Source organism: Methanobrevibacter sp., from assembly GCF_045539575.1.
In the GTDB taxonomy this organism is placed as follows: domain Archaea; phylum Methanobacteriota; class Methanobacteria; order Methanobacteriales; family Methanobacteriaceae; genus Methanocatella.
Window position 1 is genome coordinate 1 of record NZ_JAZQFM010000028.1, and the last position, 230,686, is coordinate 230,686.

Annotated in this window: 203 protein-coding genes, 11 tRNA genes and 1 other RNA gene (1 of these 215 cut by a window edge); 148 read left to right on the top strand and 67 right to left on the bottom strand. The window is 35.1% G+C overall.

What is annotated here, in order from left to right; translation table 11 throughout:
• From ACKI30_RS02885 to ACKI30_RS02910, 6 genes are all read left to right on the top strand, one after another.
• A partial coding sequence (locus ACKI30_RS02885; RefSeq protein WP_407409737.1) for a CARDB domain-containing protein occupies window positions 1-5,752 on the top strand: 5,752 nt, incomplete at its 5' end.
• A gap of 285 nt (window positions 5,753-6,037) precedes the next feature.
• A complete protein-coding gene (ilvD, locus tag ACKI30_RS02890; protein ID WP_407409739.1) occupies window positions 6,038-7,687 on the top strand; it encodes a dihydroxy-acid dehydratase in 1,650 nt (549 codons plus the stop codon).
• A gap of 7 nt (window positions 7,688-7,694) precedes the next feature.
• A complete protein-coding gene (gene hisD / locus ACKI30_RS02895) occupies window positions 7,695-8,969 on the top strand; it encodes a histidinol dehydrogenase (protein ID WP_407409741.1) in 1,275 nt (424 codons plus the stop codon).
• Window positions 8,970-9,509 (top strand): DapH/DapD/GlmU-related protein, encoded by a 540-nt coding sequence (locus ACKI30_RS02900; RefSeq protein WP_292738823.1) that lies wholly within the window; start codon window positions 8,970-8,972, stop codon window positions 9,507-9,509.
• A gap of 923 nt (window positions 9,510-10,432) precedes the next feature.
• Complete coding sequence (gene aspS / locus ACKI30_RS02905) at window positions 10,433-11,752, top strand: aspartate--tRNA(Asn) ligase (RefSeq protein ID WP_407409744.1); 1,320 nt, start codon at window positions 10,433-10,435, stop codon at window positions 11,750-11,752.
• Between the two features lie 26 nt (window positions 11,753-11,778).
• Window positions 11,779-12,969 (top strand): NAD(P)/FAD-dependent oxidoreductase, encoded by a 1,191-nt coding sequence (locus tag ACKI30_RS02910; protein ID WP_407409746.1) that lies wholly within the window; start codon window positions 11,779-11,781, stop codon window positions 12,967-12,969.
• Between the two features lie 472 nt (window positions 12,970-13,441).
• On the opposite strand, the gene ACKI30_RS02915 is transcribed toward ACKI30_RS02910, so the two are convergent.
• Window positions 13,442-13,549 carry a DUF3800 domain-containing protein gene (locus tag ACKI30_RS02915; protein ID WP_292738830.1) on the bottom strand — a complete coding sequence of 36 codons (108 nt, stop codon included), beginning with the start codon at window positions 13,547-13,549 and terminating at the stop codon, window positions 13,442-13,444.
• Between the two features lie 298 nt (window positions 13,550-13,847).
• Here ACKI30_RS02915 and ACKI30_RS02920 point away from each other — a divergent pair, with 298 nt between their 5' ends.
• The 8 genes from ACKI30_RS02920 to ACKI30_RS02955 all read left to right on the top strand — a co-directional run bounded on the left by ACKI30_RS02920 (window position 13,848) and on the right by ACKI30_RS02955 (window position 37,042).
• Window positions 13,848-20,177, top strand: a complete 6,330-nt coding sequence (locus ACKI30_RS02920) for a hypothetical protein (protein WP_407409748.1) — start codon at window positions 13,848-13,850, stop codon at window positions 20,175-20,177.
• 10 nt (window positions 20,178-20,187) lie between these two features.
• Window positions 20,188-25,755 carry a right-handed parallel beta-helix repeat-containing protein gene (locus ACKI30_RS02925; protein ID WP_407409750.1) on the top strand — a complete coding sequence of 1,856 codons (5,568 nt, stop codon included), beginning with the start codon at window positions 20,188-20,190 and terminating at the stop codon, window positions 25,753-25,755.
• Window positions 25,756-25,984: 229 nt separating this feature from the next.
• Window positions 25,985-31,273: a hypothetical protein gene (locus ACKI30_RS02930; RefSeq protein WP_407409752.1), complete on the top strand. Its 5,289-nt coding sequence runs from the start codon at window positions 25,985-25,987 to the stop codon at window positions 31,271-31,273.
• Between the two features lie 410 nt (window positions 31,274-31,683).
• Window positions 31,684-32,313 (top strand): cobalt-precorrin-8 methylmutase, encoded by a 630-nt coding sequence (locus ACKI30_RS02935; protein ID WP_292738837.1) that lies wholly within the window; start codon window positions 31,684-31,686, stop codon window positions 32,311-32,313.
• Between the two features lie 9 nt (window positions 32,314-32,322).
• Entirely contained in the window at window positions 32,323-33,597 is a 1,275-nt protein-coding gene (gene hemL, locus ACKI30_RS02940) for a glutamate-1-semialdehyde 2,1-aminomutase (protein WP_407409753.1), read from the top strand.
• Between the two features lie 4 nt (window positions 33,598-33,601).
• The gene (locus ACKI30_RS02945; RefSeq protein WP_292739146.1) at window positions 33,602-34,027 is read left to right on the top strand and encodes a signal peptidase I; all 426 of its coding nucleotides are present in this window, start codon (window positions 33,602-33,604) and stop codon (window positions 34,025-34,027) included.
• Between the two features lie 16 nt (window positions 34,028-34,043).
• Window positions 34,044-35,744 (top strand): arginine--tRNA ligase, encoded by a 1,701-nt coding sequence (gene argS / locus ACKI30_RS02950; RefSeq protein WP_295162025.1) that lies wholly within the window; start codon window positions 34,044-34,046, stop codon window positions 35,742-35,744.
• A 272-nt stretch (window positions 35,745-36,016) separates the two neighbouring features.
• Window positions 36,017-37,042, top strand: a complete 1,026-nt coding sequence (locus ACKI30_RS02955; protein ID WP_407409755.1) for a helix-turn-helix domain-containing protein — start codon at window positions 36,017-36,019, stop codon at window positions 37,040-37,042.
• 63 nt (window positions 37,043-37,105) lie between these two features.
• Here the strand turns inward: ACKI30_RS02955 and ACKI30_RS02960 are convergent, their stop codons facing one another.
• The 5 genes from ACKI30_RS02960 to ACKI30_RS02980 all read right to left on the bottom strand — a co-directional run bounded on the left by ACKI30_RS02960 (window position 37,106) and on the right by ACKI30_RS02980 (window position 40,898).
• On the bottom strand, window positions 37,106-37,639 hold the full coding sequence (locus ACKI30_RS02960) for a nitroreductase (protein ID WP_330008877.1): 534 nt from the start codon (window positions 37,637-37,639) through the stop codon (window positions 37,106-37,108).
• Window positions 37,636-38,052, bottom strand: a complete 417-nt coding sequence (locus ACKI30_RS02965; RefSeq protein WP_407409757.1) for a MarR family winged helix-turn-helix transcriptional regulator — start codon at window positions 38,050-38,052, stop codon at window positions 37,636-37,638. Before ACKI30_RS02965 ends, ACKI30_RS02960 begins: the two co-directional genes overlap by 4 nt.
• Window positions 38,042-39,412 (bottom strand): MATE family efflux transporter, encoded by a 1,371-nt coding sequence (locus ACKI30_RS02970; protein ID WP_407409759.1) that lies wholly within the window; start codon window positions 39,410-39,412, stop codon window positions 38,042-38,044. Before ACKI30_RS02970 ends, ACKI30_RS02965 begins: the two co-directional genes overlap by 11 nt.
• Window positions 39,413-39,532: 120 nt before the next feature.
• The gene (locus ACKI30_RS02975) at window positions 39,533-40,147 is read right to left on the bottom strand and encodes an Ig-like domain-containing protein (protein ID WP_407409760.1); all 615 of its coding nucleotides are present in this window, start codon (window positions 40,145-40,147) and stop codon (window positions 39,533-39,535) included.
• Between the two features lie 148 nt (window positions 40,148-40,295).
• Window positions 40,296-40,898 (bottom strand): hypothetical protein, encoded by a 603-nt coding sequence (locus ACKI30_RS02980; RefSeq protein WP_407409762.1) that lies wholly within the window; start codon window positions 40,896-40,898, stop codon window positions 40,296-40,298.
• A 130-nt stretch (window positions 40,899-41,028) separates the two neighbouring features.
• Between ACKI30_RS02980 and purD the strand changes: the two genes are divergently transcribed.
• The 3 genes from purD to argF are packed head-to-tail and all read left to right on the top strand — an operon-like array spanning window position 41,029 to window position 44,177.
• Window positions 41,029-42,339 carry a phosphoribosylamine--glycine ligase gene (gene purD / locus ACKI30_RS02985; protein ID WP_407409764.1) on the top strand — a complete coding sequence of 437 codons (1,311 nt, stop codon included), beginning with the start codon at window positions 41,029-41,031 and terminating at the stop codon, window positions 42,337-42,339.
• Window positions 42,340-42,363: 24 nt separating this feature from the next.
• Window positions 42,364-43,209, top strand: a complete 846-nt coding sequence (locus ACKI30_RS02990) for a TMEM175 family protein (protein WP_407409766.1) — start codon at window positions 42,364-42,366, stop codon at window positions 43,207-43,209.
• A 59-nt stretch (window positions 43,210-43,268) separates the two neighbouring features.
• Window positions 43,269-44,177, top strand: coding sequence for an ornithine carbamoyltransferase (gene argF / locus ACKI30_RS02995; protein WP_407409768.1), 909 nt, complete (start codon window positions 43,269-43,271; stop codon window positions 44,175-44,177).
• Between the two features lie 23 nt (window positions 44,178-44,200).
• Here the strand turns inward: argF and ACKI30_RS03000 are convergent, their stop codons facing one another.
• Entirely contained in the window at window positions 44,201-44,476 is a 276-nt protein-coding gene (locus ACKI30_RS03000) for a zinc-ribbon domain-containing protein (protein ID WP_407409770.1), read from the bottom strand.
• The gene (locus ACKI30_RS03005; RefSeq protein ID WP_407409772.1) at window positions 44,463-44,798 is read right to left on the bottom strand and encodes a DUF2085 domain-containing protein; all 336 of its coding nucleotides are present in this window, start codon (window positions 44,796-44,798) and stop codon (window positions 44,463-44,465) included. Before ACKI30_RS03005 ends, ACKI30_RS03000 begins: the two co-directional genes overlap by 14 nt.
• Before the next feature lie 97 nt (window positions 44,799-44,895).
• Between ACKI30_RS03005 and ACKI30_RS03010 the strand changes: the two genes are divergently transcribed.
• From ACKI30_RS03010 to ACKI30_RS03020, 3 genes are read left to right on the top strand one after another with little or no spacing between them, the layout of a single operon-like run.
• Window positions 44,896-46,590 (top strand): acetolactate synthase large subunit, encoded by a 1,695-nt coding sequence (locus tag ACKI30_RS03010; RefSeq protein WP_407409774.1) that lies wholly within the window; start codon window positions 44,896-44,898, stop codon window positions 46,588-46,590.
• Complete coding sequence (gene ilvN, locus ACKI30_RS03015; RefSeq protein WP_407409776.1) at window positions 46,590-47,075, top strand: acetolactate synthase small subunit; 486 nt, start codon at window positions 46,590-46,592, stop codon at window positions 47,073-47,075. Before ACKI30_RS03010 ends, ilvN begins: the two co-directional genes overlap by 1 nt.
• Before the next feature lie 2 nt (window positions 47,076-47,077).
• Window positions 47,078-47,605 carry a carbonic anhydrase gene (locus ACKI30_RS03020; RefSeq protein WP_292738871.1) on the top strand — a complete coding sequence of 176 codons (528 nt, stop codon included), beginning with the start codon at window positions 47,078-47,080 and terminating at the stop codon, window positions 47,603-47,605.
• A 10-nt stretch (window positions 47,606-47,615) separates the two neighbouring features.
• Here ACKI30_RS03020 and ACKI30_RS03025 read toward each other — a convergent pair whose 3' ends face one another.
• Window positions 47,616-49,787, bottom strand: a complete 2,172-nt coding sequence (locus ACKI30_RS03025) for a hypothetical protein (protein ID WP_407409778.1) — start codon at window positions 49,785-49,787, stop codon at window positions 47,616-47,618.
• Window positions 49,788-49,933: 146 nt separating this feature from the next.
• Here ACKI30_RS03025 and ilvC point away from each other — a divergent pair, with 146 nt between their 5' ends.
• A complete protein-coding gene (gene ilvC / locus ACKI30_RS03030; RefSeq protein ID WP_292738875.1) occupies window positions 49,934-50,926 on the top strand; it encodes a ketol-acid reductoisomerase in 993 nt (330 codons plus the stop codon).
• A 49-nt stretch (window positions 50,927-50,975) separates the two neighbouring features.
• On the top strand, window positions 50,976-51,980 hold the full coding sequence (locus ACKI30_RS03035; protein WP_407409780.1) for a methanogenesis marker 12 protein: 1,005 nt from the start codon (window positions 50,976-50,978) through the stop codon (window positions 51,978-51,980).
• A gap of 3 nt (window positions 51,981-51,983) precedes the next feature.
• Here the strand turns inward: ACKI30_RS03035 and ACKI30_RS03040 are convergent, their stop codons facing one another.
• Window positions 51,984-52,193 carry an LSM domain-containing protein gene (locus ACKI30_RS03040; RefSeq protein ID WP_407409782.1) on the bottom strand — a complete coding sequence of 70 codons (210 nt, stop codon included), beginning with the start codon at window positions 52,191-52,193 and terminating at the stop codon, window positions 51,984-51,986.
• Between the two features lie 76 nt (window positions 52,194-52,269).
• On the opposite strand from ACKI30_RS03040, the gene ACKI30_RS03045 reads away from it, so the two are divergent.
• Window positions 52,270-52,413 carry a hypothetical protein gene (locus ACKI30_RS03045; RefSeq protein ID WP_165814077.1) on the top strand — a complete coding sequence of 48 codons (144 nt, stop codon included), beginning with the start codon at window positions 52,270-52,272 and terminating at the stop codon, window positions 52,411-52,413.
• Between the two features lie 5 nt (window positions 52,414-52,418).
• On the opposite strand, the gene surE is transcribed toward ACKI30_RS03045, so the two are convergent.
• The gene (surE, locus tag ACKI30_RS03050; protein WP_407409785.1) at window positions 52,419-53,195 is read right to left on the bottom strand and encodes a 5'/3'-nucleotidase SurE; all 777 of its coding nucleotides are present in this window, start codon (window positions 53,193-53,195) and stop codon (window positions 52,419-52,421) included.
• 128 nt (window positions 53,196-53,323) lie between these two features.
• On the opposite strand from surE, the gene ACKI30_RS03055 reads away from it, so the two are divergent.
• Window positions 53,324-54,235 (top strand): restriction endonuclease, encoded by a 912-nt coding sequence (locus ACKI30_RS03055; protein ID WP_407409787.1) that lies wholly within the window; start codon window positions 53,324-53,326, stop codon window positions 54,233-54,235.
• Here the strand turns inward: ACKI30_RS03055 and ACKI30_RS03060 are convergent.
• Together ACKI30_RS03060 and cfbB are read right to left on the bottom strand one after the other, a co-directional pair.
• Window positions 54,221-55,282 (bottom strand): oligosaccharide repeat unit polymerase family protein, encoded by a 1,062-nt coding sequence (locus ACKI30_RS03060; protein WP_407409789.1) that lies wholly within the window; start codon window positions 55,280-55,282, stop codon window positions 54,221-54,223. The two genes, ACKI30_RS03055 and ACKI30_RS03060, sit on opposite strands and share 15 nt — an antisense overlap.
• 1 nt (window position 55,283) lies before the next feature.
• The gene (gene cfbB, locus ACKI30_RS03065) at window positions 55,284-56,639 is read right to left on the bottom strand and encodes a Ni-sirohydrochlorin a,c-diamide synthase (RefSeq protein WP_407409791.1); all 1,356 of its coding nucleotides are present in this window, start codon (window positions 56,637-56,639) and stop codon (window positions 55,284-55,286) included.
• A 366-nt stretch (window positions 56,640-57,005) separates the two neighbouring features.
• Between cfbB and ACKI30_RS03070 the strand changes: the two genes are divergently transcribed.
• The 3 genes from ACKI30_RS03070 (at window position 57,006) to ACKI30_RS03080 (ending at window position 60,470) form a co-directional block, all read left to right on the top strand.
• On the top strand, window positions 57,006-58,829 hold the full coding sequence (locus tag ACKI30_RS03070; protein ID WP_407409793.1) for a threonine--tRNA ligase: 1,824 nt from the start codon (window positions 57,006-57,008) through the stop codon (window positions 58,827-58,829).
• 66 nt (window positions 58,830-58,895) lie between these two features.
• A complete protein-coding gene (locus tag ACKI30_RS03075) occupies window positions 58,896-60,137 on the top strand; it encodes a bifunctional 5,6,7,8-tetrahydromethanopterin hydro-lyase/3-hexulose-6-phosphate synthase (protein WP_292739148.1) in 1,242 nt (413 codons plus the stop codon).
• Window positions 60,138-60,188: 51 nt separating this feature from the next.
• Window positions 60,189-60,470 carry a zinc ribbon domain-containing protein gene (locus ACKI30_RS03080; RefSeq protein WP_295161726.1) on the top strand — a complete coding sequence of 94 codons (282 nt, stop codon included), beginning with the start codon at window positions 60,189-60,191 and terminating at the stop codon, window positions 60,468-60,470.
• Here the strand turns inward: ACKI30_RS03080 and ACKI30_RS03085 are convergent.
• A complete protein-coding gene (locus ACKI30_RS03085; protein ID WP_407409795.1) occupies window positions 60,467-61,321 on the bottom strand; it encodes a phosphoserine phosphatase in 855 nt (284 codons plus the stop codon). The genes ACKI30_RS03080 and ACKI30_RS03085 overlap by 4 nt on opposite strands.
• A gap of 130 nt (window positions 61,322-61,451) precedes the next feature.
• Here ACKI30_RS03085 and ACKI30_RS03090 point away from each other — a divergent pair, with 130 nt between their 5' ends.
• The 5 genes from ACKI30_RS03090 to hisB all read left to right on the top strand — a co-directional run bounded on the left by ACKI30_RS03090 (window position 61,452) and on the right by hisB (window position 65,232).
• The gene (locus ACKI30_RS03090) at window positions 61,452-62,036 is read left to right on the top strand and encodes a flavodoxin family protein (RefSeq protein ID WP_407409797.1); all 585 of its coding nucleotides are present in this window, start codon (window positions 61,452-61,454) and stop codon (window positions 62,034-62,036) included.
• 49 nt (window positions 62,037-62,085) lie between these two features.
• Window positions 62,086-63,648, top strand: a complete 1,563-nt coding sequence (locus ACKI30_RS03095; protein ID WP_407409799.1) for an oligosaccharide flippase family protein — start codon at window positions 62,086-62,088, stop codon at window positions 63,646-63,648.
• A gap of 63 nt (window positions 63,649-63,711) precedes the next feature.
• The gene (locus ACKI30_RS03100) at window positions 63,712-64,404 is read left to right on the top strand and encodes a TOBE domain-containing protein (protein WP_407409800.1); all 693 of its coding nucleotides are present in this window, start codon (window positions 63,712-63,714) and stop codon (window positions 64,402-64,404) included.
• A gap of 9 nt (window positions 64,405-64,413) precedes the next feature.
• A complete protein-coding gene (locus ACKI30_RS03105; RefSeq protein WP_407409802.1) occupies window positions 64,414-64,614 on the top strand; it encodes a 4Fe-4S binding protein in 201 nt (66 codons plus the stop codon).
• A 39-nt stretch (window positions 64,615-64,653) separates the two neighbouring features.
• On the top strand, window positions 64,654-65,232 hold the full coding sequence (gene hisB / locus ACKI30_RS03110; RefSeq protein WP_407409804.1) for an imidazoleglycerol-phosphate dehydratase HisB: 579 nt from the start codon (window positions 64,654-64,656) through the stop codon (window positions 65,230-65,232).
• 116 nt (window positions 65,233-65,348) lie between these two features.
• Here the strand turns inward: hisB and ACKI30_RS03115 are convergent, their stop codons facing one another.
• Complete coding sequence (locus ACKI30_RS03115; RefSeq protein WP_407409806.1) at window positions 65,349-66,176, bottom strand: F420-dependent methylenetetrahydromethanopterin dehydrogenase; 828 nt, start codon at window positions 66,174-66,176, stop codon at window positions 65,349-65,351.
• A gap of 268 nt (window positions 66,177-66,444) precedes the next feature.
• A tRNA-Val gene (locus ACKI30_RS03120) sits at window positions 66,445-66,516 on the bottom strand.
• A gap of 121 nt (window positions 66,517-66,637) precedes the next feature.
• Between ACKI30_RS03120 and ACKI30_RS03125 the strand changes: the two genes are divergently transcribed.
• Entirely contained in the window at window positions 66,638-67,561 is a 924-nt protein-coding gene (locus tag ACKI30_RS03125) for a branched-chain amino acid transaminase (RefSeq protein ID WP_407409808.1), read from the top strand.
• Between the two features lie 12 nt (window positions 67,562-67,573).
• Entirely contained in the window at window positions 67,574-68,407 is an 834-nt protein-coding gene (locus ACKI30_RS03130; RefSeq protein WP_407409810.1) for an undecaprenyl-diphosphate phosphatase, read from the top strand.
• An 83-nt stretch (window positions 68,408-68,490) separates the two neighbouring features.
• On the opposite strand, the gene cobT is transcribed toward ACKI30_RS03130, so the two are convergent.
• Together cobT and ACKI30_RS03140 are read right to left on the bottom strand one after the other, a co-directional pair.
• Window positions 68,491-69,558, bottom strand: a complete 1,068-nt coding sequence (gene cobT / locus ACKI30_RS03135) for a nicotinate mononucleotide-dependent phosphoribosyltransferase CobT (RefSeq protein WP_407409812.1) — start codon at window positions 69,556-69,558, stop codon at window positions 68,491-68,493.
• A complete protein-coding gene (locus tag ACKI30_RS03140; protein ID WP_407409814.1) occupies window positions 69,551-70,054 on the bottom strand; it encodes a hypothetical protein in 504 nt (167 codons plus the stop codon). Before ACKI30_RS03140 ends, cobT begins: the two co-directional genes overlap by 8 nt.
• A gap of 79 nt (window positions 70,055-70,133) precedes the next feature.
• Between ACKI30_RS03140 and ACKI30_RS03145 the strand changes: the two genes are divergently transcribed.
• From ACKI30_RS03145 to ACKI30_RS03180, 8 genes are all read left to right on the top strand, one after another.
• Window positions 70,134-71,732, top strand: coding sequence for a bifunctional N(6)-L-threonylcarbamoyladenine synthase/serine/threonine protein kinase (locus tag ACKI30_RS03145; RefSeq protein WP_407409816.1), 1,599 nt, complete (start codon window positions 70,134-70,136; stop codon window positions 71,730-71,732).
• A 47-nt stretch (window positions 71,733-71,779) separates the two neighbouring features.
• Window positions 71,780-72,331, top strand: coding sequence for an XTP/dITP diphosphatase (locus tag ACKI30_RS03150; RefSeq protein WP_295161698.1), 552 nt, complete (start codon window positions 71,780-71,782; stop codon window positions 72,329-72,331).
• A gap of 53 nt (window positions 72,332-72,384) precedes the next feature.
• Entirely contained in the window at window positions 72,385-72,783 is a 399-nt protein-coding gene (locus tag ACKI30_RS03155) for a 30S ribosomal protein S15 (protein WP_407409818.1), read from the top strand.
• Window positions 72,773-74,107: a DHHA1 domain-containing protein gene (locus tag ACKI30_RS03160; protein WP_407409820.1), complete on the top strand. Its 1,335-nt coding sequence runs from the start codon at window positions 72,773-72,775 to the stop codon at window positions 74,105-74,107. Before ACKI30_RS03155 ends, ACKI30_RS03160 begins: the two co-directional genes overlap by 11 nt.
• Before the next feature lies 1 nt (window position 74,108).
• Entirely contained in the window at window positions 74,109-75,296 is a 1,188-nt protein-coding gene (locus tag ACKI30_RS03165) for an aconitase X (protein WP_407409821.1), read from the top strand.
• 123 nt (window positions 75,297-75,419) lie between these two features.
• Window positions 75,420-76,805, top strand: a complete 1,386-nt coding sequence (locus ACKI30_RS03170) for a Mur ligase family protein (RefSeq protein ID WP_407409822.1) — start codon at window positions 75,420-75,422, stop codon at window positions 76,803-76,805.
• A complete protein-coding gene (locus ACKI30_RS03175) occupies window positions 76,798-78,306 on the top strand; it encodes a Mur ligase family protein (protein ID WP_407409824.1) in 1,509 nt (502 codons plus the stop codon). The genes ACKI30_RS03170 and ACKI30_RS03175 overlap by 8 nt, the downstream gene beginning before the upstream one ends.
• A gap of 141 nt (window positions 78,307-78,447) precedes the next feature.
• Window positions 78,448-80,766, top strand: a complete 2,319-nt coding sequence (locus ACKI30_RS03180) for a DEAD/DEAH box helicase (RefSeq protein ID WP_407409826.1) — start codon at window positions 78,448-78,450, stop codon at window positions 80,764-80,766.
• A gap of 1 nt (window position 80,767) precedes the next feature.
• On the opposite strand, the gene ACKI30_RS03185 is transcribed toward ACKI30_RS03180, so the two are convergent.
• The 4 genes from ACKI30_RS03185 to hisS are packed head-to-tail and all read right to left on the bottom strand — an operon-like array spanning window position 80,768 to window position 85,079.
• Window positions 80,768-81,523 carry a sugar phosphate isomerase/epimerase family protein gene (locus ACKI30_RS03185; protein ID WP_407409828.1) on the bottom strand — a complete coding sequence of 252 codons (756 nt, stop codon included), beginning with the start codon at window positions 81,521-81,523 and terminating at the stop codon, window positions 80,768-80,770.
• 7 nt (window positions 81,524-81,530) lie between these two features.
• A complete protein-coding gene (locus tag ACKI30_RS03190; protein ID WP_407409830.1) occupies window positions 81,531-83,372 on the bottom strand; it encodes a PINc/VapC family ATPase in 1,842 nt (613 codons plus the stop codon).
• A 1-nt stretch (window position 83,373) separates the two neighbouring features.
• Window positions 83,374-83,781 carry a phosphoribosyl-AMP cyclohydrolase gene (gene hisI / locus ACKI30_RS03195; protein ID WP_407409832.1) on the bottom strand — a complete coding sequence of 136 codons (408 nt, stop codon included), beginning with the start codon at window positions 83,779-83,781 and terminating at the stop codon, window positions 83,374-83,376.
• A 2-nt stretch (window positions 83,782-83,783) separates the two neighbouring features.
• On the bottom strand, window positions 83,784-85,079 hold the full coding sequence (hisS, locus tag ACKI30_RS03200) for a histidine--tRNA ligase (RefSeq protein ID WP_407409834.1): 1,296 nt from the start codon (window positions 85,077-85,079) through the stop codon (window positions 83,784-83,786).
• A 238-nt stretch (window positions 85,080-85,317) separates the two neighbouring features.
• On the opposite strand from hisS, the gene rhuM reads away from it, so the two are divergent.
• The 3 genes from rhuM to ACKI30_RS03215 are packed head-to-tail and all read left to right on the top strand — an operon-like array spanning window position 85,318 to window position 87,917.
• Window positions 85,318-86,352, top strand: coding sequence for a RhuM family protein (rhuM, locus tag ACKI30_RS03205; protein ID WP_407409836.1), 1,035 nt, complete (start codon window positions 85,318-85,320; stop codon window positions 86,350-86,352).
• A gap of 25 nt (window positions 86,353-86,377) precedes the next feature.
• Window positions 86,378-87,226 carry a shikimate dehydrogenase gene (locus ACKI30_RS03210; RefSeq protein WP_407409838.1) on the top strand — a complete coding sequence of 283 codons (849 nt, stop codon included), beginning with the start codon at window positions 86,378-86,380 and terminating at the stop codon, window positions 87,224-87,226.
• 1 nt (window position 87,227) lies between these two features.
• Window positions 87,228-87,917, top strand: a complete 690-nt coding sequence (locus ACKI30_RS03215) for an ATPase (RefSeq protein ID WP_407409840.1) — start codon at window positions 87,228-87,230, stop codon at window positions 87,915-87,917.
• On the opposite strand, the gene ACKI30_RS03220 is transcribed toward ACKI30_RS03215, so the two are convergent.
• On the bottom strand, window positions 87,914-89,434 hold the full coding sequence (locus ACKI30_RS03220; protein WP_407409842.1) for a replication factor C large subunit: 1,521 nt from the start codon (window positions 89,432-89,434) through the stop codon (window positions 87,914-87,916). The two genes, ACKI30_RS03215 and ACKI30_RS03220, sit on opposite strands and share 4 nt — an antisense overlap.
• 9 nt (window positions 89,435-89,443) lie before the next feature.
• Complete coding sequence (locus ACKI30_RS03225; RefSeq protein ID WP_407409844.1) at window positions 89,444-90,391, bottom strand: replication factor C small subunit; 948 nt, start codon at window positions 90,389-90,391, stop codon at window positions 89,444-89,446.
• A gap of 148 nt (window positions 90,392-90,539) precedes the next feature.
• Here ACKI30_RS03225 and ACKI30_RS03230 point away from each other — a divergent pair, with 148 nt between their 5' ends.
• Together ACKI30_RS03230 and ACKI30_RS03235 are read left to right on the top strand one after the other, a co-directional pair.
• Window positions 90,540-91,499 (top strand): zinc metalloprotease HtpX, encoded by a 960-nt coding sequence (locus ACKI30_RS03230; RefSeq protein ID WP_407409846.1) that lies wholly within the window; start codon window positions 90,540-90,542, stop codon window positions 91,497-91,499.
• A gap of 9 nt (window positions 91,500-91,508) precedes the next feature.
• Window positions 91,509-92,240 (top strand): tRNA (adenine-N1)-methyltransferase, encoded by a 732-nt coding sequence (locus ACKI30_RS03235; RefSeq protein ID WP_330008912.1) that lies wholly within the window; start codon window positions 91,509-91,511, stop codon window positions 92,238-92,240.
• A gap of 186 nt (window positions 92,241-92,426) precedes the next feature.
• Here ACKI30_RS03235 and leuS read toward each other — a convergent pair whose 3' ends face one another.
• Together leuS and ACKI30_RS03245 are read right to left on the bottom strand one after the other, a co-directional pair.
• On the bottom strand, window positions 92,427-95,282 hold the full coding sequence (gene leuS / locus ACKI30_RS03240; RefSeq protein WP_407409848.1) for a leucine--tRNA ligase: 2,856 nt from the start codon (window positions 95,280-95,282) through the stop codon (window positions 92,427-92,429).
• Between the two features lie 10 nt (window positions 95,283-95,292).
• Window positions 95,293-96,081 carry an NAD+ synthase gene (locus tag ACKI30_RS03245; RefSeq protein WP_407410087.1) on the bottom strand — a complete coding sequence of 263 codons (789 nt, stop codon included), beginning with the start codon at window positions 96,079-96,081 and terminating at the stop codon, window positions 95,293-95,295.
• 65 nt (window positions 96,082-96,146) lie between these two features.
• Here ACKI30_RS03245 and ACKI30_RS03250 point away from each other — a divergent pair, with 65 nt between their 5' ends.
• Entirely contained in the window at window positions 96,147-96,542 is a 396-nt protein-coding gene (locus ACKI30_RS03250) for a nuclear transport factor 2 family protein (protein ID WP_292738963.1), read from the top strand.
• A gap of 222 nt (window positions 96,543-96,764) precedes the next feature.
• Here the strand turns inward: ACKI30_RS03250 and ACKI30_RS03255 are convergent, their stop codons facing one another.
• Together ACKI30_RS03255 and ACKI30_RS03260 are read right to left on the bottom strand one after the other, a co-directional pair.
• Window positions 96,765-97,931 (bottom strand): AAA family ATPase, encoded by a 1,167-nt coding sequence (locus ACKI30_RS03255; RefSeq protein WP_407409850.1) that lies wholly within the window; start codon window positions 97,929-97,931, stop codon window positions 96,765-96,767.
• Between the two features lie 337 nt (window positions 97,932-98,268).
• Window positions 98,269-99,117 carry a hypothetical protein gene (locus ACKI30_RS03260; protein ID WP_407409852.1) on the bottom strand — a complete coding sequence of 283 codons (849 nt, stop codon included), beginning with the start codon at window positions 99,115-99,117 and terminating at the stop codon, window positions 98,269-98,271.
• A 286-nt stretch (window positions 99,118-99,403) separates the two neighbouring features.
• Between ACKI30_RS03260 and ACKI30_RS03265 the strand changes: the two genes are divergently transcribed.
• A complete protein-coding gene (locus ACKI30_RS03265; RefSeq protein ID WP_407409854.1) occupies window positions 99,404-100,417 on the top strand; it encodes an ArsA family ATPase in 1,014 nt (337 codons plus the stop codon).
• A 40-nt stretch (window positions 100,418-100,457) separates the two neighbouring features.
• Here the strand turns inward: ACKI30_RS03265 and ACKI30_RS03270 are convergent, their stop codons facing one another.
• The 5 genes from ACKI30_RS03270 to ACKI30_RS03290 all read right to left on the bottom strand — a co-directional run bounded on the left by ACKI30_RS03270 (window position 100,458) and on the right by ACKI30_RS03290 (window position 104,999).
• Complete coding sequence (locus ACKI30_RS03270) at window positions 100,458-100,796, bottom strand: hypothetical protein (protein WP_407409856.1); 339 nt, start codon at window positions 100,794-100,796, stop codon at window positions 100,458-100,460.
• Between the two features lie 12 nt (window positions 100,797-100,808).
• Window positions 100,809-100,991 (bottom strand): hypothetical protein, encoded by a 183-nt coding sequence (locus tag ACKI30_RS03275; RefSeq protein ID WP_292738976.1) that lies wholly within the window; start codon window positions 100,989-100,991, stop codon window positions 100,809-100,811.
• Window positions 100,988-103,852 (bottom strand): hypothetical protein, encoded by a 2,865-nt coding sequence (locus tag ACKI30_RS03280; protein WP_407409858.1) that lies wholly within the window; start codon window positions 103,850-103,852, stop codon window positions 100,988-100,990. The genes ACKI30_RS03275 and ACKI30_RS03280 overlap by 4 nt, the downstream gene beginning before the upstream one ends.
• A 129-nt stretch (window positions 103,853-103,981) precedes the next feature.
• On the bottom strand, window positions 103,982-104,620 hold the full coding sequence (locus ACKI30_RS03285; protein ID WP_407409860.1) for a cobalt-precorrin-7 (C(5))-methyltransferase: 639 nt from the start codon (window positions 104,618-104,620) through the stop codon (window positions 103,982-103,984).
• Between the two features lies 1 nt (window position 104,621).
• Entirely contained in the window at window positions 104,622-104,999 is a 378-nt protein-coding gene (locus ACKI30_RS03290; protein WP_407409862.1) for a winged helix-turn-helix transcriptional regulator, read from the bottom strand.
• A 121-nt stretch (window positions 105,000-105,120) separates the two neighbouring features.
• Between ACKI30_RS03290 and ACKI30_RS03295 the strand changes: the two genes are divergently transcribed.
• Together ACKI30_RS03295 and ACKI30_RS03300 are read left to right on the top strand one after the other, a co-directional pair.
• Window positions 105,121-105,897: a protein-ADP-ribose hydrolase gene (locus ACKI30_RS03295; protein WP_407409864.1), complete on the top strand. Its 777-nt coding sequence runs from the start codon at window positions 105,121-105,123 to the stop codon at window positions 105,895-105,897.
• 8 nt (window positions 105,898-105,905) lie between these two features.
• Window positions 105,906-106,757 carry an SIR2 family NAD-dependent protein deacylase gene (locus tag ACKI30_RS03300; protein WP_407409866.1) on the top strand — a complete coding sequence of 284 codons (852 nt, stop codon included), beginning with the start codon at window positions 105,906-105,908 and terminating at the stop codon, window positions 106,755-106,757.
• Here ACKI30_RS03300 and ACKI30_RS03305 read toward each other — a convergent pair.
• Together ACKI30_RS03305 and ACKI30_RS03310 are read right to left on the bottom strand one after the other, a co-directional pair.
• Window positions 106,746-108,869, bottom strand: a complete 2,124-nt coding sequence (locus ACKI30_RS03305) for an alkaline phosphatase family protein (protein ID WP_407409868.1) — start codon at window positions 108,867-108,869, stop codon at window positions 106,746-106,748. The genes ACKI30_RS03300 and ACKI30_RS03305 overlap by 12 nt on opposite strands.
• Window positions 108,866-109,735, bottom strand: coding sequence for a metallophosphoesterase (locus ACKI30_RS03310; protein WP_407409870.1), 870 nt, complete (start codon window positions 109,733-109,735; stop codon window positions 108,866-108,868). The genes ACKI30_RS03305 and ACKI30_RS03310 overlap by 4 nt, the downstream gene beginning before the upstream one ends.
• 80 nt (window positions 109,736-109,815) lie before the next feature.
• On the opposite strand from ACKI30_RS03310, the gene ACKI30_RS03315 reads away from it, so the two are divergent.
• From ACKI30_RS03315 to ACKI30_RS03345, 7 genes are all read left to right on the top strand, one after another.
• The gene (locus ACKI30_RS03315; protein ID WP_407409871.1) at window positions 109,816-111,006 is read left to right on the top strand and encodes a redox-regulated ATPase YchF; all 1,191 of its coding nucleotides are present in this window, start codon (window positions 109,816-109,818) and stop codon (window positions 111,004-111,006) included.
• 32 nt (window positions 111,007-111,038) lie between these two features.
• Complete coding sequence (locus ACKI30_RS03320) at window positions 111,039-111,599, top strand: DUF6434 domain-containing protein (RefSeq protein ID WP_407409873.1); 561 nt, start codon at window positions 111,039-111,041, stop codon at window positions 111,597-111,599.
• Window positions 111,596-111,910: a TIGR04076 family protein gene (locus ACKI30_RS03325; protein WP_295160989.1), complete on the top strand. Its 315-nt coding sequence runs from the start codon at window positions 111,596-111,598 to the stop codon at window positions 111,908-111,910. Before ACKI30_RS03320 ends, ACKI30_RS03325 begins: the two co-directional genes overlap by 4 nt.
• Before the next feature lie 8 nt (window positions 111,911-111,918).
• Complete coding sequence (locus ACKI30_RS03330; protein ID WP_407409875.1) at window positions 111,919-112,923, top strand: SLC13 family permease; 1,005 nt, start codon at window positions 111,919-111,921, stop codon at window positions 112,921-112,923.
• 36 nt (window positions 112,924-112,959) lie between these two features.
• A complete protein-coding gene (locus ACKI30_RS03335; RefSeq protein ID WP_407409877.1) occupies window positions 112,960-113,508 on the top strand; it encodes a DUF2115 domain-containing protein in 549 nt (182 codons plus the stop codon).
• A gap of 35 nt (window positions 113,509-113,543) precedes the next feature.
• Window positions 113,544-113,783: a hypothetical protein gene (locus ACKI30_RS03340; RefSeq protein WP_407409879.1), complete on the top strand. Its 240-nt coding sequence runs from the start codon at window positions 113,544-113,546 to the stop codon at window positions 113,781-113,783.
• Between the two features lie 290 nt (window positions 113,784-114,073).
• Window positions 114,074-115,435, top strand: coding sequence for an MATE family efflux transporter (locus ACKI30_RS03345; protein ID WP_407409881.1), 1,362 nt, complete (start codon window positions 114,074-114,076; stop codon window positions 115,433-115,435).
• Between the two features lie 31 nt (window positions 115,436-115,466).
• Here the strand turns inward: ACKI30_RS03345 and ACKI30_RS03350 are convergent, their stop codons facing one another.
• Window positions 115,467-115,865, bottom strand: a complete 399-nt coding sequence (locus ACKI30_RS03350; RefSeq protein WP_407409883.1) for a C-GCAxxG-C-C family protein — start codon at window positions 115,863-115,865, stop codon at window positions 115,467-115,469.
• Between the two features lie 79 nt (window positions 115,866-115,944).
• Here ACKI30_RS03350 and cfbD point away from each other — a divergent pair, with 79 nt between their 5' ends.
• The 11 genes from cfbD to ACKI30_RS03405 all read left to right on the top strand — a co-directional run bounded on the left by cfbD (window position 115,945) and on the right by ACKI30_RS03405 (window position 126,523).
• Window positions 115,945-117,018: a Ni-sirohydrochlorin a,c-diamide reductive cyclase catalytic subunit gene (gene cfbD, locus ACKI30_RS03355; RefSeq protein WP_407410089.1), complete on the top strand. Its 1,074-nt coding sequence runs from the start codon at window positions 115,945-115,947 to the stop codon at window positions 117,016-117,018.
• Complete coding sequence (gene hisH / locus ACKI30_RS03360; protein ID WP_407409885.1) at window positions 117,015-117,611, top strand: imidazole glycerol phosphate synthase subunit HisH; 597 nt, start codon at window positions 117,015-117,017, stop codon at window positions 117,609-117,611. Before cfbD ends, hisH begins: the two co-directional genes overlap by 4 nt.
• 2 nt (window positions 117,612-117,613) lie before the next feature.
• Complete coding sequence (locus ACKI30_RS03365) at window positions 117,614-118,978, top strand: AIR synthase-related protein (protein WP_292739013.1); 1,365 nt, start codon at window positions 117,614-117,616, stop codon at window positions 118,976-118,978.
• Between the two features lie 91 nt (window positions 118,979-119,069).
• Entirely contained in the window at window positions 119,070-119,507 is a 438-nt protein-coding gene (locus ACKI30_RS03370) for a hypothetical protein (protein WP_407409887.1), read from the top strand.
• A gap of 51 nt (window positions 119,508-119,558) precedes the next feature.
• Window positions 119,559-119,632: transfer RNA gene (locus ACKI30_RS03375), tRNA-Arg, on the top strand.
• A 20-nt stretch (window positions 119,633-119,652) separates the two neighbouring features.
• Window positions 119,653-120,909 (top strand): tRNA pseudouridine(13) synthase TruD, encoded by a 1,257-nt coding sequence (truD, locus tag ACKI30_RS03380; RefSeq protein ID WP_407409889.1) that lies wholly within the window; start codon window positions 119,653-119,655, stop codon window positions 120,907-120,909.
• An 8-nt stretch (window positions 120,910-120,917) separates the two neighbouring features.
• Window positions 120,918-121,490, top strand: coding sequence for a double zinc ribbon domain-containing protein (locus ACKI30_RS03385; protein WP_407409891.1), 573 nt, complete (start codon window positions 120,918-120,920; stop codon window positions 121,488-121,490).
• Window positions 121,491-121,502: 12 nt separating this feature from the next.
• Window positions 121,503-121,892 (top strand): DUF126 domain-containing protein, encoded by a 390-nt coding sequence (locus ACKI30_RS03390; RefSeq protein WP_407409893.1) that lies wholly within the window; start codon window positions 121,503-121,505, stop codon window positions 121,890-121,892.
• Between the two features lie 7 nt (window positions 121,893-121,899).
• Window positions 121,900-123,114 (top strand): amidohydrolase family protein, encoded by a 1,215-nt coding sequence (locus ACKI30_RS03395; protein WP_407409895.1) that lies wholly within the window; start codon window positions 121,900-121,902, stop codon window positions 123,112-123,114.
• Complete coding sequence (locus tag ACKI30_RS03400; protein WP_407409897.1) at window positions 123,111-123,902, top strand: nitroreductase family protein; 792 nt, start codon at window positions 123,111-123,113, stop codon at window positions 123,900-123,902. The genes ACKI30_RS03395 and ACKI30_RS03400 overlap by 4 nt, the downstream gene beginning before the upstream one ends.
• Before the next feature lie 128 nt (window positions 123,903-124,030).
• A complete protein-coding gene (locus ACKI30_RS03405; RefSeq protein ID WP_407409899.1) occupies window positions 124,031-126,523 on the top strand; it encodes a heavy metal translocating P-type ATPase in 2,493 nt (830 codons plus the stop codon).
• A gap of 5 nt (window positions 126,524-126,528) precedes the next feature.
• On the opposite strand, the gene ACKI30_RS03410 is transcribed toward ACKI30_RS03405, so the two are convergent.
• Together ACKI30_RS03410 and purB are read right to left on the bottom strand one after the other, a co-directional pair.
• Window positions 126,529-127,380, bottom strand: coding sequence for a hypothetical protein (locus ACKI30_RS03410; protein WP_407409901.1), 852 nt, complete (start codon window positions 127,378-127,380; stop codon window positions 126,529-126,531).
• Between the two features lie 9 nt (window positions 127,381-127,389).
• Window positions 127,390-128,739, bottom strand: a complete 1,350-nt coding sequence (gene purB / locus ACKI30_RS03415; RefSeq protein WP_407409902.1) for an adenylosuccinate lyase — start codon at window positions 128,737-128,739, stop codon at window positions 127,390-127,392.
• Window positions 128,740-128,892: 153 nt separating this feature from the next.
• Here purB and ACKI30_RS03420 point away from each other — a divergent pair, with 153 nt between their 5' ends.
• From ACKI30_RS03420 to ACKI30_RS03510, 19 genes are all read left to right on the top strand, one after another.
• A complete protein-coding gene (locus ACKI30_RS03420; RefSeq protein WP_292739033.1) occupies window positions 128,893-129,096 on the top strand; it encodes a helix-turn-helix transcriptional regulator in 204 nt (67 codons plus the stop codon).
• 350 nt (window positions 129,097-129,446) lie between these two features.
• Window positions 129,447-129,965, top strand: a complete 519-nt coding sequence (locus ACKI30_RS03425) for a CPBP family intramembrane glutamic endopeptidase (RefSeq protein ID WP_407409904.1) — start codon at window positions 129,447-129,449, stop codon at window positions 129,963-129,965.
• 22 nt (window positions 129,966-129,987) lie between these two features.
• Window positions 129,988-130,386, top strand: coding sequence for a hypothetical protein (locus ACKI30_RS03430; protein ID WP_407409906.1), 399 nt, complete (start codon window positions 129,988-129,990; stop codon window positions 130,384-130,386).
• Between the two features lie 91 nt (window positions 130,387-130,477).
• Window positions 130,478-131,974 carry an anthranilate synthase component I gene (gene trpE / locus ACKI30_RS03435; protein ID WP_407409907.1) on the top strand — a complete coding sequence of 499 codons (1,497 nt, stop codon included), beginning with the start codon at window positions 130,478-130,480 and terminating at the stop codon, window positions 131,972-131,974.
• On the top strand, window positions 131,971-132,555 hold the full coding sequence (locus ACKI30_RS03440) for an aminodeoxychorismate/anthranilate synthase component II (RefSeq protein ID WP_295160935.1): 585 nt from the start codon (window positions 131,971-131,973) through the stop codon (window positions 132,553-132,555). Before trpE ends, ACKI30_RS03440 begins: the two co-directional genes overlap by 4 nt.
• Window positions 132,552-133,559, top strand: a complete 1,008-nt coding sequence (trpD, locus tag ACKI30_RS03445) for an anthranilate phosphoribosyltransferase (RefSeq protein WP_407409909.1) — start codon at window positions 132,552-132,554, stop codon at window positions 133,557-133,559. Before ACKI30_RS03440 ends, trpD begins: the two co-directional genes overlap by 4 nt.
• A gap of 5 nt (window positions 133,560-133,564) precedes the next feature.
• The gene (gene trpC, locus ACKI30_RS03450; RefSeq protein ID WP_407409911.1) at window positions 133,565-134,341 is read left to right on the top strand and encodes an indole-3-glycerol phosphate synthase TrpC; all 777 of its coding nucleotides are present in this window, start codon (window positions 133,565-133,567) and stop codon (window positions 134,339-134,341) included.
• The gene (locus tag ACKI30_RS03455; RefSeq protein ID WP_407409913.1) at window positions 134,334-134,933 is read left to right on the top strand and encodes a phosphoribosylanthranilate isomerase; all 600 of its coding nucleotides are present in this window, start codon (window positions 134,334-134,336) and stop codon (window positions 134,931-134,933) included. The genes trpC and ACKI30_RS03455 overlap by 8 nt, the downstream gene beginning before the upstream one ends.
• A complete protein-coding gene (trpB, locus tag ACKI30_RS03460) occupies window positions 134,930-136,114 on the top strand; it encodes a tryptophan synthase subunit beta (protein WP_407409915.1) in 1,185 nt (394 codons plus the stop codon). The genes ACKI30_RS03455 and trpB overlap by 4 nt, the downstream gene beginning before the upstream one ends.
• Window positions 136,107-136,880 (top strand): tryptophan synthase subunit alpha, encoded by a 774-nt coding sequence (gene trpA, locus ACKI30_RS03465; RefSeq protein WP_407409917.1) that lies wholly within the window; start codon window positions 136,107-136,109, stop codon window positions 136,878-136,880. Before trpB ends, trpA begins: the two co-directional genes overlap by 8 nt.
• Before the next feature lie 73 nt (window positions 136,881-136,953).
• The gene (pcn, locus tag ACKI30_RS03470; RefSeq protein WP_292739053.1) at window positions 136,954-137,688 is read left to right on the top strand and encodes a proliferating cell nuclear antigen (pcna); all 735 of its coding nucleotides are present in this window, start codon (window positions 136,954-136,956) and stop codon (window positions 137,686-137,688) included.
• Between the two features lie 56 nt (window positions 137,689-137,744).
• Window positions 137,745-138,605 (top strand): hypothetical protein, encoded by an 861-nt coding sequence (locus tag ACKI30_RS03475; RefSeq protein ID WP_407409920.1) that lies wholly within the window; start codon window positions 137,745-137,747, stop codon window positions 138,603-138,605.
• Between the two features lie 238 nt (window positions 138,606-138,843).
• Window positions 138,844-139,122 carry a 50S ribosomal protein L44e gene (locus ACKI30_RS03480; RefSeq protein WP_292739056.1) on the top strand — a complete coding sequence of 93 codons (279 nt, stop codon included), beginning with the start codon at window positions 138,844-138,846 and terminating at the stop codon, window positions 139,120-139,122.
• 9 nt (window positions 139,123-139,131) lie between these two features.
• Window positions 139,132-139,311, top strand: coding sequence for a 30S ribosomal protein S27e (locus ACKI30_RS03485; protein ID WP_067044971.1), 180 nt, complete (start codon window positions 139,132-139,134; stop codon window positions 139,309-139,311).
• Between the two features lie 68 nt (window positions 139,312-139,379).
• On the top strand, window positions 139,380-140,177 hold the full coding sequence (locus ACKI30_RS03490) for a translation initiation factor IF-2 subunit alpha (RefSeq protein WP_292739057.1): 798 nt from the start codon (window positions 139,380-139,382) through the stop codon (window positions 140,175-140,177).
• Between the two features lie 6 nt (window positions 140,178-140,183).
• Window positions 140,184-140,351 carry an RNA-protein complex protein Nop10 gene (locus ACKI30_RS03495; RefSeq protein WP_292739058.1) on the top strand — a complete coding sequence of 56 codons (168 nt, stop codon included), beginning with the start codon at window positions 140,184-140,186 and terminating at the stop codon, window positions 140,349-140,351.
• A 6-nt stretch (window positions 140,352-140,357) separates the two neighbouring features.
• Window positions 140,358-141,128 (top strand): proteasome assembly chaperone family protein, encoded by a 771-nt coding sequence (locus ACKI30_RS03500; protein ID WP_407409923.1) that lies wholly within the window; start codon window positions 140,358-140,360, stop codon window positions 141,126-141,128.
• A gap of 33 nt (window positions 141,129-141,161) precedes the next feature.
• Window positions 141,162-141,713 carry a DUF2112 family protein gene (locus ACKI30_RS03505; protein WP_407409925.1) on the top strand — a complete coding sequence of 184 codons (552 nt, stop codon included), beginning with the start codon at window positions 141,162-141,164 and terminating at the stop codon, window positions 141,711-141,713.
• Between the two features lie 9 nt (window positions 141,714-141,722).
• Window positions 141,723-142,901, top strand: a complete 1,179-nt coding sequence (locus tag ACKI30_RS03510; protein WP_407409927.1) for a TIGR00375 family protein — start codon at window positions 141,723-141,725, stop codon at window positions 142,899-142,901.
• Window positions 142,902-142,913: 12 nt separating this feature from the next.
• Here ACKI30_RS03510 and ACKI30_RS03515 read toward each other — a convergent pair.
• The 3 genes from ACKI30_RS03515 to ACKI30_RS03525 all read right to left on the bottom strand — a co-directional run bounded on the left by ACKI30_RS03515 (window position 142,914) and on the right by ACKI30_RS03525 (window position 143,733).
• A tRNA-Arg gene (locus ACKI30_RS03515) sits at window positions 142,914-142,987 on the bottom strand.
• A 57-nt stretch (window positions 142,988-143,044) separates the two neighbouring features.
• Window positions 143,045-143,118: transfer RNA gene (locus ACKI30_RS03520), tRNA-Arg, on the bottom strand.
• Window positions 143,119-143,208: 90 nt separating this feature from the next.
• A complete protein-coding gene (locus tag ACKI30_RS03525; protein ID WP_407409929.1) occupies window positions 143,209-143,733 on the bottom strand; it encodes an endoglucanase in 525 nt (174 codons plus the stop codon).
• Between the two features lie 161 nt (window positions 143,734-143,894).
• Here ACKI30_RS03525 and frhA point away from each other — a divergent pair, with 161 nt between their 5' ends.
• From frhA to frhB, 4 genes are read left to right on the top strand one after another with little or no spacing between them, the layout of a single operon-like run.
• On the top strand, window positions 143,895-145,109 hold the full coding sequence (frhA, locus tag ACKI30_RS03530) for a coenzyme F420 hydrogenase subunit alpha (protein WP_407409931.1): 1,215 nt from the start codon (window positions 143,895-143,897) through the stop codon (window positions 145,107-145,109).
• 18 nt (window positions 145,110-145,127) lie between these two features.
• Entirely contained in the window at window positions 145,128-145,697 is a 570-nt protein-coding gene (gene frhD / locus ACKI30_RS03535; RefSeq protein WP_407409933.1) for a coenzyme F420-reducing hydrogenase, FrhD protein, read from the top strand.
• Window positions 145,697-146,518, top strand: a complete 822-nt coding sequence (gene frhG / locus ACKI30_RS03540) for a coenzyme F420 hydrogenase subunit gamma (RefSeq protein ID WP_292739065.1) — start codon at window positions 145,697-145,699, stop codon at window positions 146,516-146,518. Before frhD ends, frhG begins: the two co-directional genes overlap by 1 nt.
• 11 nt (window positions 146,519-146,529) lie before the next feature.
• The gene (gene frhB / locus ACKI30_RS03545; RefSeq protein WP_407409935.1) at window positions 146,530-147,381 is read left to right on the top strand and encodes a coenzyme F420 hydrogenase subunit beta; all 852 of its coding nucleotides are present in this window, start codon (window positions 146,530-146,532) and stop codon (window positions 147,379-147,381) included.
• A gap of 69 nt (window positions 147,382-147,450) precedes the next feature.
• Here frhB and map read toward each other — a convergent pair whose 3' ends face one another.
• A complete protein-coding gene (gene map, locus ACKI30_RS03550) occupies window positions 147,451-148,368 on the bottom strand; it encodes a type II methionyl aminopeptidase (protein WP_292739067.1) in 918 nt (305 codons plus the stop codon).
• Window positions 148,369-148,468: 100 nt separating this feature from the next.
• Here map and ACKI30_RS03555 point away from each other — a divergent pair, with 100 nt between their 5' ends.
• The 6 genes from ACKI30_RS03555 to ACKI30_RS03580 all read left to right on the top strand — a co-directional run bounded on the left by ACKI30_RS03555 (window position 148,469) and on the right by ACKI30_RS03580 (window position 151,271).
• Window positions 148,469-148,876, top strand: a complete 408-nt coding sequence (locus ACKI30_RS03555) for a hypothetical protein (RefSeq protein WP_407409937.1) — start codon at window positions 148,469-148,471, stop codon at window positions 148,874-148,876.
• An 8-nt stretch (window positions 148,877-148,884) separates the two neighbouring features.
• Window positions 148,885-149,412 (top strand): hypothetical protein, encoded by a 528-nt coding sequence (locus ACKI30_RS03560; RefSeq protein WP_407409939.1) that lies wholly within the window; start codon window positions 148,885-148,887, stop codon window positions 149,410-149,412.
• 93 nt (window positions 149,413-149,505) lie between these two features.
• Window positions 149,506-149,580: transfer RNA gene (locus tag ACKI30_RS03565), tRNA-Met, on the top strand.
• 23 nt (window positions 149,581-149,603) lie between these two features.
• Window positions 149,604-149,888: RNase P RNA component (gene rnpB / locus ACKI30_RS03570), an RNA gene on the top strand.
• Between the two features lie 265 nt (window positions 149,889-150,153).
• On the top strand, window positions 150,154-150,660 hold the full coding sequence (locus tag ACKI30_RS03575) for a hypothetical protein (RefSeq protein WP_407409941.1): 507 nt from the start codon (window positions 150,154-150,156) through the stop codon (window positions 150,658-150,660).
• Window positions 150,661-150,914: 254 nt separating this feature from the next.
• Complete coding sequence (locus tag ACKI30_RS03580; protein ID WP_407409943.1) at window positions 150,915-151,271, top strand: zinc-binding dehydrogenase; 357 nt, start codon at window positions 150,915-150,917, stop codon at window positions 151,269-151,271.
• On the opposite strand, the gene dusB is transcribed toward ACKI30_RS03580, so the two are convergent.
• Together dusB and ACKI30_RS03590 are read right to left on the bottom strand one after the other, a co-directional pair.
• Window positions 151,272-152,261, bottom strand: a complete 990-nt coding sequence (dusB, locus tag ACKI30_RS03585; protein ID WP_407409945.1) for a tRNA dihydrouridine synthase DusB — start codon at window positions 152,259-152,261, stop codon at window positions 151,272-151,274.
• A 102-nt stretch (window positions 152,262-152,363) separates the two neighbouring features.
• Window positions 152,364-153,212, bottom strand: coding sequence for a DUF1002 domain-containing protein (locus tag ACKI30_RS03590; protein ID WP_407409947.1), 849 nt, complete (start codon window positions 153,210-153,212; stop codon window positions 152,364-152,366).
• 243 nt (window positions 153,213-153,455) lie between these two features.
• On the opposite strand from ACKI30_RS03590, the gene ACKI30_RS03595 reads away from it, so the two are divergent.
• The 3 genes from ACKI30_RS03595 (at window position 153,456) to ACKI30_RS03605 (ending at window position 167,294) form a co-directional block, all read left to right on the top strand.
• Window positions 153,456-158,297 carry a cobaltochelatase subunit CobN gene (locus tag ACKI30_RS03595; RefSeq protein WP_407410091.1) on the top strand — a complete coding sequence of 1,614 codons (4,842 nt, stop codon included), beginning with the start codon at window positions 153,456-153,458 and terminating at the stop codon, window positions 158,295-158,297.
• A gap of 145 nt (window positions 158,298-158,442) precedes the next feature.
• Window positions 158,443-162,807: a right-handed parallel beta-helix repeat-containing protein gene (locus tag ACKI30_RS03600; RefSeq protein WP_407409949.1), complete on the top strand. Its 4,365-nt coding sequence runs from the start codon at window positions 158,443-158,445 to the stop codon at window positions 162,805-162,807.
• 179 nt (window positions 162,808-162,986) lie between these two features.
• Complete coding sequence (locus ACKI30_RS03605; RefSeq protein WP_407409951.1) at window positions 162,987-167,294, top strand: hypothetical protein; 4,308 nt, start codon at window positions 162,987-162,989, stop codon at window positions 167,292-167,294.
• A 258-nt stretch (window positions 167,295-167,552) separates the two neighbouring features.
• Here the strand turns inward: ACKI30_RS03605 and dnaJ are convergent, their stop codons facing one another.
• From dnaJ to grpE, 3 genes are all read right to left on the bottom strand, one after another.
• On the bottom strand, window positions 167,553-168,695 hold the full coding sequence (gene dnaJ, locus ACKI30_RS03610; protein ID WP_407409953.1) for a molecular chaperone DnaJ: 1,143 nt from the start codon (window positions 168,693-168,695) through the stop codon (window positions 167,553-167,555).
• Window positions 168,696-168,833: 138 nt separating this feature from the next.
• Window positions 168,834-170,708, bottom strand: coding sequence for a molecular chaperone DnaK (dnaK, locus tag ACKI30_RS03615; protein WP_407409955.1), 1,875 nt, complete (start codon window positions 170,706-170,708; stop codon window positions 168,834-168,836).
• A 47-nt stretch (window positions 170,709-170,755) separates the two neighbouring features.
• Window positions 170,756-171,307: a nucleotide exchange factor GrpE gene (gene grpE, locus ACKI30_RS03620; protein ID WP_407409957.1), complete on the bottom strand. Its 552-nt coding sequence runs from the start codon at window positions 171,305-171,307 to the stop codon at window positions 170,756-170,758.
• Window positions 171,308-171,771: 464 nt separating this feature from the next.
• Here grpE and ACKI30_RS03625 point away from each other — a divergent pair, with 464 nt between their 5' ends.
• Entirely contained in the window at window positions 171,772-172,335 is a 564-nt protein-coding gene (locus tag ACKI30_RS03625; RefSeq protein WP_407409958.1) for an ArsR/SmtB family transcription factor, read from the top strand.
• Window positions 172,336-172,384: 49 nt separating this feature from the next.
• Here the strand turns inward: ACKI30_RS03625 and hypF are convergent, their stop codons facing one another.
• A complete protein-coding gene (gene hypF, locus ACKI30_RS03630) occupies window positions 172,385-174,625 on the bottom strand; it encodes a carbamoyltransferase HypF (RefSeq protein WP_407409960.1) in 2,241 nt (746 codons plus the stop codon).
• 52 nt (window positions 174,626-174,677) lie between these two features.
• Between hypF and larB the strand changes: the two genes are divergently transcribed.
• Both larB and ACKI30_RS03640 read left to right on the top strand, forming a co-directional pair.
• A complete protein-coding gene (gene larB / locus ACKI30_RS03635) occupies window positions 174,678-175,439 on the top strand; it encodes a nickel pincer cofactor biosynthesis protein LarB (RefSeq protein ID WP_407409962.1) in 762 nt (253 codons plus the stop codon).
• Window positions 175,432-176,001, top strand: a complete 570-nt coding sequence (locus tag ACKI30_RS03640) for a GNAT family N-acetyltransferase (protein WP_407409964.1) — start codon at window positions 175,432-175,434, stop codon at window positions 175,999-176,001. Before larB ends, ACKI30_RS03640 begins: the two co-directional genes overlap by 8 nt.
• Here the strand turns inward: ACKI30_RS03640 and ACKI30_RS03645 are convergent.
• The 9 genes from ACKI30_RS03645 to ACKI30_RS03685 form a co-directional block, all read right to left on the bottom strand.
• Window positions 175,991-178,570, bottom strand: coding sequence for a CDP-glycerol glycerophosphotransferase family protein (locus ACKI30_RS03645; protein WP_407409966.1), 2,580 nt, complete (start codon window positions 178,568-178,570; stop codon window positions 175,991-175,993). The two genes, ACKI30_RS03640 and ACKI30_RS03645, sit on opposite strands and share 11 nt — an antisense overlap.
• 1 nt (window position 178,571) lies before the next feature.
• Window positions 178,572-179,081, bottom strand: coding sequence for a hypothetical protein (locus ACKI30_RS03650; RefSeq protein ID WP_407409967.1), 510 nt, complete (start codon window positions 179,079-179,081; stop codon window positions 178,572-178,574).
• Window positions 179,082-179,090: 9 nt separating this feature from the next.
• The gene (locus tag ACKI30_RS03655; RefSeq protein WP_407409969.1) at window positions 179,091-180,578 is read right to left on the bottom strand and encodes an ATP-binding cassette domain-containing protein; all 1,488 of its coding nucleotides are present in this window, start codon (window positions 180,576-180,578) and stop codon (window positions 179,091-179,093) included.
• Between the two features lie 12 nt (window positions 180,579-180,590).
• A complete protein-coding gene (locus tag ACKI30_RS03660) occupies window positions 180,591-181,358 on the bottom strand; it encodes an ABC transporter permease (protein WP_407409971.1) in 768 nt (255 codons plus the stop codon).
• A gap of 29 nt (window positions 181,359-181,387) precedes the next feature.
• Window positions 181,388-181,678: a phosphoribosyl-ATP diphosphatase gene (gene hisE, locus ACKI30_RS03665; RefSeq protein ID WP_407409973.1), complete on the bottom strand. Its 291-nt coding sequence runs from the start codon at window positions 181,676-181,678 to the stop codon at window positions 181,388-181,390.
• A complete protein-coding gene (locus tag ACKI30_RS03670; protein ID WP_407409975.1) occupies window positions 181,679-182,485 on the bottom strand; it encodes a CBS domain-containing ParB/RepB/Spo0J family partition protein in 807 nt (268 codons plus the stop codon).
• Between the two features lie 9 nt (window positions 182,486-182,494).
• The gene (gene gatB / locus ACKI30_RS03675; protein WP_295161372.1) at window positions 182,495-183,841 is read right to left on the bottom strand and encodes an Asp-tRNA(Asn)/Glu-tRNA(Gln) amidotransferase subunit GatB; all 1,347 of its coding nucleotides are present in this window, start codon (window positions 183,839-183,841) and stop codon (window positions 182,495-182,497) included.
• A 110-nt stretch (window positions 183,842-183,951) separates the two neighbouring features.
• The gene (locus ACKI30_RS03680) at window positions 183,952-184,932 is read right to left on the bottom strand and encodes a radical SAM protein (RefSeq protein WP_407409978.1); all 981 of its coding nucleotides are present in this window, start codon (window positions 184,930-184,932) and stop codon (window positions 183,952-183,954) included.
• A gap of 42 nt (window positions 184,933-184,974) precedes the next feature.
• The gene (locus ACKI30_RS03685) at window positions 184,975-187,059 is read right to left on the bottom strand and encodes a hypothetical protein (RefSeq protein ID WP_407409980.1); all 2,085 of its coding nucleotides are present in this window, start codon (window positions 187,057-187,059) and stop codon (window positions 184,975-184,977) included.
• 322 nt (window positions 187,060-187,381) lie between these two features.
• Here ACKI30_RS03685 and ACKI30_RS03690 point away from each other — a divergent pair.
• The 8 genes from ACKI30_RS03690 (at window position 187,382) to ACKI30_RS03725 (ending at window position 189,261) form a co-directional block, all read left to right on the top strand.
• Window positions 187,382-187,454: transfer RNA gene (locus ACKI30_RS03690), tRNA-Asn, on the top strand.
• A gap of 5 nt (window positions 187,455-187,459) precedes the next feature.
• Window positions 187,460-187,533: transfer RNA gene (locus ACKI30_RS03695), tRNA-Ile, on the top strand.
• A 30-nt stretch (window positions 187,534-187,563) separates the two neighbouring features.
• Window positions 187,564-187,638 (top strand) — tRNA-Glu (locus ACKI30_RS03700).
• A gap of 57 nt (window positions 187,639-187,695) precedes the next feature.
• A tRNA-Leu gene (locus ACKI30_RS03705) sits at window positions 187,696-187,778 on the top strand.
• A gap of 32 nt (window positions 187,779-187,810) precedes the next feature.
• Window positions 187,811-187,886, top strand: a tRNA-His gene (locus ACKI30_RS03710).
• A 90-nt stretch (window positions 187,887-187,976) separates the two neighbouring features.
• A complete protein-coding gene (gene hjc / locus ACKI30_RS03715; RefSeq protein WP_407409981.1) occupies window positions 187,977-188,387 on the top strand; it encodes a Holliday junction resolvase Hjc in 411 nt (136 codons plus the stop codon).
• 52 nt (window positions 188,388-188,439) lie between these two features.
• Window positions 188,440-188,587: transfer RNA gene (locus ACKI30_RS03720), tRNA-Trp, on the top strand.
• A gap of 59 nt (window positions 188,588-188,646) precedes the next feature.
• Window positions 188,647-189,261, top strand: a complete 615-nt coding sequence (locus ACKI30_RS03725; RefSeq protein WP_407409983.1) for an MBL fold metallo-hydrolase — start codon at window positions 188,647-188,649, stop codon at window positions 189,259-189,261.
• A 2-nt stretch (window positions 189,262-189,263) separates the two neighbouring features.
• On the opposite strand, the gene ACKI30_RS03730 is transcribed toward ACKI30_RS03725, so the two are convergent.
• Both ACKI30_RS03730 and ACKI30_RS03735 read right to left on the bottom strand, forming a co-directional pair.
• Window positions 189,264-189,914, bottom strand: coding sequence for a TrkA family potassium uptake protein (locus tag ACKI30_RS03730; RefSeq protein ID WP_292739130.1), 651 nt, complete (start codon window positions 189,912-189,914; stop codon window positions 189,264-189,266).
• 53 nt (window positions 189,915-189,967) lie between these two features.
• Window positions 189,968-191,401, bottom strand: coding sequence for a TrkH family potassium uptake protein (locus ACKI30_RS03735; protein WP_407409986.1), 1,434 nt, complete (start codon window positions 191,399-191,401; stop codon window positions 189,968-189,970).
• A gap of 66 nt (window positions 191,402-191,467) precedes the next feature.
• Here ACKI30_RS03735 and ACKI30_RS03740 point away from each other — a divergent pair, with 66 nt between their 5' ends.
• The 4 genes from ACKI30_RS03740 (at window position 191,468) to ACKI30_RS03755 (ending at window position 197,660) form a co-directional block, all read left to right on the top strand.
• Window positions 191,468-192,529: a UPF0104 family protein gene (locus tag ACKI30_RS03740; RefSeq protein WP_407409987.1), complete on the top strand. Its 1,062-nt coding sequence runs from the start codon at window positions 191,468-191,470 to the stop codon at window positions 192,527-192,529.
• A 181-nt stretch (window positions 192,530-192,710) separates the two neighbouring features.
• Complete coding sequence (gene fhcD / locus ACKI30_RS03745; RefSeq protein WP_407409989.1) at window positions 192,711-193,595, top strand: formylmethanofuran--tetrahydromethanopterin N-formyltransferase; 885 nt, start codon at window positions 192,711-192,713, stop codon at window positions 193,593-193,595.
• A 317-nt stretch (window positions 193,596-193,912) separates the two neighbouring features.
• Entirely contained in the window at window positions 193,913-195,754 is a 1,842-nt protein-coding gene (locus tag ACKI30_RS03750; RefSeq protein ID WP_407409991.1) for a hypothetical protein, read from the top strand.
• A gap of 70 nt (window positions 195,755-195,824) precedes the next feature.
• Window positions 195,825-197,660: a hypothetical protein gene (locus tag ACKI30_RS03755; protein ID WP_407409993.1), complete on the top strand. Its 1,836-nt coding sequence runs from the start codon at window positions 195,825-195,827 to the stop codon at window positions 197,658-197,660.
• Between the two features lie 6 nt (window positions 197,661-197,666).
• On the opposite strand, the gene ACKI30_RS03760 is transcribed toward ACKI30_RS03755, so the two are convergent.
• On the bottom strand, window positions 197,667-198,797 hold the full coding sequence (locus tag ACKI30_RS03760; protein WP_407409995.1) for an NAD-binding protein: 1,131 nt from the start codon (window positions 198,795-198,797) through the stop codon (window positions 197,667-197,669).
• Between the two features lie 69 nt (window positions 198,798-198,866).
• Between ACKI30_RS03760 and ACKI30_RS03765 the strand changes: the two genes are divergently transcribed.
• Together ACKI30_RS03765 and sfsA are read left to right on the top strand one after the other, a co-directional pair.
• Window positions 198,867-200,408, top strand: coding sequence for an NAD(P)H-hydrate dehydratase (locus ACKI30_RS03765; RefSeq protein ID WP_407409997.1), 1,542 nt, complete (start codon window positions 198,867-198,869; stop codon window positions 200,406-200,408).
• On the top strand, window positions 200,395-201,111 hold the full coding sequence (sfsA, locus tag ACKI30_RS03770) for a DNA/RNA nuclease SfsA (protein WP_407409999.1): 717 nt from the start codon (window positions 200,395-200,397) through the stop codon (window positions 201,109-201,111). The genes ACKI30_RS03765 and sfsA overlap by 14 nt, the downstream gene beginning before the upstream one ends.
• On the opposite strand, the gene ACKI30_RS03775 is transcribed toward sfsA, so the two are convergent.
• A complete protein-coding gene (locus tag ACKI30_RS03775) occupies window positions 201,061-201,786 on the bottom strand; it encodes an NAD-dependent protein deacylase (protein WP_407410001.1) in 726 nt (241 codons plus the stop codon). The two genes, sfsA and ACKI30_RS03775, sit on opposite strands and share 51 nt — an antisense overlap.
• A 92-nt stretch (window positions 201,787-201,878) precedes the next feature.
• On the opposite strand from ACKI30_RS03775, the gene ACKI30_RS03780 reads away from it, so the two are divergent.
• Window positions 201,879-203,531 carry a helicase C-terminal domain-containing protein gene (locus ACKI30_RS03780; RefSeq protein ID WP_407410003.1) on the top strand — a complete coding sequence of 551 codons (1,653 nt, stop codon included), beginning with the start codon at window positions 201,879-201,881 and terminating at the stop codon, window positions 203,529-203,531.
• Window positions 203,532-203,547: 16 nt separating this feature from the next.
• Here the strand turns inward: ACKI30_RS03780 and ACKI30_RS03785 are convergent, their stop codons facing one another.
• Both ACKI30_RS03785 and ACKI30_RS03790 read right to left on the bottom strand, forming a co-directional pair.
• On the bottom strand, window positions 203,548-204,726 hold the full coding sequence (locus ACKI30_RS03785; protein ID WP_407410005.1) for an argininosuccinate synthase: 1,179 nt from the start codon (window positions 204,724-204,726) through the stop codon (window positions 203,548-203,550).
• A gap of 301 nt (window positions 204,727-205,027) precedes the next feature.
• Window positions 205,028-206,950 carry an IGHMBP2 family helicase gene (locus ACKI30_RS03790; protein ID WP_407410007.1) on the bottom strand — a complete coding sequence of 641 codons (1,923 nt, stop codon included), beginning with the start codon at window positions 206,948-206,950 and terminating at the stop codon, window positions 205,028-205,030.
• 45 nt (window positions 206,951-206,995) lie between these two features.
• Here ACKI30_RS03790 and ACKI30_RS03795 point away from each other — a divergent pair, with 45 nt between their 5' ends.
• From ACKI30_RS03795 to ACKI30_RS03805, 3 genes are read left to right on the top strand one after another with little or no spacing between them, the layout of a single operon-like run.
• Window positions 206,996-207,760, top strand: coding sequence for a succinylglutamate desuccinylase/aspartoacylase family protein (locus ACKI30_RS03795; RefSeq protein WP_407410009.1), 765 nt, complete (start codon window positions 206,996-206,998; stop codon window positions 207,758-207,760).
• Between the two features lie 44 nt (window positions 207,761-207,804).
• The gene (locus ACKI30_RS03800; RefSeq protein WP_407410093.1) at window positions 207,805-208,509 is read left to right on the top strand and encodes a metal-dependent hydrolase; all 705 of its coding nucleotides are present in this window, start codon (window positions 207,805-207,807) and stop codon (window positions 208,507-208,509) included.
• A gap of 34 nt (window positions 208,510-208,543) precedes the next feature.
• Window positions 208,544-209,593 (top strand): glycosyltransferase family 2 protein, encoded by a 1,050-nt coding sequence (locus ACKI30_RS03805; RefSeq protein ID WP_407410011.1) that lies wholly within the window; start codon window positions 208,544-208,546, stop codon window positions 209,591-209,593.
• Here the strand turns inward: ACKI30_RS03805 and ACKI30_RS03810 are convergent.
• Entirely contained in the window at window positions 209,585-210,553 is a 969-nt protein-coding gene (locus tag ACKI30_RS03810; RefSeq protein WP_407410013.1) for an arsenic resistance protein, read from the bottom strand. The genes ACKI30_RS03805 and ACKI30_RS03810 overlap by 9 nt on opposite strands.
• 294 nt (window positions 210,554-210,847) lie before the next feature.
• On the opposite strand from ACKI30_RS03810, the gene ACKI30_RS03815 reads away from it, so the two are divergent.
• From ACKI30_RS03815 to ACKI30_RS03895, 17 genes are read left to right on the top strand one after another with little or no spacing between them, the layout of a single operon-like run.
• A complete protein-coding gene (locus ACKI30_RS03815) occupies window positions 210,848-211,162 on the top strand; it encodes a monovalent cation/H+ antiporter subunit E (RefSeq protein WP_295160270.1) in 315 nt (104 codons plus the stop codon).
• Window positions 211,163-211,195: 33 nt separating this feature from the next.
• Complete coding sequence (locus tag ACKI30_RS03820) at window positions 211,196-211,462, top strand: monovalent cation/H+ antiporter complex subunit F (RefSeq protein ID WP_407410015.1); 267 nt, start codon at window positions 211,196-211,198, stop codon at window positions 211,460-211,462.
• Window positions 211,459-211,881 carry a cation:proton antiporter gene (locus ACKI30_RS03825; protein ID WP_407410017.1) on the top strand — a complete coding sequence of 141 codons (423 nt, stop codon included), beginning with the start codon at window positions 211,459-211,461 and terminating at the stop codon, window positions 211,879-211,881. The genes ACKI30_RS03820 and ACKI30_RS03825 overlap by 4 nt, the downstream gene beginning before the upstream one ends.
• Window position 211,882: 1 nt before the next feature.
• Window positions 211,883-212,116: a DUF4040 domain-containing protein gene (locus ACKI30_RS03830; protein WP_295160279.1), complete on the top strand. Its 234-nt coding sequence runs from the start codon at window positions 211,883-211,885 to the stop codon at window positions 212,114-212,116.
• Window positions 212,116-212,502, top strand: coding sequence for a cation:proton antiporter subunit C (locus ACKI30_RS03835; protein ID WP_295160281.1), 387 nt, complete (start codon window positions 212,116-212,118; stop codon window positions 212,500-212,502). The genes ACKI30_RS03830 and ACKI30_RS03835 overlap by 1 nt, the downstream gene beginning before the upstream one ends.
• Complete coding sequence (ehbF, locus tag ACKI30_RS03840; protein WP_330008366.1) at window positions 212,495-213,949, top strand: energy conserving hydrogenase EhbF; 1,455 nt, start codon at window positions 212,495-212,497, stop codon at window positions 213,947-213,949. The genes ACKI30_RS03835 and ehbF overlap by 8 nt, the downstream gene beginning before the upstream one ends.
• Complete coding sequence (locus ACKI30_RS03845; RefSeq protein ID WP_330008368.1) at window positions 213,946-214,281, top strand: hydrogenase; 336 nt, start codon at window positions 213,946-213,948, stop codon at window positions 214,279-214,281. Before ehbF ends, ACKI30_RS03845 begins: the two co-directional genes overlap by 4 nt.
• A 34-nt stretch (window positions 214,282-214,315) precedes the next feature.
• Window positions 214,316-214,555: a hydrogen gas-evolving membrane-bound hydrogenase subunit E gene (gene mbhE, locus ACKI30_RS03850; RefSeq protein ID WP_295160398.1), complete on the top strand. Its 240-nt coding sequence runs from the start codon at window positions 214,316-214,318 to the stop codon at window positions 214,553-214,555.
• Window positions 214,552-215,031: an MnhB domain-containing protein gene (locus ACKI30_RS03855; RefSeq protein ID WP_330008369.1), complete on the top strand. Its 480-nt coding sequence runs from the start codon at window positions 214,552-214,554 to the stop codon at window positions 215,029-215,031. The genes mbhE and ACKI30_RS03855 overlap by 4 nt, the downstream gene beginning before the upstream one ends.
• A complete protein-coding gene (locus tag ACKI30_RS03860; RefSeq protein ID WP_295160292.1) occupies window positions 215,028-215,276 on the top strand; it encodes an energy-converting hydrogenase B subunit J in 249 nt (82 codons plus the stop codon). The genes ACKI30_RS03855 and ACKI30_RS03860 overlap by 4 nt, the downstream gene beginning before the upstream one ends.
• 12 nt (window positions 215,277-215,288) lie before the next feature.
• The gene (locus ACKI30_RS03865; protein ID WP_407410020.1) at window positions 215,289-216,695 is read left to right on the top strand and encodes a 4Fe-4S binding protein; all 1,407 of its coding nucleotides are present in this window, start codon (window positions 215,289-215,291) and stop codon (window positions 216,693-216,695) included.
• Window positions 216,696-217,187: a 4Fe-4S binding protein gene (locus tag ACKI30_RS03870; protein WP_407410021.1), complete on the top strand. Its 492-nt coding sequence runs from the start codon at window positions 216,696-216,698 to the stop codon at window positions 217,185-217,187. It begins immediately after the preceding gene.
• Entirely contained in the window at window positions 217,188-217,634 is a 447-nt protein-coding gene (locus tag ACKI30_RS03875) for an NADH-quinone oxidoreductase subunit B family protein (RefSeq protein WP_295160305.1), read from the top strand. It abuts the gene before it with no gap.
• Window positions 217,635-217,646: 12 nt separating this feature from the next.
• Window positions 217,647-218,774 (top strand): nickel-dependent hydrogenase large subunit, encoded by a 1,128-nt coding sequence (locus ACKI30_RS03880; protein WP_407410024.1) that lies wholly within the window; start codon window positions 217,647-217,649, stop codon window positions 218,772-218,774.
• A 3-nt stretch (window positions 218,775-218,777) separates the two neighbouring features.
• Window positions 218,778-219,776 (top strand): respiratory chain complex I subunit 1 family protein, encoded by a 999-nt coding sequence (locus ACKI30_RS03885; RefSeq protein ID WP_407410025.1) that lies wholly within the window; start codon window positions 218,778-218,780, stop codon window positions 219,774-219,776.
• Window positions 219,777-219,786: 10 nt separating this feature from the next.
• A complete protein-coding gene (locus ACKI30_RS03890) occupies window positions 219,787-220,050 on the top strand; it encodes an energy-converting hydrogenase B subunit P (RefSeq protein ID WP_295160401.1) in 264 nt (87 codons plus the stop codon).
• Complete coding sequence (locus ACKI30_RS03895; protein ID WP_407410027.1) at window positions 220,043-220,702, top strand: DUF5612 domain-containing protein; 660 nt, start codon at window positions 220,043-220,045, stop codon at window positions 220,700-220,702. The genes ACKI30_RS03890 and ACKI30_RS03895 overlap by 8 nt, the downstream gene beginning before the upstream one ends.
• Before the next feature lie 93 nt (window positions 220,703-220,795).
• On the opposite strand, the gene cas4 is transcribed toward ACKI30_RS03895, so the two are convergent.
• The 3 genes from cas4 to ACKI30_RS03910 form a co-directional block, all read right to left on the bottom strand.
• The gene (cas4, locus tag ACKI30_RS03900; protein WP_407410029.1) at window positions 220,796-221,590 is read right to left on the bottom strand and encodes a CRISPR-associated protein Cas4; all 795 of its coding nucleotides are present in this window, start codon (window positions 221,588-221,590) and stop codon (window positions 220,796-220,798) included.
• A 135-nt stretch (window positions 221,591-221,725) separates the two neighbouring features.
• Window positions 221,726-223,204, bottom strand: a complete 1,479-nt coding sequence (locus ACKI30_RS03905; RefSeq protein ID WP_407410031.1) for a sodium-dependent transporter — start codon at window positions 223,202-223,204, stop codon at window positions 221,726-221,728.
• A 242-nt stretch (window positions 223,205-223,446) separates the two neighbouring features.
• A complete protein-coding gene (locus ACKI30_RS03910) occupies window positions 223,447-224,520 on the bottom strand; it encodes a DNA polymerase subunit beta (protein WP_407410035.1) in 1,074 nt (357 codons plus the stop codon).
• Between the two features lie 93 nt (window positions 224,521-224,613).
• On the opposite strand from ACKI30_RS03910, the gene ACKI30_RS03915 reads away from it, so the two are divergent.
• The 9 genes from ACKI30_RS03915 to ACKI30_RS03955 all read left to right on the top strand — a co-directional run.
• Entirely contained in the window at window positions 224,614-225,207 is a 594-nt protein-coding gene (locus tag ACKI30_RS03915) for a DUF366 family protein (protein WP_407410037.1), read from the top strand.
• Window positions 225,204-225,719: a 6-carboxytetrahydropterin synthase gene (locus ACKI30_RS03920; protein WP_407410039.1), complete on the top strand. Its 516-nt coding sequence runs from the start codon at window positions 225,204-225,206 to the stop codon at window positions 225,717-225,719. The genes ACKI30_RS03915 and ACKI30_RS03920 overlap by 4 nt, the downstream gene beginning before the upstream one ends.
• Complete coding sequence (locus ACKI30_RS03925) at window positions 225,719-226,417, top strand: 7-carboxy-7-deazaguanine synthase QueE (protein ID WP_407410041.1); 699 nt, start codon at window positions 225,719-225,721, stop codon at window positions 226,415-226,417. The genes ACKI30_RS03920 and ACKI30_RS03925 overlap by 1 nt, the downstream gene beginning before the upstream one ends.
• A gap of 63 nt (window positions 226,418-226,480) precedes the next feature.
• Window positions 226,481-227,416: a CBS domain-containing protein gene (locus ACKI30_RS03930; protein WP_407410043.1), complete on the top strand. Its 936-nt coding sequence runs from the start codon at window positions 226,481-226,483 to the stop codon at window positions 227,414-227,416.
• Window positions 227,417-227,441: 25 nt separating this feature from the next.
• On the top strand, window positions 227,442-228,242 hold the full coding sequence (locus tag ACKI30_RS03935; RefSeq protein ID WP_407410045.1) for a CBS domain-containing protein: 801 nt from the start codon (window positions 227,442-227,444) through the stop codon (window positions 228,240-228,242).
• Between the two features lie 56 nt (window positions 228,243-228,298).
• A complete protein-coding gene (gene pheA / locus ACKI30_RS03940; protein ID WP_407410095.1) occupies window positions 228,299-229,102 on the top strand; it encodes a prephenate dehydratase in 804 nt (267 codons plus the stop codon).
• Window positions 229,103-229,163: 61 nt separating this feature from the next.
• Window positions 229,164-229,874 (top strand): endoglucanase, encoded by a 711-nt coding sequence (locus ACKI30_RS03945; protein WP_407410047.1) that lies wholly within the window; start codon window positions 229,164-229,166, stop codon window positions 229,872-229,874.
• Window positions 229,875-229,887: 13 nt separating this feature from the next.
• Entirely contained in the window at window positions 229,888-230,442 is a 555-nt protein-coding gene (locus ACKI30_RS03950; RefSeq protein ID WP_407410049.1) for a PsbP-related protein, read from the top strand.
• A gap of 28 nt (window positions 230,443-230,470) precedes the next feature.
• Window positions 230,471-230,686: the start of a flavoprotein gene (locus tag ACKI30_RS03955; protein ID WP_295160342.1), read on the top strand. The gene runs 294 nt beyond the window's last position; the window shows 216 of its 510 coding nt (coding positions 1-216); the start codon lies at window positions 230,471-230,473; its stop codon lies beyond the right edge, outside the window.

Genomic DNA, 230,686 nt, shown 5'->3' on the forward strand with positions numbered 1-230,686 from the left:
TTCTAAATGGACTATTGGTAATTTAACTAATGGTGAAAGTGTTTATTTAGTTGTTAAAACTACTGTTGTTGCTTCTAATGTTAATGTTACTAATGTTGCTTTAGTTAATTCTTCAACTTATGATTCTAATGAGACTAATAATAAGGACAATGATACTGTTGAGGTTCCTCCTGAAGCTGATTTAAGCGTAATTAAAGTAGTTGACGTTCGCATGGCTCATATTGGTGATGTTGTGACTTGGACTATTAGGGTTACTAATAATGGTCCTGATGCTGCGGTTGATGCTTTTGTTGATGATGTTATTCCTGGTGAGTTATCTGGTGTTACTGTTGTTGATGTTTCTAAAGGTTCTTTTGTTGGTTCTAAATGGACTATTGGTAATTTAACTAATGGTGAAGTTGTTAAATTAGTTGTTAAAACTACTGTTGTTGCTTCTAATGTTAATGTTACTAATGTTGCTTTAGTTAATTCTTCAACTTACGACCTTAATGAAACTAATAATAAGGACAATGACACTGTTGAAATTGTTCCTCAGGCTGATTTGACAGTTAATAAGACTGTATCTGAACCAGAAGTACATAAGGGTACTGTTGTTTATTGGACTATTACTGTTAAAAACAATGGCCCTGATGATGCGTTTAATGTGACTGTTACTGATGCTGTTCCTGAAGGTTTAATCAATGTTGTTCCTTACGGTGATTATGAAGGATTCTTTAAGAATAATGTCTGGACTATTGATAAAATCGCTAACGGTGAAAGTTACAAGTTAGTTCTTAAATCTGAGGTCAATGTGACTAATACTACTATAGTTAATAATGTTACTGTGACTTCTGATACTTACGATCCAAATGAAACAAACAATAACGGCACAAATCAAACTGTTGTTCCTCCTGAAGCAGATTTAGAAATCATCAAGACTGTTTCTAATGTTTCTGCTCATAAAGGGGATAGCATTTCCTGGACTATTACTGTTACTAATAATGGTCCTGATGCTGCTGTGAATGTTGTTGTTAATGATGTTATTCCTGCTGGATTGATCTATAATGGTGTTATCAGTGTTGATGATGGTTCATTTGATGGTGAAGTTTGGTCTGTTGATGAAATCGCAAGTGGTGAAACTTTAGTTTTAGTTATTAACACTACTGTTGATACTACTAATGTGACTATTCCGAATGTTGTTAATGTGACTCCTGATACTTATGATCCTAATGAGACTAATAACAATGCTTCTAACAGCACTGTTATTCCTCCTGAGGCTGATTTGGAAGTTATCATTGTAAATAACTTTGAGGAATCAGGTGATGTCTGTCATAAGGGTGATACAATCACCTGGACTATTACTGTGACTAATCACGGTCCTGACACTGCTGTTAACTCTACTCTTAAAGATGTTTTACCTGATGGTGTAATTTATGTTAGCCATAGCACTCCTAACGGTACTTACGATAATGAAAGTGCTGTATGGACTATTGGCGATATTCCTGTCGGTGAAACCGTTACTTTGACTATTGTTACTACAGCAAACACTACTAATGACACTGTTTACAGAAACGTATCTGTTTCATCTGATACTTATGATCCTAACTTAAGCAATAACAAGGACGACAGTTCTGTTGTTATTCATCCTGAAGCTGACTTAGAAATTGTTAAGACTGTTTCTAATGTTTCTGCTCATAAGGGAGACAGTATTTCTTGGACTATTACTGTTACTAATAATGGTCCTGATGCTGCTGTGAATGTTGTTGTTAATGATGTTATTCCTGCTGGATTGATCTATAATGGAGTAATTAGTGTTGATGATGGTTCATTTGATGGTGAAGTTTGGGCTGTTGATGAAATCGCAAGTGGTGACACTTTAGTTTTAGTTATTAACACTACTGTTGATACTACTAATGTGACTATTCCGAATGTTGTTAATGTGACTTCTGATACTTATGATCCAAATGAAACCAACAATAATGCATCCAACAGTACTTATGTTCCTCCTGAAGCTGATTTGAAGATTATTAAATTAGTTTCTAATGCTTCTGCCCATAAAGGGGACAATATTACCTGGACTATTGTTGTTATTAATCATGGACCTGATACCGCTGTAAATGTAAGGGTTAATGAGACTATTCCTGATGGTTTGGTTTTAGTTACTGAATTCGGCAAGGATGTCTATGATGGCAGTGTTTGGTATGCTGGTGATATCGCAAGCGGTGAAAATGCTACTTTGACCTTTGTTACCCAAATCAGCACAACCAATGTAAACATTACCAATGTTGTGAACGTTACATCTGATATTTATGACCCTAATGAAACCAATAACAATGCATCCAACAGCACTGAAATTCCTCCGGAAGCAGATTTAGAGATTATTAAGACTGTTTCTAATGTGACTGCTCATAAAGGGGATAGCATTTCCTGGACTATTACTGTTACTAATAATGGTCCTGATGCTGCTGTGAATGTTGTTGTTAGTGATGTTATTCCTGCTGGATTGATCTATAACGGTGTAATTAGTGTTGATGATGGTTCATTTGACGGTAAAGTTTGGTCTGTTGATGAAATCGCAAGTGGTAAGACTTTAGTTTTAGTTATTAACACTACTGTGGACACTACTAATGCAACTATTACCAATGTTGTTAATGTGACTTCTGACACTTATGATCCAAATGAAACAAACAATAACGCATCCAACAGTACTTATATTCCTCCTGAAGTGGATTTAGAAATTATTAAATTAGTTTCTAATGCTACTGCTCATAAAGGGGACAATATCACTTGGATTATAACTGTTATTAATCATGGACCTGATACCGCTGTTAACGTTAAAGTTAATGAGACTATTCCTGATGGTTTGGTTTTAGTTACTGAATTCGGCAAGGATGTCTATGATGGCAGTGTTTGGTATGCTGGTGATATTGAAAGCGGTAAGAATGCTACTTTGACTTTCGTTACTCAAATCAATACAACCAATGTAAACATTACCAATGTTGTGAACGTTACATCTGATATTTACGACCCTAATGAAACCAATAACAATGCATCCAACAGTACTGAAATTCCTCCTGAAGCTGATTTAGAGATTATTAAGACTGTTTCTAATGTTACTGCTCATAAGGGAGATAGTATTTCCTGGACTATTACTGTTACTAATAATGGTCCTGATGCTGCTGTGAATGTTGTTGTTAGTGATGTTATTCCTGCTGGATTAATCTACAATGGCGTAATCAGTGTTGATGATGGTTCATTTGACGGTAAAGTTTGGTCTGTTGATGAAATCGCAAGTGGTAAGTCTTTAGTTTTAGTTATTAACACTACTGTTGATACCACCAACGCTACAATTCCGAATGTTGTTAATGTGACTTCCGATACTTACGACCCTAATGAGACCAATAACAATGCTTCTAACAGCACTGTTGTTCCTCCTGAGGCTGATTTGGAAGTTATTATCGTTAATAACTTTGAGGAATCCGGTGATGTCTGCCACAATGGTGATACAATTACCTGGACTATTACCGTAACTAATCATGGACCTGATGCGGCTGTTAACTCTACTCTTAAAGATGTTTTACCTGAAGGTGTTGTTTATGTAAGCCATAGCACTCCTAACGGTACTTATGATAATGAGAAAGCTGTTTGGTCTATTGGTGAGTTGCCTGTCGGTGAAACTGTTACTTTGACTATTGTCACTACAGCAAACACTACTAATGCTACAGTTTACAGAAATGTGTCAGTTTCATCTGATACTTATGATCCAAACTTAAGTAACAATTATGACAACAGCTCCGTTGTAATTCCACCTGAAGCAGATTTAACTATCAATAAAACCGTTTCCAACGCTTCAGCTCATAAAGGAGATAGCATTTCCTGGACTATTACTGTAACCAATAACGGTCCTGATGCTGCAGTGAATGTTACCGTTTGTGATGTTATTCCTGCTGGATTGATCTATAATGGTGTAATTAGTGTTGATGATGGTTCATTTGACGGTAAAGTTTGGTCTGTTGATGAAATCGCAAGTGGTAAGTCTTTAGTTTTAGTTATTAACACTACTGTTGATACCACCAATGTTACAATTCCTAACGTTGTAAACGTGACTTCTGACATTTACGATCCTAACGAAACCAACAATAATGCATCCAACAGCACTGAAATTCCTCCGGAAGCTGACTTGGAAGTTATCATCGTTAATAACTTCGAGGAGTCTGGTGATGTCTGCCACAAGGGCGATACTATTACCTGGACTATTACTGTGACTAATCACGGTCCGGATGATGCTGTTAACACTACTTTAAGTGATGTTTTACCTGATGGCGTTATTTATGTAAGCCATAGCACTCCTAACGGTACTTACGATAATGAAAGTGCTGTCTGGACCATTGGCGATATGCCTGTCGGTGAAACCGTAACTTTAACTATTGTTACTAAAGCGAACGCTACTAACACAACAGTCAACAGGGACGTCAACGTATCTTCCGATACTTATGACCCAGATATGAGCAATAACAAGGACAACAGTTCCGTTGTTATTCCTCCTGAAGCAGACCTTCTAGTTAACATTACAAATAACTTTGAGGAAAACGGCACTTCAGCTCACAATGGTGAAGAAGTTGTCTGGACTATAACAGTTACAAATAACGGACCTGATGATGCAATTAATACAATCTTGAAAGATATCTTGCCTGACGGATTAATTTATGTTTCCGATGATTCTAACGGTACTTATGATAATGAGAGTGCTGTATGGACCATTGGCGACTTGCCTGTTGGAGAAACTGTTACTTTAACAATCAGAAGTTTAGTAAACGCTTCAAACGTTACAATCACTAAAGATGTTTCCGTTAAATCCGACACTTACGATCCTAATTTAAGTAATAATTATGACAACAGCTCTGTTGATGTCATCCCTGAGGCTGACCTGGAAATTATTAAAGTGGTTTCCAATGACGCTCCTCACAAGGGTGACAAAATCACCTGGACCATCATTGTCAAAAACAATGGTGGAGATACAGCCGTCAATACGGTTGTAACCGATAAACTGCCTTCCGGCTTGGTTTATGTTTCAGATGATTCCAACGGCGCTTATGACCATAATACTGGAATTTGGACTGTAGGTGATTTGGCTAACGGAGAATCTGCAACCTTGAACATTGTAACTGTAGTGGATACTACAAACGCAACCATTGTTAATTTAGCAAACACTTCCTCCGATACCTACGACCCTAATGAAACAAACAACGAATGCAACAAGTCAACCACTGTTCCGCCGGAAGTTGATTTGGAAATAACCGTTGTGCCAAATGTCGATAAGGTCACTGTCGGAGATAAGGTTGAATTCAAAGTTACTGTAGTAAATCATGGACCAGATACTGCAGTTAACACTCGTGCACATATCACAATACCTGATGCATTAAAACTCTTGGGCTTTAAACCATCTAAAGGTAGTTATGATCCGGATACTGGAATTTGGACCATTGGAGACTTGGCTCCTGGTGAAGAAGTGACACTCATACTCAATACTCAAGCATTGAAATCAGGAAAATTCACTGTTGAAGCATCAGTTGAATGCGACACCTATGAAAGTGACCTTTCCAATAACTTTGATGCATGTGAAATCGATGTGATTGCACCTGAACCACCGGCTGACACTCCTCAAAATGGCGTTCCGGCTCATCCTGAAATGCACGCTACAGGTAATCCGATTGCATTGATATTGATATCATTGCTTTCAATTGTGGATATTTCACTAAAAAGGAAAAGTTAAACACTTTTAAATGGGAAAATTTTATTTTCCCATATTTTTTCATTTTTTGCTCAAATTTAACTTCAATATAATGAAAGTTATGTATAAAAATTCAATACTTTTTCTATTAAACTGTTATTTTAATCGTACTGATTTTCAATAATATTGATTTATCAAAACTGTTTTTCAAAAACAAATTGCGCAATCTACATCACTTAATACAAGTTTCTTATTTTTCCAATTTTCAAACAATATAAAAGACATTAGTGAGAAATATATCAATGATTAAATTAGATGTGTGATTAAATGAAAAGTGATAGTATTAAAAAAGGAATTCAAAGAGCTCCACACAGGTCTCTTTTAAGGGCTTGCGGTTTGGATGACGATGACTTTAAAAAGCCTTTCATCGGAATCGCAAACAGTTTTACAGACATTGTACCTGGACACATTCATTTGAAAGAACTGGTTGAATTCGTCAAAGAGGGAATCATTGCCGCAGGAGGTATCCCCTTCGAATTCGATACAATGGCAGTGTGCGACGGAATAAGTATGAACCACGAAGGTATGAAATACTCCCTTCCTTCACGTGAAATCATCGCAGCAACCGTTGAGTCAATGACAAAAGGACATGCATTTGACGGTCTTGTACTGATTCCAAGCTGTGACAAGGTTGTTCCGGGAATGATTATGGGTGCAGCACGCGTAAACGTTCCGTCAATCGTCGTTACAGGCGGACCTATGCAGTCAGGTGAATACAACGGAAAACCTGCTGATTTGATTACCGTATTTGAAGCTGTCGGTGCAAACTCCGCCGGAAGAATGACTGAAGAGGAAGTCTATGAGCTTGAAAGATGCGCATGTCCGGGTGCGGGAAGCTGTTCAGGACTCTTTACAGCAAACACCATGGCATGTATAACAGAAACATTCGGTTTGTCCCTTCCTACATGCGCAACCACCCATGCAAGGACTGAAGAAAACAACCAGATTGCATTTGAATCCGGAAAACAGATCATTGAACTTGTTGAAAAGGACATCAAGCCTTCAGACATCATGACCCAGGAAGCATTCAACAATGCAATAGCAGTGGACATGGCATTGGGCGGTTCATCAAACACAGCGCTTCACATCCCTGCAATAGCAAGTGAAGTTGAAGGTGTTGACGTGGATTTGGAACTTTTCGATGAGATATCAAGAAAAGTGCCTCACATTGCACTCATCTCCCCTGCAGGAGAGGATTCAATGATGGATCTCCATTTGGCTGGAGGAATTCAGGCTGTTTTAAAAACACTGGGCGATAAGATTGACACCGACCAGCTTACAGTAACCGGAAAAACCATTGCGGAAAATCTTGAAGACGTGGAAAACAGGAACACCGATGTCATCCACACCCTTGACAATCCCGTTCATGAGGACGGCGGCATTGCAATTCTTAAGGGAAACCTTGCACCTAACGGCAGTGTAGTCAAAAAGGGTGCGGTTGCAGATAATCTGATGCATCTTAAAGGACCTGCAAAGGTATATAACTCTGAAGAGGATGTCACAAAAGCTATATTTGACCATGAAATCGAGGAAGGAGACATCGTTGTAATCAGATATGAAGGTCCGAAAGGAGGTCCGGGCATGCGTGAGATGCTTAACCCTACATCAGCACTTGCGGGAATGAACATCAAGGATGTCGGACTTATTACCGACGGAAGATTCTCCGGAGGAACCCGTGGCCCATGCATAGGTCACGTTTCACCTGAAGCAATGGAAGACGGTCCGATTGCAGCCATTCAAAACGGTGACATCATTGAGATTGACATCAACAAGAGGCTGATCAACGTTGAGCTGTCAGATGAGGAAATCGAAGAAAGGCTGAAAGAGGTCGAACACCCTGAAAGTGACGTTTCCGGATGGCTTGCATTGTATCAGAAACTCGTACACTCAGCAGACACAGGTGCTATTTTAAGGTAGTGTTAAGATGGAAATGCTCAAATACAGTGAAATCGATCTGGCCGAAACCATCAAAAGGTCAGAAGAGGATGTAAACAAGGTGCTGGACATAGTTTCCGACATTTTAAACAATGTTAAGGACAACGGCGATGCGGCTATTGGAGAATATACTGAGAAGTTCGACGGCGTTACAATAGAAAATCTGAAAGTATCCAAAGATGAAATCAAAGAGGCTTATGAGACCCTTGACGATGAACTGCTAGCCGCACTTAAAAGCGCTGCAGATAACATTGAAAGATTCCATAAAAAACAGATTCCGTCAGAATGGGAAATGGAAGTCAATCCTGGAATCGTTGCTGGCCAAATAGTAAGGCCAATAAACTCAGCTGGCTGTTACATACCTGGAGGCCGTGCCGCTTACCCTTCATCAATTCTCATGACAGTAATCCCTGCAAAGATTGCAGGAGTTGAAAAGGTGGTCTGCGTAACTCCGCCACAAAAGGACGGCAAGATTCTGGATGCAATTCTTGTTGCTGCGGATATTGCAGGTGCCGATGAGATTTACAAGGTCGGCGGTGCACAGGCAATTGCGGGCCTTGCATACGGTACAGAATCTATACCTCGGGTAGAAAAAATTGTGGGTCCGGGCAATATATTCGTTACCGCTGCAAAGAAACTTGTGTATGGTCAAGTAGATATCGAGTTTCCGGCAGGCCCTTCTGAAGTTCTAATATTGGCTGACTCTACAGCAAACCCTGAATTTTTGGCAACTGATATCCTGGCACAGGCTGAACATGATCCAAACGCATCATGCTTTTTGGTGACTGACGATGAGAAGTTAGCTAGTGATACCGATGAGTTTGTGGCCAAATTGACTGCAGAGGCACCAAGGCGTGAAATCATTGAGGAGTCATTGTCAAAAAGTGGAAAAATCATTATCACTGACACATTCGAGGAAGCTATTCATGTTACAAATGAATATGCTCCCGAACATTTAATCATATCCACAAAGGATGATGATGAAACCTTATCACACATCAAAAACGCAGGTTCAATATTTTTAGGTGCTTACTCACCTGTTGCTGCAGGTGATTACGGTTCAGGAACAAACCACGTGCTTCCGACAGGCGGCGGGGCAAAAATGTATTCCGGACTTTCAACAGAGGCATTCATCAAAAAGCCTACAGTTCAAAGAATAACCAAAGAAGGTCTAAAGGAGCTCTCAAAGACTTCAGTTCCTATTGCGGAATATGAAGGATTTTTTGCACATGCAAACTCATTCAAGACAAGATTGAGGGATTAAATGGATTTCGAAAGGGTGGATATGGACCAGATGACAGAAGAGGAGCTTCAGGAATCATTCCGCCAAAGCCAGCTTCTCTTCAAGCTAAACCACACAATGCCGATGACTCCCGAATATGATGAAGTATTAAAGGAACTAATGGGGGACAACCTTGGTGAAAACTCAAGGATAATGGCACCGCTTTCAGGAGCTGCTTTGGATAAGCTAGTCGTCGGCGATAACGTTTTCATCAACTCCAACTGCCTTGCAATGGCCCGTGGTGGAATAACAATTGAGGATGATGTGATGCTTGCAGCAAACGTTCAGCTGCTCTCCAACAATCACGACGAGTACAACAGAAACGTGCTTCTCTGCAAACCGATCCACATCAAGAAAGGAGCATGGATAGGTGCGGGCGTTTCAATTCTTCCGGGCGTAACCATAGGCGAATATGCAATTGTGGGTGCCGGAGCAATAGTCACAAAGGATGTCGGCGACTATGAGGTTGCCGTTGGCGTTCCTGCGAAGGTAGTTAAAACTTTGGATAAGGAAAAATTTTAATTTCCTTACAATTTTCTTTTTTTAAAACAATTTTTTAAACTGACTTTATTTTTACAAATTCACTTTCTAACTACTTTAAATATTATTATACTCAAAAATTTGACTTAATAGATAAATTAAAACTTAATTGATAGATTGGATGTAACAGTTATGAAAATTCTATTATGTCCTCTATTAATGGGGGTGAAGAATAATGAGCAATATAATGTTATTGCTCAAAGTGGTATTAATTGTAGCCGAAATAATAGATTTATACTTATCAATCTGTTGTTAAAGTTATAATTTCTTAGACAGTCGAATTTAGTAAGGTTGGTTCGTGATTTTTTCAAGGTCCGCAAGCTGGAAGTTTTGCGTAACTCTTCCCAGCCTTATTTTATATTTTTCAATGGTTCAACATTGTTTTTTTTTAAAATAAACATTAAATATGGTTTTAGTTAATTTTATATATTATGTAATTTAATAGTACAACAAGAATATGATTAGTTCATATTCACACTTTCATTAATAGAAAGCAATCTATTGATTAAACAGTTGTCTAATCTTGCGGTAGTTTATAGGTTTCGACCTATAAACTTAGACAACACTAAATTAACTCTTTTTTCCTTGAATTTTTCATTCATTGCTCTTTGAGTAGTTAAATTTATTTATCATTTTAATCTATATTATTTTGAATATGATTTGTTTCATATTCTAGTACTTTCTTTACAAAAGAAAAAAATTAGGTATAAAACAGTTGTCTAATCTGGTGGTAGTTTGTAGGTTTCGGTCTACAAACTTAGACAACACTTATTTTAGAATTATTTTTCCTGGCATTCAAAATTCTTTTTGATTTTACATATGTTTATTAAACATTAAAACCAAACTAAAATCATAATGAAAATTTATCATTATCATTAATTTTTACAAACCTAGAGGTGAATAATTTGCAAGGTTTATTAAAAGACTGGAGAAGAACCAACTACGCTAACCAATGCAATCCTGAAATTGCAGGCAATGACATTACTGTAATGGGTTGGGTACATGAAATCCGTGATTTCGGAGGAATCATGTTCGTCATCATCCGTGATGTCACTGGCAGGGTTCAAATAACAGCTCCAAGCAAAAAAGTAGACGAAAAAATAATGGAAGAATTAAGAGAATTCAGAAAAGAATCCGTTGTAGCTATTAAAGGTACCGTACAGGAAGCTCCAAAAGCTCCAAACGGCGTTGAAGTTTTACCAAAAGAAGTTAAAGTATTGAACTTGGCTAACCAACCTTTACCAATGGATCCAACAGAAAAAGTAAAAGCTGGAATCGACACAAGATTGGACTCAAGGTTCATCGACATGAGAAAGGAAAACGTTTCAGCAATATTCAAGATTAAAGGTCAGATGTTCCATACCATCAGAGACTTCTTCTATGATAATGGATTTTATGAAATCAACACTCCTAAGCTAGTGGCATCCGCTACAGAAGGAGGTACAGAACTGTTCCCTATTGCATACTTTGACAGGGAAGCTTTCCTCGGCCAATCCCCACAGCTTTACAAACAGATGATGATGGCTGGAGGAATGGACAAGGTATTTGAAATCGGCCAGATTTTCAGGGCTGAAGAGCACGATACCTTAAGACACTTGAACGAAGCTGTCTCCATCGATGCGGAAGCATCCTTTGCAGACGATGAGGATGTAATGCAAATTTTAAATGACATGCTCGTACGTGTAATCACAGACATCAACGACAAATGCGCTGACGAGCTTGAAATCCTAGGTCACGAACTTGAAGTTCCTGAAGAGAAATTCCCACACGTAACCTATGATGAAGCGGTTGACATCGTAAATGCACACGGAGTTGAAATGCCATGGGGTGAAGACCTGTCCCGTGAAGCAGAAAAAGCTTTAGGTGATGAAATGGGAGGATTCTACTTCCTTACAAGATGGCCTTCAGCAATCAAGCCGTTCTATGTAATGCCTGTTGACGGCGATGAAAAATACGCTCATGCATTCGACTTGATGTATAATAATTTAGAGTTATCTTCCGGTGCTACCCGTGTACACCAGCATGACTTGCTCGTAAAACAAATCCAGGAAAGAGGATTAAACCCTGAAGGATTCGGAACATACCTCAAGGCATTCGAATACGGTATGCCTCCTCACGCAGGTTGGGGTGTAGGTGCTGAAAGACTGACCATGGTCATGACCGGGTCTGAAAACATCCGTGAATGTGCTCTCTTCCCAAGAGACAGACACAGATTAACACCTTAATCTCTTTTCTTTTTTTTTAAGATAATATGGAAGAATATGATATAGCTGTTGTTGGCGGAGGTCCGGCAGGAATCATGGCTGCAATTGCTGCAAGCCGGAATTCTGCAAGGGTGATACTGCTTGAGAAGAACTCCTCACTTGGTCGCAAGCTGTTGCTGACCGGCGGGGGCAGATGCAACATTACAAATCTGAAGCCAATAAAAAAGCTATTGAATATTTATCCTCAAAAAAACTTTTTAAAACACTCTTTTTACTCATTTACAAATGAAGATTTACTGTCACTTTTTGAGTTGGAATTCATCACCGAAGAGGACAACCGTGTCTTTCCAAAAAGCGGAAAGTCCAGTGATATCCTGGAAGGCTTAACTGATAAGCTGGAAAATGTAAGTATATGTTATAATTTTGAAGTAAAAAGCATCACTGACGATTTTGTTATAAACGATAAGCTGAAGGCGGAAAAAATCATCATTGCAACCGGAGGGATTACCTATCCTCAAACAGGATGTGGCATCAAAAACTATTCCTTGACCTCACAGCCATTGACTGACATTAAATACGGTCTAAGTCCGTTAATTACTAAAAAGGACTTGTCCAGTATTGCCGGTGTAACGCTCTATGATGTTGTTATAAGTTATAAGAAAAGAAAGGTTCGGGGAAATGTGCTGTTTTCACATGTTGGCCTAACAGGTCCCGGCATAATCAACCTGAGTAATGAAATCTCAGAAGGTATAAGTTATAACTTATTGGAAAATGAACCGGAAATTGACGCAGAAATCGCCATTGACTTATGTCCTGAGCTCGCCCGTGAAGACTTGCTTGACAGGTTCACAAAGGACTTTCAGACTAAAGGAAAAACAATGATAAAAAATTATCTGAAGCTATTTTTAACAAACTCCTTCATTGAATATTTCCTTGCCCAATGCGGCATCGATGCTGAAACCCAGCTGTCCAGAATAAACAGGAAATCAAAAAACAGGCTAGCTGAAAACTTAAAGAGATTCTCCTTTGAGATTACAGGCTTTAATAAGGATTTGGCTAAAGTGACTATTGGGGGCATTGATTTGAATAATGTCAATCCCAAAACCATGGAATCGAAACTGATTCCTAATTTGTATTTTGCAGGTGAGGTTTTGGATGTTCATGGTCCGACCGGCGGATATAACCTGAAGATTGCCTTTTCAACCGGTTATCTGGCGGGGTTGTCTGCAGCCAGATAAATTTGGTCGAAACATTTTCATACTATTCTAATAAGCATATGCTCTTGTTCAATAAGTTGAACAATAATTAACCCTTAATTTTAAGATCATTACGCTACAATCTTTTAAATCGAGAATAATTGAAAAAAGACATATAAAAAAATAATCTTTAAATAAGATATAATCACATATAATATCTTGTAAGATTTTAAAGATAAAAGTATTCCCATTTAGTCTTGTCGTGATGAGCGGCGAATTAGGTGCTTTATGGGTTCTTTAATCTTTACAAATTATTTTTAAATACTTATTTTCAATTGTTTTTATAAATTTATGCAGGTTTTGTTTGTCAAATACAATGATGAAGGCTTGATAATTGATATTATTTAATCTATTTAAAATATCTATTATAACATCATCAGGTGTAATGGTGCCTTTAATCTTATTCATCTTCTTGATTTTTCTATGTTTCCGGTAAGTGTTTTTAATCAAATTATCAAGTTTTTTTTGGATTGTCAACCATGATTCCTGCGAAAACAATATATTTTGAACTGGAATACTTGTTTCCTAAATCTCCACTTTCATCAATATAGACATATTTCATCGCATAAAATATATGCGCAATATTATTTAAAAAGCTTTCTGTAATCTTATTATAAATAATTAAATTAAAATTGACCTTATATTATAAAATTGACTTCATTTATAACTGCAATATTTATATGCTGGATGAAAAACGAAGGTATTGCATTTTTGGCAACCACAAAATTTCATTTTAAAGTCTTTGATTTTGATAGTTCAAAACAGAAATCGTGTTTAATAGATTTAAATTCAACTTAATTTAAAGTTTAAATATCATGTATAATATAATATATATCAATTAGTATTGTTGAGGTCATAAGTTGAAGAGAATATTTCTGATATTGGCTATTTTATTAATGATACTGACAGTCAATGTAGCATTCGCTGAAAATGAGACAGTATCCCTGAATGAGGATATCTATGTAAGTGTCGACGGTAGCGATAGCCTTGGAGACGGATCTGCCGACAATCCGTACCAGACACTTAACTATACCATTGAAAAAGCTCCGGATAATTCGAATATTTACCTCAAAAGCGGTGTTTACAATTCCACAGGCTATGAGATAGTGAATAAATCCATTACTCTAACTGGTTTGGGGGACGTTACTGTTGACGGGCAAAACGGAAAGGTTTCACAGAATATTTTTAAAGTTAACAATGGTTCCAGTCTTGTTTTGAATAATATTAAGTTTGTAAACGGTTACGCTGATTTAACTCAATTATCCTCAATTGTTAATGAGGGCGAGCTGTACATTAACGATTGCGCTTTTAATAATTTTTCAACAATCAATGGAGTAATTAAAAATCAGAATTATTTATATGTGGATAATGTTTCTTCATCTGAGATTTCTACTCTGTGGGATGTTATTTATGCCGATTTGCCTTCCGGTGCATTTTTATGGATTGCAGAGGAAATTAAAAAAAGGCCTAAAAATGAGTTTATTCAAAATAATGGATATTGCAGTATTTACAATTCAAGATTATTGTCTTCTATTGTAAATTATAATACTATGAATGTAACCCATACTCATGTTGATGAAATATTTTCTAATTCTACTATTTCAAAGCAAAATTTCATTGATAACTCTGAAATTTATTTATTCAAATGTTATAATTCAACTTTTGTAATTAATAATTCATTTATTGATAGGAATTTCACAAGTTATAGTCCTAGAATAGAATATTCAAATATTTTAATTGACAATTCAACTATAGATTATAGTATAGGTTCAGTTAATTCAAATTTCACCGCTACATCTTGTGTTTTTCAATATGGGGTTTCATTTACAGGATCTAATATAGATATAAGTTATTCTACTATTTTAACTTCCACTCTTAAGTTTAATAATGTTATTGCAACTTTAAACTACAATTGGTGGGGTAGTAATAAGGTAACTCCAATTTCAAATAAGGATTCTAAAATAATTTTGGACTATTGGATTGTGATGGCATTTGATAATGAAAACGATTCGATTTTTAGAGTTGATTTGAATAGATATACAAATGGGGAATATGTTGCATATTTAAATGACTTGTATAAATTCAACACACGTTTTGTTAAATTTGAATCAGAAACAGGTCATTTTTCAAAAAAAAATGGATATTTGGTGAATGGTACTTTATATACTGAATTAATTGATAATAATCCAGATACATTAATTTATGCTACAATTGATAATCAGGTTTTAAGATTAGCTGTAGGGAATGGTTTGACTAATTATACTATCTATGTCTCTAATGATGAGGGTAATGATTATTTTTATGATGGATCGATTGATTATCCATATAAAACACTTTCAAAGGCTGTTTCAAAAGCATTAAGTGGAAATACTATATATATTCTAAAAGGAGATTATACTTTAAGTTGGAATGCAAACCTTAAAATCTCTAAAAATCTGACTTTTGTGGGCATTGGCAATCCACGATTGTTAAGGCCTAATGCCCGTGATATCTTTGTAGTTCAGGATAAAGGTATTTTAAATATTGAAAATGTTACTTTTTCTACTGCAACTAAAGAAAAATATTATGATTCTTTAATCACAGTAAATGGAGGTATTTTAAACATTAAAAATTGTTTTTTCCATGATATAGAAACCGTAGGAGTTATAATTGCTAAAAATAATGATTTAATTAATCTTAACAATGTTTCATTTAACAATATTAAAGGTCGAGCAATATTAGGTTTTTCAAAAGAAATTCAGATTGCCAATTCAAAATTCAGTAATGGGACACCAATTTATCTTCAAAATTCATATTATGGTATTGATTACAATGAGAATCATATTAAGGAGTCCTGGTCTGAATTTTATATTTGGGCTAGATCCGATAAGACAACTATAGTCAATACAACTTTTAAAGATAATGTAGTCGGTGTAATGGGTTATTATAGAGCCAGTTCTCAAAATGAATATAAGTTTTGGAATATTCCATGGGATTCTCTTAATAAGCCTTATACTTATATTTATAATTCGACATTTATGGATAATAATTGGGATTATTTACCGGAAGTTGTTATTGGACTGGCTATGGGTAGTACTAGTGAATATTTTAATGCTGGATCAGCAGTAATTGATGGATGTATATTTAAAAACAATATAGGGCATATTCTTTATGCGGACACAATTACAAATTCCCAATTTATCAACAATACTGCAACTCCATATCTAGAAAGGACTGATGCAGATTTTTCAACCAAGGCTTCCTATGTATATCCAAAAGCCCTCATAACAAGTGATTTGATTAACAATTCATATTTTTATGGAAATTCATTCTTGTCAAAAGATTATGAAGAAAAAATTGTAGGGGCAAATGAGGTTTATTATTCAACATTCATTAATAATAGCGCAGCTTATGGCGGTGCTTTATCCAATCCAAAAGAGGTTCATTATTGTGTTTTCATAAACAATACTGCAACTTATGGTGCAGATGATATTTTTGTTTATAAAGGGGTGTTAAATGCTTCCAGCAATTGGTGGGGTTCAAATCAACATCCGGAAAATAGGGTTCAGGTGTTTATTGGTACATTGATTCTTGATGATTGGGTAATAATGGATTTAAACTATGAAAATGGAACGATAATTGCTTCTTTGGATAATCTTTTAGACAACAACAAAAACATTAAAGGATTTAATTTTACATTGCCTTCCCGTGAGGTATTGTTTTCATCCGACATTGGCAGGTTAAATCCTGAAAATGCTTACTTGATTGATAATTTTGCCTATTCAAAAGTATTTACAGATTCATCTTCTGATTTCAATGTATATGCAACAATTGACAATCAGAAATTAAGTCTAACAGTATATAACGATTCTACAGATATATTAATCAATAACATGACATTATATGGAAAGGATAATCCGTTTGACATTACTTTAATCAATGTTAATGGCCATAGAATTTCAAATCAACTTTTAGACATTGTTATTTATAAGGATAATGTTATATATGATACATTTTCACTAGTCACAGATGATAAAGGAAGTACAAGTTTTAATATTGATTTTCCTATAGGTGATTATAAAGTCAATGTCTTCTACGGAGGCAATGGATATTTTGCCAAAACTAATGCTACAGTAAATGTTAAAATTTCATCAATATCCACAAGGCTAATATCCTACAATTACACTTATTATGGTAAAAACAATAAATTTTATGCTGTTTTACAGGATAGTACGGGTAAATATATTTTAAATCAGGATTTAACTTTAGAAATTTATGACATTAATGATAATTTACTTGGCACTGCTAATGCTAAAAGTGGTGTTCGTGGAAGGGCAGATGTATTGTTGTCATTTGATGTAGGCACATATAAGTTGAAATGGATTTTCAATGGAAATGAATGGTATGAAAAAAGCATTTCAGAATCAATTATTAGAATTAATCCTATTAACACTACAATAAATCTTTTAAACGCAACATTTTATGGAAAAGGAAATGATTATGAATTTACTTTTAAGGATGCTTATGGAACTTTAATCCATGGTGAAACTGTCGTTTTAACAATTTCCAATGGCAACGAATCAAAAGAATTCACTGTTGTTGTTGATGATAATGGTATAGGGTCAATCAACGTTAATCTGGAGCCTGATGTGTATACAATTAATGCAAGATTTATGGGTGATGAGATTTATGGACCTTCAAAGGCGTCTGCGATTTTAGATATTCAACCTATTAGGGTGACATTTGATTTAAAAGCCAATGCATTCATTCCAGAAAATGGAGTTTTTACTGCAGTTCTAGTTGACATGTATGGCAAAAAGGTCACAGGAGAAAATGTCACACTTGAACTTTACGATGACGGACTGTTGAGGACTTATAATACAATAACTGACGGCAATGGCGAGGCTAACTTTAAAATTGACATGGGTGAAGGGATTTATTTGGCAGTTTTAAATTATGGTGGAAACACTTGGTACAGACAAGCTGTTGGAGCTTCCAAAATCACAGTTAATCCTGGTATGGTTTTAAACAACATATACATTAGTGGGGATGATTTTGTTCAGTATTATGGTGAAAATAAATATTATCTAATTAATTTCAATGATACGAATGCATATTCACTTGAAGGAAGGACTATAAAAGTTTCAATAAGCTCTCCTGATTGGATAAAATCTTATAATGTTGAATCTGATGCATTTGGTAAAGCAAGGCTTCAAATAACTCTTGAACCTGGAGAATATAATATAACTTATAAATATTCTAATGAATATTATGATATCCATGGCGAAGGGTCTAATTCAATCATTGTCTATAAAATGCCAACAAATCTTTTGGCTTCTGATTTAATAATGAATTATAACCAACCACAGTATTTTGAAGTTAAATTAGTTGATAAAAATGGAAATTCACTTCCTAATTTGATTGTTAATATTACCGTGGGTGGTAAGACATATGAAGTTTCTACAAATCAAAAAGGAATTGCAAAGGTATTGCTTAATCTGGGATTAGGTTATCACAATATAACTTATTCATTTAACAATGAATTTTATGGATTGTCTAATGGCAGCTCAAGGATATTAGTCGTTGATGAAAATAAAACCAGTACAAAAATATATACTAATGAAGTTGAAGCACGTGAAGACATAATAATTGATTATCAAGTAAAATTGTTTGATTTGATGGATCTACCTATAATGTCATCTGAAATAATTTTGAATATCACAGATTCGGATGGTAATCTCATTGGAAGGTATAATGCTTTTACTAATAAAACTGGTGTTGCTAACTTTAATGTTAACTTAACTTATGGCGAATATGTCTTTGAGTCTTATTACGATGGAAATGATAATTATCTGGCTAGTTTCAATACAAACAAGGTCTATGTGAAACCTATCGTTAATGTTACTGAAAGCATTCTGTTTGGAAATGACTTCACTGTTATAAACGGTGACAATTCTACTAATTATCATGTAATTCTCTCCACACTTGGTGGTGAATTTTTAAGCGGCCAGGAAATAGAATTTACAGTTAAAGGCAATACTTATTATTCAACTACAGATGATATGGGTTGTGCTTATCTTAATGTTCCGTTTGTTCCTGGGGCATACAAGGTAGTAGCTAAGTTCAATGGGACAGACAATCTTACAAAAGCACATGTAACCAACTACATTTCAGTAAAAGGTGCAACCTGTTATCTATACTCAAGAAATATTATAAAATCATTTAATAATGCTACACAGTATTATGTTGCTTTATTTGATGCTAATAATATGCCATTATCTCTTAAAACAATTAGATTTGACATTAACAATGAAACTTATATAAGATTTACAGACAGTAATGGTTTTGCCTGCTTTGATGAACCGTTGGCCCCTGGTGTTTATAATATAACTGCAACCTATCAGGGAGACTATCCTGATGAGTTTGTTCAAGTTCAAAACAATATTACAGTTTTAACTACACTTTATGGTGGGGATGTAGTCAATTATGGTAGTGTAAATCTTCCAGTTGCATTTTTGGACAATTCAGGCAATAATCTGTCAAGCACTGAAGTCTATTTCATAGTAAACAATCTAGGATATAAAATCAAAACTAATACTAATGGTGTTGCTGTATTTAATGTTAATTTAAAAGCAGGAAAATATAATGTGATGGCAATTAATCCGCTTTCCGGTGAAAATAAAACATATGCTTTAAGACTTGTTAGCACAATTGCTTCAAATAATCTTGCAAAATATTACAAAGGTTCAGAAAAGTTCAAAGTCACATTCAAAGATAAAAACGGAAAAGCACTTAAAAATACAAATGTCAAATTTACCATTTCCGGAAAAACTTACACAGTAAAAACTAATGCAAATGGGGTTGCCACATTAAATATAAACCTAAAACCAGGAAAATATACAATAACAACCTTAAATACAAAAACAGGAGAAAAGAAAACCAATACAGTCACAGTCAAAACAACAATCATATCAAAAGACAAAACAGCAAAAGCCAATAAAAAACTAAACTATCAGGTAAAAATACTTAAAAACAACGGAAAAATAGCCAAAAAAGTAACAATCACATTTAAAATCAATAAAAAGACTTACAAAATCAAAACAAATAATAAAGGCATCGCAACATTAAATATCAAACTTAAAAAAGGAAAATACACAGTTTCCACAACATACAACGGATTAACTGTAAACAATAAAATTACTGTAAAATAAGGTGTTGTTAATGAGAAAAATTACTATAATATCAATATTTATTGTATTGTTCATTTCCATGTCATTTGTCAGTGCAGACAACAGTCTGGAAAATGCTTCATTAACAACAGTTCAAACTGAAACAATTTCAGTTCAGGGTACTGTTGAAGATGTTTTAGAACTAAGTAATGAGGTTTCTGTAGATGACAGTAATTATGATAAATATTTCAATGATATTACTGGTAAGTTTAAGGATGATGTTGATGTATCAAATATTAATACCTTAAAAATAGGTAATGTTTCAAATAAGTTATTTACCATTGATAGACCTTTAAAAATAATACCTGTTTCTTCTGATTGTCAAATAACTAATGGTGTTATCCATTTAGTTGCGGGCAGTGACGGATCCAATGTGTCTAATTTAATAATTAACAATACCAAAGGAGAAATTTACAAAGATGGTTTATTTATTTGCAAATTACATGGAATTTGGTTTTCAAATTCAAGCTATAACTATATTTACAATAATACTATTCGCATTGCTAAAGCAGAAGGCTGTTATGCTATGCCAATGGGATATTCAAGCTATAATAGAATCTTATACAATGATTTGAGGACAGGTTTTACTTGTACTATGGTAATGGGTTTGTGTCATTATAATGAAATTTCATATAATAAGATGGAAATAATGTCATATCGGAACTTGGTTACTGCAAATTGTATTTACTTTAATCCATTTAGTCATGCAGATTATCGGGGGGCTGGTGATTGTATATGCAATAACATTACAAACAATTATTTTAAATCTAATTCCAATAGTGACTGGTCTTATGTTCTTGCTTTAGAATGCCAATCCAATAATACTCGTGTTATAAACAACACTGTTATTGGCGGATTTATCGGTATTAAAAATGAAGGATATAATTTTTTAATCAAGGAAAACACTATAATAAACAGTACCTATTCAATTTTTAGTAGTAGTAATCAGGTTGCCATATCCGATAATAAAATAATTGGGTCTTCAAAAGAAATTGGAATTCTTTTAGGCGATGAGTCTAATAAAGAAAATAATAATATTACAGTATCAAACAACGAAATAAATTATGATAATCTTAATGCAGGTATTTCTGTAGGCGCGAATAATGCTAAAATTTTTAATAATAAAATTATACTGTCAAAATATGGTACTGCTATTTTTATTTATGGGAATAATACTACAATTTCTAAAAATAACATTGATGTTACTGTTGATGATGGAATTGGAATTTTTGGAAATAATAATTTAATAATAAATAATGTTATTTCGACAAAAAATGATGGTGTTTATCTTACAATTGATAGACAAACATATAAAATTTATAATAATACTATTTCATCCAATCGGATTTTTTGTGAGAATTATGCACTTTATATTAAAGGATATGTTTATAATACGCTCTTTAATGATAATATAATTGAAACGAATAGTTCTGAACCTATTTATGTTGATATTAAAGAAACATTTGAAGATAATAATTTCGGCAGTATAGTGGATAATAACATTAATGGTGTACTTGAGTATACTGATACTATAATAATTGATGATAATAACTTCTATGACTACTTTGATGAAGATGGCTATTTAACATATGAATTTAACATTACACAAAAGAGAATGTTCTTTTTCACATTTTTATCAAATAAAGATATTCATTTTACAGACCAAATAGCTTTAACCAGCAATAAGCAAGCCAATTTGCTATATAATGTTTCCATTACTTTCAGTGGTGATGCATGTGATTCATCAATCAGCGATTTTAAATTTTATAATTTCGATAAATCCAGCATTATTTTAGATGGTGTTGACAATGTTAATGTAAACAATAATGAATTTACAACAATAGCTTCCGATATCTTTGATGTCAATGTTATTTCTGTTGTTGGTGGATGTCATGACTCAAATATTGCTGATAATGATATTTTCATCACATCTTTGGCCAATTACACCTATGGGATTTTTATTTCCGAACCTACATCTAAATTGATGAAAAGATTTTCAAGCAATTTCAAAATATCCCACAATAATATTTTTATAAAATCAACTGGCGTCGGTGAAGGGATTTATATTGATGCATTAAACAACAGTACGATATCATCAAACGATATCAGTCTGATTTGTGATGATTCAGCTTATGGGATAGCACTTGCTAATGTATTTGGAAGGCCGCATGACATTAAAATAGATTCAAATGATATAATTTTAAATTCAAAAGAGATGAGTTATTTAATTGAGCTTTATATGAGTGATTCAATAACAATTTCTAATAATTATCTTAAAGGAATCAGTAATGGTATTTATGGTGTGGGAGTTCATGGATCTCAAGCCAATATAAACAATAATGAAATAATTGTCACTGGTAAAGATTTAACTGATAAGATTGTATTTGATTCATTGGGTAAAGGAAATGCTGCAGTTTATGTCAAAATGTCATCACGAATAAGCAGTCTTTCAAAAAATATCTTTGATGTGAATAACTGTGAGATTTTATCAAATGATTCTTCAACAATCAATAGATTTAGAGCGAATAATTATGTTATAGCAGATTATAACTATGATTATTATTTTGATGGTAATAATACAATAAAAAATAATATATTTAAAACTTCTGATATAATCTTATTTAAGAATTTCACAAATTTCAAAACTATGGATATCAATGTTCCTATTTTAATCAAGCCTTATAAGCATTTAAATCAATTCAGCTCTTATTTGATTTTGTCTGGTAACTATTCAGATTTGAATATTATAGGTTTTGCTTTCAAAAATGCTACATTGGAATTGAATAATGTTTCTAGCATAACTGTTGCTAATAATTCATTCATTTCATCAGAAATTTTAATTAATTCTGGAAACAATAATTCACTTTCTAATAATTCATTCATGGATTGTAAAGTTGAATTTGATGGTTCATATAATGTTACATTTACATTTAATAATCTAACTTCCCACTGTCTTATTAAAATTAATAATTCAAATGATACTACATTATTCTGCAATTATTTCAATGTATCTGGCAGTTCATTTAATCTAATTAATTCCAATTCATCAATCAATAATAATATATCCTCAAACATTATATTTGCCAATGCTACAGGGGACAGTCACGCATATAATTCAATCAACACGACTCATGATAATTTTTTAAATAACAATATTCAAATTAATGGTGATTTCACAAAATCTGTAATGTATTATGATGAGCTATCATCAAACAATAAGATAATGTTTAATAAGATTATCTCTTCAAGCATTGGCGGTGAGGATTATGCCATTGTTGCCAATTTATCATTCAATATGTTTACAAACAACTATTTAATCTCATCCAATGGGTTTAGAAGAGGAAATAGTGCTGTAAATGCATCCAATAGTATTGTTCGTGACAACACTCCTTCGGATATTTATGTTTCATCGAATGTTAGCGTTAGCGGAAACGGTTCTATTGAAAATCCATACTCTACAATTGAAGAAGCCTTGCAAAATGCATTAAGCGGTTCAATTATATATCTCCTTCCAGGATATTATAAGGAGAATAATTTAGTTATAGATAAAAATATCACATTAACAGCCATTAATCAGGAAGGAAATACCTATCTTGATGCATTAAGTGACCGTCTATTTAAAATAACAAAAGAGGGCGCATTAACAATAAATGCCTTGAAAATACTTAATGGTTTTTCAGTTGAAGGTGGAGGATTGTTCTACAATAAAGGAATATTATTTATAAATAATTCATTGATTTACAATTCATCATCTTACTACGATAACTCTAATCCAGTATTCACTAAAGATAAGTTTGAAGATACATGGAGTAGTTACAATTGTAAAAATTTAGGGCTTGGAGGTGCTATCCTTAACTATGGAACTTTATTCATTGAGTCTTCCAATTTGTTTGATAATTATGCCCATAAGGGTGGTGCATTGGCAGACTTTGGCAAATCTGTAATCAAAAATTCATTAATATATAATAACACTGGAGTACATGGTGGAGCAATTTTCACTGACTCCAATAAAGGATTTTTCATTAATAATACTTACTTTATTGATAATCTGGCTATTACAACATTGGACCACTGTTATATTAAACGATCTCAAATAGAAACCAGTAAAGAATATCTATATGTTTGTCAATGTGGCTCATTATCTATTAATGAAGTGGGATCAGGTTATGGTGGAGCAATATTCTGTAATTCTATACTTACTGTAGTTAATTCTTTGTTTGAAGGCAATACCGCAAGAACCGGAGGTGCAATTGCAACTCCAAGCACTATTGAAGAACGTTACGGTTATCATGATATTGATTATCTGGGTTATGGTTTACACCATAAGTATGCAAATGTAAAGTTGACTATTACAAATTCAACATTTAGACATAATGTAGCTCAAGATACTCGTTGTGGAAATGCAACGCTATTAATATCTCCTTCCAGATACTTTGATTACTTTAATAGATTTTTTGAAGGTGGAGCAATATTTGGAAGCTCTAAAGTATTACATATTGAAGATTCATTATTTGAACATAATATTGCCAATACTGATGGGGGAGCTTTATGTGTCCAAAGTGAAAACTCTACAATTGTAGGATCCAAATTCTATAATAATACTGCAGGTGCATATGGTGGTGCTTTAAGTATTTTTGGAAATTCAGAAGTATTTAATACAGAAATCATTAGTAATCATGCTCGTGATGGTGGTGCACTCCAATATGCATCATATTCAATCTATGAACGTAATCAGAATAACATGAACATGTTTAATGTAACTGTTGCAGATAATGCTGCTCTTAATCATGGTGGTGCTTTTATTTTGGAAACTACAAATTTTGCAATTAAAAATTCAAACATTTATGGTAATAAAGCACCAAATGGTGAAACATTAGGTACAAAATATGGTTATGGTGACAATTCAATAATTGATGCGCGCAGTAATTGGTGGGGAAGTGTTGATGGACCAGATTATTCTATTAGAAAAGCAAGCAATGTGCGATATAGGACTTGGTTATCTGATAGGGTTAATTGGGCTCCCGTAGCAATATCTGTAGTAAATAAAGAAGATAATAATTATAAAAGTCATAATTATGACCCTTATGATAAATCAACCGGTTCAGGTGTAAGTACGGGTTCGTCATTAAAGGAAACTCCTAATGAGGGGAAATCTTATGGATTTTCAGGTAATTGGCCTTATTCAAATGGTAATGGTAATGGAAAAGGTGGATTTAACTTTAATGGAATAAACTTTGGTGGAGATTCATCAAGCAGTAGCAAAACATCAGTTAAAGGAAATGCTGTAAATCCAAACAGCATGAGCAAAATTAACAGTTCCAGCGTTAATGATATGGCTTCTGTGGGAATGACATCTAATGCTGCTGATTCTTCTGATAGTTCGCAATCTTATTCATCTGAAGGTGGAAGTGCTGGTTCAGCCAAATCTTATGAAATCAAAAAAGATGTTAAAAAAGAAATCCCTAATGAAAAAATTTCAATATTTAATGTTTTCTTTGTTTTATTATGGATTTTCTTATTTATTGGTTTCGTTAAAAAATATAAAGAGAATGAATCTTAAGTTCTTAAATTATTTATTTGTATAATTATTTTTCTATTTTTTTATATTATTGATTTTTTTTAAGTTATTTTTTATTAAAATAAATTTTAATTAATTTTAAATATAATTTAATTTATATATATTGATGTATTAAATTTTGTTTAATTTTTAATATAGAAAAAATTGTTGAGGTAAAAATATTATGAAGACATACAAACTAATATTAGTTTCTTTTTTTGTCATGTTTCTCATGATTGGTGTAGTTAGTGCAGCTGATGTATCAGAGGACACTATTGCACAAAATGACGAGGCATCTTTAGGTGATCTTCCTGAAGTTCAAATTATTCCGGAAATGGATTTGAATATTGATCCGGGTGCTTTAAGTCCTGAAGAAACCGTTGTTGCTGATAGCAATGATGATGACAAAAACGTAACAGAAATATATGTAAATGACACAGGTGATGACTCTAACGTTGGTTCAGCCCAAAGTCCTTATGCTTCAATTCCAAGAGCAATGGAAGATGTTTCTCCTTCTGACGATGTGGTTATTCATTTAAGCCAAGGTATCTTTTCACCATGTGAAGATGAATACCTGTTTTTAGGTGATTTAAATCACCGTGATAATGGTGGAAGTTTAACATTCATTGGTGCAGGTGCCGATAAAACTTTCATTGATGGGGAATCCGAGAAAGGATTTTTATGGCTGGAATATGGATCCAACATAATTCTTAAAGATATAAGTTTTATTAATTTAATGGGTTTTATGGGCTCTTTAATGATTCAAGATTCTGATTTAACAGTAGAAAACTGTATTTTTAAAGACACTACATCTCTTGAAGATGGTGGAGCTATTTTTAGTATGGGTGACAATAACTTAATTGTGAAAAATTCACAGTTCATTTCAACTTCTGCTGAAGGGGGGGATGGAGCAATAACTTTCCTTGGGTTATATGCATATTTGGAAAACAATACATTCATTGGCACTCAATCCAGTTATAGTAGCGCAGCATGTACTATAAATCCAATAAATGATGCAATTGTAAAAAACAATAAATTTGAGAATATTGTTTCAGATGCACAATATGTTGTGCTTGTATCTAGTTCAAATAATATTGAAATGACAAATAATACCTTTGTAGAGTGTTCCGTTTCAACTATTGTTTCACTTATAGGTGATAATTGTGTTTGGGCAAATAACTCATTCATTGATTCAACTTTCGATTATTCTCTTGTCGATGCTTATAGTGCAAAATTGAATAATCTTAATTATGAAATGGACACTTCCCTTATTAATGTAGGTATTAATGAAATTAATAACGGTGTTTCAGTCCCGGTCAATATCACTGACGATATGGGAAATCCTATTAGCGCAGGCTTAGGTTTCAATTTCATCGGTGAAGAAAATACTTACACTTATTCTGCTGGTTTAAGAAATGGTGTAGCTACAATTATATTTTCTACAATCCCTAAAACCGGTATTTATAATGTAACTCTTTCCAATGGCGTGTATACTAGTGAAGTTTTCACAACTGCTAATGTCACCTTGCCTGGTGCCGTTGAGTTGTGGGTTTCCCCTAAAGGATTTGATGGAAATAACGGTACAAAAGAAAATCCGTTTGCAACCATTCAACATGCAATCGATGTTGGTTTTGAAAATACCTTTGAAGTAATTGTCCATTTGCTTGAAGGTACTTATTCAGCAGATTCTAATAATGTTGAGTTAACTATCGCAAATAAAGGTAATCTCCAAATCATTGGTGAAAAATATGGTGAAACCATCATTGATGGAAATAATACAAGTTGGTTCCTGTTAGTCCGCAATACTCAAGTAACTGTTGAAAACTTAAAATTCATTAATGGGGTAGCAACTGGTAGAAATAACTTAATTACAGGTAATTTCAATTTGCTTTTAAAAGACTGTATTTTTGATAATAATACTGTAAAAAGTACTAATGGATACACTTTAAACAATGTTATTTTAGATAATTTGACATATTCTAATAATTATGGAAGAATATATCTTTATGATAGTTTTTCCACTGTAGAGAAAAAAATATCAAATTCAGTGTTTATTAATAACTCTTTCATTGATAGAAATTATGCTGGAATTTTCCAAGCAGGTAATATAATTGTTGAAAATTCAAAATTCATTAATAATACTGCAACACGATATGTTATTTCAGGATTCTCAAAAAGTAAAAATAATTATTATGCTAATAACCATGCATATAGTTTAGTTGATACTTATAATCAAATTCACCAAATAGCTATAGTTATGGTAGGTTCAACATCCACTTTTGAAAATGACACTTTTGAAAATAATAATGCTACATTTAATGGTGTATTTTACAGTGCAGGAAGTGAAGGCAGTCTTGTCAATTCTAGCTTCATAAATTGTAGATTTATTAACAATTCAGCTTCAAAAGCAGGTGTAGGTACTCTTGCTGGCGGAGCATATTTCGATAATTGTCTATTTGCAAACAATTCCGCAGATGAATATGGTGGTGCACTTCTGTTATTACCAAATGTTGTTTCTGCAGGCAAAGTCGTCATTATTAACTCAGTATTCGACAATAATATTGCTAAAATTAACGGTAATGATATCTATCTGGACAAACAAAGATTTGATAAACCTGAGTATCTTTATTTAATCGAGTTAAATATTACTTATTCCGATTTAAATGTAACTGGCTTAGTCGATAACTTTAACGCTACTGTTTATGGTCCTTGTGGTGCACAAGTTGGTGGCAGTTCACTTAGCTTTATCATCGATGGATTTAATGCAGGTTCTTCAGAAATCATTAACAGTCAATCAACTTTACAATACGCTGGTTTTGAACAAGGCAACTTCATTTTAACCGGTGATATTGACAAAGGAAATAATAACATTATCAACAATGGTACTATTATGGTTAATTTATCCGGAGTTTTAGATAGTGTTGAATTCTGGGTATCTAATAGTGGCAGTGATAAAAATGGAACAGGTAGTAAAGACAATCCATTCAATTCAATTTCCTATGCTGTTGGCGAAGCAACTAAAAATTGCCGTAATATTGTTATCCATATTATGGAAGGTACTTACACTGGTGATTTAAACACCGGATTAATACTTTCATCTATGAATAATCTTACTTTAACCGGTGAAGGCATGGATAAAACAATAATTGATGGTAATGGTACTTCATCCTTTGCTAGAATAACAATGGGTAAAAATAAAGTTGTATTCTCAAACATGACTATTATGAATATGGCTGCTACTGGTGAGGATACTAAAATCAATCCGATTTATGTTGATTCAGATGCTAATTTATGTTTAGATACAGTTAATATTACTAAATTTACTTCAAATATTCACGGTGAAGGTAATATTTTAGTTGATAACTCCGTATTTAGTAAAAATAAAGGATTAATAGGTTCTTCTGGTCTTTTATACATTAATAATTCATTGATTACATCATCTACAGGTAGTATTGGCAGTAATGTTGTTATAAATAACTCTGTGATTAAGGATATTATTACAGGCTATCAATTCACATTAGTTTCAGGAGTTAAATGTATAATTGAGAATACTTTAATCTCCAATGATTGTAATAATGAGTCTTTAGTAGAGTGGGGTATTGGTGAAGCAGATTCCACATATAATCCTGCTGTTGCAGTAATTTCATCTAATGTTTATATGAATAATGTAACTGTTATAAATAACTATGGTTCTCCAGTATATGAATCCATGTCAGGTTATGGAGCAGGTAATCAATTAGCTGCATTTGGATATTTATATGGTAGTGGTGGAAAAAATATAACAGTTTACAATTCTTCATTTACTAACTTCAGATATATTTGGTGTGTCAATACTTATGGATTGTTAAACTTCACATTTGATGGATGTGTATTTAATAATATTAGTATGATTGCACAATCTCAGACTACAAATCTTGAGTATACCGATGGTTTAAATTCAATATTTGTGATTTCTAACTCTGCATTTATTAATACGGCTCCTGCTATTGATAGATACAACCGTGGTGATTGTCCACATCCTAATTGTATTTTTAATGACAATTACTGGGGAAATAATTCAGCACCTGTTGTTTATTATGTAAACTGTCCTAAAAATCAGGATCCTTCATTCGCTCCAGAAACTTGGATTACATTATATTCTGAAGACGAACAAACTATAATTAAAAACGTTACTGACGGCGAAAACTCTACTACTTACTTAGGAAACGCTCCTATCAGAACTGATTATGCTGATAACAATGGTGCTCTTGATTATGCTGTTGTTTTCGGTCCTGTCGGTTACTTGTTTACTACTGATGATGAGAAAAACGTAATCTTCAATGAAAGTGAAGCTATGTATCCTTTCGTTGCTGCTGATCCTATGGATTACAGAACTCCTTCTGTTATCACAATAACCGGACTCTCCGGTGATTTGGGTATTGTTGGTGTTTTGGTTGACATTGTAGGCAATCCTATTGCTAACGCTACTATCTCTTCCATAGTCGGCGGTGAAAATATTGCTAACGTAACCACTGATGAAAACGGTGTGTTCACTGTTAAAGGTATTAAGAACGGTGTTTTAACAATTCTCTTCAATGGAACCATTGATTACTTCGATACAGAGTACAATATGACTTTCACAAATGCGGGCAAAACAACCAAGTCTTTCATAAACTTCGACACTATTGAGTCCGATTTGGCTGTTAATGGTACTCTGGTTGACGATGAGGGCAATCCTATCGCTAACGCTGTAATCACATACACTTTAAACGGAGAAAACGCTACCAATGTCACTACTGATGCAAACGGTGCTTTCAAAGTTCAAGCTGCTCCTAATGCTGTTTTGGATATCTTATTTGCCGGTAATGAGGGTGCTGATCCTGTAAACGCTTCAATTACTATGAAGGATGTTGCTCCTACCAGTGTTAGAGTTGGAACTCAGTTCAATGTGACTAGCGGTTTTGCTTTGGATGTTTATGCTGTTGATTATAAGGCTGGTGAAAGAGGAGCTTACTTCAATGCTCTTTTAACAGATGCCAATGGAAATCCTATCACCGGCGCTTTGGTCCAGTTCGGTATTAACGGTTACGTTCACAATAAAACCACTGATAATGTTTCCGGTGTAGCCAGCCTTCAGATTAACCTTCAAAAGGCTAACGATTACACCTGTGCATTCGTATTCCTGGGTAATGAAACACACAACGCTACATTCGTATCTGCTATGATACATGTGAACAAGAAACCTATTACTATCAGTGCTGCTGCTAAGTCATATAAGGCAACTGCCAAAACCAAAAAATACACAGTTACTTTAAAAACCATCAAAGGATCTTCCGCTGACGGTAAGACTTACCTCAAGTCCGGTAAGAAAGTGACTATGAAATTGAACGGCAAGACCTACACCGCTAAAATCAACGCTAAAGGTCAGGCTACTTTCAGCATTAAATTGACTAAGAAAGGCAAATACACTGCTAAAGTAAGCTTTGCCGGTGACGACACTTACAAATCAGCAAGCAAATCCGTAAAAATAACAATCAAATAAAGTGAGACTAACCATCTCACTAACTTTTTCTTTTTTTCAAGTAAAATTCCACAGTTTGATGTATATCCACATTTTAAATCAACTTAAAAAATAATAATCCTTGATGTTAATGTCAAATGCGATTGATATAATTATGGGTTACATGTAAAAATATCAAAATTATTAACCACTTTTTGCTTTAAACCACTATCCAAATCGTCGTGATTTTTTGATTCCAATCATAAGTTAATTAAAGTTTTCAATATCTAACGGTCATGTTGCAGGGCTTTTTTCCTGCAATATAGATATTGACTGTTATGCAATGCTTTTTTTTAAAATCTGAAAAATCATTTCACCTTCAATATAAAAGAATTCGCGAATTTTTTTCAAAAACAAAATATTTAACATATATATAATTTAAAAATTATCTTATGACAGACAAAATGTTCATGGGTGCATCAACTAAGCAAGGCCTGGATATTGCCAACAAAAGTAGGGAAATAATCCGTGGCCTTATTGGAGATGATGTCAAAGATTTAAATCCTGCCGAAAGAGACATTGTTGAGAGGATTGTTCACTCCACAGCTGATCCTGAATATGCAAAATTAGTTAAAATAAGCCCTGATTTTGTAGATGCAGCTATGGATTCCCTAAAAAATAAGGAAACCATTTTAACCGATATCAACATGGTTAAATATGGGATTACAAGATATGAAGGGGAAGTTGAGTGCTATATCAGAAATGAGGAAGTAATTAGGATTGCCAAAGAAGAGCAAATCACAAGGGCTGCGGCTGCAATGAGATATGCTGCGGCAAACGACTTTGAAGGAATCGTTGTTTCTGGTAATGCTCCAACTGCTGTTTTTGAAGCTATGGATTTATACCAAAAAGGCGAAATGAACTTAAAGGCAATTGTAGGAGTTCCTGTTGGTTTTGTAGGAGCAGCCGATTCAAAAGAGGCGCTGCACAATTCCGATATTCCCAACATCATTGTTGAAGGGCCTAAAGGCGGAACACCGATTGCTGTTGCTTGCGTAAATTCATTAATCCAACATTTATAGTGTGATATAATGTATTCTGAAGAATTGTTCAATGAATCTAAAAATTATTTTCCAGGTGGAGTAAACTCTCCTGTACGTGCTTTCAAGCCTTATCCGTTTTTCGTTAAAAGCGCAGGAGGATCCAAACTTACAGATGTTGACGGAAAAACCTACATCGACCACTGTCTGGCTTACGGACCTTTAATTCTAGGTCATGCCGACCCTAAAGTCGTAAGGGAAGTTTCCAACCAGCTGACCATCGGCACTGCCTACGGAACTCCAACAGAAAACGAAATAAAACTTGCTCGGGAAGTTGTCGACAGAATCCCTTCCGCCGAGATGGTGAGATTTTGTAATAGTGGAACTGAAGCCACAATGAGTGCAATCAGGCTTGCAAGAGGTTACACCGGAAGGGACAAGATAGTCAAGTTTGAAGGCGCTTACCACGGAGCTCACGATTATGTGCTGGTTAAGGGCGGTTCCGGAGCTGCAACACTTCCTGACAGTGCGGGCATTCCGGTCGACACAACCAAAAATACATTGTCAGTGCCGTTCAACGATGAAGAGGCCCTGGCTGAATTGATAGAAAAAGAAGGCGAAAACATTGCATGTATCATCATGGAAGTTGTTATGGGCAATGTAGGCTGTATTGAACCTAAACCAGGATTTTTGGAATTTATAAGAAAGATAACTGAAGAAAATGATATAGTTTTAATTTTTGATGAAGTGATTACAGGTTTTAGAGCATCCAGAGGTGGAGCTCAGGAATACTATGGAGTAACTCCGGACCTCACAACCTTAGGTAAAATCGTTGGTGGAGGTCTTCCTATGGGTGCGTTCTGCGGTAAAAGGGAAATCATGGAAATGATTGCACCTCAAGGTCCTGTCTATCAGGCAGGTACATTTTCAGGAAACCCTGTATCTGTACAGGCCGGTATTTCAACATTGACACAGCTCGATGATGCATTTTACAAGGAGCTTGAAAGAAAAGGTAATTTCCTTAGAGGAAACATACAATCCATCATCGAAGATGAGGAATACAACATCCAACCTGTCGGGCTTGCATCAATGTTTCAGATTTACTTCAACCCTGCACCGGTATACAATTACGCTGATGCACAGGAATCAGACAGAAGACAATTCTTAAGATACTTCAAGTCCCTGCTCAAACAGGGAATATTTATCCCTCCGTCCCAGTTTGAATGCAATTTCATTTCAAACGCACACACAATGGAGGACATTCAAAAGACCTCAGATGCAATAGAAATTGCACTCGGTGAGGCATTCAAGAAAAGAAGAAGGTAATACAATGGAAATAGACTTTAAGGAAGTGGCATCATACATAGTCATTCTAGTGATTGTTCTGATAGCCGCTCAGCATTTGAACGTCGTCGTTTCAGGAAGTATGGAACCTGCATTCTACAGGGGAGATATTGTCCTTGTAGAAAAGGCGGATTTTCTGGGAATACATGAATTCGACCCTAAGGATGTCAAGGTCGGAGATGTGGTCGTTTATGACGCCGCATGGTATAACCAGCCGGTAATTCACAGAGTCATCAATATTGTTGACATCAATGGAACCACGATGTATGTAATAAAAGGGGACAATAACGGTTCTCCTGATCCGTATTATGTTAAAGCAGACCAAATAACAGAAAAGGTCGTTACATTCGGCGATAATTTGGTCATCATTCCAAAAGTTGGTTATCTGTCCCTCTGGTTAAGAGGATTATAATTATTAAGGTGAGTTAATGTATTTTGAAATTGAAAAACAGGCGATTGAAGCTATAAACAAGGCTTTAGATCAATATGATGTAGAAATTGACAGGGATTTCAAATTGGAATTCCCTCCAAATCCAGATTTGGGAGATTTGGCAAGTACCATTGCCTTCGCTCTCACTAAAAAATTGAGAACCTCCCCTCCGGAAGTCGCAAAGGATTTAGTTGAAAAGATTGAAGTTCCGGAAATCTTCACCAAAGTCCAAAACTTCGGACCTTACGTGAATTTCTTTATCGATTACAATAAGTTCTCAAAAATGCTTCTTGAAAAGGTGGATGAAAACTATGGTCAGCTTCCTGCATACGACGAAAAAATCGTATTGGAGCACACTTCAGCTAACCCTAACGGTCCGCTTCACATCGGACACATCAGAAACTCCATTTTCGGAGATTCCCTTTCAAGACTCCTCAAACTTGCAGGAAGAGATGTAATCACCCAATATTACGTAAACGATATGGGAAGACAGATTGCAATCATCGTGTGCGGAATAACCGAATGCGGCCTTAAGATTGAAGACTATGAAGGTGACAAGATTGACCACAAGATTGGTAAATTATACTTCGATGCAAACAAGGCTGTAGAGGAAGATGAGGCTTTAAACGCTAAAGTTGATGAATTGATTCAAAAATATGAGGAAGGATCTGACGAAGAGCTCAACAAGGTCTTTGAAGATGTCGTTTCAAAATGTATTTCAGGAATGAAGGAATCCCTTTTAAGAATGAACATCAAGCATGACGATTTCGTATGGGAAGGACAATTCGTCAGAAACGGTGAAGTCGACGGTCTTGTAAACTACATCCAAAGGGAAGGATTTACAAGGGAAAACGATGTACTGTACATTGACTTGACCGATTTCAACATTGAAAAGGAATTCGTGCTCAGAAGGTCCAACGGAACATCACTTTACTCCACCCGTGACCTTGCATACCACAAGTACAAAGCTACCTTAGGTGACACAGTACTCGATATCCTTGGTTCAGACCACAAATTAGCTGCAAAACAGATTAAGGTTATCTTTGAAGAAATATTCAGACAGGAAGCTCCTGAAGTAATATTCTATGAATTCATCACACTTCCTGAAGGTTCAATGTCCACCCGTAAAGGAAAATTCGTATCAGTTGACGAGTTAATCGATGAAGCTGTCCTCAGGGCTCATGATGAAATCAAGTCAAGAAACCCTGACCTGTCCGAAGAGGAAATCGCACCTATGGCTGAAGAGATTGGTGTCGGAGCTATCAGATTCTTCATTGCAAAACTCTCCCCTGAAAAACACCTGACATTCAAATGGGATGAGGCATTAAGCTTTGAAAGAGGTTGCGCATCCATCCAGTACGCTCATGCAAGGGCAAACAAATTGCTTCAAAAATCAGGTAAGGACATCAGCTCTTTGGAAGTTGCTGACGACTGGACTCCTGATGAAGCCGAACAGGACCTAATCAGGCAAATAGCTAAATTCCCACAGGTTGTTGAGGACTGTGCCAACAAGAAAAGGGTTCACAACATCACACAATACTGTCAAGATTTAGCAGGTTCCTTCAACAAGTTCTACAAATCCGAACAGGTTATAGGTTCCGATGTTGAAGATACCAGATTGATTTTGGTTGACAGAGCTAAAACTACAATTAAAAACGCTTTAGATATTTTAGGTGTATCAGCACCTGAAAAAATGTAGATGAGTTGTTAACTCATCTTTAAATTCTTTTTTGGAATAACTTATTTTATCTGATTTTTACTTAATATAATAATTTTTAATACTTTATTTTATTTAATTTAATTTTATAATACATATTTTGGATTAAATATTATTTTTATCAATGTTTAACTATTTTTAAATTATTTTAATATTTTTTAATTTTTCACAATTGAATATTGACCTCAAATATTGGAAATATTTAAATAATTTTGATGACAAACTATACTCTACACGTGAAGAGGTGATTTTTCATGAGTACTGTTGGTTCCAGACTGAAGAGATTAAGAGAGGAAAACGGCTATTCGCAAAGGCAGCTTGCTGAATATTTAGAAATTGACCAGAGCAACCTTTCCAAAATAGAAAACGACAAGAGAAAATTGAATTTGACATTGTTGGATAAAATTCTATATCTGTACAATTGCACTCCCGATTACCTTTTGGGAAAAACTGATGAATACAAGAAACAAAAAATTGCATTTAAATCAGGAAAGGATATTGATTTGGAAGTAATTGCTAAAATCAATCAGCTAACATACCATCTAAGCGTTTTAAGAAGAGAAGATGAAGGAAATAATGCCGTTCAAAGGCCAAAATTAAATATTAATCTAAAAAGGAAGTTTGGGCTTGATGAATATTGTCCAATAGATATTTTTAATTTGCTTCCCCAAAAGATTCCAAACTTGACAATAGTGTGGTTTCCAATGAAAAGAAGTGTGAGTGGGTGCTGTTTTAAGGATGAGATTGATTCAATTATATTGGTTAATTCTTCCCATTCCAAAGGACGTCAAAACTTCACATTAGCTCATGAATTATATCACCTGTTGGACAATGATGAGAATTTTTTCATCTGTTCGGATGGGTTCAAAGACGAAATTGAGAAGAAAGCTGATGAATTTGCATCTAATTTTTTAATGAGTGATTTGGCTTTAAACGATTTCATTGAATCAAATAATATTGATGATTGGACTATTGAGGATATAATTAAATGTGAACAGCTATTTCAATTGGACCACAATGATTTAATCCGTCGATTGTATAATAAAGAGTTAATTGACGAATCTCAATTTGCCGAATTTTCATTCAATATAGTTGACAAGGCTGCAAACTTAGGTTATGATACTTCATTATATGAACCAACAACAGGTGAAAGGGAGTATTATTCAGTGGGGCACTTGATTCCTCTTTCAAATAAAGCATACTTCAGTAAAATTATTTCTAAAGGAAGAAAAAAGGATATTTTACTAGATATTTTTAGAGATGACATAGCATATAGTTAATATCTCAAAACATACTCATATCATCATTCAAAAAACATTACAAAAAAGAGAAAAAATGAAGATTTAATCCACATAGTGAATGTAATCTTCTTTTCTAGGCAATGGTTCTGGTGTTTCCATATCAGGATATCCTAATACTACATGGCCGATTCCCTCATAGCTTTCAGGAATTCCCCATTCTTTCAATAGTTCTTTTCCTTTTTCGGATGAAAATTCCTCACGTGCCCTGTGAATCCAGCATGATCCCACACCGACTGCATGAGCGGCATTTACAAGCACTGAAAGCACGCTTGCACCATCTTCAACATAAGTTGGCACTTCACTGTCTGCCAAAACGATTAAAAGAGTTTTTCCGCCGTAAAACGGATCCATATCTTCAGGCATTTCAACAGGGAAATATCCTCTGTTCCAGTCTGAAAATTCCTTGATTGTTTCAGGGTTTTGAATAACAACTATTTTTGGGGATTGCAGACCTCTGCCTGTAGGGGCGTATGTTCCCGCTTCCAAAATTGTTTTCAACTCTTCGTCAGTTATCTGTTCGTCCTTGAATTTTCTGATGCTTCTTCTTGTCTTTAAGTCTTCTATAGTTTGGTTCATATCAATTCCTCGCTGATTTTTCTAAGCGTTTTTATGAAATTATCGTATTCCTCATCGGTTATGCTTTCTTTAAGTATTTCGTCCCATTTTTCATCGTAGTCCATTACTTTCCGGGCGCCTTTTTTGCCTTTTTCAGTCACTCTGATTATCTTTTTTCGTTTGTCCTTTATTCTTTCGATGAATCCTTTGTCTTCAAGTTTTTTAAGGTTTCTTGTTATTGTGCTTTCATTCAAATGGAACGCTTCTGCCAGCTGCTCCTGACTTATCCCTTCATTTTTGTATATCTTTATTAGAAGTGGATGTAGGCCAAAGCTCAAGCCTTCCTCCTTTACGATGTCGTTTATGAATTTTGCATGTTCCCTGTAGATTATGGAGATGAACGGTGCTGTCGGAACATCCTTATCAAACGCCATGGTCCCTACCTCTTATGAGTCTGTTGATGTATAGCTCGATACATGCATAACATATCAGGGATCCGATTCCTCCGCCCAGAAGCATTCCGTAGTATATTCCGGTTTCTCCCATGTGGAAGACAAATCCGAGTACATATGCAAAAATCAGCACCAGCACGAACTCTCTGAATGCTGTCAGTATGAATGAAATTGACCCTTTTCCAACTCCCTGGAAAACATTACCTGCACTTGCACCGAACGGCACATACAGGATAAACAGGCACATAATCTGGATGAAGCTTGCAATCAGTGGCTCCAATTGTGCGCTGCTTTCTGAATATGAGAACACGAATGCGATTTGATTTGCAAATACATTCAAGATGATGCACACAATTATTGAAGCAATAAGAGCTATTTTTACAGCATATCTTGCTGTAACCCTCAGGTTTTCATATTTTCTTGCTCCGAATGCAACTCCCGCAACTGAAATTGATGCGGTACCGACCCCTATTGCCGGAAGCATTCCCAAGTTAATAATTCTCCAACCTGCAGTATAAACTGCAACTGCAACAGGTCCTGAAACGAGTGTTAGCATGAAATTGACGACAATGGTTAGAGCTGACAGTATTAACTGCTCTAAACTTGCGGGGATACCTACAACAAGGATGTCCTTGTACATGCTTAAGTTGTTGTGGAAGTATTCCCTTCCGTATTTAAGGTAGGTGTCCTTCTTAATCAGCATCCAGTAAAGCATTGCAACAATTGAAAGGATGTGTGCCAGAACTGTTGCCCATGCCGCACCTGCAACTCCGAGTCCGAATGTGTAGATGAATATCGGGTCTATGCACATGTTTATTATTGCTGTGATTGCTATCGGAAGTGTTGCCCTTTTTACGTCTCCTTCAGCCCTGAAAGCCCCTCCGAATATTGGAGGCAGAAGCATTGCAAATGAAAATGAAAATATGATTATTCCATATTCCATGGCATAGCTTAAGACACTGGTTGCACCCATCACCTTAAGCAAAGGCTCCAGAAATACCAGCAATATTATTGACACTGCTATTGAGAGAATTATTCCCAAAATCAGGTTGTGTATTGCCGCATTGTTTGCTGATGAGGTATCTTCTGCTCCGATGTAGCGTGAAATCAGTGAGTTACCACCGGCTCCGATACCGTTTCCGATTCCAATCAGAACCATGAAAAGCGGTGTAATGTATCCGAGTGCTGCCAATGGCTCTGCACCCAGTCCTGCAACCCAAATACTGTCGATGATGTTGTTTGCAAAAATCAGAAACATACTTGCAATAATTGGGATTGACAATTTGTTGATGGCCTTTTTAGGGTCCCCTGTTATCATTTCAATGTTTGAATTTTTCTCCATAATTAACCTCTCTTGCATATGCAATTATACACTTGTATATGCAAGTGTTTGTATATAATATTTTCCATTGAATGATATTAAAAAAAGAAAAAAAGTTGATTAATCAGTAATTTGATTAATCTATACTAAATTACCTTGTTCATCAATTTGTGGCGGATTGTTTCTAATATCGTAGATGCTAGCACCATCATTTTGTCCGCCGATAATTTTACCGTTTGCATCGTAGTATTCATTCAATTCAGCATCATAATAGGATTGGGATGATGTTGATTGTTGTGCTTGTCCGGTTGAGGTAGCATTATTGTATGCAGCGGTACTTGCGGTAGCGTTAGCGGTTGAATTTGCTGCAGCACTGGAAGTACCTTCTTCTACAGTTACAGTTGTTTTAGCGGTACATCCGTTATATTTGTCATTTCCTTTGTAATCAACAGTCACGTCGTATTGTCCTGCTGCTTCACCTGCTATTGTAAGGAACGCTTTACCTGAATTGTCGGTAACTACGGAATATTTTTCGTTGTTGTAGGTAATGTTCACTACTTGACCTGCAACAGCCTGTCCTTGTGCATCTTTAAGTTCGAATTGAATTTGATCTCCATTCTTTAAGTTGTTTTGACTTAAAAAATTGATTTGAGTATTTAGTTTACCATCGGTTGTAGCCGGTTGGCCTAATGCGAAAGCGGCAACTGCAGCTATGATGATAACGACTAAAATTGCAATAATAATATTTTTGTTCATTATCTTACCTCCTTTATTTCTTTTCTAAAATAAGTAGGTTATATATTTTATCTATTTTTTATAAAAAAAAGGAAAGTTTTTTGTACATTTTTTAGTTTTAAAAAAAGAAAAATTGTGATTAATCAGTGTTCTGATTAATCGTAAATGGTTATTCTAGTCCGCCGTCCTCACCGATTTGAGGATGGTTGTTCTTAATGTCTTCGTAACTTGCACCGTCATTCTGTCCGCCGACAACTCTTCCGTTTGAATCATAGTTTACATTCAGTTCACTGTCATAAGTCAATTGTGAATCGGATGATGAAGATGAACTGGTATCGGTGGAGTAGCTGGAGCTGTCGTAACTGCTTGCGCTGTAATCACTGGTTGTTTGGCTTACTTCACCAAGAGTTATCTTTTGAGTTGCGGAACATCCGTTGTATTTATCATTTTCTGCAAAGCTGACGGTTATGGTATAGTTGCCTGAATCCTCATCATTTAAAACCAGACTTCCTCTTCCCTGGTCGTCTGTAATGATTGAGTATCTTTCAACATCTCCGTTGCCTTCAAATAGAATGGTCACATTCTGATTTGCAAGCGCATTTCCTTTTGCATCTTTTAGAATAAAATCTACTGAATCTCCATTCTTCAGGCTGGTATTGCCTGAAAAAGTAATTTGCGTATCTTCTTTTGCGGTATTTAGAGAAAATGCCACAAGTCCTCCAAGAATTATTAGAACTATAACTATAAGGACTATTATAATGTTTCTATTCATAAAATCACCAATGATTGTTAGTATGTATTTAATAGTATATAGGTTTTTTAAATAACTTTAAACATTTTTTTCTATTAGGTAATTTATAAATATTTTTAACAATATAGTTTTATCATAAGGAGAATTTATTATGAAGGTTTTAGTTGTTGGAACTGGTGCTCGTGAAAATGCAATAGCCGATGCTTTAAAAGATGATGTTGAGTTATACGTTTACATGAGTAAAATTAACCCTGGTATGAGCAAAATTGCTGAATTCAAACAGGGCGATGAAGGCGAAGTTGAAAAAGTAGCCGAATATGCTGTTGAAAATGACATTGACATTGCATTTATCGGTCCTGAAGCACCCCTTGGAAAAGGAATAGTTGATGAGCTTCAAAGGAATGGAATCAAATGTGTTGGACCGACCCAAAGTGCAGCAAGAATTGAAACTGACAAATCATTCATGAGGAAACTCTTTGAAGACTATGAAATTGAAGGATCACTGGTCTACAAAGTATTTGACAATTCAGATGATGTCTCTGCATTTTTAGATGAATTTGACAGGGATGTTGTAGTAAAACCTGTTGGATTGACAGGCGGTAAAGGAGTAAAAATTGTCGGAGACCACTTGAAGGACAATGAGGAAGCAAAGGAATACTCCTGTGAAGTAATTGACAATGTAATGGGAGGATTTGCTCAGGTAATCATTGAAGAAAGGTTGATTGGTGAAGAATTTACCATCCAGGCATTCTGTGACGGTGAACACTTGGCACCAATGCCTGCAGCACAGGACCATCCCCACGCATTTGAAGGGGATGTTGGAGCTATCACCGGAGGTATGGGATCATACTCTGATGTCGGTGGATTACTGCCTTTCCTGACTCAGGACGATTATGATGCTGCAGTGGAAATCATGAAAGCCACAGTTAAGGCTATTGCTGAAGAGGCTGAACCATACAAAGGAATCTTATACGGTCAGTTCATGCTCACCGCTGACGGACCAAAAATCATTGAATACAATGCAAGATTCGGTGACCCTGAAGCTATGAACGTATTGCCGCTTTTAAAAACTCCATTGGCTGACGTATGTCAGGACATTGTTGATGGAACCTTAGGTGAAGTGGAATTTGAAGACAAGGCCAGTGTCTGCAAATACATCGTGCCTGACGGTTATCCTGAAACCGAACATGCCGGCGAACTTATTGAAGTTGATGAGGAAGCTATTGAGGATATGGGCGCTAAAGTATTCTATGCAGCAGTATCTGCCGAAGAAGATGGAATTCACCTGTCCGGTTCAAGGGCATTGGGTATTGTAGCCAGCGGAGAATCCATTGAAGAGGCTGAAAAAATAGCTGAAAAGGCATGCGAATTTGTCAAGGGTAATGTTTACCACAGAAGCGATGTAGGTACCAAAGACCTTGTAAACAAGCGTGTTGAACACATGAAAGAAATTTTAAACTAAATTTCTTTTTCTTTTTTTGATATTATGAATGATGATGAGATTGAAGAGAGATATGCAAAACTTCTAAAAATCAAGGAGCATGTCGACGCAATTAAGGATGACTGGGATGAGGAAACCTTAGCGGAGCTGAAAGAGTTTTTGCATGAAAAATACTCTAATGGTGACATTCAGATTAATGCGCCGCTTTTAATTAATGCTGATTCTGAAAACGTTTCTTCTTCAAGTTCGGAGGGTTTTTTTGGCCGTGTTAGGGAGGCATTTGAAAGAGATATAGGCATTGATCCCGGAAGACTTATGGGTCTCAGTGACGGCATTTTCGGAATGGTCATGACCCTTCTGGTATTTGGTATTGCCATTCCTGAGTTGGTTGATAATTCCTATGGCAGTTTTTTATCAGCATTCATGTCTATGCTTCCGACAATAGGGGTTACAATAGTAGGTTTTGTCATCATAAGTTCATTTTGGATTTATCACCATGAGTATATGAAGATTAAAAATCTGAATATACCTTATCTGTGGATGAATATTCTGTTCCTGATTTGTTTATCATTCATTCCGTTTTCAACTTCATTGATAGGGGAATATTCTGAATTTTTCGCATCAGAGGTAGTATTTGGAGTAAACATCCTGCTTGCGATAATCTCATTCCTGCTGATGTATGTCTATGCAACAAAAAAGGGTTTTATGGAAGTTCAACCTACAAAAAAAGAAAGAGGGCATGTTTTGCTTACCATGGGAACCATCATGGGTCTGACAGTCATTGTAAATCTGTTGGATTTCAATGTATCAAGCAATTTCATTTACCTGTTCCTATTGATTCCGGTAATATCTACCATAATGGATATATGGCATAATTACAGGAATTCATAGAAACCTTTAATATATATCTTTTACAAATATTTTTTTTTATACTAATTAAGGGGATTATAATGGGTAGTTTATTGTCAGTAACAGATATCAAAGATGATGTTAAATACATTCTGGATTTGGCCAGTAAGATCAAAGCGGGTGAAGTTGAAGACAAACCTCTCGAAGGCAAGACATTAGCAATGATTTTCCAAAAGTCATCAACCAGAACCAGAGTTTCTTTTGATGTTGGAATGTATCAGTTGGGCGGAAGAGCAATATTTTTATCCTCCAATGATTTGCAGATGGGTAGAGGGGAGCCGATTTCAGACACCGCAAAAGTTTTAAGCCGTTTCGTTGATGGAATAATGATTCGTGCAATCAAGCATTCGGATGTAGAGGAGCTGGCTAAACATTCTGACGTACCTGTTATCAATGGTCTAACAGATTTGGAACACCCTTGTCAAGCCCTTGCCGACATGTTAACAATAAAAGAACATTTAGGCGATTGGGAAGGCAAAAAAATCTGTTTTGTCGGTGATGGAAATAATGTATCCAATTCCCTTTTATTAATTGCTCCATTGCTTGGCATGGACATGTCTTTAGCCTGTCCTAAAGGATATGAGCCTGATGAAAACATCCTAAAAACCGCAGAAGAATATGCAGAAGAAAACGGTACTGTAATAACCATTACCGATGATATCGGCGTAGCGCTGGAAAATGTTGATGCAGTATTTACCGATGTCTGGGTAAGTATGGGTGATGAGGCTGAAAAGGCTAAAAGAGAAAGAGATTTCGCACCATTCCAGGTTAATAATGATTTAATGAGTCTAGCTAATGATGGAGCAATATTCCTGCATTGTCTTCCTGCAATCAGAGGTCAGGAAGTAACCAGCGAAGTCATTGACGGACCTCAATCCGTAATCTATGACGAGGCTGAAAACAGAATGCACGCCCAAAAGGCTGTTTTATATTATTACATGAAAGATTAGAGTTTTACTCCAATCTCTTTTTTTTAAATTCCGCTGAACAGTGCGGATAATATAAACACAACAATCAAACCCACGCAGCAGCATCCGATCCATGCGGAGCTGTCGCTGCTTTTAGATGATGTGCTGCTTGTTGTAGTGGTGGTTGTGGTTCTTTGCTGCTGATTGTTGTTTTGATGATTATTTCGAGTTTCAAGAACTTCCACTTTTTTGGCTGTTTCCTCTTTTTTTAGAAGTGCTCCACAATTTCTGCAGTATTTAGCTTCATCCGGATTTTCTTCTCCACACTTATAACAGAACATTTAAAATCCCTCTAATTATTATTTTTAAAAATATTATTAAACCGATTCCTCCAATAAAGCCTGTGACGAATCTTAATGTATTTGTGCTTTCTCTTGGACCGAAATATTGTGTAAAACCATCAATTGCGACTGGAATCATCAATATCATTGAAATCAACAGTGTTACAATGTCATGGTTAAGCCTAAAGAAGTGGTTCCAAACCAGAAACACAACCAGTCCTGTATAAAATCCGGTGCATCTGGCACAAACAGGGAACTGATGGCCCTTTATGAAAAAGCTTCTCTCGGGAATTCTGTGACAAATGTATTTTGTTAATTCCATAATATCCTCACATGTTTAGTACATTAATATTTTTTCAATAATTATATATATTTTTGTATTCATAAGTAATCTTATAATATATAAAAAGGTTATTACAATGAGAGGCGGAGAAGCGATAATAGAATCCCTCAAAAATATGGGGGTCAAGACAATATTTGGTTATCCTGGCGGACAGACCATACCATTCTATGACATGTTATATGATGCAGACATTGATCATATACTTGTAAGACACGAACAGTGCGCAGCTCATGCAGCTGACGGTTATGCAAGGGCATCTGGTCGTGTGGGTGTGTGTTTGGCTACTTCCGGTCCTGGAGCAACCAATCTTGTAACTGGTATAGGAACAGCTTTTATGGATTCTTCTCCAATTGTGGCAATTACTGGTCAAGTTCCTACTCATTTAATTGGAAACGATGCATTTCAGGAAGCGGACATTATTGGAATTACAATGCCTATTGTAAAACATAGTTTCCAACCTAAAGACCCTGACTTAATACCTTCAATGATTAAAACCAGTTTTGAAATAGCTTCAACAGGAAGGCCTGGTCCTGTTTTAATCGATGTTCCAAAGGAAGTTCAGGAAGGGGATTTAACCAAATTCGATGACACTTTAATAGAAACACCGGGTTACAATCCGACAATTAAAGGAAACATAAGACAAGTCAAAAAGGCTCGCGATTTAATAAAAGAAGCCAAAAAACCTTTAATATTGGCTGGAGCCGGTGTAATTATATCAAATGCATGCTGTGAGCTAACAAAATTAGCAAAAACTATTAATGCTCCGGTAATGACTTCACTTTTAGGAAAAGGTGCATTCGATGAAACTGACGATTTGGCATTGGGCATGCTTGGTATGCACGGAAGAAAGGTTTCCAACGATTACATTAACGAATCTGATTTATTAATTGCAATTGGTGTAAGGTTCTCAGACAGGACAACAGGAAGACTTGACAGCTTTGTTCCTGAAACAAAAGTAATTCACATTGATATAGATCCTGCAGAAATTGGTAAAAACGTCGATGTTGACCTGCCTATTGTAGGGGATGCCCGCAATATTTTATCTTCATTGAATGAAGTTTTAAACGGTTATAATCCGTCAGCGGAAGTTAACGATTGGGCTGACATGATTAAGGCAAAAAAAATTGAGTTACGTCCTCGCGTTACCTATGATGATGTTCCTTTAAAACCGCAGACTGTTATAAAAGAAATTTCAGAGGCTTTAAGTCCTGAATCAATACTGACAACTGATGTGGGTCAAAACCAAATGTGGGCGGCACATTTCTTCGACACCCAAAAACCGCGCAAATTCATATCCTCCGGAGGACTTGGAACAATGGGATTCGGATTCCCTGCAGCTATCGGTGCAAAAATAGCATGTCCGGAAGACCCGGTTGTTTCAATAAATGGGGACGGCGGATTTTTAATGGTTTGTCAGGAATTGGCTACCATTCGTGAATATGACCTGCCTGTCATTGCAGTTGTTTTGGAAAACAGGACATTGGGTATGGTATATCAATGGCAAAGCCTGCTGTATAATGAAAGACATTCCCAAACATTGCTTGGAAACAGTCCTGACTTTGTAAAGCTTGCCGAAAGTTTTGGTGTTAGTGCAGAAAGAATCACCGAACCTGGAGAGACCAAGGACGCTTTAGCAAAAGCAATTAAAGATAATGAACCGGTTCTATTGGATATTGTAATTGACTCTGAAGAGGCGCTGCCTATGCTTCCTCCTGGAGCTGGAATAAATGAGATGATTGGTGAGTACAAACTCGAGAAGGATGTGATCTAATGACATTAAAATATCATGTTATTTCCACACTGGTTGAAGACAAGCCGGGGGTCTTGCAGAAGGTTGCCGGAATGTTTAACAGAAGAGGATTCAACATTGACAGTATCACAGTGGGAAATTCTGAAGTTGAAGGTTTGTCACGTATGGTTATTACAGTTCATGCGGATGAGAAAGGTTTGGAGCAGGTTACAAAACAATTAAATAAATTGATTGATGTTATCAAGATTAAAGATATTACTAAAAAAGCTGTTAAAAGGGAATTGTGCCTTGTCAAGGTAAATATTCCTAATGCGAAAGCAAGAGCAGAAATAATGCAATATTCTAATATTTTCAGAGCTCACATTTTGGATGTTACTGAAGAAACACTGATGGTTGAGCTTACTGGGGATAAGGAGAAAATCAATGCATTCATATCTTTATTGGAGGGCTATGGCATTAAAAGAATAGCCCGTACTGGCCTGACAGCTATGTCAAGGGGAGTATAAGTATGACTATATTGGAAAATGTATTAAAAGACAACAAGGAATTCGTAGAAAACTTTGAAGGCGAAGAAATGTCTCACCATGCAGCTAAAAAATTAGCTATTTTGACATGTATGGACTGCAGATTAATTGACTTTTTTGAACCGGCACTCGGTCTTAAAAGAGGAGATGCAAAAATCGTTAGAAACGCAGGAAACTCCATTGTAGGTGAAGATGCAATCAGATCAATCGGTGCAGCTTTATACAACCTTGGTGCTGAAGAAGTAATGGTTGTAGGTCACACTGAATGTGGTATGGCTGGTGCTGATGCAGAAGCATTAAAAGAAAAAATGCTTGCAAGAGGCATCAAGGAAGAGGATATTGCAAAATACGACCTTGAAGAATGGATTGGCGGATTTGAATCAGAAGAAGAAAACGTCAAAAACGTTGTTGAAAAAATCAAAAATCACCCATTGATTCCTGATGTGCCTGTACACGGCCTCATCATCGATATCGTAACAGGTGAGTTAAAAGTTTTAGTTGATGGTTATTAAAACCATCTATCTATTTTTTTATTTTTATCAGGCTTTTTCCTGAAATGCTGTAGTTTTTATTTCCTGATGAAATAATCACTTTATGATTGCCTATTTTTAATTTTTTAGTGTTTATTTTAGCTATTCCTTTTTTATTTGTCTTGACGGCATATGTCTTGAATTTTTTGCCTGTAAACACTTTAATTTTGACTTTAACATTTGAAAGCATTTTTTTGGTTTCCTTATTTTTAATGCTTACCTTGAAATATCCTGATTTTTTGTATTTTTTTACCACTTTTGGAGCTTTAACAATGGTATTGGCTTTTTGAATACTGATTGAAGTTGTTTTCATGATTTCTCCACCGATGATTACCTGAATTTTGTGAACTCCGGCATTGAGGTTTGTTGGAATTTCAAAAATCACATTTCCTGAGGAATCTGTTTTTTCAGTGTAAGTCTTGCAGCTTTTGCCAGTAAACACTTTGAAGGTGACAGCCAAATCTGACAAATCACCGCTGCGGCTTCCTGCTGTTTTCACTTCTAAAAAGCTATTAATTTTTGAATATTTATTGAACTTAAAGTCTTTGATTAATTTAATGTCGGATGCTATCGGATGCACAGTTAAATTGAGCTGCATGAGATTTGTTTGTGTGTGCATGAAATTTAATCTTGCAGTCTCATAATATATTTCAAGATTTAATTCTCCGATTTCATCGAGGGTATAATTCGCATTTCCGTTTTCATCTGTAAAAATCCAAACTGTTGAACCCCTATCTGGATTTCTGACGCATAGTCTCATATTTGAAATAGGGTTTCCTTTATGGTCTTTCACGTTAATGGTAATGTTGTCATTAAGGCGGTATGTAATTGTTTCATCGAAGTTTATAATGTAAATGGTTTCAACATTGATGTCTTCGCCGCTGATTTCGTATTTTCCGCTATTGTTGATGAAATATGAGTTTTCAGCGGTGTATGATGTATTCACAAAGCACGGATAGTACTTTTCAATCACGGTTCCATTTTCCAATGAATGATATGGTTCTTCTGTAATTGTTTTGATTGTATCGGTTATGTTGCCTTCATTGTAAAATACTGAATTGCAAATGTTTAAATTTGAGAAAAACAATTCCATGATTGTTTTATTGAAATTGGAATTGTTTGCTTTAATATTTGTATCAGTTGTTTTAATTTCACACTTTTCAATGGATGAATTCTGAATTATCAGATTGGACGGCCTGGATCCGATATTTTCATAAAATCCGAAAGTGGAGTTGTTGACGGTACTGTCATTTAAAACCACATTGCATCCTTTGGCGTAATATCCCGCCTGAAATTTAAGCTGGGAGTTATTTAAAACAGATTCCTCAAAACTGATGTCAGTGTAGCCAAGGTCAATTTCAGGATTGGAGAATGATGTGCCGTTAATGTTGACAATATCTGAATGTCCGTTTAATTTAGCATTGCTGAATTCTGAGCCGCTTATGTTGATGCTGTAGTAGGATAGTGAAAGGTCTGAATTGATGATGCTTGAATTAATCAGGTCCAGGCTGTTTTTTACAAAAACTCTGGAACTTCCAACAATATGAACATATATATTGACATTTGAAATAATTTTTGAACTGTAAAAACTGCAGTTTGTTACTTTTGAATAGTAATTGCAGTTTGTCACGTCATATAGGTTCAATACAATCTTTGATTCATTAAAAATACAATTGTCAAAGCTATTGTCCAATTCCTTGCTTGTGAAATTTGTATTTATGAATCTGCAGTCTAAAAAGTCCATTTTGTGACGGCTTATCAGGTTCAAATCCTTAAATGTAATGTTTTTGAAGATGATGTGTTTTCCTGTATTTTTGATGTCATAAATGTCCTTTGGAATTATTATGGTTCTGTTATAGTCACTCTCAGGTTCCTTTTCGACATCCAAAAACAATGTTGAATTTTTCCCATCGATAACTGTCTTTCCTGATGTTCCCTCAATGGAAACGGATTTATTTAAATGAAGATGTGTTTCATTTTTAGGGTTCAGTTCGTATGTTTTTTCATCAAGCTTCACAACTCCATTGTCTTCACATTCATCTATTAAATTTGCAATATCGCCGTCATCAGTAATATTTTCTGATGCGGACACGATTCCTGCGCATAAAAACAAAATAAATGAGAATGCAATGACAGAATATAATCTTTTAATAATATCACCCACTAATTATCGTGTACTATATATTACAATTATTGTATATAAAAATTCATATTTTAAGTTACTTTTATAAATATAAAAATTCATATTTATTAATTGATATTTTATTGATATCGTTAACTTTTATTAAATTATAGACGAGATGATTTTAAATGAAAATGTATTACGATGCAGATGTAAATACAGATGCTCTTGAAGGTAAAACCATTGCAGTTATCGGATATGGTTCCCAAGGAAGAGCACAATCTAGAAACATGGCTGACAGTGGAGCTAATGTTATTGTTGGTGTAAGAGAAAACGGTAGTTCTTGGAACTTAGTTCAAGAAGATGGAATGACTGTAAAAACCATCGAAGATGCAGCTAAAGAAGCTGACATCATTCACATCTTATTGCCTGATGAAATTCAAGAAAAAGTATACAACGAACAGATTGCACCTTATGTTGAAGCTGGAAACACCATTTCATTCTCTCACGGTTACAACATTCACTTTGAATTAATCAAACCTGGTGAAGACGTAAACATCGTAATGTTTGCACCAAAAGGACCAGGATCCATGGTAAGAAGAACTTACGAAGAAGGATTCGGTATCCCTGGTTTAGTAGCAGTACAACAAGATGCTACCGGTGACGCTTTACAACTTGCATTAGGTATGGCAAAAGCTTGCGGATTAACCAAAGCTGGTGTATTGGAAACCACTTTCAAAGAAGAAACCGAAACTGACTTATTCGGTGAACAAACCGTATTATGCGGTGGAATCACTGAATTGATCAATGCAGGATTCACCACTTTAGTTGAAGCAGGATACCAACCTGAAATCGCTTACTTCGAAACCTGTCACGAAGTAAAACTCATCGTTGACTTAATCTATGAAAAAGGTTTCGCTGGAATGTGGCATGATGTAAGTAACACTGCTGAATATGGTGGTTTAACCAGAGGTAAAAAAATCATTACCGATGAAGCTAGAGAAGGTATGAAAGAAACATTAAAACAAATCCAAGACGGTACCTTCAAGAAAGAATGGGCTGATGAAAACATTACCGACGGCGCTAACTTAAAAGAAATGAGAGCTGAACAAAATCAAAGAGACATTGAAATTGTCGGTGAAAGATTAAGAAAAGCTTGTGGATTACAAAAAGACGATTAAGTCTTTTTATTTTCTTTTTTTTATTTTAAAATTTTTTTTCGTGATGATCATGGTGTTTATCGGGATGGACCATGGAACTACAGGAATCTCTTTTTGTTTGATGTCTGATGAAGGCAAGGTTATTGATGTTTTTAAAATAGGAAGAGAGGAAAGTAAGAAAGGTTTAGTTTCAGCAACTGAGGAACTTGCGAAACGTGTTGATTTTGAAGATGTAAAATTGATGGCCATTACCTATGCTATGGGCGACGGTATCAATAAGATTCTTCCGACCGATAAGGTGGAAGACAGGGGAATTTTATCAATCAATGGGGCCGGCAAGGTCACCGGCGGAGGAACATCTGTTTTTTCTGAGCTTGAACAGTTGGATATTGATTCAATAATGATTCCAGGTCTTCATAAGGATTCAACTTCTTTAAACGAATTGTTTAGAGCGGCTTATTCTCACCAGGCAAGTCCCGAAAAGGTTAGCATTTCATACAATGCAGTAAAGGAAACCGGATGGTCCAATTTTATTGTAGCGGATATCTCATCTAACAGTGTGGATATCCTAATTGAAAATGGAAAGATTAAAGGAGCTATGGATGCTTGCGTTGGTGCAATGGGCATTGTCCATGGACCAATAGACCTTGAAATGATTAGAAACATTGACGAGAACGGTGCATCAGCAAATGACTGCTTTTCACATGCAGGAGCTATCAAGATAGCGGGCATTGACGGCAAGGTCGCCAACATGAAAGATCAGCTTTTGGAAAATTACAAAAAAGGTGATGAGAAAGCGAAACTTGCTATCGATACATTGATAATGACCGTAGCCATGGAAATAGCGGGTCTTGATGTGGTCTGTGAAAATGAAATTGAAGGTATAGTTTTAACAGGTTCAATTGGAAGCGCAACAGAGCCATTCAATTTTGAAGATGAAATCAACAGGTATTTCAAAAACAGGTATGAGTTGAAAGTAATTTCAAAAGAATCTGGAGCTATAGGCGCAGCTCAAATAGCGATGGATGTTTACAACGGTAAAAAAGAGATTTTAGGAATTGAAGTTGATATTTAATTCCTATTTTTTGTCTTCTTTTAAACTGACAAATACGACATTTCCGCCTTTGATAGTTTCAAGGCCGTTTTCATTTTCAAGGACTAGATTTAAATAATTATCAATAGCAATTATTTTTCCTTCACTGCGATTATTGTCTCTTAAATCAACACTAACGTACTTATTTTTAAACTGTGCAAAAAGTTTGTTTACATTATCTTGTTCACGACTCATTTTTTCAAATCCTTGAATATTCTATTTGTTATATTGATATTTCAACTTTAAATACTTTAATGTTCTAAATATTATTATGGCAATAAATCAATTAGAAAGTAATTTAGAAGCTATTACTCGTACAATAGCTCAATTAAAAAAAGACGGATGTACAGATGAAAAGATTTTAAACGAGCTTAGAGAAGAAAGAGAAAAAATACTTAAAGATTTAAATTTATAAGTATTTTAACTTATCCATTCTTTTAATAAACTCATATCACTTGTTAAATCTATTTTTAATGGTGTTACTGTAGTTTTTTGAGCTCTACGCAATTCATAACCATCACTGCCAGGCTTATCCAAATCATAGGGGTCGCCACCAATCCAGTAATATGGCTTGTCACGGGGATCCAGGCGCTTTTCGATGACTGGTAAATACATCCTCTTTCCGAGTTTGACGACTTCAAATTCTTCATTTATAGGGTTTGCTGGAATGTTGACATTCAAAAGGTCAATTCCTTCAGGTAAGCCTTTTTTTAATATTATTTTAGCTAATTTTTTAAGCATTTTTCCTGCAAAATCAAAATCGATTCCAACTTCTCCTGTGATAAACTTGATTTTGTCATTTGTCACTTCCTGTGAAATTGCAATTGTTGGAATTCCAAAACTGGCAGCCTCAATAGCGGCTCCAAGGGTTCCGGATGTTGTCAGTTCTGCCTGGCCTAGATTATATCCGGTATTGATTCCTGAAATCATTATGTCTGGCTTTTCATCCATTATTTCAAAAAGTGCAAGGGTCACGGCATCTGTCGGTGTTCCTGTTACTCCATAGCCTAAACTTCCATCTCTTAATGTGTGTTCATTGACCCTTAAAGGTTCAGTTAATGTTAATGCATGCCCTATTCCACTCTGCTGTGTTTCAGGAGCAACTACATAAGTGTCACATAAATCTTCAACCGCTTTTTTTGAAGCCAGTATTCCTGACGCTGTTATTCCGTCATCATTACTTATCAATGCTTTCATATATAAAATAAGGCATTTTATTTTTTAAATAATTTTAGGTTGACCACCGATATAAAAAACTTTAATAATAATTTCAATTATAAAATATAATATTAATATTCTATGAAAAAACACACACGGGTGGAAACTTGGAAAAACCACAATTGATTAATTTTATAGCAAAAGTAATGGAGGACTCTGGTTTCAAGGTTTATAAGAATTTCAAAACCTCTCAGAAAGTTGTAGACATATATGCTGTATTGCCAACTACAATTGGAGATTTTGGAGTTGTTGTTGCTTGTAAAAACTATGACAAAGACTTTGAAATTGGTGTAGATGTTTTAAAAGAAATGGAAGATGTCCAGCAAAGTTTAAAGGCTTCTAAAGTAACTATCGTATCTTCTTCATATTTCTCTAATCAGGCACAAAACTATGCACTTAGAAAAAATATTAAACTGGTCGATAGGGACAATTTGCTTGACCTTGCCAAACGTTACCAGGACAGGACTTCACAAACCACTTTGGATAATACTCCTTATGACGGTGGCGCATCAGCTTATCTTGAAGAGGAATACGGTGACTATGAATATGATGCCTATGATATGGAGTATTTGATGCAGAGAAGAGAAGCTCATCCAAATGTCTACAAGAGTTCATTGTACAGGCAGGATTATGACCAAAGGTCTTCCGGTGGGGGTTTGTCATCCCTATTGAGTAATTTTAGAAGGCCTTCCGGAGGGTCACTTTCTTCAAGTCAATCAAATTTATATAACTATGATGCTCCTAGAGGGTCAGGTTTCGATCCAATCCTATTTAAATTAATCAACAACCCGATAATCTTAATAATTTTGGTTGTAATTATTTCATATGCCCTTGCATATCTATTTGGAAACCTTTTAGGTATGGATGCAGGTATCAGTGGTTTAATTGAGATGGTTGTAGCTTTACTTCTGTCTTACGGTTTGTCTTTCTATACAGAAAGAAACACAGACTTTATTATCAAAGGAACATTCATATTCTTTATTTCATTAATCATTTTAATTATATTAATCTTTGTTTAGTTTGATATAATTAAAATTTATCAATATTAAAATAAAGCCTATTAAATATAAGAACCAAATCATGATGTCTGTTGGCCCGGTTTCTATCCAAATCAATGTGTGTGTTAAGATTATGGAATAGATGCCAACACCAATTCCTTTTTTTAATTTATGTACCATTCCCAGAAAAGCTCCCATAAACAGCATTTGAACTGTAAGGCCTATCAATCCGAAATCAAGGCATACCGGTCCGAAGAGTGTTGATGTAAGACATACATTGTCTGAAAGCACGTACTGGCCGATAAAGGTTCTAGGACTTCCTGAAGAGAATATCATGCTTAGGATATGTCCGTGTGTTGTTCCTGATAGCGGCAGGATTCTTTCAAACACTTCAAGGGTGAAGGCTGCCCTGTAAAAAACAAGCTCAACAGGATTCAATGTCCAGTGTTGAGTAGCTATTGACTGGGATGCGATATATCCTATTGCCATTATTCCAACGACAATTATTGCGATAAATGCAATTCCCACTTTTCTAGATATTTTTTCAAGGTAGAATAATGTTATAAATGAGCTTCCAAGGATTCCCAAAACTGAAGTCCTGTATCCGTTCAAACCAAATATCACGGCTCCGAGAAGGACCAGAAGCAGATATTTTCTGTCGTAGTATTTGGCAAGAAGAACGTTTATCATTATCAGGAAAAGCGGATATGCAACTCTCCAGATGTTGGTTGTTGCATTTGATTTCAATACGCTGTTGAAAAGTGGAATGCCTCCGATTAAAACAAGGTTTAAAGCCTGCAATATTAATGCAACAATAACGAGGCCCACTAGAAGTTTTTCTGATAGGAAATTTATTTCCTTGGTGTTTTCAACATTGATTTTGTATTTCACGATGAATGCGCCTATGGTAAAGACTGCACAGGCAAATACAATTGTCAGTATGACTTCCAAATCCAGCGGGTCCTCAAATCTGTAGTTGAATGAACCGATGTATCCCATCAACAGGAATGCCAGAATGGCTACAACTACAATGAACGGCTGAAAGTAATCCAGTTTTTCAAGCTTCATTTTATCCTCCCAGTTCTAAAGATGATATCGCAAGGTTTCCTCCGAAGTTAGGCATTGCTGCTACATGTGTGTGAACATAACTTGCAAGCGTATTTCTTTCCATAAATCCATCCTGGTTATTGTATGATCCTTTTCCACGAAGGATATTGAATGCCATAGGATGTCTGATGTTGTTTTCATCAACAATGACTTTTGAATAATGGAATTCATGGCCATGGAACTTCTCACCCTTTTTGGAAATGATATTGTCCTGGGTTACTTCGGCTATTGTGTATTTCAGTGCCTGCACCCTTTTTGTGAGGACTGACTTGTAGGGATATACGCTTACCATTTTATCATCATGTATGGAATTCATAAGGTACATCAAACCGCCGCATTCGGCAAAGATAGGCCTGTCCTCCAGGTGGAACTGCTTGATTTCCTTAAGCATGTTTTCATTTTTCGACAGCTGCTTTGAAAAGAGCTCCGGATATCCTCCGCCGATGTACAGTCCATCAACATCAGGCAATCCCTCATCCTTCAGTGGTGAGAAATATTCGATTTTTGCGTTGTTTGCCTCTAAGGATTCTATATTTTCCTTATAATAAAAATTAAATACTTCATCAAAAGCAACTCCGATTTTAACTGGCTGTTTATTTAACTTATTCCAAATCGGAACAATATCTGATGTGATTTTCGGAGCGGATTTTGCGATTTCAACCAATCTGTCGAGGTCAATTGAATTTTTGATGACTTCACTCCAGATGTCGATGAATTTCAATGAATTTTCCCTTTCAACTGCAGGAACAAGTCCCAAATGTCTCTGTTCAATTGAGATATTTTCGTCACGTACAATTCCGCCGATGACCTCTGTATTGGTAATCTCTTCAATTGAACGCTTGGTTTTCTCGTAGTGTGCCTTGTTTTTAACTTTATTCAGAATGACTCCAGCAATATTTATTTCAGGATCTAATGCCTTAAAGCCCAATACCAATGCTGCGGCACTTTTAACCAGACTTCGAGAATTTATGATTAGGATAACAGGAGCTTTAAGTGATTTTGCAACAGAAGCGGTACTTCCAATGTCATTGATTGAGTCAATTCCTTCGTACAGTCCTCTAACTCCTTCAATAACTGCAATGTCTTTGCCTTCCATGCCTTTTAAAAACGCATCCCTGACCTGGCCCTGTTGCATGAAAAATGAATCCAGGTTTCTGGAGGTATTTCCGGTAGCCAATGTGTGGTAGGACGGATCGATGTAGTCCGGTCCAACTTTGAACGGTTGCACATTATACTTTTCACTTAATGCCTTCATTATTCCGGTGGCTATTGTTGTCTTTCCGACGGCACTGCCGGTTCCTGCTAAAATAATTCTCATGATATAAGTATTTATTAGCGGTATTTTATTAAATTATCGGGGAAAATTAATAATTTTGCAATATTTTTTTCTGGGCTGATTTTAAGCACATTTTGAAAATATATGAATTAGAAAGGTTTAATCCATTCTATTCTTATTTTTTATGTATATTTACAAAAACAATAACTGCTATTTTTCTTAATCAATTGATTTAATTTCATAACCAATCAATTATTTAAAAATTTAATCATCAACTGCTATTTTAATGAAGTCCATAATCATTTAAAATTAACTTATTTTTCATGCAATATTTCGTTTGAATTTGTCTTTTCCTAATTTTTATATAATATTAAAACTAAAACTTAAATCATAATATATGGTGGTATAATGAGAATTTTATTAATCCATTCTGATTATTTAAATTATAATGTAAAAAACAAAACACCTGTAGCCGAAGAAATCGATGAAGCTTTACATGAAGGCTCCTTCGATGATTCTTTAGTAGTATTTACAAGTGTTGAAAAAGAAGATGAAGATAATCCAGAAGGTATCGTTAAGAACTTAGTTAGTGAAGTTATTAAAACTAATGAACAAGTTAAAGCAGAAAATATTGTATTATATCCTTATGCTCACTTATCTTCTTCATTAGGATCTCCAAAAGTAGCTGTTCAAATCCTAAAAGATACTGAAGAAGCACTCCTAGCTAAAAACTTAAATGTAAAAAGAGTACCTTTCGGATGGTATAAGGCATTTGAAATTTCCTGTAAAGGACACCCATTAAGCGAACTTTCAAGAACAATCACCGCTGATAAGGAAGAAGTAAAAGTTGAAAGGAAACCTTCCAAATGGCAAATCCTTGAAGGAGACAAAATTACTCAAATTGATGACTTTAACTTTGAAAACCATGCGTTCAAGCAGCTTGTTGATTATGAGCTCGGACGTGGTGCATCTGATGAAGGCGAACCTCCTCATGTTAAAATCATGAGAGAAAAGGAAATCTGTGACTATGAGCCTGCTTCCGATGTAGGAAACCTCAGATGGTATCCAAAAGGAAAATTAATAAGAGATTTGCTTGCAGATTACGTTTATGACTTGACAGTAGAGCGCGGAGCAATGCCTGTCGAAACTCCGATCTTCTATGATCTTGACAATCAGGCAATTTACGAGCACGCATACAAATTCGGTGAAAGACAATACAGAACAGACACCAAAAAGAATTTGATGCTCAGATTTGCAGCTTGTTTCGGTGCATTCAGATTAATGTCAGATTCATACCTGACCTGGAAAAACTTCCCTGCTAAAATTTTCGAACTGACCAGATACAGTTTCCGTTACGAGAAAAAAGGAGAAGTTGTTGGTCTTAAAAGGTTAAGGGCATTCACCATGCCTGACTGCCACTCATTCTGTTGTGACGTGCCATCCTCATTAGATGAGTTTTCAGCTCAGACAGACATGTGTATGCAAACAGGCGTAGACCTGAATCTTGACTTTGAAGTAATTTTCAGAGCAACTCAGGACTTCTTTGAAGAAAACGAAGAGTGGATGTATGAAATTGCTCGCAAGTTCAACAAACCTATTCTTTTAGAAATCTTGCCGGAAAGACACCACTACTGGGTATGTAAAATCGACTTGGCTAACATTGACGCATTAGGCCGTCCAATTGAAAACCCAACTGTTCAAATTGACGTTGAAAGTGGTAAAAGATTTGACATCACCTACCTTGGTGAAGACGGCAAACAGCACAACCCTACAATCCTGCACACTTCACCAACAGGAAGTATCGAAAGGGTTTTATGCGCTATGCTTGAAAAAACAGCTATTGAAATCAATGAAAGGGCTCCAATGTTACCTACCTGGTTAAGTCCAATCCAAGCAAGAATTATCACTGTTGGAGAAGCACATGAAGAGTTTGCAGAAGAATTATATCAGAAAATCAACGCTTCAAACATACGTGTGGACATTGACGACAGGGATGAAAGTGTAGGTAAAAAAATCAGAAATGCCGCTAAGGAATGGATCCCATACATTTTTGTCGTTGGAGACAAAGAGGTTGAATCAGGCAAGTTCCAGGTCACCGTACGTGAAACCGGTGAGAAAGTGGACATGACAGCTGAAGAACTGATAGCTGAAATTAATGAAAAATGTGAAGGTAAACCTTTCAGAAAATTACCTTTACCTAAAGATATCTCAAAAAGGATTAACTTCCAATAATTATATTTACAAATAAAAATATATTATAAAATGTTATTATATTACGGAGGAAATTTAATGGACTCAATGTATAGAATTGGAGAAGCTCTTATTGGAGATGGCCCTGAATTAGCACACGTTGATTTATTAATCGGTGATAAACAAGGACCAGTTGGTCAAGCTTTCGCTAATGGTTTATCAAATCTTTCTGTAGGACACACTCCTTTAACAAGTGTAATTAGACCTAACTTAATGACCAAACCAGCTACTTTAATCATTCCTAAAGTAACTGTTGGTGATTTGGATGACGCAAGCAAAATATTTGGACCTGCACAAACTGCAGTTGCAAGAGCAGTAGCTGATGCAGTAGAAGACGGATACATTCCAAAAGATATTGTTGAAGACATTGTAATAAACGTAAGTGTATTCATTGATCCTTCTGCTAAAGATTACAGAAAAATTTATCAGTACAACTACGGAGCAACCAAATTAGCTATCAGAAGAGCAATGGAAGGATACCCATCCATCGAAAAAGTGCTTGCAGAAAAAGACCGTGGAACTCACCCAATCATGGGATTCAAAGTCAAAAAACTTTGGTCACCACCATACTTGCAAGTTGCACTTGACCTTGATAATGAAGCTGCAATGGAAAGAATCATTTCTGAATTACCAGACAATGACAGAATCCTTCTCGAAGCAGGAACTCCACTTGTTAAAAAGTTCGGTGTCGGTATTATTGGAAAAATCAGAGCTTTACGTCCAGATGCATTCATTATTGCTGACTTGAAAACTTTAGATGTTGGTCGTGTAGAAGTTAAAATGGCAGCTGATGAAACTGCAGATGCAGTTGCTATTTCAGGTTTAGGTACTATCGAATCTATTGCTAAAGCAATTCACGAAACTCAAAAACAAGGTATCTACTCCATACTTGATATGATGAATGTTAAAGGATTTGCTGATAAATTAGCATTACTTCCTGATGATTTAAAACCAGATATTGTTTTATTACACAGGAATGTTGACATGGAATCATATAAAGCTGAACATGGTGAAGATACTGGTGACATGACTGAATGGGGTAATATTAAAGATATTAAAGAAATCCTCGGCAAAAAAGGTCTTGTTGCTGTTGCTGGTGGTATTAAACCTAACAATGTTGAAGAAGCTATCGATAAAGGTGCTAACATCATTATTGCTGGTAGATACATTATCGGTTCCAGAGATGTAAGAAGAGCTGCACAAGACTTCTTAGAACATTTCGACCCAGATCCAGACAACATGAGACTTGCTATGGATGAAGATGAAAACATTGAAGTGAATGATAAGTAAATTAGATTTATTCTAATTTACAACTATTTTTTTTTAAAAGGAGTTTTTAATATGGGATTTTGTAATTCTTGCGGAAGGCCTATTGTAAAAGAAGATTATGGAACTAATAAAGATGGAAGCCTTAATGATGAATTTTGCTGTGATTGTTATCAAAACGGAGAATATACAGAACCGGATATAACTTTAGAAGAAATGATAGTCAGAAAAACTAAAGAGATGATGGCTAAAAATGATAGATTGCCTGAGACTCATGCAACTGCTATAACAGCTACTTTTATCCCTGGATTAAAAAGGTGGAATCCTGAGTTTCAAGATGACTATAAAACCCTTTAATTTTTACTATTTAAAATAAATTCTTTAACTTTATTGGCTATATATTCGTCACGGGATTTAGTGTTTTTAATATTGAATAGCTCTTCTTCTAGTTCATTGTATTTATCCACTAAATCATTATATTCAAGACGAAGTGAGTCATAATCTTTTTCTAAATCTTCGTTAAGTTCATACATTTCAGCATAGCTGGTTTTAGTATTGAGATTTTCTTGTTTTAACTGATCGTATTTTGAACTTACCTGATTGTAGCTTTCCTTAATTGAAGAGTGTTCTTCCCTTAAATTGGAGCATTTGGTTTTTAGATTTTTATTTTCTTCTTTAATGCTTGAATATTTGGTTTTCAGGTTTTCGTTTTCGGTTTTGATATTGACAAACTTGGTTTTCAGGTTTTCATTTTCGATGATCAGTTTGGAGTGTTTGTCTTTAATTAATGAATTTTCCTGTTTTAAATCGTTGAGGTTGTCTTCATGCAATGCATTGAATTTGTTTTCCATCTCAGTTAAATCATTATTTTTTTGAGCAAGTTCGGCTTTTAAGTTTTCAATTTCCCTTTGGAACTCTAGCGCAGATGTGCTAGTATTTTCGTCTAGTTGTCTTTCCAATTTTTTCACTTCCTCAACATATAAATAATTTGCAACTTTCAATGCCTGATTTTCTTCTTCCATTTCTTTAAAATTTTCAATTTCTGAGTGGGGGATTATCAATACTTCTTCCTTGTTTTGGTAAATGTCTTCATTTTTAGGCACTGTAATTTGGATTTGTTCAGTAGTGTACTTTTTACGTTCACCGTTTTTCAGAGTTCTGTTGTATTCTCTTGAATATTTTTTTACAATACCTTTACCAACTTTCATATTTGAATCCTCATATCATACTTTGTAGGTTTTTAATTATAAATCTTATCCTATTTTTAAATTGATTTTGCCTTAATTGTTTGTTTTTAATTCAAAAATTTTTTAATGATTGTTTTACAAAGTTATCTTCATGAAAGTTTTTGGTATCTGTGCAAGCCCTCGAAATAATACAACAGAGTATGTTTTAAAAAATGCGTTAAACCAACTTGAAAAGGACGGCTTTGACTGTGAAATGTTTACATGTCAGGCCAAATCCATCAAGCCATGCATGCACTGCGATTACTGTCTGGAGAATAAGAAATGCATCATTGAAGATGATATGGCTGATGTCTACAGAAATCTTCAGGAGGCTGACGGCATTATTTTAGCCACTCCTATTCAAAGCGGAGGCATAAGCAGTAATTTGTCAGCCATTATGGACAGAACCAGGGCACTGGAAGCGATCGACTATAACCTGCTTCGAGGAAAAATAGGCATGAGCATTGCCGTTGGCGGAGACAGGACCGGTGGCCAGGATTTTGCACATCTAAAAAATATTACATATTTTATGATTCATGGGATAATTCCCGTAAGTGGAGGTCCTTTTGGTTCAAATTTGGGAGCTTCATTCTGGTCTGATGATTCTTTAGACAATATTAAAAGCGATTCTTATGGTTGGGAGTCATTAAATCGGACTTTAATCGAATTTGAAAATTTTTTAAATAAGTATATTTAAATACTAAAATTTATTTATATTAATAATAACTAATTTTTAAAGGTATATTATGGCAAATAAGTTAGTAAGAGGCAGTTTGATAATTTTCATAGGTAATATAATCTTCCGTATTGGAGGTTACCTGTACCGTTTTTTAATGGCTACACTATTGGGGCCGGTTAATAATGGTATTCTGGGAACCACAATGTCTGTTCAGGGAATCTTTCAGACTTTAGCTTCCGGTGGTCTTCCTCCAGCTATTTCAAAATATATTGCAGAATATGAAGCTGTCGATGACCATAACATGGCCAGGCAGACCATTTATACGGCATTGAAGATCATGGTTTTGCTTGGATTGGTTTTAGGATTCTTAATGATTTTTGTCATTGCTCCGTTATTGGCAAATAATTTCATGGGTAAGCCTGAAGTAATGGTTCCTTTACAGATTATCGGTCTGATTACCCCGTTCAGTGTTGTTCTGGGCGCATTCAGAGGTGCATTTCAGGGAGTATACAAAATGGAATATATTGTATATACCCGTGCTATCGAGCAGCTTGGAATGATTTTGTTTGCAACCGCATTTGTTTTGATAGGTTTATCTGTTGTCGGTGCACTGTGGGGTACTGTAATCGGTTATGCTCTTGCTGCACTTTCTTCTGTTGTCATATTTAAGTTTTATATGGGAAAATACATACCGAAATATAGTGATGACTTTAAATTCCCATTGCGTGAAGAGCTGAAGTTGGGATGGATGTTAGTTAAATTCGCTATTCCGGTTATCATCACAGCAATTGCTGAAATGCTTATTTATAATATCTGTACTCTTATTATGGGAAGATTTTTAACCTTGGAAAGCATTGGATTTTTCACAGCAGCTGATCCTATTGCCAGATTGCCTTTAATGATTTCTATTTCTGTGGCAACTACAATCCTGCCGGCTTCATCCGAGGCATTCAAACTCAAGGATATTTCAGCACTTCAGAAATATGTCGGCGAATCATATAAGATTTCATTATTGTTTGTAGTTCCTATGTGTATAGGTCTTGCATTGTTTTCAGTGCCTATTTTAAGATTGCTTTACTTCAAGATTCCTGCTTATGCCGCAGGTGCTCCCGCTTTGGCTATACTGTCTGTAGGTATGACATTTTATTCAATATTTGCAATATCAACCAGTATCATTCAGGGTATTGGAAATCCTAGAATCCCTATGTACATTTTGATATTCGGTTCCATGGTTACTGCAGGCCTTTGTTGGATATTTGCTCCAATTTTAGGAATTGCAGGCGGTGCGGCAGCTACAACTATCGCTTGTTTTTTAATGATGATTCCATGCATCTACTTTGTTTTCAAACTGACAAAGACAAAGGCTCCGACCAAGGCAGTTATTAAAATATTGTCTGCAACAGCCATTATGGGTATAATTGGACTTTTGATTCCTAAATCAGTCATATGGTTATTCCCAGGAATATTTGCATGCATGATTGTTTATTTCTTTGCATTAATTCTTGTCAGGTTCTTCACAAAGGAAGATATCGCAACTTTAAGGGAATACTCCTCTAAATTAGGTCCGTTGTCTAAAATTATTAATAAACTATTAAATTTTGTAGAAAAAATAGAATTTAGAAATAAATAACCAAAAAATTATTTATATATCAACTACATAAATTTATCATATTATATAATTGGGGGATTATATATGGCTGATGTGAGAGCAGGTGTTGAATATAAAATCAATGTTGACGGCAATTCCTTCCTGTTAGACAGTAAAAAATATCAACTTTTGGAATTTATATTGGATACAGGATCATTAACACAGGCTGCCAAAGCTGTTAACGTGTCATATAGGACTGCACTGAATTATATTGAAAAGATAGAATCAACACTTAATGTAAAAATTGTTAATACAACTAAAGGTGGAAAAGGTGGGGGTGGAGGCACTACCCTTACAGAAGAAGGATATTCTATTCTGAAAGAATGCAAAAAAATTAACGCTATCATGGAACTTCATAAGGACGTTAATGAAATAGAAGCTGAAATTGTTAATATTAATGAAGTTAAAGGCGTAATGACAATTAAAATGGATGAATTCCAGATTAATGCTCCTTTAAACAGAAAATATGAGATTGGAGATAATATTTTAGCATTGATTAGCTATGATAATATTGTTTTAATGCTGGAACCGCAAACATCAAGTATCCGCAACATTCTCAAAGGTCAAATAGTTGAGATGAGACTTGAAAACGAGATTATTCGCGTTAAGGTCAATGTTGGCAGAGTCATTTTATGCTGTGATATAACTGTTTCAGCAGAAAAAGAATTAAACCTCAGCATAGGTAAAGAGGTTTATATTGGGTTTAAGGCCATGTCAGTAGCTACTTTAAAATTATAGAGTGATTTTATGTTACGAATTTTAGTTGATGAAGATAAATGTATTGCGTGTGGTAAGTGTGAAGAGATTTGTCCGAAAGCTGCTAAAATTTGGAAAGTCACTGACGTTGCACGTATATTGGATTTAAGATATTGTCATGTTTGTACATTATGTGCTATGGTATGCCCTACAAACTGCATTAGAATAGTACGTCCTGGCGAAGAAGTGTAAATGCTTGAAGCTAAAATCAATTAAAATGTAGGTTAGAGTATGACTAGAAATTCGAATGTTTCAAGAAAAACATCAGAAACAGACATTGAAATAAAAATGGATCTGGACGGTAGTGGAAGTTATAACATTTCCACAGGTGTGAACTTTTTTAATCACATGTTGGAGTCTTTTTCAAAGCATAGTATGATTGATTTGGACGTTCAGGCTGTAGGTGACATTGAAATAGATGATCACCATACTATTGAAGATGTTGGAATATTGCTTGGAGAGGCTTTCAGTGAAGCCATAGGCGATAAAAAAGGTATTAAAAGAATGGCGCATGCCATCGTTCCTATGGATGAATCTGTCGCTACTGTTGCAATTGACATCAGTGGTCGCAGCTATTGCAACATGAAACTTGATTTCAAAAATGAAAAGATAGGTGACATGACCTCCGATATTGTTATTCACTTTTTCGAATCATTCGCAAGCAGCGCAAAAATAAATATTTACGGTACTGTTGAAGGCGCTAATGATCATCATAAGGCTGAAGCTATCTTTAAGGCATTTGCTAAAGCTTTAAAAGAAGCTGTAAAAGTAGAGCATGATCAGATTCCTTCTACAAAAGGAGTATTATAAATACTTCTTTCTTTTTTTTAAAATTTTGATAAAATTAGCTAATATTATAAAACTGTTTTTTAGTTTGGTGTGGTTTTCTAAAAAAAATAAAAAAATAAAAGTAGTAATTAAACTACTTATTCTGGTTTTGAAATTAATTCTGTTTTACAACCTGGGTTTCCTTCTTTCATGTGAGGGGTTCTTAAAACAGTATCATTTGCTTTTTCGATTTCTCTTGCTTCTTGTGCTAATTTAGCAGCGCATGCAGCAATTTCGTGAGCAGCAGCTACTAATGGGATGAAGTTTTCGAAACCTTTAGTCATGAAACAACCTTTCATGTCTAAGTTAGCAACAGATCCAGCCATTTCGTATGCAGCAATAGCTTTTGCTTTTGCGTATGGGTTTGCGAATCCGCCAGCTTCTGCAGCTTTTTCAGCAGTAATGATGAGTTTAGGTAATTCAATTTCACCAGCTTCAGCTTGTGCAATTACATCGTCAATGGTTTTTTGTACTAATCTTAAAGCACCGGTTTCTGCGAGTACTTTTAAGATGTCAGAGTTAAAGATAGCCATTTCAGTTGGGTCTAACCATTCTCTTTTTGCACCAATCATTGGGTCAGACATTACAATAATGTAACCTAAACCTAGTTCGTCCATTTCATCTTTTTTACCTATACCAGGTGCGTCACCGATGATAATAGCAGGAATGTCTTTTTCAGATAATAATTCTCTTGCTTTAGCTGGACCAGGTGCTCCTGGGTTTGGGCTAATGAAGATTGCGAAGTCAGGTTCGAAAGCGTCTATTTTAGGAACAACGTCTTCTACTTGTTCTGGGTTCATTTTTGCTCCAGATCCAAAGGTTCTTACATCGATATTTGGTCTGTCTGCTCTTTCGTCTAACAATAGGTCAATTACTGGTGAAGTACCAATATTACCACTTTTAATAATAGCAATTTTAACTACCATAATTAAATCTCCTTTTTTGATAGTTATAATTTTAATTCAAAAACTATTTAAATTTTATTATTTAATGTTTTTAACTATTGTATTAATTATTTTCATGAATATTGTTCATCATATTAATTTATCAGATAAAAACATGTACGGTTTAATAAAATTTTTCGATTTTGTTATGTAAAATTGTGTTAAAATAGAGCCGATTTTAAAAAAATTTTCTTTAAAAATTGATGATAGTGTTGACTAAAAGTTAAGAATTTTAAAAAATTAGAATGAGTGGTTCCGACGAGACTCGAACTCGTGATCCCCTCCTTGTAAGGGAGGTATCATACCACTAGACCACGGAACCAACAAATAGTATTATGGATTTACTATTATATATACCTTTCTATTTTTCTAAATTTAATTAGGAAATTATATTAGTTAATAATATTATATCTATAATTACAAAATAATTTGAAAGTGATATCATGGCTTGGGACGATAAAGAAACTAAAGTTTGGATGGACGGAGAATTTGTTGAATGGAAAGATGCAAATATTTCAGTACTTTCTCATGTTGTCCATTATGGTACCAGTGTATTTGAAGGTATTCGTGCATATGAAAATGAAAACGGCGTTGCTGTATTTCGTCTAAAAGAACACGTTCAACGTTTATTTGATTCAGCAAAAATTTATAAAATAGACATTCCGTTCACACAGGAAGAAATTGAGGAAGCTATTTTAGAAACTCTCCGTGTCAATGATTTGGGAGCATGTTACATACGTCCGATTGTATTTAGAGGATATGGAGAATTAGGAGTAAATCCATTAGGATGCCCTGTAAATGTGGTTATTGCCGCTTGGGAATGGGGATCCTATTTGGGAGAAGAAGGTATGGCAAACGGTGTGGACATCGGAGTGTCCTCCTGGAGAAAACCTGCACCTGACACCTTCCCTGCACTTGCAAAATGTGGTGCTAACTACATGAACTCCCAATTAGCAAAACTTGAAGCTATCGATAACGGATTTGACGAAGCAATCATGCTTGATTATGAAGGTCACGTTTCTGAAGGTAGTGGAGAAAACATTTTCCTTGTTGAAGGTGAAAAGTTATTCACTCCTGCAATGTCTTCATCCAACCTCAAAGGTATTACAAGAGACACCATCATGACTGTCGCACGTGATTTAGGTTATGAAGTAGTTGAAGAAGTCATTTCAAGGGAAAGATTATACATGGCTGATGAGGTATTCTTCACAGGAACTGCAGCAGAAGTAACTCCTATCCGTTCAATTGACCACAGACAAATAGGAATCGGAAGAAGAGGACCAATCTCTGAAAAATTACAAAGCACTTTCTTTGATATTGTCGAAGCCAAAGTTGAAGATAAATACAACTGGTTAAGTTATATCTAAGCGGTGTAATTTATGGATATATTTCAGGGAATTATAATTGGTATAGTTCAGGGGTTAACTGAATTTCTGCCGGTTAGTAGTTCAGCACATTTAGTGTTTATCCAAAACCTTTTGGGTGTTGAAGCAGATCTTGCTTTCGACACTTTTCTTCATTTGGGAACTTTGATTGCCGTTTTATGGTTCTTCAGGTATGACATTATTAAAATGCTCAGTGCTTGGATTTTAAGTTTACAAGACCTCATTCAAGGAAGATTCAAGGAAGGTTTTTACGCTGACCCATATAAAAGGCTTGCCTGGTATGTTATATTGGGTACCATTCCAGTAGGTGTCGTCGGACTATTATTTGAGGATTCTGTTGACGCTTTATTTTCAGGCGCATTGTATGTTCCGGCATTTTTCCTGTTCGTAACAGGTACAATTCTTTATTTATCCCAAAGGATGGCCAGCGGAAATGTTAATCTAAATAACATCACTAAAAAAGAAGCATTATGGATGGGATTAGGTCAGGCATGCGCTATATTGCCGGGTCTTTCACGTTCAGGTACTACAATAGCTGCAGGTCTTACAATAGGTCTTGACAAGGAATTTGCTGCAAAATTCAGTTTTATATTGTCTATTCCGGCTATTTTAGGCGCATTTATCTTACAGGCTAAAGATATTGGATCTGCATTGGATGTAAACTTTTTACCTGTGATTTTAGGTTTCATCGCATCAGTCATTGCGGGATATATTGCTATTAGATGGATGCTGGACTTAATTAAAAACAGAAGTTTGGATATATTTGCTTACTACTGCTGGATAGTTGGCATAGTTGTATTCATGGGCTCAATTGCTCATATATTTTAGATGTAATTCATTTACATCCTTTTTTTATTTATTTTAAAATTTTATGTGATGTTGTAAAATAAAAAAAGGTAGAGATTAAATCTCTATTTGCATACTTTTTCTATTCTTTTTCTAAGTTTTTCCTGAGAGTTTCCTAAAGCCAGTGCGGTATACATTGCACCTCCGGCTCCGGCTCCCTCTTTAACAAATCCTTTCAGGTAATTTTTCAATCCTTCGTGTTCTGATTCTTCAAATTTAGGGTCAACCACATTAACGGTAATGTTTTCATCAATCTGTTTTAGTATTCCGAATAAATCTGCGGTCTCATCACCGGCTACAAATACTGTGGTAGCCAGATTTATTCTTGAAAAATCGAAGTTAGGCTGCACTGATTTTATGATTGCGCATGCTGCAGCCATTTGTGTTCCTCCGGCCATGATAATTGGGATTTCGGAACCTAAAATTATTCCGGCTATTGCAGGTAATGTAGGGTCACCCACTGCAGCAATTGCCTGGATTGCGTCAATGTCATCTGTTTCAGGGTCAAGTCCTGCATTTTTCAGCCCTTCATCCACGACTTTTGTTTTCATGTCATGAGGGTTATGCGGCATGCTTCCGCTTACCTTTTCGTTAGCGTCATAGCCCAATGCCCTTAATACTCCCAATGCTGTTGTGGTTCCGGCTGCAATACTTTCTCCGATGATAAGCATTTCATGTCTTCTTGATAATTCAGCTCCCAAATCTTTTGCGTTTTCAAAGATTTCCAATGGGTTCAATACTCCTTTTCCGGTTCTTATGTCTCTTCCGTATTCTTTTCCGAGATTTATGTATTGCACGTCAGGCTTGATTTTGGAGCCTGCATCAACAATAACGAATGGGATATTTGAAAGCTGCAATGCTGCTTTTGTAAGTCTTGCAGGGGTTGGCGCTGCGGCATCTCCCACTACGGTTTCAGCAGGTGCTTCACAACATCTGACTTCGCCTAAAACCATAAATTCCACATCTGAAGCGGGAGTGTATTCTGTTAAATCCGCTGAAGGACCCGCTCCTGAAATTCCATCAATAAGTGAAGTTTCAGTGGTTCCTATTGTAAGTAAAAATACCGGATCATCACATTCCTGCAATGTTTTTGTCAAGTCATTTGATCCGTAAGTTGTAATTCCATCAATCATTGTTTTCACCTAATTTTTTAAGCATGTCAATAATAATCTTGTTCTGATTAATAATTTTCTTGTTTTGAAGCATGATTTTCTTTAGCATTTCCATTTCCGGAAGCTCATCATCTCTGAAGAATTCTTTTCCGTCCCTTGCTCTAGGCGGAATTTTAATCTGGTCTTTTGGAGGCAGTGTTGTCTTTTCATCTGACCTTGGAGGTATTACTCCTCTTGATGCACTGTCCTCATTTGAAATGAAGTCCACATACCTGTGTGTGACCTCTTTTTTTGACCTTTCGTCAAGCAATTCCATCAGTCTGTCGTCGACCTCTTTAACACCGTGGAGCTGTTCCTGCTCGACTTCATGCAATAGTCTTTTTTGAATATTATATGCATTGTAAATTGCAATTCCACGAGTTTCACATTCGTTTTTGAACATTTCACTGATGTTAATGTCTCCTGTTAATTTTTTAACCCTTTTCTGTTCCGGAGTATTTGCGCTATAAAATCCCATGCTTTTACCTATGTTTTTTAAATTTAAAAAATATTTTTATATTTCAATTTATTAAATAATAATTAATTAATTTTTTTAGTTGATTATCTTGATAAGTTTGGGAATTGAAGGAACTGCGGAAAAAACCGGTGTAGGTATTGTAGATAGTGATGGAAATATATTAGCTATGGCTGGAAAACAGCTTTTTCCAGAGGAAGGGGGCATTCACCCGAGAATAGCTGCAGAGCATCATGCAGAATGGATTCCTAAACTGATTCCACAGGCCATTGAAGAATCAGGCCTTTCATATGATGACATTGATTTGATTTCATTTTCACAGGGTCCCGGTCTCGGGCCTGCGCTGAGGATTGTTGCAACATCTGCAAGGACTCTGGCATTATCTCTAAAAAAGCCGATTATAGGTGTTAATCACTGCATTGGTCATGTTGAAGTCGGAAAACTTGACACTGGAGCTGTCAATCCGGTTTCACTTTACGTAAGTGGAGGTAACAGTCAGGTAATTGCTTATGAAAGCGGAAGATATAGGATTTTCGGTGAAACCCTTGATATAGCCATCGGCAACTGTCTTGATCATTTCGGCCGTGAAACAGGTTTGGGCCATCCTGGCGGACCTGTTATTGAGAAACTGGCAAAGCAGGGCTCATACATTGACCTTCCGTATATAGTAAAGGGTATGGACTTTTCATTTTCAGGACTCCTCTCAGCCGCATTGAGGGAACATGAAAGGGGAACTGCAATGGAGGACATTTGCTTTTCACTTCAGGAAACCGCATTTTCAATGCTTGTTGAGGTTACAGAACGTGCTCTTTCCCACACTCAAAAGGATGAGGTTATGCTTTGCGGAGGCGTTTCAGCAAATTCACGTTTAAGGGAAATGCTTAAGACAATGTCTGAAGAGCATGGCGCCAAGTTTTACATGCCTGAAATGAAACTGTGCGGGGACAACGGTGTCATGATTGCATGGCTGGGTCTTTTGATGTATAATGAATTCGGACCGTTGGATTTGAAGGATACAGGAATCATTCAGAAGTTCAGAACAGATGAAGTTGACATCCCATGGATAGACAACACCAAAAGCTATCTGACATTGAGCGATGATTTGATTGCAAAGGGTGCCGAATCCAACATTGTCAAATCCGGTTATTTGGGCGAAAAGGCAGTTTTAAAGGATAGGATTGTTAAAAATTACAGAATTCCGGAAATCGACAATAAAATCAGACGCGCAAGATGCAAGCTTGAAGCCAAGCTATTGTCCGATGCAAAAAGGGCAGGTGTAGTAACTCCTGTCTTATATGATGTTGATTTGGAAAACAAGTCTATTTTGATGGAGGAAATTGACGGAGTCATGGTCAAAGATATCATTGATGAGGACTTGGCCTTTAGAATGGGTGAAAACATTTCCAGACTTCACGAAGCAGACATCATTCACGGTGACATTACCACATCCAATATCATGCTTAGGGATGACCAGCTTGTTTTCATTGATTTCGGGCTTGGAAGACATTCCAATCTTGACGAGGACAAGGCAGTCGATTTGCTTGTTTTGAAAAAGTCCTTACAGAGCATTGACTATAACCTTGCTGTCAGGTACTTTGACTGTGTCCTGAAAGGCTACGGCAACGAATCAATCATAAATACGATATCCGATATTGAGTCTCGTGGAAGATACACCCACTGACCTTTTAACCATCATCTATAATAAAAATTAATTTCATATTTAAAAATATGATAACATTTATAACTGGTAACGAACATAAAGTTAAAGAAGCAGAGAACATTTTCAAAGATTATGACATTAACTTAAAGCATATTGATTTAGGTTACACAGAACCTCAGGGAACTCTTGAGGAAGTGGCCATATCAGGCGCAAAATATGCTTGTCATGAACTTGACTGTCCTGTGATTGTTGAAGATGCTGGTTTATTCATTAAAGCTTTGAATGGATTTCCGGGAGTGTATTCCCATTATGTTCAGGATACTATTGGAAATCAGGGAATTTTAAAGTTATTAGCAGATTCAACTGACCGTTATGCCGAATTCAGGTCAGTTATTGGGTACTGTGCCCCCAATTCTGAGCCCAAGACTTTTTTAGGCAAGGTGTCAGGTGAAATCGCAGTTGAAGAAAGAGGAGATTTAGGATTTGCATTTGATCCACTTTTCTATGTTCCTAGTGAGGGCAAGACCTTTGGAGAACTTACAACTGATGAAAAAAACCAATTTTCACATAGAAAAAATTCTTTAGAAAAATTCATAAAATGGTATTCTTCTAAAGAGTAGTTTTACTTAATTGGGCTTATTTAAGATTTAAAAAATTTAAAGAGGTTTATATTATGGCAAGACCAGAATGGGTAACTTACAGTGATGAAGAAATTGAAGAAATGATTTTAAAATTTAACAGAGAAGGTAAAAGTACTTCCGAAATCGGTATTGTATTAAGAGACCAATACGGTATCCCTTCCGTTAAAGATGTAACTGGTGAAAGAATTACTGAAATCTTAAGAAGAAACGGTCAAGCTGGCGACTACCCAGAAGACTTACTGAACTTAATCAGAAGAGCAGTTAACATCAGAGATCACTTAGAAGAAAACCCAAAAGACTTACACTCAAAAAGAGGATTAACTATCATTGAATCCAGAATCAGAAGATTAGCTTCTTACTATGTAAGTGAAGGTAAATTACCAGAAGGATGGAGATATAATCCAAGAGAAGCAGCACTCCTTGTTAAATAGAGCTAGTGAAGCTTGCAGTATGCTCAAGGAGCATATGGAAAATGATACTGTTATAAGATTAATTTCTCATAACGATGCTGATGGAATTTCTGCAGCTGCAGTTATAGCTAATGCTTTGGCTGAAGAGAATGTTCAATTCCACACTACCCTTATCCCACGTCTTAAGGAAGATATCGTAAATCAGTTAAGAAGTGAAAAATATGACCTGTTCATATTTTCAGATATGGGAAGTCCATTCATTAAGGAATTTAACACCTATAAGCATGATGTTATAGTTGCAGACCACCATCAAGTTAATGATGTTGAGGCAGACAGCAACGTTGTCCACGTGAACCCTCACCTTTTCGGTGTAGACGGAAGTAAGGACTTATGCGGTGCTGGATCTGCTTACTTGTCCATTCGTGATTTGGACAAGAAACACTTAGCTTATTATGCTTTGGTTGGTGCATTCGGAGATATGCAAGGTCAAGGTGGATTTACTGGCGTAAATAAAATGATTCTTGACGATGCACTTGCCAGTGGTAATTTGGAAATCCATGAAGGTTTAAAGATTGTTTCAAAATCAACAGAACCAATTTTTAAATCTCTAGCTTACACTTTTTCACCGCCTCTTCCAGGAATCAGTGGAGATTTGGACGGCGCTCGTGAATTTTTAGAGCGCATGAACTTATCTTACGGTATTAAATTCACTGATATGGAAGACGAGGAAAAGGATTTATTGAAGGAAGCCTTGGTTAACATCAATCCGGATATCTTTGGGGACTGCTATACCGTAGCTCGTCAAGCTCCAATGCTGCGTGATTTGGAGGAATATTCCTATATTTTGGATGCATGCGGTAAGAATAAGAAGCAAGGATTAGGATTGAGCATTGCTTTAGGTGAAAAGGACCAGGCGTTAGATGCGGCTTTAAGATTGCAACGCCAGTACCGTGACCAGATTGTCAAAGGTCTTGAATGGATTAAAAGGGAAGGCGCTCAACAGCTGAATTCTATCCAGTACCTGTACAGTGAAGATAAAGTATTGAAATCTGTAATGGGAACTATTGCTAGTATAGGATTGTCAGTTGAGCTATTGGATGATTCCAAACCTGTTTTAGGACTTTCAAGGCTTCACAATGACATTAAAATTTCCGGTAGGACAACAAGGGACATGGTTGCAAAAGGCGTTAATTTAGGTAAGGCCTTACAGGATTCATCCAATAACTTTGGAGGCAATGGTGGTGGCCACGATATTGCGGCTGGCGCTATGATTCCATTTGAAAGTAAAGATAATTTCTTGCACTTAGTTGATGAAATGGTAGAATATCAATTAAATGGGGATTAGTATGTTTTTAACAAATGAAGAACAACAAATGTGTGATGGGGAATTCGGAGAGACCATTAGAAAAAGTATGGATATCCTAGTTGCATTAGGAGATATCTATGGCGCTTCTAAATTGGTCGACATTACCTCTGCACAGGTATCTGGTGTTTCCTATAAAACTATCGGGGACGCCGGTTTAGAGTATCTTGAAGATTTGGCACTTGATGGCTCTGGTAAAGCAACCATTAATGCATCATTAAATCCGCCTGGAACCGATTTGGATAATTGGGAAAAACTTGGCTTTCCAAAGGATTTTGCAATTAAACAGAATCAGATTGTAGATGCATACGCAAATCTTGGTATTTCAAAAACATGTACCTGCACTCCTTATTTGGTTGGTAATGTTCCAAGATTCAGGGATCATGTTTCATGGTCCGAATCATCAGCTGTTGCTTATGTCAATTCTGTAATCGGTGCTAGAACCAACCGTGAAGGAGGACCTGCAGCTCTTGCAGCAGCAATTGTCGGAAAGACTCCTTTATATGGTTTCCATTTGCCTGAAAACAGAAAAGCAAATCTTGTTGTTGATGTAAAAACTGAGCTGAAAGGCGCTGATTTCGGTGCATTAGGCTACATTATCGGTAAAGTAGTTGGTGGAGGAGTTCCTTACTTCAAGATTCCGAACACTCCAAACAACAATGACCTGAAAACCCTTGGTGCGGCACTAGCTTCATCAGGTTCAGTTGCGCTTTACCATGTTGAAGACGTTACTCCTGAGCATGATTTAATAGATTGTGCCGAAATTGAAGATATAATGTTCATATCTGAAAAGGAAATTCAGGAAACCCGTCAAAAATTAACAACCACTGACAGAAAACCTGACCTGATTTGTTTGGGATGTCCTCATGCATCACTTGAAGAGATTAAGCAAGTGGCAAGTATCGTACAAGGAAAAACCATTAAAAATAAATTATGGATTTGCACATCAGTTAGCGTAAAAGCAACCGCCGACAGAATGGGTTACACACAAATAATCGAATCTGCAGGTGGAAATGTCGTATGTGACACCTGTATGGTTGTAGCTCCTATTGAAGAGATGGGCTTTGAAGTAATTGGTGTAAATTCAGCAAAAGCAGCAAACTATGTTCCATCAATGTGTGGACTTGATGTTGTTTATAATGATGTAGAAAATCTTATTCAATTCGAATAAGTTTTCTAAAATTCTTTTTTTTAATTTTAGCTTATTTTATTACAAAAAACTTTTTTTCTCATTACCTTTAAATTACATTAAATCAATAAATTATACTAATAGAAATTGTGAGGAAGACTTTTTATGAATTATTTAGTTGTTGGTGCCGGAAATGCTAGTAGGCCCGTTGCAAGATTGCTTAATTATTTGGGCCATGATGTTGTAGTAACTGATTTGAAAGACATATCTGAATTCAAGATTGAGTTTCAAAGAAGTTTAATTGAAATGGAAAAAGAGGGCGTTATCTTAGATATGGCAAATAAAGACCCTTCAGTCGATGGTTTTGATGCTGTTTATATGCCTCCTACATTGCCGGAAACTGCTCCAATAGCTAAAAAAGTTAAAGATTCAGATTTAAAAGTTTTAACTAATGAAGAATTTTCTAAAACCGTTAATGATTTGATTCCAGTGGATATCATCGGTATTACTGGAACCATGGGTAAAACAACAACCACATTCATCACTACAAGTCTTTTCAAGCAGGCAGGCTATAAGGTATGGTCCTGTTCATCCTTGGTAAACAACCTCGTTTCAGAAGCAATAATCGATGGTATTGTCAAGGGCAAGGCACAGGATTGTGACATAGCTATTTTTGAACTTCCTCATGGAACTATCGGCCTTTTAAACAGGCTGGACATTAAAATTGGTCTTTTAACAAACATTGCAGAAGACCACCTGTCTGAATTCGGAGGCTCACTTGAAAAATACCAGCAACGTAAAATGGTCTTGCAGGCGATGAGTGAAACATTTATTGCAAACAATTCCTGCCGTGAGATAATTGAAAGCGTTCGTGATGATGCTATTTTCTATGCATTGGATGAGGATGTTGATTTCAAGGGAACTGCAGGCGACAAGTCATTGACAATCAAATCAAAGGATGTGGAATTTACAACCCCATTCAACATGATGAGCTATTTCTTTGAAAACTCTGTTGCTGCATCAGCGGTTGCACTAACCTATGGAGTGGACCAAAAGGACATCATTGATGCTTTAACAGTATTTAAGGGATTGCCTGCACACATGGAAGATGTGGGAGATTATAACGGAAGAAAAGTAATTCTTGATTCCGCATTTTTATATGACGGAATGAAAATCACACTTGACTATTTCAAAGACGAAAGTGTGGTTCTGTTCTTGGATCATTTTGATACATTATCTGTAAGGGACAAGGCGGAAGTCGGTGAGCTGGTAAGCAACTATGATATCAAGGTAGTAATTGCAAGCGGATTTAATGAAGTTACTCAAGAGGTGGAAATGGATGCTGCCCAAGAAATCCTTGATGCAATCACAAATCCTGATATCGAAAAGGTGGCTGTTGAAAACATTGAAATAGCTGCATGTGAGACCTTCAAATACTCTGAACCTGGAGATATCATCTTGCACATGGGTCCTCTTATAGCATATGACAGACTGACTACCGTTGAAAAAATCATGAAAGGACTTGACGAAGGGAGTAAGAAATATGAATAAGAATAAGACCTTTGGAGTTATAGGCGTATGTGGCGCAAATGGCAATCTAATTGCCAGAATTCTAAAACAGAGAGGATACGATGTCATAGGCACTGATTTGTCATTTAAAAAAGATTGCCGATTTGCAAAGGCTTTGGAAGGTTATGACATAGAAGTTTTTTATGGAAAAACTCCTGAAACATTCTTCAAAAAGGCGGATTATATAATTCCCCCTGCAAGCTTGCCTAAGGATTCTGAGGTTTTAAGGAATTGCGATAAACCTATTTTGGAATTGTGCGACATCATTGATATGATAAAGCCTGAAAAGCCGGTATTTGGAATTACCGGAACCAACGGCAAGACAACTACCACAACATTGCTTAAAAAAATCGCTTATGATAATGGAATTAAACCATGCGAACATGATTTGGAAGGCATGCAGGGCAATGCAGAGTTCATTCCGATTTTACAGTCAAGACTTGATGGTGATGTGGGTATTTTGGAAGTCGGAACCTTCGGCGTTCCGGGCACAATCGGAAGAATTGTTAAAAATACCGAAATGTCCTCCGGTCTGATTACAAATATCACTCCTGATCATTTAAATGACCTTGGAAGCTTTATGGACTATGCTAAAGTCAAGGCCGAATTCATTGAAGAGTTAGGTCTGGGACAGCTTATTGTCAACGGACAGGACCCTACCATAATGGGACTTTTAAAAGAGCTTGACTTTAAAGGCGAAGTCATCACATTCGGAGTTGATGAGCTTCCGGATTCCATTGGTATGAAGGAATGCGTCTGCGGTGAAGAGATTGCAGTTAAGGAGATAATTTCCGGTTGCGGATACTACTTCTGCAAATGCGGAATAACCACTCCTCAGGTTGACTATATTGCAACAAATATTGACTTGCCTAACAGGACATTTGATTTGCACACTCCAACTGAAAAATTAACAGTTAAAATGGGTGTCGACGGACTTCACAATGTTTACAATCTAACAGGGGTCATTATTGCAGCTCATAAATTCCTTGATTTACCTTATGATAAGATATTGCCGTCAATTGCAAGTTTTTCTGGCGTAAGCGGTAGGATGGAAGAAGTTGCCAAAGTCAAAGGAAAAGACATTTTCGTCGATTACGCTCACAATCCTGCTGGTGTGGAAACTGTATTGAAAGAATTTAAAAAATTGTTTGGGGACTTTACAACTGTTATCACTGTTTCATCCGAATCAGGGTATGTTGGTGACATTGACATATTCAACAGCGTTTTGAAATTCTCAAAGTTCATTGTTCCGGCATCAGTTGCTTCCCAAAAGATAGCTTTGGAAAAGTTAAGAGCCAATCCTAAATTGAATGACAGGATATTTTTAAATCATGTTGATGACTTTGAGAAGAAAGGAACTCTTGGAGCTTCCGAAGAGGAAGTGCGTGACGGGTTAAGAAAAGCTCTAAACCTGGACTGTGAAATGGTTATTGCTATCGGTGAAGCCGCTACCAAGTTCAAGTCAATAGTTTTCGAGTTATAATTCACAATACGTGAATTAAATATTTTTATTTTTTTTAAAATATTACTCTTCAAATGCTCTCACTAACTCTTTATAAATGTTAGAAATTAATATCATAATAGGGTTATTGGTATACTCATTTTTAAAAAAGAAGGTTGAATTATGACTAGTTATATTTCACATCCTTTAATTAAGAAAAATTCAATTGAATCAAGATTATATCAGCAAGTTTTAGCTGGGGATGTATTAAAGAAAGGAAATACGATGGTGGTTGCACCTACTGCATTAGGTAAAACTATTGTTGCAATTCTTGTTGCTGCAGATAGGTTGCATAAGGTAAAAAATTCAAAAATACTCATTCTTGCACCATCAAAACCGCTAGCTATTCAACATGAGGACAGTTTTAAGGAGTTTTTGACACTTCCATGCGCTTCAATAACAGGTGCTGTAAAAACTGATGAGAGAGTTAAAAGATGGGAAGAGTCAAGAATCATTTCCGCAACCCCTCAGACTGTCGAATCTGATTTGTTAAATGGACGTTATGACCTGAGTGATGTTTCATTAATTGTTTTCGACGAGTGCCATCATGGAGTTGGTGCTTATTCATATGTATATTTGGCGTCCCGTTATGTTCAGGAATCCAACTACAATCTGATTTTAGGCCTCACCGCTTCACCGGGGTCTGATAAGGCAAAAATAAAGGAAGTCTGTGAAAACTTATACATTCAAAATATTGTCGTTAAAACAGAACAGGATTCAGATGTTAGGCCCTACTTCAATCCGGTTGAGATTGACTGGGTCAGGGTGAAGATGAGCAGTGAACTTGAAAAAATCAAGAAATATGTTGATAAGGCTCTGAAGGTAAGATTGAAAGCCTTAAAGAATATGGGCATAATCAGGACTGTTTCAGTAGGTAAGGCGGATATATTAAAGGCAAGAGGAAGAGTTCAGGGAGAGATTGCAAGGTCAGTCAATCCCGATAAGGAACTGTTCCAGGCAATTTCAATTTTAAGTGCAGTAATCAATATCCAGCACTCACAGGAGCTGATTGAAACTCAGGGTGTTCAGACTTTCAATAAATATATTTCACGCCTTCGCAAGAAAAAGACCAAAGCCGCCAAATCCCTGATGTGGGATGACAATTTTGGAAGAGCGGTGAAATTGGCCCGCGATGCTGAAAGACACGGATGGGAACACCCTAAATTAAGGGAAGTGACCAACATCCTTAAAAAGGAGCTGGGCAGTGACGACGGTCAAACCAAACTCCAGTCCACAAGATTCAAGGATAAGGATGAAAAATCCTCTAAAATCATTGTATTTACACAATATCGTGATACACTTGAAATGATTCATCAGAAACTTGAAAAAGAGGGTATTAAATCAGCCAAGTTCTTCGGTCAGGCTTCAAAGGATGGTGAAAAAGGTCTCACCCAAAAACAGCAGAAGGCAATCATAAAATCTTTCAGAATGGGGGAATATGACGTATTGCTCTCAACAAGTGTTGCCGAAGAGGGTATAGACATTCCTGCTGTTGATTTGGTTATTTTGTATGAACCGGTTCCATCTGAAGTTCGTATGATTCAAAGAAGAGGAAGGACAGGCCGTAAAAGAACCGGTAAGGTAAAGGTCCTTATAACCAACGGAACAAGGGATGAAGCTTATTACTGGTCCAGTGTCAGAAAAGAAGAGCATATGAAATATCAGCTGATTGATCCTAAAGTTTTAGAGGAATTAAACGCTTCTGCTGTAGAGAGAATGGAAGACCAAAAACGAATTAAGGTTTTAGACAGGCCAAAGGTTGAGCAAAGCAAGCCTGTTGTTTATGCCGATTCAAGGGAAGGCAATTCCAAAGTTATTAGGCATTTAACCGAAATGGAAATTGATGTCAAGGTTCGTTCTATGGCTGTCGGTGACTATCAGGTTAGTGATGACGTTGTCATTGAAAGAAAAACCGCCAAGGATTTTGTTGATTCAATAATTGATAAGAGGTTATTCAAACAGGCACGTGAACTTTCTGAAGAGTTCAAGCGTCCGCTTCTGATTTTGGAGGGGGATGATATCTATAATGGTATGCTCCATCCGAATGCGGTAAGGGGAACTCTCGCATCCATAGCCATTGATTTCGGAATCAGCATTATTCCTACAAGAAACTCTGAAGATACTGCCGCTATGATAAAAAGAATTGCGGTTCGTGAGCAAAACGGTGAAAAAACTCATATTCAAATCAGAACAGACAAAAAACCTGTAAGTTTATGGGAACAGCAATTGTTTATTGTTGAGTCACTGCCTAATATCGGTCCGGTCAATGCCAAAAACCTGCTTCAGCATTTCGGCAGTGTGGAAAAGGTAATCACCGCCTCTGAAAGTGAGCTTCAGGAAGTTGAAGGTATCGGTAAAAAAACTGCTAAAAATATCAGAAAAGTAGTTGAATCAAAATATTTGTATTTCGAAAAAGAAATTAAAGAAAAAAAACTTCTTTAATTTAGATTTTAAAGTTTTTTTTCATATATTCATAACTTTTTTTAATGGAATCGTAATCATTTACCTCGATGATGTAGATGCCATCAAAATTATTTTTCTCTAGAGTATTGATTATGGTGTTTAATTCAATAGAGCCTTCACCTAATGCAAGGTGTGAGTCATCATCACCAAAATTATCATGGGCATGTATGTGTTTAATTGAATCAAAATACATCTCGTCTGCGGAATATCCTGCATGGTTTGCATGACCGATGTCCAAGGTCATTGGCATGTCAAGTGAAACAAGCAGTTCATTCAGCTCATACATGTTTTGATAAATCATGGATGGGAAATTAGGCATGTTTTCAATTGTTGTCATTACGCCCAGATTTTTTGAATATTCCCCAAGTTCTTTGATTGAGTTATTTGCTGTTTCGATAACCTGTTTCGGGAAATATTTGTTAGGTAAAAATGAGGTCAATCCCGGATGGACTACAACGGATTCACAATCAAGTTCATTGGCCAAATCTATTGACTCCTTGATTTGATTTATGGAATTCAATCTGCTTTTGTCCTGCAGGGATGCGATATTGACGTCCATAAAAGGCGCATGAATTGTATATTTGAGATTATAACTTTCCAATGTGTCAATGTCAAGATTCTCACAAGGGAACTGATGTACCAATTCCACATATTCAAGGCCTAACTCTTCAATAAATTCCAATGTTTTTTCTAGAGGGTATTCAATTCCCGCTAAAGCTGATGCACCAATTTTCATATTATCACTATTTTCTAATCGCTGTAATTTCCAATCCCATTTCAATGGCTTCCAGGATGAAATCGGACAATTCAATTCCGTTTTTAATTTTTATTTCTCCCTTTTTGGAGGTTGTTGCTGTAAGCAAGTATTCTCCGCTGATTAAAATGTCGAAGTTTTGCCTTCCGTTTTCACGTCCAAGCTCCAGAATCATCTGTTTTCTGGTGTGGGTGATGTCAACTTCGATAGGGGTTTTGTCAACAGGCTTTTCATCAATTATTTCAACGCCCAGACTTATGCCTATGTCACGTTCAATTTCTGCAATTCTTTTACCGTTCTTTCCTATGATTTTTGGAACGTATTGATCAGGAATGTAAATGTTTGCCCTGTCTGGTGAGATTACTTCTACGTCAACTTTCGCCTTTTTAGGGAGAATTCTTTTGATTTTTCTTAAAATTTCCGCCTCAGCAATCAGGTCAACTGAAGATTTGCGGTTTTCTTCACTTCCGCCGTTGTTAACCAGATCTATGTCCATAACGATGGTTTGCTCACCGTATGTGTAGATTTCATTTTTAAGCTCTCCAGTTTCAAAGTCCCTGACTTCAATAACAGGTCTTGCAAGGTCTGCCTCTTTCATTCCTGACGGAACCTTAACGGTCATTTTTGTTTCATAAACGCTTGTGACTTTACCGTTTTCAATGTAGATGCTTGTATCCACAATTGACGGAATCACTCCAAGCTCAACCCTTGAAGCTATTCTTTGAATGGCGTCTATCGGGCGTGTTGCATGAACGACACCAATCATTCCAACACCTGCAAGCCTCATGTCTGCAAAGATGTTGAAGTCGGTATTTTTCCTGAGCTCATCGTAAATGGTGTAATCTGGCCTTACAAGCAATAACACGTCAGCAGTATTTTCCATGCTTCCTTCAAGCGGAGCATACTGTGTAATCTCATCTGGAAGCTGCAAGTCCCTTGGTGATTCCATGGTCTTGACAACTTTGTTGAGCTTTGATGAATAATATTTGGCAATTGCTTGAACAAATGTTGATTTACCCGCTCCCGGTGAACCTGAAATCAGTATTCCTTCTGCACTGGTTCTGATTCTATCCAAAAGCTTATCTGACAGGTTGTATTCATCCAAGCTAATATTTGCAACTGGTCTGACTGCAGTAATTTCGAGACCTTCCGCAAAAGGAGGATAGGCAATTGAAATCCTGTATTCTCTTGACTGAACAACAAATGAGCCTTCCTTTTCAGATTCCAGATAGGTTTTGGAATCACTTTTTGCTTTGTCAAGGATTTCATCCATGATTTTTTTGAGTTCTGAGTAAGTGTAAGGTTTATCACTAAGTTTTACAAAGTCAATGTGTCCAGGAACTCCTTTTTTAGCCATCGGGGCCACGTTTTCCTTCAAGTGAATGGACATGGTCTCGTCATCGAAGAATTTTTCAATGGATAACCTTTTTTCAACATATTTCTGTTCATAAAATATTACCGGAATTCCCTGTGCCTTGGCCACTTCTGCCTGCACCTTGTCGTTGGTTAGGAGTGTTCCGAATTCAGATCTTGCAAGGTCACGGATAATGCTGTCGATTTCTCCACTCTTAGCGTATTTGATATCGTAATTGGTCGGACGTTTTCCTTTAAATGTTATGGCCAGTTCGCCGTCGTCCTGCATTTCCTGCAACTTTTGGAGTTCGCTTAATCCTTTTATTCCTTCAGACCTTTTTGCATTTGCCTGATGTTCAAGTTCGCAGACAACCGCTTCTGGCACTATAATTTCCGGATAGTCATAATCTCCATTTTCTATTAATTCGCTTACTGCACCAATTATGACTGCACTGGTGTCTGGAATAATACATTTCATCTTAATACACATCTTCTGGGTTAACAAGTCTTTCTAAAACGATTTCTAAATCTTCATCCTTCAAATCGTCAATGTCAATATCATTTTCGGTGTTAATTTTTCTAAAGAAACATGACAGGTATCCTTCATGGCATGCCGCTCCGGTCTGTCTGATTTTTAGGACAATTGCGTCCATGTCACAGTCAACAAGGATTTCCTCGACTTCCTGGAAATGTCCGGAACTTTCTCCTTTTAACCATAACTGATTTCTGGATGTGCTCCAGTAGTGTGCCTTTCCGGTTTCGATGGTCTTAATCAACGCTTCCTTGTTCATGTTCGCCAACATCAGTATCTGATTGGTGTCGGCGTCCTGAGCGACAGCTGTTATAACTTTAACACCATTGATTTCATGTCTGAAGTTAATTTCCATACTTATTCCTCTTTTAGATATTCGGTAATGTTGTCGATGTCGATTAGTTCCTGGTCTCCGCTTACCATGTCCTTGACGGTAACTTTGCCTTCCTCGAGGTCTTTTTCACCAATGATGACCATTTTAGGAACTTTGATTTTATCGGCATGATTCATAAGTTTCTTGAATTTTTTACCGTTAAGGTCAACATCCACTTTCAAATTGTTTTTCCTTAATGTCTGTGTAATTTCATAAGCTTTAGGTCTTACGCTGTCTGAGATTGGAGCGACATAAACGTCCAGGTGTGAAGGCAACTCTTCTGCATCTGTCAACTCTTCAATAGCATTCATTAACCTGTCGAATCCAAGTGCAAAACCTGTGGATTCTACTTCCTGGCCTCCGAAGAGTTTGACAAGGCTGTATGATCCTCCACCGCAGATTTGCTTTTGGGCACCGAGTTCAGGAACATAGATTTCAAACACGATTCCTGTGTAGTAGTCAAGTCCTCTTGCAACTCCAAGGTTGAGGGTGTAGTTTTCAACATCAAATGCTTCAAGAAGGCTAATCAGTTCTTTCAGCTCTTCAAGTGCCTTTTTAGGTTCATCGTAAGGTGCAATTAACTCTTCAACATCACTTATGATTGATTTGTCTCCGACCATGTCAATAAGTTTCAGGAGAATTTGGTTTAATTCGTCATTGTCGATGACAGGTTCGTCTCCGCTTAATGATTCGATTAATAGGTCCTTGTCTCCTTTGTCAATAACGACCATGATTTCCCTTTGGGTTTCGGTTGAGATATCAAAGTGCTTGAAAAGTCCTCTTATGATTCCAAGGTGGTTTACATTAACGTCGGCGGTTGTAATTCCGAGTGCATTGATTGCATCTGTACAAAGTGCAATGACTTCTGCTTCACCTTGAGGAGTTTTAGCTCCGATTAGTTCACATCCGAACTGCCAGAATTGTCTGAATCTTCCTTTTTGAGGTCTTTCGTATCTAAAACAGCTTCCATAATAATAAAGTTTGATTGGTTTTGTGGAAGTTTTTTCAAGTTCGTTAAGGTATAATCTTGCAACCGGAGCGGTAATTTCAGGTCTTAATGTCAATTCCCTGTCGGATTTATCCTTGAAATTGTATAATTGGTTAACAATTTCCTCTCCGGATTTGGTTGTAAATAATTTTAATTCTTCAAATAAAGGTGTTTTAATTTCTTGATAACCGTAATTTTCGAATATGTTTCTTAAGGTACTTTCTGCTTTTTTTCTTTGCCTCATTTCATCAAATAAGAAATCTCTTGTACCTCTTGGTCTTGTAAATTCCATTTTTGCTCTCCTATGAATAAATTTATTATGATTAAACTATGTTTTTTAGATGTTATATAATCTTTTGTTGAATATTACTCATCATATGCTCTTACACAGTTTGTTAATATTATTGATACATTATTGTTATATAAGTTTGGAAATGTGCTCCTGTGCTTTTGCACAGTTGTGCAGTTAAAATAGTTTTAATTGCATAGGGGTGCATTATCTAATTGATTAAACTCTTAGGAGGATTAAAATGGTAAAATATAAATTGGTAGATACTTTATTGTATCAAAGCGAAGAAGGTGCAGTTGAAGGAAAGTTCATCATTGGTGATGAAACTTTGTGGGCAAGTAGAAAAGTTGTAGCTGAGATTTTTGGAACAACAGGGCAAAATATATCTCGCCATTTTTTGAATATAGTTAATGAAGGTGAGCTTGAAGAAAAAGAAGTAAGCGTGAGCTCTAAAGAGCTATTTAAAGATGATTTAGAATTTAGTAAGGATTATTTGCAAAACTCTAAAAAAGGAGGTAGGCCTCAAATATGGTATAATCTTGACGCAATCATCTCAATCGGATATAGAATCAATTCAAAAGAGGCAACAAACTTTCGTAAATGGTCTAGAGAAATTTTAAAACAATATATGAGAAAAGGTTTTGTCATCAACAAGGAACTTTTGATAAATGGCGGCAGGTTCACTGACGAGTACTTTGAAGAACTGGTTGACGTTATCCGTGAGATAAGATCATCCGAGCGCAAGGTCTATGAAAAGGTAACTGACCTGTTTGCCACAGCATACGATTATAACAAAAATGCTCAAATAACAAAGGAATTCTATGCAAAGGTTCAAAACAAATTGCATTATGCTGTTGTTGGCCTTACAGCTCCTGAAATTATTTATGAAAGGGCAGACAGTAAAAAAGAGCATATGGGTTTAACAACCTGGTCAAGAGCACCTGATGGCAAAATATTGTTAAGGGATGCTAAAGTGGCTAAAAACTATTTGACTGAAAAGGAATTAAAAACTTTGAATCGTGTTGTAAGCATGTATCTGGATTATGCTGAAGATAGGGCAGAGCGACAGATTCCAATGAGTATGAAAGATTGGGCTGAGCGTTTAGACAAGTTTTTGGAATTCTACGAGTATGCAGTTTTAAAGGGTAAAGGTAAAATTTCCAGAAAAGATGTTGACGAATTCGTTAAGCTGGAATATGAAAATTCAGGCCGATTCAGGATAAGCTATTCGAGTCAGATTACAACAAGTTTGATGAGGAAACTAAAAAGTTTTTAGTATAATAGAATTCAATTATTATTATATGAATATTAAAGGCAGTACAAATATTGTGGGTTTGATTGGTCATCCGGTTGAGCATAGTTTCTCACCGCCAATGCATAATGCGGCTTTTGAAGCATTGGGAATGGATTATGCTTATGTCGCTTTTGATGTTGATCCGAGCAATTTGAAATCAGCAATTGAAGGGGCTCGTGCATTAAACATCAAGGGATTCAATGTTACAATACCTCATAAAATCGAAGTGATGCAGTATCTGGATGAACTTGATGAAATAGCGGAATTAATCGGTGCAGTAAATACAATAGACTTTAAAAACTTGAAAGGTTACAACACTGACGGAATTGGGGCGATAAGGGCTATTGAAGAAGTTTCAACAGTAAAAAATAAGGATGTTGTTGTTGCAGGGGCCGGAGGAGCTTCAAGGGCAATTTCATTCTACCTAGCAAAATTCGGTGCAAACTCAATAACAATTTTGAATAGGAATGTTGATAAGGCTCGCAGTTTGGCCTTAGATATTTCTGATTCAGACTTGATAAGTGAAGTTAAGGCAGATTCCATTTCAAATATTTCTGGCTATTTGAATGATTCACAGATACTGGTCGATACAACCCCTTTGGGCATGCATCCTCATGTTGGCGATGAACCTATTGCTGCTGCAGAGGATATGCATGAGGATTTGGTAGTATTCGATGCAGTTTACAATCCGAATGAAACAGTTTTACTTAAGCAAGCCATTAAAGCAGGTGCAAAACCGGTTTATGGTATTAAGATGCTCTTATATCAGGGTGTGGAAAGCTTCAAGATATGGACCGGTCAGGATGCTCCTGTTGATGTCATGGAAAAGGCGCTCAATGAATATTTAGGAAGATAATATGGATTTGATTTTTGACGTTACAGCTTTAAACTCTGAAGAGGAAAAATTTTCAGATTCCAAAAAGGACGTATTGAAATTTCTGAAAATAATCGGTGTTGATACCAGATTTATTTCATACACTCCTGAAAAAATATACATTAACAATTTGAGATTTTCAAAGTTTTCCAGAACTCGTGAGGCAACATTCAACAAACAATATCCTGAAATCGAAGTCGTAAGAAGCAGTCTTTTTCAAAAAATATGCTCAAGATCCGCTAAGGTATTGACTTTGGAAATCAAACCTAACTCAACAATTTTGATGCCTGAAGATAATTTCATCTGTGAGGTGCTTTTGGAGCCTTATACTCGTAAATATGGTGTTAAACTGGTTAATGATGGGGATTATGATTTAAAGGTCAATCCATTAATTTTAGATGATAAGGTTAATACCATTTTTGAGGGCATTTTTGCAGGTGAAGGTTTAAACTTAATCAACAATGATGATGAAATTTATCCGTTGGCTAATGTTTCTCTTGAATGGATCAATTCATTTTTGGAAGTGGATGGTCAGGATTTAATGGAATGTGAAAATAATGATGATTTGGCAAATTCATTTTCCGAATTTTTGAATGATGTGGCTCCGCAATTCAAGGAAAATGTTGTAAGCGCTTCTGATTTCATTGAAATGAAATTAAAAAATAAAAATTAAAAACTGAAAAGTGATACTTGCTTATCAGTTTTCTTTTTAGGTTTTTCTTCTTTTTTCTCTTCTGGAGTTGATTCCTCACCAATCTCTTCAGATTTTTCATCAATTTCTTCAGGAATTGGTTCTTCAACAGCTTCTTCAGCAATCTTTTCAGTCTCTATTAGAGGCTTTTCCTCGATTACTTCTTCTGTTTCCAATTCTATTTCCTGAGGTGCGGTCATCATTTGATTTTGGAGTTCTTCAAATCTTCTGTCACGCTCTTCAACTCTCATTTGAGCCTTTTGCTTTTCCATTTTGGTTATGACTTTTTTAGGGATTTTCTTTTTCCTGAACCTTTTGATTTCATTTTCTTCAAGTTCTAAAAAGTCGGAAATTTCCCATGCAAGTTCATCATTTTGAAACATGATTTCAAGGTATGGAAACATTGAAATGGCTACTGCATTGGATATGTGCATCCTTTCAGACATTTTTCCGGCAATTGCATCTCTAAGGTTTCTTTTACCTCTGTTACGTCCCATCAGTGTGAAAATTGTTGGAGTTTGTATCTTTGAGAACTTTTTATAGGTTTCCTTTTTGGATGAGCTTACGCCTATTCCCATAAAGTCACTTGCATATCTCCAGTAACCGTAATTTCTGCTGCTTCTGGCTCTTCCGAAGTACAGATCCGCCTGGGCAATGTTTTCATAAGCTTTTTTAATTTCATTTTTATTGGTGTATTCTCGTGGAATGTTTTCTGCAATGTATTCCATTACGAGAGTCGGATCTTCATCAACCCTTAAAGCTTCTCTTACATGCACGGGATTTTTACTTTTTAAAACGCCTGTAATTGCATTGAAAATGTCTGACCTGTCATCTTTTGTTCTTAAATCTTCAACAGCCTTTGGCTCAAGAACTTCGTCCTTGTCTGCCAGTGCCTGAAGGGTGTTGATTGCTGAACGCAGGTCTCCGTTTGATTTTTTTGCAATCAAATCAAGCGCTTTAGGGTTTGCTTTGATTTCTTCTTTTTGAGCAATTTCCTTTAGGGCTTTTCTTATGGTCGGACTTCTTACCTTAGGCATTTTAATTACAGTACATTTAGGTTTGATTGACTGCAATCTTTTTGAGTAGAAGTCATTGGCCATTAAAATCATTGGGTGTTTGGAATTTTTGATGATTTCCCCAATGGCTCTAACTCCTCCACGGTCGTTTGTTCCGTGAATTCCGTCTACCTCGTCCATGATGATTAGCTTGTAATCATCTCCAAAAAGGGATCTTGAAGCTGAAGACTCTCCTATTGTGCTTTTAATGACATCTTGGGAACGTTTGTCACTTGCGTTAAGCTCGATATGTTCTGAAAACTCCTTTGCAATAACTAGTGCAAGTGTTGTTTTTCCGATTCCTGGAGGTCCAACTAAAAGTAAGGGCTGCTGCGGATTTCCGTTTTTCCAATTTCCAACCCAATCCATTATTATTTTTTTCTCTTTGTTGTTACCTACCACTTCATCCAAGGTTTGTGGTCGGTATTTGTCAGTCCATAACATTTCTATACCTTAAATGAATTTGGTGAGCAATGCTTCAAGCTGGATTCTTGGATTTGCTCCTTCTCTTATTCTAAAATCACAATCAGCAATTGAGTTAATCAAATCAATATAAAAGTCAGGTTCCATTTTGCCTTCAACGACTCTTTTGGAAACCTCCTGGTATATTTGGGTCACCATATCTTCTCCACTGGTTCCCTGGAGCACCATTGTTTCCCTTAAGAGAGTTCTGGCTCCTAAAAAGTCACCCATTAATGCTTTATTAATCATGTTTGAGATTTCCTGAGGTTTTGCTTTTGAAACCACTTCATAAACTGATTCCTCAGTAACTACCTCTCCTTCTGTGGTTGCTGCCTGCAATACATTAACGGATTTTCTCATATCTCCTTCAGCGAAATAGACTATTGTTTCAATACCTTTTTCATCATATTCAAATCCTTCAGCATTACAAATGAATTTCAATCTTTCAGCAATGTCCTCTCCTTTTATTGGAGCGAATCTGAATATTGCACATCTTGATTGAATCGGGTCGATAATTTTTGATGAATAATTACATGAAAGTATAAATGAAGCGGTTTTTGTATACATTTCCATTTCACGTCTGAGTGCGTGCTGAGCATCTTTTGTCATGTTGTCCACTTCATCCAGGAAAATTATTCTGAATGGAGCGCCGACAGGTTTCAATCTGCAGAAACTTTTAATGCGGTCTCTTACTGTGTCAATTCCTCTTGCATCGGATGCATTTAATTCCAAGAAATTGTTTCTCCAGTATTCTCCTAAAATTGATTTTGCCAGTGCAAGTGCAGTAGTGGTCTTTCCAACTCCTGCGGGACCTGTAAACATTAAGTTAGGCATACTTCCTTCGCCTACATATTTTTCAAGTCTGGTAATGATTTGTTTTTGTCCTACAATGTCTTCTAATTTTTGTGGTCTATATTTTTCTACCCATGGTCCGCTCATTTAATCACCATATTTTTACTAGAAATATTTATGTATTATGTAATTAAATTATTTTTTGCTTAACTTTTAAAATATATGAAACCCAATAAATATATAATTAAAGTGAGCATTTGAAAAGTAATGTTTATAAAAAAATCAGGTGTTAAATATGAGAGGCACATGGAAACTCAGATTAAGAATGATACTTACGTCTGTAATAATGTTTACAATTATTTATTTTCTTGTAATGCTTGTAGCACACTATTTGGGGATTAGTAGTTGGACATTATATGCTGGTGTGAGTTTAGTTATTGCATTTTTACAATATTGGTTTGGACCAAGTTTGGTTAAACGTTCAATGAATGTAAGGCCGTTATCCGAAGCGGAAGCTCCTCATATTCATAAAATGATTGAAGAACTTGCACAGGAAGCGGGTGTTCCAAAACCGGAAGTCGGATTGTCTGAAATAAATATTCCAAATGCTTTTGCATATGGTAGAACAAGCAGGAGCGGTCATATTGCAATAACCCGTCCAATATTAGGTCTGCTTGATTATGATGAACTTAGAGCTGTATTGGGTCATGAAATGGGCCATATTAAACACAATGACATGGCTGTAACTGCTGCAGTTAGTGTAATTCCAATGATTTGCTATTATATTGCAATTGCATTCATGTTTTCAGGAGACAGGGACAATGGAGCAACAATCATAATCGGTATTTTAGGTTATCTGTTTTACTTAATTGGTCAGTTGTTGGTATTGTTCATCTCAAGAACCCGTGAGTACTATGCTGATGAAGCAAGTGTCGAATTCGGTAATCGTCCTGCTGCATTGGTATCTGCATTGTACAAATTGTCCTATGGTGCTGCAAGATGCAATAAGGAAACAATTGATGATTTAAATACTAATCGTGCATTTTTCGTAAATGACATTAACAATGCGGAACATGATATTGTTGACTTTAGGCAGATTGACTTTGACGGCGACGGAAAAATAACTGATGAAGAGTTGAGAAGACTTGCAAATTCAGATGTTAAAATTTCAAAGAAAAGTGGAATCATGGAACTGTTATCCACTCATCCGGATTCCCTAAAAAGAGTAAAAAGATTGGCAGAATTAGAAAATTAGGTGTATAATATGAAAATGATTTTAGATGAACGTGGAAAGAAATATGTTTTAAAACCGGGTCAGGAGTTCCAAAGCGATTTGGGAATTGTCAAGGCAGATGTCCTCGACAGTGCAGAAGTAGGCGATGAGGTTAAAAGCCATCTTGACCACACATTTAAAATCATGAAGCCTAACATCAATGATTTCATTGACATAATGGATCGCAGATGTTCAATACTTCTTCAAAAGGATATTGGACAGGTTCTGGCTCACACCGGTCTGGGCGCAGGTTCACGGGTAGTTGATGCGGGAACCGGTGCGGGAGCTATTGCGCTTAATTTCGGAAATGTTGTAGGTCCTGAAGGTAAGGTTTTCACCTATGAGATACGTGAGGACTTTGCTGAAGTTGCAAAGAAAAACATCGACAATTTCGGAATCACAAATATTGAAGTTAAAAACAAGAACATTAAGGAAGGAATTGATGAGGATAAGATAGATTTAATCTTTTTAGACCTTCCAAAACCGTTCGAGATATTTGAGGATGTTTTGGAGTCTTTAAATGTTGGAGGATGGTTGTGTGTCTATGCGCCTTACATTGACCAGGCTGAAATATCATATCGCATTGCCAAAAAATTGGGCTTTTATGATATCGAAATTATTGAGATTTTAGAAAGGGGCCTTGAAGTTCGCCAACAGGGCGTCAGGCCAAAAACACGTATGGTCGGCCACAGCGGATACTTGGTATTTGCAAGAAAATTATAGCTATTGTTTACTTGATTTTAGCTATAATTATTTTACTATTTTTTTTAAAATTTTTAATTATTTTTAGTGTAGTTTTCATTTAATTCATTGAAATATCAATCTCAGGGATATTCTAATTCATACATGTAGATTAGTGAACGGTTTTTTGGTGAATATTAAAAATAGAAAAAATTTGGAATAGAAAATCTATTCCATGAATATAGCTGGTTTGTAAGGCATTGCGTTTCTAGCCTTGTTCTGTGGGTCATAGGAGTCATCGGTGTGAATGATTACTTCGTTTCCACATTCTTCCTTGATGTAGTCTAAAGCATCAGTTAAGATTGCTTCTTCGTCGATTTTACCGATGTATCTTGTTTTTGTAATTTCCTTACCTATCTTTTTAGCTACCATTGCGATTTCTTTTTTATCATCGTAGATGTTAGCTTTGATAGCTCTTCCCATAATCTGACCGATGTCAGGTTTTCCAACTTCATCAGCTATTTTGTATAAGTCCCATTTCCAGTCAGGAGCAAGGTAAATGTGTACCTTTTCGATTTCGTCTCCAACCATTTGTTTGATGTGTGCAATATCCTTGAGGATATTTTCCACTAAATCTTCTGATTTTTCAATTTCAGGACTTACTTTTGTCTCATCAGCTTCAGGCCATGCTGCCTCGCTCACGAATCCTTCTCCGCCATATTTGCTCCATAACTCTTCTGAAGTGTGTGGAGTGAATGGTGCTAGGAGTCTGATCCAAGCTTCGAGCACTGTTGATAAGACATAGATGATTGCAGGGTCTTGTGAGTCAAGTAAATGTTTTACTCTGTAAAGGTAGTGATCCACATCTTTTTTAAGCAGGAACAATGAGTCTTGTAGTGCCTGTCTTGTTTGGAAGACTTCTAATGCCTCTGTTGACTTTTTGACATGTTCGTTGAGCTGGCTGATCATCCATAAGTCAATGGTTCTTGTAAGTTCAACCTCTTCAATGTTGCTTAAGTCTAACTTGGAGCCTTTGATTTCTTCAACTTTGGCTGCAAATTCTCTGAACCATTCGAGTCTTCTTTTGGTTCCGAGAACCTCTTTTTCTCTCCAGTCAAAGTCTTGCCATGGTTCTGCTGAAGCCATCAGGAAGAGCCTTACAACATCTGCAGTGTAGTCACGGATTGCATCTTTTAGGAGAATAACGTTTCCTTTTGAGGAGGACATTTTATTTCCTTCCAAAAGACCCATACCGAATACAACAGTTCCTCTTGGCCATTTTTCTTCAGGATAGATTGCGCTGTGTGTAAACATTAAAAAGCTTAAGTGGTTACCCACTAAATCTTTTGCAGATAATCTCCAGTCAAGCGGATACCAGTAGTTGAATTCATTCTGGATTTCAGCCACTTTGTCTGCAGGAACAGAGATGTCTCCTGAATCCTTGTCAAGTAAGACCTTATCAAAGAATGCAGGGGTTAAATCATCAGGATTCATGTCTCTCAGGTATTTGGCGATTGTGTAATAGGACATGTAGATTGTTGAGTCGGTCAATGGCTCGATCAACCATTGGTTGTCCCATGGCATTCTTGTTCCGAGACCTACTTTTCTGGAACATGCCCAATCATCAAGCCAGTTAATGTAATATTCAAAGTTGCTTTTGAGTTCTTTAGGAATGACTGTTTCGCCTTCAAGAACTTTTAAGGTTTTTTCGGTCCACTCTTCATTACCGTATTTCATGAACCATTGGTCGTCCATGATTTTCACGACACAGTTGTTACCGCATCTGCAGACCACAGGCCTTTCAGCAAAGTCATACATGATTGTTGCCATGTTGTCTTCAATCAATTTTTCTTTTAGCTCTTCACGGGCAAAACGAACTTTCATTCCTCCGAAACCTGGAATGGAGTCTATGATTTTACCTTTACTGTGCTGTGCTTTGTACAGTTCATTGGTGGCTTCATGTAACTTTTCATCGTTTTGGTCTGTAATTCCTAATCTTTCGATGATGTCTGCAGCAGGAATTTCGCCATATCCTTTAAGGGTACAGACTGGAATTGGTTCAATGTTATCGACAATTCCTTCCAGGTTGTATTTTTCTATTAATTCATCGTTATTTTTCAAGTCTTGAAGTGCAATGTAGTCTGCCGGTGCATCAGCAGGTTCTGAAAATACTACTCCACTTCCGTAGGATGCACTTACAAAGCTTGCTGGGAAAATAGGCAATTCATCACCGGTGAATGGGTTAGTTGCCATTTTTCCAATTAAATCATTAGGGTCGATTTCTTCAATAATGTCCAAGTCTTTGATTTGATTGGATAAGTTGTAGTGAGCTTCTTTTGTAATTACCCATTTTTCGCCTTCGGCATTGACAACCACATATTCCACATCAGGGTTCAACCAGATGTTGGTTGCTCCAACGATTGTTTCAGGTCTGAGTGTAGCGGTTACTAAAACTTTATCGTCAATTTTGAATTTTAAGAGTGTAAGTTCATTGACTCCAACGCCTTCCCCTTCAAGCAGGTCATGGTCTCCTACAGGGTTGTCACAGTTCGGACAGTATTTTACAGGGTGTTCCCCTTTTTGAACCAGTCCTTTTTCATACAATGTGGTAATCTGCCATTCTATGAACTTCTTGTAGGTTGGGTCAATAGTTCTGAATTCCCTTCTCCAGTCGATTGAATAACCCATCTCTTCCATAACTTCGTGGTATTCGGTTGAGAAGTATTTTACAATAAATTCAGGGTCTTCCAATTGAGGTAAGGTTTCTTTTGGAACGCCGTGAACTCTTTCATATAAATCTAATGTCCAAGGGTCTTTTCTTTTAATCCTGTCAGCAATTCCGATAACTGGAGCACCGGTTACGTGCCATGCCATAGGGAATAATACGTTGTATCCTTCCATTCTTTTAAATCTTGCATAAACATCCGGTACAGTGTAAGTACGTCCGTGACCGATATGCATTGCACCACTTGGGTATGGAAATGCTACTGTAAGGAATAGTTTTTCTCGTTCATCTGGGTTAGATTCAAAAAGCTTTGCATCTGCCCATTTTTTCTGCCATTTCTTTTCGATATTTTCGCTCACTAAATCACCATTATAATATTGTTTTTTTAGGGCTTTCAGGAACTTTACTTTTGTGCTCGCTCCTAATAATTTTTGTAATAATCATATCAACGTCATCAACTGAAATATTTAACTTTTCAGCTATTTCAGTGTCTTTCAAATCTTTTTCTGTGTATAAATAAAGAATCTGATCAAGCAAATCATATCCCATTCCAATTTCATCCTCATCGGTTTGACCGTTCCACAAGCCTGCACGAGGTGGCTTTTCAAGGATTGCTTCTGAAATGCCCAGATATTCACTTAATTTGAAAACTTCAACTTTGTACAAATCTCCAATAGGCTCCATATCACATGCGCCATCTCCATGTTTTGTAAAATAACCGATTAGAATTTCGCTTTTGTTGCCTGTTCCACTTACCAGGTAATTTTTCTGTTTTGCAAAATAATAAATGATGGACATTCTTATTCTAGCCTTAAGGTTGCCGATAGCTAAAGCATTTTCCTCTAGTTGAGTCATTGATAAAAACTCGTTTAAAATGCCGTCAATAGCTATTTCTTTATATTCAATTCCTAAATTTTGAGCTATTTTAATGCCGTGGTCTGTATCTTCGGTTGGTGTTGTAGCAGATGGCAATACAAGTCCAAATACATTCTCTTTTCCTAAAGCTTCGCAGGCCAGATATGCTGAAAGTGTGGAATCGATTCCTCCACTCAAGCCGACAACAATTCCATCGGTTTTTGACTCGCTAACTTTGGATTTGATGAATTCGACTAGGTCAATTTTTGTTTTTTCTAAGTCTATATCTGGAATTATGCTAATGTTTTCACCAACTTAAATCATTTATACATAAAGTAATATGTACTTATTAATTAATAAATTATATTATGTCAGATGTAGAACTTATTTCCAAAAAATCATTTTCAGATATTGACAGTGAGATTATTGACAGGTTCATGGAATTTCAGCAGGCGCTGATTGACAAGGATGAAGCTAAACTGAACGAGATTTTAACTGAAAAATATGAGCTTATCCATATGTCCGGCAAAAAACAGACTAAACAGGAATTCATCGGTGAAATCATGGATGGCACTCTGAATTATTATAAATCAGAAATCATTGAGCCGACAATCCTTTGGGATGATGATGAAAGACCAACATTGATTGCTGATGTAACTTTAACCGCTAAGGTCTATGGAATAAATGGAAAATGGACATTGGACACTACAGTTGATTTTGAAAAGATTGACGGTAAATGGTACTTTTCGAAATGGGATAATTAATTCAAAAAAGTTTAGCAAAGTTATTTAGCTATAAAAAATTTAAATTGCATTTAGTAACTAAAAGCAGACTGTTTGATTTTAAGGTTACCATTTTTGGACAATTTATAAGATAATTTATTGTCATCACCAATAATAAAATTTGCCTTTGCTATATAAAATGCAAAATTGTCCTTTAATTATCTTAATATTGTAATTAAATCATGTTGAAATAAATTGGTGAGTTTAATACTGATTAAGTAGGCCAGTGTCCTGGTTTATCCTTAGATTTTTCAGGTATAATTTGAAAAGATTATTTTTTAATTGGTATTTGCCTCTTGATGGTTTTATTATCATGTTTTTGTTAACTAAACTTTTTAGCAATGCCGAAGGTTCTGAGTTCAGGTTGGCATTATCTTTGATATATGTGTAGGATAAAAGTGTTTCGTCACTTTCAGCCATTAGACATAGTATTTTTCGCTCTTCTGTAGTGGATTTGCTGAACAATACCTTAAATTCACGTTGAGCTAAAATATTCAGTGAATGTATTGATGCCCTTTTAAATTCATCCATGGTTACTTTGTTGTCTTTGTTGATTTCTTCAAAGCAGCTATAGGCCAAGATTTGCATGTAATATGGAATGCCACTGGACAGTTCATATATTTCCTGCAGGACCTCCTCATCAAAGCTTACGTTTTGCTCTTTGATTGGAACGTTGATTGCTTCACATAACTCTTCATAGGATAATGGTCCGATTAGATAAGGCTCGAATATCCTTACTGCGGAGTCGAGCTTGTCCTGTATTTTATAGAATATGTCTTCCGAACCGGTTGCTACAAACATTATGTTTTTTCCTTTCAGATTCAGTTCCACAAGAGCATTTTGCAGGATGCTTAATATCTTCATTGTTTCGTCATTGCCCATGATTCTTTGAAGATCATCAAACAACAGGATTAAGACAGGATTGTCTGAGTCCAGCTCATCATAGATTATATTTAATATTTTTTCAAAGGCAACGGCGGGGCTTGTTTTTGGAATTTTACGTGAAAACGATAATCCTCCTATCAAGGGTATGTTAATGCCTAATGAATTTATTTTCTCCCAAAAATGACTGATGTTGATGTTTAAAGTGTCTGAACATTTTTCGATTATCAAAGAGTAGATGTCATCGAAATTTCCTTCCATTAATGGAATCCTGACAGGATATACTTCATCAAGATTTGATATTTCTTTTTGGAATTTTAATAATAATGATGTTTTTCCAATGCCTTTTGGTCCATATAATATTAAATGACCTGGAACTCCATGTTTGGTTGAGTTATATGTTTCTTTAAGTTCATTTAATTCGTTTTCACGTCCAGTGAAATAGGAAGGTAAGATTCCTGTTCGTTTTCTAAAAGGATTATGTTTCATGAGTGTAGCCCCTAGTATATTTAAACATAAAAAACATAAAAAAATTTTATGATTCTTATGTTTCTTATGTTTTCTGGACTATTTAAAAATTTTCATTATTAAACATAATTTTCATAAAAAACATAAAAAAATTTTATGATTCTTATGTTTCTTATGTTTTCGGGAATCAGGGAGATTTTCATGATTAACTTCTAAATGGAAAAATATATTCAGTGTTAATGTAAAACACTGACTGATTATCTATTTAATTAATAATAAACATTTTGAAGTGCGACTTTATGAAAAAACGCAAGAATTAAATTTGAAAGATTTTCTTAAATGAATGGTGGTAAAAATATTATTTTTGATTCATATCTTTAATTTTTCTTGCAAAAAGTATTGCTAAAATAATAGCAATACTCCATGTAATAACTTTCATTATAATTGATTCAAAAGATAAATCAATATTATTAAAATTAACTCCATGCGAACTAAATATCATAGATATTATGAAAAATAATGTGATTAATGAAATCAGTAGTAGTATGCATCCTTTCTTTCTTCTAACTTCAAATGATAATATTCTATTGAATTTATCTGGAACGACAAATAAAATTTGGAAAATTAAAGTTATTAAACCTAAGGTCATTGTCATGGTTAAGCTGCTTAATTTAAATGCATTAAAATAACCGTAAATTCCCACAGCCAAACTTAATAATCCATACCATGTTGGAATATATCCAAAAATAATCTCTTCACCTTCAATACAACTTTCATCATTAAAAACATCATTTCTAAAGTATAATGCATATGATGGTACAATAAAAGCAGAGGAAATAATGATTCCCAAATTTAATTGGTTTAAAAAATAAGTAATTGTAATTATTGTAATAATGATTCCTGGAACTGAAAATACCATCAATTTAGATAAAAATTCATAGGTATTCCCAAATCTAATATCGGACATGATTTTGTATTTCTTTTCTAATCTTTCATATTTCAAAAGGTAATAAAACCATGGACTAAACAAAATACAATATAATATCCACATTACAATACTGAAATAGTTATTTAAGTTAATGCATGTTAATATGGCCAATAATAGGGGAGGAACTGTGTAAATTAATATAGAACATATCCGTTCCATCATTGATAAACTTTTAATGTCTAATGGAAGTATTATTTTTGATATTCTTAAATAGCCCATATTTTATTATATGTAAATTATTTTTGATATATTTATCATTATATGTTATTGTATTTATATGTTGTAGTTACTAGTTATGTTCCCATTTTTTAAATAGTTTCATGTTTTAGGGATTTAGAGAAGAGTATTTATAATTTAAGCTATAAATCAGAGTAATAATTTAAAATAAAATGCAAATATTGAAATTAATATTTGCAATAATGCTAAAATAACTAACTTTATATACTTAAAGAATTAAAATTACATTTAGTAACTAAAAGTAAGTTTATTTAAGGAGGTAAATTACTTGGCATTTAGAGATTATTTTAAATTTAATAAGGATAAAACAACTTTCATTTTTATAGGCGGTAAAGGTGGTGTTGGTAAAACTTCAGTATCCTCTGCTACTGCATTATGGTTAGCTGAACAAGGTAAAAAAACTTTAATCGTATCAACTGACCCTGCTCATTCATTATCTGATTCTTTAGAAGTTCCTATCGGAAGTTATCCTCGTGAAATCAAAACAAACTTATTTGCTGTTGAAATTGACCCTGATGTTGCAATGGAACAAAAACAGGCACAGCTTGAAGCTCAAAAGGCAGCAAATCCTGATGATTCCGGAGGTTTATTGGGCATGGACTTTTTATCCGACCAATTGGATATGGCTTCATCATCTCCTGGTGCAGATGAAGCGGCTGCATTTGAAATGTTTATGGGAGTCATGAACTCTGATGAATATGATGTCGTTGTGTTTGATACAGCACCTACAGGACACACCTTAAGGCTATTGTCCTTCCCTGAAGTAATGGACTCATGGGTCGGTAAAATGATGATGCTTAAAGCAAAACTCGGATCTGCCACCAATGCACTTAAGAAAATCATGCCTTTCATGGATGCGGTCGATGACCCTCAAACCTCTGAAGATTTAAAACGTACAAAAGAGCAAATCGACAAGGCAAAAGAAGTATTGTCTGATCCTGACAGGACAACATTCAAAATGGTTGTCATTCCTGAAGAGATGTCAATATATGAATCCGAAAGAGCTCTGGAAGCTTTAGGAAAATATGACATTACCGTTGACAGCGTTATCGTAAATCAGGTAATGCCTGACATCTGTGACTGTGATTTCTGCCATTCAAGACATAAATTGCAGCAAAAACGTTTGGCTTTGATTGACCAGAAATTCCCACAACAGCACATTGCTGAAGTTCCTTTATTTAAGGATGAGGTTAAAGGTCAGGAAAAGCTATTAAAATTAGCTCACATCTTATATGATGGTGAGGACAACGATGAAGTAGCTCAGGAAGCTATTCAATTATAAAAAAAGTAAAAATAAGTTAAAATAATTATTATTTTAACTTTTAATCATTTTTTTCAAAAAACCATCCAAGGCATATTGAAATTATAAACAACGCCAATAGCAGTAGGCTATCACCTGTCGAACCCTTATTTGTAAAGTCGAAGTAAACGGAATTTACAAAGTATATTATGAAAAGTATCACTGCCAATATGCAAAATATCAAAGATAATTTCCTGTTTTCATATTTTTGCCTGTATTTTGCTAAAAGGGACATTGCAATAACAATTAAAGCCAAAGCCAGTAAAAATACAAATATGAAGAAATATTGCGGCATTGTTGCGACACATATGAGCAGTATTGCTGTTACTGCAATCATAAATATCATTTCAGTTCTGTTCATTAAATCACCTACCTAGTTTTTCAAGTTGTGGACGGTAACTGCAAATATTATAAATAACATCAGTGTGGACATTGACAGATTCAGCTGCTTATCCATGAATATCAGAATAAACTCGTAAATGAGGCACACGATGAATATGATGTATAATATTTCAATCGCCAGCGGTTCTTCCTTAAAATATTCTATTAGTTTCATGATATCTTCCAGCTTTTATCCCAGTATTTTGTTGGCATGCTGAACGGTGACCAACTTTCATCACTGAAATACTTGTATGTTTCAGACTTTGTTAATTTCTTTGTTTGTCCATCACTTATATATATTGCGTTATTTCTATTTAAACTGAGGTCACTATTGATTTCAACTTCAATGTAGTCATATCCGCCCTTATTGTTTGGGATGTTATACACCTTTTTGTCCTGCTGGTATCCCGGACGTGTGAACGTTATGGTATCCATGACAATGTGCCAATCCTTTTCGTCAATAAATTCGTTTCTTGCATCAACACCCATTTGCTGTATGAAAACCATTGATCCTAAAAGACTTAAAAAAGATTTTGTAGCGCCTGGAACCACTTTTCCTGCAATGAATGTTGAAATCTTATATAATATTTTGCTTAGAGGGTGTATTTGATTTATTATTTCATAGAATCCTTTTATGGGCGTTAGAATATTCAATGCAGTTTTTATTCCGGATATGATGTCTTTAGGAATTATTCCAACGCTGCAGCAGTCACAGCTTGTGGCAATCGATGAACCCTTATAGGTTGCACCATTATGCGAATGAATTACACTTGAAACTCCGCTGCTGGTATTGAGCACAATGGCGGAATTGCTTCCATCTTCAGCAAACAGGTATAGCATTTCACCGAATTGCACTATGCTGGTTTTGCCGTTAGCTATTGCCATGAGGATATTGTCCTGTGAATTGGTTGTTGTGTTCATGAATCTTGTTGAAATTTCTTCAAGGCAATATTCCTCAATATTTGGCAGCTGAAGTGAATTCATTAACCTGAATAAACTCACATTGTCTTTATTTCCTTTAACTGACATTCCCATATCTGAATCTAAAACATTCAGATAGGTATCGTCCAGATTTATTCCTCCAAGTATTGTCAATGTATCTCCACGATTCCATGTTACTGCAAATTGGCCGGCATATTCATCTGCTATTTTGTCTGCAAGCCATGTGGTTTCAAGGGATGCCAAATGCATGCCATAAACATTCATGACTCCAAAACGGTTTAAATAAAGATTGTTTTTATTTACCCAACTCTTCAAGAGTTCAGGAGTTATTTTATCATTGATTATGCTGTATGCCTGCAATACCTCAAAACCCAGTGTTTTCCTGTATTTGTCAGCTAATCCATAGCTGATTGTTTCTCCTTTTTCAAGCTTTTCACCATTTACAAAAAATTTTGTAATGATATCCTCTTTGGATACATATCCTTCAATGCTGCGTCCGAAATATGTAAATGTCACTGGAGTGTTGGTGTTTGTAAATCGGATGGAATTGGTATTATGGTTTGTAATCTCATCATAGCTTTTGTAGTTAAAGTCGTAGATAGTTTTCTGATAGAATTTTGATAGGCTGTATTTCACGCCCATTTCATCATAGCTTTGTGTCATTACATTAACTTTTGCCATTATCTTGTCGTTTTGCATATATGTGAATGTTTCGCTGTTTTGAAGGCCTTTGTCTGCATAAAATCCGAAGAGTTCCACATTGTCCTTGGTGTTTGACTGGTAGTCTATTTGGGTAAATCCTTTAGTTTTTGAAATGACGATTCCGTTTTCTTTTAGATTGCTTCTGTTAGTGTCACTTTTCACTCCGCTTCCGTCTAAAGGTATTAAGTGGTATTTATAGCCTATCAATGTGGAAGTAATGCCCTCAATTCGGGTATTTGAAAACAGGTAACTTTTATCTCCAATCTGCACGGTGAAGATCTCATTTTTAGGCATTTTTATGATTCCGTTTAATCCGGATTTTATTGTGTAAACTGAATTTTCAAACACATGGTTCAGGGTAACATTGACATAATCCGGAATAAAAATTGAATGAGTATATCTACTGGGTTTTATCGCTTTATTGACAGTTATTTTATTTTTAACAGTTAAATCGGAGTATTGTGTTGTTATTGTGTATTTGCCATTTTGTAAACTTAAATCCAATGTTGCTATACCGTTTTTATTTGTGGTTTTAGTATATGTTTTTCCGTTTACTTTCAGTGTAACCTTTTTGTTGGGTGAGGCTTTGCCGTAGCTGTTTAGGATTTTAACATTGAATTTTGCCTTTTGAGTCTCGTTAAAAGTCAGGTCATTTGCAACGATTAACGATTTTACCGTAACTGTCCTTGTTAAGCTTTCAGTAGTTTTGGGATTGGTGACGACGATGGAATATTTTCCGGGCTTTAAGTTTATTGCCAGTGTCGCAATTCCTTTGTTATTGGTTTTAACTGATGTGGTTTTGCCGTTTAACTTGAATTTTATGGCGGTATTTTTCAGAAGTTTTCCTTTTTTGTCATAAAATGTCGAGGAGTATTTTCCAGTATTCTTATAGTATTTTGAATAATCGCCGCATTTTATTGTACTTTTAATCGTTACTGTACTTTTGGCTGTGGCACCTTCAAATTCACTGTTTCCATTGCAGATGCTTAGGACAGTATATGTTCCGCTCTTGTAATTGAGGTTAATTGATGCCTTTCCGGTCTTGTCGGTTGTTTTTGTAAAACTTTGACCATTGATATTAATCTGTATTTTTGCATTGGCGATAACTTTCTTTTTGTATTTTAAAGTCACCGTAAATTTGCTTCCATCCTTGTAATGCATTTTAACGTCAGGAGCGCTTAAAGTGACCTTTTTCTTTTCGACAGTCTGTGTTGCACTTAATTTTTCAATGTTTTGAACATCATTGTTTGATACGCTTAATGTAGTCAAATCCTCCTGGGATTCCGGTTGAATTTGTTGCAATGTTTCATTTTCATTGTCTGCAGCCGAAACTGCAGAAATTAAAAAGAGCAATATGAAAACAAAACATATGGTGTTTATTTTTGCATTCATAATATCTACCTTAATTGTCAATTTTTAATTAAAATCAACAATTAAAGTATGAAATACTTAATATATGAACTTTATTTTTAAAATTAAATAGTAAATGACTTTTAAAATGAATTTTAAGAGTAAATAACTCTAATATATGACAATAATGCACATATAGGTAAATTCACTCTGAGCAATATCTTTTAAATTGGACTCCACAATTTTTTCATCGGGATAGCTTAGGCGCTCACAGACGACAACTTTCCTGTCCGGTTCAACACCGTTGTCCAAAAGGAACTGGGCCATATCCTTAACCTTACGTGATGGGAGAGCTATGGTCACTCTTCCATTGTTGATTACTGGTAGGATGTCTTCTATGTTTTCTCTTCCGTGAAATGTCATCACGTTGGCGTTATCCCATTGGATGTGGCATTTTGCAGCCGCAAGCTGCAGTGAACTTATTCCAGGTATCACTTCAATATTTTCCTTTGGGAAGTCCTTTTCACCGGAGATTCTCAAAACAGTATTTAAAACGCCTGAAAAACCCGGATCTCCTGTTGACAATATTGAAACTGTATTTCCGTCACAGGCTAGTTGAACACCTTCTTCAAGCTTGTCCAATAAATCCTTTACATTAAATGCAATTTTTCCCGCCACGTCATCAAACAGGTCAATTGCACGGGTGCTTCCGACAGTATAGTCACTTGATTTGACTGTGTCAATAGCTTTTTTGGTCAAATATTCGCTTGCACCAGGTCCTATTCCGACAATATAAATTTTACCAGTCATGTTAATCCTCAATATTCAATGTTTCCTTAAAACTTTTCTTTAAATCATTTCTTATTTCCTCTGAATAAGAATCTTCACGTTTGAGCGTAAACATAGCGAGTTCGTATATTATTTTATTCAGTGATTTGCCGTATTCAGTTAGGTAATATTCTGTTGTCACCGGTGTTGTATCCAAAACATGTTTTTCAATCAAGCCATTTTTTTCCAAATCCTTTAAGCAGTTTGATAGGACTTTATTGCTTAATTTGGGGTTGCTTTCTTTAAATTCCTTGAAATGTTTTTTGCCAAAGAACATGTCCCTTATGATTTGAACACTCCACTTTTTATTAATCAGGTTCAATGTCTGATCAACAGGGCAAACTATATTTTCGCTATCCATGGTCATATTTTGATTAAATTATTATTTATAGTTACTTTTTGGTTACACGGTTTCCTAAAAGTTACAAAAATCATTTAAATACTGAAATTAAATTAATATTAACTGAATTAGGAGGGATTAGATGAATACACGCGAACAATTGGATTTTTTAATAAATTACTTAATTGAAGAAAGAGCGGAACCAATTGAAATTCCGCAGAATTATCCGGATAAAAGAAATTTGCTTCGTGCATTGATGAACGTTAGAATGCCTTCCAAAGTGTCTGATGAATTTTTAAAAGTTCAGGATGATTTTTTAACCAATGAAACATTAAATAAAGACTTGACTTCTGTTGGGGATATTAAAGAGGCCAACGGCAAATTGATGCTTTGGCAGGGTGATATTGCAACATTAAAAGTGGATGCAATAGTTAATGCGGCAAATTCAAAGTTATTGGGTTGCTTTATTCCTCTTCACAACTGCATTGACAATGTTATTCACTCAGCGGCAGGTGTTCAGCTGAGGGATGAGTGCAACAAGATTATGAAAATGCAAAATGAGGATGAGGAAGTCGGCAGGGCAAAAATCACAGGAGCATATAACCTGCCTTCAAAATATGTTATTCACACCGTTGGACCTGCCATTCCTCAGGGTTTAAAACCTTCCGACGAAGATTGTGAAGCATTGGCCAGTTGCTACAGGTCCTGTTTGGAAATAGCAAGCTATAATGAACTTGAATCCATTGCATTCTGCTGCATTTCAACTGGGGTGTTCAATTTTCCTCAGGAATTGGCTGCGGAAATTGCTGTTAGAACTGTTGGGGAATATTTGGAAAACAATGAAACCACTTTAAATCATGTGATTTTCAACGTGTTTACAGATGATGATTATTCAATCTATAAAAGATTATTATTTTAGGTGATAGGATGGAACGTTTTGTACAAAGATTAGATAAAGCTTACGAAGCTATAGATAATGCTGATTATATTCTTGTCGGTGCAGGTGCAGGATTTTCAACTGCTGCGGGCATCGAATACACAGGAGAGAGGTTTGAAAGATATTTCAAGGATTTTATTGAAGAGTATAATTTCACAGACATGTACTCATCAGGATTTTACCCATTTAAAACATCCGAAGAGAAATGGGCTTACTGGGCGCTTCACATTTTTGCAAACAGGTATGATGTAGGCAAAACTGATGTTTATCAGAAATTATTAAAATTAGTGGAAGACAAGGATTATTTTGTATTGACCACCAATGTAGAGTCCCAGTTCTGGATTAACGGCTTTGACGATGAGAGAATTTTCGCCACTCAAGGGGATTATGGCCTACTGCAGTGCAGTGTACCCTGTCATGATAAATTGTATCCGAATAGGAATCAGGTTTTCGAATGGGTGGAAAAGACAAGAAACTTCAGGATACCAACAGAATTAATACCTAAATGTCCTGTTTGTGGTGCTGAAATGGACTTGAACCTGAGAAAGGATAATCTGTTTGTCGAGGATGCGAAATGGCATGAAATGAACAGGAGATATTCTGATTATTTAAATCATGTCGATGAAAACAAAAACATCGTATTTTTGGAATTGGGTGTTGGATTCAACACTCCTGGAATTATAAGATATCCATTTGAACAGATGACTTATAACTATCCGAACACTACATTGATTAGATTGAATAAGGACTATCCTCAGCCAATACCTGAAAATAAGGATAAAACAATAGGGTTTGATGAAGATATATCAGAGATTTTTGACTATTGGCTTTCAAGAGTTTAAATTCTCTATTTCTTTTTTTAAGAATTTATATATTGATTCTGCACCAATCAAATCGCTAGGATCTTCCCATTTGGAAGGATATAAAATAAATGGTTTGGTTTGGTCACCGCCCAATCCTCCATGGGATCCTATCAGCTCTTCAAATGCGCATACCTCATCATATTTTTCATCGTAAAAGCTATTCACTAAAATGTCCGGCATGTTGTTAAAGGAATTCTGTCTTTTAAGGTGTTTTGCAGCATTTTCTCCAAAGCCCTTGAGAGGATTTTCTCCGATTATCTCATCGGTTTCCAGGTAGTATATTCCGTCTTGCCCTATGACCATTCCTCCGTGGGATATTGAATTTACTAAAATGAACCCGATTCCTGAGTGCTTTACAAGACCCGGTATCAAATCAGGGAATAACATTACTATTTCCTCATAATTAAGGCGTTGGCTCCATTGGGTTAGATAAATTAGGCCTAAGTTGCCTGAACCTAGAACAATCAGTTCTGAGTCCTTTACTTTTTCAGTGCTTTGTTCTTCACTTTCATATTTGCTGATGTAATCCAGGCTATTTGCATATCTGTCCCGTAAGTTTTTGTATTTTTCATTTTCAAATATGATTGCAGGCTTTATTTTATCAACTTCATCCTTAATGTCCTGGAGAGATTTCAAATCTTCGAATAAATCGTCACGAATATTTCCAAATGTGTCCTTAATATTTCTAATCTGTTTATTTTCCGGAATAACTGCATCTCTAAAGTGGTCAATATTGTATTCTGTTTTAAATATCAGCATGTCGTCTGGAAGGAATTTTCTAACGTAATCTCCTAAGGTCATTCCATATCTCTGTTTAAAGGTGGCGCCTTTGGATTGTCCGTGGTCGGATAGAACTACTATTTCATAATCCCTGTCACTCATCTCAATTGCGGAGGTTATTTTTGAAAATTGGAAGTCAATATATTTCAATGCTTTCCAAACATCATCGTCCTCAACTCCTGAGTGGTGGGCTATTTCATCGTATCCCATGTATGTTGCATAAGCGGTGTCAATATTGCCTGTCAGTATTTCACTTGTTAAAACATCGGTTGTGGCTTCCCTTAAAGCTATATTAGCTCCTGCCCTGACTGCAGCATAAACAATTGTTCTTCTAAGTCTTGGCTGTATGTTTTTCACATAATGGACTATTTGGGACTTTAACTCTAAGACTATGTCCCATAAGAATAATACTATTAGTCTTTGATAGTTGTATGCGTCTAAAAACACTGCGTTCAATGTTTTGTTGTAAAGGTTTTTCATGCCGTTTAATTGGGAGGATGTTAATGTCGGAATCTTGCTGTCTCCTGAAAACATGTTAGCAATGCTGATGCCGTTGACAAGCAGTCCTTCACCATTGCTGATTCTTTTTTCTATTTCAGGTGCATCGCTTAATTTTCCGGAAACTACGAGTTGATTGTTGTTTTCTTTTTCAATCCATCTGTAGGCTACAATGTCCTCGTTATTCCCATGAAGAATTCCTGCCTGACTTGATCCGGTCTGTGAGGACAAATCTGTTTCCCAGCCTTTCAGGGTGTGTGACTTGTCATCTATCCAGTGTTTAATGTTTGGCATCATGCCCCTTTCAATAGCTTTTTTAAGGATATTTATTGAAAGGCCATCAATTTCAAGCATAATAACTCCAGGATATCTCTTTTTATATGCAGTTTTTTGCTTTAATGCATATCTTAAAATGTTTTTCAGGTATCTGTCGTAGTAATTGGTGTTTGTAATGTGTGAAATGAAGGTGGTGGCTATTGCCATTACGATTGTAACTTGCAGGACTCCGTAAACTCCCATTGAAACACCGGGGATAAATAAAGATGCTATATAAAAAATTATTGAGTTAAGAAATATTGATCCTATACCTAAAGTAAATATGATTATTTTCATCAGGAAGCGTCTGAATATTGGCCAGAGAAGTGCATTTGCAATTGCAACAGCTATGACGAGGATGAATGCATTATACCATGGTCCAACGGTAAAATCGGTGCTGATATAATCCACTGCATAAACTGAGATGGCACCGCCTAATATGTACAATGCGGTGGTGATTATTGTCCTCAATGATGAAATTAATCGGTTTTTAATCATTCTATCTCAATTTTATGTTTTTTGGTTGTTTTTAATGTGATAATTGTTATTTCCGGTTTGCAGTTAATTCTAACTCTGAATGAGTTGGTTCCAAGTCCTTTGCTTGTGTACTGAATCATGTCTCCGACTTTGTATAGTCCGACCGGATATTTTGTTGAGTTGGGTCCTCTGAATGGTGTTGTTTCAAATTTAGGAATGATAAATTGCCCTCCATGTGAATGGCCTGAAATTTGCAAGTCAAAAAATCCTGTCTGTGAAGATTCCTTTGCAAAATCAGGTTCGTGGGCAAGCAATATGCTTGGGATGTTTTTAGGCATTTTGGCAATGACTTTGTCAAGATTGTCCGCACAAACAGTGCAGCTGTCAACGCCGCAGATATTAAGACAATCGTCATCCTTTTTAAGGGTAATGACATCATTGCTTAAGTCAACAACATCTGAATTTTTAAAGATTTCTCTGATTTTGGCTGCGCTCATCCAATGGTCGTGATTTCCCAAAACGCCTACCTTGCCGTAAGGGGCATGCAGTTTCTTGAAGGATTCCTTCAGGGATTTTTCATACCCTTCAATAACATATGAAAAGTAATCTCCTGTAAGGGTTATCAAATCAATGTTTAATGTGTTGACATAGTCGGTTAAGTCATTTAGGTATTCCGGATTGATCCATTGGCCCAAATGAATGTCGGTTAGATTTAAAATCCTGAAATTGTTGAAATTCCAGCCTAAATCCTCTAATTCAATGTCAATTTCCACTAAATCAATATTTTTTGGATTAAATTTCTTGTCCGGTAGGGAATATGTCATTGCATCCTGAATGCCTTGACGAATTTTCATTGCCTGTGGCCGTTCAATATCTTCATCTTTCATTGTTATTACTATTACTTTCTGAAACTATTTATAATTTCAATTACATACATTAAGATGTTATTATTTATAAAGTGATTATTATGCTTCAAATTGCAGTTTGTGGAAAACCAAATGTAGGAAAATCATCTTTTTTCAATTCAGCAACTGCATCTGCTGTGGAAATGGCAAATTATCCTTTTACAACAATTGATGCCAATAAAGCGGTTGCTCATGTAATTAAAGATTGTCCATGTCAGGAGTTAGGTGTGACATGCAATCCGCACAACTCAATATGTGTCGATGGAAAAAGATTGCTTCCAATTGAAATGATAGATGTTGCAGGACTAGTTCCTGGAGCACACGAAGGAAAAGGATTAGGTAATAAATTTTTAGATGATTTAATGCAAGCTAAAGTATTTATTAATGTTATTGATGCATCAGGTTCAACAGATCTTGAAGGAAATCCTGTTGATGCTGGAAGCCATGATCCACTTGAGGATTTGGAATTTCTGGAAAATGAGATAGTAATGTGGATGTATGGAATTTTATCTAAAAATTGGGTCAGACTTATAAGAAAAGTGGGTGCGGAACACCTTGACATTTCAAAAGTACTGTTTGACCAACTTTCAGGTACTGGAATAGCTATTGAGGATATTATCGAAGCTAAAAGAACAGTAGAACCTGATTACAACAAATGGGAAGAGGAAGACTTAATTGAGTTAACCCGTAACATTTTACACATTGCAAAACCTATGATGATTATTGCAAACAAGGCTGACTTGCCGACTTCCGCTGAAAACATCAAAAGAATCAAGGAAAAATATCCGAATGTAATTCCAACTTCTGCAGGTTCAGAACTTGCACTTGTAAAGGCGGCTGAAAGTGGATTAATCAGTTATATGTCTGGTGAAGACCATTTTGAAATATTAAAACCTGAAGAATTGTCCGATGCACAACGTAACGGTTTGGAATATATTCAGACAAACATTTTGGATGTTTATGGAAGCACCGGTGTTCAGGAAGCTTTAAACTATGCTATATTCGACTTGCTTGACCAAATTGTTGTTTATCCTGTTCAGGATGAAAACAAATACACTGACCAAAAGGGCAATGTCCTTCCTGACGGATTTTTGGTTCCTAAAGGTTCAACACCTAAGGAATTGGCTTATATCGTACACACTGATATTGGTGATAAGTTCATGCATGCAGTCGATGCAAGGAAAAAAATGCGTGTGGCCAGTGATTATGAGCTGCAGGACGGGGACATTATCAGTATTGTAACAAGAGGTTAAATCCTCTACTTTTTTTTATTTTTAAGATTTTCATGGTTAAATTAACTCGAAATTTAAATCCAGAGGAATTTAAGGACTACTATTTTTTAAAAGAGGAATTGAAAGATTTCTGCAGGGCCGAAGGTTTAAATGTAAGCGGATCAAAACAGGATTTAGAAAAAAGGATTATTCATTATCTGGCTACTGGTGAAGAGTTAAAAGAAGTTCATGTTAAAAAAATTCGCAATGATTCTTTATCTGAAATTTCACTTGATTCAAAGCTCGGTGAAAATTTCAAGTGCAGTGAAGATAAAAGGGCATTTTTTGAGCGTGAAATCGGTAAAGGCTTCAAGTTCAAGGTCAAGTTTCAAAAATGGTTAAAATCAAATCCCGACAAAACATATGCTGATGCTATTGAGGCATATTTTGAAATTCAAAATTCGGGCGAGAAAACCAAAATAGATAAACAATTTCAATACAATCAATATATTAGGGATTTCTTTGAAAACAATGATGGCAAGTCATTGGATGATGCTATTAAATGTTGGAAATACAAAAAATCTATTAAAGGTCATAACAAGTATGAGGAAAGTGATTTGGAGGCATTGCGATGAAAAAGGTAAAGATTACTGTCATGAGAAAGGTAAGGCACGATGATTTGATTGAAGAATATGAAAATCCGTTGGAACATGAGTGTGATGTTGAGGAAGGTCAGATTTTCATTGCAAACGGATGGCAAAAGCCTGAAGGATTCTGTGACAGTGCATGGGAAAGTTTATCTGCTTTTGTAATGGGTTTGGCCAATGGTGCAGAGGATTTCTATGGCGGATGGATGAAGAACAAAAAATCAGCAATGATATCCTGCAATGACGGTTTCAGACCTGTAAGCTTTCTTTTGGAAACAATGGATGAAGATGCAGATTGATTGATATTATGGCTAAAGTTATTGATTTTTTTAAAAACGAAACTGTATTTTCAATATCATTAATTTTAGCGTTTATTTCCTGTTTTTTTGTACAACCGAATGTTAATTACTTAAATTATATCAACTGGGATACAATACTGCTGCTTTTTGCAATAATGATTATTGTCGAAATTCTTAAAAACTTGTCAATTTTTGAGATGGTGGTCAGGAAATTATTGTCCAAAATTTCCAACACCTGTCAGCTTGTTTTGGTTTTGGTGTTTGCCTGCTTTTTAAGCTCAATATTTATAACAAATGATGTTTCACTGATAATTTTTGTTCCATTTGCAATATTGGCCCTAAATAAGGTTGGTAGATTGGATTTAGTAATTTTGACAGTTTCTCTCCAGACCATTGCAGCCAATGTTGGGTGTATGGTTCTTCCTATTGGCGCCCCGCACAATATCGTGATGTTTACCGTATCCAATATTCCATTTGAATCATTTTTCTTAATACTTTTGCCGTATATTGCAGCATCATTGGTATTTTTAGCAATTCTATTGTTTCTAATTCCAAGAGAGAGTATTTATTTGCCAAAGATGTCTGAAATTACTGTTGATACTAAAAACTTTTTGAAAAAGGTCTTATGTGGTGTTGATTATTATTTGCTTTTAACTTTCATCGCTTTATTTATTTTAATAGGCAATCTTGAAAACATTCCGTTTTTCAATTCTTTGTTTAGGCAGTTTATTATTGGTAATGAGGTTTTATGGGGTGTTGTTGCATCTCAAGTGATTTCTAATGTTCCTGCTGCAATTCTGCTCAGCGGTTTCAGCAGCAATTATGAAGCCATTATAGTAGGAATCAATATTGGTGGGTTCGGAACACTCATTGCCTCCATGGCTAATTTGATTTCATATAAAATTCTTGCAAAGGAATGTGGGCAGTTTAAAACCAGATATCTGTTGATATTTACAGTTTTAAATGTTATTTTACTGATTATATTATCTGTTACATATTTTTTACTTAATTAGAAAACTATTTAATTTTTCAAGTTCAATATTATGTTTATGAATGACTCTTTAAGGATGTATGATGATTTTTCAAACGTCGTTTCAAATGAGGAAAGCATTTCTACAGACTCTGTTCTGGATATTTTAAAGAAATATTCGGGCACTATCTCTGTATTTGATTTAATGGCTGTTAATGCTGAGATGATTGAAGAGAACAAATATGTCCAGGAGAATTACAAGCATAAAAGTCATGGGGTTTATGTGAAATACTTTTTAGGCCGTATTAAGGATGTTCACAGTGACAATAATTCCTATGAACACGACATTGATAAAGATGAGTTCATTGATGCAATCGCTACATTGAAATCATATCATATCAATGAATCAGTAACTTCCAAAACAAAGTTTCCTTTAATTTATGGAATCATTTCCATTTATACTACTTTCATACTTGAAGAACCGATTCATCCGGTTGGTACTCCGTTTCCAGGCTCTTTATATGTTGAAGAGCACGACGGAAAATTCTATTGTCCGGTTAAGGATGCTAATCTGGAATCTCCAAATGCAGTATGTAAAATGTGCATTGCAGAACAGTTGGAATTTTAATTAATTTAGGTATATAATGTTTAGGAGGTGAAACAATGGCTGAGGATAACACTAACTTGATTTTAGTAATTATTGGATATATTCTTGCTATTTTCCAAGGTTTCCCTATAGGTTTTGCATATGGGTTAATTTTGTATTTCTGGAAAAAAGAAGATTCATTTATCAATTTACACTCTAAAATTATAATAATCTTGTCACTTGTGGCATTTATCATTTTGTTCTTCGTACTTTCTGCAACCGTAGGTCTTGCAGCATTAGGAATGAGTATGCAATAAGTGCTTAGATTTTGAAGTGCATTTCCAAAGGTTTTGCACTTCCGATATTTTTTTTTTAAATGTATTGTGACATTAACATTTGACTTTTCATGTTTTTCAGCTGATTTTTATTCATGGATATACATCCTAATTTTTATTTAGATTTATTTTTCAAAATGCTTGCCGTTAATGTCAATGTCAGTTAAAATTATTCAATATTTTCAAGTTAAATAACATTTAATAAATTGCATCTTCAATATTTTGTGATAGTATATATCTGTGAAAAATCAAATTATTAATGGGAGATTATAATGGCTAATAAAAATGTTGAATTGATGAGGGGAGAGCCTGAAATAGCAGTTCGAAAACTTGCAATTCCAATTATGATATCTATGCTTTTGACAGCATCATACAATATCGTCGACGGAATTTGGGTGGCTGGACTAGGTCAGGCAGCTATTGCTGGAATAGGATTTGTAACACCGATATTCATGATTTTGAATGGTGTAAGTGTAGGTCTTGGAAATGGTGCAACAAGCAGTATTGCTCGTGCTGTTGGTGCAAGAAACCATGAAGGGGCCAGCAAATCTGCAACACACTCTCTTTTGATATTTTTAATAGCCTCCATAATATTAACAGTACTTTTGCTTGTAATTCAGGAGCCATTGCTTAAAACATATGGTGCAAGCGGTCAGTCATTGGTTGAGGGTATTAAGTATGGTACTCCATTGTTTTTAGGTTTGTTCGCTTTCATATTTGCTAATGGAGGAAGCGGTGTTCTTCGTGGTGAAGGTGATATGAAAAGGGCAATGTATGCGATGATTGTCTCTGTTGTTTTAAATTTCGTTTTGGATCCCCTGTTTATTTATGTCTTGAATTTGGGTTCAGCAGGTGCTTCTCTTGCAACCATTGTAAGTTCCGTTGGTTCCGCCTGTGTTATCATGTATTGGATCTTAATCAAGAAGGACACTTATGTTAATGTAACCTTTAGGAACTTCAAATTTGAATCTGAAATAGCCCGTGATATCTTAAAAGTCGGAATTCCTTCTTCTCTGGACATGCTGATGATGTCTATTGCAATGAGTTTATATCTCATGTTTATTTCATCAATAGGAGGTGAATATGGTATTGCAGCATTCACATCCGGTCAAAGGTTATATTTATTTGGAATAATGCCTTTAACTGCAATAGGTAGTGCAGTTGCAGCCGTTAGTGGCAGTGCATTCGGGGCTAAAAACTGGGATTATCTTAACAGAACTCACAAATTCGGTACAAAATTTGCAACAGCAATCGCATTGGTTATAATGCTTATTTTAGTAATATTTGCACCTCAGTTATCATTGATATTTGCTTATACTCCTGAAACAGCTCCTCTGATTCCTGAAATTACAAATTTTTTAAGAATAGCATCATTTGGTTTGCTTTTGGTGGGTATTGGAATGCCTTCAAGCTTTTTCTATCAGGGAATTGGTCGTGGAACCACAAGTCTTTGCTGGACAATTATAAGGGAAGTAATATTTACCGTTAGTTGCACTTACCTGTTTGGAATAGTATTTGGCTGGGGATTAATAGGTATCTGGACTGGTTTGGCTGTTGGTAGGATTTTAGCATCTATTCTAAACTATAGTTATGCTAGATACACAATTAAAAAGCTAAAAACCACTTTAAATTAATTTTTGAAAAAAAAAGAAAAATAGGGAGTAATTATTTATCCAGCAAGTCAGCTACTTTGTTTGCGATGAATACGCAGCAGTCGACACAAGGGGATTTGTCTTCTCCGTTTTTACTTATGATATCGCAGCGCACTGTGCCGTATTCTTCCTTAAATGCATTGAATATTTCTTTTGCGTTGGATTTTATTTCAGCAGGGTCGTCATTAATTATTCCGTTTGCCATCAATGCGCCTGTTACAGCACCGCAGGTTCCTTCATCAAATGTTCCACCCATTCCGCCTGCAAATCCACAGGCTAATTTGACCATTTCTTTTTGTGTAATGTCCGCTTCTGCTGTTTCACAAAGTCCCATTAAGGTTGACTCAGAACAACTTTTGAAAGTCCTGTATTCGCGAATTTTCTCTTCTAGAATTTGTTTGTCAAGTTTCATAATGCAATCTCCTTAAATAATTATATTAATAACGAATTTAAAATATTTATTTATTAAATTTTGTGAGTTGATAAAAATTATACATCCAAGACCAAGTCCAATTGCTGCCACTCTTTACACATTAAGAGATATGAATGTTGATGTTATTGTTATGCATGGGCCTACTGGATGCTGTTTTAGGACAGCAAGGCTTTTAGAAAGCGATGGCGTTCGTGTTGTGACTACAGGAATGTCTGAAAATGACTTTATATTAGGTGCAGGTGAAAAACTTGTTGACACATTAACTGAAGCCTATGATGAATTTGAACCTGAACTGATGGGAATTGCGGGAACATGCGCAAGTATGATTATCGGTGAGGATTTAAAAGATGCAATTGAAACTGCAGATTTGCCGTGTACAGTAATACCTGTCGAGTCCCATGGGGGATCAGGTGAAGGAGACAATACCGTTGGGGCAATCATGGCATTGGATGCGGCAGTTGAAGCCGGCGTGATTCCTCGCGAAGAATCAGACAGGCAAATTGAAATGCTGGAAAAGGCAACTGAAGTTGAAAAGACCCGTGGAATGGCACAGGGAAAATATATCAAACCAAACTTCGGAGACTCAAAGGAAAAAGTTGCAAAAATTGTTGTAAATGCCTTAAAAGACAATAAAAAAGTGGCATTTGTTTTAAATGTTAAAAAGGAAACATCATACTTATTTGCAGATATTGTCAATTTTGACTATAATGAAATTAACTCTGAAAACAAACCTATTTTTGTAGCCAATCTGGATGAAAACATTGGTCTTCCAAGAATCAGGCAGCATGCGGTCAACATTAAAGACCAATTGGATATCGAGCCTGATTTCATCACAGGAGGTCTTGATGAATATCCAATCACTGGAAATAATGCTGCAGAATACCTGAAAGATAAGGACTTGGATTTGATTGTTGTATTCGGTGTTCCTCATGCATTTCCGATTGAAGATTTTGACATAGAATCAATTGCAGTGACAGACGGTCCACGTCTGGTGGAACCTTTAAGGGAGTTGGGATATACTCATGTTGTTGCAGAGCTTGACGCTCACTCAAAAACTTTGGGAGTGGATGAGATAGTATTTTCAGACTTTGGTGGAATGATTAGATCAGCTATTGGGTGGTTAGACGAATGATAACAATTATTGACTATAAAAGCGGAAACTTAAAAAGTATTTCCAACGGGTTTAAAAAAATCGGTGCCGAATATCAAATAACCGATGATAAGCAGGTCATTGCAGACAGTGATTATCTGGTTCTTCCGGGTGTCGGTGCGTTCGGAAGTGCAATGGAAAACTTAAAACCGTTTGAAGATGTAATTAATGAGCATGTCAATGACAACAAACCGTTTTTAGGAATCTGCCTTGGCCAGCAGGTGCTCATGAGTTCAAGTGAGGAGTCAAAAGGTGTTAAAGGACTTGACTTGTTTAAAGGGCATGTTGAATTGCTTCCTGAAGGTGTTAAAATACCTCATATGGGATGGAATAGGTTAAAAGTCATTAATGATTCACCGATTCTTGAAGGAATTGACGGTGAATTTTTCTATTTTGTTCATTCTTATCATGTAATTCCGGATGATGAAGGCATTGTTGCCGGAGTTTGCGAATATGGCGGGGATGTGGTTGCATCACTGTCACAAAACAATTTGTTTTCCACTCAGTTTCACCCTGAAAAAAGTGGAAAGGCAGGATTGAAAATTTTGAAAAACTTTACTAATTTGGAGATTTAATTATGGATATTGAAGGCTTTGTAAGGGCTAGAATTGATGATTATGATTATAATGATCTTGCAGAAATTTTAGCAGTAAGAATACGCGAATACAAAAAGATATCAGAAGAAAACTCAGTAGAAATGGCAAAAGCAGTAATTGACGAAGTCTCAACAACTTTAAAATTGCAGGAAAGTGATGACGAGTTTTTAAAGGAAATAGCTAGTGTAAATAAGGCTGATGTGCTCATGGGTGAAATGGGTGTAGGATCCCGTGGAGCAGGCGACTTTTTTGTTCACAGAAAAATAGCGGAAATCGTATCATCAACAAACACTGCATCACTGGTTAACCCATCAGAACAGGACGATGGAGGTGTTGTAAAAGCACCAGTCAACAACGATGAAGTTTATATTACAACTGCTGTTGATGGAATACACTCAAGATTAAGTGAATATCCATTTTTAGGCGGTTTTCATGTAACTCGTGCAACACTGAGGGATGTTTGTGTTATGGGAGCAGACCCGGTTGCAATATTAAGTGACGTTCACCTTGCAGATGACGGTGATGTTGCAAAGATATTTGACTTCACTGCAGGTGTTGCTGCAGTTTCAGAACTTGTAGATGTTCCGATTGTGGCCGGAAGTACCTTGCGTGTCGGAGGAGACATGGTTTTAGGAGACAGGTTTGTCTCAGCGGTTGGAAGTGTAGGAGTATCAGCTTATCCGCCAACTGCAAGAAAAGGTGCAACTGAAGGGGATGTAATTTTATTAACTGAAGGTTCAGGTGGAGGAACAATTACAACAACAGCACTTTACAATGGATTCTTTGATGTTGTATGGGATACAATGAACGTTAACTTTGTTCAGGCATCACATGCGCTGTTTGAAGCGGACCTTGTAAAAGACATTCATGCAATGACTGATGTGACAAATGGAGGTCTTAGAGGCGATGCCCATGAGATTTCAAACACAACAGGCGTCGGTCTTGAGTTTTATGAAAAGGAAATCAGACAGATGGTTGCTCCAAATGTGCTGAACATGCTTGAAACATTGAATATTGATCCGTTGGGTGTTTCAACCGATTCATTGATGTTGATTGCACCTCCTGAAATTGTAGGAGACATCAAAAAGGCAGTTGCCAAATATGATGTTGCAATTTCTGAAATTGGTGAGGTTAACAATTCAGGAGAACCGATTTTAATAAAAGAAGATTCCACAGAAGAGAAACTTGTTCCATTGTTCAGGGAAGCTGCATACACTAAAATCAAAAAACTGGTTGGTGAAACAACACCTGAAGACTTTGAGCAAATGAAGGAAAAGGTTCAAAAGGCTTCAGATGCAGCTATTGCCAAAAAGGAAAAAGTAATAGAACACATTCGTGGAAACTGATCTTTTAAATATTTCTAAAGTGTGACAATGCGCATTGTCATAATGTCGCACTTACCTATTTTTTATTTATTTTTGATAACAATCTTTCTTCATGAAAGACAATAGCGGAAGTTTATACATAATCGAGGCCATTTTGGCAATCACAATTCTTTTGGTAGCTGTTTTTGTTGTAAATACCGTAATTTCAATTCCGTCTCCAGAATATTCATATGAAGCCCACGATTTGACTTCAGCTCAGGATACGATGGAGGTTCTGGCTGGAAAAATAGATTTTGAGGACCAAACGTTTTTGTGTGAAATCTCAACTATTTTAAAGGAAAACAAGAATTCAAAAAAATCAATAGGTGAGGTTTCTGAAATCTGTCAAAATAAACTGGACAGCTTTAAAATTGCCAACTACAAGTTTTGTGAGAATAACAAGTTGAAAGGAAAGGTACTGGCTTATAGGGGTAATGACAATAATGCAGGAGAGGTATCTGTTGCAACAAGAACCTATGGGGATTATTCGTATACATTGTATGTATGGTAATAATTTAAATACTATTAATGGCATATATTAATATGTTATCTTATTTTGTTTGCCCTGGTGGTGTAGTTTGGATAACACATGGGACTGCGGATCCCATTCCCCGGGTTCAAATCCCGGCCAGGGCATTGTTATTTTCCGTGATATTATGTTAAATGCTAATACTTATGTTACATCTCAAAAGGGTATTGGTGGAACTATCAGAAACCAATATGAAGATTTTTACGTTGAAGAAATTCCTGAAGTCATTCCTGAAGGGGAAGGGCCAAACGTTTATGTGTGGATTGAAAAATTAGGAAGAACCACACTTGATGTTGTACTGGACATTGCCCGTGATTTGCACATTTCTAGAAAAAGAATGGGTTTTGCAGGAATGAAGGACAAAAAGGCAATTACCCGTCAATGGATCTGTATAGCAAACATGGATTCAGAGGAACAATTTAGGCAGGTTGAAAGCCTTGACATTTACAAAACTGATTTTTTAAAAGTTGTCCGTGGACGCAAAAAGCTCAGAATGGGTCAGCTTAAAGGGAATAAATTCAAAATTCTAGTTAAGGATTTGGATGACATTCAGGAAAGTGCAGATATTGCAAATGAAGTTTTAGCCCAGCTTGAGATAACAGGAGTTCCAAATTATTTCGGATGGCAAAGATTTGGAAAGCCGAGGACAATAACTCATTTGGTCGGTAAGGCACTGGTCGAAAATGACATAAAAAAGGCAGTCGACACTTATATCGGAAATCCACAGGATGATGAATCAGAGGAAAATCAACTTGCAAGACAGGCATATGATGACGGAAATCTGGAAGAATCTCTTAATCTCATGGGAAAAGGAATGCGCTATGAGAAAATGATGATAAAAGAATTGATTAGGGGTTCCAAAAAAGGAGATTTGACTGATAAATATTATATGAATGCGCTCCATGCACTTCCAAAACCGCTTCAAAGAATGTTTGTGCATGCTTATCAATCTTATTTATTCAACGAAGCCGTAAGCAATAGGGTCTCTATGGGTATAGATAAATATATTGAAGGAGACATAGTTATTGATACCGAAGAAAATATAGTTCGTGATAAAACTGTTGAAGAGTATCAGGAATTAATCACAAACTTTAAGGCCAATCCAACATGTCCGCTGTTCGGTACAAAAGTGCCGTTTGCAGACGGTGAAGTTGGTGCGATGGAAGAGGATATTTTAAAGAAATATGATATTACAAAACAAGATTTTGAAGTTCCAAAAATGCCTAGGTTAGGAAGTCACGGTCTTAGACGCCAAATGCGTTTCCAGGTATGGGACACAAAGGCAACTCCAACCGATGATGGTCTTTTATGTGAATTTTCAATAGATAAGGGTTCTTATGCAACTGCAGTTTTAAGAGAAATAATGAAAAAAGATGTTATTTAGGTGAAAGTATGGTAGTTTGTCCGGATTGTGGAAAAGAAGTTCCAGATGCTAATTTCTGTAAAAATTGTGGAGCTGCTCTTCCTGAAAAAAGTGAAATTGTTGAAGTTGAAGACGCAACACCAGTTGAAGCAGAAGTTGTTGAAACAATTCCTGTAGTGGCTGAAGAAGTGGAAACTGAAGAGGAAATTCCTTCCAGTTCAAGTAATGGTCCTAAATTCTGTCACAGTTGCGGATTTAAGCTTGACGGTAACTATAAATTCTGTCCAAATTGCGGATATGATTTGGAAAACAAGACCCAGGTAAGGTCAAGGTCATATGATTCAGTCGTAACAACAGAAGAGAAAAGTGTTCTTGTATCTGTCATTTTAAGTATCATTATACCTGGTTTAGGTCATTTTTATTTAGGACTGTCCCGTAAGGGTGCAATATTTTTATTAGCTTATGTTGTATCTGCTATTCTGATTTTATTGCTGGTAGGATTTATATTGATCTTAGTAATTTGGATTTGGGCATTAGTTGATGTAATTCAGTCCACAAATGCTCTGAATAATGGTGAAAGTGTTGAAGATAAATTATTATAATCAGTGATTTTTATGATTGAATGTAGAAGTATCGCAAAGGGAAAAGGAAAAGGGGAACTGATTGTCTCATCCGAGCCAATTAGTTTTTTAGGCGGAGTAAATCCTGAAAATGGTCAGGTCATTGACCCTAATCATGAATTGAAAGGTCAATCAATTAAAGATAAGGTACTGTTTATTCCTGGAGGAAAAGGTTCCACAGTTGGATCTTATGTAATTTTCCAGATGAAGAAAAACAATACTGCTCCAAAAGCAATCATATGTCTTAATGCTGAGCCTATCATTGCTACTGGCGCTATCATGTCTGATATTCCTATGGTTGACTCTCCAAGTGATGTTAAGGATTTAACTAACGGAACCTTGGTTGAAGTTGATGGGGATAACGGAACAATAGAACTGTTGTAGTGATAATATGCAAACTCTAATTGAAAATGTCAATATAGTAAATCCGTTTGAAGATGTTAAAACTCATCAGAATGTATTGATTGAAGATAATCTGATAAAGGAAATATCTTCATCCAAAATCAACGCTAAAGATAATGTTAATGTTATTGACGGTGAGGACAACTATTTGCTTTCTGGTTTTATTGACTGTCACACTCACATTTTTGCAAAAGGTTTTCACAAAGAGGAAAACATGGCAAATCCTTTGGGACTTCATTTTTACAATGCCGTTCCTCACTCACTTCAAACAATCAATGCGGGTGTAACTTCAATTAGGGATTGCGGATCTGCTGATTTAAGCTTTAAATTGGCACAGGAGAGAAAATTATTCAAGGCACCGAAAATTCACCTGTCAATAACTCCGCTGGTCATGACAGGAGGACATTTTGACTTATTGCTTCCGTCAGGATTTGACATGGAAATAATGTATCCGGGTTTTCCCAAAGGAAGGTGCGATGGGATTGAAGAGGTATTGAAAAAGACCCGTGAAGTTAAAAGGGCAGGCGCTGATTTTATAAAGGTAATGTGCAGTGGCGGAGTTTTGACAACAAATACTTCTCCGGAATTTGCACAGTTCAATAAAAAGGAACTTAAGACAATAGTTAAAGAAGCCAGTGCTAATGACATGAAGGTTTCAGCTCATTGTCATAGTCTAAAAGGAATGAACAACTGTATTGATGCTGGATTTTCATCAATTGAACATGGAACATTCATTGACAGGAAAACTGCTCAAAGAATGGTTGAAAAAGAAGTTAGTTTAGTTCCAACACTATTAGTACATCAATTCTTGTATGAGCATGGTTTTCCCGCATGGGATAACTACGCACTGGAAAAAACAGAAAAACTAAAAGAAATAGTCAAAGTTCACAAGGAAAACATATCCGTTGCTTATGATGAGGGTGTCAATATTTTAATGGGCACTGACAGTGGAGTTATTCCTCATGGTCATAATTTAGAGGAGTTAATCCATTTAACAGACATTGGAATGTCACCTGAAGAAGCAATTGCTAGTGGAACTGTTAATGCGGCTAAATATCTGGGCTGTGATGATCTGGGACTTGTTAAAGAAAACTATGTTGCAGATTTGATTTTGGTCAATTCAAATCCTTTGGATGATGTTTCTGTTTTAAGTGTTAATGATAACATTTTGCATGTTTTACAAGATGGTGATGTTTTAAAATGAAATTAATGATTTATGACGACAAATGTATTGGTTGTGGACAATGTAAGTCTGTATGCATTAGAGATAATATTGAAATCGATGAAGTTGCCTATGAAACAGGCAGTAACTGTTTTGAATGCGGTCACTGTATGGCGATTTGCCCAACTGGTGCAATAACCCTTAAGATATTCAAAGGCCGTGAAAGTAGAATTGTAGATTATAATTCCAAGGAATCCCCTTTAAGTTATGGTGATTTATTGGAATTTTTAAAAAGAAGACGTTCTGTTCGTTGGTTTAAAAAGAAAAAAGTTGATAAAAATACATTTAAAAAAATATTTGAAGGAGCGTATTATTCTCCGTCTGCTCAAAACGAACAGGATGTTGAATTTGTTGTTCTTGACAAAAGATTAAATGACTTTATGAAACATGTCTATGATATCATCAAAGTCGAAGAGGAAGAATTTTTCAGAATAAAGCAGTTGGGAGAATACCTGAAGGACAGTTCAACAAGAAAATATCATCCTCTCTTATGGCAGGGCCAACAGCTGATATTGACATTCTCAACAGATAAGACAAGCGCTGTAATTGCAAACACCCGTATGGAACTGCTTGCATATTCATTAGGTCTTGGCGGTTTCTATTCATTATTTATTTTAAAGGCTGATGAGATTGATCATGATAAATTGATGGAATTTTTCCCTCAAATTGATAAAAACAAGCATATGTACTCTTCTTTTATCATAGGCTATCCTAAAAAGACATTTAAAAGAACAGTTCCTCACAAGGACATTAGCGTTAAATATATGTAGAGAGACACTTGTGTTTCTCAAAATCTTTTTTTATACAATCAATTTTTAGATAATTTTAGTATTACCTAAACTTTTATAATATTTGAATTTCATATATTGTTTTATATAATAGAAACGGTCGTGATATTATGGTAAAACATAAACATATGGATTTGCCAATTGAAGGAATGCATTGCGCTTCCTGTGTTTTAAGCGTTAATAAAACATTTGGAAAAATTGAGGGAGTAGAGGAAGTCGATGCTGACCTTGCAGCAAATAAATTACATATTACTGTCGATACTAAAAAAATATCTTATGAGGAAATGGAAAGATTGGTTAAAAACTTGGGTTTTGACCTTCACTCTGATGAAATGACTATAAGAATTCAGGGAATGCATTGTGCTTCATGTACAATGAATGTTGAGAATTTTTTGATAAGATTGGATGGAATTTTTGATGTTAAAGCGGATTTAACATCTCAAACTGCTAAAATCAGGTATGATTCATCAAAAGTTACTTTGGATGAGATTGAAGAGGTGATCACTTCTTTGGGATTTGAACTTCTGGGTGTTGAAGGTCAAACTGAAATAGATGAGGAAGCAATCTATCAAAAGGATTTGGTTGAAAAACGTAATAGAATCATTGTAGGTTTGATATTTTCAGCTATTTTAATGATTTTAATGTTCAGCGGATGGGATCCTTTGATGAGCTTCACCCACAGTATCCACGAAGCTACTGGAATTCATATTTCATCAATGGGATTATTATCACTTATTGTAAGTATCGCTCCGTTTTTATATGTTTCACTGCCAATTTTAAAAGCAGGAATCAACGGATTGATGCATAAGAACCTGAATATGGATGTAATGTATTCAATGGGTGTTCTTGTTGCTTACATTTCAAGTATTTTTGGAACATTTGGCATAGTTTTAGACCATACTTTCATGTTTTATGACTCTGCAGTTATGCTTCCTTCATTTTTAATGATTGGAAGATATCTGGAGGCAAGAGCCAAGAAAAGAACCTCCGATTCAATTCGTGAACTGATTGGTCTTCAGCCTACTGTTGCAACCGCTATTGAGCTTGATGAAAACAATGAAGTAATTTCTCAAAAAGAGGTTTCAATCGCTGATATCGTAATTGGTGATTTGCTATTGGTAAAACCTGGAGACAAGATTCCAGTGGATGGTGATGTTATTGGCGGAGAGTCCTATGTGGATGAATCCATGATTAATGGAGAACCGATTCCTAAAGTCAAAAAGGATGGTGAAGAAGTCTTTGCTGGAACCATCAATCAGGATGGAGTCTTATATATCAAGGCTCAAAAAATAGGCAAGGAGACTGTACTGTCAAACATTATCCGTTTGGTTGAAAAGGCACAATCCTCAAGGCCTCCTGTTCAAAAATTTGCAAATACTATTGTAAGCTACTTTATTCCGGTGATTCTGACAATTGCAATCGTTGTGTTCTTGATATGGTATTTTGTATTGGGCGCTACATTGCTATTCTCACTGACATGCCTTATTTCAATATTGGTTGTTGCATGTCCATGCGCATTGGGTCTTGCCACTCCGACTGCCGTAACTGTTGGTGTTGGAAGAGCTGCCGAATACGGTATTCTAATCAAAAATGGGGATACATTGGAAAATGCAGGCCAAATTGATGTCGCTGCATTCGATAAGACCGGAACAATAACTGAAGGAAAACCTGAAGTTGACGACATAATTCCTATTGACTGCTCCGAGGAGGAGTTGATTAAACTTGCAGCAAGTGTGGAGCAAAACTCCAATCACCCTATTGCAAAAGCTATTGTAAACAAATCAAAAGAGATGAATTTGGATTTGGACTCCACCAGTGAATTTGAAAATGTAACCGGTAAGGGTCTTAAGGCCAAATTAAATGATAGTGATGTTTTTGCAGGAAACCTTTCACTGATGCAGGCTAACGATATTGATGTTTCAGGCGAGTTGGTTGATAAATATCACGAACTTGAAAAGCTTTCAAAAACCATTATCTTTTTAGCACAGGATAAGTCAGTTAAAGGTATCTTAAGCTTATCCGATAAAATCAAGGCTAATTCTAAAAGGGCAATTGATGAATTGCATAAGATGGGCGTTAAAACCTATATGCTGACAGGGGACAATGAGTCTACAGCACTCAATGTTGCCAATGAGGTGGGAATTGATAATGTCCGTGCTGGAGTATTGCCTGAAAACAAACTTGAAATAGTCAAAGAAACTCAGGCAAATCACACCAAGAAAGTATTGTTTGTTGGAGACGGTATCAATGATGCTCCGGCATTAACACAAGCCGACATTGGTGTTGCTATGGGTAATGGAACTGATATTGCTATGGAAAGTGGTGACATCGTTATCATGGAAGGCGATTTGGAAAATGTTGTTGCGGCTGTACAGTTTTCCAAAAAGGTAATGAGAAGAATTAAGGAAAACATCTTCTGGGCCTTTGCTTATAATTCAATATTGATTCCTATTGCAGCAGGTGTTTTATATCCTGCATTCGGAATAACATTCGAACCGGCATTAGCTGGTCTAGCAATGGCTTTAAGTTCTGTTACAGTCATATCTCTTTCATTAATGCTTAAGAGATATGTTCCTGAAATAAAAAGAGAAAGTAAAAATTAATTGGTCTATTGATCAATTAATTCTAATTTTAATTTTCCAAGTTTCGGTGCAAGGATATTGTAGAATGCAGCTAAAAGTGCACCTTCAATAAATGAACCGATGAAACCGCCTATGATATTTCCTATTGCAGTCATTATGTTTCCGCCACTAACTAATGATATGAGTGCGATAACCAAATTCAAAATTCCTGCAACAGCTGCAAAAACAATAGCTAATTTTAAAATATCAACAGACTCGACTGAAGTCATGTTGCCTTCTTTTGATAGTTCTACAACAGCTCCTCTTCCAGTACTTGCAACAATGTTGTATATGTAACATCCAAGCAAAACAAACACGAATGTGATGATGAATGTACCAAAAATTATCATAGCAACTGTGGTAGGTTGACTTAATAGATATATGAATTGATAAAGGCTATATGCTAGCAATTGTTGGCCTGAATACATCAATGTTTGCATCATTGCGTTTAATAATAATGGAACCAGGAATACTGATGCGAGATAAAGTAAAATTACTTGTATTGTCAGTATCATGGCTGTAATGATTGCAGTTGAAGTAGTAGAAATTTTAATAATTTCTTTGTCATCTTTAAAGGCAACTTGTATTGTATTGAGCTTTGTAGCCAATAGATTGTAAAGGAATCCTTGACAAAATGAGTTGTAGGTAGTATACATTAGGGTTCCGACTACTATTGTGGAAACTAAGTATACTGAAATTCCCATGGCTGCAGGGCTCATTACTCCGATTGCAATTACAAGTATTATTGAACTGATTATTGAAAATAAAACAGCAATCGCAGTTGAAATAATAGTGTATGATGACAAATCAACTGATTTTAATTCTTTTACACTACTCATTTTTTACACCTAAAACCAATCTTTTGATTTTTCAAGTAATTCATCGATGATTATTGAAATGGAACCGACGTAAGTGTGAGGATCCATTATTTTTTCAACGTCTTCTTCAGTTAAGTATTTTTGAACTTCTTCATCTTCCAAGATTAATTCGCCTAACAGGAGTTTTTCTTTATTGGCTTTAATTGCATTTTTTCTTACAATTCCGTAAGCAGTTTGTTTTCCCATTCCTGCACGTGTAAGTTCTGCCATTAATCTTTCAGCCATAATTAAACCGTTAGTTAAGTTTAAGTTTCTTTCAATATTTTCATCATAGAAAATGAGGTTGTTCATTAATTTAATGGTTAAATTGAGAATGTAATCGGTTAAAATGCAGCTTTCCGGAAACATAATTCTTTCACAAGATGAGTTGGTCAAGTCTCTTTCGTGCCAGAGAGGGTTGTTGTCCAAAGCAGCATTGACATAGGATTTGACGATTCTTGCAACACCACAGATTCTTTCTGCTGTAATAGGATTCATTTTGTGCGGCATGGTACTGCTGCCCACTTGTTTTTCAGGGTCAAAGAACTCTCCGACTTCCATGAGTTCGGTTCTTTGTAAACTTCTGATTTCTAATCCTATTTTATCTAATGTACTTGCAATATTTGCTAAAACGCTAATGAATTCTACATGATTGTCCCTTTGAACAACCTGGTTTGTAATTGTTGCAGCTGGAAGACCTAAAATTTCAGCAACGGTTTTGTGGATTTCCCATCCTTGTTCGCCTAATGCAGCGGTTGTTCCAACAGCACCGTCCATCATTCCAATACAAACATTTCCTTCAGCATGCAATAATCTTTCGTATTGTCTGTGGAGTTCGTCAGCCCAAATACCGAATTTCATACCGTATGTTGTTGGAAGTGCATGTTGGCCGTGTGTACGTCCGATACATACTTTCATTTTGTTTTCTTCGGTTAATTTAAGCATGATTTTTGTTAATCTTTCTAGTTTTTCTTTTAATACTGCGATTGAATCGCGAATAAGCAATGAATTTGAACTGTCTACAATATCGTTAGATGTAGCTCCAAAGTGAACGTATTCCCCTGCACCATTTTCACAAACTTCTGTAATTGATTTGGATAATGCTGCAATATCGTGGTTGGTTTCAGCTTCGATCTCTTTCATTCTTTCCAGTTTAACATAATCAGTATTGGCTTTTGCAGCAATTTCATCTGCAACTTCCTGTGGGATGATTCCAAGTCTTCCTTCGGCCTGTGCCAATGCGGATTCTACATCGAGCATTCTTTGTAATTTGTTTTCTTCTTCCCAGATGCTTTTCATTTCTGGGGTTCCATATCTAAATTCGATTGGATGTATAGCCATTTATATCAACTCGTTTTTAATTCATTATGTTATAATATATGTATTCCGTTCCTTAAATAATATTGTTGTATATTCCCACAAAACATTTATATATCTCCCATTTAAGAGATTATATCAACCCCTGTAACCTTGAGGTTATGGGAGGGTGAGTATATGGAAACAAAAATACGGCTATTACGCCAAGAAAAAGGCATTACTCAACAGGAATTGGCTGAATCTGTTGGTGTAACTCGCCAAACAATAAACGCTTTAGAAAATGCTCGTTATAATCCTTCCTTGTTATTAGCCTACAAAATCACAAAGGTTTTGGGCAAAAATGCTATTGAAGAGGTTTTTGTGTTTAACGAAGATGATTGAATGAGATTTTGAATTAGTTAACTCAATGGCTAGTTTAAGTTAATATATATGCTATTTTATTTTTTTTTATTATTTTTTTTATTTAATTAAAGAGATTGTTTTCAGATATTATGTCCCTATGCAACGATGTTATTAAAAATATTAAGGTTAAACATTTAATTATTGTTATAATTCTTTTATATGTGTTTTTATATGCTTTGGGGCAGTTTACATCAGTTATTAATCAGAAATGGTTTTACGTTTTTGTAATTTTCTATTTCATGTTTATGTTGAGGAATTGTTTTGAAGATTTTAAAAACGATTTTTGCAATGTTTTTTCAAAAACAATGCTGAAACAAATTCTTTTAATAGTGGTCGTCAATATTTTCTTTTCATATGGGATGCTTTATGCGGCAAATTATCTGGCGGTCAGTTTTCCTGGTTTGGATTTTTTAGTGAATTTCGCTGTTCCTTCAATGTCACTGCTTAGTTTTTCACCATTGATTTCCACCATTTTTGTTTCTCCAATTGCTGAAGAGCTTATATTTAGGGGAGTCTTGTTAAACAGGTTGAAGATTTATGTCCCTACCGTATTTGCGGTTTTAATCTCAGCATTGCTTTTCGGATCTCTTCATAATTTTGGAAGCATCACATCAGCGATTGTATTTGCAATTTGCATGGCTATTCTGTATTTGAAGAGTGAAAATATTTGTGTTCCTATTTTGGCTCATTTTTTAAACAATCTATTTGCTGAAAGCATAAGGCTCATTGATGTGGGTGAGTTATTGTTTACAAATAATGCTGTAATGTTGATTATGAGTATTTTAGCTATTTTGTCTGCAATATTTTTGTTAAGGTTCATGGCTCATGAATTGAATAACATTAAATAATTAGTTGTATAGACTATTTATCATGGATTTAAGAAAAATTGGTATTGCATTAATATTTGTTGGAATAGTTTTAACTGTCGTATTTCTAGACAATGAAAAGATTTTTGTCCCTGCATTGACAATAACTGTTTTGGGCTTTTTCATAACTGTCGTCGGTTTTGTTTCTGAAATCAGAAAACAAAAAATCAAAAATGATAAGTTGGATGTTGATATTGGCAAAGTTCTTCAACCTTTGATTACCAAATATTCCAATTTGAATAAACAGTATCGCAGTGAATTCACTGGAGATGAATATGTTCAAAAAAGATTACAGTTAAATCAGGATTTAGAAAAGGAAATAACTGAAAAGCTTCCTTATTTGGAAAGCAGGGAAATAAAAAAGATTGTTATTCAATTTTCTAAAGAACAGGATAAAATGTAATCCTATTTTTTTTCACTTATTTTTCAATGTACAAATTATGACAACAAGGTTTTAAATAGTACATTATATAAAGATTATATCAAGTGATATAATGTTTTCCCCAAGTTTAGAAGAGATAAAAAATATAGCAAAAAATGAGGAGTATAAGCGTATTCCGGTTTCATATGAATTATTTTCGGATATTGCAACTCCAATCGAAGTTTTAAGAGTATTGAAAAATATCAGTAAGCACTGTTATATGTTGGAAAGTATTGAAGATGCGGAAAAATGGGGAAGATACTCTTTTTTAGGTTTCAATCCGCTTTTGGAGTTTACCTGTCAGGACGGTATTGTCAAAATTAAAGGCAGCGAAAACTTTGATGAGTTCAATGATGATGAAATAACAATTGAAACCGATAATCCAAGTGAAATAATTAAGGATTTGGTAAATAAGAATAAATCTCCAAAAATTGATTATCTGCCTCCTTTCACTGGCGGTTTTGTCGGATATTTTGCATATGACTACATAAAGTATGCTGAACCTTCCCTTAATCTTGATGCGGAAAATCAGGACCAATTCAAGGACATTGACCTGATGCTGTTTGACAAGGTAATAGCCTTTGATAACTTCAAGCAAAAGATTATTCTTATTTCAAATATAAAGACTGACGATTTGGAAAGCAATTATGAAAAGGCTTGTGCTGATTTAAAGGAAATTGCAGACTTAATCAAAAATGGAAAAAAAGCTGAAATAAAACCATTGGAGTTAAAATCAGATTTCAAACCCGTATTTTCCCGTGAAAAATATTGCGACATGGTTTTAAAGGCTAAAAATTACATTAAAGAAGGAGACATTTTCCAGGTTGTCCTCTCAAACAGGATTGAGGCTGACATCACCGGAAGTCTGTTCGATACTTACAGGGTTTTGAGAACAACAAATCCTTCTCCATACATGTTTTATTTCTCAAGTGATGACATTGAGATAGCCGGTGCATCTCCGGAAACTCTAGTGAAACTTACAGACAAAAAATTGTTCACATTCCCTCTTGCCGGAACAAGGCCTCGTGGAAAAACCGAAGAGGAAGACTTGGAGCTTGAAAAGGAATTGCTCGCTGATGAAAAGGAACTGGCTGAACATAATATGCTGGTGGATCTTGGAAGAAACGACATTGGAAGAATATCTGAAATCGGATCCGTCAATGTTGAAAAATACCTGTCAATTGAGAGATTTTCACATGTGATGCACATCGGTTCTACAGTTAGCGGAACCTTAAGAAGCGATTTGGACTCTCTTGTTGCGATAGATTCAATTTTACCTGCAGGAACATTGTCCGGAGCTCCAAAAATAAGGGCCTGTGAAATAATAAACGAACTTGAAGATAACAAAAGAGGAATTTATGGCGGGGCAATTGGATATGTTGATTTGAGCGGAAATATTGACACATGCATTTCAATTAGAATTGCCTTTGCAAGAAATGACAAGGTGTTCATACGTTCAGGAGCGGGCATAGTGGCCGACAGCGTGCCTGACAATGAATTCGATGAATGTTTAAACAAAGCCGCTGCCGTAATAAATGCATTGGAAATTGCAAACGGAGGGATAGAATGATTCTTTTAATAGATAATTATGATAGCTTTTCATATAACTTGTATCAATTGATTGGTGAAGTAAATCAGGATATTAAAGTAGTCAGAAATGATAAGATAACCATTGAAGAAATTTCCGAATTGGATCCTGAATGCATAATTCTGTCCCCAGGTCCTGGAAAACCTGAAGATGCGGGAATTTGCATTGATGTTGTTTTAAATTTCTCAGGTAAAATTCCAATTTTGGGGGTTTGCTTAGGACATCAGTCTATCTGTGAAGCGTTTGGCGGCAAAATATCTCATGCGAAAAGACTGATGCATGGAAAAACTTCAAGAATTTCACTTGATTATGATTTCATATTCAAAGGGTTGCCGACAGAAATTGAGGTTGGAAGATATCACTCATTAAGCCTGGTTGATGACAGTATTCCGGACTGTCTTGATGTGATATCCAAGGCTAAAGACGACGGCGAAATAATGGCGGTGAAACATAAGGATTTCAATGTTTACGGTCTTCAGTTTCATCCGGAATCAATTCTTACTCCGGATGGGTTAACAATTATTGAAAATTTTTTAGAAAAGGTTGAGAAAGGGATTTTATGATTAAAGAAGCTATTTTAAAGGTATATAAAAATGAAAACTTAACATATGATGAAGCTTACCAAACTATGGATGAAATCATGAGCGGTGAAGCTAGTGAAGTGCAGATGAGCGCATATTTAACCGCAATGTCCATGAAAGGTGAAACAATCGATGAGATAACCGCATCTGCTGAGGCTATGAGGGCTCACTGTGTAAGGCTATTGAATGACAAGGAAGTTTTGGAGATTGTTGGAACCGGTGGTGACGGTTCAAATACATTCAATATATCCACAACATCCTCAATTGTTATTTCAGCGGCAGGAGTTCCTGTGGCAAAACATGGAAACAGATCTGCATCAAGCAAATGTGGTGCTGCTGATGTTTTAGAGGAATTGGGTGTCAATATCCATATTGAACCTGAGAAAAGCTTGAAATGTTTAAAGGAAATTAATTTATGCTTCTTGTTCGCTCAAAACTATCATATTGCAATGAAATACGTTGCAGGTGTCCGTAAAGAGTTATCAATCAGAACAATCTTTAATATTTTGGGACCGCTGACAAGTCCTGCGGGTGCATCCATGGAAGTGCTGGGAGTTTATGAAAAAGACCTTGTAGAACCTTTGACAAAAGTTTTAAAAAACTTAGGTGTTAAATCTGCATTGACAGTTTATGGTGTTGATGGAATGGATGAAATTTCCGTAAGTGATAAGACTTCAGTCTGTGAGCTTAAGGATGGTGAAATCATGGCCTATGAGATTACACCGGAATACTTTGGAATGGAAAAGGCTTCTAAAGAGGACCTTGTTGGCGGAGATGCTAAAGAAAATGCAAAAATCACATTGTCAATTTTGAATGGTGAAAAAGGACCTAAAAGAAATGCGGTTTTACTTAATTCAGCAGCAGGTTTGTATGTTGCGGGCGAAGTCGATTCTCTGCGCGAAGGTGTTGAACTTGCAGAGGAAATCATTGATTCCGGAAAAGCATTGAAACAGTTAGAAAGATTTATAGAAATTACAAACAGTTGATTATTATGTTGGATGAAATTGTTGCAAAAACCAGGGAAAGATTGGACGAATCAAAGAAAAACAAGTCTCTTGAAGAACTTAAAGCAGAAGTTCAACAATTAGAAATAACTCAGGATTTTCCATTTAAAAAAGCTTTAAGCGAATCTGAAATTTCAATCATAGCTGAAGTCAAAAGGGCTTCACCTTCAAAAGGGCTGATTGCCGAGGATTTTGATCACGTTGCTATTGCAAAGGATTATGAAGATGCAGGAGCATCTGCCATTTCAGTTTTAACCGAACCATATTTTTTCAAGGGGTCCAATGAATATCTTAATGAAATCTCTCAAAATGTCAGCATTCCAATTTTAAGAAAAGATTTTGTCATAGATGAGTACATGATTTGGGAGGCAAAGCAACTGGGTGCATCTGCAGTGTTGCTGATAGTATCTATTCTGTCAATGGTTGAATTAAAGAAATACTTGGATTTGGCACATGATTTGGGTCTGTCCGCTATTGTTGAAGCTCATGACGCTACAGAAATCAGAACTGCACTCAATGTTGGTGCTGAAATAATCGGTGTAAACAATAGGGATTTGACAAATTTCACAGTGGATATTGAAAACAGTATCAGTCTACGTAGATGTGTAAGTGGAGATATCATATTTATTTCTGAAAGTGGAATTAAAACACCGCAAGATGTAAGGAGATTGAAAGAAAATAATGTTGATGCTGTTTTAATAGGCGAAACTTTAATGAAAAGTGATGACAAGAAGGCTATGATTTTGGAGTTGAAAAATGGTTAAGATTAAAATCTGCGGACTCAGACGATTGGAGGATATAAGGATAGTAAATAAATATAAACCAGATTATGTTGGTTTTGTATTTGCAGATTCAAAAAGAAAAGTATCTCCTGAAATTGCAAAGGAATTGAAGGATAATTTGAGTTCTGACATAATACCTGTAGGTGTCTTTGTCGATGCGCCTCAGGATGAAATCTTGAAATTATTCAATGATGATGTAATTGAAATTGCACAACTGCATGGCAGAGAAGATGAAGATTATATTAATAGTTTAAAAGAAAATACTAACAATGAACTAAAAATTATCAAAGCAATTGAAATGTCTGAGGATGAGGACTTATCAAAATATGATGATTCTCCTGCGGATTATTTACTTCTTGACAGTGGGAAAGGCAGTGGAAAAACCTTTGACTGGCAACTGATAAGAACAGATTTAAAAAAGGAATTTTTCTTGGCTGGTGGAATCAATTCCACAAACGTTAAAAAAGCTATCGAGGAATTTGACCCTTATGCTATTGATTTAAGTTCAAGTCTTGAAACTAATGATTATAAAGATGAAAATAAGATTAAAGAGATTATGGAGGCAATAAATTGAGTAAAGGACGATATGGTGAGTATGGTGGCCAATACATATCTGAAACGTTAATGAATGAGCTATTGTACTTGGAAGAGCAATATCATCATTACATGAATGATCCTGACTTTGTAGATGAGTTGAATACATTATTGAAGGAATATGCTGGAAGGCCTTCCCTTTTGTACTATGCAAAAAGAATGACTGAGGACCTTGGCGGTGCAAAGATTTATCTGAAAAGGGAAGATTTAAACCACACTGGCGCTCATAAGATTAACAATGTGTTAGGACAAGTGCTGCTTGCTAAAAAGATGGGTAAAACAAGAGTGATTGCAGAAACCGGTGCTGGTCAACATGGTGTAGCTACTGCAACTGCCGCTGCACTTTTAGATATGGAATGTGAAGTGTTCATGGGAGAAGTGGACACAAAAAGGCAAGCGTTAAACGTTTATAGGATGGAATTGCTTGGAGCAAAAGTCCATTCCGTTAAATCCGGAACAAAGACACTTAAGGATGCAGTAAATGATGCATTCAGGGACTGGATTGCTCGTATTCATGATACTAATTATGTAATAGGTTCTACAATGGGACCTCATCCATTTCCAATGATGGTTCGTGATTTTCAGGCCGTAATCAGTGCTGAAGCACGTCAGCAATTTTTGGACATTGAAGGAAGACTCCCGAATGCAGTTGTTGCATGTGTAGGTGGAGGAAGTAATGCTATGGGTGCATTTTACAATTTCATAGATGATGAAGAGGTCAGGCTGATAGGTTGTGAAGCCGGTGGAAAAGGTGTGGACACTCCTTATAATGCGGCTGCATTAACAAAAGGTCAAATTGGCATATTCCATGGAATGAAATCCTTTTTTAATCAGGGAGAATATGGTCAGATAGCACCTGTTTATTCAGTTTCAGCTGGTCTTGACTATCCTGGTGTCGGACCTGAGCATGCATACCTACGGGATATCGGAAGGGCTGAATATGTTCCTGTTAATGATGAGGAAGCTGTTGAGGCATTTGAATATCTCTCAAGAATGGAAGGTATCATTCCGGCTATTGAAAGTGCTCATGCAGTAGCGCATGCGATGAAAATTGCTCCGACTATGGATAAGGATGATATAATAATGATTTGTTTATCCGGAAGGGGAGATAAGGACGTCAGGTCAATTGCGGAATACAGGGGAGTTGAGTTAGATGAGTAAGATAGCTAATGCATTCAAAAATGGAAAAGCATTTATTGGCTTTTTGACTGCAGGAGATCCAAATATTGAAAAGACTGTTGAATTTATTCTTGCAATGGAAGAGGCAGGCTGTGACCTGATAGAAATAGGAATTCCATTTTCAGATCCTATGGCTGAGGGTGTTGTAATTCAGGAAGCTAATGTGAGAGCTTTAAGACAGAACACAACAACAGACGACGTATTTGATGCAGTTAAGGTTATTCGTGAAAAAACCGATATTCCTATAGTCTTTTTAACTTATATCAATCCCGTTTTCTTTTATGGTTATGAGGAATTCTTTAAAAAATGCAGTGAGCTTGGTGTAGATGGAATCATATCTCCTGATTTGCCTTATGAAGAAAAGGGCGAAATCGTAGATATTGCACGTAAAAATGACGTTGATGTGATTTCTTTGATTGCTCCGACTTCAAAGGAAAGAATTCAAATGATTGCTGGCGATGCTACCGGTTTTATTTATGTTGTCTCCTCATTGGGTGTTACCGGAATGCGTTCAGAAATCAAAACTGATTTAAATTCTATTCTGGAAGATATTCGTGATGTCACTGATTTGCCGTTGGCAGTCGGTTTTGGAATTAATACTCCTGAACAGGCATCTGAAATTGGTAAAATCGCTGATGGGGTCATAGTTGGCAGTGCAATTGTAAAAATCATTGAAGAACATGGTGAAAATGCAACAGAACCTATAAAAGAGTATGTTTCTGCTATGAAAAAGGCGGCTAATCAATGATGATATATGAAAAGTAAAACTTTATTATATATAAAAAATAAATATAAAACTATTACTGATTAGAGGATTATTTATGTTTAAAGCAGAATTAAGTGATTCTAGTATATTAAAAACCAGTTTTGATGCTATTTCATCCATTGTAGATGAAGTACAAATTCAAACTGACAGTGAAGGCATGAGATTAGATGCCTTAGACCGTAGTCACATAACTTTCGTACATTTAGAACTTAAATCTAGTTTATTCGATGAATACATTTGTGATGTTCCTGAAAAAATCAATATTGACACTGATGAATTCATGAGAGTTCTTAAACGTGCTAAATCTCAAGACAGAGTATTGATGTCTGTGGATGAAGGTAATTTCATCATTACTTTTGAAGGAGATGCTACCAGAACATTTAAAATAAGATTAATTGATATGGAATATGATAACCCTGTTCCACCTCAAATCGAGCATCCAACATCATTCAAAGTTCGTTTCTCAATCTTAAAAGATTGTATCAACGATATTGATATCTTTTCAGATAAAATCGCTTTCCAAGTTGATGAAGATTACTTCATTGCATCAGCTGATGGTGAATTCGGAGACGCAAGCATCAAATATCTCCACGGCGAAAACATCAATGAACATGCAAAATCTTTATTCTCATTGGATAAAATTAGAGAAATGCTCAAAGCAGACAAATTTTCAGAGGAAGCTGAAATTGGTTTAGGTACCGACATGCCATTAAGTTTAACTCTTAATATGGTAACCGGTGATGGTAAATTAAGTTTCTTGCTTGCTCCTAGATTGGAAACAGATGAATAATTTCATTTGTTTATCTTTTTTTTATTTTTAAACACACATTTTAGAGATGGTATTAAGTGGACCAGTTTTATCAACAATTGCGTAAAGTTCAAAAGAAGGAACGTAATAATGGTACATTAGCTCGTGTAGATGAAACCTTTTACAATGATATTCACGAGTATTTAGATGACCTTAGGCGTCAGGCTATGGAAGATCCGTTTTCCAACGCTCATGGAATTCTCAAAGAGGCTCAGATTATCGCAACAGAAATCTGTGAAAGACGTGAGCATAAGATTACTGATGCTGCGGTGGTAAACATTCACAGGTCATATCATCTTTTTACTGGAAAACCTCAATTTGATTTGGTTGATACAACACCTCTTAACTTGACTCCTGAGGAAGAAAAATTCTATTATTCCTTGCTTGATACATTAAAAAATCATAGGGGTGCCATTTCACTTGAAAAATTATCCGATGACGAGGATGAGGCTAGTCAGGCAAAAACTAATGATACTCAATCAACTACATTAGTGCCTCCTAAAAATGATCCTGTTTTGGAAAAGTCAGATGAGATAAATAAGGCTGAGGCAATTGTTGAAGAGAAAACCCAACCTCCTAAAAGAGAGGTCATATCTCCACAACCTGAACCCGTTAAGCCTAAAGTGGAAGAAAAGCCTAAAGTCACTCCTCCAAATGCCAATATTGAAGATAATCCGAATGCAATGGATGAGGTTGATGAATTCTATGATTTGGAATCTCAAAAAATTGCTAAAGATTCTGAATTGGTTACAATGCTTGTTTTTGACGATGTAGGTCCTATTGTAGGCGTTGATGAAAAGGTATATGGTCCGTTCAGGTCCCAGGACCTTGTGACATTGCCGATGATTAATGCAAAAATATTTTTCAAAAATAGAAAAGGCCGTCAAGTTAAAATTTAACTCATTTTCCATTAACTTTATATAACTTGTTAAATATATATAGGTGCATATCTATTTGTAATAATAAAAAATTATATTTATTATAATTTGGATTTTTGCTGTTTGTAGACTTGATGCGTTACAAAGCAGTTTCAATCTCTAACATTTTCTGTTAAAACTTTAGTTTAGATAAATTTATGAATAGATTTACAATGATTTATTGATTAAGCACATTTTAGTGTTTTAAAACGGTGAAAAAATGAAAATACCAAAAGAAAAAAGAACATACTGTCCTCATTGTAAAAGGCACACTGTACATGAAGTACACACTGCTAAAAAAAGAAAAGCTAGTGAGTTAACCTGGGGACAAAGACAATTCAGACGTGTAACTGCTGGATACAGAGGATATCCAAGGCCTTTACCTGCTGGTAACAAACCAGTTAAAAAATTAGACTTAAGACTTAAATGTAAAGAATGTGGTAAATCTCACATCAAACAATCTTTCAGAACAGGAAAACCTGAATTTGTAGCTAAATAGGTGATTAACATGGTTAGTAAAGGTAGAGGAAACTTTTTAAAAGTTAAATGTTTAGATTGTGACAATGAGCAAGTAATCTTTGACCGTGCAGCATCTGACGTAAAATGTATTATTTGCGGTAAAACCCTTGTCAAATCTCGCGGTGCTAAAGCTAAAATCACCGCACACATTGAAAAAGTTTTAAACTAGATTTCTAGTTTTCAACTTATTTTTTTACTATTTTTTTATAAATTTTTTTTATTAATGTTGGTGAGAGTATGGTAAGAAAAAGTCAAGAATGGCCTGATGAAGGAGAACTTATCGTAGGTACTGTTTATAAAGTTCTTAATTATGGGGCTTTTGCTAAATTAGAAGAATATCAGGGCAAAGAAGCTTTTATTCATATTTCTGAAGTATCTTCTGGTTGGGTTAAAAATATCAGAGACCATGTAAGGGAAAACCAAAAGATCGTTTGTCGTGTTCTCAGAGTAAATCCTAAAAAAGGGCATGTGGATGCATCTTTAAAAAGAATCCGTGAAGATCAAAGAACTAAAAAAATCCAACATTGGAAAATTGAGCAAAAAGCTGAAAAATTCTTAGAATTGGCTGCTAAATCCTTAGATAAAGATTTGGATGCTGCTTACGATGAAGTAGGTTACGAGCTTATGGACATCTTTGGTGATGTTTATGGTGCTTTTGAAACTGCTGCTGATGAAGGTGCAGAATCACTTACTGAAGAAGGAATTCCTCAAGATTGGGCTGATGCTATTACTGAAGTAGCTAAGAAAAATATTACTCCTCCTGAGGTTCATATCAGTGGTTATGTTGACATTGAAACATTTGTACCTAACGGTGTTGAAATTATCATTGCCGCTCTTAAAGCTGCAGAAGATAATGGCGATGCTGAAGAAGAAATCAAGGTACAATGTGTAGGTGCACCAAGATACAGAATCACAGTTAAATCTACTGATTATTTATTGGCAGAAAAAGAGCTTAAAGCTGCTGCTGATAGGTGTATTGCAGTTGTTGAAGAATCTGACGGAAATGGTTCATTTTTAAGAGAATTAGATAATTAGATTCTTATGAATATGAAAATGAATAAATGTCCTGAATGTGGTATTTATACTTTAAAAGAAGTTTGTCCCAAATGCGGCGGCAAACTTAAAGTAATTTATCCTCCCAAATTTTCAGTTGAGGATAAATATGGTAAATATAGACGTATATTAAAAAAGGAATCAATGAAGGAGTAATTGGGTATGGAAACTACAGAAATAACTGTTTTAGAAGACATTGAAGTAAACAATCCTATTTTTATTGAAGCATTACCTGGCTTAGGTCACGTGGGTAAATTGGCTGCTGATCATATGATTGATGAATTGGGAGCTACCAAATTTGCTGAAATTCATTCTCCAACTTTCCCTCCTCAAGTAATTGTTAAAGATGAGGGTATTATTGAAAACATGAAAAATGAATTGTACTGTTTAAAAGATGTTGGTGAAGACCATTTGGATTTGATTATTTTAGTAGGTAATACTCAAGCTTTATCCCCAGAAGGCCAATATTTGGTATGCAAAGATATTTTAGAGTATGTTAAAGGTTTCGGCATTGACAGAATCTACACTTTAGGTGGAATGGTTACAGGCCAGCCTACAGAAAGTCCAAGAGTTTTCGGTGCTGCAACTTGTGAAGAAAATATTGAGTTACTGAAAGAGGCTGAAATTGAAATAAGGGCTAACGATGGTGGAATTGTTGGAGCTTCCGGTTTGTTTTTAGGTCTGGCTGTCCGCCAGCAAATTCAGGGATCCTGCCTTATGGGTGAAACTCCAGGTTACTTCATTGATGCCGAAGCTGCTGAAGCTATATTAAATAAATTGTCCATATTACTTAATTTTGAAATTAATGTTGATAAATTAGAAGAAAGGGCTGAAGAAACAAGACAAATGATTGCTAAAGCCCAACAAATGGAACAAGATATGATTAATAAGGCTAATGCAGGAAATGCGGACGATTTAAGATATATTGGATAAATTTCAATATATTTTTTTATTTTACTTTTTTTTATGAATGTTATTGTTGTTCCTGATGCATCAATGATTGTTATTCCATTGATTGAAAAGAATGGGCACACTTATATATCTCCCTCAAATTTTTCCAAATATGATAATATGGATATCTGTGAGGGTAATTTTTATTTTGACAATTTGATTAACACTTACTGTTCTAGTGAACTTCCATCTGGCGTGAGAGGAAGATTATATTTATTTTCAAGGATTATTGATAATGCAGATGCGGCAATTATCATTGGAAAGCGTCCTAAAAATCATCCGAAGATGTACAATGCATTAAATGATCTGATTTTATTTGGGGGCAACTCCTGCAATAATGCACGTTCCCTTGAAGTCAAGATTATCAATGATAAGGATATTCCAACTTTAAGACTTGCATATCCCACAAGTCGGGATGAATTAATAGGTATGATTGATAAGACCAATTCCTTTTTAAAAAATCTGGATGATTCATTTAGCGATGATTTGAATGTCAATTTGAATCCGAAAAAGGAAAAATGTCCGCTAGATGATGTTAAAAAAATATTAAATAATAATTCCTTCTAACATTTAATCATGTTAGTAAATGCTGATTTTCACATTCACAGTTGCTTTTCAATGGCTTCATCAAAAGACATGCTGATTAAAAACATTGCTCCCAAATCCAAATTAAAGGGGTTGCAGCTTCTTGGAACTGGTGATGCTTTCCATCCCGGATGGCTGGATATTATTGAGGAAAGCACAGAATATGTGGGTGATGGAATATACTCTGCTGATGGCATGGATTTTGTTTTGACAACTGAAGTTGAAGGAAAGCATAAGATTCACCATGTAATCATAATTCCAAATATTGAAATTGCACGTGAACTGTCAGACAGACTGCCTTCTAAAAATAAAAATGCTGATGGCAGGCCAAAGACTCAATTGGGTGGAGCTGAACTTTTGGAACTTGTAAAGGAATATGACTGTCTTATCGGTCCTGCTCATGCATTCACTCCATGGACTGGAATGTATAAATCTCATGATAGCATTTACGATTGTTACGAAAAGAAACCTGATTTTGTAGAGCTTGGACTTTCAGCAGACACATTCATGGCCGACACAGTAAGCGAGCTTAAGGATTTCCCATTTCTGACAAATTCCGATGCCCACTCTCCGTGGCCACACAGGTTAGGTAGGGAATTTAATCAAATTGAGCTTAAGGATATCTCATACTCTTCGATAAAACATGCAATTAAACATAGGGATATTGAAGCAAATTACGGTTTGTTTCCGAATCTTGGAAAATATCATATGACTGCGTGTACCAAATGCTTTAAACTAATTGATCCTAGTGTTGCCAAAGAAAACAAGATGAAATGCAGTTGCGGCGGTAGAATCAAAAAAGGTGTCGATTACAGAATATCTGAAATTGCAGATTTTACAGAGCCAAAGCATCCTGACTTCAGGCCCCCTTATGTTCATTTGATGCCTCTCGCCGAACTGATATCAACAGTTTATGATAAGGGAGTTACAACCAAAACCGTTCAGGGAAAATGGCAGAAACTGATTGATAATTTTTCTACAGAAATAGATGTTTTAATTAATGTATCAATTGAAGATATTGCAAAAATAGATTCTGATATCGCCCCTGCTATTGAAGCGTTTAGAAATGGGACAATTGATGTTGTTCCTGGTGGCGGTGGCAAATATGGTGAGATACTGTTTGATAGGAAGCCTAAAGAGGAAAAAGTTGTCACTTTAGATTTCTTTTAAAAATGTAAAAAACGGACTTGGAGGGATTTGAACCCTCGATCTTAAGATTAGGAGTCTTACGCCCTTCCAGACTAGGCTACAAGCCCATAAATATGAAAACTATTTGTTTAAAATTCATCAAAAAAAGTAAATTGTATTAAGAGCGGACCCGCCGGGATTTGAACCCGGGGTCTTCGGATTAGAAGTCCGACGCCCTATCCAGCTAGGCTACGGGCCCTTTATATACAACAATAATAATTCTATTTTTCTTATTATATATATTTATCTATTTTATTAAAAAAAATAAAAAAGATTAAAAATAATCTTTTTATCCTCTTCCGGTTGCACCAGTTGAATCACTAACAGATATTGTGTCTACTGCATTTCCGTCTTCATCGTAGATTGTAAAGTACCAGTATCCTCCAGAGTAGTATCCTCCTCCGGCATAGCATCCTGGTTCTGCAACAGCACCGTTAGCAATACTTTGTGCGGTTGAGTATGATAATTGAGTACCACTTGAACTGGATCCTGAATCTGATCCGGAATTACTGTTACCGCCATTATAACTTCCACTGTCATAACTTGAACCAGAACTTGACCCGGAACTTGCGCCTCCATCTGAAGCGCCGCCTGCACCTGATCCTCCATTTGTGGTTGCTACACTTGATGGGGAATGGCCACTTCCGTTTCCAAGGGTAGTGTTGTTTCCAAGTCCATTACCTCCATTATTGGCAGTCATACTTGATAAATCAGAGAATATTGGATTATCACTATTTGTTATTCCATATGCTGCAACAGCTGCTGCAATACATAATACGATAATAATTGAAATTATAATATTTGCTTTATCCAATTTTTTCCCTCCTTTGAATTATATGTTAAATATAATATTAAAGTTTAGTTTTTCATATGTTATATATATTTCGATATTTTTTTTCTGAAATAATATATAAATAATAATAAACTAATATTATTAATGTTAGTTTCTAATTGCTAATAATTGAGGTGACATATTTGAAAGATAGAGTAGTTATTAAACCTACTTCTCGTCAAGAAGGCCACGCGGAATTGGTCATGGAAGTTGATGATGAAGGTATTGTTACAAAAGGTATGTATTTTAGTATAACTCCTGTTAGGGGTTTAGAAAAGATGGTTCTTAACAAAGCTCCTGAAACAGCACCTGTTTTATGTCAAAGAATCTGTGGAGTATGTCCTATTCCACACACATTAGCTTCTGCAGAAGCAATGGATATGGCATTAGGAATCGAAATTCCTACAGCAGCAAAATTGTTAAGAAAAGCTATCGCAGCAGCACATGGTATTAACAGTGCAGCAATTCACCACTTTTTAGTTGCACCAGATATTGCTAAAGGCGATGATTTCGTTAAAGCAGTTGACAGTGTAAGTGAAATCAGAAAAACTGTACAATATGTTGTAGACATGTGTGCTGGAGAAGGTATCCACCCTGCTGATATTAGAGTAGGTGGTATGGCTAGAAACATCACTCCTTTCACTAAAGAAAGATTAATCGAAAGAATGACCGCACTTAAACCAAAACTTGATGCTCACGTCGAATTTATCAAAAATCTCGTTCTTGAAGCAGGTTTACCTGAAGACTTAGGTGTAGTTAACCAACCATTAATGGCTACTGACGCTACATATGGTACTAACGAATTTGATATGGACAAATTCTCCGAAGTTTTACCTGAAGCATGGTATGATGATCCAGAAATTGGAAAAGAAGCATGTTCCGTAATTCCATTATGGGAAGGTACTAACGTAGAAACTGGTCCTAGAGCAAGAATGGAAAAATTCCAAGGATTCAAAGGCAAAGGTGTAATCGCACAACACGTTGCTCGTGCTGATGAAATGCTCAAAAACTATGACGCATGTTTAGAAGCATTAGATGCACTTGATACCGCAGCTCCTGCTAACGTAAGTTACGATAAAAGAGGAACTGGAGAACTTGGATTTGGTGTTATCGAAGGTCCTAGAGGAACTGATGTACACATGGCACAAGTTAAAGATGGTAAAACCCAATTCTACTCTGCAATTGTACCAACTACTTGGAACATTCCAACTATGGGTCCTGCAACTGAAGGATTCCATCACGAGTTCGGTCCACATGTAATCAGAGCATACGACCCATGTTTATCATGTGCTACTCACGTAATGGTAGTTGACGATGAAGACAAATCCATTCTTAAAAATGAAATGGTGAGAATCTAAGTAACTTGGAGGAATTTAATGCCTTACGATTCGGATATTATTGTTATTGGTTGTGGAAATATATTATTTAAGGATGATGGATACGGTCCGGTTCTTATAAACATATTACAAAAATATTTCAATGACACTAATGACTATTATGATCCAGCTGTTACTTCCTATGTTGAAGAAGAATTTAATAAAGATATCTTAGAGGAAATCAATAAGAAATTTAAAGATATTACTTTGCCTGAGGGTGTTCAATTTATTGACGGAGGTACTGCAGCTCCTACTAACTTTTTCCCATTGTACACTGAATATGATTGGAAAAAACTAGTTGTTTTAGATGTAGTTGAGTTTGATGCAGAACCTGGAACCGTAGGTATTTTTGATCCTAATCAAATGCAAAAAGGAAAATATGACAACCCTCACGGAATGACAGTTGAAAACCCACTTCAAGAAATTTCTCAAAAATGTGAAGTTGTAATTGTTGGTTGCAAACCGGCTGAGATCCCAACTCCGGATGTTGATATGGGTTTATCTGAACCTGTAGAAAAGGCTATTCCTGAAGCTATAGATATTATTTTAAAAGAAATCGGGGTAAAATAATGTTTGATAAATTGAAAAAAGCTTTTGGCGGTTCATCTGAACCAGAAGCACCAAAAGTAGAAGAAAAAGTTGAAGCTGCTCCTGTAGAAACCAAAGCACCTGCAGAAGAACCTAAAGCTGCTTCAGCAAAACCACGTATTGGTTACATACACTTAAGTGGTTGTACTGGAGATGCAATGTCTTTAACCGAAAACTACGACATTTTATCTACTGTTTTAACTGACATGGTAGACATTGTATACGGACAAACTTTAGTTGATTTATGGGAAATGCCAGAAATGGACTTATGTTTAATTGAAGGATCTGTATGTTTACAAGATGAACACAGTGTACACGAACTCTTAGAAGCAAGAGAAAAATCTGGATTAATTGCTGCATTTGGTTCATGTGCTATTACCGGTTGTTTCACTACTTTCGCTCGTGGTGGTCAACAAGCACAACCTAAACACGAATCTTTCTTACCAATTAATTCATTAATTAAAGTAGATTTAGCACTTCCTGGTTGTCCTGTAGCTCCTGAAATGATTGCTAAAGCAGTTGTTGCTTTATGTGAAGGCGACTTAGACTACTTAAAACCAGCAATGGATTGGGCTGCATGTGATAAAGGATGTGGTTGTGACGTATTAACCAACATTATCCGCCAAGGATTATGTACTGGATGTGGAACTTGTGCTCTTGCATGTCCTACAAGAGCAATGGGCTTTTCAGAAGGTAGACCTAGCTGTGACAGAGACAGATGTATTAAATGTGGTTCTTGCTACATGATGTGTCCAAGATCTTGGTTACCTGAAAGCAGAATTAAAAAGGAAACTGGATTATAGGAGGATTGGATATGCCATTAGGTACTTATAAAGAAGCATTATCTGCAAGATCTACTGATAAAAAAATCTTAGATGTATCACAAGACGGAGGAATCGTTTCAGCATTACTCTGTTACGCACTCGATGAAGGTATCATTGAAGGTGCAGTTGTAGCTGGAACTCCTGATGACGATTGGAGACCAATTCCTACTGTTGTAACTTCCGCTGATGAAGTTATTGCAGCTGCAGGAACTAAATACTCAATGTCCCCAACCTTATCCGCTTTAAAAGAAGCAACCCGTCAATACGGATTAGAAAAACTCGGTGTTGTAGCAACTCCATGTCAAACCCAAGGTTTAAGAAAAGCACAAGCTTATCCATTCACTAGATTTGTCGTCGACAAAATCAAATTAATCGTCGGTATCTACTGTATGGAAAACTTCCCTATGGCTTCTCTTGATACCTTTGCTACCGCAAAATTAGGATTTGACAGCTTACAAGAAGCTACTAAAATGGACATCGGTAAAGGTAAATTCTGGTTAACCAAAGATGGTGAAGACAGTGGTTTAGCTATCAAAGAAACCCACGGTTACGAACAAGCTGGATGTAACATCTGTCAAGATTACGTAGCTGAATGGGCTGATGTATCAACCGGTTCTGTAGGATCTCCTGACGGATGGTCTACTGTTTTAACCAGAACTGATGCTGGTGACTCTGTATTTAAAGCTGCTGTTGACGCTGGTTTAATCGAAACCAAACCAATGGACGATGTAAAACCTGGTCTTCCTTTACTTGAAAAATTAGCTAAAGGTAAAAAAGACAAAAACACTGCAGAACGTGAAAGAAGAGCTAAAATGGGAGTTAAAATCCCTGCTATATACTAATCTTCTTTCTTTTTTTTCTTTTTTTGAAATTAATTTAAAAATAGTAAATTGAAGAGAAAAGTGTCTCTTCTAAATTGTTGTAACTGTACAACCTTCTTTTTCAATAATTACTGTATGCTCTTTTTGACTTACGAAGCAGTCCTTTTTCTCACGAAGCGGAGCGTATGGATAAATCGCCATTGCCTCTGATAACTGTTTAAGAGCAATAGCTCCTTTTCTTTCTCCAAACTCATCAGTGATCCATCTTCCTGAAAACGGAACATATCTGTGGTTGTGCTGAATATGTTTCAATACTCTTTGTGTGCTTTTCATTCTGAATGGCTTGTTTGCCATATATGAAAAAATATAGTGTCCCGGAGCGTCATTGACAATACCCTCTCCGTTGGTTGCAAAAGGTTCTATGGCTATTGCCTGGCCTTCCTCTAAAACGTATCCATCATTATTGTCATAATTTGGAATTGAAATTCCTGCATGCAGGTTATTCTGTTCCAGGCTGTGTCCTGTAAGGTTGAATATTGGATTTAGGCCATATTCTGATATTGCTTCGTGAACTGCAGCACCGATTTTTGACACTTCAATTCCGGCTCTTGCGGTTGCAATTGCCGCTTCAAGACCTGCAGCTGATGCTTCAATTATTTCTTCATGCAGGTTAATTTCATCCTGAGTGTAGTTTTCATCAATATTTCCGCTTGCGGTAACGGTTATTGCAGTATCTGCAATATAACCGTCAATCATTGCACCTAAATCTAATTTCACCATGTCTCCTGCTTTGAATCTTGTTTCATCTCCGGCAGGTGAAGTATAATGTGCTGCAATTTCATTGATTGACACGTTACATGGGAATGCAATTTCAGCACCATTTTTTAAAATTTCACTTTCAACATAATTTACTAAATCTAAAACCAAAGCCCCGTCGGTTATCATCTTGGAAGCTTCGCCACGAATTTTAGAAGCCAGTTTTCCGGCTTGTATATAAGATTCCATCATAAATTTTTACCTTCTTGGTTAAATAATTAATTATATAATTGATAAAGTTTATATAATATTTTATTGTTAAACAAGTTTATATAAAGTTGGAGGTTATTATATGGATGTTCCTACAATACCTGACCAAATGTTTTTATTAATCATATTGGTTATTGTTGCGATTGTATTAATTATCATTGTTTTCCAATGGAGAAAAGTTGCACAATCTAGAAATTCAATTTTAATGCTTGAAAAAGAAATTGAACTTAAAAAAATGTCCATGGTGGAAAAAGACATTGAATCCAAAAGATTAATGGATAATCCAATTCCATTACCACAAGAGCAACAGGACAGTCTTTCAGCTATCAGACAATCTACAACAGAAGTGAGAAGTAACGTCGGATACTTGCATTCTGAAATCAACGAAAGGTTAGCCAGACTTGAAGCTGAAACTGAACAAAGAAAATTAGAAAAAATGCTTAAAGAAATTGAAGCAAAAGAGAAAAAACTCAAAAAAATGAATAAATAGGTGGTAATATGGATGCTATGGAGGCAGTTGCAGTAATTATCTTAATTGTCGCAATTGTGATTTTAGTTTATTATTATTTATTGAACAGTCCAGGTACTATGGACAAGTTACGTAGTTATGTACCAACCAGTGCTGATGCTCATATGAATGAAATTTTAGGCGGGTCCGGAGACAAAAACGGCTATGATTTGACCAAGGATGAAAAACCTAAAAAAGATGATTCCGAATCCATGAGTAAAAGAATCAAAATCAAATTAAGCGATATTGACATGTCTTCACTCAACAATGATGCATTTTCCAATAAGCTTGATGCTTTCTTTGATGCAAAAAGCGATCAGCTAATTAAAGATTGGTCATTAGCTACCACAAATGATTTGAAAGAACTTGAATCCAAATTCAGCGAAACTACTGCTAATGTGGATGAATTGGATAAAAGTTTTAAAGAATTTAAAAAATCATCTGAGGAATTCCAAAAGGTTACTGAGGACAGACTTGGTGATTTGGATAAAAGAATTGAGTCATTAGAAAATAAATAACTTATTTTCTTTGATTTTTCTTTATTTTATAGAAAGGTTTATATATAATACAAACAATATATAATAAATAGTTGTATACTATTTTTATTATATAGCAGGGTGGGGTAGTCTGGTGATCCCGCAGGGCTCATAACCCTGAGATCCCTAGTTCAAATCTAGGCCCTGCTACTTCTATATTAATATTTTTCATGGCAAGTTGAAGATAGCTGCTGGTTTTTTTTTAAACTAAGGAAACTCCGCCCATCAGTACAGAACTATGGCGTTGAAAGACGTATGCTGAGAGGCATGACTCTGGAGCAGAAACGACACGGCTTTTAATGGTAGACGATGATATTTAATTGAGGACATTAAAAGAAACGGTGAAACGGCCATTCCATAGGATGCAAGAGCAAAGATGCCGATGACAACCTGTATGAGGCAAGGTAGCTCGCTAAGATGAATGCTATTAAACAGAAGGTGGGTTACTCTTAACAGGCCATGAATATTAATTATTTTCTTTTTTTCCATCTACATCACGGATTATATTTATCTAATTCTTCATATGTTAATGCAATTTAATTAAAAAATTGATTGATTAAATTGAATTGTTTTTAGTTTTGATATAGAATTATTTTTTGTAATTTTAATTTAAGCTAAGTGTTTTTGTAGGTATTTTTTTAGTCGGAATCATATTTCATTTCAAAAAATTTATATGTCTCTAGTTTTAATATCAAAATCATATTTAGTTATGGAGGACGGACTATGGTAAAAAGAAAATTTTTGACATTGTTGGCAATTAGTCTGGTGATAATTGCAGCTAGCACTGCAGTATATGCACAATCTGATAATATCAAATCACATGAGTATAATTTTCTAAACAAGGCTGTTTTCAATATCAGTGATGATTTAACTAACGAAACTAGCCTTTCTCAGGCTGATAGTTTGGAGGTTGGAACTTATTATACTTATCCTGATGGAAAAGTTATTTGTTCATTATGGTTTGTAGGTGAAGACGGAATCACGGATTTTGAAGGCCATCAGCATGATTCATCCTATGAAAAAATTGAAGGCAATAAAACACCTCAGGGTTATAAAGCATATATTTTTAAGGGTTCTGATGAATATGACGTTTTCATTGATTTAAATAATCTAACTGTTGATGACGGAGGTAGTGAAATGCAGTATTGCTATTTCAGAGGAACTTTTGAAACATTTGATGAGTCCCAGATATTCATCGACACATTCAAAATTAATGAAACCTTAATTTAACTATTTTTTTTCTATTGGCAGTATCGTGACGGCAAACGGTTGAAAATAGTGAGAGTGCAGTGCCTTTCAATTACAACAATCTTCCGTTGTCGTTCCAGTCACTATAGAGCTTGTTTTCATTTGATTTTTAAAATAAACATCAATATGTCCATGATTATCTTTTTCATTCAATTATTAGTATCTTAATTCTTTTAGCCAGTCTTTGGTTTTTTGTTTTCCCTCATCGCTTCTTGCTATTTTGCCGTCAAGTAGAATTGGAACTTGAAAAGGAATTCAAGATATTGAAACCCGGCGGAACATTAGTCTCTCTTAAAGGCCTTCCAAATCAGGAATTTGCAAAAAGAATGGGATTGTCAGCAGTTAAAAAATTATTATTTAAGTTTGCAGGACTAAAATTTGATAAAATGGCCGGTAAAAAGAATCAGAAATATTATTTCCTTTTCGTTGAATCAAATGGAAAACAGCTGGATGAGGTTTCAAGGATTTTTGATGAGAAAAACATTAAACCGTCTGTAGATGCCGTATTTGATTTAAATGAAGTTAATGAAGCTTTGGATAAGGTTGATAAAGGTGGGTCTAAAGGTAAAACTTTAATTAAAATTGGAGAATAATTATTTTCTGTGGTTTTCATATGATGTTAGATATTCATCCAGCAAGTCATACAGTTCCTCTTTTGTATTCATTTTGAAAAGACGAGGCTTGATTTCATAGCTTCCGGGAAGGTTTTTCATATAATATGCGGCATGGCTTCTCATTTCGGGAATGGCTATTTCTTCACCTTTCAATTCAACAAGCAAATCGGCATGCCTTTTTGCCATGGCTATTTTTTCATGTGCACCGATTCTTTCAGGCTCAATTCCATTGTCGATGTAGTCGATGCATTGCTTTACAAGCCATGGATTTCCTCTGATTGCCCTTCCAATCATAATTGCATCGCAGCCTGTCTCGTCAAGCATTCTTTTGGCATCATAGCATGTCCAGATGTCTCCATTTCCGATGACAGGTATTGAAAGTTCATCCTTAATCTGCTTAATCAATGACCAGTCTGCAGGCACGTCATACCTGTCTTCTTTGGTTCTTGGGTGGACTGCAATGGCAGCGGCACCGGCATCTTCAACAATTTTTGCAATTTCAAGTGCATTGATGCTGTTTCTGTCCCAACCGCTTCTGATTTTAACGGTAACTGGTATGGGCACAGTATCAACAACGGTTTCAATTATCTTTCGAGCTTTTTCGGGATCTTTTAGGAGTGCACTTCCCGCACCACTTTTAATGGCAACCTTTCTAACGGGACAGCCCATATTGATGTCAATGATGTCAGGTTTCATGTATTCATAAACGAATTTTGAAGCTATTTTGAATGATTCCGCTTCCGCTCCAAAAATCTGCTGGGAAATCGGACGTTCCTCTTCGCTCATGTAAAGCATTTCCTTGGTTTTGCGGTCATGATACATTACAGCTTTATCTGAAACCATTTCGGTTTCAATAAGTCCGCAGCCCATTGATTTTACAATTCTTCTGAATGCGGAATCACATATTCCAGCCATAGGTGCCAGAACGACCTGATTGTCTATTTTAACATTGCCGATTTTCCATTTCATTAAAAAAACTCTTCACTAGTTTGTTAATATAATTTTAGAAAAATAGATTAATTAATTTTTTGCAAAATAAGTTGTTTTAAAAAAAGAAATAATAAGGACTATTTAACCAAATAGTCCGTCAAATAATCCTTTTGAAGTATCAGTGCCATTTGTATTGTTTAAAACATCTGATATCTGTGATTCATAATTGTTTATGTCTCCTTGCACATTTTGAACTTGTTCAATTGCTGTTGCAAGGTTTTCAACATCACTGTTTGTAATGTTAATGTTATTCACGATAGTGTAATTGTTTATTACGTTCACGATAGTTTGGTGATCAGTAATATTTTCCTCTTTAACTGTTTCCTTTACATCATCGACTAGTTTTGATACTTCTTCGGAAGTCACATTTGAATTTTCAACAACTTCTGCCTGTGTATAGATTTCGTTGTTAGCTGCTTCTTTTACAGTGTCCGGAATCTCAACACTTGTTGCCACTTCATATGAATTCATAATTCCTGCGAGTGCAGATTCACCGGTTGCGGTTACAGGACTTGTCACATAAACATGTCCGCTTGTAATTCCAGCGGATTTCAATGCAGATAGATACATGTCTCCTGTAATTGTAGTGATTTTTGATTTATCTACACTTACTTGAAGTTTAGCATTATCGTTCAAGTCAACTAATGCGGATGAGAATATTTGATTGGATCCGTAAGTTTTACCAGTGATTGAACTTGAAATTTTATTCACTTCGCTGGCAGAGATAATTTTTGTATTTGCACTTGCCAAATCAACATTTGCCTGATTTTTGAAAAATGCATCAACAGTATTTTTATAGTCTGCGTTTGCATTTGTGGTCTCACCGTAGGTTATTACTACAGGGTCTATTTGGCCTGAAAATCCGATAGGGATAATCATTCCAACTAATATTATAGATAAAATAACAATACCTATTGTACTCTTGCGCATATTATCACCTCTTCATAATAGCAAATCTTAATTGTACCTTTTAGTATTTAAATGTATATTATTTGTTATTAGAATTTTTTTAATACTCCTAAATTTAACATAAATTCAGCAACTTTTATATGTTTTCAAATCAAATTTAAACTTATAGTAATTCTATTACTATTGTTCAAGTTCAATAGATTAAAAGGAGGTGAAAATACGGTAAAGTTAAATAATCGAATAGTATTTGCATTATTGATTTCTATATTGCTTCTGTTTTCTGTAAACAGTGTTTTTGCAGGAGATAATGAAACTATATCTGAGGTAATAAGTGCTCCAAATGATTTGACTGAAATAACGTCGAAAAATGATGTAAGTACACTTCAGGCTTCTAATGAGTCAGTTCTATCCGCAAATAACAATGTAATTAATATTGTTGATGTTAGGGATTCATACAATGAAAAAACCAAAACATGGGATGAAGACGGATTCACCATAGCGGGAGCTACCGTAAAGGTATTTGACTCCAACCATAAGTTGATTTCAACTCACACTACCAATTCAAAAGGTAATGTTGCAATTAAAAACTTAGGTTCCGCTAAGTATTATCTGGAAGTCAGTTACTCCACTTATGAAACTCAAAAGCTGAGTGTCATTGATTTTACTAAAAATAGTGGTACAGTAACCATTAGGGACATAATGTTCACTCCCGACATTCTTCTGTTAGTGGATTATAACTCCCACAATGAAAAGGTAGATGTTTTGATGAACATGTCCAGAAGGGTGGCTTACATCAGTACAACAGATTTCGACAAGTCCAGGTCATGGTTGGTTGAATATGCTCAATTTATCCATATTGATATGTTTTCAGAATCTGCATACAGTGTTCTTACAGGACAATACCTAAAAGAGCTCCTGGCAGAATCACCTGCTAACGCAAGATATAATGTAGCTTACACATTCAGTGTATTCTCACAGCAAATCCTGAACAATACAGGTTTGCACGTTGTTGGAGCTTCACCTGAGAACAATACGTATGACACTATTGAAAATACATATATCGGTTCTTATTTCCAAGCAAAAGACATTGCTGAATCAGATATTCTGCAGAGCAATATGAAAAATTATCTAGATTATGTTCGTTACTTAATCAATCCATCAAAATATGCAGATCCTACACTTGATGAGGACAACGCACCACTGATGGCTCCTGAATGTGGTTTTTACCATCCTGATTTAGGATTGTACACACTCGTTCCTGAAGGAAAGCTAATCAATCAGTGGATTCATCAAAATCCGGGTTATACTCATAGTTCAGACGGTAGTTTGAATTGGATGACTGAAAATTATGTTGTGTGGTTAACTGAAACTTTGGATCCAACATCATTGTTTAAGAAGTTTGAAAGTGATTATATCGCTAAATTCCATCCAACAAAATCATTCATTGCTATCGCTTCATACTATGGCGGAGAAGAAGTGTCCGATGCGTTAATCAGAGGATATGAAGCTAACGGCAGACCTGCTTTCAATGTATTTAAAACAGGAACTCAACCGCCAATGTCTTCAATATTAAATAAGATTAACAACCTCTCAAAAGTGGGTATATCTGCTGTAAATTCATTATGCAGCTGGTCACTTGACTATGCTAACGGTACTGCAGAACCTGATTTGACTGATATTGACTTACATGTCTTGAAAGGTATTGTGGAAATATCTGAATACAGTTACAAATCAGAACTGGGTGCACAGACTGAATGGACCTTCATGGTTACATATCCTAGTTTTGAAGGAGTATTCGGTCAAGTAGCATTGTCTTGGGTTGACAATTTCGGTAACTCTCATGTAATCCAGGACGGTGTAGACAAGATGGTTCAGTTAAACTGCAAATGGGCTGATTTACATGACTTAAATAATTCTGATAAGAAAGTTGCAATCATGCTTTATAACTATCCGCCGGGTAAAGCTGAAATTGGTGCTTCATACTTAGATGTATTTACTAGTGCTTATGATTTACTTATTCAATTATATGCTCAAGGTTATGACATTGGAGGTTCAGTCGAGTATTCTAACTATTACAACAATACTTATCAATTCCTTATCAATTCACAAAAAAATTATCAAATAAATGGGTCATTCACTCATTTGGTGTCATTATATAATTTGACTAGAATTATTTTTGATATGAACAATAAGGGGTCATGGGCTTCCGGTTTGCTTGAAAAATATGTTGAAGAAAATTGGGATGACTTGATGGCACATCATCAATTGATATCTCTTAAGGACTTTGAGTATTTAACTTCAGACATTAGGGATTCCTTATATTACAACCTTACAGGCTATTGGGGTGACGGTTTAGGTCCTGCAATGGTCTATAAAAACAAATATATTGTTATTCCTGGTGTTTGGTTCGGTAATGTATTTATCACTTTCCAACCTAGTAGGGGATGGGAAGAAGTCCAGGATTATCACAGTTTAGTTATTCCTCCGCACCAACAATATGTTGCATTCTATAAATGGATGCAAAAAACTGCAAAAATGAATGCTATTGTTAGTATGGGAACTCACGGAACATTAGAATGGTTGCCTGGTGTAAACCTCGGTGCATTTCCGGGAGATTGGACTTTCGAGTTAACATTAATTCCTACAGTATATCCATATATTGTGTCTAACCCTGGTGAAGCGATGGTTGCTCGTGACAGAAGTTCCGCATTGGTAATTACTCACATGACTCCTGCTATGGTTTCATCTGAGTTATATGGTAATTATACCACTTTAAAAAATTACATAAATTACTATAAGGAACAAGTCAGTCTTAACGTTACTGCTAATGCAGATGAATATAGGGAAATGATTATAAAATTGGCTCCTGAATTAGGTTTCAGAAACTTCTCATCCAAAAATGAAACATTCCAAAACTATATAGATGATTTGCATCACTATCTGGATGACATGGAGGATGACTTCAACACTTACGGTCTTCATACCTTAGGTAAAATACTGACTGGTTATGAATTGGCTGAAGAGGTCGTTACAATTGTAACTTCCCAAACAAAAATCTATGACCAATTGGTTGAGTTCATGTATCCTAAATTGAAAGGACTAAGCTTCTACAAGGATATGCTAAAGGACTTCAAGTATGCTGATCATGTAAAAGCTATAAAGGCATTCCTGATGGCATATTCAAATTCATTGGTCAACGGAAGTTCTGCCAAAGACCTCAATAAGAAATTTGGAATTAAGGAAGGAACCGCATTGTACAATTCAACATTGTACTGTGAAGACATCATAGCCAATATTCAAAACAACAACGAATGGAACGCAATTATGCTTGCATTATCTGGACGTTATGTAAAATCCGGTTTATTCGCTGATCCATCATATGGTGATTCAATACCTACAGGATTCGATGGTTACGCTTCTGACCCTACAAGAATGCCATCTCATGCAGCATTTGAATCTGCTGTCAAAATTGTTGACATGCTTTTAGCTAATTACTATGAACAACATGGTAAATGGCCAGAGTTAACATCATTAATCTTATGGGGTACAGAGATATCCAGGACTGAAGGTATCGGAGTTGCAGAATTCCTATATCTTTTAGGTTGTAAACCGGTTTGGGCGGACAATGGAAAAGTGCTCGGTGTAGAACAAATTCCATTAAGTGATTTAAACATAACTTTGAATGATGGTTCTGTTGTTAATAGGCCTAGAATAGATGTATTTGCAAGTATGGTTACAAACAACAAAGATTGGATAACTTGGATGCTGACTGCTGTAAATATGGCAGCAAATGCTACCGGTGAGGATGAAAGCAACAACTATGTTAAAAAACATTATGCTGAAAATCCTACTTTGGATAGATTATTTGGTCTTCCAGGTAATGTATTAGAAGGAACCGGTATGTCAAATCTCTTGCCAAATACTGCAGACTGGAATATTTCAACTGTAAATAAATATGCAACAGATATATATTTAAGCAAGGTATCCTATTCCTGGACATTGGATGAGAAAGGACATATTGTTGTTAAAAACGAAAAAGAGAACTATAAATATCTGCTTAAAAAAGTTGATGTGATTACTCAAAACTTCGACAGTTCCTGGAGATTATTCGATTCAGATGATTATCCTGACTGGTTTGGTGGTTTATACAATGCAGCAATTGTATTGAAAGAACAGGATGGAATTGAAAGGCCTGATACAGCATTCTTTGATATCAGGAACAAAAACAATTACATTTCAAGGACATATGAACAGGAAATGGAATTTGAAATTCGTAGCAAACTGTTAAATCCTAAATATTATGATGTATTGTCCAAAACCCCTGGAGGAATGAATACTCTTGCATCAAACATGCAAAACATGTATATAGTTCTTGTATTAAGTAATAGTCAACTCAACAAACAGTTAGGAGATCAATTGGCTCAACGTAATCTGGAAGCACTTGCTGGTGCTAAGGATGCTACTTTAGCTCCTGCGGCACAATCCATGGCAGGTTGGCAAATATATATGGCTGACCAAGGTCTTTGGGATGGAGACGCAGCAACTGTTCAGAAATTAGTCGATGCATATATGCAAAGTGTTATTGATTATGGTGTTGCATGTTGTCACCACACATGTAAAAACCTTGCATGGAATGCGAAAATCATTCAGTTAAGTTCCTTAACTCCTGCGCAAAAGCAGAAATTCGCAGAAATCCTTGCTCAAGCTACAAACACTGATCCGTTATACCAAATGGACCAATCTGGTGAAAGTCAAGGCCAATCTGGTAATCAAAACAACGGAAACAATAATGCAAATGTATTAACTAATGATACTTCCCAGCAACAATCAGAACAATCAAGTTCTGGAGGAAGTACTGCTGCAGGTAATGACGGTTCACAACCTGGAACTGCGAAAACCGCTTCAGATTCTCAAAGTTCTCAAGATGCATCTTCAAGTGCAGGAAGCAGTAAAGCTTATGAGATTTCTGAAAAATCAACTGCAAAATCTGTTAGTGCAACAGAATCTAGCATGCCAATATTTGTTATCGTTGCTGTAATTGCATTAATTGTAATATTCTTAGCAGGATACTGGCGTAATGATGAAGATGATTATGATGATTATTAATTAATCATCAACTTTTTTTTATTTTTTTTAGTTATTTTTAAATATTATATTTTATTATATCTAATAATATAATAGAAAATTTTTAAAGTTTAATTTATTAAAAATTTTTAATAATTTGTTAAATTAAAAATGATGAGGTATAATAATGGTTAAAAAAATTAATATTTTATTAGTTTTATTGCTTTTATTTGTTTCCATATCTGCTGTAAGTGCGGTGGATGACGGAAACATTACGGAATTGGAAAGCAGTGAAGCTATTCAAGATACGTTACAAGTATCTGTTGATGAAGATGCCAGTTATGCTTCGGATAGTCTTGATGATGTTGTGGCTGTCGAAGAAACTGATGCGGAACTTTCTGAATCTTCATTTACAATTAATGATGGTAATTACAAACAGTATTTTAATACTGCCACTGGACAGTTGGTTTCTTCTGATGTAAAGTCTGGAGATACAATAATTTTAGACGGCACTATTTCAAATAAGAATTTAATTATCAACATTCCGGTAAATATTGTTGGCTCTTCTTCAAATAATTTGAAAAACTCAATGATTATTTTAAAAAATGGAGCTTCTAACAGTAATGTTTCTGATTTAAAAATTGCCAACACCAATAATGGAAAAGCGGGTGTTGTTTTGGATTCTGCTAGTTATTGTACAATTACTGGTTGTGTAATAAATAATAAGGGTGCAGGTTCATATCCAATTTCCGTTATTAACGGTGCAAATCATAATAATGTAATTGGAAATGATTTAACAGCATATGGTATTACATATGGTCATGGTACAAGATCTACTCCTGGTTTGATTGTCAGTGGTTCCCATTATAATTACATTGCAAATAATCATGTTGAAGTGGATGACGCTAATGGAATATACTTGTCAAGTTATGCTGGAGAAAGTGAAGATAAGGTTATTAAAAATTATGGTGGTATCTCTAATTTTAATATGATTTATAATAATACTGTTGAATGTAATGTTTTAGCTACTTCATGGAGTTACAGTATTCAGATAATGGGTAACAATAATACAGTCAAATCCAATACTGTCCTTAGAGGTTACAGGGGTATTTCCACTTCTGGTGCAGGAAATATTATTGATGGTAATATAATTAGTGTTGCCGGTTCTGATTTTACTCATCCGGGTGTTGAAACAGGTGGGGAATATGGTATTGTAGGAGCTATTTACTCAACAATAACAAATAATATAATTACTGGTAAAATCATTTCCACTGGTGGAGGAATCTCTGCTCTTGACAAGTCAGTTGTTGAAAACAATTTGGTTAATATTACTAAAGTTGGTAAAGGTATAAATGCTGAGGGTTCAAACATCATAATTCGAAATAACACTGTATGCACTGTATCTGGTTCAGGTATCTATCAACAAGGTAATTATTTCGGCCTTATAGTTGAAAATAATAATATTACTTCTGAATCCGGTGTGGGTATTTTAATAGAAAAAGAAAACAATAAAAAAATGCCTTCAAATGTTACTGTTATCGGAAACACTATCAAAACTGGAAATAAAGTTGCTATTGATGCTAGCAGTGTTGTGGAATCATCTTCTAATATAGACCATGAATCTAATAATGTTTATGGAAAGATTATTATGAGTCCTGAAGGTGTTATAGATACATCCAAATCTGTATACATTTTTAAGGGAAATACAAGTATTATCACTCCGGACAATATTAGGGAATACATTAATGCTAATGGTGATTTAACATATAATGTACATGATGGCGATATATTAGAATTTGAAGGAACATTCGAAAATGAGGTAATCTATATTAATAAACGCGTTAAGATAACTGGTGATAATCCAGTATTTTACAATTCCACATTTAAAGTAACATCTGGCGGAGTATTAATTGAAAATTTAACTATCATCAACAGGGAAGCAAATAGGGTAAATGCATGGGGTATTTTCACAAACCAGGCTAATGGTGTTAGAATCACTAACAATAAAATCACTGTCAGTGACCCTAAGGCAGCTTATGCAGTTTATGTTTTAGAATCAACAGAGGTTGAAGTAATTAACAATGAATTAACTTCTGAAGGGGACTTTTTAACATTTACTTTACTTTCATATGCTTCTGAAGACTGTACTTTTGCAAACAATACTATTAAAACAATTGGAACAAGTGAAGTATACTCATTTGCACCGGAAAAATGCATTGACGGTAATGAAATAACTGTTGATGGAAAACAATATTGCATTGATGGTAATGAACTAATAATCGACGGTAAATCCTATTGTATTGATGGAAATGAACTTACTATTGATGGAAGGGTTTATTGTATTGATGGTAATGAGTTGAGTATTGATGGTCATTCTTATTGTATTGACGGTCAGGAATTGACTATTGATGGTAAGACTTATTGTATTGATGGTGATGAGTTGAGTATTGATGGTCATTCTTATTGTATTGACGGTCAGGAATTGACTATTGATGGTAAGACCTATTGCATTGACGGCAACGAGCTTTGTATTGACGGTGCTGAATACAGTATGGGTAAAGCGCATGTCATTTCAGAAATTTATCAAACTTATGGAATTTTATTATTATACTCATCAAACAATAAAATTTCTGGAAATGACGTAAATGTTACATCTAAATTAGATTCAGTACACGCAACAACCGGTGAAGACAACTCTACAAACTCCTTGGTTGGTATTGACTCATACTTCAACACTCACAATAATATATTTTCAGATAACACTGTCTACATTAAGGCTAATGATAATTACATTTATGGTATGGGTGTTTTAGGATATAATACCGGCCACACTGCTCCTGCAGGTCAAGGCGCTTCCAACAATACCTTTGAAGGAAATAAAATTATTCTTGAAGGTCCATATTTCACAACTGGATTGATTGTCGGAAGTTCATCTGAAGACACTATTTTAAAAGGCAATACTATTGAATTACTCTCACCTGTAAGCTATGGTATTACTTTGGAAATGTCTCAAAGATCAACTATTGAAAACAATAATTTAAACTTGAATTCTGATGCAGTCTATGGAATTGATTTAATTTCATCCTCTGATAATGTCATTAATAAAAATACTGTTGTTGGTGAAGGTAAGCAGGTTTATGGCATTTTTATTTCAAACGGTAAAAACAATGAAATTAACGATAATTCAATCAAAGCCAGAGGTAACGGTGAAAATTTAACCTTTAAAGTATTGGACTCTCTTGGAATAGGTAATGCGGGTATTTATCTCATGGCTATTTCAACCAATAATAAGATCAGCAGTAACAACATCACTTCAACTAAAGGATATTCCATTTTGGTTGACGATGTTGCAACCTCCAATGTAATTTCTGACAACTATCTTAAATGTGAAAAAGGTACTGGGGCTAATGCAATAAGCAACACTAAAAATAATGATATTATAGACAACTATGTAAATGTGGCTGAAGTATTGTCTGTAAGCGCTCCTGATGTTGTTTATCGTGGTGTTGGTGAGTTTGCAGTAACTTTAGATAAAAGTATGGATGGAGCTATTGTAAAATTCTATGATGGTGATGGAAAACTGTTTGCTCAATCAACTGTCTCTAATGGAATTGCAAAAGCTAAGTATAACTTTGATAAAACATATACTCCTGCACAGTACATCTTCACAGCAAAAGTTTCAAAAGAGAATTATAGAACCATAACTTCCGAGTTGGAATTTTCAGTGATTAATGGAAACCTTGTTATCACTGTGAAAAAGGTTTCAATGGAACAGGGTGGAACCGGAAACTTTGTTGCTACTGTTTTGGATGAATTTGGAAATCCTGTAGCTAAAGCAAATGTTATATTCAACAGGGTTAATTCTGTAGGTAGGCTTACTCCTTTAGGAAATGCTGTCACTGACAGTAAAGGTGTTGCAACATTTAAGTATGATGTTCCTAAGGATTATGAACTTGTGGATTATGATATTGTTTCAAAGGTTGCTGGTGCTGAAAATTACAATGACGCTAACACAACTTCCATTTTAACTGTGGTTGAAAAATTATCTATCACCGGAAACAAGGCTTACTCTGTATACTATGGAAATACAGTAACATATAAAGTCAAAATTTTGGATGCGAAGAAAAAAGCGGCTGCTGGAAAAACAGTAACATTCAAAATAAACGGCAAAACCAAAAAGGTCAAAACTGATAAAAACGGTTATGCATCTTATAAGGTTAAATTGGCTGCAGGTTCATATACAATCACTGCCACATGCGGTCTTCATAAGGTATCCAACAAGATCACCTTCAAGCCTACAGTGATTGCCAAAAGCCTTTCTAAAAAGAAAGCAAAAACCATTAAGTACACAGTTAAAGTCGTAAACAATAAGGGTAAAATCTTAAAGAACAAGAAAGTTACATTTAAGGTTAAAAATAAAAAATACACAGCAAAAACCAATAATAAAGGTATAGCTACTATAACACTTAAAAATTTAAAAGTGGGCAAGTATCCAATATCTTCTAGTTATGGTGGATGTACAGTAAAAACTACATTAACAATTAAGAAATAAGGGTTTTTAACCTTTATTTTACTTTTTTTTCAACTTTTTTTTAATTAAATTTAAATATTCTCAAAATTAAATTATTAAACAATAGTCAATCATTTTTCAATTTTATTAGACTATTTCTTAAATTAATATATTAATGAGGTGAAATAATTAGGTCAAAAACTTTATTTGTTTCATTAATCATGTTATGCCTAGTATTATCTGTTGGGGCAGCATTCGCTGCTGATAATGCTACTGATGTCATAGCAGTCGATGATGAAATAACTGTCGATGAACCACTTGCTGTTGAACAAGATGTTCAGAAAGTAAGTGCAAATGAAAGTTCCGCTGCTGTAGTTACTCCAGAAAATGTTAATCAGTATATAGATGAATCTGGTCAATTGTATGAAAATGTTACTGCAGATGAGATAGTATTCGATGGTACTTTTAATAATTTGAATTTAACTGTTGAACGTGCCATTACATTGACTGGTGGAATTTTTAACAATCCAAACTTTGAAATTTATTCTAGTGATGTTCTATTGAGGAATTTCACAATTGTTCAAGATAATGGTGTTAATTCCATTTTCGTTGCTGGAGATGAAGAAAATCATACTTCTGATGTTGTAATTGACAATGTGAATATTGTATTTACAGATGACCAAATGGGTGCAGATGTAATTCCAATTCAAGTAATGCATTCCGATGATTTCATGTTAATGAATTCATATATTGCATATACTGGTAAAACCAACGGTTATTATATTAATAACGCTATCCGTTTAACCAATTCAAAAAATGCAATAATTTTTAACAATAAGATACATGCAAATCTTGTTTCCGCTGCTGTCGGATGGGCTGAAGAGCCTGCAGGTTCTGGAATTTGGGTAAGCAATCCTATGAGTGAAGCAGTTGTAATTAAAAATTCAGATGGTGCTACTTTAGATGGCAACTTAATAAATGTTACTTATGGTGATGTTGTAGGTGCTTATGATACCATTTATACTGTTGATGTATCAGAATCCAATGATGTTTTAATAACCAATAATGAGATTATATCTGATGGTAACAATTACATTTATGGCATTATTGTATCTGGTGATGATTTCACAATCAGTGGTAATAACATTACCTCTACTGGGGTAGATTATGCTAACGGTATTGATATTGAAGGTCCTGCTACTGGTGTAGTTGAAAACAATAATATTGCTGTTAATGCTGAAACAAGTGCATATGCAATCTATTCCGGTATGAACGGTCAAAATGTTAGCGCTAACTACACTGGAAATAACATCACCGGTAAAGCATATAATGTATTCGGTTTCTCCTTAGGTGATGTAGAATCCAATGTTAAAGATAATTACGTTGACCTTGAAGGTAATTATACTACCGGTCTTGCTGCTAAAACCGGTGTTTTAGATGTCACTGGAAACAGATTTGTTTTAATTTCTTCTGAAGAAGGTAATAAAACTATTAGTGAAGGAATGGGTGTTGCTGCTAGAGGTATTTTTGCAATGACTGGTAATGTTACTATTGATAGTAATGTTATTTCTACTTCCGGTGCTGGTGTTTTCTTAACTGGTGTGGATGCTGCTGATGTTAAAAATAACTTTATTAATGTTGTTGCTAATGCTGATAAGGATGCTTATGGTATTTATGCTGGTGTCCTTGGAGGTTTAACCGTCACTGATAATAATATTGATTATGAAGGTGCTACTAATGGTGCTGGTGTTAATAATGCGCTTTTCATTGCTGGAACTGATGGTGCTATTGTTGCTAATAACAATTTCACTTTAGATTTAGTTTCCTCTTATGTTCCTTGGCCTGAAGTACCTGCAGGTTCAGGTAACTGGGTAAAAAGTCCTGTTAGTGAAGGTATTGTAGTTAAAGAATCTGATAATGTGGTATTTGATGGTAATAATGTAAATGTTACTTATGGCGATGTTGTAGGTGCTTATGATACTATTTATGCTGTTGATTTTGTTGATTCTAACAATGCTGTAATTGCTAATAATGATATTGTTGCTAAAGGTAACTCTTATATTTATGGTATTATTTTGTCTGGTGATGATTTCATAATCAGGGCTAACAATATCACTTCTACCGGTGTATACTATGCTAACGGTATTGATATTGAAGGTCCTGCAACTGGTGTTGTAGAAGACAACGTTATTGATGTTAATGCAGTAACAAGCGTTTATGCTATCTATTCCGGTATGAACGGTCAAAATGTAAGCGCTAATTACACTGGAAATAACATCACCGGTAAAGCTTACAATGTATTCGGTTTCTCCTTAGGTGATGTCGAATCCAACATTGCAGATAACGAAATCTATCTTGAAGGTAATTACACTACTGGTATTGCTTACAGAGGTTCCTCTTTAGGCGTTTCCGGCAACCATATAGTTTTAACCTCTTCCGAACAAGGTAATGAAACTATCTGGGAAAACTTCGGTGTTGAAGCTGTCGGTATTAAAGTTATTAACGGTACTGCAGTTATTGAAGACAACACTATTTCAACTCCTGGAAAAGGCGTTCATGTAGAAGGCGCTGAAACTGATGTTTACTTATATGAAAACTTCATCAATGTTGTCGGCAATGAAGATCAAAATGCTTACGCTATCTTTGCTATTGACGCTTCATCTTTATTTGTTAATTTGAATACTATTGATTATCAGGGTGCTACTACTGGTACCGGTGTTAACAATGCTGTTTATGCAAACAATGTTACTTTGGTCACTATTTTAGGAAATAACTTCACTTTAGATTTGGTTTCCAGCTATGTTCCTTGGTTTGAAATTCCTGCAGGTTCAGGCAATTACGTATCCTTCCCTATTAGTGAAGGTATTGTAGTTGAAGATTCTGATGTGGTGTTCTCACTCAACAAGGTGGATGTAACCTATGGTGATGTTGTAGGTTCTTACGATACAATTTATGCTGTTGACGTTAAAGCTGATAATGCATTAATTACCGATAACGAAATCAATGCTAAAGGTCACACCTACATTTACGGTCTCATAGTCACTGGAGAAAACTTCACTATTGAATCTAACAACATCACTGTTGAATCCGATAACTATTATGCTAACGGTATTGATATTGAAGGTCCAGCTTCTGGTGTTGTAGAAGACAATGTTTTAGATGTTACTGGTGTCCAATCTGCTTATGCAATTTACTCAGGTATGAACGGTCAAGATGTAAGTGCTAACTACACTGGAAATAACATAACCGGTAACGCTTACAATGTATTCGGTTTCTCTTTAGGTGATGTCGAATCCAATATTGCAGATAATGAAATCCTTCTTACAGGTAACTACACTACAGGTATTGCTTACAGAGGTACAAAATTAACAGTTGATAATAATATTATCAGCGTATTAGGTACTAATGTAGGCGACGAATATGTTTGGGAAGCATTTGGTGTAGAAACTATCGGTATTAAAGTAGTTAACGGATCTTCCACTATTACTAACAATGCAGTATTGTCCACTGGTGATTATCCTGTTGATGTACAAGGCACTGCTGCTTCAGTACATGACAACTCCTTAAGCGGTATGAGATTCATCGGTGATGAAGGTGTAAGAAATGATGCAAACTCAGAAGTTTACAATAACACTCCTGAAATAGGCAATAAAACTGCTACTGAAATTTTAATGAATGTTACATTTGATGGTGAAAATGGAACCATATATGGTACCTTGCATGATGTTAATGGCACTCCAATTGATGATCCTGTTGATTATACTATAAATGGTATTCCTGGTACTGTAACTCCTAAAAATGGTAGTTTCCAAATAGATGGTTTAAATGGTGCAGAAATTGTCATCACTTTTTCTGGAGACAGTTATTTAAAAGGGTCCAATGTAACTATTGCATTGAACAAACCTCCTGCAGAAAAATTGGCAACACAATTCAATGTAACTAACGGATTAGTATTTACCTGTTATGCTGTTGATTATAAAGCTGGTGAACGTGGTAAACCATTCGAAGTATTATTGACTGATTCTAACGGTAAACCTTTAGCTAATGTTACTGTTTACTTCGGTATTAACGGTTATGTCCACAACAAAACCACTGATGAAAACGGTGTTGCATCCTTGCCAATCAACCTGCAAAATGCAAACACCTACACCTGTGCTGTAATGTTTATGGATGATGAAACACACAACGCTACATTTGCTGTTGCAAGCTTAAATGTGATTAAGAAAACAACTTCAATTACAGCAAGCGCAAAATCATACAAAGCATCTGTAAAAACCAAAAAATACACAGTTACCTTAAAAACCATTAAAGGATCTTCTGTGGATGGTAAAACTTACCTTAAATCTGGTTTAAAAGTAACTCTTAAAGTCAATGGTAAAACCTACACCGCAAAAATAAACGCTAAAGGTCAAGCTACATTTAAGATTACTAACTTGAGCAAAAAAGGTAAATTTGCTGCTCAAATCAAATTTGCAGGTGATAAAACCTACGCAGCATCATCTAAAAAAGTAACTTTGACTATTAAATAGAGGGGATTAATTATCTCTTCTAACTTTTTTTATTTTTTCAATAATATCATCTGTTTCATGTAGATGTGTCAGTTTTTATAATCTGTTTTCAAAATCCACACTCATTTTAATTAAAAATAGATTTAAATATTTTGAAAAATTTTTCATAAATTATAATTTAATTAATCGTATTTGTAATTTAATGACAATTAATTTCGATGGTGATTTTGGTTAATTTTCAATATTAAAAAAAAGAAGGAAAATTAGCATAAAGCTAATTTATTTCATTGCATCTTTGACCCTGTCGAAGAGTCCTTTTTCAACATGTCTAATTTCATCTCCGCTGACTTCGGCAAACTCTTTAAGTATTTTCTTTTGTTTTGAGTTTAATTTTTTAGGAACAACTACGGTTGCTGTAACATACATGTTTCCTCTACCGTTATGTCTAACAGAGTTCATACCTTGTCCTCTTAATTTGAATACGGTTCCGCTTTGTGTTCCTGCAGGTATTTTAAATTCAACTTCTTTTCCTTCAATTGTAGGAATGCTGATTGAATCACCGAGTGCAGCCTGTGGGAAACTGATTTGTTGTTCTAGGTATATGTGATCGCCTTCACGAACGAATTGCTTATTCCTTTTAATGTGGACTGTGACAATTAAATCCCCTTCAAGTCCAGGTGCTTCACCGCAGTTTCCTTCACCGGAAACCCTTAAGTGGTTGCCTTCATCGACACCTTCTGGAATTTCAATTTTAATGGTTTTGGATTTTCTTTTGCTTCCTTTACCGTGACAGTCTTCACATGGTTCAGTAATGATTTTACCGGTTCCGCCACATTCTCTACATGGCCTTACATTAACCATTTGACCTAGGAATGTATTGCTGACTTCCTTAATCTGTCCTGTTCCTCCACATTTTGGACAGGTTTCAGGATTGGAACCTGGTTTGGATTTGGACCCGTTACATGTTGGACATAATTCGCTTCTTGTAATCTTGATTTCTTTATCGCATCCGTTAAATGCTTCTTCTAAAGTAATTGGAACTTCAGTATAGATGTCAGAACCTCTTTGAGGGCCTGTTCTTCCACGGTTGCGACCTGCTCCACCAAAACCAAACATTTCAAATATGTTTCCAATATCAAACCCTTGGAAAATATCCTCAAAGTTCACGTTTTGATAGAAGTCTTCAGCAGTAAATCCATCCATTCCCGCATGACCGAATTGATCATATCTTTGACGTTTTTCATCATCAGACAAGACAGCATAAGCTTCACTAACTTCTTTAAACTTATCTTCAGCATCTGGTTCATCACAAACGTCTGGATGGTATTTTCTGGCTAATTTACGATAAGCTTTTTTGATTGTCTTTTCATCCGCAGTTTTATCTACTCCAAGAACTTCATAATAATCTCGCTTGTCTGCCATTTGTACACCTTAAAAAAATAATTTTAAAAAAAATAGATAGAAAAAATAATAGTTTTATCTATTGTTAGTTTATTGATTGATTCTGATTTCTGATTTTAATATATTTACCAACAATATAATAAAACTTTATTATTAATTCTAGTCTTTTACTTCATAGTCTGCATCAATTGTGTCATCATCGTTGTTGTCTTGAGCACCTGCATTAGGGTCAGCTCCAGCTTGTTGTTGAGCTTGTGCTTCTGCTTGTGCTTGTTGGTAGATTTTAGCACCAATTTCTTGAATTACATTGGATAATTCATCAGACTTTTCTTTAATGGCAGCAACATCATCGCCAGCTATAAGTTCTCTTAATTCAGCTACAAGTCCTTCGACTTTTGATTTTTCATCTTCAGATACTTGATCTTTAAGTTCGTCTAAGGTTTTTTCTGAAGTGTAAATTAATGAGTCTGCGTTGTTTCTGATTTCAATTTCTTCTTGTCTTTTTGCGTCTGCTTCAGCATTCATTTCTGCTTCTTTGATTTTTTGTTCGATTTCTTCATCGGACAATTTTGTGGATGAGGTAATGGTAATTGCTTGTTCTTTACCTGTTCCTTTATCTTTAGCAGTTACGTTAATGATACCGTTAGCGTCAATATCGAAGGTTACTTCGATTTGTGGTACTCCTCTTGGTGCAGGTGGGATTCCTACAAGTTGGAAACGTCCAAGTGAGGTGTTGTCTGCAGCCATTTTTCTTTCCCCTTGCAATACATTGATGTCTACAGATGGTTGGTTATCTGCAGCAGTGGAGAATACTTGGCTTTTCTTGGTAGGGATAGTAGTGTTCCTTTCAATTAAAGTGGTTGATACTCCACCTAAGGTTTCAATACCTAATGATAATGGAGTTACGTCTAAAAGAACGATGTCTTTAATTTCACCAGCTAATACTCCTCCTTGAATAGCAGCACCCATGGATACACATTCCATTGGGTCAATACCACGTTCTACTGGTTTACCTATGAATTTTTCAACGAATTTTTGTACGATTGGCATTCTGGTAGGTCCACCGACTAAGATAATTTTATCAATTTCAGATTTGCTCATTTTAGCATCATCTAATGCTTGTTGCATTGGTTTACCTGATTTTTCAACAATGTGGTCAACTAATTCTTCTAATTTTGCTCTGGAAATAGTGTCGATTAAGTTTTTAGGAGTTCCATCAGTTCCCATTGCGATGAATGGTAAGTTTACTTCGGTAGTTGTGGTGGTGGATAATTCGATTTTTGCTTTTTCAGCAGCTTCTCTTAATCTTTGTACTGCTTGATCATTTTCCATTAAATCGATGCCTTCTTTTTCTTTGAATTGGTCAGCTAAGTATTTGATTAACACATTATCCATATCGGTACCACCGAGTTGGGTGTCCCCACTGGTTGATCTTACTTCAAATACTCCTCCACCGAATTCCATGATGGTTACATCCAAGGTACCTCCACCTAAATCGTAAACCATAATGTTCATGTCTTCTTCGTCTGCTTTGTCAAGACCATATGCGAGGCTTGCTGCTGTTGGTTCGTTTACAAGTCTTACTACGTCAAGTCCAGCAATGGTTCCTGCATCTTTAGTTGCAGTCCTTTGGTTATCGTCAAAGTAAGCAGGTACGGTAATTACAGCTTTTTCGATAGGTTCGCCTAAGAATGATTCTGCATCTTTTTTAATTTTTTGTAAGATGAATGCTGAAATTTCTTGTGGAGAATATTGTTTTCCGTTTACAGTTACCTTGTGATCTGTACCCATGCTTCTTTTGATTGCACTGATAGTGTTTTCTGGGTTGGTAACTGCTTGTCTTCTTGCAGGTTCTCCAACTAACATTTGACCGTCTTCAGTAAATGCAACATAACTTGGGAAGGATTTACCGTATTGACTTGCTCCTTCAGCGGAAGGGATTGTGGTTGGTTTACCTCCTACAAGTACAGATGCTGCTGAGTTACTTGTACCTAAATCAATTCCAATAATTTTTTCTTTTTTAGTATCAGACATAATTATCACCAAATTTTTTTATTATATATAATTAAATAAACGTAATTTTATTTTTTACAAACAATGACTTTAGAGTATTTTAGAACTTTGTCCTTGTACATGTATCCTTTCATCAATTCTTCTATAACATATCCGTTTTCAACATCATCAGATGCTTGAACCATTAACGCTTCATGTTTGTTCAAGTCAAATTTTTCTCCTTTGGCGGGGATTTCTTCAACACCTTCTTTTGTTAAAATATCTTTGAATTTGTTATATGTAAGTTCTATACCTTCTCTTAAATTTTCATCATTTTCAACATTTAAAGCTCTACCAAAGTCTTCATAGCAATCCAAAAACTCTTTAATGATTTTTTCATTAGCAAATTTTATGATGTCTTTGTTTTGCTTGTCTGTGATTTTTTTGAAATTTTCAAAATCTGCTTGAAGTCTTTGTGCAAGTGAAATGTACTCCTGTGTTTCACTTTCCTGCTTTTCAAGATCTTCTTTGAGTTTTTCTATTTCTTCGTTTTTTAGATTGACCTCTTCAAGAAGCTCATAGTATTGTTGTTGAAGATCTTTAGTTTCAACTTCAGTTTCACTTTTATTTTCGTCAGTCATGTGTACACCTTTTTAGGTTATTTTTGAAAAACTTTGTAATAACTCTCTGAAGAGAATCATGGCTTTAAGTTATTTAATACTTGGTTTTTGGGAATTTATGGACATATAGGAAAATGGTTCATCATTCTGAGTTATTACATCAAGTTTTTCTAAACCAAATATTAAAGTAACAAAAAGTTATCTTTTCTCTTACATTATTATAGTAACAAAAAGTTATATAAAGTTTTCGATAAATTGAAGTTAGAAAAATTTCATCAGAAATGCTTTATTTTCGTTATTTTTTCATTAAAATTAACATGGTTATTTAATTTATTGGTTAATTGTAAATTAACTTATTTTTTTAAATATTTTAAATTTTTATTTCAAATTATCTGAATTGGGGTTGTTATATTCGAGAAAAGTTTTCTTACATATTGTAACAAAAACAATTAATTTTATATAACTTTTCAACATAATGTATAATCATGAGAAATACAGATGACATTAAAAAGAATAATAATGTCAATTCTTCTAATGGCCACATTGAAATTAGAGGAAACTATAACGACCAATTAGGAGATATTGATAAAGAAGATATACTTGACGTAATGGGTTGTAAAACTAGAAGAGATATTATAAATCTATTGAGAGAAGAACCGATGTTTGTAAGCGAAATATCCAATGAGCTGGATATCGGTCAGAAAGCTATCATAGAACACTTGAGGGCTATGGAAGATATCGGTATTTTGAACTCTTCTTACAAGAAAATCTTGAGAGGTCGCCCGCGCAAATATTATGATTTGCAGCATGAGGTTAATATTCACATCACAATTAACAAGAACACATTTGATGTTAACCTTTCAGAGGACATGTTAAATACTCTTCAGCTTCCTTCAGGTGACGAATGGTCTAAACTTTTGGATATTGAAAAAAGAATAGATGCTGGTCAGCTTGAAGCTATTGATGAGTTAAAAAATCAAATAAGATTATACGGTAATCTTAAGGAAAGAGCTGAATATATTCTTGAGAGAACTTTAAAAGGTAGATAAACTAATTACGTGGTCATTAATTCAATGGTTTAACTTTTTTAAACCATTTTTAAATTTTTTTTGCTATAATAGCCTGTCCGAGTGAAACGGACCCGTCACCAGCACAAGTATTGATATGCTGTATGAAATTGTAACCTTCTTTTTCTACATGATTTTTGACGGTATTTGTAATCGCTTCGTTGTAAAATACTCCGCCGGTTGCACCAATATCCTGAATTCCTTTTTTATCTGCAGCTTCAATTGCAAGTTCTGCAAGACCGTTTGCAACAGCATTCTGTCCTGCACATGCAACGTCCGCTTTCTTTTCACCATTCTGATATAATCTGACAACTTCTTTCAGTATTTCAGTTGTATTCAAAGTGCCATTTTCAATAATGTACGGGATTTCCAAATCTTTTGTTGCATAATATGCACAGGATTCGAGTTTCATGGAGCATTCCCCTTCATATGTTCTTTCATGAGCCACTTCAACAGCCACTGCCATTGAATCAAGAACTCTTCCGGTACTTGTTGTTTTGCCGACATTGATTCCTGAAGCCAGTTGCTTAAAGATGTTTCTGATTTCAACTTCTCCGTATTTGAAATATTTTGAATAGTTTTTAATCAGATCCTCGTCATTTAAAATGCTTGCAAGCATTCTTGCGGGATATTTGGTTGCCATATCTCCACCAGGCATTAACTGGCTTTGAAGATGTCCCAATCTTTCAAAACTGTTAACATCTGTATAGAGAATCTCTCCGCCCCAGCTTGTTCCGTCACTTCCGTATCCGACACCGTCAGCTGCAATAACAATCATTTCTTCAAGGCTGTGGTCGTTTGCAAGGGCAATAGAGTGTGCGTGATGATGTTGAATAGGCATCACTTCAGCATCATATTTTTCCGCAAGTTCATGTGCCAGTCTGGTTGTAAAGAAGTGGGGATGCATATCACATGCTATTATGTCGAATTCATTGATTTTAGTAATTCTTTGCATATTTTCAATGGCCTGTCTTAAGAAATTCAGGGTTTTCGGCTTATTTGTATTTCCAATATGCTGTGAAGGATATACGATATTGTCCTTCGCCATTGAAAAGGTCACATCAAGTTCGGGACCTAATGCAAGAACATTTGCACCGTTAACTTTGTAATTAATTTTATATGGTTCTGGAGTGTATCCGCGTGATCTTCTGATGAATGACAGTTCATTATTCCTGAACCTGATGACTGAATCGTCGCACCTGTTGAGGATTTCACGGTTATGAACTAGGGAGTAATCATTAACTCCATTGATGATGTCCTCATTTCTAATCATCATAGGCTCTCCTGGAATATTTGCTGAAGTCATTACGTAAGTGTCAATGTCTCCTTCATCAAAAAGCAGATAATGCATAGGGGAATAAGGCAGCATAACTCCGATATTGTGAAGTCCTGGAGACAGGCTTTCAGGGAACGGATAATCATCATTTTTCTTTAAAATAACAATCGGACGTTTATTTGAGGTTATTGTTTCAATTTCCCTTTCGGATAGTTTGGCATAATTCTGGACTGATTCCAGGTCTTTGGCCATTACCGCAAATGCCTGATTTGGACGGTTCAGGCGTTTTCTTAGCTCTTTGATTGCTTTGTCATTGTAGGCATCAACGACCAGGTGTGTTCCGCCAATACCTTTTATGGCCAATATTTTTCCTTCTTTCAGTTTATCTGCACCAACTTTGATTGGATTTTCAGTATCTATTTTTTCCAAACCTTCATATATTTCCATTTGAGGTCCGCAGTCACCGCAACAAATCGCCTCTCCGTGGTAACGTCTGTTTAAAGGTTCCCTGTATTCTACAAGACAGTCATCGCATAGCGGAAATTCTTCCATTGATGTCCTGATTCTGTCATAGGGGACACTTTCAATAACTGTAAATCTTGGTCCGCAGTCGGTACATGCATTAAACGGATATTTGTAACGTCTGTCATTCGGATTTCTTATCTCTTCCAGACATTTGTCGCAAATTGCTATGTCCGGTGGAATTACACTGATTCCGGAATATGAGTCTCCGCTTTCAATGATTTTAAAATCAGAATAATTTTTCTCATCAATATCCTCCACATTCATTGAGTCAATCTTTGCAATTGGAGGCAATTCATTAGGTAATCTTTCGATGAATTTTTCTGTGTTTTCCCCTTCAATTATGATTTCAACTACATTTCCAAGGTTTCTTACATATCCGTTAAGATTCAGGTCAGATGCAAGCCTATAAACATAGGGCCTAAATCCTACGCCTTGAACTATTCCTTGAGTTAAAATCTTTTGAGCTTTCATAGATATATTATTTAAGTTAAATTTTATATAAAATTTTATCTTATATTATATTATGAAAGATATTTTGGAAAAATTGGTCAAAGGGGATATTAGTGTTAATGAAGCTGAAAACCTGCTAAAATCCCAAAACATTTTGGAATTTGACAATGTTGCTAAGTTTGATATTAAACGCAGTGACCGTACAGGTTTTCCGGAAGCTGTATTTTCACCTAGTAAGGATTATGAAGATTTAATATTGATTATAAAAAAATACCTGGAAACTAGTGATGAGGATTTGATAATTACCAAATTGTCCGATGAGAGGTATGAAAGAATATTGAAGGATTTGGGCGAAAATTCATTTATTTTTGATTATAACAGGCGAGCCCAAATACTGATCATTAGAAAAGAAATCAAACCTAAAGAGATTACTGCAAAAATAGGAATTATCACTGCAGGAACTTCAGACATTAACATTGCCGAGGAAGCACGTGTCATTGTTGAAGAGGGCGGTTGTGAAGCCATTACCTCCTATGACATTGGCGTTGCAGGAATTCACAGGCTGTTTCCGCAGATTGCACATATGGTAAAAGAGGGAGTTCGTGCATTCATTGTCTGTGCAGGAATGGAAGGTGCGCTTCCTTCAGTTGTTGCAGGTCTTGTTGATGTTCCGGTCATAGGCGTTCCAACTTCAGTGGGCTACGGCGTTGGCGAAGGCGGCAGAGTGGCACTTGATGCAATGCTTCAGTCATGTGCGCCGGGTATTGCTGTTGTAAATATTGATAATGGTTTCGGAGCAGGAGTATTTGCATTAACAATAGTGAATAGTGATTAACTTGATTTACGAAACCTTCAATCCGAAAATCCATGATGTTAACCATGTTGCCCGTCTGGTTTATGATGTTGATTTTCGTACATTCGACATGCTTTTCAAATCAGATGAGGAGGCCGTAAAGTCCATTTCCAAATATTTGGCTAAAAAAAAGTTAAATGATTATTTTAAAGTCATTTTGGATGATGATAATCATATAATAGGTTATGTCAGCATCTATTTGCATGATGATGAAAGGGAATTTCATTTAAAATCCTGGAAATTATTTGTAGTGGATATTCTGGATCATTTTGTGCTATGTGACATTGAAAAGGATGATTTGTATCTGGCTGAAGTGGCTATCGATGAATCTCAAAGAGGCAAGGGACTTGGAAGGCAAGTCGTTTTAGACGTTATTGAATATGCAAGGTCCAAAAACTATAAAAGGGTTACTCTTGATGCTGATTTTAGAAACAAGGGTGCAAAAAGGCTTTATGAATCAATAGGTTTTAAGGAATTCAATAAAAAAAGGTTAAAGATAGCTAGTTTTGAGCGTGGAATGCACAATATGGAGTTTAATCTCTAGGAGGAATTTTGCTAATCGCTTCGTGAACCCTTTTGCAGTTGTTTTTATCTGTGAATATGAAATAGTCCTCAACATTCTGAACATGTTTTTCCTTCATTTCACAGTCATTTTTCATGTATTCCTCAATAAGATCAACTAATTCATCTTCATCGTGGCAGACTTCACCGAATCCCATTTTTTCATAATCAAAATAACTTTCCTCTAAATTAAAGTGATAATCTTCTCCGTATTGGTAATATAGCACCGGCTTTTTGAGATATGCAAAATCAAATGCTACGGATGAATAGTCAGTAATCATCAAAGCTCCTTTTTTAAACAGATCCTGATAGCTGCCACGCTCATGGTCTATTTTTATTGATTCATTCTCATCAAACAATCCTATATATTGGTATACATGAGGATGTGGCCTGAAAATTATTTCGTAACCGTATTCCTTTGCCTTCTGGATTAATTTCTCATTGTTTATAAGTGAATTGTAAGTTCTAAAATAGCTGGAACTGCTTATTGTGTATTTGTTTTCATTATTGAGATATCTTCTCCATGACGGCATCAATAGGATTGTTTTTGTCTTTTCATCTTTCAGGTTGTCAAATCTTGGAAATCCCAATAGTTTAATGATTTTTTCATCATAATTGTAATAATATTTAAATAATGAGTCATATTCCTTTTGTGATGCTGTTAACATGAAATCAAGGTTTTTGTCATATTTATTTAGCCAGCTGCATATGTTATTTAGTGTTATTCCATGCTGCAGGAATATTGTACTTGATTTTAAAATGCCTGCAAAGTTAGGGTAATGGCCCCAAAATGCATAGATATAATTGTTGTCCGGATGGGAGGTGATGATTTTTTCAGCAAATAATCCTAAAATCCTATGTTTCAGTGAGTGATATCCTATAACAGGACCTATTTTTTTCATTTTTCCGTAATCCGGTGTGTTTTTATCTATAATGAAATATTTCTTGATGTTCGGTTCGTCCTGTTTTATGGAATATTTAAACAAATGCATTCCGTTATCGTCAGCTATTGTTGGAAAATCCATATAAAACCATATTCTCTTATTTCTTAAAAATGGATACAATGCCAGATAAATCAGTCTGATAGGTATTGCTGTTTCAAATCCAGGAACTCTATTTTTTAACATTCCAAATAGGGTTTTTGCCTCTTTTTTAAGCCATTTTAAAGTTTTATATTTTTCAATTATTATTTTATCATTATTTAGAGTGCTTAGATATTTTCTGGTTTTTGAATAGCCTACGACTTTTGAGAAATTGCAGGGCCTTGAAAAGTCAATGTGCAAATCCTGATTGGTATCTGATTTGAATTTGAGTTCATATGTTTTACTGTTGTCCAGTTTCAGGTTAAATTCAAAAGTGTGGTTGGTTAGATATTTTTTATTCAGGTAGTATTTTTCCCTCTGTGGGAAGTTGACCTTTTTACTTTCAATTTTTTTATCATTTACATATACATCTATTTTTTCATCGGGACTGATTGAGTTTACATTCGCAAGTATGTATAAATTATCATCAATAATTTCGTATATGTCGATGAAAACTGTGTCTAATTTTAAGTATTGATTTAATTTAATTTGATCTGTTTCGGGATAGGAATCATCATTTTTAATATAGAGTAAAAAAGTTTTTATTTTCACATCCATGTCATCTTGGCTGTAAATATTTTCATCATCAACATACTTCAAAACCTTTTTCATTTCTTTATTGAGATTTTCTATTTCACTTTCGGTTAATTTCTCGTTAATTGTCTCGTTTAAGATAATTTCATTTGCGTAATATAAAATTGTTTTTTGAATGAAATCTGGAATTGAATCATATTTTTCCAGACTCTCATCTATCAGCTTTTTCATATGGTATTTAACATTATTGCTTCCGGAGTCTTTTAAATTTGGAATCATATCTAAAAGAGCATTATTGTCTTTGCCTTTAACGTTATAATACGCGCCTTCACTGCATATGCCTAGGTTCGGATTTGAAATTAATAATTTGTTTATGAAAGCGATGTCTTCTGATAGCTTGAATTGGTTTGAAAAGTTAATCTCTTTTAAAAGGGATGTTTTAAAAAAGCAGGATTTGGATTCCGCCTGAATAAATTCCGGACAATTCAATATATTAATTTCTCTTGTTGTTTTATATTTTTCATCAAAAACAGGATATTTTTCTCCAGATTCTAAAAATTTGGTAGGTATTGTAACAATATCGACATTTTCATGCTCACTAAAAAAATCTGATACATTTTTCAATGTATTTTTTGATAGAAAATCGTCTCCATCAATAAAATAAATGTATTTACCATTTGCTTTGTCTATTCCAAGGTTTCGGCTGCTGCCTTCCCCTTCATGTTTTTTTGATAGATAAGTAATGTTGTTGGGATATTTTTTAGCAAAATATCTGCATGTGCTGTCGGTATTGTCTGTACTGCCGTCATCAATCAGGATTATTTCTACATTATCTTTAAAGTTTAAAGTTTGATTTACGATTGATTTAATACACTTTGCAATTCCAAGTTCCGCATTATATGCAGTTATTATTATTGAAAATTTAATATTTCTCATATTAATCTTGCTTTTGTTTTAAATCAGGTTTCAGTGTATCAAGGACATACTCTAAATTAATGTCCATATAATCACGGTCTTGGAAGTTTTTGGCGGTAATAACAAATGTATGATTATATTCTTTGTAATATGAAATTTGATTAATTGTATTTTTAGTTGTATTGTATGCGATTGTTGGAAGTTTTGTTCCATTGAGGTCATATGTCACCGTTTTTATGGAAGTGACATTAACATTTTCTCTCAGTAACAGTGTTCTATTATACATTTCGGATTCAATGAGGTCTCCTTTACCTAAATCTCTAATATCAATTACCTCTCCACTATTCCTGTTAATTAAAACAGCATATTCCTTTCCGCTTTCATCAATATTGAATGATGGGGGGATTGTTATTGTAAATTTATGCACATATGTTTCAGCACTTCCCAGTGTTGTTGAAGACTCTACAATAAAAAATAGTAGGGTAACTCCTAAAATCAAAATAATTAAAATATAAATCCATCTTTTATCCATTTTAAAAACCTATTTCTTTTGTTTAGCTTTTTTCATGTCTTTTTCAGCACCTTTTACATATGCATCGCAGACTTCGTTGGCATCGCCTTGCATTTTTATTTTTCCGTTCTCAAGCCATATGCATGTGTCACATATTTTTCTAATTTGTTTGATAGAATGTGATACTAATAATACTGTTACGCCCTCTTCCATCATGGAATTGATCTTTTCAGCACTTTTTTGTCTGAATTTGATGTCCCCAACAGATAAGATTTCATCAATGATTAGAATGTCAGGGTTAATCAGGGTAGCTATTGAAAATCCTAATTTTGTTCTCATTCCTGATGAGTAGTTTTTAATCGGGTAGTTGATGAAATCTCCAAGCTCTGAATATTCGACGATTTCATCGTATTTTTCTTTAAGGAATTTTTCATCAAGACTTAAAAATGCCCCATTTAAGAAAATGTTATTTTTTCCAGTGTAATTTTTATCAAATCCTGCCCCAAGCTCTAATAGGGGAGCTACTTTTCCATGTGTGGTAATGCTTCCGGAGGTAGGTTCATAAATTCCCGCCATTATTTTCAGTAATGTACTTTTTCCCGCACCGTTAAATCCGAGAATTCCTAATTTATCCCCTTTGTAGACATTGAATGTAATGTCATCAAGTATTTTTATCTTTTTGTGTTCCTCTTTGTTACGTTTGATTGTTCTGATAATAAATTCTTTTAATGTGTCAATTTTATCTTTAGTCACTTTAAATTCCATGGATAAATTCTTGACTTCAATGACAACTTCCCTGTCTAAGTTTCTCACTAACATTTCCAGTTTGGATGTTTTTGAGGAAGGATCATATTTTGAACTGCCTTCATATTCGACCAGAATATTATGGGTTCCCTTATCCAAGTTTTTAATGTCTATTTTAGCGAATCCTTTGTAATCGGTCTTGGCAGTGTAAGTTTCACCTTCAATTGTGAATTTTAGCTCTTCGCCTTCAATCGGTTTATATTCATAATCACGTAATCTGGCATAAAATTTACCTTCATTATTGATGTACATTTTCATCTCAGGAAGGTAAATGCTTGTAACTTTATCGGATTTTTCTTTTTTAGCAGCAGCAGTTGCAGGCTTTGGTTTTGGGCTTTCTCTGTTTACTTTAAAACGGCTTGTAATAATTTGTGAATATTCTCCATTAGGATATGTGATTGTCACAGGATATAATTTAGGCCTGAATTTATTCATAAGTATTTTTACATGCCCATTTTCGTCTGTTTTTTCTTCAAAGCTTTCTTTTCCAATCTTCACATCAATTATTTCATTTTTAATAGGTTCATTATTTTTATCAAGTGCATAAATGTAGAAATAGTCCTCCTTATCTTTTGATGTTTTTCTAGGAGGTGCAAAAAGAATCATATCTTCATATTTCCATTCAACTGGAGGTAAAATCTCTTTTTTTTCTTCTCCAGTTATTTGTGATTCTTCCCTTTTGAAAGCCCTTTTTATTCTTTCTTTTAAACTCATAATAAAACCTATTTATAATTCTAATGCTAATTTTGAATCATATATCTTGAATAATAAAATTCCAATGCCTAAGGTTGTAAATGCAAAAACCCCTAAATATGCTAATGTAAGGAAATCAGGTACGTGTCCATAGACCACACATGCCCTGAAAGTAGAAATTGCAGAATATATAGGGTTTAATGTAAATATTTTCTGAACTGTAACTGGTACAATTTCCATAGGGTAAAATAATGCGGAAGCATACATAAGAATTAATGTGATTACGTTATACAGGTGACCTACATCAGTGAAATAAGTATTGCAAACTGCTAAAATTAATCCCATACCCATAATTAGTATGATTAATAATGCCAATGGAATTATTGCGTATATTGCAGTTAAATGGAATGATGCTCCTGTAACAAGCATTACTCCAAACAATATTACTACGGTAATCATAAAGTTAATAAATTCATAGCATACCTTACTTACGGTAAACATGTATTTGGGGACATAAATCTTTTTGAGAATTGCTGCATTTCCCTTAATGGATTTCATTGCTCCGCTTGTTGCAGATTTATAAAAATCAAAAATTACTCTTCCTGATAAAAAGTAAACAGGATAGTTTTCAATTTGACGGCCGAATAACATTGAAAAAATTGCTGTAAATACAAGCATGATTAATAATGGGTTGAGGAAACTCCATGCTATTCCTAACACTGAATCTTTATATTTTGAGGTTAAATCCCTCTTAACTAGTTGTTTTAATAAAAACTTTTTTTCAGCAAATGTGTCAAACATAATTTCAACCGTAAAATTCAAATATTAACTTATTTTCTTCTTCTAGCAAATTCTTCAAAAATCTCGTCGATTTCAACACCTTTGTATGCTAGTATTAATAATGTGTGAAAAATCAAATCAACAGATTCATATACGAGATTTTCATCATTTTTTGCTGCCAATAATACTTCACCGGCTTCTTCTGCAATCTTTTCAAGAATTTTGTCTTCAGCTTTTTTGTCGCTGTCTTTCATAATGTTTGAAGTGTATGAATCAATGGGATTGTCCCTTCTGGATTCCAAGACTTCATAAACTTCTCTGATGATTTTATCGTTGGACATTTAGTCATCTCCTTTTGATTCTTGATCTTGCATACTTTCAGTAAGTGCTATTAACGGATGTTTATCATCATCAATGATTTCGATATCGTCAAATGTTTTAATTCCTGCCTTATCTGCAGTTTTTTCCATTCCTAATTTAATATCTTGGCCTAAATCAATAACGTATGAATCAACTGTTTCATATCCTCTTTGTGCGGAAGCTACTGCTCTGTGATGTCCATCAACTAAAATCCATCTGTCCCCGGTTTTTACTACGATGGCAGGCTCTGCTAATCCTTTTTCTAATTCATACGCTCTTCCTTCAAGTTCATCAGCATAAACTCTGTCCTGTGTTGGCCTTAATTTTTTGGTTTCAACAGGCATATGTTTCAATGTTGTATGAATTCCATATAACTGTTCCATTGTTTGTTTAAAGTATTCTACCTTATTTGGAGTTGATCTTTCAATATGTGACCTTACCATATCAGTATTTGTGATAATTCCAACCAAATGCCCATTTTCATCAACCACTGGCATTCTTGAGATTCCTCTTCTAAACATTACACGTGATGCATCGTTAATTGATAAATTCTGATTAGCAACTACCAGGTTTGTGGTCATAATCCCTTCGACAGTGTCACAATATTCTTTTGCGATTATATCGAAAGCAGTTACCATTCCGACTAACTTGTCATCTTTGACTACTGGGTAACTGTTGTGGTGACTTTTTCTCATCAAATCAATGACGTCGGGGGTTTTTGTATCTGGAGAAACACTGATAACGTTCTGTGTCATATAATCCTTTACAAAAGATTTTTTTCCACCCATTTTTTTCACCTATTCAATACTTTCTCTTAAAAGTTTGACAGTTTCACCAGGGTCGGCTTTTCCACGGGTTAATCTCATTACTTGTCCTACTAAGAAGTTAAGTGATGCTTTTTGACCAGCTAAATAATCATCTACTGCTTTTGGATTTTCTTCAATTGCCTGCTTTACAGCAGCTTTTACTTCATCGTCTTTAACAACACCAAGTAATCCTAATTCTTCTGCAATCTCTTTTGGTGAAGCATCATTATTGGGCATTTTTTCAACGATTCTTTGACCTGCTTTAACAGTAATCTCTTTGGATTGTAACATGTTCAATAATTCAATAATGCTTGCAGGTGCAATTCCTGAATCTGCATAATCTAATTTATTGTAGGTTAAAACCCTCTTAAGCTCGTCTCTCATCCATTTTGCAGCATATTTCGGATCAATTTCCTTAGCTACTTCTTCGTAAGCAACTGCTAAATCAATTTCTGAAGTAAGTACTTTAGCGGTTTCATCATCAAGACCATATTCTTCAATAAATCTTGTTACTTTATTGTGAGGAGCTTCAGGCATTACTTTTAAAACTTTTTCAATACTTTCGCTTGAAATTTGCATTGGTGGTAAATCAGGATCAGTTATGAACCTGTAATCATCTGCATCTTCTTTCAATCTCATAGGTTTTGTAGATCCACCTTTAAATGCACGAGTTTCCTGAACTACAGTTCCTCCTCTTTTAACTAAATTTGATTGTCTGAAAAGTTCATATTTTAAAGCTTTGTAAGCGTTTGTGATGGAGTTGATGTTTTTCATTTCAACTCTGTTTCCACCATTGATGGAGATGTTTACATCAGCTCTCATGGTACCTTCTCCACGAGCTGCACCACTGTACTGTAAAACACGAATAAGTTCTTTTAAGAATGTTCTTGCTTCTTTAGGTGATTTGATATCTGGTTCTGTAACAATTTCCACTAATGGAATTCCAGAACGGTTAAAGTTTACTACCCCTTCGTTTGGTTTGTATTGTCCAGGGTCTTCTTCAACGTGAATTTCGTGTATTCTAATACCGTTCAATTCACCGTTAACTCCAATAGGTACTGAAGTTCTTTGATAACCGGACGGTAAGTCTGGATAGTCATAGTGTTTTCTCATAAAGTATGTAACACCTTGATCAATTTCACAGTTTAACATTAAAGCAATCATTAAAGCATTTTCCAATGCTTGTTTGTTAGTTGGATGTGGTTTTGCACCTGGCTGGTTTAAACAAACAGGACAGATGTTTGTGTTTGCAGGTGCGTCCTGATAATTTGTAGGACAATCACAGAATAATTTTGAATCGGTTTCTAGTTGTACGTGGATTTCAAGTCCACACATCATATCGACATCGTTAATAATAATTCCTCCAAGGTAATTTTATATATTATCTTTATATTTGTTTAATTCAATTTATAAATATTATTAATAATGTGGTGTTTTTTAAAAAAAAATTAGTATTTATTTTTTAATGATTCTTTGACATATCTTTTAATAAATTTGTCAAGTTCAGGTGACACTTCACTTTTTTGCGGACCCAACATATCTTTATTGGTAAATGTTCCTTTCAATTCACGTCCGGCCCATTTAACTTCTTCTTCAACTCTTTTTCCATATTTGGTTGCAAACATCTTAAAAAGGGGGAATTTTGTAATTCCGTTTGCTCCGCTTAAAATTAATATTCCTATATTTGCAAGATTGTCAATCCATGTTCCGCATATTATTTCAATATCTGGGAAAGCCAGTCTGACCTGTGCTACGACTTGAGCATAATAAAGGGATGCAGGCTGTGAAGAGTTTGCATAGATTGTTTCCTTGTGGGGATTCAGTGAATAGAAAATTACTCTGTCAATCTTGTGGTCTTTAATATAATCTATTATATAGTTAACATCATCCAATGTTTCGCCCAAGCCCAAGATTATTGTTATGGCTTTTTTGAATCCCAAATCTCCGGCAACATCTAACATGTTGCTTATGTCGTCTAGTTTTTTAGAAGGACAAACCCTTTCATGAATTTCGGGATTGGCTACTTCAACGGCTCCTGTTATTCCTTTTATTTCAGATCCATATTCATTTAGCTCATCGGTTATTCCAGTATTTAACCAGACTCCATCGCCAGTAATGTCTTTTATTGTTGTTGCAATTTCTTTTATTTCCTGGGTTGAAAATGACTCGTAGCCTCCAGATAAAAATTCTATATTCCAATCAAGACGTTTGCACATTTCTGATTCTGCATATATATTTGAAATGTTTCTTCTAGCTTTTTTAGGATCTTTGATTTTGTTTTTTTGTGTAGACATATAGCAAAATGCGCAATCCCCTTTATCACACCACCAAGATAGAAATATGGCTCTTTCAAGAGTAATTAAGTTTCCGTGATGTTTTAAAGTTGTTTCATTAGCTTTTTTGATAATGTCAAATATGTCTGAATCCATGTTAGTATATAAGTTTCTTAAAGTTTATATAAGTTTAAATTATTAATCATTGGTTTTGCAGTATTTATTTTTATATTTCAAAAATTTTTTTGGCATAATATAATCATTTAAGTTCAACTCTTTTTCTATTTTTTTTAAATCCGCAAATGATAAAATTTTTAAGCATTTTCCAATATTTATCCGTTTTAAAATTGCTTTTGAAAAAGGTCTTTTTGAATCCAGAAATGCAATATTTTTTAGAAATTTCTTAACTAATTGACTATTTAAAATTAATAAAGTAATGTATGCTTCATCAAAATCATCGAAAGATAAATAATAGCAGCTATTGTCTAACATTACTGGTTTTTCATTATAAACTAATGTAAAATTAGGTTCTTTATTGAAACCCGAAATTCCTACTTTGTATTTTTTAAATGCATAATCTCCTATGTCTGAAATACTAAAAGCAGGTGTTCTTTTGTACATTTTACTTTTTCGGTTATCAAAATAAGTTTTATTATTATTTAAGTATTCCCAAGTTTTTGGTGCTTTAGTTTTAATATAGGTCGTGTCCTGTTTTATTTTTTTCTGAGTTATTATAATATATTTTGAGGTTTCATTAATTAGTGGTTTTTTAAGATCGCCGCCTTTTAATAAAGGATATAATAGTATAGTTTCTATATTGACTTTTTCATCAAGATTATTCATTAATTGATTATTTTTACATGTTAATTCCATTATTTTAGCGCAATCATGTTTAACGCCTAGTTTCCAATCTATTTCACATTTTCCGTCAATGTCTATGAGTTTATCATTATTTGAGTTAGAATCGTATTCAAAACAAATTTTATGCAATATCTTATCCGGATTAGAAAACTCTGAAACTTCGCATATGTTATTTGGTAATTGCTTTTCACCTAATTGTATTATTAATAAACAACTATTTTTATTCATTTTTGAAATTTTAGAAAAATTAAATGTCAGCTGCTTAATAAAATTATAAGGAATCTTGTTTTTTATTAATCTTTTGAAAATATTTCTAGCAACTGTTGTCTTACATAAAAATGCAATAGTTGTTTTTGTATTTTTAAATATTTCTATAATTTTTAATATAATCTGTTCAGACATGTTAAAACAGTTAGTTTTTCCATGTAAATTGTTAATAAAGTTTGTATTGTTTTTTCGAGGTGGATTTCCAATGATTAAATAAGACTCATTTTCATTTATCATATCAAATTTAAATTTGAATATGTCTTCATTTATTAAGTTCAGATTTGGAATTGAGCGGTCTACGGCATTTATCTTTTCTGCATCTATTTCAATGCCATATAATTCTTTACTCTCAAAAACTTTTGATGCACTTCTTAAAAAATTTCCAATTCCGCAAGTAGGTTCAATAATTACAGTAGGGTTAATTTTCAAATTATTTTTTAAATAAGCACATATTTCCTCTGTAATGGATAATGGGGTTTGATAATCTTCTAATTCTTTTTCATTGTAGTTGGTATTTGTATACACTCCATCAATTTCATCTTTTAATTTAATAATTTGGTTATATTGCAATCTCCATTGAAATGCATTGGAAATTGTTAGGTAACCTTGTTTGGGAGGGTTGGATATGATTTTTTTAGCCAGAGTTTTTAAACTTTGATAGTCATTGGGAAAATTTTTATCTTTTAGTATTTCAATTATGTCTGTTTCATTTGCACCAAGTTCAATCATTTTGCGTAATACTTTCGTTAGACCATAATCCCCACTTTTTTCAGATTCAAGAAATATGCAATGTTTAAAACCGAGATAACATTTCTCATTAATGTCATTTTTTTTATAAACAAAAATTAGTAAGTTGTAACCTAGACCATAAATTTGTTGTTCAAAATTTTTAAATGGTGATGAACTTTGAGGTTTTGTTGCAGAGGTTACTTTTATATCTGTATTGATGTTATCGTCGGGAAGATCAACTCCTTTTGCACTGGAACCTATTGTAACCTCATATTTATTTTTTAGGTATTCTTTGAATCTATGTTCAATGTATGTTCCGACTGCTTTTCCATCTGTTATTCCTACTAACTGTTCATGGTTAATGGCACTCTCATTTTTACAAAATGCTCTTGCTTCTTCTATAAGCTTGCTGATGGTTAATTTCATTGTTTTTCACCTAATAAATTTTAATATTTTAAATATTCGATTATTAGGTGAGGGTTGCATGTATGTTGTCTTTTTTTATAAACATATTATGTATAAACTGTTATAAATTATTTTCTTCACATTGTTTTTTTGGAGTTACTTCATTAAAGTTTATATATTAGTTCGTATAATTTAAATTATAGGCAATTACTTTATTTTTTCGATAAAGTCGCAAAAAACCAAAAGCTTTATATACTATGTAAATAATATTTATTATTACTGTTTAAAGTCTTTTGATTTTTAAACATGGGTTTTATTTGGTTTAGGCAGATGGGTGTCTCATGCCGTCGTAGCTCAGTAGGTAGAGCGTTCGGCTGTTAACCGATTGGTCACAGGTTCGAGCCCTGTCGACGGCGCTTTTGGGCCCATAGCTTAGCCAGGTAGAGCGTCCGGCCCATAACCGGAAGGTCATGGGTTCGAAGCCCATTGGGCCCATGTTAACTAAAACTTTATTTGTATTTGTATGCTCCGGTGGTGTAGTCCGGCCAATCATTTCGGCCTTTCGAGCCGAAGACTCGGGTTCGAATCCCGGCCGGAGCATTTTAAAAATTTGTTAAGATTTTTTATGGTTTCTACGTATCCTTACTTTTTATATAAGCGGGGGTGCCCGAGAGGCCAAAGGGGACAGGCTTAGGACCTGTTGACGCAGGTCTTCCAGGGTTCGAATCCCTGCTCCCGCATTTTAACAATTTTTATATTCATATATTTTACTGCCGGGGTAGGGTAGGTGGTCATCCTCCAGGACTGTGGATCCTGGGACTCGGGTTCAAATCTCGGCCCCGGCCCCATTTATAAAACTTTTTTTAATATTACTTTTCAAATGCTCTCACTTGTTTTTTATATACTAGTTTTTTTAAAATTATATATTGAGTGTTATTATGGCAAAAAAAGGTTCTGCTGAAGAAAGGGATTTGGTACATAAATTATGGGAAAGGAATTTTGCGGCTATGAGGGCTCCAGCATCTGGTGGAGCTACTAAAAGACCTTTACCAGATGTTCTCGCAGGAAATGGCAAATTATATTTAGCAATTGAGGTTAAGACAACTACAAAAGATAAGGTTTACATTGATTCTGCACAAATTGAAGAGTTATGTGAATTTTCAAAAATATTTGGCGCAACTGCTTATATAGGTGTCAGATTTAAATATACAAAATGGTTGTTTATAGAACCTGAAAGAACTCCTCGTACTAAAAACGGAAATTATAAAGTTGAAAAGGATTATGTCCTTGAAAAAGGATTGGAAATTGATGAAATAGCAGGTATTGACAAGCAGATGAAATTTGAATGAATGGTAATCTTTATATATTATTAAAATATATTTATTATTGTATGTTATATGTGGGGTTATGGTGTAACCTGGCAGCATCGGGGACTCCAGTTGTCTTTGAAGAAATATACGCGTAACTGAACAGTATCCGTTGTGATGATCAATTGGAGTACTGAGACAAGAGAAATCCCCGGATTGGGGTTCAAATCCCTATGACCCCATTTTTATATACAACTTTTTTTCAAAACTTTTAATAACTTTCTTAATTATATTATCTTTCATGAGTTCAGAAATTATTCCAATTTTAGGTTACTTTAATGATTCTAATTATTATTTGATTGGTAAAAAAACACTTGTTGACACCGGAACAGGCCAGTTTACTGATTATTTATTCTCCCAACTTCGTGAAAATGGTGTTGAACCTGAAGATATTGAATTGATTATAAATACTCATTGTCATTATGACCATATTGGCGGCAATTATGCATTTCCGAATGCCAAGATTGCAGTTCATAAGATGGATGCCGTTTCAATGAGAAACAAGGATACTTTAGGCACTGGCGGATCCGCATTTTTAATCAATGATGGAGCCAACTCCCGTGTGGACATTGAACTTGAAGACGGTGATGAAATAGCAGGATTCAAAGTAATTCACACTCCTGGCCATACCAGTGGCGGAATATGCCTTTGGGATGGTGAAAACCTAATTAGCGGTGATACAATATTTGCTGGTGGCGGTGTTGGTAGAATGGACATCGGCGGGGATTACCAAGATATGAAAAACAGTGTTGAAAAGCTATTGGAACTTGACGTTAAAAATATTTATCCTGGTCATGGTCCAATAGTGGAAAATAATGGAAAAGACCATATTAAAATGTCTTATTCCTTTTTATAGTATTATTTTTCCAATTTTTTAGATACTTTCTTGAAAGTTCCTCTTTTAACAAGGATGGAAATCTTTTCTCCACGGCTGACAGTATTGTCTGGTTGTGGAATAACTAATTTTCCGTTTTGATAAGTGGCAATAATGATGTAATCTTTTGTTGGGGAAATGTCTTTGAAACGTTTTCCAACCACTTTGTCATTTGTTATTGTCATTTCAAGAATTTCAGCATCACCTTCACCGAGTGTAGTCAGTTTTGCTACATTTGGCATTGTTACAAATTGCTGCAGTTGTTCTGCCGCTGTTATTTCTGGGCTTATTACTCTGTCAATTCCAACTTCTTTAAACGCTTCTTCGTGGTCAGGGTTACTTACACGTGCAATGATTGTAGGAACATTATATTTCCTAACTAGAATACAGGAAAGCAGGTTTGCTTCGTCATTTCCTGTTGTTGCGATAAAGTAATCTGCATCTTCGATGTTTGTCTCTTCAAGAACTTTTGAGCTTGTTCCGCTTCCATGAATTACGAGTGCATCAAGGTCTGCTGCAACATCGGCACTCAATGATTCGTCATTTTCAATCAATGTAATATCATGTCCGTCATCAATTAACAAATTCGCTAGAGCAAGTCCGACACGACCTCCTCCCATAATAATCACATACATTAAATCACCTTCACAGATTGATAATCATTATTTATACTCAGGGTATTATAAATCTATCTTTTAAATATTTCAAAAAATGCCCTCAATGTAATCAAAACCGGATATATTTCCAATCTTCCGGTCCACATGTCAAACATACTTACCACTTTGAGTATTGGGTGCAGTGTGTGGTTTATGATTCCGAGTTCCAAACCGTTATTACCCTGAAGGGACATTGCGGCAAACAGGCTTCTGAACGGGTCATAACCGAATAAACAGAACAATGCCCAGGTAAACATTATGAACATCATGTAAAGTGTTATGTAGTTTCCTGATTGGGATATTGCCTTTTCAGGTATTTTTCTGCCCTGTAATTTTACAGGAACCACTCTGCCTTCGGGTGATAGAATTTCACGAACGTGTCTGTAAATTCCTTTGAAAAATGTAATCATCCTTACAAGTTTTATTGCACCTACTGTAGATCCGTTTGAACCCCCAGTCAACATTAGACACATTAGACAGATTATTACAAACGGCGGCCACATTCCCATTACGTGAGGTGAGGCAACACTGGCTCCTGTTGTTGTAATGGCGGATACAACTGTAAACAATAGCTCGATAGGAACGATGTTTGAAACAAAGTATAACATCAATGTTACAAGAGCAATGACTGTGATTATGATTTTGAATTGCAAATCTCCAAGCAATGACTTTCCTCTGGTTTTAATAACTTTATAGTGAACCAAAAAGCTTGTAGCTCCCAGAATCATTAAAATGATTGAAATGAAGTAGATAATGTCGTCTTGATAAAAACCAATGTTGGCATTCTTGATACTCATTCCTCCGGTTGATACAATACTGAAGGTATTACAAATTGCATCAAATACAGGCATTCCTGCAAGGAGATATAGAATAATTCCTGCTATGGTATAAATGGCATAGATTTGCAGGGTTTTTTCAAGAGTATTTTTCACACTTGGTTTAATTCTTTCTTCACGCGCTTCGGATTGATATAATTTTGAGGATACTGAACCGGGTTTTGTTAAGACACTTATTACCATAACAACAACTCCCAATCCTCCAATCCATTGTTCTAAAGCTCTAAAAAATAGTATGCTGTGAGGCAATATTTCAACATCAGCAAACATGGTTATTCCAGTACCTGTTAGGGCAGACATACTTTCAAAAATAGCATCAATTATAGGCATGTTTGTTGCAAGCATGAACACGATTCCTCCGATTATACTTGCCCATAACCATGCAAACGAGGACAGCATCATTCCATGCTTAAGCTTGATAGATTTACGTTCATAGTCTTTGAGATATACTCTAAAAAATAGTCCTAACAATATTGAAATCGCTGCGGGAATGACAAAACTTATCACATCAAATTCAAAATATATCAAATCAAAAATTAGAGGTATTAAACACATTACCCCTATTCCTATCATTAAATTTCCAGAATTTAATGCAACGATTATCAAATCTGATTTTGTTATATATCTCATTATTCTAATAATTTGAATAAATATCTATATAAATTTATAAGTATTGATGATTAAAATAGTATAAATATGGATAAAAAGTCAATATTTTTCTTAGGGATAAGTGTTCTTATTCTTGTTGTGATGCTTTGGTTTGTCGGGATAGACCAAGTTATAGCAGCATTAAAAATAGCTAAATTGGAATTTATCGCGTTAGCTATTGCTATGCAGGTATTCACATACTTTTTATACTCATTACGTTGGAAAATACTCAATAATCTCGTTGACATTGATGTGGGTATAAAAAAACTGATTCCTATGATTTTGGTAGGTTTGGCAGTGAATAACATCACTCCTTCCGGACGTGGTGGTGGAGAGCCTGTAAGAGCGTATATTTTATCTCGTGAAGAAAACTATCCTATGGAAGAGACTTTTGCAACTGTCGTGGCTGACCGTGCACTCGATACATTTCCGTTTGTTGTACTGGCAATTTTAACCATTATTGGAATGACTTTGTACTTCAATTTTGATTTATGGTTGATTATTCTAATGGTTCTTGCCGTAGTTGCAATCGTAGCAATTCTAGTTTTATTAATCTACATGTCAGTCAATCCTAATTTTGGAAAAAGAGTGGACGGATGGATTATTGGTCTTGTCAGAAGGTTTTACAAGAAAAATTCCGAGGAATTGGAAGAAAAGATTCACGGAGCAATCAATGGTTTTCAGGATACAATGAAAATGGTTATTTCAAACAAAAAGGTCTTATATTATGCATTGCCTTTATCTTTTATCATATGGATTTTTGAAATTATCAGGGTTTATTTCGTCTTTCTAGCATTTGGTGCTGTTGTAAGTCCGGTTGTAATCGGTGAGGTGTTTATTTTGGCTTGCCTTGCAGGTATGATTCCTTTGCTTCCGGGAGGTCTCGGTGCAGTGGATGGAATAATGATTATTTTCTATTCAGCTGCTGGAATTACCGCTTCCATAAGTGCAGCGGCAACAGTAATTGAAAGATTAATTTCATTTTGGATGACTACTATTTTAGGAATGGTAATTTTACCATATTATGGTTCTTCTGTTTTGGATAAAATTTCATTCGGCTCATCAAGCGAAGAGATTGAAGAATCAATCAATGAAGATGTTGAAGACTAATCCTCAATTATTTTCATTCATTCTTTTTTTAAATTATTTTTCATCAAATCCTTTGCTGGTCTTAAATAGAAAACTTTATTTTAATAATGAAATATACTTTTAAATGTTATAGAAAATTAGTTTGATTTATAATTTTAAATTATTTTTTAATCTAATTTTTAACGAACTAAATGGTGAAAAAATGGAAATTAATGGCGTAGAAATACAAGATACCTTTGCTGAAGGTTTCGGAATTAAAGTATCTAGAATTATTATTACTGCAGCTACTAAACATTTAGCTAAAATTGCAGCTACTGAAGCTACCGGATTTGCTACTTCAGTTATCGGATGTCCTGCAGAAGCAGGTATTGACCAATATGTTCCTCCAACTGAATCTCCAGATGGAAGACCTGGTTACGCAATCATGATCTGCCACATGTCTAAAAAATCTTTAGGCGGACAAATTATGGACAGAATCGGTCAATGTGTTTTAACCGCTCCTACTGCAGCAGCATTCAATGCTTTAGAAAGCGAAGAAGCATTCCCAACCGGAAAACAACTCAAATTCTTCGGTGACGGATTTGAAACTGAAAAAGATGTAAACGGTAAAAAAATGCACGTAATCCCAATTATGTCTGGTGAATTCTTAGTAGAAGATGAAATGGGATGGAAAGATGGTGTAGCTGGTGGAAACTTCTTCATCATGGCTGACAGTCAAATGGCTTCCATCGTTGCTGCTGAAGCTGCTGTTGATGCTATTCACGCAGTTCCTGGTGTAATCACTCCTTTCTCAGGCGGTATGGTTGCTTCCGGTTCCAAAACTGGTTCCAAATACTCTTTCATGAGCGCATCCACCAACGAAAAAGAATGTGTTACCTTAAAAGACCAAGTAGAAACTGAATTACCAGAAAATGTCTTCGGAAACATGGAAATCGTTATTGACGGTGTAGACGAAGAATCAGTTAAAGCTGCTATGAAAGCGGGTATTGAAGCTGCTTGCCAAGTACCTGGTGTTATCGAAATCGGTGCTGGTAACTACGGTGGAAACTTAGGACCTTACCAAATCCACTTACAAGATTTATTCTAGAGAATTTACATTCTCTTTACTTTTTTTTATTTTACTGCTATTTTGTGCTTTCACTTTTTTTAAAATCATATATTTTCATTTATAATAATTTTAATAATTCAACGCTATTTTAAATCAATAAACAAAAATTAATAAATTAAAATTATTGGTGAAGATTTGAAAATTCATTTGTAAAGATTTATTAGTCGGTGCCCACAAAGTATTTTTATATCCTGCTACTATTCGTATATTTGATTTCTGTTAAAGTGTTATAAAAATTAATGATTATAAATTTAATTTGACTTTGCTTAAATCATGGGGGTTTAGGGGTTGATTTAATGAAAAAATCGTATAAAAGAATTTCCTTATTCTTGCTTATATTGGTAACAATAACGTTGGGTCTTAGCTTCGTTTCAGCTTCAGAAAACGTGACTTCCGACGTTGTATTGGATGATGTTTCATCTCAAGGGACTGTAGATGAAATTGATGATGACTATGGGGATTCATTAGAACAGGAAACTTCAAAGATCGATACAATAATTGAAGTTGACAATGTGACTTCATACTATAAAGAAAAAATTAATCTTGAAGTCCAGCTAAAAGATTCAAATAATGTTTCCTTGAACAATAAAAATGTTTATGTGAATTTCAATGGTAAAATTAATAATTTCACCACTGACGACAATGGTAAGCTCAAACTTGTTTATAATAATCTGAAGCCAAGTACATATAAGCTGACCATAAAGTTTGATGGCGATGAAAATTTCACTTCCAGTGAATCTAATTCTTATGTAAAAGTTAAAAAAGCTCCATTGGCTATAAAAATGAGCAATTTTAAAACTAATTTTAAATCAGGTTCATACTTTAAGGCAACTGTCTATAATAAAAACACTGGCAATGGCGTAGCCGGAATTAGAGTTTTATTTAAAATTTATTCAACTAAAACTAAAAAATATGGCTATTACTATGCGACTACTGACAGCAAAGGTGTAGCTACCCTGAATAAGAACTTTAAAGTTGGAACTTACAAGATTTCTACATATATTAGGAGTCCTAAAAATAAAGCTTACATTTCCTACAAGGATTCTAAAAGCAAAGTGACCATGAAAGTGAAATCTGCTCCTGGAGAGGATTGCTGTTCCTTTTTCCTGCAGGTAAGTAACACTGAGTCAGTTGCTGGTTTTAGAAGAGACAACACTGCAATGACCACTATCACAGTTAAAGAGTATAAATTGGGCGGCATACCTGTTATGAAACACACAAATGCTAATGGATTTGTTCATTTAATTGTATTCGCTAACGGTTGGATAGTTGGTAATGGCGGACTTGATTCACATGATTTCATTAAGTCCATGGAAAAACTTGCAGTTGACATGGTCAAATCCAATAAAATTAAAAAGGCTTCCTTGAATAAAATTTACAGGTATAAAAGAAGTATTAACTTCGGTCATTTTTCAATCAAGGCGCCTGATGGAAGATATGCAGTTGTATGGAAAAATAAAATTATCACTGGTAAATTAAAACCTGGAGAATTCAGTTGCTCTCCTAACTTCAAGGAGTATTACAGACACAGTACCTATAAAAAATACGGTACCGATCCGTCTAAAGCTGCGATAAAAGTGGGCGCTACTGATAAATATGGAGTTAACAGAAGACAGATTGTTGTACTTCATTGGAAACAATCTACAAGCAAATCCTTTAAAGTCACTTCCTTAATCAAGGCCTATGCGGCAAATGACAATGGAAGATATGTAGGTGTGTCTTCAGGCTGGCGTGTGGATAATGTTAAATTCAAAGGTAAACATTTCGCAAGCACTAAACTTCCAAAATGCCCTAACAGGATAACTTTGGGTATGCATAAGTTTGGATGTATCGATAATCTTGTTAAAACGCCAACAAAGATTTCTGCACCGAGTGTATCAAAAAAGTTTAATCAGACTAGCTACTTTAAGGTGACTGTAAAAAATAAAAACACAAATAAAGCGGTTACAAACTTGAAAATTAAGATTAAACTTTCCAACGGAACTAACAGTTTCTCATACACCATCAAGACTGACAGCAATGGTGTGGCTAAGTTCGACACTAAAAATCTATCAATTGGTTCATATAGTGTTTCTTTAGCTCCAACAAATGCCAAATATAAGGTGTCAGGAAGCAGTAAGATAACTATAAGTGAGTAATTATACTCACTCATTTTATTTTTTTAATTATTTTTTTAAACATATTAACTGAACGATTCAAGGGAAAAGCATGTTTAAAAATAGATTATTATTAATATCTTTGTTACTTTTGTTTTTCATTGGTATTGGGGCTGTTTCAGCATCTGAAAATGCCACTAATGATATTGATAAATTGGATTTTGAAAATCAGGTTTCAATTGATAGTGTAGATTCTACGGATTTTGAGGAAGCAGATTCTATAAATGGATCTCAATCCACTAAAATTGCATCAAATAATGTAGTTTCTTACTATAAGGAAAAAACTGAAGTGGTTGCGTATTTAACTGATGGTAATGATAATCCCATTCAAAATAAAACTTTAAAGATGCAAGTTGCAGATAATCTTTATGATGCATTGACTGACAAGTTTGGCAAGGTAACATTTACAATAGGCAATCTCAAGCCGAATACATATCAGGTTAAAATTTATTTCGACGGAGATGATGATTATGCTCCGTCACAGGCAACTTCCACAATCAAAATTAAAAAAGCTCCTTTAGCTATTAAGATGAGCAACTATAACACTTATGTTGATTCAGATTTGTTTTTAAAGGCTAAAGTATACAATACTGTCACTAAAAATGCCGTGTCCGGCATTAAAGTAAAATTCAAGGTATACAATCCAAAAACAAAAAAGTATTCTTATTATTACAAAACAACAGACAGCAAAGGAATCGCTAGCTTAAATAAGAATTTTAAAGTCGGATCTTATAAGGTTTCAGCTAAAATCAGCGATTCTAAAAATAAAAAATATATTACTTATAAAAATTCCAAATCAGAAGTTACTTTGAAAATTAAGCCTACTGCTGAATGGGGTTGCTGTTCATTTTATTTGCAGGTTAGCGGAACTGAAAGCGTTGCAGGATTTAGAAGGGATGCCACAAATGCCCTTACAATATACATTAAAAATGTTAAATTTGCAGGAAGAACTGCAATTAAGCAATACAAATTGGGATATGGCTATTTCTTCCATTCAATAACCACATCAGACGGCTGGATGATGGGAACTGGCGGTATGGATAATGTAGGCATAAATAAGGCTATTCAGAGTCTCGCAGAAAAGATGGTGAAATCCAACAAGATTAAGACTTCTTACTTGAAAAAGATTCGAAGCTATGAAAGAAGTTTGGGCATAGGACATTTTTCAATCAAGGCCCCTGACGGAAGATATGCGGTTGTTTGGTTAAACGGTTATTGGACAGGCAAACTTAAGCCTGGCGAGTATATAAGCGTTCCAAATTACAAGTCATGTTATCGTCATGGCACTTACGCCAAGTTCGGTTCAGATCCTGTTAAGGCGGCAGTAAAAGTTGGTGCTACAGATTCATTTGGCGTAAATAGGCGTGATATAACAGTCTTCCATTGGAAATCAACCACCAACAAAAATTTCAAAACAACTTCCCTTGTTAAAACATACGCTGCAAATGACAACGGAAAATTCGTTGGAAGGTCAACAGGTTATCTGAAGGACAATATTCAGTATAAAAATAAGTATGTCAGCAAGAATAAACTTCCAAGTGCTCCTAACTACAAATTCCTGGGAACTCACAAGTTTGGAAATATTGATAAGCTAATCAAAAAGCCTACAGCTATAAGCGCTCCTAAAGTAACCAATGCCTTTAATCAAACCAAATACTTCAAACTAACAGTTAAGGACAAATCCACTAAAAAGGTGATTAGTGGTATAAAAATTAAAATTAAGCTTAGCACATCAAATTTCACAAAATATGTGGTTGTTAAGACAGATTCTAAAGGAATCGCAAAATTGAGCACTAAAGACTTATCAATTGGAACCTATGAGGTTTCAATATTCCCTGCAAATAATAAATATTTGATTTCTGCAAAAAGTACAATCGTTATCAGATGATTGTACTCATTTTAAATTTTTTTTAGTTAAATTAGCTATTTCTTTCTTGGTTAAATTTATTCCGACGATTTCAATATTTTCTCCTAATTCATCAACCAGTTTTTGAAATGTTGCACGGTCAGGGCCACTGATAATGTGTGAATGGGTGTTGTTTACCATGGAATATAAGTTTTCAATAGCTGCTTTCTGATCAGGATTGTCTTCAAGGTAATTTGTAAAGTCCCTGCCGTCTTCAATGTTCATTGTATTGATTCTGCGGGTTAGCGGTGTTGCTATTCCAGGTATGTGATACTGTATGTTTTCAAGGTTGCATCCGTATTTGCTTATTATCTTAAATTCATCGTATATTTGGTCAATTGAATGTCTCACGGTTATTTTTAGGATATGTGGTTTTGTTGATTCGATATAAAGGTCTTTTCCTCCAATCAGCTCCGGTGAAACAATCTTGTCCGCTCCTGCCTTTCTAAGTCTTGAATAATTCTCTTCTCTGCTTGCCCTTGAAACAATCCATGCATCTGGATTGCTTTCACGTATTGTCAAAACTATAAATAAATTAGTAACGTCATCTCCAGTACTTATTATAACGCTTCTGCATTTGTCTCCTGCTAATTTTGCAATAGTGTCGTCTTCGGTAGCATCCTTGGCAATTGTAACGACAGAACTTGTGTCTTCAATCTCTTCAAGGAGTTCCTCATTTTTTTCAAACAATATTACATTTTGATTTCTTCGGGTCAGCTCTTCAAAAACCACTTTTCCAACTCTGCCGTAACCGCAAAGAATATAATAATCATCCATATGTTCAATAGTTTTCATTTTCATAGCTCCTCTTGAATATTCTCCCATCTTTTCTTGAAAATTACTTAGAATAACGTTAAATACATAAGCAAGCAATGCAACTCCTCCGAGTGCAAGTGTTGTTGCAAATATCTTTTGAATCCCTGTGCGGGGAGTATAATCTCCATATCCTACAGTTGCCATTGTAATCACGGCATAGTAAATGGAATCAATCAAATTCAAATCCATTATTAAATAAGAGCCTATAACTCCATATGCAAACAGAATAAGTATCAGTATTACTCCTGTTGTTACATATTTGGCATGCAATCTTTTTAGAAGTTTTATTGTAATCTTTCTCATGTGATTTTTCCTTTTGTTAAGATAATTATATTTATATTGAATAGTTATATTTTAACTTAAGGTGATTTTTTGGATCCAATTGATATGATGGTAACAGATTATAATTGTGAATATTTAGGATTGTCAAGATTATGTTTGATGGAATCTGCTGGTAAGTCTCTTGCCGAAGAGGTGGGCAAAATTGCAGTATACACTTTTTCAAAACCTGTTAAGGTCGTGATTTTTACAGGTTCCGGCGGAAATGGCGGTGACGGATTTGTTGCGGCAAGATATCTTTTAAACAGAGGATATGAAGTTGACATCTACATGCTTAAAGACAATATCCGCTCAGAACAATCAAGGATAAACCTGGAAATTTTAAAGAATATGAAACCTCGCCTCTCCAGGCTTAACATTTACAATTTAAAAACATTGGATGACATTAACGGCTGTGAAGTTGCTAAAACCGCTGACAGTGAATTCATTATTGTCGATGGCCTTTTAGGCACTGGAATTAAAGGAAAACTTCAGACAAATATTAGAAGGGCTATTGAAGTTATAAATGACTCAAAGGGAATTAAAATAAGTGTCGATGTGCCTTCAGGAATGGATCCTCTAAATGGTGAGGTAAGCGATTTGGCAGTAGTTCCGGATTACACCATAAGCTTTCACAAAATAAAAACCGGTGTTCGAAATGCCGAAGAGGAAGTTGTTGGCGGACTTGTAACTGCAGACATAGGCATTCCATTTGAAGCTGAATACTTTGTCAATTATGGGGACTTTTTAAGATTAAAAAATCGCGATTCATCCTCTCATAAAGGAAATAATGGAAGATTGCTGATTGTTGGTGGAAGCGGAGATTATTCCGGCGCTCCGGCAATTGCCGGAATGGCGGCTATAGGTACAGGCTGTGATCTGGTTTATGTTGCAGCACCTTTCAATGCCGCTCAGGCCATCAAATCAACATCTCCAGATTTGATTGTAAAATCTTTGGATGGAGATAAGTTGTCTTTAAGTCATCTGGATGAAATTTTGGAATTGTCTGAAAAGGTCGATGCGGTACTGATGGGTCCGGGTGCCGGAATTGACGATGAAACATCTAAACTGTTCAATGTATTGGTTACCAAAATCAAAAAACCAATTGTTTTGGATGCGGACAGTTTAAAACAGGTTGAACTGTCTTTAATGAAAAATCGTGACGACATGATACTGACACCTCACATTTTTGAGTTCAAATCATTTTTCAATGTGTCCGATGATTTGAAACTGGACATTGATTCATATGATTTTAAGAAAGTTGATGAAAACATCACAGAGTTTCAGCAAATTTCCCGCCAAATAAAAGCTTCAGTGATTGTTAAAGGGCAATACGATTTAATCTTGTCAGGTACCAAATTCAGAATAAACAAATCAGGAAACCCTGGAATGACTGTTGGCGGAACAGGTGATGCTTTGGCAGGAATTGCAGCAGGTTTATTGTCTCAGGGTTTATCTAGTTTTGATAGTGCATGCTTGGCTGCATTTGTCAATGGCATTGCAGGTGAGAGGGCATTTGATGAGAAAGGAAATGGCTTTTCAGCAACAGATTTAGTTTCCCACATTGGCAGCGTGATTAAAGATGGATTATGTTAAAGGAATATTTAAAAACAGGCCTAACAGATTCATAGCTGAGGTTGAGGTGGATGGCGTTTTAGATATTGCTCATGTTCCAAATACTGGGCGATGTAAGGAATTGCTGGTTGATGATGCTGTAGTTTGGCTCAAGCCTTCAGACAATCCGAATCGCAAGACCAAATATTCCCTTCACTTTGTCGAGAACAAGGGAGTATTGGTGTCACTTTACTCTCAGCAAGCTAACAGTATTGTATATGATGCAATCGTAAGTGGTAAAATAAAAGAGCTTTCTGGTTATTCTTATCATCAAAGAGAAAAAACCGTTGACAACTCACGCATTGATATATACTTGGAAAAACCTAATGGCGATTCTTGTTTTGTTGAAGTTAAGGGCGTGACATTAATCGTCGATGGTGAGGCAAGATTTCCCGATGCCCCTACCGAACGTGGGGCAAAACACCTAAAAGAGCTGATTAAACTTAAAAAAGAAGGCAGGAGATGTGCCGTATTTTTCCTGATACAACATCCTGCCGGAACTTTTTTCAGGCCAAACTGGGAAAATGATCCTGTTTTTAGCCAGACCTTGAATGAAGCCTATGATGCTGGTGTGGAAATACTTGTCTACAGATGTGACAATCAGCTGGAAGGCATTGAACTGGTTCAGGAATCATTAGATTTTGATTTGGGAAAAAGTCTCGCCGATGGCATCATTAACGACTAGGGTTGCAACATCGTCGTAAGGTGTTTCACTTTTATTTATTAAAACAAGATTTTCACCGTTAAAGTAATTAATCAGGCCTGCTGCAGGATAAACTACAAGTGAAGTTCCTCCAATAATCAATGTTTCAGCATTGGAAATGTAATCGATTGCAAAACTCAAAACAGCATTGTTTAACGGTTCTTCATATAACACGACATCCGGCTTTACGATTCCTCCGCACTCACATCTTGGAATGCCGTCACTTTCCAGAATATGTTCCAATCCGTACTCCTTTCCGCAGATTTGACAATAATTTCTGTGAATGCTCCCGTGAAGTTCCAGCACTTCCCTACTTCCAGCTTTCTGATGAAGTCCGTCAATGTTTTGTGTAATCACTGCCTTTAATTTCCCTGTTTTTTCAAGTTTTGCCAGTGCAGTATGTGCCGGATTTGGTTCTGCATCCTTAAAGACCAGGGTGTCTTTGTAATAGTCAAAAAACTCTTCAGTATGGTCTAAATAGTAACTGTGTGAAATCAGATTTTCTGGTGTATCGCCGTATTTTTCCAGACTTTTAAAAATTCCGCTTTCGGATCTGAAATCCGGAATTCCACTTTCCGTTGATACTCCCGCACCTCCAAAAAATACAATATTGTCTGAAGTATCAATAATTTCTTGCAATTGGCTTATTTTAGACATGATTTTAATTATATTTTTTTCAAATATTAATTTTTATATATCATTTTCAATAAATGGTTTATTATAATATTGTGATTAATTTGGTGAATGTTATGGCAGGCAATGAAAACAACAATTCAAACTTGGACTGGATGGTTTACTGGTCATTTCCAAAGTACAATCCTAGAAACAGTCAGATTAGACTTATTAACCAAATTAATTTTGCAATAGGTGAAGGCTATAAAAATATCATTCTGGAAGCCGGAACCGGTACTGGAAAATCAGCTATTGCTACCACTCTTGCAAACATGTATGAAGATTCCTACATTTTGACAATGACCAAGCAGCTCCAGGAGCAGTATCTGGATGATTTTGAAGATATGCTTGTTGAAATCAAGGGTAAAGGAAACTATCCCTGCAATTACAAGGGAACATGTGATTTTTGCATTAAGGACGAATACAATCTGAGAAAATGTGGGGACTGTCCTTTTAGAATAGCGTTTAAGAAGGCTGTCGATGCTGAAAACGTAATCACCAACTATGATTTTTTATATTATATGGGCGTTGCAAATCAGTTGTTGGATTCAAGAGAGCTGCTGATTTTGGATGAGGCCCATAACCTTGAACGTAAAATGCTGATGCTGTCTTCCCATAGTTTAAATCGCGAATACATTTCAACCAAATTCGGCATTGATATTTTTGAATCGCTGATGAACAATTCCATTTCATATAATGCTATAAAAAGAGATTCTCATCATTGGATTGACTTATGTGACAGGTTAATTAACGTTTGTAAAGAGCGTATCAAAGAAATCGAAGGGGAACACAAAAGGGACGTTCAGGTCACATTGGATGAATTTGAAAACGATCCGTCAAAATTCTCCTCTCCAGACTATATTGAAAAACAAAGGCTGGAAACGGACATGAAATCATTTGCCACAATAAGTCTGGGTTTGACAACTGAGGATTTAATCATTGACCTTCCAAATCGAAATGATATCATGGAGGGTAAAATGGATATTTCCGCTGAATTCAAGCCATTTTCAGTTTCAGATGATACTCAAAACCTATTGAAATTGGGCAATGTCCGCATATTCTTGACAGGAACACTGGGCAATATGGAAAAATTCTGTCAGTGGAATAACATAAACATTGATGAGACTTATTATATCTATGAGAAATCTCCTTTTGATGTGGCCAAAAGACCGATATATCCGGAATTCGTAGCCAGCATGAGTGGAAAAACTCGAGGAATTCCAAACTGGAAAAATGACAGGGCGATTAAAAAAATTAAGGAAATATTGGACAACCATAAAAATGAAAAGGGAGTAATTCACACTTCAAGTAATGAACAGGCATTCTGGATAATGGAAAATTTAAAGGGTTATCCTTTGATGTTTGTTGGTGGTGAAGACAGAAACATTATTTTAAAAGAATTCACTGAATCAAATGAAAATCTAATTCTCATTGGTGCATCAATCAAGGACGGTGTTGATTTCAAAGGTGATTTATGCAGATTCCAAATTATTTTCAAGGTTCCCTATCCTCAGCTGAATGAACAGGTCAAATACAGAAAAGCATTGGATAAATCATGGTATTATTATCAGGCAGTCATGGCAATAATGCAGGCATATGGTCGTGGGATTAGGGATAAAGATGATTGGTGTGAGATGTATATAATCGATTCTGATTTTATAAATCTTTTTGATTTCAATAAAAGTTTTTTCAATGAATATTTCATTGAGGCTATTCAAAAAAAGAAGTAAGGTGATAGCGTTAAAGCTATCTGTTTAATTTTTGATAATTTGCTGCTTGAAGACCGTGGTATTTGATCATACCTTCAACATCTCTTTGGTCAGTTTCTTTGTCTTCAAAGGTAATTTGTTCAATGCTGTGTAAGCTGAATGGAGATTTTCTGGAAATTGGTTGGATTGAACCTTTGAACAGTTTCATTACAACTTCTCCGCTTACTCTTTCTTGCATATTGTCGATTGCTTGGTCAAGGTCTTCTCTTAAAGGTTCTTGCCAGAGTGCTCTGTATACAAGGTCTGCATAGAGTCCGGACATGTATTCAGCAAATCTTAACTCGTCAGTTGTTAAAACTAATTCCTCTAATGCTTGGTGAGCTGCAATTAATAATTTTGCACCAGGGGTTTCGTAGATTTCCCTACTTTTGATACCAATCATTCTGTTTTCAATGGTGTCTACTCTACCAATACCATGGGAACCTGCAATTTCATTTGCTTTAATGATGATGTCAATTAATGGCATCATTTCGCCGTTAATAGCTACAGGGATACCTTCTTCAAATTCGATAGATACTTTTTCAGGTTCGTCTTTAGCATCTTCCCAGGAGGCAGTCCATTCGTAGATGTCTTCTGGAGGTTCATTTGCAGGGTCTTCTAGGACATCTCCTTCAATTGCTCTTCCCCAGAGGTTTTCATCAATACTGTAAATTTTATCGTAATTTAACTCAATTCCCTTAGATTCTGCATATGCCTTTTCTTCAGTTCTTGTTAAATTCATTTCTCTGATTGGTGCAATGATGTCTAAATCGGACATTGCAAGGATAATTGCTTCAAATCTGAATTGGTCGTTTCCTTTTCCAGTACAACCGTGTGCAATTGCAGTTGCTCCTTCTTTTTCAGCTACTTCTATAAGTTTTTGAGCAATTAATGGTCTTGCAAAAGCAGTACTTAATGGGTATCCTTCATATTCTGCATTTGCTTTAATTCCGCGTGCAATGTATTCGTTTGCGAATTCTTCTTTAGCATCTATATTGTAGTGTTTTAATCCTCCAATTTTAGCTGCACTATTTTTTGCTTTTTCCATTTCTTCTTCGCCTTGACCTACATCCACACATGCGGTAATAACTTCTACATTGTATTTTTCTTCTAATAATTTAACACAAACGGAGGTATCTAATCCTCCACTGAATGCTAAAAGTACTTTATCAGTCATAAAATCACCATATAATTTTGATAAGAATGAACTATCAAGTTATATTTATATGTTTAATAGTATTTAAAATTTTTAAAGAACTCTCAATTTAATTTTGCGAAGTTTCATTTAATTTTTTTTGAAAATTGGAATAAAAAATAAGGCAGAAGAAAACTCTTAATTGAGGGAGTATAATTGAGGTTGAAAGTTATATGGGCTTTAAAAAGAAAATCCCAATTAAGAGTTTGTGTTAAAAGTATTATTTCATACTTTATTTAATATGTTGTAGTTCATAGTATATAAAAGTTTAGGCATACCTAAATTATACTGTGATTAGAACATTAATTTCTCTTGCAAACTCTATCAGTCTGGCATAGGTTGGATTGACTTTTAAAGTGTTGGTGTTGCCTATAATTATCAGTTTACGTTTTGCACGGGTTATTGCAACATTCAATCTTCTAAGGTCTCTTAAAAATCCAATATTTCCATCGTCATTGCTTCTGACAGTGGATATTATAATGATTTCTTTCTCTCTTCCCTGAAATCCGTCAACGGTTTTGACTTCAACAGTTGTTTTGTCCTGAATGATTTTCACCTGATCAGCATATGGGCTTATTATTCCGATGTCATCTTCTGTTAGGCCAACTTTCATATAATCATTGGCAAGTTTAATTGCAATTTCCGCTTCAATTTCATTTATAATTGACTTTGAATCCTTTAGATGTTGTTCACCAGAGTCATCCACAGCTGATGTATCAACAAAAAGCATAGGCTCTTCTTTTTCGGTTGTTGTAATTATGTCATTTATGGTAATGTCATCAACTGATGCATCGCTTTTCAGATTGTTGTTGTAGAACTCGGCATTTGGAAACTTCATCAAAAGGGAATTCATACGATACTGAACATCCAACAGTTGTGATTTGAACGGATAGATTTTAATTAACTCCTCAAACAATGTTTTCTCTAATTTTTGAGCCTTGTCACTGATTATTGTCGGTGGAAGCTGCTTGTGGTCGCCTGCCAGGATGAATCGGTGAGCCTTGGCTATTGGGATTAGGACACTTGGAATTGTGGCTTGTGAAGCCTCATCAATGATTGCAACATCAAATTTGGTTCTTGAAATTGACTCCAAAGCCGCTGATGAGTTGGTGGATAAAATAACATCACTTGTCTCGATAATGTCTCGAATCATTTTGTTTTCCACTCTTTTGATGTCGTCATGAAGCTCATCAATCTGTTGGTTGTATTCAATCCACTGTGCCATTGACTTCATTTTTTCAGGAGATATTCCTCTTCCTCCTTTTCCTTTGGATGCATTGTAGAGGATATCATAGTCGCCATAGCCTCTGCGGTACTGTGGTGTAGGCTTTGTGTAGGAACTTCTTTTTTCAATTAGATTGTCAATTTTATTTCTGATTTTTCTGATTCTTTTATTCAATTTGTGATTTTCAACTTTATATGCCAGTGTTTGTGAAATGTTATGCTTTGAAACCCTTTGGGGATGGCCAAGTCTTGTAAGCTTCAGTTTTTTATTATCCATCAATCTTTCCAGGATATTGTCAACAGCAGCATTACTTTCAGCTGTTGCAAGCACTTTATGGTTTTGTCTTGTTTCCTGTGAGATTAGCTCAACAAGTGTTCTTGTTTTTCCTGTACCAAAGGGGCCATGAATCAGATAAAAGTTTTCGCATGAAAGGGCATTTTCAATTGCGGATTTTTGAGATTCATTTAAGCTTTTATCAATATAATCGATATAGGGGACAGAACGATTTGGTTTGGGATTTCTTTTATTTAAGATGTATTCAAGAGCGTTTTTTCCTTTGAGACTCAAGTGTTTGAGGTTGTCTTCCATTCTTCTAAAGGTAATGTCGTTTGCATATAAGTCAAGTCGTGTTTTCTTTTTTACAACCCATCTTGGAATTCTTTTATCAAAGGCTACCTTAATGTATCTTGCTCCCTTTTCTGTAACTGTTCCGGTAAAGTCACTGCTTAAGGGATTTGCAGCACTAACCAATACCATATCTCCGACTGAAATTTCTGTTTCGATTGTTTCGGACCGTCCGAACTGAACAATCTTAAGGCCCAGCTCCTCTCCAACATATTTTCCTTTCACCTTGTTGATGGCACGGCCCAGTTCTTCCCTTTTTTCACCGGACATATGTGCTATTTCAAATCGCATAAGTTCGATTTCAGCATCTCTTTCATAATTGACTAGTCTAATTAAATTTTTAATATATTTTTTCAATGTAATCCCTAATTTATAAATAAGAGCGTTACTGTATAATTAATTATGCATTTTAAAAAAATTGATGAATTTGAAAATCTTGAATTCGCTTATGTCTGCGATTTTTCAGGAGGTTACATTTCCAGAAACAAACAGCTATTCGGAAATATTGAACTAAACAAATTGAATCAATTTATTTTAGAAAAATCTGTTTTTGGAACTCCAATCTTTAAAATGGGTGGTGGCGATAAAAAGCTTTTAATCCTGTCTGGAATTCATGGAAATGAGCTGTCACCGCAAATTGCCAATTTAAAATTAATGAATGAATTGGTTGGTAAGGATTTGGATGTGGATTTATATTTCATTCCATTTGCATCCCCAAAATCCTCAATGAACAATGAGCGTACCTTCAATTCAATGGATTTGAACAGGTCTGCTCACATCAATAACTCTTTAAGCAATTTGATTTTAAATGCAGTTTTGAATTTGGAAATTGATTTTGTAGGGGACTTCCACTCAACAGCACTTAACTCAAATCCGGGTTTTGAGTCTGTCTTTTCATCAAAATCTCCTTCACCTGAAAGCTTTCTTTTGGCAAATTATGTTGCCCGTTCAGTTGGATGCGATGTAATTTCATATGACTTTGCGGGGTCATCTTATAAAGGTGCGGTTGAAGACGTCTGTAATTTAAATAAGGTTCCTGCAGTTACCTGTGAGGTTTTATGTCCATTCGGCAATATTGTAAGAGGCAGTATTGAAAAATCACTTGCTCAAATGAGAAGTTTTTTAGAATATTTTGGGATTAATACTCATCAAATGCTCTCGGATTAACACTTTTAATTATATATGATATATTAAAGTGTAAGGTGATTACAATATCTTCTTATAAAGGGCATTCTGTATTTGCATTACTTCTTTCATTGATGTTTTTTCATAGTCCTCTGTTGATTGCTTTAACTTTGATTGGTGCAAATATTCCTGACTTTGATCATAAATTTAAAAAGGACAATGTCTATAAGTTGATTATTTTAGGATTGATAGTGTTCATTTCACTTTATATCCTTAAATTACCTTATTTGATAGGTTTAATCATAGTCTTTTTAGGGGCTTGTTTTTATTTTTCAGAGCATCGAAGTTTCACCCATTCAATTTTTGGCGTTGTCATATTGACATCAGCTGTTTCTCTAATTGTTATCTGGGCTTTTCAGCTGGTCACATCATTTACAATTATAGATAATCAGTATTATTTATTGGCAATAATAATTGCTCTTTTAAGCTTTTTATTTTTAAACAAGAAGCTTCTGATGGTATTTTTACCAGTATTTTTCATAAGCGTTGTGATTGTCCCATTTTTCAACATCAATTATTTGGAAATAATATTTGCGTCATTCCTTGGTTTATTTTCACATATTGTTTTAGATTCATTCACTCCTGCAGGGATAAAGATATTTGCTCCATTATCCTCAAAAAAAGTATTTAGACAATTTGGATTGGTTTGCATTTTTGTATTGGTGATTGTTGCAATGCTTTATCAGGGTCCGTTCTATTATAATTTTTTTGAAAATTATGTAATCTCATAGCCATTTAATAATATTGAAATATATAATAATATTCATGGTCGAAATTTCAGTAATATTGCCTGTTTACAATAGTCAAGAATATTTGAAAGAATGTTTGGATAGTATTTTAAATCAGACATTCAAGGATATTGAAGTATTATGCATTAATGATGGGTCTAGTGATAATTCTTTGGAAATTTTAAGGGATTATGAAGCAGATGAGCGAGTTACTGTCATTGACCAGGAAAATATGGGAGTTGCAAAAACCAGAAATAAGGCACTGGAAATTGTTAAAGGCAAATATGTTTACTTTATGGATTCTGATGATTATCTTGATTCCAATGCTTTTAAGAAGTTGCATGATAATCTAATATCAAATGATTCTGATTTTTGCATACTGAAAGCTATTTTTGTAAATGCAAATGAAAAGTATAAGTTTCCCGCTTTTGATTTGGATAAGGAATTCGGCAAAGTCAATTTCAATAAATTCACATTTACCTATAAGGATGTCAAGAGTCATGTTTTAAATGACTTGTTTGCTCCATGGCTTAAAATGTACAAACGTGAATTTTTAATGAGTGATGATGATTTCACATTTCCAGAAATCAAATCATATTCCGATGCACCATTCCACGTTAAGACCATGCTGAAGGCTAAAAGGATATCATTTGTGCCTGAATATCTGTACTATTATCGTGAAAATGACGGTTCATTGGTGCATTCATCCTCAAACACAATTAACTTTTTTATCCTTTCAGACATTATCAAAAACTATCTTGAGAATAACGGATTCATGAGTGAATTCAAAAAGGAATTTGAGGCATTTCAAGTTGTAAAACTTGTGTATTACATGGGATTTTCTGATTCTGATGAGTATTATCTAAAAGCTAAAGATGAATTGGAAAAAATAGACTTTGAAAACAATTCTTTAATTCAGCAAAAGGATAAGGATAAGGCAAACCTTGTTTTGGATTCTCAGACTCTAAAAGAGGCCAGTTTGGCTATACAGTTGTATGACTGCAAACGTAAGGTTGACACATTGGAAAATTCCAAAAGCTGGAAGATTACAAAGCCTATCAGAAGGTTAACATCATCATTAAAATAGATTGTTGCAAACGAAAAACAATCCTGAATTTTTTACCCATAGGCAGAATTTTGATACAATATAAAGCACAGGCAGTTCTATCAACGGTCCTATAACAAGGGCTATTGAAATTAATTCGTGTCCCGGAAATGAGTTTATTGCAATTGCAAGTGCCAATGGGGAATTTCGTGCAAGTGTGGTCATGGTAAGGCTGGCATATTCGGAATATGAGAAATTAACTTTTTCTGATACTAAAAGATCAATTATGACATTAACGCCAAAGAATATGATTAATGGGATGAATATACTTACTACAGAGTTTAGATTGTTAAATAGCAGTCCTCCCTGACTTGCGAATATGCAAAATACCGCAAGTGATAAAAACCAGATTTGCAGATTGGTAAACAGTTCTGTGGCATTTTCTTTTAATTCACTATTCAATATGAATTTTGTAATTTGCGCTGCAATGAATGGTATTACAATTACAATTAAAAGGGAATATGCAAGCTGTGAGTAATCCATTGTGTTTGCGCTTGAGAAAAATATCACCAGATATATCGGAAGCAAGATGATTTGCAACACTAAATTAATTGGCAATATGGAAAGACTTAATTTGACATCTCCCTTTGCCATTTTGGTAAAAACAAGATACCAGTCGGTACATGGAGTTAATATCAGCATGAAAAATCCAATTACAATGTCCAGATTTCCTTTTAAAAATAGGGATCCTAAAAAGTATCCGAATAATGGTGTCCATATGAAGTTTATTATTAAACTTGTGGATGTGAATTTGACGTTTTTAAAACTGTCTTTAAGTTCATTAAGTGGAACCTCAAGGAATAATCCGTAAAGCATCAGGCATAGGAATATGTTGATTAGATATTCGCTGTTTTGTGCAATAATGTCAATGTTACTAAATATCAATCCTATGACAACAGCCGAAAAAATTATTATCGGTTCTAGTTTTTCTATTAAATCCATGCTTCCACCTTTTAGGTATGACTAAATTTTATATGTCATAATATATACTTTTTTCTTACATTTAAATTTTCTTTATTTCCTAATTTGACCCCTAAATTTTTCTTATTTCCGCTTTAATGCTAATTAAATTTAGTGTTTATATTTTTTAAAAAAATATTTCATATGTTATTGATTTTTCATTAGCTTTTTTTTAAAAATGCATACATTTATAATAAATAATCATGATAAATAATAATATTATTATATAGTCAGTATTATGACTATTATTAATATTAACGAAATGGAGCTTGTTTAATGTTTTTGACTAGAATTGGCTATGGAATTGTATATTTCTTAGTTCTTATTTATGAAATAATTAAAGCAACATTCGATGTTTGTTTTAATTCAATTATGAGAAGAAATATTGATCCTATTGTTGTTGATATTGAAACAGTATTAGAGAGACCTGTTTCACAGACAATTTTAGCAAACAGTATTTCTTTAACTCCTGGTACTTTGTCTGTTGATTTAGACAGTGAGAATAACATTATTAAAGTAGCTGCTATTTCTCCAAGAAAAAAAGAGGATATCATTCCTTTTGAACCGTATATTAAGAAAATGTTAGAATGATAACATTTCCTAAAAATAATCGAGTGAGATAGTATGGATATATTGTTTATTTCAAAATATTTAGTGGTTATTGCATTAATCATATTAATGTTGGCTGCTTTAAGAGCAAGTGCATATAAATCCACTTCAATGGGGCTTTTAGGAAGCTCCGTTATTGTTAATGCTTTTGCATTATCATTATTAATTATCGGTGGTTTATATAATCTTGAATTCTATAGGGATATATCATTAGCTTTAATATTCTTTGGTTTTGTAGGCACTGTTGCTTTTGCTGTTGTTTTGGGAGGTGATGATGAATGATAGAATACATTCAATCAGCACTACTTATTATTTCAGCAATCTTAATCATTATATCTGCAGTTGGTGTTTTAAGCCTTAAAAAAGACTCTAAAAATGTTGTTTATGCAAGAATACACATTTTTGGTGTTTTTGATATTGCTTGTATTATTGCTATGATTGGCCTTGGCCAATATTTACTTGCAGGAATATATTTCATTCTTGCACCGTTTATTGCTCATGCAATAGCTAACGCTTATTGGAAAAAAGAAGATAGAGAAAATAATTTGGACTTAGTGACTGTTGAAGAAGTTGTAGATGATAACAATCCTTTCATACATTCTAAAGAAAAAATGCAGGCTTTAGAAAGTGAAAATTCAGAAAAACTCAAAGCCGATGAAAGGTTCTCAGTTACTATGTTTGATATTGATGAGGAGGAGTAAGATGTTGGAATTCGTTTTAATGATTATAATTATTTTAAGTGCAATTCTCGCTCTTATTCAAAAAGACTTATTGAAGGCTGCAATATTGACAGGATTTTCCGGTGGAGCTCTTGCAGTTCTTTTCCAAGTTCTGCTTGCACCTGATGTTGCTTTAACTCAGGCAATTGTTGGTGCCGCAATCGTTCCTGTATTTATTGCTCTAGCTGTTAAAAAAACTCAAAGGGAGGATAGCTAATGGCACAAACTCAACTTGCGATATTATTCACATCTGCTGCATTGGTTGTTATCGGACTTTATTCAGCGATTTTCATAGATAATATCATAAAAAAGATAATTGGTATTAGTTTTATTGAAGAAGGTGCCAACTTATTCATTGTTGCTATTGGTTATAAGCCTGGAGGTGTTGTACCTATCTTAATGCCAGGCATGGATACTTCCTGGTTTGCAACAAACGCCGCATATCCTTTGCCTTTCGGTTTAGTACTTACCAGTATTGTAATCGGTGCAAGTACATTAGCAGTGATGTTGGCTTTAGTAATGGTTTTATACAGAAGATATGGCACATTAAGCACTAGCGTGATGTTAGCCGACACATCCAAACAGGAGGAATACGATGAATGAATTAATCCCACTTATGGTAATTGTTCCTTTGATGGCTGCGTTATTGATTAGTGCATTTTCAAAATTCAACAAAGCAACAAAGGTATTTGCATTCGTTGTCGCTTTATGTCTTCCTGTAATCCCTATAGCTTCTCATTATGGGCTCCATTACTTTGGAGGATATGCTCCTGTAATGGACAATGTGACAAATGTGATGTATCACCCAGCGATTACATACTCATTTACATTCTTGCAGCAGATATTCATTGCAATGTTAGGTCTATTGACCTTTTTAGTTGTATTCATTTATTTAACTAAATATAAAAAAGTTTCAGGACCTTACCTGTTCCTATTATTCTTGGGTACAGCTGCTGTAACAGCAATGTTGCTTACAGACGATATTTTCCACATGTTTGTGTTCTTCGAAATTTTAGCACTTGCACAGGTGGGTATTGTTGCTGCTTCATCAATAGATTACAGTTATGAAATGGCTTTAAAATATATGGTTTTAGGATCAATTGGATCTCCTATGATGCTTTTAGGAATTGGATTCTTACTGGCATTAACAGGTAGTGTAAATGTTACAGATATTGCTGCTGCAGTTCACAATGGTTTGGTTGACGCAACTTCTCCAGTATTTTTATTATCACTCGGTTTAATATTCTTTGGATGGTTATACGCATCTGGTTTACCACCATTCCATACTATAAAATCTGGAATTTATTCAAAAGCGGAACCTCACGGAGCAGCACTGCTTCAATCATTTACAGTAGTTTCAATGATTTCAATCGTATTAATCATGTTTAGAATTTATTCATCCTTACCTATCTTCGAAGTTCTCGTAGTCTTCTTCTCTATCTTGGCTATGATATTGGGTGTCTCTCTTGCACTTACTCAAACTGACTTCAGAAGAATGATTGGATTTTTAGCTGTGGGAGAGCTGGGATTCATCGGTTTAGGTATCGGACTTGGAACACAATATGCAGTAACAGCTGGGCTTTTCCAAGCATTGAATGAAATCATCATTACTGCATTGCTCTTCATAGGATTTGGTGCAATTGTTAATGCTACTGATGAAGTGGATACTCGTAAACTCGGTGGTCTTCTTGCATATCACCCAAAAGTCAGTATCATGCTTTTAATTGCTGGTTTGGCAATGGCTGGAGTACCGCCTCTAAGCGGTTTCCAATCTAAATTAATGCTTGTTCAGGCTTCTTTAAATTGCGGATTCCCTGAAATATCTATCTTGGCCATTATGGTAAGTATAGCTACATTCGTAGTATTTGTAAAAACATATTACACAATGTTTTTAAAACCAAAACCTAATGAACTGGAATTGGAGAAAAAAGAAGTTCCACGTACAATGATTTTTGCAATGGGTATATTGTTAATCATTGTTATATTGTTAGGTATATTCCCAGATATTGTGACAGCAGGAATCTCTAACTTTGTAGGAGGGATATTATGAAACTTTATGATCAAATATTCAATGTTGTAAAGCAATTCAGAAAATTGTTTTCACCTGGTCCTGTAACCAATGCAGATGTTTCAGGAAGCATAACAGCGGAAATATTCATCATTGTTTCATTGGTACTGGCTGCGTTATTGTTAAGACACATCAGTGTTTTACTCGCAGGTTTGGTTACATTGATATTGGCTGTTGTGTTAATCAGTAATATTCCACTTATTCCTAAGTTTAAAATAGAACAAGAGGATTCATTGGAGAAAATGTTGTTTTATGCAGTGATAACACTCGCTATTATTGTTACATTTATTTACTGGGGTGGTAACCTTGTCTAGTAAAAATACAATTCGTAATTTGCTTGCAGCAGTAATGACAGCAATATTCTCTGTTACATTATTTGATGCAATATTCCATTTAAGCAGCATCATCAACCCTGGTGTAAGTAATATTTACAATGCACTTGGAACACAGATAGCTCCGAACCTTGTAACTGTAGTTATTTTTGATTTCAGGGCATACGATACATTAGGCGAATCAATTATATTATTAACTGCTGGATTAGTAGTTTTACTAATATTCGGTAGAGGATTATTGGGGGATAAACAATGAATCAGGGTAGTGTAATATTAAAAATCATATCTTTGCCTATTTCAATCATATTGATCTGTTTAGGTATAATGACTATCCTTGGAGGACACATCACTCCTGGTGGAGGTTTCCAAGGTGGTGCAATGATTGCTAGTGGAATTATATTGTCCATTCTTGTTTATGGTTTAGGTAATTCCCCATTAGAATTATCTCACGCTTATATTGAAGTTTTAGAATCCGTTGGCGCATTAGGATTTATCATTTTCGGATTGATCGGTTTGTTCGTAGGTGGATTTTACCTATACAACTTCGGAACAGATTTGCTGAATATTGTTCCGGCTGCAATCCAGAATGTATTCCATTATCCTGATGTGACTAATGCCGGAATCATTCCATACCTCAATATTTTCGTAGGTTTAAAAGTATTTGTAGGTCTTTCCTCAATTGTTATAGCATTTGCAGGATTTAAAAAGTTAGTTGAGGAGGGTGAGAAATGATTTCATTCGGACCAATAATATTCGGTTTGATATTGGGTTTGCTAATAGGTTCACAAATCAAACTCAATGTCAGTGATGCAAAATTCACCCTTGGCTCATTTGCGGTAATATTAATTGCAGGCATAATTGTAGCATGGCAATCAGGTAATTATCCGTTTTACACAGACTTGCCTGTTTCAACTGCATTTTTATCTGCATTAATAGGAATTTTTGTAGGCAAACTACTATTTGCACGGAGTAAATAAGGAGTTTTTATAATGTTTTTATCGACTAATACATGTGATGGAAAAAGAGATTGTATAAAACAATGCCCTACAAAAGCTATCAAATTCATTAATGGTAAAGCGTTTAGCTGTCTTACTTGCGGAATATGTTATAAAAACTGTCCTAATGGAGCAATTTTCGAGAATAGCTATGGAGGGTATGTAGTAGACAGGGCTAAATGTAATGGCTGTGGAATGTGTATGTACAATTGCCCTACAAACAATATCACTATTGAAGATGGAATTGTATACGGTATTTGTTCACGTTGTGGAGTTTGCTCAGAAGTCTGTCCAAACCGTGTTGACGGATGGGAAATGGAAAAATCCAAGCAAATAACTTTAATAAAATCATTCAATATTCTAAATCCTCCACTACAAAGTCTTCGTTCCAAAAAGGAAAATGAAGTTAAGGAAGTCACAAGATCCTACTTCGGAACAGACACTGATAAGTGTATTTTGTGTGGAAGATGTCAGGAGTATTGTCCAACAAATGCAATTCATGTAAAAATTGATAGGGATGAAGGAATTTGTAGTGAATGCAGACTATGTGAGGATGTCTGTCCAAACGGATCCATGAATAAACATCAAATAGTCAGCAAATCAAATTGTACACTCTGTTTAAATTGTATGAAGGCATGTCCTCATAATGCAATTTCCGTTGAGGACTCAAAAATTGTTGTTAATAAGATTAATCAAAAACCAACTGGCAAAATAATTTCTTGTCTTAACTGCGGATTATGTTCCGATGTCTGTGAAAATGATTCACTTAAAAAATCTTTCGGAACTCTCAGATATGATCCGACTATGGATACAGAAAACAGAAATCACGGAAAACAGATACAATTCTGTCCTATTCACACTCTAAAAGAAGATGAGGAAATGTTCATCTTTGATGAGTATGAAGAAAAAGAATTGACAACTCTTGCTGGTTTCTGTGTTTCATGTGGAAAATGTGTCCAGGTATGTGATGAGACCCATGCACGTCAATACATGACTGCTAGTTGGGATGGTAAAGTTACAGATGATTGTATTTCATGCGGAATATGTTCAGAAGTATGTCAAGAGGGCGCAATCACATTGAACAGGGATAAAATATCAGTTGACCTTGATAAATGTATATTATGTGAAAACTGTGCTGTTCACTGTCCTGTTGACGCAATTCCAAAAACCACAATGTATAAAAATGAAATTAAAGATGGATTTAACTTCATTGAACAAAAATTATGTATGCATTGCGGATTATGTCATAAGACCTGTTCATATGATGCGATTGAGGAAATTGATGGTAACTTTGTAGTGAATGATGAAAAATGTACTTACTGTGGAGCATGTAAAAACGCATGTCCTGCAAGGGCATTTTTATTCGAAAGAAATTTTAAAGATTCAATAGAGGGTATTTAAATGAGAAATATACTTAGAATAGCTTTAGAAGGAGCTTTTACTAACTTTAAAAGAATCTTTTTTGCAGCTGATAGAGTTACAGACATGGAGCTTAAAAGGCAAATCTCAACCCTTTCAGTAGAAGTTGACGACAGAGTCGATGAGAAAGCTTGTATTGGATGTGGAGGTTGTGTCAATGTCTGTCCAACAGGTGCAGTGGAGATGAAAAAATTAGCAAGCCCTGTAAAGATAACTGATGATTGGACTAAAAGTGAAGTACCTGAAATTAATCTTGAAAAATGTGTTGTATGTTATTACTGTCATGACTTCTGTCCTATATATTCACTTTACGGTGAAAAAGGAACTATTCACCCAAGCTGTGTTGGTGATCAGGAAGTTGACGTGTCTGAATTTATCGAGCAACCATTTAAAATTTCAGATGATAAACTTAAATTTATTGCACAATACTTGTCAGATACAACTGTATTGAGAAATAGTGAGGATGGTGATTAGATGGGAATTAAGTCATTTTCAAGAGTAAGGGCAATTCATGTCATGTTGGTTTACACCGGCGGATGTAACGGATGTGATATTGAAATTGTAAACTCAATATTGTCACCAAGATTCGATGCTGAACAATATAATGTGTATTTAACATGGAATCCTCGTGAAGCTGATGTGCTTGTTGTAACCGGACCGGTTACACACTTGAACAGAAAGCCTTTAGAAGAGATTTATAATGCTATTCCTAATCCTAAATTGGTTGTAGCTGCAGGAAGTTGTGCTTTGATGGGTGGAGTATACAAAAACTGTTATGGAGATATTCCGTCCGAAGAGATTGAAGGACCGGTCGAAAATATTATACCAGTAGATGCAAAAGTTCCAGGATGTGCCGTAAGGCCTCAAGATGTTTTAGCTGGAGTTGTATCACTGTTACCTATATTATTGGATGCGGATTAAAGAGGGGATTAAATGGATGAAAAAGTACCAAGAAGCAATATTATTGAAACCGAAATTCCAATGGGTACAGTTCACCCTGCTGCATTGGAACCATATAGGGTAAGATTCTTTGTAGAAGATGAAATAGTCCAGGAAGCGGAAATCACTATTGGTGTTAACCATAGGGGTATTGAAAGGATTATGGAAGGCCTTCCTGTGGAAAAGGCAAATTCACTCACAGAAAAGATTTGTGGAATTTGTTCTAATTCACATATATGGAACTCATGCAGGACTGCAGAAATGGGTTTAGGTATTGAAATTCCTGAAAGAGCTTTATACATTCGTGTTATAATGGGTGAACTTGAACGTTTACACTCACATTTCTTGTATCTCGCACACGGTTGTGAAGTATTGTCTCATGAAACATTTTCAATGAGGGTTTTCTACTTAAGGGAAATAGTCATGGAACTGCTTGCAATGATTGGTGGGAACAGAGTTCAATACGGATGTTCCGTTTTAGGTGGAGTAAGGCCAAGATGTGATTTGGATGAAGCAAAATTGTTAAGGCTTAAAAATGATATGGATGCAATTGAAGAAGGCCTTACAGGATTTGTAGAAAGATTTACAGCAGATTCAATTGTCATGTCAAGGATTACCGGAATTGGTGTGCTTCCTCAAAAACAAGCTATTGAACTTGCAGTGACTGGACCGACTTTAAGAGCAACCGGTGTTGCAAGAGACCTCAGGACAACCATGTTCGAATATGATAACTTTGACTTCAACGTAATCACACAACCTGACGGTGACGTAAAATCAAACTTGGTCATGAGAGCTCTTGAATCATTTGAATCAATTAAAATTATTCGTCAAGCTATCGCAAACATTCCTGATGGAAAAGTAGTTAACAGAGATTGGGAAATGTTTGACACTGACATCATTGAAAGTTATATAGAAGTTCCAAGAGGAACACTGTATCATTCTTATGCACTTGAAAGTGGAAGAGTAAGGCACTGTATAATTAGAACTCCATCAATGGCAAACATTGGTGCTATGCAGTATGCATGCATTGGAGATCAAATTACTGATGCTCAACTTTGTATTGTACAATGTGACCCTTGTTTTACATGTACTGACAGAGCAATAGAGATAATCAGGAGATAGAAAATGTTTTCAAATGTTATGATTAATTCTATTATTGTTGCGGCAGTAACTGTTATAGCATGTTTTATAATTTCAACATTCCTGCCGGGTATTGAAAGGAAATATGTGCATGCAAGAATTCAGCAAAGGATTGGGCCACTTGTAATTTCTCCAGGAATATTGGCTCCAATCAAATTCATCTTTAAAGAAAACGTTAAGGTTGAATCTCCAGTTCCAGGGTTATATAAATCCTTGCCGGTAATCTGCTTTATCGTAGTTACATGTTTACTTATAGCATTAACTCCTCAGGCTTTTGCAATTCCTGCTCTTTCAAGCTTAGTTGCTATTGTAGGACTTTTAAAAGTTGAGGAAATATGTTATGTACTGATGGGAGCATTGTCTAAATCAGTAATGTCTGTTAGAATGCCTTTCCCTGACCAAATTAAAGGTGCAGTTCACAATAATGCTGCAAGATCATTTATTGAAGACATAAGTTCAAGAAGATCTCTAAGAATGATTACATATGGTTCATTCCCATTGTATTTGGCATTGTTTGCACCTATAACTCAAGCAAGAAGTATTTTCTTGGCAGATATTGTTTCATATCAGCATGCTCATGGTCCATTCCTGTTCACAGTATCAGGTGCAATTGCAGCAATAGTATTTTTCATTGGATACATGATTATATTGAATGAGTATCCATTTTCAATCATCAAGGCAAAAAGTGATGTTATTGAAGGGCCATACATGGAATATGCAGCAAAATACAGGGCTGTCGTATATCTTACAAGAGGATTCTTCATGATGGTGCTTGGTGTGTTATTCTCAGTGCTGTTCTTAGGACTTCCGCCAGTGATTACATCCTGGAGTATTTTAGTCAATATTGTTGTAGCATTGATATTCGTATTTATGATGGGAATATTTTCAGCATTCTCCCCAGTATTTACAAACAGACAATTATTGCCAACAATTCTCGGAACTACATTGTTAGGTGTTTTAGCTATTGTGATTGGATTGTTATAGAGGTGATTTGATGAAATTTGTTATGAGACCATATCATATGGTAAGTCTTGGAGGATACATTGTCGAATGGGATTTTCCTTACAGAAACTTAATAATCGTAAATGAAACCTCTGAGCCAATTAAAATAGAAATACCAGTTTTCCATGAAGAATGGATAGCTGAACATAAAGCATTAGGTCTTAAGGTTATTCCAGTATCTAAAGAAGATAATTTTTTAAGCTTATGGAAACGAGCACATGCAGAATTAGATAAAATCAGGCCAAAAAATGAGTGATTATACATTAACAATTAAAACTGATGAGAAAAAAGGAGTATTGGATGACATTACTGATGTCATCACCAGTCATGGTGCTAACATTAGTTATGTTCACCTTTTCGTTGAAAAGAACAATATGGGTTCAATTAATTTGGAATTGGAACATGTTGAAGATATCGACGAGTTATTGGAGGATTTAAATAATATTTCTGAAGTGAAATTGGTTGAATTGCATGGTTCTCAATTTGACATATGGGGTAAACGTATAATTATTGTTGGTGGTGGAGCACAGGTATCCCAAGTTGCTACAGGTGCAATAACTGAAGCGGACAGGCATAATATACGTGGGGAACGTATAAGTGTTGATACAATCCCGTTGGTTGGTGAAAAACCATTAGCAGAAGCTATTGAAGCTATATCTAGGCTTCCTCGTGTGAGTGCTCTTGTTCTTGCAGGTTCTCTTATGGGTGGAGAAATTACTGAATCTGTTAAAAAAGTTAAGGAAGAGAGTAATTTGATTGTAATTTCCCTTAACATGCCTGGAAGTGTAACAGAATATGCTGATTTGATTATAACTGATCCGATTCAGGCTGGTGTTCTGGCAGTAATGGCCATTGCAGATACTGCGGTTTTCAATATTGAAAGGCTTGGAGATAATATTAAATTTTAAATTTCATGTTTATGGACATATAGATGAGTTGTTACAACTCTCTGATTGGTAAATAATGATTTTTTAATCATTATTTACTTAATTAATCTTTTTTTAATCTTTTAAACAGATTTCATTATACTCGCAATGGCTGCATTTTCTTGGATTTTTGCTGACATTTGGAAGTTTTTTGTTATCGGTTATTTCTTTAACTTCTCGCATCACGTCAAACAATCCTTTTCTGAGATTGACATCCATTACAACAGGGCGTCTGTCTCCTATTTTTTCATAATCAACAAATCCCACAAAGACTTCTGTTTCAAATTCCTCTTCAAGAAGTATTGCATACGCTACAAGCTCTATGGCATCTTGGTCCCAAACTCCTTTGACGGGTGGATTAGAGCTTTTAATGGCGACTGGATAGTATTTGCCGTCAATTATCTCAATTTTATCGCACATTCCTATCAATTCAAGTTGTGGATCTTTTAATAGGTATGAATACATTGAATTTGGAAAGAACATATCTATTATGGCGAATGCATTTTTATCAAGGATTGTCATGGCTTGTTTAATTTTTAAAGAAGTGATTTTTATGTTAAAGTAGGCATCGTCAATAATCTGGTTGATTTTTTCATTGTCTAGCCCTAAATCCATGGATATTATTGCGTCTGCAGTGCTTTTTATGTATGAATCTATGTTTTCTGAAAGAACATGTTCTATTTGCACAAGGCCCATGTCCTTTTTGATTTTGCGCATGTTCTTTTGAATCAAATCTAAAATATCAATTTTAAGCTTTTTTATTTCAATTGCAAGCTGAAAGTCCTCATTTTCACTTACATCAACATGATTTTGTATGTACAGTTTCATGGGACAGTACATGTGGGTTTTAATCGAAGAAACATTTATCATTTTATAACCTCTTAAATTCTGTAATAATACTTAGAACTTTCTGATATAAAAAATAAGAAGTTATAAATGCTTTAAATTCTTTAAAGTAAAATAAAAAAAGAGAATAGCTAATAATTTAGCTATTTTAAGTCAATTTTAAACATTGTAGTAATCCTTATTGATTGCAGGCAATTTTGCAAAAATAAATGGTACTACTATTAATACGATTGTCAGTATTGCCATGATGGTAAGGCTCAGCCCATCGGCAGAGCTTATTGTTGAGTAAACTCCTTGAGCCCAAAGACCGAAGATACAAATTGGTAAGATGTATTTGATAACGGTTTTCCAGGTTTTTCCCACTTTGATTGATGAGTTACTGTTCAATGTATCAATCAGGTCGTCAAATTTGTAAACCCAACCGAAGATTATACATTCGAGAAGTATTGCGAATAACAATGCGAAATTGTTTAAGTATGCATCAAATACTCCTAAAATAGTACTTCCGGCACCTGTTGCAAAGATACAGGAAATTAAAAATCCTACGATACAAACAACTGTTGCGGTCTTTTTACGTTCAATAAGGAATTTTTCTGAAATTGAATAACATACTCCCTCAAGAAGTGCAATGACTGATGTGATTCCTGCAAAGAGAATACACAGGAAGAATAACGGTCCGATAATGTATGCAACGCCTCCCATTGTATTGAATACTTGTGGGAAAACAACGAATGCGAGACCTGTTCCTTCGGTTACAAGTTCATTGAATGGAATTCCTGTGGATAATGTCATGAATCCTAAAATTGAGAATATTCCAATTGAGTTAAACACTTCAAAACCGGAATTTGAAAATGCAACGATGACTGCATTGTCAACTAGTTTTGAACCTTCAGGCAAGTAACTTGCATAAGTCATTGCAATTGCCATACCTAAACTTAAGGAAAATACGATTTGTCCAAACGCTGCCAGCCATACATTTAAATTGGTTAAAGTTGACCAATCAGGAGTAAATATCTGGGTGTAACCGATAGAAGCTCCAGGTAATGTTAGGGAGAATGCAACGATAATTACGACAATCGCACAAAGAAGCGGTAGTAAAATTTTACTGACATTACCGATACCGTCATTCAAGTCTCTTTTGATAATGAACCATGCCATGAACCAAATGACAAATACTGATACGAGAACATTCGGTACGATAGTAAATATTCCGGACATTGAATCTGTTGCATGTAAAACGTTATTTGCAAAGTATAAATCTGGATTTGCTCCCCATGCTTTTGTTAAACTCAATATAATATAAATGAAGTCCCATCCCACTACGCAGACGTAATAGGTTGTAATTAGAAATACGATTAATAATATGAACCATGCTACTGGTTCCAGTTTTTTACTTACTGAAAACAATATTCTTGCCAATGATTTCTTGAACTTGAATCCCACTGCATATTCCACTAAAACAAATGAAATTCCAAGCAGGAATAAAGAAACGATATATGGAATCATGAATGATCCTCCACCGTTGGAGTATAAAACGTTAGGGAAACGCCAGATGTTTCCAAGACCAACAGCAGAACCAATCATTGCCATCATGAATGCAAGATTACTGTTCCATTCTGATTTTTTTGTCTCTGTCATATTATCACATTTAATTGAATATTATTATTTTAGGAGTTTGAAGTTTATATATTATTTGTTTATTTTTGTTAACTCCCTTTATTATTTCTTTAAAATCGTTGAATAAAATAGATATTCATTGTTTTTTTAAATGAATAATATTCGTTTTGTTTAAAATTGTGAAAAATTAATAAAATATGACATGAATTTTTAACAGTTGTTTAAAAAATAGGGTGTGAGAGTGTAAACTCTCATGTATGATATTAAGCTGGACTTTCCTTAAGCTTTAAGTATTCGTCAATTGCTTCACGGGTGGTTCCGACAACAAGTCTGTAATTGCTGAATTCTCCGTTGATGATGACTTTTTCAACTTTTCCTTTGGCAATGACATGTTCTCCATCAATAACTTCCCCTGCATAGGTATGGGTAAATGAAACAATTTCTGTCAGCTCGAAATCAACTCCATCTAAAACTTTGACATTTTCAATGGTGTATAAAGAAGGATTGTCAAATGCTCCAAGTGCACTAACAATGTCGCATTCTATTTTAGATATTCCTTGAGGTTCGTAGACTGTATCTCCCCAGGTTCCTTCGATTTCATCATAATCCTTGGTAGCCAATATGTCAAATAAGGTTCCGTTGATTGTTCCTCTATTGGCTTTCCTATTTTCATACCATCTGAATTCTTCTTTGGTCAAACTTTCATCAAACATTCTTTTATCGTATACAAAATCCCAATAGTCATTTGTAATTCCTTCAACGGTGATGTGTTTGTCCACTTCTTCAATGTAGACTTCTTTTCCGCGATGTTCCTTAAAAGCTGCAATTGCCCTTCTGTGGTTGTCAAGGCCATAAACCACGAAGTCCAAATCTGAAACATCACTTTTTTGAAGTCCTGGCAAGATTGAGCCTGAAATTCCTAAATTGTCATATGGGATGTCTGCCATGAAGTGGAAAAAGTCTGCAACATCCATTAATTTTGCTATCAGTTCAGGATTTTTAACTTCTCCTCCTTCATCAAATGTCTTTTTAAGTCCTAAAAGTCTATTTTCAGGTTTAATTACTCTTACAACTTTGTCTAGTGGAACTCCCATCATTTCTACATTGGTGACTTCAGAAAAATACAGGTAATCTGGATGATTTTCTCTTAGGTATGTATATGCCTCTTCAGATCCTACTTTTCGGTATCTTTTACCGTCCTTTTCACGGTCCCCTTCAGGGTCAGGCACATATCTTAAAAATGAAATTACTCTGTTTTCAGGGTGAATGTAATTGGTTGATGCGAAATACAAATCATCGCTTGTGTAAATGAAATCTCTTGTTCGTACTTGTTCCATATTATCTCCTCAATACTAATTTTACATTCAGTATTAATTTATTTTTTGATTTCATCTTAATATTTAAATAAAAATATAATCTAATAATAATTCATGTCTATTATTCATAAACACATTGATGAAATTTTTGAATATGATGGAAGTCAAATCAATCCGTCATGGGCATTTCAGGAATTTGGAATATATGGCTCATCAATTATAACATGGATTGGTCCTGTTAACATTACTCCTGATAATTTAAAAGATTTTGCAGATGTAGGTCTTGAAATTAAGTCAAATTATATGGTTAACTTTATTTGTGAATTTTTTGACCAGCAACCTCCAAACATGAGGATTGCTTATTTAAGACAAAGGCTATTGGTAATGATATTCAGAGAAATCCTAACTGAAAAAGGCATCTCCTCCAAAAGGGAAGGCGATGACATATTTGTTGACGGTGGAAAACTGTCTATTTCAATAGCCAGTGTGTCATTGAGTTCAGCAAAAATACACTTTGCACTTAACCTGGAAGATAAGGGAACTCCAAATGATGTTGAGACAATTGGTCTTTATGACATTAGGGTTGATGGCAAGCAAATATTCAATGAAGATAATCTGGTGGGTTTAGTTAATGAAACTGCAGAAAGATTCATCAATGAATTGGAAACAATTGAAAAAGATATTAGTAAAACTAAGGTGTTAATATGAAAATTTTAGTTAATGGTATTCAATCAAATTTAAGGTTTTCATCTGCTCATGTCATTCCAGGACATGAATCATGCGGATTTATTCATGGGCACTCTTACTTTGTAGATGTTGAAATTGAAGGTGAAAGAGCAGGTGAATTTGAATTTGTAGTTGATTTCAAAGATGTTAAAGCTTATACTAAAGCAATTTGCGATGAACTGGACCACAGATTATTGATCCCAGTTTATAATAATTTAATTGATTTTAAAGATTTTGACAAAAAATCCGATTCAATTTTTGATTTAAAGGAACAAAAAACAGCTCACTTTAAAATTGACGGTAAAGCATATTCCATTCCGTCTGTGGATTGTGTGTTTTTACCTCTTCCTTACACTTCTGCTGAAGAGCTATCAAAATTTTTCGCAGAAACATTGGCACGTAAACTTTCAGAAACATATGATAATTTAGGATATGTTGCAGTATGTGTTAATGAGGGAATAGGTCAAGGAGCAATGTATAGGAAAGATTTATAATGAAAGCTCCGATTATTGAAATATTTTCATCTTTTCAAGGTGAAGGTTTATTAATAGGTGAGAGACAAATATTTGTTAGATTTGCAGGTTGCAATCTAAATTGTAATTATTGCGACACCAATGACAGTAAATCTGAGAAATCAGGCAAGTTAATGACTCCTCAGGAAGTGACTGAGGAAATCAATAGATTATTGACTCCTGATTGCAAGACTGTTTCATTTACTGGAGGTGAGCCTAGCTTATATCCTGACTTTATTAATGAAGTTGGTAAAAATTTAGATTTAAATATCATGCTAGAAACTAATGGTACTTTGCCAGACAATATTGATTTGATTGATAAATTGGACATGGTTTCATTGGATATAAAGTTACCTGAGCATTTTGACGGCGATTTTGATGAAAGCATTTTTATTAATGAAATTAAATCACTAAATTTATTAATGGCGAAGTGCATAAATGTATATTGTAAAGTAGTTATATTGCCTTCAACAAAAATAAAGTCATTTAAAGAGGTAGTTGAAAAATTATCCGAGAATATTTCTAACAAAAGCAACCTTAAAATAATTATCCAACCTTCTAGTCCTCTATCAGACTGGAGCGATATTAATTTTAGATTATTTAATTTTTCTGAAATTGTTGGGCAATATTTTGAAGTTTCCACCATTCCTCAAATCCATAAGATTTTGGATATTGAGTGAATTTTGTTTTTGATATAGATTTTATTTAATTTTTGAAGAGCAATTGTAAATTGAGGTGTGTAAATGAAAAATAAAACATCCATTAATAGAAAATCAAATACAGGTGCAGTTGAACGTGAAACCAAAGTTCACGACAAAGAAGGAGACATAATGGCTATTGCAACTAGAGATGTTATTTCTATCCCTCCTTCAAAAAGTATAAAAGACACTGCAAAAGTAATGATGGAACATGAATTCAGAAGATTACCAATCACAGATCCTGGTTCCGGCAAGTTATTGGGTATTGTAACAGTAATGGATATCTTAGATTTCTTTGGTGGAGGAAAAAAATTCAACATTATTGAGAAAAAATACGAAGATAACTTCTTAGCTGCTATCAATGAACCAATCAAAGAAATCATGACTCGTGATTTGATTACTTTATCTAACAAAGCTTCAATTGCTGATACTATTGAAACAATGTTGGCTAATCAATTAGGTGCAATTCCTCTTACAGATTCTGAAGGAAAACTTGCAGGAATCGTAACTGAAAGGGACATTGCTTTATCTTTAGCAGGTATGGCTGGTAAAGAAACTGTACAAGATTATATGAGTACTAAAGTATTCACTACAACCCCTGGAACTCCTCTTGAAGGGGCATGCAAAATCATGGTTAGAAATGGTTTAAGAAGAATTCCAATCGTTGGTGGTGAAGCAGATATCTCTAAAGCAGCTAAAAAATTATTAGGTATCTTAACCTCTACTGATGTTATCAGATTCCTAAACGCAAAAGAATTATTTGATCACTTGAATTCCAATTTAGCAACTGATGTTTTAAAAACAGTTATTTCCGACATTATGGTTAAAGACCCAGTAACTGTTGAACCTACTATGACTATCGGCGAATTATGTGAACTCTTCGCTGAAAGAAACATTGGTGGAGTTCCAGTTGTTAAAGATGATAACATTATGGGAATTATCACTGAAAGAGATATTTTAAACGCTGTTAAAAGATATTAAATTGATTTATTAAGGAGATGATAATATGCAAATTAAGAATTTGATGTCTGAGGATTTAATCACTGTAGACAAAGATCAAAATCTTTCTGATGCATTGAAATTGTTACGTAAACACAATGTATCCCGTTTACCTGTAACTAACAATAAAGAATTAGTTGGTATTATTTCAGAAAGGGACATAGCTAATAAGCTCGGTTCTTCAAAATATGAAAGCATGCCTGCATCAAGACTTCATATTTCATCCGTAATGGTTAAAGATGTATTTACAGTTCCGCAATCAATGCAGTTAGAAGATGTTGCAAAATTAATGCTGGAAAATGGAATCGGTTCTGTTCCTGTCATGGATGATGAACAGATGGTTGGAATCGTTTCAAAAGCAGACTTTGTCACTCTTGCTACTGGAATCGCATTTGATAAGATAACTGTAAAAGAGATAATGTCAAAAGAGTTAGTTTCAGTATCTCCAACTGAAAGGCTCATTCATGGAAGAAGATTGATGATCGAGTCTCATGTTGGAAGATTGCCTGTTATTGATGATGGAAAACTTGTTGGAATGATTACATCTAAAGATTTGATGAGAGCATTCATTGACTTTAGAAAAAATGTTCCTGAAAAGTATCAGAAATCTCAAATTAAAGAGGTTTTAATTGAAGACATTATGTCTACTAACCCAACTTATGTGACAAAAGAAATGTCTATTACTGAAGTATCTAATATAATGATGGAAACCGGATTCAACGGTTTGCCTGTTGTTGAAGATGACCAAGTGGTAGGTATTATCACACAAACAGATATTTTAAAACTAATTGAAAAATTAGAATCTTAAATTTCGTATAGTTTTTTAACTATACTACTTTTTTTTTATTTTTAGGGGGTTTAAAAATTACACTAATTTCATTTTTAGGTCCTAAGGGAACTTTCACTCATGAAGCTGCTAATTTTATCGGTGATGAACTGATTCCGTACTGTACAATTCCGGCAGTCATGGAAAGTGTAGTTAATGATGAGTGCTCTTTTGGTGTTATTCCAATCGAAAATTCTATTGAAGGACCTGTAGGTATTACTTTGGATTCACTGGCCCATAAATTTGACTTGAAAATATATAGGGAAATCATAATTCCAATTAATCAGAACCTGATTGTCAATCCCGGCTGTACAATGGATGATATCGAAGATGTATATTCCCATGCTCAGGCAATAGCACAGTGTCAGGAATTTATCCGTGAAAACAAAATCCAGCCACATTATGCAATCAGTACTGCCAGAGCTGCGAAGGATATAATCGGAGACAATTCCAAGGCAGCTATCGGAAACTCAAAAATTGTAGAATTATATGGTTTGGAAATTTTACAATCAAATATTCAGGATGTTGACAATAATGAAACCAGATTTGTCGTCGTTTCAAAAAAAGATCATGAAATGACAGGTAAAGATAAGACTTCCATCATATTTTCAATATATGAGGACAAGCCTGGGGGATTATATAATATTTTAGGAATATTTGAAAAAAACAACATCAACTTAACTAAAATTGAATCAAGGCCTTCAAAAAAAGGTTTAGGCAAATATTTATTCTTTGTTGACTTTAATGGTCACAAAGATGATGAATTGATTCAAAACATATTGGAAGAAATTGATAATCATACGTATTTTTTGAAGGTTTTAGGTTCTTATCCTGAATTTTAAGTAAACTTTAAATTAAGGTTTATATAAACTAATAAATGTACAAATTCAGGGAGGTAGGAATATGTCAGATGATAGAGAAAAACTCATTAGAGTCATGGATAATCTTGAATCAGATTATCGGTCTGGTAAAATATCTGCTGAAAAGTATAGTTATTTCAGATCAAAATATGAAGATAAATTAAACTCTATTGATGCTAGAGACGCTACTAGAAGAATTAGATCAATGCAAGGCAAATCTTCTAAGGATACTGGCAAAAAAAGGAAAAGAAAACCTACCAAAAACAAGAAAAAAGAAGAACAAGATTTAGTTCAAAAGTATATTATTAATCCTAAAAAATCTGATGCTAAATACAATAAAAAGAAAAAACCTGGAATGGATAGTGGAACCTTTAAGCTATTGTTATTGCTAATTTTAGTAATAGGATTCACCGCAGGAATTGCATATGGTATTTTTAATTTGGATTTCGGATCTTTATCTCAAGGAGAAACTGTAGCTATTGTTGATGATACTGCATTCCCTGAATTTACTGAAGATGTAAAACTCAATAATACGGCTAATTATACCAGTTACAGCAATTATAGTTATAGTGATTATTCGAATAATAATATAGAAACTACTGCGGATGATTCGAATTCGTATAGTGATTCATCCAGTAGCTCAAATAGTCATCAAAGTGATCAATCACAGGATAGTTCATCCAGTGAAGGCTCAAGCAGTGACGGTGGAAGTAGTAGTGGCCAAAATGGCAATATTGAAACAACAGAGGGATAATTGAGGTGATGGTATGAGAAATAATATTTTAAAAGGAAGTATGGTTCTTTTAATACTTTTATTATTCTTGATTTCTGTTACAGCAGTAAGCAGTGAAGATAGTAGCAATTCCAACTCAGATTTAAATATAATGTCATTATCCAAAGGAGGTATATCAATTCAGTATCCTTCTGATTGGGGTAACTCCAAGGCAACTTCAAATTATTCAATAATGGCTATTTCAAAATTGGATTCCATTGATTCATTTGGTATAGGTCAAGTTAACATTAACGTTGAGAAAAAACCAATTGAAGAGGATTTCAACACTTTTGTAAATAATACTTATAAATCAATGCAAAAGGACAGCTCATTTCAATTAGTTTCATCCGGTGCGGTTTCCGTAGGCGGTCAGGATGCTTATGAATATGTCTATACATCCACACAAGGAACCGGTGAAAAAGAGCATAAGGCAGTATGGTTTGAAAAAGGAGGGCAAGCATACGTTATAATGTATAGTGCTCCTATTTCAGAATTTGAAGATAATTTATATGTGTTTGATTTCGTATTGTCCGGAATTCAAATAACATAATTCTTTTTTTTATTTTTCAGGTGTTAAAATGATTATTTTATGTGTTACTGGTAGTGTTGCTGCCAGTGAGTCAATCAAACTGGCTCGTGAGTTAAGAAGAAATGATATGGAAGTTAAATGTTTTATGAGTGAAGCAGCCTGTGAGCTTATCAATCCAAATTCAATGGAATTTGCAACAGGCAATGAAGTGGTTACTAAATTGACAGGGCAGATCGAACATGTGAAATATTCACAGGAAGACTTA

What these genes read in the sequence shown, in the direction of transcription:
- ACKI30_RS03005 (WP_407409772.1), bottom strand. Translation starts at nt 44,798, where the DNA reads ATGGAATTAACAAAATACATTTGTCACAGAATTCCCGAGAGAAGCTTT.
- ACKI30_RS03870 (WP_407410021.1), top strand. Translation starts at nt 216,696, where the DNA reads ATGAGAAATATACTTAGAATAGCTTTAGAAGGAGCTTTTACTAACTTT.
- ACKI30_RS03285 (WP_407409860.1), bottom strand. Translation starts at nt 104,620, where the DNA reads ATGACTGGTAAAATTTATATTGTCGGAATAGGACCTGGTGCAAGCGAA.
- ACKI30_RS03930 (WP_407410043.1), top strand. Translation starts at nt 226,481, where the DNA reads ATGAAAAATAAAACATCCATTAATAGAAAATCAAATACAGGTGCAGTT.
- ACKI30_RS03915 (WP_407410037.1), top strand. Translation starts at nt 224,614, where the DNA reads ATGTCTATTATTCATAAACACATTGATGAAATTTTTGAATATGATGGA.
- ACKI30_RS03395 (WP_407409895.1), top strand. Translation starts at nt 121,900, where the DNA reads ATGCAAACTCTAATTGAAAATGTCAATATAGTAAATCCGTTTGAAGAT.
- hypF (WP_407409960.1), bottom strand. Translation starts at nt 174,625, where the DNA reads ATGAAAGCTCAAAAGATTTTAACTCAAGGAATAGTTCAAGGCGTAGGA.
- ACKI30_RS02910 (WP_407409746.1), top strand. Translation starts at nt 11,779, where the DNA reads ATGGAAGAATATGATATAGCTGTTGTTGGCGGAGGTCCGGCAGGAATC.
- ACKI30_RS03075 (WP_292739148.1), top strand. Translation starts at nt 58,896, where the DNA reads ATGTATAGAATTGGAGAAGCTCTTATTGGAGATGGCCCTGAATTAGCA.
- ACKI30_RS03505 (WP_407409925.1), top strand. Translation starts at nt 141,162, where the DNA reads ATGAATGTTATTGTTGTTCCTGATGCATCAATGATTGTTATTCCATTG.
- ACKI30_RS03175 (WP_407409824.1), top strand. Translation starts at nt 76,798, where the DNA reads ATGAATAAGAATAAGACCTTTGGAGTTATAGGCGTATGTGGCGCAAAT.
- ACKI30_RS03885 (WP_407410025.1), top strand. Translation starts at nt 218,778, where the DNA reads ATGTTTTCAAATGTTATGATTAATTCTATTATTGTTGCGGCAGTAACT.
- ACKI30_RS03290 (WP_407409862.1), bottom strand. Translation starts at nt 104,999, where the DNA reads ATGGATAGCGAAAATATAGTTTGCCCTGTTGATCAGACATTGAACCTG.
- ACKI30_RS03910 (WP_407410035.1), bottom strand. Translation starts at nt 224,520, where the DNA reads ATGGAACAAGTACGAACAAGAGATTTCATTTACACAAGCGATGATTTG.
- ACKI30_RS03220 (WP_407409842.1), bottom strand. Translation starts at nt 89,434, where the DNA reads ATGTTATGGACTGACAAATACCGACCACAAACCTTGGATGAAGTGGTA.
- hjc (WP_407409981.1), top strand. Translation starts at nt 187,977, where the DNA reads ATGGCAAAAAAAGGTTCTGCTGAAGAAAGGGATTTGGTACATAAATTA.
- ACKI30_RS03330 (WP_407409875.1), top strand. Translation starts at nt 111,919, where the DNA reads ATGGCTAAAGTTATTGATTTTTTTAAAAACGAAACTGTATTTTCAATA.
- trpA (WP_407409917.1), top strand. Translation starts at nt 136,107, where the DNA reads ATGAGTAAGATAGCTAATGCATTCAAAAATGGAAAAGCATTTATTGGC.
- ACKI30_RS03255 (WP_407409850.1), bottom strand. Translation starts at nt 97,931, where the DNA reads ATGAAACATAATCCTTTTAGAAAACGAACAGGAATCTTACCTTCCTAT.
- ACKI30_RS03935 (WP_407410045.1), top strand. Translation starts at nt 227,442, where the DNA reads ATGCAAATTAAGAATTTGATGTCTGAGGATTTAATCACTGTAGACAAA.
- hemL (WP_407409753.1), top strand. Translation starts at nt 32,323, where the DNA reads ATGTATTCTGAAGAATTGTTCAATGAATCTAAAAATTATTTTCCAGGT.
- ACKI30_RS03125 (WP_407409808.1), top strand. Translation starts at nt 66,638, where the DNA reads ATGGCTTGGGACGATAAAGAAACTAAAGTTTGGATGGACGGAGAATTT.
- ACKI30_RS03820 (WP_407410015.1), top strand. Translation starts at nt 211,196, where the DNA reads ATGGATATATTGTTTATTTCAAAATATTTAGTGGTTATTGCATTAATC.
- ACKI30_RS03945 (WP_407410047.1), top strand. Translation starts at nt 229,164, where the DNA reads ATGTCAGATGATAGAGAAAAACTCATTAGAGTCATGGATAATCTTGAA.
- ACKI30_RS03335 (WP_407409877.1), top strand. Translation starts at nt 112,960, where the DNA reads ATGAATGACTCTTTAAGGATGTATGATGATTTTTCAAACGTCGTTTCA.
- ACKI30_RS03180 (WP_407409826.1), top strand. Translation starts at nt 78,448, where the DNA reads ATGACTAGTTATATTTCACATCCTTTAATTAAGAAAAATTCAATTGAA.
- ACKI30_RS03490 (WP_292739057.1), top strand. Translation starts at nt 139,380, where the DNA reads ATGGTAAGAAAAAGTCAAGAATGGCCTGATGAAGGAGAACTTATCGTA.
- ACKI30_RS03780 (WP_407410003.1), top strand. Translation starts at nt 201,879, where the DNA reads ATGGCAGGCAATGAAAACAACAATTCAAACTTGGACTGGATGGTTTAC.
- ACKI30_RS03740 (WP_407409987.1), top strand. Translation starts at nt 191,468, where the DNA reads ATGGATAAAAAGTCAATATTTTTCTTAGGGATAAGTGTTCTTATTCTT.
- gatB (WP_295161372.1), bottom strand. Translation starts at nt 183,841, where the DNA reads ATGATGTGTGGACTTGAAATCCACGTACAACTAGAAACCGATTCAAAA.
- ACKI30_RS03600 (WP_407409949.1), top strand. Translation starts at nt 158,443, where the DNA reads ATGGTTAAAAAAATTAATATTTTATTAGTTTTATTGCTTTTATTTGTT.
- ACKI30_RS03320 (WP_407409873.1), top strand. Translation starts at nt 111,039, where the DNA reads ATGGTTAAATTAACTCGAAATTTAAATCCAGAGGAATTTAAGGACTAC.
- ACKI30_RS03880 (WP_407410024.1), top strand. Translation starts at nt 217,647, where the DNA reads ATGGATGAAAAAGTACCAAGAAGCAATATTATTGAAACCGAAATTCCA.
- ACKI30_RS03555 (WP_407409937.1), top strand. Translation starts at nt 148,469, where the DNA reads ATGGATGTTCCTACAATACCTGACCAAATGTTTTTATTAATCATATTG.
- ACKI30_RS03845 (WP_330008368.1), top strand. Translation starts at nt 213,946, where the DNA reads ATGAAACTTTATGATCAAATATTCAATGTTGTAAAGCAATTCAGAAAA.
- ACKI30_RS03280 (WP_407409858.1), bottom strand. Translation starts at nt 103,852, where the DNA reads ATGAATGCAAAAATAAACACCATATGTTTTGTTTTCATATTGCTCTTT.
- fhcD (WP_407409989.1), top strand. Translation starts at nt 192,711, where the DNA reads ATGGAAATTAATGGCGTAGAAATACAAGATACCTTTGCTGAAGGTTTC.
- ACKI30_RS03795 (WP_407410009.1), top strand. Translation starts at nt 206,996, where the DNA reads ATGCATTTTAAAAAAATTGATGAATTTGAAAATCTTGAATTCGCTTAT.
- ACKI30_RS03340 (WP_407409879.1), top strand. Translation starts at nt 113,544, where the DNA reads ATGGCTGAGGATAACACTAACTTGATTTTAGTAATTATTGGATATATT.
- ACKI30_RS03645 (WP_407409966.1), bottom strand. Translation starts at nt 178,570, where the DNA reads ATGAGAAATATTAAATTTTCAATAATAATAACTGCATATAATGCGGAA.
- trpC (WP_407409911.1), top strand. Translation starts at nt 133,565, where the DNA reads ATGTTGGATGAAATTGTTGCAAAAACCAGGGAAAGATTGGACGAATCA.
- ACKI30_RS03035 (WP_407409780.1), top strand. Translation starts at nt 50,976, where the DNA reads ATGGTGTTTATCGGGATGGACCATGGAACTACAGGAATCTCTTTTTGT.
- ACKI30_RS03080 (WP_295161726.1), top strand. Translation starts at nt 60,189, where the DNA reads ATGGGATTTTGTAATTCTTGCGGAAGGCCTATTGTAAAAGAAGATTAT.
- cobT (WP_407409812.1), bottom strand. Translation starts at nt 69,558, where the DNA reads ATGATTGATGGAATTACAACTTACGGATCAAATGACTTGACAAAAACA.
- pcn (WP_292739053.1), top strand. Translation starts at nt 136,954, where the DNA reads ATGTTTAAAGCAGAATTAAGTGATTCTAGTATATTAAAAACCAGTTTT.
- ACKI30_RS03510 (WP_407409927.1), top strand. Translation starts at nt 141,723, where the DNA reads ATGTTAGTAAATGCTGATTTTCACATTCACAGTTGCTTTTCAATGGCT.
- ACKI30_RS02915 (WP_292738830.1), bottom strand. Translation starts at nt 13,549, where the DNA reads ATGAAATATGTCTATATTGATGAAAGTGGAGATTTAGGAAACAAGTAT.
- ilvC (WP_292738875.1), top strand. Translation starts at nt 49,934, where the DNA reads ATGAAAATGTATTACGATGCAGATGTAAATACAGATGCTCTTGAAGGT.
- ACKI30_RS03920 (WP_407410039.1), top strand. Translation starts at nt 225,204, where the DNA reads ATGAAAATTTTAGTTAATGGTATTCAATCAAATTTAAGGTTTTCATCT.
- ACKI30_RS03480 (WP_292739056.1), top strand. Translation starts at nt 138,844, where the DNA reads ATGAAAATACCAAAAGAAAAAAGAACATACTGTCCTCATTGTAAAAGG.
- ACKI30_RS03750 (WP_407409991.1), top strand. Translation starts at nt 193,913, where the DNA reads ATGAAAAAATCGTATAAAAGAATTTCCTTATTCTTGCTTATATTGGTA.
- ACKI30_RS03325 (WP_295160989.1), top strand. Translation starts at nt 111,596, where the DNA reads ATGAAAAAGGTAAAGATTACTGTCATGAGAAAGGTAAGGCACGATGAT.
- dusB (WP_407409945.1), bottom strand. Translation starts at nt 152,261, where the DNA reads ATGAAATGGAAAATCGGCAATGTTAAAATAGACAATCAGGTCGTTCTG.
- ACKI30_RS03575 (WP_407409941.1), top strand. Translation starts at nt 150,154, where the DNA reads ATGGTAAAAAGAAAATTTTTGACATTGTTGGCAATTAGTCTGGTGATA.
- cas4 (WP_407410029.1), bottom strand. Translation starts at nt 221,590, where the DNA reads ATGATAAATGTTTCTTCGATTAAAACCCACATGTACTGTCCCATGAAA.
- ACKI30_RS03310 (WP_407409870.1), bottom strand. Translation starts at nt 109,735, where the DNA reads ATGAAAGATGAAGATATTGAACGGCCACAGGCAATGAAAATTCGTCAA.
- ACKI30_RS03190 (WP_407409830.1), bottom strand. Translation starts at nt 83,372, where the DNA reads ATGAAATGTATTATTCCAGACACCAGTGCAGTCATAATTGGTGCAGTA.
- ACKI30_RS02955 (WP_407409755.1), top strand. Translation starts at nt 36,017, where the DNA reads ATGAGTACTGTTGGTTCCAGACTGAAGAGATTAAGAGAGGAAAACGGC.
- map (WP_292739067.1), bottom strand. Translation starts at nt 148,368, where the DNA reads ATGATGGAATCTTATATACAAGCCGGAAAACTGGCTTCTAAAATTCGT.
- ACKI30_RS03775 (WP_407410001.1), bottom strand. Translation starts at nt 201,786, where the DNA reads ATGTCTAAAATAAGCCAATTGCAAGAAATTATTGATACTTCAGACAAT.
- hisH (WP_407409885.1), top strand. Translation starts at nt 117,015, where the DNA reads ATGATAACAATTATTGACTATAAAAGCGGAAACTTAAAAAGTATTTCC.
- purB (WP_407409902.1), bottom strand. Translation starts at nt 128,739, where the DNA reads ATGGCTATACATCCAATCGAATTTAGATATGGAACCCCAGAAATGAAA.
- ACKI30_RS03625 (WP_407409958.1), top strand. Translation starts at nt 171,772, where the DNA reads ATGAGAAATACAGATGACATTAAAAAGAATAATAATGTCAATTCTTCT.
- ACKI30_RS03045 (WP_165814077.1), top strand. Translation starts at nt 52,270, where the DNA reads ATGGCAATAAATCAATTAGAAAGTAATTTAGAAGCTATTACTCGTACA.
- argS (WP_295162025.1), top strand. Translation starts at nt 34,044, where the DNA reads ATGTATTTTGAAATTGAAAAACAGGCGATTGAAGCTATAAACAAGGCT.
- ACKI30_RS03390 (WP_407409893.1), top strand. Translation starts at nt 121,503, where the DNA reads ATGATTGAATGTAGAAGTATCGCAAAGGGAAAAGGAAAAGGGGAACTG.
- argF (WP_407409768.1), top strand. Translation starts at nt 43,269, where the DNA reads ATGGGTAGTTTATTGTCAGTAACAGATATCAAAGATGATGTTAAATAC.
- sfsA (WP_407409999.1), top strand. Translation starts at nt 200,395, where the DNA reads ATGGATTATGTTAAAGGAATATTTAAAAACAGGCCTAACAGATTCATA.
- ACKI30_RS03835 (WP_295160281.1), top strand. Translation starts at nt 212,116, where the DNA reads ATGGCACAAACTCAACTTGCGATATTATTCACATCTGCTGCATTGGTT.
- surE (WP_407409785.1), bottom strand. Translation starts at nt 53,195, where the DNA reads ATGAAAGCATTGATAAGTAATGATGACGGAATAACAGCGTCAGGAATA.
- ACKI30_RS03300 (WP_407409866.1), top strand. Translation starts at nt 105,906, where the DNA reads ATGGAACGTTTTGTACAAAGATTAGATAAAGCTTACGAAGCTATAGAT.
- ACKI30_RS03170 (WP_407409822.1), top strand. Translation starts at nt 75,420, where the DNA reads ATGAATTATTTAGTTGTTGGTGCCGGAAATGCTAGTAGGCCCGTTGCA.
- ACKI30_RS03735 (WP_407409986.1), bottom strand. Translation starts at nt 191,401, where the DNA reads ATGAGATATATAACAAAATCAGATTTGATAATCGTTGCATTAAATTCT.
- ACKI30_RS03365 (WP_292739013.1), top strand. Translation starts at nt 117,614, where the DNA reads ATGGATATTGAAGGCTTTGTAAGGGCTAGAATTGATGATTATGATTAT.
- ACKI30_RS03825 (WP_407410017.1), top strand. Translation starts at nt 211,459, where the DNA reads ATGATAGAATACATTCAATCAGCACTACTTATTATTTCAGCAATCTTA.
- ACKI30_RS03260 (WP_407409852.1), bottom strand. Translation starts at nt 99,117, where the DNA reads ATGGGCTATTTAAGAATATCAAAAATAATACTTCCATTAGACATTAAA.
- ACKI30_RS02925 (WP_407409750.1), top strand. Translation starts at nt 20,188, where the DNA reads ATGAGAAAAATTACTATAATATCAATATTTATTGTATTGTTCATTTCC.
- ACKI30_RS03270 (WP_407409856.1), bottom strand. Translation starts at nt 100,796, where the DNA reads ATGAACAGAACTGAAATGATATTTATGATTGCAGTAACAGCAATACTG.
- ACKI30_RS03225 (WP_407409844.1), bottom strand. Translation starts at nt 90,391, where the DNA reads ATGAGCGGACCATGGGTAGAAAAATATAGACCACAAAAATTAGAAGAC.
- ACKI30_RS03865 (WP_407410020.1), top strand. Translation starts at nt 215,289, where the DNA reads ATGTTTTTATCGACTAATACATGTGATGGAAAAAGAGATTGTATAAAA.
- dnaJ (WP_407409953.1), bottom strand. Translation starts at nt 168,695, where the DNA reads ATGGCAGACAAGCGAGATTATTATGAAGTTCTTGGAGTAGATAAAACT.
- ACKI30_RS02970 (WP_407409759.1), bottom strand. Translation starts at nt 39,412, where the DNA reads ATGGAGAAAAATTCAAACATTGAAATGATAACAGGGGACCCTAAAAAG.
- trpE (WP_407409907.1), top strand. Translation starts at nt 130,478, where the DNA reads ATGTTTTCCCCAAGTTTAGAAGAGATAAAAAATATAGCAAAAAATGAG.
- ACKI30_RS03020 (WP_292738871.1), top strand. Translation starts at nt 47,078, where the DNA reads ATGACTATATTGGAAAATGTATTAAAAGACAACAAGGAATTCGTAGAA.
- ACKI30_RS03130 (WP_407409810.1), top strand. Translation starts at nt 67,574, where the DNA reads ATGGATATATTTCAGGGAATTATAATTGGTATAGTTCAGGGGTTAACT.
- ACKI30_RS02980 (WP_407409762.1), bottom strand. Translation starts at nt 40,898, where the DNA reads ATGAATAGAAACATTATAATAGTCCTTATAGTTATAGTTCTAATAATT.
- ACKI30_RS03400 (WP_407409897.1), top strand. Translation starts at nt 123,111, where the DNA reads ATGAAATTAATGATTTATGACGACAAATGTATTGGTTGTGGACAATGT.
- ACKI30_RS03905 (WP_407410031.1), bottom strand. Translation starts at nt 223,204, where the DNA reads ATGACAGAGACAAAAAAATCAGAATGGAACAGTAATCTTGCATTCATG.
- mbhE (WP_295160398.1), top strand. Translation starts at nt 214,316, where the DNA reads ATGACAGCAATATTCTCTGTTACATTATTTGATGCAATATTCCATTTA.
- ACKI30_RS03805 (WP_407410011.1), top strand. Translation starts at nt 208,544, where the DNA reads ATGGTCGAAATTTCAGTAATATTGCCTGTTTACAATAGTCAAGAATAT.
- ACKI30_RS03295 (WP_407409864.1), top strand. Translation starts at nt 105,121, where the DNA reads ATGAATACACGCGAACAATTGGATTTTTTAATAAATTACTTAATTGAA.
- ACKI30_RS03230 (WP_407409846.1), top strand. Translation starts at nt 90,540, where the DNA reads ATGAGAGGCACATGGAAACTCAGATTAAGAATGATACTTACGTCTGTA.
- ACKI30_RS03890 (WP_295160401.1), top strand. Translation starts at nt 219,787, where the DNA reads ATGAAATTTGTTATGAGACCATATCATATGGTAAGTCTTGGAGGATAC.
- ACKI30_RS03250 (WP_292738963.1), top strand. Translation starts at nt 96,147, where the DNA reads ATGTCAGATGTAGAACTTATTTCCAAAAAATCATTTTCAGATATTGAC.
- ACKI30_RS03810 (WP_407410013.1), bottom strand. Translation starts at nt 210,553, where the DNA reads ATGGATTTAATAGAAAAACTAGAACCGATAATAATTTTTTCGGCTGTT.
- ACKI30_RS03685 (WP_407409980.1), bottom strand. Translation starts at nt 187,059, where the DNA reads ATGAAATTAACCATCAGCAAGCTTATAGAAGAAGCAAGAGCATTTTGT.
- trpD (WP_407409909.1), top strand. Translation starts at nt 132,552, where the DNA reads ATGATTAAAGAAGCTATTTTAAAGGTATATAAAAATGAAAACTTAACA.
- ACKI30_RS03495 (WP_292739058.1), top strand. Translation starts at nt 140,184, where the DNA reads ATGAATATGAAAATGAATAAATGTCCTGAATGTGGTATTTATACTTTA.
- ACKI30_RS03785 (WP_407410005.1), bottom strand. Translation starts at nt 204,726, where the DNA reads ATGACTGATAAAGTACTTTTAGCATTCAGTGGAGGATTAGATACCTCC.
- ACKI30_RS03095 (WP_407409799.1), top strand. Translation starts at nt 62,086, where the DNA reads ATGGCAAATAAGTTAGTAAGAGGCAGTTTGATAATTTTCATAGGTAAT.
- ACKI30_RS03815 (WP_295160270.1), top strand. Translation starts at nt 210,848, where the DNA reads ATGTTTTTGACTAGAATTGGCTATGGAATTGTATATTTCTTAGTTCTT.
- ACKI30_RS03150 (WP_295161698.1), top strand. Translation starts at nt 71,780, where the DNA reads ATGATAACATTTATAACTGGTAACGAACATAAAGTTAAAGAAGCAGAG.
- ACKI30_RS03730 (WP_292739130.1), bottom strand. Translation starts at nt 189,914, where the DNA reads ATGTATGTGATTATTATGGGAGGAGGTCGTGTCGGACTTGCTCTAGCG.
- ACKI30_RS03185 (WP_407409828.1), bottom strand. Translation starts at nt 81,523, where the DNA reads ATGAAAATTGGTGCATCAGCTTTAGCGGGAATTGAATACCCTCTAGAA.
- ACKI30_RS03070 (WP_407409793.1), top strand. Translation starts at nt 57,006, where the DNA reads ATGAGAATTTTATTAATCCATTCTGATTATTTAAATTATAATGTAAAA.
- ACKI30_RS03155 (WP_407409818.1), top strand. Translation starts at nt 72,385, where the DNA reads ATGGCAAGACCAGAATGGGTAACTTACAGTGATGAAGAAATTGAAGAA.
- ACKI30_RS03275 (WP_292738976.1), bottom strand. Translation starts at nt 100,991, where the DNA reads ATGAAACTAATAGAATATTTTAAGGAAGAACCGCTGGCGATTGAAATA.
- ACKI30_RS02965 (WP_407409757.1), bottom strand. Translation starts at nt 38,052, where the DNA reads ATGGCGTTTGATAAGGATGTTCCGACAGCACCGTTCATCTCCATAATC.
- ACKI30_RS03410 (WP_407409901.1), bottom strand. Translation starts at nt 127,380, where the DNA reads ATGAGTAGTGTAAAAGAATTAAAATCAGTTGATTTGTCATCATACACT.
- rhuM (WP_407409836.1), top strand. Translation starts at nt 85,318, where the DNA reads ATGGTAAAATATAAATTGGTAGATACTTTATTGTATCAAAGCGAAGAA.
- ACKI30_RS03010 (WP_407409774.1), top strand. Translation starts at nt 44,896, where the DNA reads ATGAGAGGCGGAGAAGCGATAATAGAATCCCTCAAAAATATGGGGGTC.
- ACKI30_RS03560 (WP_407409939.1), top strand. Translation starts at nt 148,885, where the DNA reads ATGGATGCTATGGAGGCAGTTGCAGTAATTATCTTAATTGTCGCAATT.
- hisB (WP_407409804.1), top strand. Translation starts at nt 64,654, where the DNA reads ATGACTAGAAATTCGAATGTTTCAAGAAAAACATCAGAAACAGACATT.
- cfbB (WP_407409791.1), bottom strand. Translation starts at nt 56,639, where the DNA reads ATGAGAATTATTTTAGCAGGAACCGGCAGTGCCGTCGGAAAGACAACA.
- hisS (WP_407409834.1), bottom strand. Translation starts at nt 85,079, where the DNA reads ATGGAATTTACAAGACCAAGAGGTACAAGAGATTTCTTATTTGATGAA.
- ACKI30_RS03370 (WP_407409887.1), top strand. Translation starts at nt 119,070, where the DNA reads ATGAAAGACAATAGCGGAAGTTTATACATAATCGAGGCCATTTTGGCA.
- ACKI30_RS03165 (WP_407409821.1), top strand. Translation starts at nt 74,109, where the DNA reads ATGTTTTTAACAAATGAAGAACAACAAATGTGTGATGGGGAATTCGGA.
- ACKI30_RS03060 (WP_407409789.1), bottom strand. Translation starts at nt 55,282, where the DNA reads ATGAAGCTTGAAAAACTGGATTACTTTCAGCCGTTCATTGTAGTTGTA.
- ACKI30_RS03860 (WP_295160292.1), top strand. Translation starts at nt 215,028, where the DNA reads ATGATTTCATTCGGACCAATAATATTCGGTTTGATATTGGGTTTGCTA.
- ACKI30_RS03655 (WP_407409969.1), bottom strand. Translation starts at nt 180,578, where the DNA reads ATGAGTTTAAAAGAAAGAATAAAAAGGGCTTTCAAAAGGGAAGAATCA.
- ACKI30_RS03385 (WP_407409891.1), top strand. Translation starts at nt 120,918, where the DNA reads ATGGTAGTTTGTCCGGATTGTGGAAAAGAAGTTCCAGATGCTAATTTC.
- ACKI30_RS03350 (WP_407409883.1), bottom strand. Translation starts at nt 115,865, where the DNA reads ATGAAACTTGACAAACAAATTCTAGAAGAGAAAATTCGCGAATACAGG.
- frhB (WP_407409935.1), top strand. Translation starts at nt 146,530, where the DNA reads ATGCCATTAGGTACTTATAAAGAAGCATTATCTGCAAGATCTACTGAT.
- ehbF (WP_330008366.1), top strand. Translation starts at nt 212,495, where the DNA reads ATGAATGAATTAATCCCACTTATGGTAATTGTTCCTTTGATGGCTGCG.
- ACKI30_RS03455 (WP_407409913.1), top strand. Translation starts at nt 134,334, where the DNA reads ATGGTTAAGATTAAAATCTGCGGACTCAGACGATTGGAGGATATAAGG.
- ACKI30_RS03105 (WP_407409802.1), top strand. Translation starts at nt 64,414, where the DNA reads ATGTTACGAATTTTAGTTGATGAAGATAAATGTATTGCGTGTGGTAAG.
- ACKI30_RS03090 (WP_407409797.1), top strand. Translation starts at nt 61,452, where the DNA reads ATGAAAGTTTTTGGTATCTGTGCAAGCCCTCGAAATAATACAACAGAG.
- ACKI30_RS03140 (WP_407409814.1), bottom strand. Translation starts at nt 70,054, where the DNA reads ATGGGATTTTATAGCGCAAATACTCCGGAACAGAAAAGGGTTAAAAAA.
- ilvN (WP_407409776.1), top strand. Translation starts at nt 46,590, where the DNA reads ATGACATTAAAATATCATGTTATTTCCACACTGGTTGAAGACAAGCCG.
- hisE (WP_407409973.1), bottom strand. Translation starts at nt 181,678, where the DNA reads ATGTCCAACGATAAAATCATCAGAGAAGTTTATGAAGTCTTGGAATCC.
- ACKI30_RS03605 (WP_407409951.1), top strand. Translation starts at nt 162,987, where the DNA reads ATGTTATGCCTAGTATTATCTGTTGGGGCAGCATTCGCTGCTGATAAT.
- ACKI30_RS03315 (WP_407409871.1), top strand. Translation starts at nt 109,816, where the DNA reads ATGCTTCAAATTGCAGTTTGTGGAAAACCAAATGTAGGAAAATCATCT.
- ACKI30_RS03085 (WP_407409795.1), bottom strand. Translation starts at nt 61,321, where the DNA reads ATGAAAGTTGGTAAAGGTATTGTAAAAAAATATTCAAGAGAATACAAC.
- truD (WP_407409889.1), top strand. Translation starts at nt 119,653, where the DNA reads ATGTTAAATGCTAATACTTATGTTACATCTCAAAAGGGTATTGGTGGA.
- grpE (WP_407409957.1), bottom strand. Translation starts at nt 171,307, where the DNA reads ATGACTGACGAAAATAAAAGTGAAACTGAAGTTGAAACTAAAGATCTT.
- frhG (WP_292739065.1), top strand. Translation starts at nt 145,697, where the DNA reads ATGTTTGATAAATTGAAAAAAGCTTTTGGCGGTTCATCTGAACCAGAA.
- ACKI30_RS03215 (WP_407409840.1), top strand. Translation starts at nt 87,228, where the DNA reads ATGGATTTGATTTTTGACGTTACAGCTTTAAACTCTGAAGAGGAAAAA.
- ACKI30_RS03760 (WP_407409995.1), bottom strand. Translation starts at nt 198,797, where the DNA reads ATGAGAAAGATTACAATAAAACTTCTAAAAAGATTGCATGCCAAATAT.
- ACKI30_RS03830 (WP_295160279.1), top strand. Translation starts at nt 211,883, where the DNA reads ATGTTGGAATTCGTTTTAATGATTATAATTATTTTAAGTGCAATTCTC.
- ilvD (WP_407409739.1), top strand. Translation starts at nt 6,038, where the DNA reads ATGAAAAGTGATAGTATTAAAAAAGGAATTCAAAGAGCTCCACACAGG.
- ACKI30_RS02975 (WP_407409760.1), bottom strand. Translation starts at nt 40,147, where the DNA reads ATGAACAAAAATATTATTATTGCAATTTTAGTCGTTATCATCATAGCT.
- ACKI30_RS03430 (WP_407409906.1), top strand. Translation starts at nt 129,988, where the DNA reads ATGGATTTAAGAAAAATTGGTATTGCATTAATATTTGTTGGAATAGTT.
- ACKI30_RS03420 (WP_292739033.1), top strand. Translation starts at nt 128,893, where the DNA reads ATGGAAACAAAAATACGGCTATTACGCCAAGAAAAAGGCATTACTCAA.
- ACKI30_RS03305 (WP_407409868.1), bottom strand. Translation starts at nt 108,869, where the DNA reads ATGATTAAAAACCGATTAATTTCATCATTGAGGACAATAATCACCACC.
- ACKI30_RS03755 (WP_407409993.1), top strand. Translation starts at nt 195,825, where the DNA reads ATGTTTAAAAATAGATTATTATTAATATCTTTGTTACTTTTGTTTTTC.
- ACKI30_RS03925 (WP_407410041.1), top strand. Translation starts at nt 225,719, where the DNA reads ATGAAAGCTCCGATTATTGAAATATTTTCATCTTTTCAAGGTGAAGGT.
- ACKI30_RS03590 (WP_407409947.1), bottom strand. Translation starts at nt 153,212, where the DNA reads ATGCGCAAGAGTACAATAGGTATTGTTATTTTATCTATAATATTAGTT.
- ACKI30_RS02945 (WP_292739146.1), top strand. Translation starts at nt 33,602, where the DNA reads ATGGAAATAGACTTTAAGGAAGTGGCATCATACATAGTCATTCTAGTG.
- ACKI30_RS03440 (WP_295160935.1), top strand. Translation starts at nt 131,971, where the DNA reads ATGATTCTTTTAATAGATAATTATGATAGCTTTTCATATAACTTGTAT.
- ACKI30_RS03405 (WP_407409899.1), top strand. Translation starts at nt 124,031, where the DNA reads ATGGTAAAACATAAACATATGGATTTGCCAATTGAAGGAATGCATTGC.
- ACKI30_RS03670 (WP_407409975.1), bottom strand. Translation starts at nt 182,485, where the DNA reads ATGGGTGGAAAAAAATCTTTTGTAAAGGATTATATGACACAGAACGTT.
- ACKI30_RS03855 (WP_330008369.1), top strand. Translation starts at nt 214,552, where the DNA reads ATGAATCAGGGTAGTGTAATATTAAAAATCATATCTTTGCCTATTTCA.
- ACKI30_RS03875 (WP_295160305.1), top strand. Translation starts at nt 217,188, where the DNA reads ATGGGAATTAAGTCATTTTCAAGAGTAAGGGCAATTCATGTCATGTTG.
- ACKI30_RS02960 (WP_330008877.1), bottom strand. Translation starts at nt 37,639, where the DNA reads ATGAACCAAACTATAGAAGACTTAAAGACAAGAAGAAGCATCAGAAAA.
- ACKI30_RS03950 (WP_407410049.1), top strand. Translation starts at nt 229,888, where the DNA reads ATGAGAAATAATATTTTAAAAGGAAGTATGGTTCTTTTAATACTTTTA.
- ACKI30_RS03040 (WP_407409782.1), bottom strand. Translation starts at nt 52,193, where the DNA reads ATGAGTCGTGAACAAGATAATGTAAACAAACTTTTTGCACAGTTTAAA.
- ACKI30_RS02935 (WP_292738837.1), top strand. Translation starts at nt 31,684, where the DNA reads ATGACAGACAAAATGTTCATGGGTGCATCAACTAAGCAAGGCCTGGAT.
- ACKI30_RS03895 (WP_407410027.1), top strand. Translation starts at nt 220,043, where the DNA reads ATGAGTGATTATACATTAACAATTAAAACTGATGAGAAAAAAGGAGTA.
- hisD (WP_407409741.1), top strand. Translation starts at nt 7,695, where the DNA reads ATGGAAATGCTCAAATACAGTGAAATCGATCTGGCCGAAACCATCAAA.
- ACKI30_RS03485 (WP_067044971.1), top strand. Translation starts at nt 139,132, where the DNA reads ATGGTTAGTAAAGGTAGAGGAAACTTTTTAAAAGTTAAATGTTTAGAT.
- hisI (WP_407409832.1), bottom strand. Translation starts at nt 83,781, where the DNA reads ATGGAAATTAACTTCAGACATGAAATCAATGGTGTTAAAGTTATAACA.
- ACKI30_RS02990 (WP_407409766.1), top strand. Translation starts at nt 42,364, where the DNA reads ATGAATGATGATGAGATTGAAGAGAGATATGCAAAACTTCTAAAAATC.
- ACKI30_RS03500 (WP_407409923.1), top strand. Translation starts at nt 140,358, where the DNA reads ATGGAAACTACAGAAATAACTGTTTTAGAAGACATTGAAGTAAACAAT.
- ACKI30_RS03210 (WP_407409838.1), top strand. Translation starts at nt 86,378, where the DNA reads ATGAATATTAAAGGCAGTACAAATATTGTGGGTTTGATTGGTCATCCG.
- ACKI30_RS02930 (WP_407409752.1), top strand. Translation starts at nt 25,985, where the DNA reads ATGATTGGTGTAGTTAGTGCAGCTGATGTATCAGAGGACACTATTGCA.
- ACKI30_RS03725 (WP_407409983.1), top strand. Translation starts at nt 188,647, where the DNA reads ATGAGTTCAGAAATTATTCCAATTTTAGGTTACTTTAATGATTCTAAT.
- ACKI30_RS03660 (WP_407409971.1), bottom strand. Translation starts at nt 181,358, where the DNA reads ATGTTTGACACATTTGCTGAAAAAAAGTTTTTATTAAAACAACTAGTT.
- ACKI30_RS03000 (WP_407409770.1), bottom strand. Translation starts at nt 44,476, where the DNA reads ATGTTCTGTTATAAGTGTGGAGAAGAAAATCCGGATGAAGCTAAATAC.
- ACKI30_RS03650 (WP_407409967.1), bottom strand. Translation starts at nt 179,081, where the DNA reads ATGGATAAAAGATGGATTTATATTTTAATTATTTTGATTTTAGGAGTT.
- ACKI30_RS03235 (WP_330008912.1), top strand. Translation starts at nt 91,509, where the DNA reads ATGAAAATGATTTTAGATGAACGTGGAAAGAAATATGTTTTAAAACCG.
- purD (WP_407409764.1), top strand. Translation starts at nt 41,029, where the DNA reads ATGAAGGTTTTAGTTGTTGGAACTGGTGCTCGTGAAAATGCAATAGCC.
- ACKI30_RS03680 (WP_407409978.1), bottom strand. Translation starts at nt 184,932, where the DNA reads ATGGATTCAGACATATTTGACATTATCAAAAAAGCTAATGAAACAACT.
- larB (WP_407409962.1), top strand. Translation starts at nt 174,678, where the DNA reads ATGAAAGATATTTTGGAAAAATTGGTCAAAGGGGATATTAGTGTTAAT.
- ACKI30_RS03100 (WP_407409800.1), top strand. Translation starts at nt 63,712, where the DNA reads ATGGCTGATGTGAGAGCAGGTGTTGAATATAAAATCAATGTTGACGGC.
- ACKI30_RS03345 (WP_407409881.1), top strand. Translation starts at nt 114,074, where the DNA reads ATGGCTAATAAAAATGTTGAATTGATGAGGGGAGAGCCTGAAATAGCA.
- dnaK (WP_407409955.1), bottom strand. Translation starts at nt 170,708, where the DNA reads ATGTCTGATACTAAAAAAGAAAAAATTATTGGAATTGATTTAGGTACA.
- ACKI30_RS02900 (WP_292738823.1), top strand. Translation starts at nt 8,970, where the DNA reads ATGGATTTCGAAAGGGTGGATATGGACCAGATGACAGAAGAGGAGCTT.
- frhD (WP_407409933.1), top strand. Translation starts at nt 145,128, where the DNA reads ATGCCTTACGATTCGGATATTATTGTTATTGGTTGTGGAAATATATTA.
- ACKI30_RS03115 (WP_407409806.1), bottom strand. Translation starts at nt 66,176, where the DNA reads ATGGTAGTTAAAATTGCTATTATTAAAAGTGGTAATATTGGTACTTCA.